A 230059-nucleotide genomic window follows, 5' to 3' on the forward strand; every position below is an offset into this window, starting at 1 on the left:
TGCGTAATCGATGTCGGCACGCAGGGTGTGCAGAGGCACGCGGCCTTCGCGGTACCACTCGGTCCGTGCGATTTCGGCGCCGCCCAGACGACCAGCGACGTTCACCCGGATACCCAGGGCGCCCATGCGCATGGCGTTCTGAACCGACCGCTTCATCGCGCGGCGGAACGAGACGCGGCGCTCGAGCTGCTGAGCGATCGACTCGGCAACCAGCTGCGCGTCAAGCTCGGGCTTGCGCACTTCGACGATGTTCAGGTGCAGTTCGCTGTCAGTCATACGAGCAAGTTTTTTGCGCAGAACTTCGATGTCTGCACCTTTCTTGCCGATGATGACACCGGGACGTGCAGTGTGGATCGTAACGCGGCACTTCTTGTGCGGACGTTCGATGATCACACGGGCAACACCGGCCTGCTTGCACTCTTTGTTGATGAACTCACGGATTTTGAGGTCTTCCAGCAGAAGATCACCGTAGTCCTTGGTGTCGGCGTACCAGCGGCTGTCCCAGGTGCGGTTGACCTGAAGGCGCATGCCGATCGGATTGACTTTATGTCCCATTAGGCTTGCTCCTCAACTTGACGCACCTTGATGGTGATCTCCGAGAACGGCTTCATGATCTTGCCGAAACGGCCACGGGCACGCGGACGACCACGCTTCATGACCAGGTTCTTGCCAACCCAGGCTTCGGCGACGATCAGTTCGTCGACATCCAGGTTGTGGTTGTTCTCGGCGTTGGCGATTGCAGACTGCAGGCACTTCTTGACGTCCTGCGCGACACGCTTGTTCGAGAAAGTCAGGTCGGTCAGAGCCTTTTCGACTTTCTTGCCGCGGATCATTTGCGCAACCAGGTTCAGTTTCTGCGGGCTAGTACGGAGCATGCGCGTTTTCGCCATTGCTTCGTTTTCAGCCACGCGGCGGGGGTTCTTTTCCTTGCCCATGACTTACTTCCGCTTCGCTTTTTTGTCTGCGGCGTGGCCATAATAGGTGCGGGTCGGCGAGTACTCACCGAACTTCTGACCGATCATGTCTTCCGAGACGTTGACGGGGATATGCTTATGGCCGTTGTACACACCAAAGGTCAGACCCACGAACTGGGGCAGAATGGTGGAACGACGCGACCAAATCTTGATGACTTCGTTGCGGCCCGACTCGCGCGCTGCTTCGGCTTTTTTCAGCACGTAAGCATCGACGAAAGGACCCTTCCAAACAGAGCGAGACATAGATTAACGTCCCTTCTTCTTGGCGTGCCGCGAGCGGATGATCAGCTTCTGGGACGCTTTGTTCTTGTTGCGGGTACGCTTACCCTTGGTGTCCTTACCCCACGGTGTAACCGGCGTACGGCCACCCGAGGTACGACCTTCACCACCACCGTGCGGGTGATCGATCGGGTTCATTGCAACACCACGAACCGACGGACGAACGCCCTTGTGGCGCATACGACCGGCTTTACCTAGGTTTTGGTTCGAGTTGTCGGGGTTGGACACGGCACCAACGGTGGCCATGCATTCCTGACGGACCATGCGCAGCTCGCCCGAGCTCAGACGGATCTGAGCGTAGCCGCCATCGCGACCAACGAATTGCGCATAAGTACCGGCCGCACGTGCGATCTGACCGCCTTTACCAGGCTTCATCTCGATGTTGTGGACTATGGTACCAATGGGCATGCCCGAGAAGGGCATTGCGTTGCCCGGCTTGATGTCGGCCTTGGCGGATGCCACGACTTTGTCACCAACAGCCAGACGCTGCGGAGCCAGGATATATGCCTGCTCGCCGTCTTCATATTTTACCAGTGCGATGAATGCGGTCCGGTTCGGGTCATATTCGATCCGCTCGACGGTTGCCGCGACATCAAATTTGTTCCGTTTGAAGTCAACGATCCGGTAGAGACGCTTTGCGCCACCGCCGCGGCGGCGTGAAGTGATCCGTCCGGTGTTGTTCCGGCCGCCCGATTTGGTCAAACCCTCAGTGAGAGACTTGACCGGACGTCCTTTCCAAAGCTCCGAACGGTCGATCAGCACCAGCCCGCGCTGGCCCGGCGTCGTCGGCTTGTACGACTTGAGTGCCATGCTTTCTGTCTTCCGTTTAGCAAGTGCAGGGTGTTTCCCCGCTATGTGATAGGCCCCCGTAGGTGCCAAGGGTATAGGGCCCCGAAGGTCCCCGGTTACAAATATCAGAGGCCCCGGAACGAATCCGAGGCCGCAAGATTGGGAGCGTGTAGCAGTGTTGGGGATGGGTGTCTATAGGGTGCGGCCCAAGATTCTTATGGAGACCAAAGAAAAAGTCACCGCAACATTTGCCCCAGGTTTCAATTTCGCAAGTCGCGCGATCAGTGGGTATTACTTATTCGGCCGGAAGAACTCAGGTAACTTGCCACTCACTGATACAATGCGCGAACCTCGGCGAAGGACAACAGGCGGCGGTGTTTTTCGTCCCACAGGTGCAACCGCGCGTTGGCAATGCTCTCACGAATGGTCATCCTGTTGCTGTTTGCCAACTCGTCGTGATCGCGCAGCACTTCGGTCAGGCGGTAGAACGGAATGCGGCTGTACAGATGGTGCACGTGGTGGATGCCGATATTGGCACTGAACCACTGTAGCACCGGCGGCAGAATATAATGCGAGCTTCCGTGCAGGGCCGCCTCGTGCAACTGCCAATCTTTGTCCGAATCCCAATGCGTTTCTTCGAATTGGTGCTGAACATAAAACAGCCATACTCCTGCAGTTGCCGCAATCAGGGTTGAGGGCAGAAAAATCAGTAGGACCGGCATCAAGCCGCCATAGTAGTAGACAGCAAAAAGGGCGGTCAGAATAGCTATATTGGTACCCATCGCGCTGACCCAGAACCGAGCGCTACCAGTTAAACCCAAGGGCAGGCGGTTTTGAAGCAGGAACAAATAGCCGGGGCCAAGTACGAACAGTGTGACCGGATTGCGATAAACGCGATACCAGAACCGGTTCATGGGAGACTTGGATTGGTACTCAGCCACTGTCAGCGTGTGGATATCCCCCATTCCCCGCTTGTCCAAGTTACCCGAACTGTTGTGATGGTAAGAATGAGTGCGGCGCCAGACATCATAGGGTGTTAGGGTCAGCACCCCGATCACCCGTCCAACCCAGTCGCTGACTGTCCGGTTCTTGAAGAACGCCCCGTGCCCGCAATCGTGTTGGATCGCAAACAGGCGCAGCAGGAAGGCCGCATTCAGGACCGCAATGGCAAATGCCAGCCAGTAGCTGATGGATAATGCCATCCAGGACAGCGCCCAAAGCACAAAGAATGGGATAATGCTGACACCCAGCTCAAAGGAACTGCGCCATTGATTAGGTTCGCGGTATTTGGCAAGCGTCGAAACCCAATCCCGCGCGGCAGTTCTATCCGGGTTTTCCCGGGTCGAGAGAGAGGTTTCGGTCATGCGCCTGCCATGTCTTTTGTTTGTTGGAAGCCGGATAGACTACCCGCGCGACATAGCAAGCGAATTGTGCAAATTATGAGAGTTTAGCGCTCAAATTTTTGTGTCGCCGCGTAAGAACAACCCCCATGAGCACGCCACTTACCTCTCCCCAAAGACGCGTCCAATCACGGACCGCCGGATATATCGATGTGTGGTCTCTCTTCCAGGGTTGCACGTGCTTCTGAAGCGTTTCTGATGAGTCAACGCAACTCTTACCCCAACGACCGCCTTCTGCAGAGCGGCTCAGACTCTACCGCGATACGTTGCTTGAGTTTGATATGACCCAAAACCTCGCGAAATGCGCGGTGCTTGGGTTTGCCTTCCAGATAATCCGCCAGTTTGAGCAGGTTGATCGGGTGCTTCGTAATTAACGTCTCGATCCGCTGCACCGCTTCGTCCAGCACGTAGTGATCCACATACTGGCAGGCCACCTGTGTAGGCGTCAGGAGACAGTAATCCTGCGAGCGTTTCTCAGTATAGCGCGTGATGTCGAAGGGCGACGCACCGAGGGCGTGGAACTTGGGGATGTGCACACGCATCTCGGCCTCGACGTGTTCCAACACCGTACCCGAGGTCTGGCGAAACCCCAGCGGACCAAGCTTATCGACCACATGATTGCGCATCGCCGGAGAGATCATGTCCACATCCGCCCGGTCGTATTTCAGATCGTCGAAAACCGACAAAAGCCCCAGCTTTTCATCGGCGATCTGAAAATAGGGCTCGGCGCTGAAAGCCCGCATCTTCTCCAACACCTGCGCACGCGCAGTTTCAGGGTCTGAAACGAAATCGGCCCCGGCGGGTTGAACCGCCGGGGCCGTGAATAGTCGCAGTAAGCGTCGGATCAAAGACCGGTGCTCACGTCGATTGTGTTACCCTCTTCCAGGGTAACATATGCTTTTTTGACGTCTTTCCGACGGCCCAGCTGGCCGCGGAACCGCTTGACCTTGCCTTTGGTCACGGTGGTGTTCACCGCTTTGACCTTCACACCAAACAGCGCCTCAACGGCCTCTTTGATTTGCGGCTTGTTGCTATCGATCGCCACTTCAAAGACAACCGCGCCGTTTTCGGACGCCATGGTCGACTTTTCGGTGATGACCGGCTTGCGGATCACGTCGTAGTGTTCTGCCTTCGCGCTCATTTCAGACGAGCCTCCAGTGCTTCGACAGCCGCTTTGGTGAGCACCAGAGTGTCACGCTTGAGGATGTCATAGACGTTTGCGCCCATCGACGGCAGGATATCCAGACCTTCGATGTTCTTGGACGCTTTCAGGAACCCTTCGTTCACGGTCGCGCCGTCGATGACCAGAGCACGTTTCCAGCCCAGGTTTGCAACCTGTTTGGCCAGAGCGGCGGTCTTGCCTTCGGCTTCGGCACTCTCGATCACAACCAGCTCACCTGCCTTGGCTTTTGCCGACAGAGCGTGGCGCAGGCCAAGCTTGCGGAACTTCTTAGGCAGGTCGTGGCCGTGCGAACGCACGACGGGGCCTTTGTAGATACCACCACCACGGAAGATCGGCGCGTTACGGTCACCATGGCGTGCGCCACCGGTGCCCTTCTGGCGATAGATCTTCTTGGTCGAGTAGCTGGTTTCCGAGCGGGTCTTGACCTTGTGGGTGCCAGCCTGCGCGTTGTTGCGCTGCCAACGGACCACACGGTGCAGGATGTCCGCGCGCGGCTCGAGGCCGAACAGGTCTGCATCCAGCTCGATGTTGCCGGCTTTGCCGCCGTCCAGTTTGATTACATCAAGTTTCATGCTTCACCACCTTCCGCGGGCGCTTCTTCCGCAGGTGCTTCGGTTGCAGCCGATTTCACAGCAGCCGGGAAAGGCAGGCCTTCCGGTGCTTTCTTCTTGACGGCGTCCTTGACGGTGACCCAGCCCGATTTCGGTCCGGGAACGGCGCCTTTGATGAAGACCAGATTCCGGTCGGCGTCGGTTTTGACGACTTCCAGGTTCTGGGTGGTGACACGGGCAGCCCCCATGTGACCGGCCATCTTCTTGCCTTTGAACACCTTGCCCGGGTCCTGACACTGACCGGTCGAACCGTGCGAACGGTGGCTGATCGAAACACCGTGCGAGGCGCGCAGACCACCAAAGTTCCAACGCTTCATCGCACCGGCGAAGCCTTTACCGATCGAGGTGCCCGAAACGTCAACTTTCTGACCTTCCAGGAAGTGTTCTGCCGAAATCTCGGCGCCCACATCGATCAGGCCATCTTCGGAGACGCGGAACTCGGCCAGCTTACGCTTGGGCTCGACCTTGGCAGCGGCATAGTGACCGCGCATGGCCTTCGAGGTGCGTTTTGCTTTGGCAGCACCGGCGCCCAGCTGAACGGCAGTGTAGCCGTCTTTGTCAGCGGTGCGCTGTGCAACGACCTGCAGGTTGTCCAGGTGAAGAACGGTCACAGGGATCTGCTTGCCGTCTTCCATGAACAGGCGGGTCATGCCAACTTTTTTTGCGATAATACCAGAGCGCATAATCTATACCCTCCGATCTTACGACTGCAGCTTGATCTCGACGTCCACACCAGCAGCGAGGTCGAGCTTCATCAGCGCGTCAACGGTCTGGGGGGTCGGATCAACGATGTCCAAGAGACGCTTGTGCGTACGGATCTCGAACTGGTCGCGGGATTTCTTGTCAACGTGAGGGCCACGGAGAACCGTGAACTTCTCAATCTTGTTCGGCAGTGGGATCGGGCCGCGCACGTTCGCGCCGGTCCGCTTGGCAGTGTTGACGATCTCTTGCGTGCTGGCATCCAGAACGCGATAGTCAAATGCCTTCAGCCGAATACGGATGTTTTGGCTTTGCATAGATACAGCCTTTTATCAGGCGTTGAGGTTGAGAGGAGGACAGACGCGCATCGCCAACCCTCATCGAACCCAAAAGGCGGGAATCACCCCGCCTTGATGTTCTTATTGAGAACTCGCGCGTATTAGTGGGGTTGGTGGGGTTTGGCAAGGGGGAGATTACATGTCGACCCCGATTTAGGGACACGCAGTCAGAAACGGAAGCTATTTTTCAACTCGAGCACTAAAGACAACCGGAAATTGCGCTTCTTCTAGGTTTAAGTGACCAGCTATCAACCACCCCTTCCCAGAGATGTCGACCTCAAATGTGTGCATTAATCGGGCCGCCAAAATGAAAAAGTCAGCTAACTCTTCTTTGGCTTGCTCGAACTCTTGCTCGGTCAAAGTCTTGTAAGAGGCATGCAAAAAGTTACCGCTTTTGTTGTAAAAGTCCTCTGCTTTTATTCGGCTAAGGTGATCTTCTTCAACTGAAACGAATTGGCCTTCGATACCTGTCTCTTTACTTGGCACCACCCTAATGGCTTCCGGGAAAAACCTTGGGTTGATCTTTTCCAAAAGCTTCATTTTTTGAGTGGCACTATAGTTCTTCTGCAAATTCTTAGAAATTGCTTCGCCAACATCCCGATGAGCCGAAACAGACAACAACATCAATTCTTCGATGATCATTCTGAGGTCAAGGTGAGCTTGCCGTAAGGAAACTAGACCAGCACTGCATAAAGGAGTTTTCGCAAGTTGTGTCGAGTAAGCTTCCAACGACAGCATATGGGCCTTAATCAAAATTAGATACTCAACTGCGTCACGAACTTCAAACTCTTGTGTCATTTCTCAAAATTCTTTGAGTTTGCGAGTATTTTCAATCTTTCTCAACCAATTCTCGACAAAAAAGACCGCCCCATTGTTTGGAGCGGCCTTCATTGTCTCAGCGATGTGCCGGGCTGAAGCCCGGCCTAGCGATTACTTAATGAATTTCTACACACTTTTAGGGCACGTCTCGAGATCATAGAACTCAAACAAAAAGGGCGTCCCGAAGGACGCCCTTTCCGATTGATCATTCGCTTACGCGACTTACTCGACGATTTTCGACACGACGCCGGCGCCGACGGTGCGACCGCCTTCGCGGATCGCGAAGCGCAGACCGTCTTCCATCGCGATCGGCGCGATCAGCTCAACGGTGAAGCCAAAGCTGTCGCCGGATAAAACCAATTCGGTGACGTCTCAGTTCCCAAAACCCACAGGCTAGTTCCTAACAAGCCACGGGGCTTCAACCTTCATGCCTTGATAGACCGCGTGCATGAAAAGGTGTGCAATCACAGGGTCATTTGAAAATGGCGAGAATTGCAGATTTCCCTCTCTGACATCGCCTTCCGCTTCATAGACCACCTCGTCGCCTTTAATCGTTACACGCACTTCAAGCTCCGCCAGTGTTTCCGGATCGACGGCAGCAGGATCGTCCGACAAAATCACAAAGTCCGCGACTTTTCCAACTTCGATAGACCCCTTCTCGTCTTCTTCAAAATGCTGCCAGGCGGGCCAGATTGTCATGGCTTTCAAGGCGGTCATAACGTCGACTCTTTGATGGGGACCCAAAATGTCACCAGACCGTGTGCGGCGGGTTACCGTCGCGGCGAGAACACGCATGCTGTTCGGAAAGGCGACCGGCGCATCGTGATGCGTGCCGAACTTCATGCCACGCTCGTGCAGCCATCCTGTAGGCGAAATATTTTCTGCGTTTATCGGCCCGACCGTATGATCCCGGTGCCAATCGCCCCAATAGAACGTATGCATCGGAAAGAGCGACGGAAACACACCAAGGCGCTTAAGGCTTGCGACTTGATCCTCGCGAAGAAACTGACCGTGAATCAGAACTGGGCGGTTGCCAGGATCGCCATACTTGATCTGTGCCTCTTCGAGTGCAGCAATCAGCATGTCAGATGCCCCTTCACCGTTGGAATGCACGAGGATTTGGAAATCGTTGTCGTAACACCAATTCACCGCGTCCTGGAGTTGCTCCATCGTGATGGCTGCGTATCCTGCGTAGCCGGCGGCATAGTTCCCAACCGGATCATAATAGGGTCGATCCCTTAAAGCGGTAAAACCTTGCGGCGAGCCATCAATTGTAAGTTTACAGCCCCCGACCCGAACCCTGTTTTCGTAGCTTTTCGAAGTGTTCGCACCAATAAACTCTTTCGACTCAAGAACATCCGGGAAGGCTACTACATCGATTGGAAGAGCTTCTTCCGCAGCAACTTTCCTGAGAACCTCGACAATCTGACCTGATGATCGGCCTTCCTGCCCGGTCGTATATCCAAACTTTGCCCAAAGGTCGGTTCCAGCTCGGGCAAATGCTGCCAGACCCCCTTCACCCAGATTTCCCAGCAAGGGAACGAGGACAGAAAAGAACGCGTACTCCTCCAGAACACCGTTTGGCTCTCCGGCCTCATCGCGTTGGATCACCCCGCCCGGAGGTGCTTCGGAAGCCGCCGTTATACCAGCCAATTCCAAAGCTTTCGAGTTTGCGACACCTATATGCCCAGACTGATGAATAATGACGACAGGCAAGTCCTCAGACACAATGTCCAGCTCTTGTCGTGTTGGGTGACGGAGTTCCTTTAATTGAGCATTGTCGTAACCAAAGCCGATGATCATTTTGACCTGCTCAACGGCTTGCGCATTCTCCTCGGCCCAGTCAGTCAGTGTGGATTGCAGACTGGCGATATCAATGACATCCCCGTCCGGTGGCGCAAGAAGGTTAGCGGACAGGGCTTGCAGGCCGCCCATGACGACATGTCCGTGGCTATCAACGAAACCCGGAAGCATCGCGCGCCCTTCCAGATCATAGGTTTCGGTTTCCTCACCCTGATGCACCGACAAGTCAGATAGCGACCCAACCGCAAGAATGCGCCCGTCTTTGACTGCGACAGCTTCGGCGGACGGAGCCGTATCGTTCATCGTTACAATTGGTCCGCCCAAATAGATCCGATCCGCAATCTGTTGTGAGGACGCAGAGGTAGATGAGAAAGCAACCGCTGCGACAAGACAAACTGAACGCGCCCAAAAGTGCATCTTATGACCTCTTTCTAATTGCAATGTCTCAATACGAAAGAAGTTAGCATTACTGTTGGCTTAGGCAAAAACGAAAAAGGGCGCCCCGAGGGACGCCCTTTCTTTGTATATTCGCTTACGCGAATTACTCGATGATTTTCGAGACGACGCCGGCGCCGACGGTGCGGCCGCCTTCGCGGATGGCGAAACGCAGGCCGTCTTCCATCGCGATGGGCGCGATCAGCTCAACGGTGAAGCCGACGTTGTCGCCGGGCATAACCATCTCGGTGCCAGCCGCCAAGGTCACGGTGCCGGTCACGTCAGTTGTACGGAAGTAGAACTGCGGACGGTAGTTCGCGAAGAACGGGGTGTGACGACCGCCTTCTTCCTTGGTCAGGATGTAGGCTTCGGCTTCGAACTTGGTGTGCGGTGTAACCGAACCCGGCTTACACAGAACCTGGCCACGCTCAACGCCGTCACGGTCGATACCTCGCAGCAGGGCGCCGATATTGTCGCCCGCTTCACCGCGATCCAGCAGCTTGCGGAACATTTCAACACCGGTACAGGTGGTTTTCTGAGTGTCACGGATGCCGACGATTTCGATCTCGTCGCCAACATTGATCACGCCACGCTCAACACGACCGGTCACAACAGTACCACGGCCCGAGATCGAGAACACGTCTTCAACCGGCATCAGGAACGGCTTGTCGACTTCACGCTCAGGGGTGTCGATGTAGTCATCAACAGCCGCCATCAGTTCCTTGATCTTCTCTTCGCCGATTTCCGGGTTGTTGCCTTCCATCGCGGCCAGAGCCGAACCTGCGATGATCGGAATATCGTCGCCGGGGTATTCGTAGCTGGACAGCAGTTCGCGAACTTCCATCTCAACCAGTTCCAGCAGCTCTTCGTCGTCAACCTGGTCAACTTTGTTCATGAACACGACCATCTTCGGGATGCCAACCTGGCGGCCCAGCAGGATGTGCTCGCGGGTCTGCGGCATTGGGCCGTCAGCGGCGTTCACAACCAGGATCGCGCCGTCCATCTGAGCGGCACCGGTGATCATGTTCTTGACGTAGTCGGCGTGGCCGGGGCAGTCGACATGCGCATAGTGGCGGTTGTCGGTCTCGTACTCCACGTGGGCGGTCGAGATGGTGATGCCACGTGCTTTTTCTTCAGGCGCGCCGTCAATCTGGTCATACGCTTTGAAGTCACCGAAATACTTGGTGATTGCTGCGGTCAGCGTGGTCTTGCCGTGGTCAACGTGGCCAATCGTGCCGATGTTGACGTGCGGCTTATTACGCTCAAACTTTTCCTTTGCCATGATGGCCTCCTTTTTCGGTAATGAAGGGAGCGCGTTAGCCGCGCTCCCTCAAATCTTCGCTTATGCGTATTTCGCCTGAATCTCGTCCGAGATGTTCTGCGGAACCGGATCGTAGTGATCGAACTGCATTGTGAACTGGGCACGGCCCGACGACATCGAACGCAGAGTGTTGATGTAGCCGAACATGTTCGCCAGCGGAACGAACGCGTCGATCGCGATTGCGTTGCCGCGCGGTTCCTGACCAGACACCTGGCCCCGACGCGAGGTCAGGTCGCCGATGATACCGCCGGTATATTCTTCCGGGGTGATCACTTCGACCTTCATGATCGGTTCCAGCAGTTTCGCGCCAGCTTTGCGCATGCCTTCGCGCATACACATCCGCGATGCGATTTCGAACGCCAGAACGCTCGAGTCAACGTCGTGGAACTTACCGTCCAGCAGGGCAACCTTGAAGTCGATCACGGGGAAGCCGGCCAGCGGGCCGCTATCCATGACCGAGTTGATGCCTTTTTCAACACCGGGGATGTATTCCTTCGGAACGGCACCACCAACGATGCGGCTTTCGAACGAATAGCCTTCGCCTGCTTCGGTCGGCTGGATCTCCAGCTTGACTTCCGCGAACTGACCCGAACCACCCGACTGTTTCTTGTGGGTGTAGGTGTGCTCGACCGGCATCGAGATGGTTTCGCGATAGGCCACCTGAGGTGCACCGATGTTCGCTTCAACCTTGAACTCGCGCTTCAGACGGTCAACCAGGATGTCCAGGTGAAGTTCGCCCATGCCCTTCATGATGGTCTGACCCGACTCCAGGTCGGTTTCCACGCGGAAGGACGGGTCTTCGGCGGCCAGACGGGCCAGACCCTGGGACATCTTCTCTTGGTCGCCCTTGGTTTTGGGCTCGACCGCGATTTCGATCACCGGGTCGGGGAAGGTCATGGTTTCCAGAACCACCGGATCCTTCGCGTCACACAGAGTGTCGCCGGTGGTGGTGTCTTTCAGACCCGCCAGCGCGATGATGTCGCCTGCAAACGCTTCTTCGATCTCTTCCCGGTTGTTCGAGTGCATCATCATCATACGACCGATGCGCTCTTTCTTACCTTTGGTCGAGTTCAGGATCGAGTCACCCTTGTTCATGGTGCCCGAGTAGATCCGGGTGAAGGTCAGAGAGCCAACGAAGGGGTCGTTCATGATTTTGAACGCCAGACCCGAGAAGGCCATGTCGTCGTCTGCACGACGGGCGATGTCACGAACTTCTTCCTCGTCGCCGGGTTTGAAGCCCATGTAATCGACAACGTCCAGCGGGCTGGGCAGATAGTCGATCACAGCGTTGAGCAGCGGCTGAACGCCTTTGTTCTTGAACGCCGAACCACCCAGAACCGGAACGAACGCGATTTCCAGAGTACCTTTGCGCAGCAGAGCGCGCAGGGTCGGAACGTCGGGCTCATTGCCTTCCAAGTATTCCATCATCGCGTCGTCGTCCATTTCGACGGCCGCTTCGATCATCTTGCCGCGCCATTCGTCAGCCATGTCTTTCAGGCTGTCGCGGATAGGAGCTTTGATCCAGCTTGCGCCCAGATCTTCGCCCTGCCACAGCCACTCTTCCATGGTGACCAGGTCGATCAGACCTTCCAGCTCGGACTCGGCACCGATCGGAATACCAACCGGAACAGCGCGTGCGCCGGTGCGGTCTTCGATCATGTTGACGCAGTTGAAGAAGTCAGCGCCGATCTTGTCCATTTTGTTGACGAAAACCATACGCGGAACCTTGTAGCGGTCAGCCTGACGCCACACGGTTTCGGTCTGGGGCTCAACACCGGCGTTTGCGTCCAGAACGCAGACAGCACCGTCGAGAACCGCCAGCGAACGCTCAACTTCGATGGTGAAGTCAACGTGGCCGGGGGTGTCGATGATGTTCAGGCGGTGCTTAGGAGTTTCTGCGGTCTGACCGTCCTCGGTGCGTTCCCAGAAAGTGGTGGTCGCAGCCGAAGTGATGGTGATGCCGCGTTCCTGCTCCTGCTCCATCCAGTCCATGGTGGCTGCACCATCGTGCACCTCACCGATGTTGTGGGATTTACCAGTGTAATACAGGATACGCTCCGAGCAGGTGGTCTTACCTGCGTCGATGTGCGCCATGATACCGAAGTTACGGTACAGTTCGAGCGGATATTCGCGTGCCATTGGTCTAAGCCTCTCGGATTACCAACGATAATGGCTGAAGGCTTTGTTCGCCTCGGCCATCTTGTGGGTGTCTTCGCGTTTCTTGACGGCAGTACCGCGGGACTGAACGGCGTCCAGCAGCTCGCCTGCAAGGCGCTCTTCCATGGTGTTTTCGTTGCGGCCGCGCGCAGCAGTGATCAGCCAGCGGATGGCCAGTGCTTCGCGGCGCTCAGGGCGCACTTCGACCGGAACCTGATAGGTTGCACCACCAACGCGGCGCGAGCGAACTTCGACCGACGGCTTGATGTTGTCGAGCGCTTCGTGGAACACTTCGACAGGAGCGCGCTTTACCTTGTTCTCAACGCGGTCAAACGCGTTGTAAACGATGCGCTCTGCGACCGACTTCTTGCCGTCGATCATCAGGTTGTTCATGAATTTGGTCAGTACCTTGTCGCCAAATTTGGCGTCAGGCAGGACTTCGCGTTTTTCGGCGGCGTGACGACGTGACATATCAGCCTCTCCTTCTTACTTGGGACGCTTCGCGCCGTATTTCGAACGACGTTGCTTACGATCTTTGACGCCCTGAGTATCCAGAACACCGCGCAGGATGTGGTAACGCACACCGGGAAGGTCTTTTACACGGCCGCCACGGATCAGAACAACCGAGTGTTCCTGCAGGTTGTGGCTTTCACCCGGGATGTACGAGATGACCTCGAACCCGTTGGTCAGGCGCACTTTGGCAACCTTACGCATAGCCGAGTTCGGCTTCTTAGGTGTGGTGGTGTACACGCGGGTGCAAACGCCGCGCTTCTGCGGGCACTGCTCCAGGTGCATGGACTTCGAGCGTTTTACTTTGGGCTGCCGCGGTTTGCGGATCAGCTGTTGAATAGTTGGCATTCCGGTTTCTTCCCCGTTTTGCAACACACATGACATGCACGCGCGTTGCGTGCGGTTAAATTCGCTGCACTCATGCGTCCACAAGCGCAAAACCCGCGAGCGTTCCCATTCCGAGGTGAACGTCGCGGTTTGTTATCAGAGGGCGCGAACGATAAAAGTGTCCGGGCCTTGACCAGTTCATTACTGAAATCGGTTATGGGGCGGCCCCCGGTACCGAGATGTCGCGCGTATTAAGGGGAGTCGGCCCGAGTGTCAACAGCCCAGCGGGAAAGGCGTGTTGTACATAAGAGCTCCGGCCGTCTATCAGGAACTAATGGAGTTTCCCACTGCGCCGACGCATTGCAGCACTCCGGCACCGGATGCATAGTGAACATGCCCTGCAAACCATTGGATGCCCCATGCAAGTCTTTGGCCTGTGCCGATTTTCATTCCCTGCTCTGGGCGATTTCCAGATCGAACATGACACGGTCGCAGATCGGCGCGCCCATCTCTACAACCCTGCTCGTCTGGAAGAGCGGTTCCGCTTGTTCGAATCTGTGACGTTGCCCAGCTTTCGCACGCAGACAGATGGGGACTATCAGCTTCTGGTCGTTGTTGGGGACTGTCTGCCGCGAAAGGCGCTCGACCGGATTAAGGACCTCACCGCTGACATCAAGCAGGTACGAATTGTCCAAAGACCCGTCGAACCAAGCCATAAACACCGGCAGGTCATGAAACGAATCCTTCAGGAAGCGCGTTCAAACCCGGACCGGCCCTGTCTTCAATTTCGCCATGATGACGACGACAGCATTTCGATTGATTTCATCGAAAGACTGCGCGAGTCCGCCGATGATGTTGCCGGGCTGATTGGAAAAAATCAGGCCATAGGCCTCGATTTCAACAACGGATACCAGGCCAGCTTTGGGCCGAATGGCGTTCGGGCGGCACAAGTCTACAAATCTCTGCTTGGGGTGGGCTTGGGCATGCTTATCGCGGGCGGGTGCGCCCACACGATCATAAGTTTTACCCACAACCGGATCGGGCGTTTCATGCCAGTGGTCAGTTATCCTGATCGCCCGATGTGGATCAGGACATTGAACAACTCCAACGACTCGCCGCGCGCTGAAAAGCAAAAGGCGCAGCTTGCGCCGATCACGCCCGAAATCGAGACCGATTTTGCCACGCGTTTCGCGCTAAACCCCGGTTTCGTACGTTTGCCTCACTTCTCCGCCTGACGCGACCGTTCGCGAAACAGAGTGAACATCCCTGCCGCAACTACCAATGCACCACCCAGCATTGTGATCGCGTCCGGCCAGTCACCAAACACAGCCCACCCCAGTCCCAGTGCCCAAAGCAGGCTGGAATAGCGAAATGGCGCAACAAAACCGACCTCGCCCACGCGCATCACCATGACACTGAATAGATAGCCTATCAGAACAAAGACCGCAGCGCTGGCGATCATCGCTCCAGATGCGGTCGAGACCGGCACCCATCCTTCAAACGTGGAGACGATGATCGCTGCCAATGTGATAGTGAGGGATGTCGCCAGTGTTACCACCATAGAAGGTACTTCGGCTGACATTCGGCGAGTGATCAAATCGCGAACTGTAACGGAAGCAACCGCAATCAATGCGTAAATCGCATAGATGCTGAACCCTTCAGGACCGGGCCGAACGATCAACAACATACCGACGAACCCAAGCGCAATTGCAGCAATACGTCTCCATCCAATTACTTCACCGAAGAATAAGGCAGCACCCAAAGTCACGGTCAGCGGCAACGCCTGTAGAACTGCCGTAACGTTGGCAAGCGGCATGTGCATCAGAGCCGTCAAAAAGAAGATGGTCGCCGCCAACTCTGCCAGGCAACGTAATGCGATAAGCCATTTGTCATGGAGGGGAAAATTCAGGTGGAGCGCCCCAAGATAACGGGCCATTATCAACACAAGAACTGTCGCCAAAACTCCGCGCATGGCCACAAGTTGGAACAGAGGCAGATCTTGCCCCACCACTTTCACCAACGCATCATTGACGGTAAAGGCCGCCATACTGCCCATCATCAGCAGCGCGCCTTTAACGTTAGGACTCATTTAATCAACACCCGGTCTTCAATATATTGTCGTATTCACTGTTCAATTGATCACGAATTCAATTTGCGCCTGACAATCCTACAGTAATAGTTCCGACGAGCTACACAAACTGTCGACTTTTCAGTCGTTTCAATCTGTCATCTGGGCGGAAGGCGTAGATTTCGAGATCTCGATCTCATCATCCGTCATCTCCTCTTCTACGCCATCAAACAATGGCGTCGAAAGGTAACGCTCGCCCGTATCTGGCAACATTACCAACATAACGGAACCTTCCGGAGCAGTCTCGGCCAGTTTCATCGCGACCGCAAAGGTCGAGCCACCAGAAATACCGGTAAAAATCCCCTCTTCCGCGGCCAAACGGCGCGACCATGCAATACCGTCGCTACCGGGAACGGGAATCAACTCATCGTAGTAGGAGTTATCAATGGCCTCCTGCAGAACCCACGGAATGAAATCAGGCGTCCAGCCTTGGATCGGATGCGGTTCGAAGTTCGGGTGGCTCTCGGTCGGCTGGTGTATTTCGTTGCGGGTGTTTACATACCCCGACGACACAATGGCTGCATTGGCAGGCTCGGTCAGGATGATCTTGGTCTCAGGGCGCACTTTCCTCAGCACCCGGGCCACGCCCGAGACCGTCCCGCCAGTGCCATAGCCCGTAACCCAATAGTCGAGATTCTGCCCATCAAAGTCACCCAAGATTTCCCTCGCGGTGGTATTTTCGTGAATATCGGCATTGGCTGCGGTTTCAAACTGGCTGGCCAGGAACCAGCCGTTCTGCTCGGCCAGTTCCTTAGCTTTTGTATACATGCCGAACCCCTTTTGCGCGCGCGGTGTCAGGACAACTTTTGCCCCCAAAAACCGCATCAGCTTGCGCCGCTCGACCGAGAAACTGTCGGCCATCGTCACAACCAAGGGATAGCCTTTGGCCGCACAGACCATCGCCAGCCCGATACCGGTATTCCCCGAGGTCGCCTCAACCACTGTCTGACCGGGTTTTAAGCTACCGTCGCGTTCTGCCGCTTCGATGATGTTGAGGGCAAGGCGATCCTTGACAGAACTGGCCGGGTTAAACGCTTCGAATTTTACGTAAACCGTCACGTTTGAGGGGGTAATCCTGTTTATTCGTATGCTTGGCGTGTCTCCGACGGTGTCCAAAATACTGTCATACAGGCGCTTTCGCCCATGCGTTTGACGAGTTGTCATTGCGGCCCCCTCCTCTGTTGACGAAAGCATGCCACAAACCGGGTCACATTAGTAACTATCTTTGTGAGAGTTCGCCTCGGAGCGCTCACAACAAGAAAGGCCCCGCGAAATCGCGGGGCCTTTCTTAGTTATTGAGGGTGCCTATTCGCGGCTTTCCGGTGTTTCCACCAGAACGTCCAGCTCATCACCGACCATGTCGTCGTCGAAGGTCGGAGCGGCCAGAGCAGCGGCTGCTTCGGCCTCTTCCCGGCGCGCTTCGATAACCACGTTGTCACGCGACTGCGCGATGTGGCGGACGGCCTGAGTGGCCCCACCGGTCCCGGCGGGGATCAGACGACCAACGATTACGTTCTCTTTCAGGCCAACCAGCTTGTCTTTCTTGCCCTGAACCGAGGCTTCGGTCAGCACGCGGGTGGTTTCCTGGAACGACGCCGCCGAGATGAACGAACGCGTCTGCAGCGAAGCTTTGGTGATCCCCAGAAGGATCGGCTCACCCTGAGCCGGACGACCGCCACGCGAGATAGTCTTCTCGTTGGCTGCGTCGAACTCCTGCTTGTCGACATGTTCACCTTTCAACAGGGTGGTGTCGCCTGAATCCAGGATCTCCCACTTCTGCAGCATCTGGCGCACGATGACTTCGATGTGCTTGTCATTGATCTTCACGCCCTGCAAGCGGTAGACGTCCTGCACCTCATCGATCATGTAATCCGCCAGCGCTTCGACACCCATAATCGACAGGATGTCATGCGGAGCCGGGTTACCGTCCATCAGGTATTCACCCTTCTGGATAAAGTCCCCTTCGGCGACCGGGATGTGCTTGCCCTTGGGTACCATGTATTCGATGGTCTCCATGGACTCGTCAGCCGGTTCGATGCTGATGCGGCGCTTGTTCTTGTAGTCGCGGCCAAAGCGCACGTAACCATCGGCTTCTGCGATGATCGCGTGATCTTTCGGACGACGGGCTTCGAACAGTTCGGCCACACGTGGCAGACCACCGGTGATGTCCTTGGTCTTGGCGCCTTCACGCGGGATACGCGCAACAACGTCACCGGCTTCGATGGTCTGACCATCTTCGACGGACAGGATCGCATCCACCGACATCGGATAGTGAACCGGGTTGCCCGCATCGTTGCGGACCGGCTCGCCATCTTCACCGACCAGAATGATCTCGGGCTTGAGGTCGCTGCCTTTGGGGGCCGCACGCCAGTCGATCACGATCTTCTGGGTCATGCCGGTTGCATCGTCGGTCTCATCCCGGACCGCAAGGCCCGAAACAAGGTCGACATATTTCGCGGTACCGGCTTTCTCGGCGATGATCGGCAGGGTGTAGGGATCCCATTCGAACAGCTTGTCGCCGCGGGCCACTTTGGTGCCGTCCTTGACGAACAGCTTCGAGCCGTAGCCCAGCTTGTGGCTGGCACGCTCTTCGCCATGCTCGTCCTTGATCACCAGCTTCATGTTCCGGCCCATGACAAGGCTTTCGCCTGCCGCATTGACCAGTATCTGCGGGTTCTCGAACGATACGACACCTTCTTGGCTGGCTTCCTGGAACGACTGCTGACCACCTTGCGCAACACCACCGATGTGGAATGTACGCATGGTCAGCTGTGTACCGGGTTCACCGATCGACTGCGCGGCGATGATGCCGACAGCTTCACCTGTGTTCACCATTGTACCGCGTGCAAGGTCACGACCGTAGCAGGTTGCACAGACGCCTTCTTCGGACTCACAGGTCAGAGGCGAGCGGATGCGCATGGACTGAACACCGGCTTCGTCAATGGTGTCGGCCATACGTTCGTCGATCAGCTGACCAGCTGCCACGATCACTTCGTCCGTTCCCGGACGCAGAACATCATCAGCCGCGACACGGCCCAGCACACGTTCGGCCAGCGAGGCGACAACCTCACCGTCGTTTACGGCGGCTTCGGCAGTAATCGCACGCTCGGTGCCACAATCGATCTCACGAACGATACAGTCTTGCGCCACGTCTACCAGACGACGGGTCAGGTAACCCGAGTTCGCCGTCTTCAGAGCGGTATCCGACAGACCCTTACGGGCACCGTGGGTCGAGTTGAAGTACTCGAGAACGGTCAGACCTTCTTTAAAGTTCGAGATAATCGGCGTCTCGATGATGTCACCGTTCGGCTTGGCCATCAGGCCACGCATACCGCCCAGCTGTTTCATCTGAGTGACCGAGCCACGCGCACCGGAGTGGGCCATCATGTAGACCGAGTTCGGCTCTTGATCTGACCCGTCTTCGGCCTTGGCAACGTCCGAGATGGTGCTCATCATCGCTTCGGTGACGCGGTCGTTACACTTCGACCAGGCATCGACAACTTTGTTGTACTTTTCGCCCTGAGTGATCAGGCCGTCCATGTACTGCTGTTCGAAGTCCTTCACCTGACCGCGGGTGTCATCAACGATGCCCCACTTGTCATCCGGGATGACCATGTCGTCCTTACCGAACGAGATGCCCGCCTTGAACGCTTCTTTGAAGCCCATCGACATAATCTGGTCACAGAAGATAACCGACTCTTTCTGACCGCAGTAACGGTAGACGGTGTCGATCACCTGCTGCACTTCTTTCTTCCGCAGCAGGCGGTTGACCAGCTCGAACGGGGCTTTGTTGTTCATCGGCAGCAATGCACCCAGACGCAGACGGCCCGGAGTGGTTTCATAGCGCTTCTTAACTTCGTTGCCTTCGTCGTCGATCTGCGTGATCCGCGCGGTGATTTTCGAGTGCAGATGCACCTCACCGGCGTCCAGCGCGTGCTGAACTTCTTCGATCGAACCGAAGACCTTGCCTTCGCCCGGCATGCCTTCGCGTTCGAGGGTCACATAGTACAGACCCAGGATCATATCCTGCGACGGAACGATGATCGGTGCACCGTTTGCAGGCGACAGAACGTTGTTCGTCGACATCATCAGAACACGCGCTTCCAGCTGCGCCTCAAGGCTTAGCGGGACGTGAACGGCCATCTGGTCCCCGTCGAAGTCGGCGTTAAAGGCCGAGCAGACCAGCGGGTGCAGCTGGATGGCTTTACCTTCGATCAGAACCGGCTCGAACGCCTGAATGCCAAGACGGTGCAGCGTCGGCGCACGGTTCAGCATGACAGGATGTTCGCGGATCACCTCGTCGAGGATATCCCACACTTCGGGACGTTCTTTCTCGACCAGTTTCTTCGCTTGCTTAACAGTCGAAGACAGACCCTTGGCTTCAAGGCGCGAGTAGATGAACGGCTTGAACAGCTCCAACGCCATCTTCTTGGGCAGACCACACTGGTGCAGTTTGAGTTCCGGACCGGTCACGATGACCGAACGGCCCGAGAAGTCGACGCGCTTACCAAGAAGGTTCTGACGGAAGCGGCCCTGCTTGCCTTTCAGCATGTCCGACAGCGATTTCAGCGGACGCTTGTTGGCGCCGGTGATCACGCGGCCACGACGGCCGTTGTCGAACAGAGCGTCCACGGATTCCTGCAGCATCCGCTTTTCGTTGCGGACGATGATGTCAGGCGCGCGCAGCTCGATCAGACGCTTCAGACGGTTGTTCCGGTTGATGACGCGGCGATACAGATCGTTCAGATCCGAGGTCGCGAACCGGCCACCATCCAGCGGAACCAGCGGACGCAGTTCCGGCGGAATGACCGGGATCACGGTCATGACCATCCACTCAGGCCGGTTGCCCGACTCGAGGAAGGATTCGACAACCTTCAGACGCTTGATGATCTTTTTGGGCTTCAACTCGCCGGTTGCTTCGGCCAGATCAGCGCGCAGCTGCTCGGCTTCGGCTTCCAGATCGATCTGGGCCAGCATCTCACGGATGGCTTCGGCACCGATATTCGCGGTGAACGCATCCATGCCATAGGCATCCTGCGCATCCATGTACTCTTCTTCGGTCAGCATCTGGCCGTAGGTCAGGTCGGTCAGACCGGGCTCGATGACGACGTAGTTTTCAAAGTACAGAACGCGTTCCAGATCGCGCAGCGTCATGTCCAGCATCAGACCGATGCGGGACGGCAGCGATTTCAGGAACCAGATGTGTGCGACGGGCGCGGCCAGTTCGATGTGGCCCATACGCTCGCGGCGGACTTTCTGCAGGGTGACTTCCACACCGCATTTCTCGCAGACAACGCCGCGATATTTCATCCGCTTATATTTGCCGCATAGACATTCGTAATCTTTGATCGGGCCAAAGATACGCGCGCAGAACAGACCGTCACGCTCGGGCTTGAACGTCCGGTAGTTGATGGTTTCGGGTTTCTTGATCTCACCATAGGACCAAGACAGGATCCGTTCAGGGCTGGCCAGCGAAACCTTGATCTCGTCAAAGACTTTCGGCGGTGTCAGCGGGTTGAACGGGTTGTTGGTGATTTCCTGGTTCATTTTGATACCTCAAATTTTGCGGAAGGGGGGACGGGAGGAAGGGCCGAGGCCCTTACTCCTCAACCTCCGCATCCAGGAGTTCCATATTCAGGCCGAGGCCACGGACTTCTTTAACCAGAACGTTGAACGATTCCGGTACGCCCGCTTCAAAGTTATCCTCGCCCTTGACGATCGACTCATAGACCTTGGTCCGACCGGCGACGTCATCCGATTTCACGGTGAGCATCTCCTGCAGGGTGTAGGCGGCGCCGTAAGCTTCCAGAGCCCAGACCTCCATCTCACCAAAGCGCTGACCACCGAACTGCGCCTTACCACCCAGCGGCTGCTGGGTAACCAGGCTGTACGGCCCGGTCGAACGCGCGTGGATCTTGTCGTCCACCAGGTGGTGCAATTTCAGCAGGTACTTGATGCCCACGGTGACCGGGCGCGCGAATTGCTCACCGGTGCGACCGTCGAACAGAACCGACTGACCGCTTTCCGAGAAGCCCGCACGCACCAGCGCGTCGTTGACGTCTGCTTCTTTGGCACCGTCGAAGACCGGAGTAGCGATCGGAACACCACGGGTCACGTTGCCCGCAGCCTCGATCAGGCCATCCTCGTCCAGACCGGTGATGCCTTCTTCGTAGACATCCTCGCCATAAGCCAGCTTCATCGCTTCGCGCACCGGGGTCAGATCGCCGGAACGGCGGTACTCACCCAGAGCCTCATCGATGTTCAGACCCAGACCGCGTGCGGCCCAACCCATGTGGGTTTCAAGGATCTGACCGACGTTCATACGCGAAGGCACACCCAGCGGGTTCAGACAGAAGTCAACCGGAGTACCATCGGCCAGGAACGGCATGTCTTCCATCGGAACAACCTTGGAGATAACACCTTTGTTCCCGTGACGACCGGCCATCTTGTCGCCCGGCTGCAGCTTACGCTTCACGGCGATGAAGACTTTGACCATCTTCATCACACCCGGCGGCAGGTCGTCGCCACGACGGACTTTCTCGACCTTGTCCTCGAAACGGGCGTCCAGAGCACGCTTTTGCACTTCGTATTGCTCGTTCAGAGCTTCAACGATCTGTGCATCCTGCTCGCCTTCCAGCGCCAACTGCCACCACTGACCGCGGGTCAGGGTTTCCAGCAGATCCTCGGTGATCACCGACCCTGCCTTGACGCCTTTCGGGCCTTTGACAGCGGTTTTACCCAGGATCAGGCCCTGCAGACGCGCATAGATGTTGCGGTCAAGGATTGCCAGCTCGTCGTCCCGGTCACGGGCCAGACGTTCGACTTCCTCACGCTCGATCTGCAGCGCACGCTCGTCTTTCTCGACGCCGTGACGGTTGAAGACGCGGACCTCAACAACCGTACCGTAATCGCCCGGCTTCACGCGCAGCGAGGTGTCGCGCACGTCAGATGCTTTCTCACCAAAGATGGCGCGCAGCAGCTTTTCTTCCGGGGTCATCGGGCTTTCGCCCTTCGGAGTGATCTTGCCGACCAGAATATCGCCCGGCTCAACATCCGCACCGATGTAAACGATGCCAGCCTCATCGAGGTTGCGCAGCGCTTCTTCACCAACGTTGGGGATGTCGCGGGTGATTTCTTCCGGACCCAGCTTGGTGTCACGGGCGGCGACTTCAAACTCCTCGATATGGACCGAGGTAAAGACGTCATCACGCGCGATACGTTCTGAGATCAGGATCGAGTCTTCGTAGTTGTAACCGTTCCACGGCATGAACGCGACGACCACGTTCTTACCAAGCGCCAGTTCGCCCATATCGGTCGACGGACCGTCGGCAATGACCTCGCCCTTCTGGACGGTGTCACCCACCTTGATCAGCGGACGCTGGTTGATGCAGGTGTTCTGGTTCGAACGCTGGAACTTGCGCAGACGATAGATGTCAACGCCAGCGTCGCCCAATTCCAGGTCTTCGGTGGCGCGGATAACGATACGCTGGGCATCGACCTGGTCGATGATACCGGCGCGTTTCGCTTGAATCGCAGCACCCGAGTCGATCGCAACCTTTTCCTCGATGCCGGTACCGACCAGCGGCGCCTCGGCCCGCAGCAGCGGAACCGCCTGACGTTGCATGTTCGAGCCCATCAGAGCGCGGTTAGCGTCGTCATTTTCAAGGAACGGGATCAGCGATGCAGCAACCGAGACCAGCTGTTTCGGCGACACGTCGATCAGGTCCACATTCTCGCGCGGGGCGAGGGTGTAGTCACCGGCCTGACGGGTCGAAACCAGGTCGTTGATGAACTTGCCATCGGCATCCAAGGTCGCGTTCGCCTGCGCCACGGTGTGACGCATTTCCTCGGTCGCGGACATGTAGTGTACCTCATCGGTCACCTCGGCGTCTTTGACGACGCGGTAGGGTGTTTCGATGAAGCCATACTTGTTCACGCGGGCAAAGGTGGCCAGCGAGTTGATCAGACCGATGTTCGGACCTTCTGGCGTTTCAATCGGGCACATCCGGCCATAGTGGGTCGGGTGCACGTCGCGCACCTCAAAGCCCGCACGCTCACGCGTCAGACCGCCCGGGCCAAGCGCCGAGAGACGGCGTTTGTGGGTGACTTCCGAAAGCGGGTTGGTCTGGTCCATGAACTGCGACAGCTGCGATGAGCCAAAGAATTCACGAACAGCAGCCGCAGCTGGTTTCGCGTTGATCAGGTCCTGCGGCATGACGGTGTCGATCTCGACAGACGACATACGCTCTTTGATCGCGCGCTCCATGCGCAGCAGGCCAACGCGGTACTGATTTTCCATCAGTTCGCCGACCGAACGCACACGACGGTTGCCGAGGTGGTCGATATCGTCCACGTCGCCTTTGCCGTCACGCAGTTCCACCAGCGCCTTGATGCAGGCCACGATGTCTTCGCGGCGCAGCGTGCGCAGGGTGTCCGGCGCGTCCAGAGCCAGACGCATGTTCATCTTCACACGACCAACGGCGGACAGGTCATAGCGCTCGCTGTCGAAGAACAAGGTGTCGAACAGAGCCGACGCAGCCTCGACGGTGGGAGGCTCGCCCGGACGCATGACGCGGTAGATGTCCATCAGCGCGCTTTCACGGTTCAGGTTCTTGTCCTGAGCCATGGTGTTGCGCATGTAGGGGCCAACGTTGACGTTGTCGATGTCCAGAACCGGGATGTCGGTGATACCCGCATCCATCAGGTCCTTGACAGTACCACCGATCAGGTCGCCGTCTTTATCATACTCCAGGGTCAGCTCATCACCGGCTTCGACATAGATCGCACCGTTTTCTTCGTTGATGATGTCCTTGGCGACATACTTGCCGACGATGTTGTCGAAGGGCACCAGCAGGTCGGTAACAGCACCTTCGTCGATCAGCTTCTTGACCGCGCGAGGGGTGACTTTCTTGCCCGCTTCGGCAATCACTTCGCCCGATTTCGCGTCGATCAGATCATATGTCGGACGGGTACCGCGCACACGCTCGGGGAAGAAGGGCGTAACCCAGCCTTTCTTCTTGTCCAGCTTGTAGGACACGGTGTTGTAATACGCATCCATGATCGCTTCCTGATCCAGACCCAGCGCATAAAGCAGGGTTGTCACAGGCAGTTTGCGTCGACGGTCGATACGGGCGAACACGATGTCCTTGGCGTCGAACTCAAAGTCCAGCCAGCTGCCGCGATACGGGATGATGCGGCAGGCAAACAGCAGCTTGCCCGAGGAATGGGTCTTGCCCTTGTCGTGATCAAAGAACACACCGGGCGAGCGGTGCATCTGGCTGACGATCACGCGCTCGGTGCCGTTCACGATGAACGTGCCGTTCGGTGTCATCAGGGGCATGTCGCCCATGAACACGTCCTGTTCTTTGATGTCCTTGACCGATTTGGCGCCGGTGTCCTCATCGACATCAAACACGATCAGGCGCAGTGTGACCTTCAGCGGCGCGCTGTAGGTCATGTCGCGCTGCATGCACTCTTCGACGTCGTATTTGGGTTTTTCCAGATCGTATTTCACGAACTCCAGAACGGAGGTTTCGTTGAAATCCTTGATCGGGAAAACCGACTGGAACACACCTTTGATGCCTTCGCCGTCTGTGGGCTGTTCTGCATCGCCGGAGCGCAGGAAAAGATCATAAGAAGATTTCTGCACCTCAATGAGGTTCGGCATCTCCAGCACTTCGCGGATTTTGCCGTAATATTTACGAAGACGTTTCTGGCCAAGGAACGTTTGAGCCATGTCAGATGTCACCTTTCGATGTTCTCAGCGGGCAAAGACACCGTCGGGCCCCGGCATCTTGCACAATCGAGACGACACGTCCGGATCAATTCGTGACCACCGTCCCGAAGGTGGCCTCCCGATCCGAAAACCGTGTCTTAGAAAACGCCCCAGACAATGAGGCCCTTTCTAAGACAGGTTCGGCTGGACCCGGATTTCTCCGGACCCAGCCAAATTTTGCGGCGCATCAGCGATGCACCTGTCGGTTGGCTTAGGCCAGCTCGACTTCGGCGCCAGCTGCTTCCAGCTTGCCTTTGACTTCCTCGGCTTCGTCTTTCGACACGCCTTCTTTGATCTTGCCGCCAGCTTCGACCAGCTCTTTGGCTTCTTTCAGGCCCAGACCGGTGATGCCGCGAACTTCTTTGATCACGTTGATTTTCGAAGCGCCGGCGTTCTTCAGAACGACGTCGAATTCGGTTTTTTCTTCCTCAGCTGCGCCACCGGCGTCGCCACCAGCTGCAACCATTACGGCGCCGCCAGCTGCGGGCTCGATGCCGTATTCGTCTTTGAGGATGGTTTTCAGTTCTTGTGCTTCCAGCAGGGTCAGACCCACGATGCTTTCTGCGAGTGCTTTCAGATCAGCCATTGTATTAGCTCTTTCCGTTTTACAGTGTGTGTTCCAACGTCAGGGTGGTTCCCCTACGCAGATCATTCAGTGCCAACCGCTTACGCAGCTTCCGCCTTCTCTTCGATGGTGGAAAGGATGCTTGCGATGTTGCTTGCAGGTGCGCCAATCGCGCCGGCGATGTTCGAAGCAGGTGCGCCAATGCAGCCAACGATCGAAGCAATAAGCTCTTCACGAGACGGCATTTTCGAAACTGTTTCGACGCCTTTGCGGTCCAGAGCGTTCTCGCCCATTGCACCGCCGAGGATCTCAAAATTCTTGTTATCCTTGGCGAAGTCCTCGGCCACCTTGGCAGCTGCCACGGGGTCCTCGGAATAGGTCAGAACGGTCATCCCTGTCAGCAGGTCGGCCATGCTTTCACACGGCTTACCCTCAAGGGCGATTTTGGCGAGCCTGTTCTTGGCAACACGCACGGCACCACCCGCGTCACGAGCACGTGCGCGAAGGTCCTGCATCTCGGCAACTGTCAGACCGGCGTAGTGCGAAACCACTACGACGCCAGAGCTTTCGAAGATTTGGCCGAGTTCCTCGACCACTTTCTCTTTCTGGGCTCTATCCACAGTTCTCTCCAAGTTAGGGGCGATATCTCACCCCGGCTCATATTTGCCGCAGCTTTCGCTCCGGCGTTCAGGTCCGTTGTTACGGGATTGGCCAAAATGCGCCCGAGGATCGTGACCCTCAGAATTCTTTGGTCTTACCCGTCTCAGGCAGGGAATTAAGGGGCCAGATGAACCCACCCACCGTCTTGGACGAAACAAAATAAAGCGCACGACGAATCGCACGCTTTATTCCGCAGGTCTACTTAGGACAGATAGGCCGGGTTTCCAAGAGGTAAATTTAGGCGACTTGCACCGCCCGCGCAGGGGCTGCGACATAGTTGAAACTGTTCTGAGGCATCTCGGTTTCCAGAAAACGAGCCGACACTAAGGCTTGCGGATTTCGCTGCGCGCACCATAGCTACACGCCTGCTAAGACATCGCTCAATATCTGTGCGCAGAGCTAGCCAAGCATTCTGCCGACTAACCGCTATCGTGCAAATGCGGTCGCTGCTTGAGGGCACGGTGGCGGGGCGCTTTCAACCGCCGGTAAAGTCGTGCCGAAGCATAGGTGCAAACTTGCGGCGCGCAGTCCGCCAACGGAAATGAAAAAGCGGGTCCGGTATTCGCCAGTTTTCACCGTAACTCTGAGCCAGCAATGCTGGCGCGTCCTGCGGCAGCATGATTTCCCCACCATTAAGTGATTTTAGCGGGAAAATCGCGCTTTCCGGCAAGTCGTTGAGTGAGTACGGGTACACGCTAAAGCGCCCGTTTTCCGTCCACGCCGGAAATAGATCTATATCAATACCCAAATTATTTTTAACTTTGAAGATTGGTATATTACGCTTTAACGAATTGGTATCCAGGCACTCATTGGCGAGCAACTCTCGCTGATAATCAATCCATTTTTCAGCGACGCCTTCAAGCGTAGACTCACCCAGATGCACTGCAAAATCGACATCGTCGTCGTGACCAATCAATCCACCCTCTCGAACGAGACCCAACAACGCGCCAGCGTATAGAATGATCGGCTTCCCTAAACGAATTACGGGTTCAAGCTCGGCGTCAAGTTTTGAAAAGATATCATCGCCAGCCTTTTCTCCGAATGTTCTGTTATAGCCATGTGGTGTAATGTAATCGGGGTGTAGCGTCTGCTTCACGCGCTCAAAAAACGAGGCAAAGCGCGCCTCCATACCCTGTTCTGCATAGCGAATTTCCATATGCTTCAGCCTACCGTGCGTCCGGGCAGGCTTTAATCTTCTGTGGCAGCACAAAAGAAGAAATGTCTCTTCCCAATCATCATAGAGCGACTGGTTCTCCAAGCGCATTATGGGATCCTTTAGCGCCTCAACCGCAAGGCGCGTTTTGCGAGGTCGTGGTAGTGCCGTTTGGGCCGCAGCATGCGTAAAAACATGCTCGCGAAGCGACGCGAGCTCCTTGATCAATTCTGCTTCGGTCATTGGGTCTTTTCATAGATCGCGCGGGCTACGATCGCATCTTCTGTTTTATATTTTGCGAAGCCTCCGCCTTCTACACCATAGCATTTTCGGAATTCGGAGGCTTCCATTTTGGCATCCAGATCCGTCGCACTTACGTAACGCCGGAAATGCGGCGCCGCAATTTTCGTTGTGGCTCGGTCCGCCAACGTTCGATATTCGAACGCTACGACATCGCCAGGCCTGCACCCGCTCCGCAGCGCCCGGATCAGAGCATCCTCTTCATCATCTGTGATCGCATGCAAAAAGAACCGAGCGTAAACGCAAACGGTTTCAGATCGTCGCTCGGACAACACCCGTTCAACCAATCCATCTTTGAGATTGGTCCGAACAAATTCAAGATCGTCTCCGCCCTGCTTTTGTGCATGCTTTTGCGCTGACGCAATCGCTGCCTCAGACGCATCCATGCCGGTCACTTTGAACCCGTGTCGCGAAAAGAAAAAACTGTCACGGGCATTCCCACACCCTACGTCAATGACATGTGACTGCCGATCAATCTCATTTGCCACAAACGCTGCGAATTGCGACGGCAAGGTAAGCTCCCATGACCCTGCCGATTTCGCATAAAACTGGTCCCAAAAGGCGCGTCGATCTTCTGGAAGTGATTTCTGACGAATATTTTGGTTCATTGATGGGTATTCTCTAACAGCTACTACACGACAATGGGGGAACTGTGTCAGACCGCACCCCCTAGTTCAATCGCTTCTTTAGCCACCGCTGCTGAGGCATTGAATCTATGTTTGTGCGTATCGCTGCTTTTTAGTCAGCGTAGCTGTAACCGGGTTTGAAATTGGCAAAACTTCAAGATTTCAATTGATGTGCAAGCAACCACGCTATCACACAGCTACAGCCTGTTTCTCATGTGGCACGCAATAAAAATCCCGAGCAGTTCTCACTACCCGGGATCAAGTTCTCACAGCTAAACGCTAAGGCTTATTCGCCCGCAGCAGCCGCCACGTCCAGAGTCACACCCGGGCCCATGGTCGAGCTCAGCGCGATTTTCTTCATATAGGTGCCTTTGGCACCCGACGGTTTGGCCTTCGCAACAGCCGAGATGAAGGCACGGACGTTTTCGACCAGCTTGGCTTCGTCGAAGGACGCTTTGCCAACACCGGCGTGCACAACGCCGCCTTTTTCCGCCTTGAACTGAACTTCACCACCTTTTGCTGCTTCCACAGCCGCTTTCACGTCCATGGTCACGGTGCCAACTTTGGGGTTCGGCATCAGGTTGCGGGGGCCCAGAACTTTACCCAAACGACCGACGATCGGCATCATGTCCGGGGTTGCAATGCAGCGATCAAATTCGATGGTGCCGCCCTGAATGGTTTCCATCAGGTCTTCCGCGCCAACGATATCTGCGCCCGCTTCTTTCGCTTCGTCTGCCTTGGGGCCACGAGCAAATACAGCAACGCGCATCGCTTTGCCGGTACCGTTCGGAAGGCCAACAACGCCGCGAACCATCTGGTCTGCATGACGAGTGTCAACGCCGAGGTTCAGAGCGATTTCGATGGTCTCGTCGAATTTCGAGGTCGCATTGCCTTTGACCAGCGAAACAGCTTCTTCGACCGACAGGTTTTCCTTGCCAGCGACAGCTTCGCGCGCAGCGCGGGTACGTTTACCGAGTTTTGCCATCTTACTTCACCTCGATGCCCATAGAGCGGGCCGAGCCCAGGATGATCTGCATTGCGCCTTCGACGTCGTTGGCGTTCAGATCTTTCATTTTGGCTTCGGCGATTTCACGAACCTGCTTCGAGGTCACGGTTGCCACGGTCTCACGACCTGGGTTTTCCGCACCACGAGGACGGTTCCGCTTGCCAACCGGCTTCAGACCAGCCGCTTTTTTCAGGTAGTAAGACGCGGGCGGCGTCTTGATGTCCATGGTGAAGGACTTGTCCTGATAGTAGGTGATCACGGTCGGGCACGGAGCGCCGGGCTCCATGTCTGCGGTCTTGGCGTTGAACGCCTTGCAGAATTCCATGATGTTGATGCCGCGCTGACCCAGCGCCGGACCAACTGGCGGCGACGGGTTCGCCTGACCTGCAGGAACCTGCAGCTTCATTGTACCAGCAAGCTTCTTGGCCATTTGGTTTTCCTTTCAACTTAGGTGAAACGCGTTTCACCCAGACTATGTTGCGTGGTCCGATCCGGGATCGCGATCCCAGCAACCTCCCACGAGAGAATCTCGCCCGAAGACGATAGGGGCGGCACTTACAGCGGAACGGCGGGGTTGGCAAGTCGCCTGCCCTGCTCTCACACATCGAATCAAGCCCCCAAGTGGGTCTTATACGCTCACGGCGTACAGATCGTTACTAACAAGGTGCGACTGACAACTCTTAAGAAATTAATATCAATGCAGAATCTGCGCGGTGGTTGCGGGATGGTCGGGTTTCCGCCACCCCCCTCACCTCAATACTCGCAGCTGTGCTATACTCGACGAAATTAGTATTTTTGGTGGAGGTTAATTATGATCATTCGTTTATTAATAACAGTTGGCATCGCGCTGTCATTTGCGGCGTCTTCTCCTCAGACCGCGCGGGCCGATGCTGGCGAGATACTGGGCGGTGCTGTGGTTGGTGGCGTCATCGGCTACGCTATCGGCCGGGATCAGCAGAGAAAACAGCAAGCCCGGACGAGGTCAACAACAACACGCACCTATCGCCCCGGAATTCCGTCGACCACACAAGGGGCGCAAACCCAGACCGCGCTCAACTATTTCGGCTACAATGCGGGTCGCGTTGATGGTCAAGTCGGTCGTGGCACACGGTCTGCGATCGAACGCTATCAGGTCTCGATGGGCTACCCCGTGAATGGCTATGACTTCCAGCCCTATCAGCGCGACTTCCTGATGCAGGCCTATTACTGGGCGACAAGCGGCGGTCAGACGACAACTCAACTCGCAGGCCAACCGCTTTTGATGGAATACCGCCGGCAGATACAAACCGGCTCTGCCCTGGCTGCCGCCCCTCAGGCACCAGCACAAGCCCCAGCAACCACGATTCCGGTTGTGGTTCCTCAAGCTCAGGAACCAGAGCCCGAGGCCAATACAACTGAAACCGCCTCTGCCAGCCTGCCAAGCCTGTTTTCCGGCGGGACCGGCGGCCCATCGCTGGCCAATCGGTGTAGCGGGGTGATGCTGCAGACCTCGACAAACGGGGGCTACACGACGCTGTCAAATATGACGGATGCCGATTTTGCCCTCAGCGAACAGTTCTGCCTTGCTCGCAGCTATGCAATGGCGCGTGGCGAAGATCTGATGGCGGATATCCAGGGGCTGACGCCGGATCAGGTGAGCGCACAATGCGACTCGTACGGCGAAATGTTGGCACCGCAAGTTGATGCGCTTTCGATCAGCTCGAAGGCAGAAGCTGAAACCCAGGTACGCAAGCTTGCGCTGGACTCGGGCCTCAGCCCCGCTGATCTTGCAGCGACAAGCAAGGTCTGCCTGTCGATGGGCTACCGTCAGGACAACATGGACACGGCAGTCGGTTCTGCATTGATGCTAGTCGCGATGGGTGAGCCTGCCTATGGAGAGTTGATCGGCCACCATCTGCGCGAAGGCTTCGGTGTGCAACAGCGTCGCGATCTTGCTATGCAGTGGTATGATGCCAGCCTTTCGGCACTGGATGCCGGTTCGCAAGCCGTCTTCCTGCCGTCCCAGACCGACCGCCCGCAACTGTTGCGTGCGGCTATGGTTCAAGCGCAGTAAGTCGCGCACTCAGTCGTTTCAGCCACTGCGAGGCTGATACAAATAACGCCGCGGTGTCAGTTTGCATCGCGGCGTTCTATATTGAGGGTGCCATTATGCCGACCCCACCGGAACCGATCTCAAAACATGACAAGATCGACGCTTTGATCGAGTGGATGGTTGACGGTGCCCGCCCAGCTGGAAATGCGGTCGATATCATCGAAGGTATCTGCACCCGTCTGCTGGATGCCGGTGTCGCCATCGACCGGTTCGGTTTGTTCATCTGGACGCTGCATCCCAATCTGATGGGTCGACGTTTCCTGTGGAAAGCGGGCGCTGGAGTCGACCGGGTCGACGCGCCGTCTCAATTGTTCACCGAGGCGATCTACACCGATAACCCCCTGCCGCATGTGATCGAGCGTCAGCAATCCATCCGCCGCCACCTGGAAGACCCCAACTGCCCCGAGGATTACATCATTGTCGGCGAATTGCGCGAGCAGGGCTTCACCGATTACCTGGCGCAACCGCTGATCTATCTCAACGGCGATACCCATGTCTGCACCTGGTCAAGTGCCACGCCCGGTGGGTTTTCAGAGAGTGATCTGGCGATCCTGAACCGGGTTCGCGGTCCGCTCGCCCGCCTGACCGAGACCTATATGTTACGGCTCGACGCGACCTACCTGCTGTCGACCTATGTCGGCCGCAACAGTGGTGCACACATTCTGGACGGTAAAATACATCGCGGTGATGGCAGCAAAATCGAGGCCGTTATCCTGTTTGCGGATCTCAAGGGATTTACCCGCCTTTCGAATTCGGTTTCCGGCGATACGCTGGTCCGGCTGCTGAATGACACGTTTGATTGCCTTGTCCCGTCGGTCATGGACCACGGCGGAGAGCTTCTGAAGTTCATGGGCGACGGCTTTTTTGCCATCTTCCCAACCAGCACGGATCTTCCGCCAAAGGTGCAGATTCAGGCCGCCATCGCAGCGGTGCGCGAGGGTGTGGCGTCGCTGGCCGAGGCCGATTTCCAGCATAAGCTTGGCGTGCGCACTGCAATTCATCATGGTCGCTTCCACTATGGAAATGTAGGTGGTGGGGATCGGCTGGATTTCACGGCCATCGGTCCCGACGTCAATTTGGCGGCTAGACTTGTAGCGGCGGCCACAGACTTGGATTGCGACCATGTCCTTTCGGATACAGCCGCAGCATTTCTCCCGAAACTCTGCGAACCGGTCGGAACTGTATCACTTAAAGGTTTTGGTGAGGATCAAACTGTCTGGCAGATGAGCACGCCCCAAACGTAAAAAGGGTGCCCATAAGGCACCCCAAACGATGGTTCGATGGAAACCAATCAGCTCTGCTTGGTGACCTGCGTAAAGTCCAGCTCGACCGGTGTTTCTCGGCCAAAGATCGAAACCGAAACTTTCAGTTTCTGGTTCTCGTCGTCCACACCTTCGACCATGCCGTCGAAATCCTCGAACGGGCCGTCGTTGACCTTGACCTTCTCGCCGACCTCGAAGCTGATCATCAGCTTGGGCGCTTCTTCACCTTCCTGAACGCGGTTGAGGATCTGGTTCACCTCGGCGTCGCGCATCGGCATCGGGCGGCCCTGAGGGCCCAGGAAGCCGGTAACGCGATTGATCGAGTTGATCAGGTGATAGCCCTGATCCGACATTTCCATGTGTACCAGCACGTAACCCGGCATAAAGCGACGTTCGGTGGTGACCTTCTTGCCCCGGCGCACTTCGATCACCTCTTCGGTGGGCACCAGAACCTCGTCGATATCGTCTTCAAGGCCCTGCTCAGCCACCGACGTGCGGATCTGCTCTGCGATCTTCTTTTCGAAATTCGAAAGAACGCTGACCGAATACCACCGTTTCGCCATGAACCTGTCGTCCTTGTTTGCCTTTGGGCTGCGACGCATCGCGCCCTTCGTTGAAATCCTATTGCGTCACCCGGAATAAAAAGCGGCGCGCAGCCCGATTCGCCGCACGCCCATTCCGAATAGTCATGTCACCTACTCTGACATCGCAAGCTGTGCAAGGGGGCAGTCGCGTTTCAGCTTGCCCAAACCGGCTTAGCTAAACGCGCCGAGTACCAGTTGCAGACCGCCGCGAATGCCCAGATCAACCAGCGCAAAGAACACAGCCGTCAGCGCAGCCATGATGAACACCATGACCGTGGTCAACAGAACCTCACGACGGGTCGGCCAGACGACCTTTGCGACTTCGGCGCGGACCTGCTGAATGAACTGGATCGGGTTTAAGGTTGCCATGAGGCTACAATCTCTCTTCTAGCGGATGGGCCGGACATAGCCGGGCATTGCGGCAATTTCAAGGGCTGTTGACGCCTCTGTCAGGGCTTGGGCTTGTCATCCCATTCGTCGCTTAGGATACGGCGCGCATCGCCTTCCGGATCCTCATATTGGTTCGAGCGGACCGTGTAGATAAACGCAACCAAGCCAACCCCGCCCAAAAGCAGGGAAATCGGGATCAGATAGGCAAGCACTTCCATCAGAGTTACCTCAGCCGCAAGGCGTTCAACGACACGGTAATCGACGAGGTCGACATCGCCAATGCCGCAATAAGGGGTGTCGCCAACCCGGCAACGGCCAGCGGGACCGCGATGATGTTATAGACAGTGGCGATCCGGAAATTCTCGCGAATCCGACGGGTCGCCCTGACGGCTGTATCGCAAGCCTCAGCGATTGGGGACAGATCATTGCCCAGTAGCACGATATCCGACGCCACCCGCGCGGCATCCAAGGCGCTGGCCGGAGAAATCGACACATGCGCCGCCGCCAATGCCGCCGTATCGTTCAGCCCATCGCCGACCATCAGAACGTGCCGACCCTGATCACTCAGCTGCTGCACCTTGGCGGCTTTGTCTTGAGGCAAGGCCTGGGCGATCCAGTTCTCAATGCCAAGCTTGCCCGCCAAGGCCTGAACCGCGCCTTGCGTATCGCCGGAAATCAGGATGACGTCTTTGCCAGCAGCGCGGAAAGCCGCAATCGCCTCGGCAGCGCCTGCGCGCAGACTGTCGGTAAAAGTAAAGCGCGATGGCGTCTGCGATCCAATTGCGAGCCAGGCTGCGGTCTGCTCACCATCTTCGCCGCCGACCCAGGCCGCTCGACCCAGCCGGACCTGCTGATCACGGTAAACACCCTCTGTGCCATATCCCGGCACCTCAACAACATCGTGCAACTTGGCAGGCTTGATCCCGGCCTCACGCGCAGCCTTTGCAAGGGCAAGAGACAAGGGGTGCGAAGACGCTTCGGCCAATGCCAGAGCCACTTGCAAATCGGTACGCGAATGATCACCAAGGTTGGTCAACTCAGGCGCACCGGATGTGAGGGTTCCGGTCTTATCGAACACCACCGTATCCACTTCGGCCAACCGTTCTAACGCGGTCGCGTGTTTGATCAGCATGCCACTGCGGAACAATCGGCCTGATGCTGCAGTGGTTACCGCCGGCACTGCCAAGCCCAGCGCGCAGGGACATGTGATGATCAAAACCGCCGCAGCGATATTCAGCGCCGTCCGGATATCGCCCGAATAAATATACCATCCTAAGAAGCTGAGCGCGGACAGTATATGCACCCCCGGCGCATAAAGCTTGGCCGCCTTGTCTGCCAGCGAGGTATACCGTGATCGGCCCGATTCAGCGATGGCTACCAGATCCGCCATACGGTGCAGCGAGGTATCTTCCCCGACTGCCGTCGCACGGATGGTCAGAGGGCCGGTCAGGTTAACCTCACCAGCACTGACGTTCAGCCCGGCCTCGGCAAAGACCGGGAGGGTTTCCCCGGTCAGCAGCGACCGGTCCAACTCGGACTGGCCCGAGATGATTTCGCCATCCACTGGCATACGCCCTCCGGGGCGCATCAGAATCAGATCACCCACGTTAAGGCTCGCCACCGCCACTTCCGCTTCGGTCCCATCCACTAGCCGGATGGCGCGCGGGACCTCCAGCGCGGTTAGTTCTTCGGCAGCCGAACGTGCCGCGGCACGGGTGCGATAGTCCAAATACCTGCCCGCTAGCAGGAAGAATGTCAGGGTCAAAGCCGCGTCGAAATAAGCATGTTCACCGCTGAGTGCAGTTTCCCAAAGCGACGTGACCAGAGCCAGCAGTATCGCCAAAACAATCGGCACATCCATATTCAACCGGCGTACGCGCAGCGCGCTCCAGGCGTTGGAAAAGAAAGGCTGGGCCGAGAATGCGATTGCAGGCAGCGCAATCGCCGCCGATATCCAATGGAACATGTCGCGCGTCGCATCGGTGGCGCCGGACCAGACCGACACCGATAACAGCATCACGTTCATCGAAGCAAAACCCGCCACTGCCAACCGCATCAGCAGATCGCGCCCGGTCTTATCGGTTTGCGTAGCCGAAAGCGCACCCGGATCCAGTTCGTGGGCTTCAAAGCCAGCGCGCTCCAACACCGGGATCAGATCATCGGCGCGCGTATCCGGTGCCGCCTTGATCATCGCGCGTTTCAGCGTGAGATTGACCCGCGCGTCTTCAACGCCGGGATGGGCATTCAACTCACGCTCGACCGTAGAGATGCAGGCCGAGCAGTGGATGCCCGGCAGCGACAGCGCGATCTGCACATCCTCTGGGATTGGCCGCGCCGCTTCCGCCGGGGCTGCGATGCAGCCAGGACAGGCTGCCCGAGATGGAGTGGCTTGCGCAACCATCTCTAACCTTTCACATACAGGGGCACACGTTGCGCGAACTCGGCACCATCTTTTGCTTTGGCCACAAGGCGAATGTTCCAGTTCCCTTCGCCCAGGGCAGCCGGAGCGGCATAGGCGATGCCATCAAAAGTAAAGTCCGGCGAGAAGTCTTCCTTCACATGGGTGGCGCGCCCCACCACGGCCTGCAGATCTGCCACTTCAACAGGGGAACCGGTCTGATCGGTTATGTATAGCACCAGCAGCCCTCCGGTCAGCTCGGCCTTGATGTTCCAACCCAGGGCCTGCTGTTCCTTCAAACGTTCATTGAACTCCTGGCTGGCTACATAGGAGTTCTTCACCTCAAGCCCCGGAAAGGTCTTGATTGCACTATAAGCCAAGACAAGGTTCACCGCGATGATCACGCCAAAGGCCGCGACAAATACCGCCAATGCGTGTTTGCCTGTGAATTGACGTTCTGCCATTCTCAGCTTCCTCGTCCGTTGAAACTGGTATCCTTGTAGGCTCGCTCACCACTTTTCAGATCTTCGACCCAGATGCGAACCGAGGTGCTGTCAGCCGCCGCAGGGGCAGTACCCTGCGGAGCGGTGATATAGACGCGGGTCAATTGTGCCGTATCTGCAGTGACATTAACAGTCTCGCCTTCAACACCTTCGATTTCAATCTGCAGCGATGAATCGCCCGCAATCGTCAGTTTGAATGGCCGATCCTCGCCATGTTTGTTGCGCAGGCGTACATCATAGGTGTTACGGATCGTGCCATCTGAAAGGGTAACGAAAGTCGGATTCCGCACCGGCGCAACCGTCAAATCGATATCCGAACGAATAAACAGCGCAAAGAGCAGTGCAAATCCGACCAGTGACCATAGCGCCGTGTACAGGATCGTGCGCGGACGCAGGATGTGTTTCCAAACGTTTTTGGGTGGCTGACCTTCGCGTTCGCGGGCCTCATCACTCAGCGCCATATAATCGATCAGACCACGGGGCTTGCCTATCTTGGCCATCATGTCATCGCAGGCGTCGATGCAAAGCGCACAGGTAATGCATTCCAGCTGCTGACCGTCTCGAATGTCGATCCCTACCGGACAGACATTGACGCAAGCCATACAATCGATGCAATCGCCCAGCTCGCTGTCAGCCGTACGTTTGCCTTTGCCGCGTGGTTCACCCCGCCATTCGCGATATCCGACGACCAGGGTATCCTCGTCCATCATCGCGGCCTGTATGCGCGGCCATGGGCAGGCATAGATGCAGATTTGTTCGCGTGCAAAGCCACCGAAGAAAAACGTGGTGCCGGTCAGAATCAGCATCGTCGTATAGGCCACTGGATGCGCGTTTCCGGTGACCAGATCACGCGCCAGAGTTGGTGCATCCGCAAAATAGAAAACCCAGGCGCCACCAGTTGCGAGCCCGATGAAGAACCAAGCGACCCACTTGGTCAGGCGCAGCCGCGCCTTGCGGAAATCCAGCTTTTTCTGCCTGTGCAGACGCAGGCGCGCATTACGGTCGCCCTCGATCCAGCGCTCGACAAGGATATACAGGTCCGTCCAAACCGTCTGCGGGCAGGCATATCCGCACCAGACCCGCCCAAGCGCCGAGGTGAACAGGAACAGACCCAATCCTGCCATGATCAGCAGCCCAGCGACAAAATAGAACTCGTGCGGCCAAATCTCGATCCAGAAGAAATAGAAGCGGCGGTTCGCCAGATCCAGAAGAACGGCCTGATCCGGAAGGCTTGGACCGCGATCCCACCTGATCCAAGGCGTCACATAGTAAATGCCCAGCGTCACCGCCATGATGATCCATTTCAAATTGCGAAACGGGCCGGACACACGTCTCGGGAAAATCGGCTCTCTGGCAGCGTAGAGACTGGGGGTGGGATTGGAATCGCTCACAGGCTGGCTCCGCAACTGGCTATTCTGAGTGTGTGTTCTTCCAGATCACGAGGCAAGGGACTTTGACATGGGTCAAAACGCGCATCGAGCAGACACCTTTAGACGCGTGAATTACTGCTGGCTTCGCGCTTCGCGCCTCAGCCAGTTGATGAAGATTTTCACGGATCGCCTAAGAGCTTGTTTTTGCGTAACTATATGATACCCGCGCGTATCCGGCTCGGCGAAGAGTTCGACGACGCGGCCCGCATTGATGTCCGCTTCGACGAATTGTCGCACAGTGACGGTGACCCCTTGCCCAGACCGCAAACCATCCAGCAGCAGGTTACCGGGAAGCTGTGTACGCCCCGCGCCGCGTTCGGGTCCGACACCTCGCTCAGTCAGCCATTTTGTCCCCTCAGTCGTGCCAATTTCCTCAAGCCACGGCAACTGCGCAAGTTCTGCCGGGGACCAATCGGTTTTGTTACCCAATAGTGTGGGTGAGGCGACGATGACCATCGGCGTCTGCAACAACATTTCACACTCCACCCCCGGCCAACCGCCGGCGCCATAACGGATCGCTACATCCACGCCACCCGGTTGCAGCTCGACCACCTCAAAGGTTGGATCGAGAATCAGGTTTACGTCGGGATGCGTCGCGCGGAAACTCGGCAGTCGCGGCATCAGCCAAGATGCAGCGAAGGAAGACGTCAGCGACACATGAACCGGGCGGTCCTGAGCCGAGCGAGCCAGATCACCCACAGCAGCCTCGATCGCACCAAATCCAAGCTGCAGGGCACGGGCCAGATGCTCACCTTCCGCGGTAAGTGTCAGCGCTTTGCCCGTTCGCTCCAGCAGAGCCGCGCCCAGATGTTTCTCGAGCGCGCGAAGCTGCTGGCTGATTGCAGCGTGGCTAACATTGAGCGCAGCACCGGCCTCGACAACACTTCGCTTCTCAGCGAAGGCTGCAAAGGCCCTGAGAGAGGCCAACGGCGGCAGTGATAGCCAGTCCATATGTAAACCCTGCTTACACGTTGAAATGGTAATTGAGTCGCATTCGGCGTGCGAAAGGTCAATCTTAAAGCTCAGAAACAACTCTGCACAGGAGGGAAACCATGCTGACCGTATTCGCCAGATCTTTTTTGAACGCGACACGCATCAATACGCCTCACATCTACGATGCGCCAAAGCCGGGCCGTCGCAAGCGGCGCTGGCTGCCCGAACATCATTGGTGGAGAGAAAACCCGCGCGATGTAAATCTGAACGATCTTTGATACTGGTTTGAATGCCGTATCTGGACCGGCAGAGATTGCAGCCCTATTGTTTGAAAATCGGCACCGGCTGTTCTGGAAACGCGCGAACAGATGGAACAGCCGGTGCCTAGACCTTCGGGCGGGAGACCGCCCGGAGGTGTTCTGTTAACCCTTACTGACCGCCACCCAACTGGTGGACATAGGCCGTGACAGCGCGGATCTGCGCGTCGGTCAGACGGTTTTCCCACGGGGGCATGACGCCGAAGCGGCTGTAGGTGACCGTCTCGGTCAGTGCCTCTTCGCTGCCACCATAGAGCCAGATCGCATCGGTCAGATTCGGCGCGCCCTGGGAAACGTCGCCTTTGCCGTCATCACCGTGGCAAGCCGCGCAATTGTCTTCGAACACAACCTTGCCTGCCTGCGCCGCCGCGTCATCGGTCTGGGCGTTAGTCAGGGACATGACGTATTGAACCACTTGAGTGATCTCATCCTTTTCGAGGATCTCACCAAAGGCCGGCATCTCGGAATAGCGCGCGTCGTCGCTTTCCTCGTTCCGGATGCCATAGGCGATGGTGTACTCGATATCCTCAAGCGAGCCGCCCCACAGCCAGGCGTCATCCAGCAGGTTCGGGAAACCCGGCGCACCCTGCGCGCCCGATCCGTGGCACTGCGCGCACCAGGTTCGGAACACAGCGCCACCAGAGTTAACTGCGTATTGTTGCAGCTCCGCGTCGGCCGAGATTTCTTCCAGCGGTGTTTCCACCAACTTGGCATTCCACGGCGCATTCGCTTCTTCGAACGCGACCATTTCCTGCTGCACCAGCTCGCGCGAGGACCAACCCAGCACACCGGCGGTTGCCGATTGAACCAAGGGCCATGCGGGGTACATGATCGTGTAGATCACGCCCCAAATGATGGTCGCGTAAAAGGTCCAAAGCCACCAGCGTGGCATCGGATTATCGAATTCCTCGATTCCGTCCCAGCTGTGACCCGTGGTGTTAGGATCGCCCGGCTGTTTTTCAGGTGTCTTACTCATTGCCGCGCCTCCTTGGATGTGGCGGGTTTGTCGTCGCCCCGACGGGGCGCTGGGGCATCAGCGTGCCGGAACGGGATGTTGGCGGTGTCCTTGTATTCCTTGCTGGCACCAGGGCGGAAAACCCAGATGATGATGCCAATAAAAAACGAGAACAGGAGCAGCAACATCCAGCTATCCGCGAACTGCCTTAGAATTGTGTATAGTTCCATCACACCCTCCTTTAACGGCTTGCGTCCGGGGTGAAGGTCGAGAAATCGACCAGCGTGCCCAGCATCTGGAGGTAAGCAACCAACGCATCCATTTCAGTCAGCTCGGGCTGACCGTCAAAGTTACGCACATTGACCTTGTCGCCATAGCGTTCCAACAATCCATCATAATCGCTGTCCGGATCGGCCTGCGCCCGAAAATCGGCCTGCGCCTGTTCAAGCATCTCGTCGGTATACGGGGTGCCGACCACGGCATTTGCCGCCATGATGTCACCGATATACTTGCCGTCTAGCTTACGATCCTCAAGGAAGCCGTATTTCGGCATCACCGATTCCGGCACCACCGATTGTGGATCGCGCAGGTGGTCCACCTGCCATTGATCCGAATACCGGCCACCGACGCGGGCAATATCCGGCCCGGTGCGTTTGGACCCCCATTGGAACGGATGATCATACATGGATTCAGCCGCCAGCGAGTAGTGGCCATAACGTTCAACCTCATCCCGCATCGGGCGGATCATCTGGCTGTGGCAAACATAGCAGCCTTCGCGCAGATAAACCTCACGCCCCGCCAGTTCGAGAGGGGTGTAAGGGCGCATACCCTCCACCTTCTCGATGGTGTTCTCAAGATAGAACAGGGGCGCGATCTGTACGATGCCACCAATGGTCACGACCAGAAAGCTGAAGATCAGCAGGAGGGTCGCGTTGGTCTCGAGGATCTTGTGTTTGTCGAGAATTGCCATTGCTCCGGCCCTCCTTATTCAGCCGGGACCGCGACGGTCAGGCTAGCCTCTTTGGCCGGTGCTTTCCGTACAGTCATCCACAGGTTGTAGCACATGATCAGCGAGCCAGCGACGAACATCACGCCACCCAGCGCACGCACCACATACATCGGGAACTTCGCGGCAACGGTGTCAGCGAACGAATTCACCAAGAAGCCATTGGCATCCACTTCACGCCACATCAGGCCTTCCATGATACCGGTGACCCACATCGACGCCGCGTAGAGAACGATGCCAATGGTGGCGAGCCAAAAGTGCCAGCTGACCAGCTGCAGCGAGTACAGACGCTCACGCTTCCACAGAACAGGGACTAGGAAGTAAAGAGCACCAAAGGTGATCATACCGTTCCAGCCCAGCGCGCCCGAATGTACGTGACCGATAGTCCAGTCGGTATAGTGGCTGAGGCTGTTCACAGCGCGGATCGACATCATCGGACCCTCGAACGTGGACATGCCGTAAAAGCCGACCGAAATCACCATCATCCGGATCACTGGGTCAGTGCGTAGTTTGTCCCATGCACCCGACAGGGTCATCAGACCGTTGATCATACCACCCCACGAAGGCATCCATAGGATCACCGAGAATACCATGCCAAGGGTCGAGGCCCAATCAGGCAGCGCGGTATAGTGCAGGTGGTGCGGGCCGGCCCAGATATACAGGAAGATCAGCGCCCAGAAGTGGATGATCGACAGCTTGTAGCTGAATACTGGACGCTCAGCCTGTTTCGGGATGAAGTAGTACATCATACCCAGGAAACCGGCAGTCAGGAAGAAGCCCACGGCGTTGTGGCCATACCACCACTGGATCATGGCATCCTGAACACCAGACCAGACGATGACCGATTTCGATCCCCAGATGCTGACCGGGATGGTCATGTTGTTGACCAGGTGCAGCATGGCGACAGTCACGATAAAGGCCAGATAGAACCAGTTTGCCACGTAGATGTGCGGCTCTTTCCGCTTGATGATCGTGCCCAGATAAACAGCCAGATAGGCAACCCAGACAACGGTCAGCCACAGGTCAACGTACCATTCAGGTTCGGCATATTCTTTCGACTGCGTTCCACCAAGTATATAACCGGTTGCCGCAAGCACGATGAACAGCTGATAGCCCCAGAACACGAACCATGCCAGGTTTCCACCCCAAAGTCGCGCAGCGCTGGTGCGCTGTACGACATAGAACGAAGTTGCGATCAACGCGTTACCGCCAAAGGCAAAGATAACCGCCGATGTATGCAAAGGCCGCAGACGCCCGAAATTAAGATAGCCCTGCGCCCATTCGAAGTTCAGCGCCGGAAAGGCTAGCTGGAACGCAATAAAAGTCCCTGCCAGGAACCCGACTACCCCCCAGAATGCGGTTGCGATCACGCCGTAGCGGATCACGTCATCCATATACTCACCAGAGCGGTCGACGAGGATATCTGGCTCTTCCGTGTTTCTAAGCGTCCAGATGAACAGACCGCCGGCGATCAACATCACCAGAATTGCGTGCACCTGATACGCCAAATCCCGTGCATAATTAGAGCCGATGGCTGCGAACAACACCACCAGCCCAAGCACGATCAGCTTGATGTAATTTGACATATTGCGTCCCTTTGCCATGCCTCGCGCGATTCTTCGTGTCACGCGAAACCTTTTTGACTGCATGCTGTAATGCAGCGAGGTCGCCTTTGACGCTTTGATCTGCATCAAGACAAGCCCCTGTTTTCTGTGAGAGGTATTTTGCAGAAACAGACACGCGCTGGCAACGGACAGCGCCGGAAACATGAGGTCGACATGGCATTTAAATCTCTTCTTACGGTCATGACGGAAACCAAGCTTTCTCAGAACGCACTGGCACAAATGGTGGCATTGGCAGAAGGGCAGGACGCCCATGTCGAAGCGTTGTGTCTTGGCGTCGATCGCAGTCAGACCGGTTATTATTATGCCGGTGCAAACGCTTTGATCCTGCAGGAGACCCTGAGCCGCGCCAATGCCGAGGCGGACGAGATACTCGCCTACGCTCAGGATTATCTGGGTAAGTCGGGCGTGCGCTGGTCCGCTGAAAACGGGGTAGCTCAGATCGCTGATCTCGGGCGACATGTCGCACGTCGCGCGCGCTTTTCGGATCTCGTGGTATTGCCGCGACCTTATGGAAAAGACCGCGACGCAGAAGCTGAACCCATCGTCGAGGCAGCCATGTTCGAAGGCCATTCGCCGGTGCTGTTAGTGCCCGACGATAACAAACCGATTTCGGCCCCAAAAACCGTCATGGTGGGCTGGAACGAAAGCGTCGAAGCGATGCGCGCCATCCGTCGCGCGTTGCCATTCTTGAAGCAGGCCGAACTCACACGGATTGTTGTGATTGATCCACCGCGTCATGGGCCGGATCGATCGGACCCGGGCGGTCTGCTATCTCAGATGCTGGCGCGACATGGGGTGAAGTGCGAAATCGACGTGCTCAGCAAGACCATGACGCGCGTCTCGGACATCCTCAATCGCCACGCTGCCGATACCGAGGCCGATATGATCGTTATGGGGGCCTATGGCCATTCGCGCTTTCGCGAGGCCATTTTGGGCGGTGCGACCCGCAATATGCTGGAGCAATCAGAAATCCCCGTGTTTCTGGCGCACTGACGACGCCAACGAACGCAAAAGCCGCCCGTCTCTGGTGCGGCTTTATGTCTTGCGGATCAGGCCGATCAGGAACAGCAGGATCACCGCGCCGATAGTGGCAAAGAAGATCGAAGAGATGAGCCCTCCGCCAACCGCAAAGCCCAGGGCGGGAAAGATCGTACCCGCCAGAAACGCACCGACAATCCCGACTATAATATTCCCGATCAGGCCGAACCCACGCCCTTCCATGATTTTCCCCGACAGCCAGCCAGCTATCGCGCCGATGAACAGCATGGCGAGTAAACCGCTAAATTCCATAAGGGACTCCCAATTGTTCAGGGACGGCGGGCTGAGGCATCAGACCAGAAATCCGCCATCGGTATCGTCGCCCGCCTCTTCCATTAGGCGCCCCATATCGGGGATTGTTACATGGCGTTTACCTTCCAGAGTAATGACCTGATCTTTCTTCAAGGCGGAAATCTGCCGGCTGACAGTTTCCAGGGTCAGCCCAAGATAGTCGGCCATCGCCTCGCGCGTCAGTGGCAGGTCAAAGACAATCGGAGCTACCATTCCGGCTTGATGAATCGATGCGTCCCGGCGCGCGATGATCGAAAGCAGGCTGGCAATCTTTTCTCGCGCGGTCTTGCGTCCAAGCACCAGCATCCACTCACGGGCCGCATCCAATTCGTCCAACGTCATTTCCAGCAGGCGCTGCGAGATGTGCGGCGTCGTGATCATCATGTCCTCGAACGGCTTTTTGCGGAAACAACACATCATCAGATCGGTGGTCGCCACCACGTCGTATGGCGCGTTGTCTCGTCCAGGGCGACCCACGAAATCGCTGGGCAGCAGCAGGCCGACCATTTGCCTGCGCCCATCCTCCATCGTCTGTGTCAAAGACGCGATTCCCGACACGACCGAGCCGACAAAATTCATCGGATCGCCGGACCAGATGATCGTCTGCCCCGCCTCAAAGCTGCGGTAGTACTTGATGTTCTCAAGCTCTTCCAGCTCGTCCTTTTCGCAATGCGCGCACACCGCACGATGCCGGATCGGGCATTCTGCGCAATTGGTGTGGTCGAATTGGGCCTTGAGTGTCATTCGCGCTTCCATTTGATTTCGGTCAAAGTACCCTGGGCCCTCCAGCTATAGTCATATCTTTATGACACTGAAACCTCAACTGGCACGGCTTGGACTTTTTGACGCGAAAGTACCGCGTTACACAAGCTATCCCACCGCACCCCACTTCAGCAATGACGTTGGGGCCGATCTGTTTAGCGACTGGATTTCCGGGATTGCTCCGGGCAGTTCAATCTCGCTTTACATCCACGTACCTTTCTGCCGTCGGCTGTGCTGGTTTTGCGCCTGCCGGACACAAGGCACCCAGACTGATAACCCGGTCATCGCCTATGTCGACGTGCTAAAGGCCGAGCTGGATTTGCTGGCGGCACGCCTGCCAGAGGGTGTTACATTGTCGCGGCTGCACTGGGGCGGCGGCACGCCGACGCTGTTGAATGCAGACCTGATGCGGGATCTGGCCGCGCGAATCCTTGAGATTGTGCCTCTAGGCCCAGACGCCGAGTTTTCCGTCGAGATCGATCCGAATGAGATCGACGAATCCCGGCTGGATGCACTGGCCGAAGCCGGGATGAACCGCGCATCGATCGGCGTTCAGGATTTTGACGACGAAATCCAGAAAACCATCGGTCGCATTCAAAGCTATGACACCACCCGCGAAGCTGCCGAGATGATCCGCGCGCGTGGTATATCCAGCCTGAATGCGGACATCCTTTATGGCCTGCCCCACCAGACCAAGGCACGCATGACCGAAAGTGTGCAAAAGCTGTTGTCGCTGAACCCTGACCGGGTCGCACTCTATGGCTACGCGCATGTGCCGTGGATGGCCAAGCGCCAGCAGTTGATTCCATCAGATGCCCTGCCCACACCGGAACAGCGACTGGAACTTTTTGAAACCGCCCGGCGACTGTTCCGATGGGACAATTATGCCGAGATCGGGATCGACCACTTTGCAACGCAGGACGATGGGCTGACCCATGCGCTGCGCGCTGGTCGATTGAAACGGAATTTCCAGGGCTATACAGACGATCAAGCTCCTATTCTGATTGGCTTGGGTGCCAGCTCGATCTCACGCTTTCCGGAAGGATATGCGCAAAACGCACCGGCAACCTCGGCTCATACGAAGGCCATACGCGAAGGGCGGTTCTCGACGTCGCGCGGGCATTTGTTCAAAGATCAGGATGTTCTACGGTCTCGTCTGATCGAAGCATTGATGTGCGATTTTCAGATCAACTCGGCCGAGATTCTGCGCGATTATGACATTTCAACTGCGGAACTGCAGCAAATGTACGCAACGGCAAACGCGGCCTTCGACGGGTTGCTACGCGTGGATGAAAACGGATTGTTCATACCGCCCGAAGCACGTGCGCTGACCCGCATGATCGCGCGCAGCTTTGACACGTATGATCTGAGTAAGGCTGGGCATAGTTCCGCGATCTGAACACTCTTCGGCAGGTCGTTTTTCGCGACCTTCCCTTACAAACCGGCACGGGGGCTTGACGCATGCCTTCGGTTTTCTCCACACTCAAGGGGTGGAGAGACCCACCTCTTCACAGCCTGAGGCAGGCAAACGCAGACAGTTCTTGCCGACGCGCATGCGTTCGACAGCCCTTTTCGTGCAGCCATACTGCAACCTGAAAGAGGGACAGCACTCATGCGCGTTTTCACCGTCCTCGGCCCCAGCCAATCGGGCAAATCCACCTTGGTCGAAGCGATCAGCCGCCTCGACGGGCGGCCCACCACATTCGATGTTGCCGGAACCGTGCATCTGCACGGTTTTTCTTATTTAAACGAACCGTGGTGCGCGGTGGACGTAGACGGAGGCGGCGATGCGCTGGCCTATGTCGGCCCGGCCATGGCGATCTCGGACGCAGCAGTTGTGGTTGTCCCACCCGATCCGGATGCCTCCGTTCTGTGTGCCCCGTATCTAAGGTTGGTCGAAGAGGCGGGCATTCCCTGCTTCTTGTTCATCAACCGCATGGACAGCCCCAATGGCCGCATCCGCGACATCGTTGCTGCGCTGCAGACCTATTGCACCCACCACATCGCCCTGCGGCAAGTGCCGATCCGGGACGGAGACACCATTATCGGCGCAGTCGATCTGATCTCGGAGCGCGCCTGGAAGTATCAGGAGGGGCAGCCCTCGGCCCTGATCGAGCTACCGCAATCAGCGGAAGACCGTGAACAGGAAGCACGCACCGAGTTGTTGGAGACCCTATCGGATTTCGATGACAATCTGCTGGAGCAACTGATTGAGGACAAACAGCCCCCAAGCGACGAGGTCTACGAGCTGGCCGCACAGGTCTTGCAGAACCATCAGCTTATCCCGGCCTGCCTAGGTGCCGCGAGCCATGGCAACGGTCTGACCCGCTTGATGAAAGCGCTGCGTCATGAAGCACCGGAATTCAAAATTGCAGCTGACCGGGATGAGGCCGAAGAAAACGCCCGTGCCATTGCCGGCTTTGCGGATGTGAAGAAGCATATCGGCAAGATCACCGTTTTGCGCGGTCTGGGCGACGGCGTCAAAGCGCATGAATCCCTTGGCGGCGAAACTGTTGGAAATCTGACAACCTTGGACGCCAAGACCCAGATCAGCGCGCTTGAAGCCGGACATATTGGCCTTGCTGTCAAATCCGACCACCTTAATCCCGGCTTCATCTATGACAGCGCGGCGGCAACGCCGTTGCCGGAATGGGCCTCATCCCATCCTGCCGCGCATCGTCAGGTCGTATCGCCTGCGCACGAGCGAGACGACGTGCGCCTGTCGAATGCGTTGACCCGGCTGGTTGAGATCGACCCCGGCCTGCATCTGGAGCAAGACGAGCTGAGCGGTCATTCCATTCTGGGCTCACAAGGTCCGCAGCATATGCGGCGCGTGACCGCCAAACTCGCCGAGGATTTTGGCATCGAGATCGAGGCCGAGGCCGCCGGAACCGCCTATCGCGAAACCATTCGCACAAAGGTCGATCATCGCCATCGCCACCGCAAGCAATCCGGCGGTGCGGGGCAGTTTGCCGATGTGGTCATATCCATCGCTCCGCTGCCGCGCGGCTCGGGGTTCCAGTTCGAGGAAGTGGTGAAAGGTGGGGCCGTACCCCGGAATTACATTCCTTCGGTTGAACACGGGGCCAAAGACGCATTGATCGAAGGGCCTGAAGGCTTCCCAGTTGTGGACGTCAAGGTGACACTCAGAGACGGCAAACACCATAACGTGGACAGTTCCGATTATGCTTTCCGCACTGCTGGCAAGAATGCCGTGCGCGAAGCGCTACCCGAGGCGAAACCCGTCGTCCTGCAACCTATCCTGAACGCCGAAATCCATCTGCCCTCAACCTTCGTCGGCGATCTTGTCCCGACGATCAGCTCGCTGCAGGGGCAGGTTCTTGGGTTTGAAGGCAACCCCAACGCCTCAGGCTGGGAAATCTTCAATGCGACGCTCCCCGCCGTGGCCGAGGATGAACTGCACCGCACACTTGCCAGTGCTACACGCGGGACCGGTTGGGTCAAACTACAATTCGATCACTATGAAGAGCTACGCGGCCCCGTTCCCGCGTCAGCCAAAAATAAGGAAATAGCCTGACATCAAAGGCGCGGGCTGCGTGTCAGCCCGCCGCCGCGATCAGCTCGCGGGTATAGTCGGTCTGGGCGTGTTCGAACAAATCTTCGGCAGCGCCCATCTCGACCACATCGCCGTTTCGCATGACGATCACGTTGTGGGACATCGCGCGCACGACCTTCAGATCGTGACTGATGAACAGATAGGCCAGCCCGTATTTCCTTTGCAGGTCACGCAGCAGGTCAACGATCTGCACCTGCACGGTCATGTCCAGCGCACTTGTAGGCTCGTCCAGAACCAGCAGCTTGGGCCGCAACACCATGGCGCGGGCGATGGCGATCCGCTGGCGTTGCCCGCCGGAAAACTCATGCGGATAGCGGTCCATCGCAGAGGGGTCCAATCCGACCTCGTTCATCACTTCAGCCACCAGATCGCGCGGGGCGCGATGAGGATCGACCTTATGGATGGCCAGCCCCTCGGCGATGATCTGCATGCAGGTCATCCGCGGGCTGAGGCTGCCGAACGGATCCTGAAATACGATCTGCATGTCCTTGCGCAATCGCCGCAACTCGCGCGTTGACCAGCGGCGCACATTCTGGTCGCGGAAAGTGATCCCGCCCTCGGACGCGATCAGACGCATGATCGCCAGCGCCAGCGTCGTCTTGCCCGAGCCGCTCTCCCCCACGATCCCAAGCGTTTCCCCGGCACGGACGCTGAGGGTCGCGTCGTTGACGGCCTTCACATAGCCTACGGTCCGTTTCAGGAAACCGCGCTGGATCGGGAACCAGACTTTCAGGTGATCGGTGCGGGCTACCTCTTCGGCATCCGGGGCCACCGGGTCGGGGTGCCCGGACGGCTCGGCCTCCAGAAGCTTGCGAGTATAGGGGTGTTGCGGGTTGTCGAAAATCTCCGTTGTCACTCCGGCTTCGACGATTTCTCCGTCCTTCATCACGCAAACCCGGTCGGCGATGCGGCGGACGATGCCAAGGTCATGGGTGATGAACAACATCCCCATGTTCTCGGACTTTTGCAGTTCGGCCAGCAACTCCAGAATCTGCGCCTGGATGGTGACGTCCAGCGCCGTTGTCGGCTCATCCGCGATCAAAATGTCCGGCTTGTTCGCCAACGCCATCGCGATCATCACGCGTTGACGCTGCCCGCCGGACAACTGGTGCGGATAGCTGTCCAGCCGTTCCTCGGGGTCTCGGATGCCGACCTTGGTCAGCAGTTCTACAATCCGTTCCCGCGCCTCATCGCCGGTAACGCCCTGATGCAGAGCCAGCGATTCCGCCATCTGTTTCTGGATCGTGTGCAATGGATTGAGCGAGGTCATCGGCTCCTGAAAGATGAAACTAATGTCGTTGCCGCGCACGTCCATCAACCTGTCTTCGGACGCGCCAATCATCTCTTGACCGCCATAGGTGACTGAGCCTTCGACAATTGCGCTATCACCCAGCAGCGACACAGTGCTCAACGCCGTCACGGATTTGCCCGAACCGGATTCGCCCACCAGTGCCACCGTCTCCCCCCGATCCACGGTAAAGGACACGCCTTTGACTGCCGCACTCACCTGCCCGTCCTGCCGGAACGAGACCTTGAGGTTGTTCACATCCAACAGGCTCATGAGAAGGTCTTTCTGGGATCAAACGCATCGCGGACGCCTTCAAAAATGAAGACCAACAGCGACAGCATGATGGCAAAGGTGAAGAAGGCAGTGAAGGCCAGCCACGGTGCCTGAAGGTTCTGTTTCGCCTGCAAAGTCAACTCTCCAAGCGACGGGGCTGAAGACGGCAAACCGAAGCCAAGGAAGTCCAGCGAAGCCAGCCCACCGATGGTTCCAGTCACGATGAACGGCATGAAGGTCAGCGTGGCGACCATCGCATTAGGCAGCATGTGGCGAAACATGATCGTCATGTTACCCACGCCCAGCGCCCGCGCGGCACGGACATACTCCAAATTTCGTGCCCGCAGGAATTCAGCGCGCACGACGCCCACCAGTCCGGTCCAACTGAACAGGATCATCAGAATCACCAAGAGCCAGAAACTTCGCCCAAGAATCGCGAACATGATGATAATGACATAAAGCGAGGGTGTCGCCGACCAGATCTCGATAATACGTTGGAAGATCAGATCCAGCCAACCGCCAAAGAACCCCTGAATGGCCCCAGCAAAAATGCCGATCAGACTGGCCACGCCGGTGACGAGTAAAGTGAACAGGATCGACAGGCGGAAGCCATAGATGACACGAGCTAGCACATCTCGCTTGGTGTCGTCAGTGCCGAGCAGATTCTGACCATTAGGCGGCAGCGGTGCAGCGCCCGGGCGGTCCACGCTGGTGTTGAAGGAATACGGGATTGGAGGCCAGATGGCCCAGCCTCGCTCAAACCCATCCGCTTCGAACGTGCCCGCCTTGATTTCGTCGATGATACCTTCGGGGTCGTCGAAGCACTGATCCAATCCGCCGCTATCGATCAGGCACATGACCTCGGGGTCGCGATAGATCGCCTCGGTCTGGAAATCGCCTCCGAATTCCGTTTCAGCGTAAAAGTTGAAGACAGGCGTGTAGATTTCACCCCGGTACTTTACCAGGATCGGTTTGTCGTTGGCGATGAACTCGGCAAACAGCGATAGGCCGAACAACACCGAGAAGATGATCAGCGACCAGAACGCCCTGCCATTGCGCCGGAAATTGCGCCAACGGCGCTGATTGAGAGGGGAGAGTGCCATTTACCCCTCCCGCTTTTCGAAATCGATACGCGGGTCAACGAGCACATACATCAGATCGCTGATAATGCCGACGACCAGCCCCATCAGGCCAAATATGAAAAGCGTACCAAAAATCACCGGATAGTCGCGCGCCACTGCCGCCTCAAAGCCCAGACGCCCAAGACCATCGAGCGAGAAAATGGTTTCGATGATGATCGATCCACCGAAGAACACACCAATGAATACAGCAGGGAAACCTGCAATCACGATCAGCATCGCGTTGCGGAAGACATGACCATACAGCACCTTGCTTTCACTCAAACCCTTGGCGCGAGCGGTCATCACGTACTGCTTCTTGATCTCATCCAGAAACGAGTTCTTGGTCAGCAGCGTCAGCGTCGCAAAGGCCGAGATGGTCAGCGCGATTATCGGCAAAGCGATGTGCCAGAAATAGTCAGTAATCTTTCCAAACAGGCTGAGGCTGTCCCAATTGTCCGAGGTCAAACCCCGTAGCGGGAAAATCTGCCAGTAAGAGCCACCGGCGAACAACACCAGCAGCAGAATGGCAAACAGGAAACCGGGGATAGCATAGGCCACGATGATCGCACCGCTGGTCCAAGTATCAAAGCTCGACCCGTCCTTGATCGCCTTGCGGATACCTAGCGGGATCGAGACCAGATAGGCGATCAGCGTCGACCACAGACCCAGCGAAATAGACACCGGCATCTTTTCCAGCACCAGATCAATCACACTGATCGAGCGGAAATAGCTCTCGCCAAAATCCAGCGTCAGGTAGTTGCCCATCATGCCTAGAAAGCGTTCCAGTGGCGGTTTGTCGAAGCCAAACTCTTTTTCCAGTTCAGCGATGAATTCGGGCGGAAGGCCACGCGCACCGACGTATTTGTCATCAAAGGCACCACCTGCGGGCTCGGCCCCGGCTCCGGCATCGCCACCACCAGCGAACCCAGCAAAGACGTCGCCCTGCCCTTCGATCTGCGCGATGATCTGTTCAATGGGACCACCGGGCACGAACTGCACCAGCGTGAAGTTGACGATCATGATGCCCAGAAGGGTCGGAATGACCAGCAACAGGCGTCTTAGGATATAGGCGCCCATGTTATCGCAGCGCGCCTTTGGCTTTCAGGTCAGCCTCTTTCTCGGGGTTGATCCACCACAGATCGAGATACCCAAGCGAGAATGGAGGCAGGTTTTCAGGGTATTCGTACATGTCGTAATAAGCCGTCCAGTAATCCGCCACATACCCATCGGGAATGACGAAGAACTCATAACGCAAGACACGATCCAACGCCATCAGCGCAGCATCCTGTTCCGCCTGATTTGTGGTGTCGAATGACGCTTCGATCACAGCGTCAACAAGTGGGCTGGCAAGACCGGCAGGGTTGAACAAGCTAAACGCGGCTTCTTCCGATCCGTACATCTGACTGAGACCCCCGCCGGTCGACAGGAACGAGCCGTAGCGGTTCGAATATACCATATCATAATCACGCTCACGCCGCCGCAGGGTGAATTGAGAAGGATCTACCTTCTCGGCCGAAGCATCCACACCGATCGACTGCAGGTTCTGCACATAGGTCTCGATCATGGTGGCGGTCGAGGTTGGAATGCTCGACGCATACGGAATATTGACCTTCAGCGTCTGCCCATCGGCATTGCGGCGCAGATTGCCGTCGCCGACGGGCCAACCAGCCTCGTCCAGCAGTTTCGAGGCTTGCCGCAAATTGCGACGGTCGTTCAACCGAGCTGGATTGGATTCGTGGACGACAAGCGCAGGCTCGCTGAACACCTCGGCCGGAACCACGTCACCCAGCGTTTCCAGAAACGCCAGTTCGGCACCCTCCGGCACGCCTGTCGCTTCAAGATGTGTCCCCTGCACAAATGAACTGCGCGGTGCGTTCAGACCGAACATCAGCGATTCATTTGCCCATTCGAAATTGAACGCCAGCGCCAGCGCTTTACGCACATTCTTGTCGGCAAATTGAGGCTTGCCCAGATTGAAAACGAAACCCGACGGCGTCGGTGGGCTACCATCCACGATCTCGTCCTGCACGACAAACCCTTCGCTGAGTTTCGGGAAATCGTAACTAGAGGCCCAGAGCTTGGGGTCACTTTCGATACGCATCGTGTATTCGCCCGCCTTGAACCCTTCGAAGGCTGCGGTTTGATCCGCGAAATACTCGATCCGGATAGTGTCGTAATTGTTGCGGCCTATGTTGATCGGCAGATCCTTGCCCCAATAATCGTCGCGACGCTTGTAGACGATCCGACGATTGATGTCGTAGCTGTCCAGTTTGTAAGGGCCAGAGCCAACCGCGACCTCCAACCGGGGTTCGTCGAGGCGACGGCTTTCATCAGCCTCGAACCAGGCTTTTGAAAATACCGGAGTAGACCCGACGGTTTCGATCAACCCGCGCCGGGTGACATCCGGACTAAAAGTAAATTTTACAGTGTGGTCGTCCAGAGCTTCAGCCCCTGTAACCATGCGCCCGACGGCTTGCGCATAAGACGGCAAACCCTGCTCAATGAACAAACGATGACTATAGACGACGTCTTCGGCAGTCACCGGGGTGCCATCCCAGAACATAGCTTCGGGGCGCAGATTGAAGATCACATAATTGCGCCCTTCGTCATATTCCATACTTTCCGCAATAACCCCATAATACTGCCCGACACTGTCCGCGGTACTTTCGATCAGCGGGTCATATTGAAGCGTGGTCAAAGCGCCTGCCCGCCCCTTGCGCGAATAAGGGTTCAGGGAATCAAACGTACCTGAGCCCGATAAAGACAGCTCTCCGCCCTTTGGTGCGTCTGGGTTGACGTAGTTCAAGTACGGATAGTCGGCCGGATAATCCAGATTTCCGAAATAGGAATACCCGTGGCTGCGCGTGACGCCCTCTTCATTGGCACGGGCAGGATCGCTGCTGCCCAGAACCAGTGTCGCCGAAATCCCCAAAGCCGCAGCCCAAGCGTGAATTCCGGTAAAGCGCATCTGGGGCAGAAGGGGTTTCATCAGGCTCGTCCTCTGAATTTCTGTCGTCTTCATTGTCGTGCCCGCCAGCTAAAGGTCCAGCACTGTCAGTTGCAAGTTTAGAATGCGTGAACGCTTTGTGAAGTTCTTCTCAGACAAAAAATAAAGCCGCTGCGCAAGGCAGCGGCTTTAAATCCTGCAAATCTGATCAACAGATCAGTTGCCGATGGTCTGCAGATACGCAATCAGATCGGCGCGTTCTTGTGGTTTTTTCAGGCCAGCAAAGCTCATCGAAGTGCCCGAGATATAGGCGCTTGGGCGTTCCAGGAACGCGTCCAGGGCTTCGGGTGTCCAGTTGCCGCCATGCGCCTGCATCGAGGCCGAATAACCGGTGAAGCCTTTTGCTGAGGCAACCGGGCGATCTACGACACCGTAAAGGTAAGGACCTGTACCATTGGCGCCGTCTTCCAGTTTGTGGCAAGCGGTGCACTTGCGGAATACGCGCGCGCCTTTTTCCGGATCGGCTGCAGCCAACATATCTTCAAAGACTACTTCTTCGCCGTCCGCGCTTTCGCCCGAGCTTTCGGTTTCGATAATGTAAGCAGCTTCGGCAAGATGGCTGTCAGAGCTATAGAGGACATCCGCCCCCCATTTTGCCAGAAGCAACACCAGGAAGGTGCCAAACAAGCCGGCTGCGGCTTTGGTAACTGTCATCGTGTCGAACATTTTGATCGCGTGTCCATTTCAGCTGTCTGCGGGGTGTCTAAGGCTTCCCCTGAGAAGACGCAAGGTATAGACACCGCGACTAAACGCCCAATTCAAGAACTTGTTGCACGGAAACGACCAAATGACCAATCGCATAGCATTTCAGGGAGAACCCGGCGCATACAGTCACGAAGCCTGCCGGAACGCACGCCCGGATATGGACGCCCTGCCCTGCCGCACTTTCGAAGATGTGATCGAATCAGTGCGCTCAGGTGAGGCTGATCTGGCCATGCTACCGGTGGAAAATACCACCTATGGTCGTGTGGCCGATATTCACCGCCTGCTTCCGCATAGCGGGCTGCACATCATCGACGAAGCATTTGTGCGCGTGCACATCAACCTGTTGGGCGTACCGGGCGCGACTCTGGAGGATATCACTGAGGCGCATTCCCACCTCGTCTTGCTACCACAATGCGCAGGTTTCCTGAAGCAACACGGAATTCGTGGCAGGGTCAGCCCGGATAATGCTCGTGCCGCACGCGAGGTCGCCGAGATCGGCGACAAACACTCCGCAGCGTTAGCCAGTGAGCTGGCAGGTGAGATTTACGGCCTCAACGTTTTGGCCCGTCACATTGAAGATCAGGGCGACAACACGACCCGTTTTCTGGTGATGTCTCGTGAGGCCGACGAATCGCGCCGTGGTGATCACGGCATGATCACAAGTTTTGTCTTTCAGGTGCGTAACATCCCGGCGGCGCTGTACAAAGCGATGGGCGGATTTGCCACCAACGGAATCAACATGACCAAGCTGGAAAGCTATATGGTCGACGGGTCCTTCACCGCGACCCAGTTCTATGCCGATATCGTGGGTCATCCAGGCGATCGAAATGTGCAACTGGCGATGGATGAGCTTGAGCATTTTACCACCAACGTAGAAGTCCTCGGTGTTTATCCGGCGGCGCAACCTCGTGGATAGTGCAGGCAATCGGCTCGCCCCTTCAAAGGAACGGCCTGGATAGGCGGGGCAGCTACGCTTGCAGCTTAGAACGGTAACTTGAGTCCTTCGGTGCGACATCCTGAAAGTGCGGCGGACTACGGGTTGGTCACTCCGGTCCCCATGCGAAAGACCTTGCATATCGCGCCATCCATCTGCCGATACTCTCTGAATCCCATCGCCTCATAATAGCCAAGGCCGTCGAAATTATTGGCCCCGATCGTAGCATCGATAGCGGGCAATCCCTGCTGCCTAGCGGCTTGAAGAGAACGTTTGAACAACGCCCGACCGATACCACATCGCGCAGCGGACGGTTTGATATGCGTCCCAATGATGCCCCACCCGACCGCAACGCCATACGGGTTGTTTCGGGTGGCAAGCTTCAACGACTGGAAACCCAGTATCTGTCCGTCCGGCGCAACGGCAAGGCTACACTGAATCCGCTCAGGGTCGCAGATGTAATGCGTCAGTGCAAAGGCGCTGTCGGCGGGCTTGGTCCGCTTTCCAGCCGCTACAAGCGCTGTTAGCACACCGGACAAGCCATCCGCATCGGCTTCGACAGCGTCGCGTATGATCGGTCTCGTTAAAGTACTCATCTACTTCTCGGTTGTCAGACACCATGGAGGTGTCGTTCCTCCATATCGCGCGCGAATTCGCTGAGACGGGTCTGGAACTGCCGCCTGAATCGGGATTGCCCTAACTTCAGGGATTGAAGCAATAGGCGGGCGGGCAGCGTTTTCGCACCCAGCGATGTTTCAACGCGCAGCCGTGTCCGACGTTGGGAAAGCGCCAAAAGCTCGATCACCGTGTCGCCGTTCATTCCCTTGCTGCTGGACTGGAACCGCATCAAGGACGGGCGGTCGCATTCAGTCATCTCGATAATGATATGACGTGGCTTGCCACGTATCTTGAATTCGGTCTCCCAGGTTATTCCGGCCTGCGGCACAACCGACCCCGTGACCCGACGCACATCGACCCCGCGCCGCAAGGCTTTGCGTTCGAAGCGTTCAAAATCCGAGACCATGTTGAAGACCGTCTCGATTGGGACATCGATATCTTCCTGCGCTGAAAACTGCATGATTGCTTTTCTCTGCCCTAGATTGGGTTCAGTTTCTCGTCAGTCCAACGTGTCTGCAAGCCAGTGTTGCAACAAAAAGTGCGCAATCGCACCTTTTCGGGCAGGCAACAGCTTAGGGTGATCCCCAGCGAAGGCCTGCATCATCTCGGTCCGTGTGACCCAGATCGCATCCTCGATCTCGACCGGATCGATCTGGATATCGCGCGATAACGCCTCGCCTGCGCATCCAAACATCAGGGATGCGGGAAAGGGCCAGGGTTGGCTTGCGAGATAGCTCACCGCACCCACGGGCACGCCCGCCTCTTCCATCACTTCGCGCCGCACAGCGGCTTCCAGCGTTTCACCGGGCTCAACAAAACCAGCCAAAAGCGAATACATGCCTTCAGGCCAGCCCGGAGAGCGCCCCATCAGCACCGAATTGCCATGGGTAATCAACATGATGACCACAGGATCGGTGCGCGGGAAATGCTGGCCGCCGCAGGCCGGGCAACTGCGCTGCCATCCACCCTGAGACATCTCGCTGCGGGCACCACATCGGGCACAGAATTGATGCGTTTCGTGCCAGCCGATCACCGCCTTGGCGGTTGCCGCAATCTCTGCGTCTCGTGGGTTGAGGCGTGTCATGATGCGGCGCAGCTCGGCAAAGACACACCCCTCGGGCAGATCAGGGTGCTGCTGTTCGCTGCGATCGACAAAATCTCCGACACCGGATAAATCCAGCCCTTCAGCCGCCCAGCCCGAGATGCCCATGGCAAAAAGCGGCGATCCATCCTCGGATTTTCCAAGGAAAATCGGTTGCTCGATCACACCGCCCGGGCCTTGTTCGAGAATCTTGTGCGTCATCGGAAGCCGGACGAGCCGGTCCAGTGCCTCACCCTCAACCAACAGTTTGCCACGCCACAGCAACACACATGTTGCCAAAGGGTCACGATAAACCTGTGCCAGTTTGTCCGCGTCGCCGCGCAGCAAACCCGCCCGATCCAGTGCCGAGCCGCCAAATGTCACCTGTTCTGCGCGTTTCATGCCTGCCGTTCCTGACTGCCGCGCAAAGGGCTGCCACGTCTTACCTGATCGTGCAACGGGTATCGACCAAACATTTTTCGACCCTGCCGCGGAATGACCGCAGCATCGCCCCGGAAATTGCATTAAATCGACCTCATGGTGGAAACGTTGGCACACTGACAGCTAGAAGTTGAAGATATTGAAATCAAAGCATTTAATGCGACGACGAAGAGATGCGGGTGATAGCGCACGGATTCGAATCCTTGCAACATCCGATCTACACATGCACCTGACGTCATATGATTACTATTCGGATCGCCCCGAACCTGCGATTGGTTTGACCCGTACCGCCAGCCTGATTCACGAGGCGCGCAGACAGGCTGAACGCGACGACGCCCTTGTGCTGTTGTTTGACAATGGTGATAGCCTGCAGGGAACGCCATTTGGCAACTGGGCAGCTGAACACGTGCCAGACGCCCATCCCCTGCCACGCGCGTTCAACACGTTGAACTATGACGCGATCGGATTGGGTAATCACGATTTCGGATTTGGGCTGGAACTCGTCAATCGCATCGCTCGCCAAACCGCCTGCCCAATGATTTGCAGCAATATGCAAACCACTCAGACCGAACAAGGTTGGGATGTACACACGATTCTGCATCGGGTTGTCAGACTAAATGGACAGGACACCGCAATCCGCATCGGGGTTCTTTCTGTTTTGCCCTCTCAAACCGCACAGTGGGAAGCACATCTGCTAACGGACCGGGTCGTGGTAACAGACATTCTGGCCGCTGCGCGGCGCGCTGCTGAAGATCTCAGCGTGCAAGGTTGCGACCTGATTGTCGCCCTTGCGCATACCGGACTGGGATCGGCAATGGCCGAGCCGGATATGGAAAACGCGATCATCCCGCTGGCCGAGATGCCGCTGATTGATGCCGTCGTCGCAGGCCACACCCATCTGACACTGCCCGGAAAGGCGCATGATGGTTATCCATTCGTCGACAGTACGCGGGGGCTTGTCCATGGAACGCCGGTTGTCATGCAGGGTTGGGCCGGGTCTCATCTTGGGATCATTGATCTGACACTGCAAAAAGATACCACCGGCGATTGGCGCATTACAGGCAGCCATGTCGAAGCGCGGGCAATCGCTCAATCGGGTACAGAAATACCCGAATGCCAAAGGATCACAGAGCTGTTTGCGACCGGCCACGCTGCGACGCGCAAAAGGGTGACCAGGCCAGTGGGCACAATCCCACACACGCTGCACAGCTACTTCTCATATTGCGTACCGGATCGCGGTCTGGCCTTGGTTGCGGCGGCTCAGGCCGCTGCCCTACGCCCGCATTTGGTCGATACCGACTGGGCAGATTTGCCTATCATATCGTCAGCCGCCCCGGCAAAGTTCGGCGGGCGCGCAGGAAGCAAGTACTACACGGATATCCCCTCAGGCGAGATTTCAGTTCGACATATCGCCGATCTCAGTGTCTTTCCTAATGAATTGCGCGCGGTGCTGGCCTCAGGTTCTCAGATTCGGGACTGGCTTGAGATGTCAGCCGGGCTGTTCCATCAACTTGGCTCAGACGCCCCGATCGATCTTGCCGATCCTCAGCGCACGGGCTTCAACTTCGATGTCCTGCATGGTGTCACCTACCAGATCGATCTTTCGCAACCGGCGCGGTTCGATACGCTCGGTCGAGTGATTGATCCGGCATTTTCCCGCATACGCAACCTGGAATTCGATGGGCAGCCGATTGCGCCTGACCAGAGTTTCCTTGTCGCCACCAATAACTACCGCGCCAATGGCGGTGGTCATTTTCCAATTGCGCGACAAGCCCGTATGATTGACCTGCCTCAGATCAGCATACAGGATATTCTATGCAAATACGTCGCGGGCACATTGCCCGCCGACCCACTCGCGCATGCACCGCGCCCCTTTTCTTTTGTACCAAACCAAAGGCAGGGCGCGATCCTGACAACGGGGCCGCGCGCGCTACACCATGTTGCAGAGCTTGCTGAGTATCATCCACGCATTCTGCCCGACGTTGCGGATGGTTTCATGCGTATTCATCTGACCTTCTGACGGGTTGCCATTTTCAGGGGATGCACCTATATCGGCTTTGAGAGGTTGGCGCGGGCGAGCGCCTCGCCAACCTGGTCAGGTCCGGAAGGAAGCAGCCACAACGAGCCCCGCTTGGGTCGATGTCCAACCTCTCACTTAGAACCTATCAGCCGCAGGAGGGCGTTTATGATTGTAGCAAAAACCCTTCGGGCAGACCGGTTCTGATCCTTTCCGATCAACTGATTGCCTGAACACGTCGTCGGCGGATGCGCGATTGCCATTCGACGGGATTGCTGTTTCTGATCACAGGCAGACCAATGTTACTTTCCTTTCCGGACCTCGGATGGTCCTCTCATTTCGCGGCTCAGCATACGGCTGATCCGTCACTTCTTCCGTATCGCATCTCGGCCGTACACCGGGATCGACTGATCGGGCTGAGCCCTGAAGGTGAATCGCCTTTGTTATCTCTGGATCAATCAACCGGTGCATATGCCGTCGGAGATTGGGTTCTGGTGGATGAAAACAAACGCATACGCCGCGTGCTGGACCGGCGCAGCCTGCTGCAGCGCCGGGCCGCAGGTGCAGGGGCAGCGGCGCAGCTGATTGCTGCAAATGTTGATGTGCTGTTCATCGTCAGTTCCTGCAACGCCGATTTCAATATGCCACGATTGGAGCGGTATCTTGCGCTGGCACATCAGGCAGGCTGCTATCCGGTGGTCGTTCTGACCAAATCGGACATGTGCGATGATCCGAGCCTTTATGTAGATCAAGCCCAATCGCTCGCCCCGTTTCTGACGGTACTTGCGGTCAACGCGCTGGATCACGGCGATCTCGAACAAGTTCTGTCGTGGTGTCCGAAAGGACAAACCAGCGCCTTGATTGGATCATCCGGCGTTGGGAAAACGACGCTCGCCAACGGGATGACGGGGCAGGATCAGGCCACCGCAGGTATTCGCGAAGACGATGCGCGCGGCAGGCACACAACAACCTCACGCGCCTTGCATCGCATGCGCAATGGCGGCTGGCTGATCGATACGCCCGGCATGCGCGCGTTACGTCTGCTAGATGCGCAAGAGGGGTTGGATGAGGTGTTCTCGGACATCTCAGACCTCAGCCTGAATTGCCGCTTCTCGGATTGTCAGCACGAGACCGAGCCCGGATGTGCGGTGCAGGCGGCAATCGACGCTGGTACGCTTGATCCCGCGCGGCTGGACCGCTGGCGCAAGCTGCGGCGCGAAGACCAACACAATTCCGCTTCGGTGGCGCAGGCCCGCGCCCGCGACAAGGCGTTCGGCAAGATGGTGCGCAGCGTGATGCACGAGAAAAAATCCCGTAAAGGGCTATAACGAAGCTGGGCACCGGCCTACCGGTGCCCAGCGCTATCAGGCGATCAGCCTAGGCCAGACTGCCGCATTCCGTCTTGCGAATGCACCGATATGGCCGATCTTGGATACTCCGAATTCGCTTGGTGCAAGCAGATGGCGCCCGGCTTTGGGTCCATAGAGATCGGCAAGACGCCAGACAGCATCCGGCGGCACCATTTCATCATCTGCGAAGGTAAACAGATCGACACGTTTGCCCAAGTCTTCCCAGCGGGCGGCGGGCAGTGTCGTGCCGATCTCTGGCACATAGCTTTTGGGGGCGGTGCACCATTTGCGCCATTGCCAATAGACTTGGGCAGGCAGGTCCGATCCAAACCCGACCAACCGTCCGGGCAGGTAGCCAAGCGCCTTGACCACCAGCGGCGCGTGACCAAACCAGAACAACGCCGCCAAAGCGCGATAAGGCCAAGGGTGATCCGCCAGCGTTACCAGACCCGAACAGACACAGATCATCCTGTCAATCTGATCGATATCGGGTTGGATCGGGCCAAACATTCCGCCCAAGGAATGACCGATGCTCCATAGCTTGGCCTGCGGAAACCGTCGGCGCATCTCGGCCCGGGCGGCTGGAATGTCGATCAACGCCCAATCGGCCATGGTGACATTTGACCGCTTTTGCGAACCCACCAAAGAGTGACCAAAATCCCGGTAATCGTAAGTCAGGCAGGCCATGCCCTGTTCTTCGGCGAGCCATCGGGCGAAGTACTGATAGTAATCCCTCGGCACCCCAGTCGCACCGTTTATGACGACCACCTTTTCGGGGTCGGCAACCGGACGGTAAAGCCGCGCCGACAACATTGCCGGGCCGGACGGGATTTGAAAATCCTCGGTCACAACCGCCTGCTGCGTGTCCAACATGGTGCCCTCCAATACCGACTGAACTGATCAGTTCACCCGAAGCGCCTCAAGTCAAGGTTGACGTGACTGGACCATACGTCACTTGCCTGACGCAATCTTCTTGACTCGGGCACGGCGCAGCCGCTAGCCATGTCGCGATGGTTCTCGCGCCCAATCGGGCCGGGATGAAAAGGGAACACGGTGCGGTTCTGCCCGGATAAATCCGGAAAGAACCTAGTCCGAGACTGCCCCCGCAACTGTAAGCGGAGAGCAATGCCGAGATACCACTGGCCTCGAAGGCTGGGAAGGTCGGCAAAGCGATGACCCGCAAGTCAGGAGACCTGCCATCAGATGTAGAACCGAAACTCGGGCGGGGAGTCCGGGACGGGTTTGATCGTGCTCCGCAACGACCAACCTGTGCCACGCCCTCGCCCTGCGCGCGGAGGGCGCATTGATGATCTGGAAGACCAAAACACACGAATTCGCGGCGACTGTGTGCCAACGTACTGGCGCACCCTGCCCCGCATTGGCACAGATGGCGCGGGCTCTGACGCAGACCATGTCCGCCACAAAACCGGTCACGAAAACTGAGTTTGAGATTGAAGGCACCATAGATCTGTCGCACTGCCCGGAAGGATGCACCGCCCGCTTTCGCGCCCAATGCGACCAGATACGTGTATTCTGCGGAACCGATCCTGAAATCGATACCGGCCGGCTGGATGACTACGCAGACATGATGTTCGGAACCGAGTACCGCAGCCTACCCGCAGACCTGCTAAGGAATCCTCCTTGCGCCATGCTTGAGGCTTCGCTTCTGGTGCAGCACAACGGTGGCGAAATCTCGCCACATGTTGGTGTCTAAGCCGTCAAACGGCTTGAACACGGGCCGGTTCAACGGCCCAAAGCATCTGGGCATTTGTCTCGACTGCGCAAGGACGCACCGTACGCAATCGCTTCAATGCCGTCTCAGGCCGTTCACCGCATTCAACCATCAGACGCAGAACCACCATCCCGGATCGGCCACAGCCACCACGGCAATGCACTAGCACACGGCCACCACCTGACAACGCCTGACGTGCGGTCGCGCCAACGCGGGGCCAGCGGTCCAAAATCTCTTTGGGTGGCGTGCCAAAATCTTCGATCGGCAAATGCACCCATCTGCTGGCACGCCCCTGAATATCAGCGCCAAAATTCCGCGCACCATCCTGAATCATCTCGACTTCAGTGGTCATCGAGATCACAAGTCCCGGCTTCCAGTCTGCGATAAGATCAAGGTCTTCTGCATACGTTCCTCCACGCCCAGGCATCGAGGACAAGGCCAAGGTGCCTCCGCCAACCTGCAACGCATAAACCACCAGTTGCGACATAATCTCCCCCCAAACAAACTTTACCCAACAACATACTGGTCCAGTAAATAGAATAGAGTGGATTTTAGCCGCATACCCACGCATTCCAAAATGAAAATCGTCCCGGCTGGCTGTGGACGCGGGCGGCGGGGGCCTCTACGCTGCGGCGTAACGCGAATCCGACAGAGCAGACATGACCGAGACGCCCAGCCCCGCCTACCAGGTTCTTGCCCGCAAATACCGCCCCGAAACCTTTGCCGATCTGGTCGGTCAGGACGCCATGGTGCGCACTCTAAAAAACGCCTTCGAGGCGGACCGGATCGCGCAGGCCTTCATCATGACCGGCATCCGCGGTACCGGCAAGACGACGACCGCTCGGATCATAGCCAAGGGTATGAACTGCATCGGTCCCGATGGCAGCGGCGGCCCTACCACCGAACCCTGCGGTCAATGTGAACACTGCGTAGCCATCATGGAGGGCCGCCATGTCGATGTGATGGAGATGGACGCCGCCAGCCGCACCGGTGTCAATGACATCCGCGAGATCATCGACAGCGTACGCTATCGCGCTGCATCCGCGCGCTACAAGACCTATATCATCGACGAGGTTCACATGCTGTCGACCAGCGCTTTCAACGCGCTGCTCAAGACGCTGGAAGAACCCCCCGAACACGTGAAGTTCATCTTTGCCACCACCGAGATTCGCAAGGTCCCGGTGACCGTCTTGTCCCGTTGCCAGCGCTTTGATCTGCGCCGGATCGAGCCGGAGGATATGATCGGACTGCTTCGCAAAATTGCAGGTGCCGAAGGGGCACAGATTGCCGAGGATGCGTTATCGTTGATCACCCGGGCCGCCGAGGGATCGGCGCGCGATGCGACCTCACTGCTGGATCAGGCGATCTCGCACGGGGCCGGTGAAACCAGCGCGGATCAGGTGCGCGCGATGCTGGGGCTGGCCGATCGGGGCCGGGTGCTGGATCTGATGGATATGATCCTGCGCGGCGATGCTGCAGGCGCGTTGACCGAGCTGAGCGGGCAATATGCCGAAGGGGCTGATCCACTCGCCGTCTTACGCGATCTGGCTGAAATCACGCATTGGGTTTCGGTGGTCAAGATCACCCCGGATGCCGCCGAAGATCCCACCGTTTCCCCCGACGAACGCGCCCGAGGTCAACAAATGGCCGAGGCTCTGCCCATGCGAGTCCTTACACGCATGTGGCAAATGCTGCTGAAAGCGCTCGAGGAAGTTTCCGCCGCACCCAACGCAATGATGGCTGCGGAAATGGCCGTGATCCGCCTGACCCATGTGGCCGACTTGCCTAGCCCGGAGGAGCTGATCAAGCGTCTGCAAGATACGCCTCCGCCGCCCAATGGTGGCCCCGGCAAGGGAATCGGTGCGCCGGGACATGCTCCTGCCGCGCCACAGGCTGTGGCCCGATCGGCCTATGCCGCATCGGGAATCGGCGGCAACGCAGGCGGGCCAACAGCCGCGCTAGCCCAAGATGTGCAGGCAGCTCTGGCACGCTATCCAACATTTGAACATGTGGTCGAACTGATCCGAGCCAACCGGGACGTGAAGTTGTTGGTCGAGGTTGAAAACGGCGTGCGTCTGGTGTCCTACCAACCAGGCAGGATCGAGTTCGCCCCAACCGACAACGCCCCGACCGACCTGTCACAACGATTGGGCGCGTCGCTGCAGCGTTGGACAGGCAACCGGTGGGCCGTTTCTATTGTCGCTGAGGGCAACGCACCGACCATTGCCGAGGTACGGGACGCTGCAGACTTGGCCCTGAAAGCCGAGGCTGAACAGCATCCTCTGGTGCAAGCAGTGCTGACTCATTTCCCGAAAGCGCGGATCAAGAGCATCGAAACCGCAGAACAACGCGCCGCTCAAGTCGAAACCGAAGCCCTGCCCGAGGTCGAAGACGAATGGGACCCGTTTGAAGAGGACTGACTTTCGAGCATAAGCGCACCTCAACCAAATGCTCCCGCACCCGCCACGGGCCATCGGCTGGCGCCGATACCCCTGAGCGGCTTTGGGCCCGGCAGCGCGCCTTGCGCGCTGCCGGGCCCAACGGGAGGAAAGGTCTTGCCAAAGACCTTGACGACGGGCGGGAGTATCCTGACCTCTTGTGCCGCACGGTTACGCTTCGTATCTAGGCCACAAATCGAGTGACAGGAGATTACCGATGCTAAAAGGTTTAGGCGGCCTGGGTGACATGGCCAAGATGATGAAATCCGCGCAGGATCTGCAGACCAAGATGACTGACATGCAGGAAGAGCTGAACACCATCATGGTTGTCGGCGAATCCGGTGCCGGGCTGGTCAAGGCCACCGCGACCGCCAAGGGCGAGTTGAAAGGTCTGGATATCGACCCGTCGATCTTTAACGGTGACGATAAGGAAGTGGTCGAAGACCTCATCCTCGCCGCGATCAAGGACGCCCAAACCAAGGCGCAGGAACGTTCACAGGCAGAAATGGCCAAGCTGACCGAAAGCATGGGCCTGCCCGCAGACATCAAGCTGCCGTTCTGATACACCCTCCTGACGGATCTATGGCCGGGGCGTGTTTCTCTGGCCCAATTGCGAGGGTCTCACGGTGAGTTCGAACAGTGACATCGACAATCTGATCGACCTGATGGCCAAGCTGCCCGGTCTCGGCCCCCGCTCGGCCCGCCGCGCAGTCCTGCACCTGATCCGTAAACGCGCCCTGCTGCTAACGCCGCTTTCTGACGCCATGCAGCAGGTAGCCGTAACTGCCCGTGAATGCCTGAACTGCGGCAATGTGGGCACCACTGATATCTGCGACATCTGTAACAACGAGGCTCGCGCAACCGGAGAGCTGTGCGTGGTCGAGGACGTCGCCGACCTTTGGGCGATGGAGCGTGCCGGGGTCTTCAAGGGTCGCTATCACGTTCTGGGCGGCACTTTGTCGGCTTTGGACGGGGTCGGCCCGGATGAATTGCGTATCCCCCGGTTGAAGGACCGGGTTGTGGCCGAGAGTATCACCGAGATCATCCTCGCCCTGAACGCCACCGTCGATGGCCAGACCACTGCCCACTACATCGCTGATCAGTTGGAGGGGCAGGTTCGTCTGACATCCCTGGCGCAAGGTGTACCGATTGGGGGAGAGTTGGACTATCTAGACGACGGGACGATTACTGCGGCGTTGCGGGCGCGGAAGGAGATCTAGATTTGTAGTCGCCTGCTCCTTGCGTGCCTTGTAGAAACCAAGCACTTTCTTAGGATTTCTTGGAGGTTAAGCATTTGATGCGAAAGTTTATTATAGTTTTTTGTGCATCTGCGCTGATTGTCGTGATTGGTATTCACTTGTTGCTGTCCCCGCCGTTTCCGCTACCTCCAAAAATCGGGCGAAATCTGCCCGACAGTTTTGCCGAAGCTGACAAAGAGTTTGCTCGAAGGATAATCGCTGAATACCCATTGCCGCTGAAAGAGCAAGAGCTGGTCCGATTTCTAGAGCAAGATGGATTTTCTATTTCAAAAGGAAAAAGCTATGCGTATTTTGAAAAACAGTCTTTTCCCTGCATGCTTCGTTGGCTCGTTTTTTGGGAAGCCCAGAATGACACCATAGTCGAGTTGAAGCCTAATTTCGACGGGTCCTGCCTATAAGTTTCTTAGTAGCTTTATTACTTCACGACGAACGCTCCACAAGCTAGGTGATCTTAGAATTCAGATTGGCTGAATACGACCTAGTATCTGGGGCGCAATAAAAGAATGCTCTTGGCTGGGCTGTCGAAACTTGTAACTTGGGCACAGTTTCACAACGTAACTCTGTGGATTTCAAATATGCCCCGCCTTCTCGCCCTCACCCTAGCCGCCTTCACCGCCACTGCTGCCTTGTCGCAGGCACTCATCGACAAAGGCTTCGTCGAAGGCTGGAACATCATGATGGACCCCAACCTCGGCAATGGGTGCCTGATCCAGACGGTGTATCAGGATCTTTCGGTGGTGCGGCTAGGCTATGACGCACTGGACGATCGCGGATACTTCACTGTCTACAACAAGGCTTGGGGCGACATTAAACCGGGGGAACAATATCCGATCCGGTTTGATCTGGACGGCAAGAGCTTTGATGCCACCGCCATCGGGTTCAAGCAGGATCGCGTGCCCGGCGCGACGGTGTTCTTTACGGACCGGAGTTTCGTCACCTCGATTGCGCAGAACAAGACCATGACCGTCTACAATCCAGAAGGTCAGACCGTCATGGCGATTGATCTGAAAGGCACCGCCAAAGCGCTGGATTATGCGCGCGACTGCCAGAACAAAAAGCTCTAACGAATCGGATCAAACACCGCGTCTTTAGCGGTGCAATCACGGATCACGTCGCGGCCACAGGGCACCGGGTCAAGATTGCGGGACAGGCATAGGCGGACTTCTTCGATATAGCCTTGCTTACAGGTGATGGTGATCATGTCAGGCTCAAGCGTGGGATTGGCCTTGAGAAAGGCCTCTTCCACCACCGAAGCGGGCAGTTTGACCGTAGCGTCCAGCTTGCGGAACACTTCGGGGCGCGCAACTCCTGCATAAGCCTGCCGCGACAGGGCGAAATAGTCGGGTGCACTGAGGCCCGAACAGGTGCCGTGCTTTTTCCATTGATGCCAGGCCAACCCGGATGAGCCCTGAATATCCTCCATTTCCCGCGTCATGCGGCGTGTGGGTGGCGCTTCGGACGTGCGACAATACGAAGGCCAGCCCTGATGGAATTGCGGCCAGAGCCCATGCAATATCCACCCATGATCGTGTCGCGTGTCGCACTGATCCGAGCCGCGCGCATCGCCTTCGCGGGCGCACCAATTGGGCGACCAGCTGAGCGACAGGACGTAGTAGTCAAAATCGCCCGCCTTTTCGCCCTCGGCCATCGCAGCCATGGCACTCAGCACCCACAAAATCGCCCAGCGCATTCGCCTCTTCCCTTCTTTAGCTGTCGCGACTATATAGGCCCCAAGTTCCCCGACAACGGAAACCTGCCCCATAGCTTCGGGGCCGCCGAATTCCGGCGACGGGACAGATGTATTTATAGGAGACGGGCTGATGGCAAAACCGCTTATGGCCAAGGCAACCGCCGTATGGCTGGTGGACAACACCACGATCAGCTTCAAGCAGATCGCGGATTTCGTAGGCATGCACGAGCTGGAAGTGCAGGGTATTGCGGATGGTGATGTGGCTGCAGGTGTCAAAGGGTTTGACCCGATTGCCAACAACCAGCTGACTCAGGAAGAAATTGACACCGCGCAAAACAACCCGCTGCACAAGCTGAAGCTGAAATTCAATCCGGCGGCATCAGGCGAAGAGAAACGCCGTGGTCCGCGCTACACCCCGCTGTCCAAGCGTCAGGACCGTCCGAACTCGATCCTGTGGCTGGTCAAGTTCCACCCAGAACTCAGCGACGGCCAGATTGCCAAGCTGGTCGGCACCACTAAGCCGACCATCCAGTCGATCCGCGAGCGGACGCACTGGAACATCTCGAACATGCAGCCGATCGATCCGGTTGCCCTGGGACTGTGCAAACAATCCGAACTGGATGCCATCGTGCAAAAGGCCGCGGCCAAGAAAGCAGCCGAAGGTGGCGTGATGAGCGATGATGAGCGTCGCAAACTGGTCTCGACCGAACAGTCGCTCGAGATGGATTCAGCGCCCAAGATCCCGACCGCGATCGAAGGTCTCGAGACATTCTCGTTGTCCGAGGACACCAACGAGAAGGAAGAAGAAGAGCCCATCGTCGATGCGGATAGCTTCTTCAACCTGCCCAAGGGTGGTGGTGATGAAGAAGACGAAGACGATCTGCGCCCCTGAGATGCGCATGGTCCCGGCCTCAAGTAGCTGGGACCCGATTTTTGGGTGATTTGATGCTAAAGGTTCTATCCTTATTCTTCGACGCGCATCGTGCCGTTTCAATCTATGTGTTCCTGAAATCCTGGTGGTTGGCCATTACAGGTGCCGTAGTGATGATTGCAATAGTCGCTGGCTTGCTATTGCTGAATGACGACGGCAAGCACGAGCACGAGGCGTTTCTCACCGTCGCGGTTTTGTCGGCGACACCGATCAATGGCGATCTCAAGAACGGGGTCATTGCTTCGGTGCGCTTGCCGGATGGCTCAGCAGCATCAATCACCTCGACCGAAGGGCCGATTGCTCAGACAGTTGGAACCCAAGCCTGTATCGAGAAACGGGTTTTCGTTGAAACTGGAGAGCCAAGGTATCGGTTCAAACTGCCACGATATTGCGAAGCGAGCTAGAAAAGCAAAACCGCCCGATGGCTCAACCGGGCGGTTTTTTTGTTCAGATCATCTGAAACAGGATGCCTGCTACGATGGCACCGCTGATGCCCAAACCCAGATAGGTGGCAAAGACGCGCGGTTTCACCAGTGACCACACGGCCGCCATCGCAGGTATCGAACTGACGGCGCCGGCCACCATGAACGACATCGCAGCACCCGCACTCATACCCTGTTCCATCAGACCCGCAAGAAGCGGTGGTGCGACGTAAGAGTTCAGATAGGCAGGCATTCCGACCAAGGCAGCGATGACAATTGGCACAACACCCTCACCACCAACAACCCGGGCGATCAGGTCTGCCGGAACATAGCTGACCAGCAGCGCCTCGAGCACGTAGGCGAACGCTAGCCATTTGAGCAAGAACAGACCGTTATGAACGAATTCGGCCCGAAAGCGCGTCCGACGGTCAGGGTCTTGCCAGAACTTCCAGACGGGTTTGTCATCTTGCTTTGGTCCGCAACCGCAGCAACCAGCGGGTTTGTATTCACGCAACGGCTGCGCAAAGGCACCTCCCCGCATCAGGGTGCGCACGGCAAACCCGCCGAACAAACCCAACGCGACAGCGGCAACCGCTTTACCAATTGCAAACGGCCAACCCAGCGCACCCGCAGTAATCAGCAACGTCGGGGGGTCGATCAACGGTGAACTGAGCCAGAATGCCATCACGGCCGACAATGGCGCACCCAGAGCCAGCAAACCTGCGATGAATGGGATCACTTCGCAGGAACAAAATGGGGCCAGCCCGCCAAACAACGCGGCCAGAAAGATCATCCGTGTCTCGCGACCCTCAAATGCACGGGCGACCATCACTTCGGCCCCAGTTGCCTTCAGGTATGATAGCAGCAGAACAGCAAACAGGATGTACTGGCCCGTATGCGCAAGCGCTTTGGCTGCAAAACTCACAACCTCGGTCCAGTTGCCCGGATCAAGAACGGCCACCAGCGCCAGTATGACCACGATCAGAGCCCAGGGCGTTTTGATCAGGTCGATCAGGTTTCTGGCAAGTGGCTTGGGGTTTTGTGTTAGTTCAGCCATCGTTTGCGGCCTTTCCGATTTCGTCTGCGCAGCATTCACTAAGGATGAACTGCGCCAGGTTTCTCAATTCGTCAAAGCACGCGCGGTTGATCGTGCTACGCCCGATCTTCTCTTGCTCAACTACTCCGCCAGCAGCCAGAAACCGCAGATGATGCGCCAGAGTCGAGGGCGCGATTCCTGTCCTCGTCTGAATTTCTCCAACGGTCAGGCCTGCTTCCCCAGCACGAACCAAGGTCTTAAGAACCTTCAATCGGGCTTCCGAGCCCATGGCAGAGAAACCTGCGGCAGCTTCTTCCCACATCTTTTATCTCCATTAAACTAGATTTCTGGTTATTTAGTTTAATTCGTATCCTGCGTCAACCACACGTGTGCGTAAAACTCCCAACATGGTTCGCAGGGCCATAAGTCCAGATTGCCACCGCCTTAGGTCCAACCTATAACGATGCAATGGGTATTTCGGTCGACACATTCTTTTTGGAACGCAATGGGCAAGGCACCTTACAGGCGCAGCTGCAACAGCTGATTGCCGAAGGCATTCTGTCAGGACGCTTCCACGTCGGGGAAAAGCTGCCCTCGTCCCGTAAACTTGCTGCCCATTTGGGTGTCAGCCGGATTACGGTCACGCTTGCCTATACTGAACTGCTGGCCAATGATTACCTGACCGCCAAAGGCCGGTCGGGATACTATGTTTCAGAAAATGCGCCAGTGCCGCCGACCTACACGCCAGTGCGGCGCGACACCGAAGTGGTTGACTGGGATCAGGCGTTTGCCCGCCGTTTCTCGGGCGGTGATGTGCTGACAAAACCCAGCAACTGGCGTGACTACCGCTATCCCTTCATTTATGGCCAAGTCGACAGAAAGCTGTTCGATCATGCAAACTGGCGTCTCTGCGCAGTTCGGGCGTTGGGACATAAGGACTTTGATTCTCTGACCGGGGACTATGTCGATCAAGATGACCCGCTGCTGCTTGAATTCATCGCCCGGCATACTCTTCCCCGCCGTGGAATTGTAGCCCGGCCCGAAGAAATCTTGATCACCCTGGGCGCTCAGAACGCCCTTTGGCTGGCGTCTCGCATATTGCTGAACCGGAACCGTAGGGCAGCGATCGAGGACCCCTGCTATTACGCCCTGCGCGATCTTCTGATTCACTCGGAATGCAAGCTGTCTTATCTGAAGGTCGACCGGGACGGGTTGCCCCCGGAAACAATCCCTGACGATACCGACGTCATATTCACCACCCCCAGCCACCAGAGCCCGACAACCGCGACCATGCCGGTGGACCGCCGACATGCACTGCTGCGTCGTGCCCGCGAATTGGATGCCATGATCGTCGAGGATGACTATGAATTCGAAATGTCATTTCTTGGGGCCCCGTCACCGGCGCTCAGGTCAATGGATCGCGATGGGCGGGTGATCTACGTAGGCAGCTTTTCCAAGTCGCTGTTTCCGGGGCTTCGATTGGGCTACATGGTCGGGTCCGAACCCTTTATCCGTGAAGCGCGCGCCCTGCGATCTCTGGTCTTGCGTCACCCTCCTGGCCACATGCAGCGAACCGCAGCCTACTTCCTATCGCTCGGCCACTATGATGCTCAGATCCGGCGCATGTCTAAAACGCTGCAACGCCGTCGCGAAGCGATTGAGGAGGCGATTGGACAATATGGTCTGACTGTTGCTGGGCGCGGGATGCTGGGCGGATCATCGATCTGGATGCAAGCGCCGCTGCATGTAGACACCAGCAAACTGGCCCGAGACCTGCAGCGCCAAAGCGTCCATATCGAACCGGGTGAGGCATTTTTTTCAAGCCAGAACAGGCCAAAGAACTTTTATCGGCTGGGCTACTCTTCAATCTCGTCGGATCGTATCGAACCGGGAATCCAACAGATTGCTGAAGCGATCCGGCGTTCTTAAGCGCTCTGGACTTAAACCGCTACCGGTTCTGGCCCTAACGCCACAGACACCCGTACGCCAAAACCGATCAGAAAACTGGGTGCAAAACCCCCGTTCCATCCTTCTATGATCGGAGATTACGCAGATGAAGATGACCACCGAAGAAGCCTTTGTAAAAACCCTGCAGATGCATGGCATCGAACATGCGTTCGGTATCATCGGCTCGGCCATGATGCCGATCTCCGACATCTTTGGCAAAGCAGGCATCACTTTCTGGGATTGTGCCCACGAAGGGTCCGGCGGCATGATGGCTGACGGCTACACCCGCGCAACCGGCAAGATGTCGATGATGATCGCCCAGAACGGCCCCGGCATCACCAATTTTGTGACCGCCGTCAAAACTGCCTATTGGAATCACACTCCGCTGCTGCTGGTCACTCCGCAGGCCGCAAACAAGACCATGGGTCAAGGTGGGTTCCAGGAAATGGAGCAGATGCGCATGTTCGCAGACTGCGTTTGCTACCAGGAAGAGGTGCGTGACCCCAGCCGTATGGCAGAGGTTCTGAGCCGCGTAATCATGAACGCCAAGCGCGCTTCGGCACCTGCGCAGATCAACGTTCCGCGCGACTTCTTCACTCAGGTGATCGACATCGAGCTGCCTGCTGTTGTTGAGTTTGAACTGCCTTCGGGTGGTGCATCGGCCGTATCCGAAGCTGCCGCTCTGCTGTCGAACGCAAAGAACCCAGTTATCCTGAACGGTGCAGGCACCGTTCTGTCGAAAGGCGGCATCGAAGCGTCGAAAGCACTGGCCGAGCGTCTGGACGCTCCGGTTTGCGTTGGCTACCAGCACAATGACGCTTTCCCCGGCTCGCACCCACTGTTCGCTGGCCCGCTGGGCTATAACGGCTCGAAAGCCGGTATGCAGCTGATTAAGGAAGCAGACGTTGTTTTGTGCCTCGGCACCCGCTTGAACCCGTTCTCGACCCTCCCGGGCTACGGAATGGAATACTGGCCTGCAGATGCGAAAATCATTCAGGTCGACATCAATCCTGACCGTATCGGCCTGACCAAGAAGGTCTCGGTTGGTATCGTCGGCGATGCGGCAACTGTTGCCACAAATATCCTGAACCAGCTTTCTGATACCGCTGGTGACGAAGGCCGTGACGCACGCAAGGCGAAGATTGCGGAAACCAAATCGCGCTGGGCGCAAGAACTGACCTCGATGGATCACGAGCAGGACGATCCGGGCACCACCTGGAACGAACGCGCACGCGCTGCCAAGCCGGACTGGCTGAGCCCGCGCAAAGCATGGCGCGCGATTCAGTCCGCGCTGCCGAAAGAGGCGATCATCTCGTCCGACATCGGCAACAACTGCGCCATCGGCAACGCCTATCCTTCGTTTGAAGAAGGCCGCAAGTATCTGGCCCCCGGCCTGTTCGGCCCCTGTGGCTATGGTCTGCCTTCGGTCATTGGCGCGAAGATCGGCTGCCCGGATGTACCGGTTGTCGGCTTCTCTGGCGACGGTGCCTTCGGCATTGCAGTCACCGAACTGACCGCCATCGGTCGCGAAGAATGGCCCGCCATCACTCAGGTTGTGTTCCGCAACTACCAGTGGGGTGCGGAAAAGCGCAACTCGACCCTGTGGTTCGATGACAACTTCGTCGGCACCGAGCTGGACACAAAAGTGTCCTATGCCGGCATCGCCAACGCCTGTGGCCTGAAAGGCGTCATCGCGCGCACTCAGGATGAACTGACAGCGGCGCTGAGCCAGGCGATCGAGGACCAGAAGAACGGCATCACCACCCTGATCGAAGCAATGATCAACCAGGAACTGGGTGAACCCTTCCGTCGCGACGCGATGAAGAAGCCGGTTGAGGTTGCAGGTATCGACGCAAGCGACATGCGTCTGCAGCAGGTTTGAATGCTGTCAAAAACATAAGTCGGACCGGGTTCAACCGGTCCGCTTAAAGAAAAGCAGAGGAAGGGGGTGCCTGCACTCTCTTCCTCTATATGGTTGAGCCCGGTGTGCTTACGCTCCAGTGTGTTCAACACGTACAGGTACCAAGGCGATCCGCCACAGGGAGAGACAGCGTGAATCAACAACCGAACCTCAACCTATCCCCACCCGTGTCAGACGAGATCCGCCGGACTACATGCTACATGTGTGCCTGCCGCTGCGGTATCAACGTGCACATGAAGGATGGGAAGGTCGCCTATATCGAAGGCAATCGGGATCATCCGGTAAACAAGGGCGTTCTCTGCGCCAAAGGCAGCGCAGGAATCATGCAGGTGAACGCCCCGTCGCGCCTACGCGCACCGCTCAAACGGGTCGGCCCGCGTGGGTCTGGCGAGTTCGAAGAGATCAGTTGGGACGAGGCGCTCGAGATCGCTGTCGGTTGGCTAAAACCGATCCGCGAAGACAACCCTGAGAAACTGGCCTTTTTCACCGGCCGTGATCAGAGCCAGAGCTTCACCAGTTTCTGGGCACAGAATTTCGGCACCTGTAACTATGCGGCCCATGGCGGGTTCTGTTCGGTCAACATGGCAGCCGGTGGCATCTACACGATGGGCGGTGCATTCTGGGAATTCGGTCAGCCCGACTGGGATCACACCAAGCTGTTCATGCTGTTCGGCGTGGCAGAAGACCACGACAGCAACCCGATTAAAATGGGCATCGGCAAGATCAAGGCGCGCGGTGCCCGGGTGATTGGGGTAAATCCGATCCGCTCGGGCTATAACGCCGTGGCAGATGATTGGGTCGGCATCACCCCCGGTACCGATGGCCTGTTCATCTTGTCGATGATCCATGTGCTGATGAAGGCAGGCAAAATCGACCTGGATTACCTAAGTCGCTACACCAACGCGCCGGTCCTGATCAACGCATCCGACGGTCCGGAAAAGGGTCTGTTCCTGAAAGACGATGACGGCAAGCCATTGGTCATCGACCGCAATACCGGCAAGCTGACTGCTTTCGACACCCCCGGCGTCCGCCCTGACCTATCAGCGACCTACGAAAAGGACGGTGTCACTCACCGCCCCGTCTTCCACCAAATGGCAGAACGGTATCTGGCGGATGAATACGCCCCCGAGGCAATCGCAGATAAATGCGGCGTGCCGGCGACCCGCATTCGCGCGATTGCTGGCGAGTTGGCCCGTGTGGCCTTTGATGAAGCGTTCGAACTGGACCATGAATGGATCGATTTCCGGGGCGAGAAACACTCGAAGATGATTGGTCGCCCCGTCGCGATGCACTCGATGCGCGGCGTTTCAGCCCATGCCAACGGTTTCCAGACCTGCCGCGCCCTGCATGTGCTGCAGATCCTGCTTGGAACGGTCGAAGTCCCCGGCGGCTTCCGCTTCAAGCCGCCCTACCCTAAGCCAGTTGAGGCGCATCCGACTCCGCATTGTAAGGTGACGCCGAATACGCCGCTGGACGGGCCGCATCTGGGGTTTGTTCGCGGCCCCGAGCATCTGGCGCTGAAAGAAGACGGCAGCCCGGCGCGGATCGACAAAGCGTTTACATGGGAAAACCCGATGTCCAGCCACGGGCTGATGCATATGGTGATCTCGAACGCACATGCGGGCGATCCCTACAAGATCGACGCGTTGTTCATGTACATGGCGAACATGTCCTGGAACTCGACCATGAACACCAAGGGTGTCATGGAGATGCTGACGGACAAGGATGAGAACGGCGACTACGTGATCCCGCATATCATCTATTCCGATGCTTATTCCTCGGAAATGGTGGCCTATGCCGACCTTATCCTGCCCGATACAACTTATCTGGAACGACACGACTGTATCTCGCTACTGGACCGCCCGATCTGCGAGGCCGAGGCAGCGGCAGACGCGATCCGCTGGCCGGTGATTGAACCCGACCGCGACGTACGCGGCTTCCAGTCGGTTCTGATTGATCTGGCCAACCGCATGGGCCTGCCCGGCTTTACCAACGATGATGGCAGCGCCAAGTGGACGGATTACGCCGACTATATCGTCAACCACGAACGCAAGCCGGGGATTGGACCGCTTGCCGGTTTCCGGGGCGAAAACGGCGACAAGGAAGGTCGTGGCGAGGTTAACCCCGACCAATTGAACCAATACATCGAGAATGGTGGCTTCTATGTCGCGCATATTCCCGAAGGTGCGGATTACTACAAACCTTGGAACACTGCCTATCAAGACTGGGCTGTGGGCATGGGTATCTATGACAGCCCACAGCCCTATCTATTCCAGCTCTATTCCGAGCCGATGCGTAAATTCCAACTGGCCGCCGAAGGCTACGGGGAACGCCAGCCCCCAGATCACCTGCGCGCGCAGATCCAAGATACAATGGACCCCCTGCCCATTTGGTACGAAACCGATCAGACCGGCAATGAAGGCTTCACCGTCAACGCTCTGACCCAGCGGCCAATGGCGATGTATCATAGTTGGGGCACACAAAACGCCTGGTTGCGTCAGCTGCATGGGCGCAACCCGCTATACGTCCCGACCAAGCTGATGCGTGAACACGGGCTGCAAGACGGCGATTGGGCCAAAGTCAGCTCTCCACATGGCGAGATCACGGTACCCGTCATGGAGATGGCTGCGCTGAACAACAATACCGTGTGGACTTGGAATGCCATCGGAAAGCGCAAAGGGGCCTGGGCCTTGCAGAAAGACGCCCCCGAGGCCACCAAGGGTTTCCTGCTCAACCACCTGATCCACGAGCTGCTGCCCCCCAAAGGTGACGGCCTGCGCTGGGCAAACTCTGATCCGATCACCGGTCAGGCCGCCTGGTTCGATCTGAAGGTAAAAATCGAAAAGGCCGCCGCTCCAAGCGATGCTGAAAGCCAGCCAGAATTCGCTCCAATCAAATCGCCGGTCGGGCAAGGGCCAAAGGATTTGGCCTGGAAGGTGGGCAAATGACCCGATCCGTTCTTCATCTGGCTATAAATATCTCGGGGTCTGGGGCAGAGCCCCAGCCCGCCCTGACCACAATCGCAGAGGCAAGGCAGTCATGACCCAGCTCCCCCAATCAACCGAACGCAAGATGGGTCTGGTCATTGATCTGGACACCTGCGTTGGCTGCCATGCCTGCGTCATTTCATGCAAAGGCTGGAACACCGAAAACTACGGCGCGCCACTGTCGGATCAGGATGCTTATGGTGCTGACCCTTCAGGCACCTTCCTGAACCGGGTGCACTCTTACGAGGTGCAACCCGCCGAAGGGCATGCCCAATTGATCCACTTCCCAAAATCCTGCCTGCATTGTGAAGACGCACCCTGCGTGACCGTCTGCCCCACCGGTGCCAGCTACAAGCGGGTCGAGGACGGAATCGTTCTGGTCAACGAAAATGACTGCATCGGCTGCGGCCTGTGCGCGTGGTCCTGCCCCTATGGCGCACGCGAACTGGATCAGGCCGAAGGCGTTATGAAGAAATGCACGCTTTGCGTCGATCGGATTTACAACGAGAACCTACCCGAGGTGGATCGTGTGCCCTCTTGTGTGCGCACCTGCCCAGCGGGTGCCCGGCATTTTGGCGATCTCGGCGACCCTGACAGCGATGTCAGCAGGTTGGTCGCCGAACGTGACGGCATGGACCTGATGCCTGAACAGGGCACCAAACCCGTCAACAAATACCTGCCGCCCCGACCCAAGGACAAAATTGAGGAGCAGATAGACATCCTAGCCCCTCTGCTGGCCCCGGTCGCCGAAGAGCCCAAGGGTTTCCTCGGCTGGCTCGACAAGACCCTGGAGAAGCTCTGATGCACCCGGCACCTTCCGTTATCATCTTTACCACCCTGTCCGGTCTCGGATTTGGACTCTTGTTCTTCCTGGGGCTCGGCATACCTGACGTCTCGGGCTGGGTCGCGTTTGTGTTTTTCGCAATTGCCTATGGCTTGTCCGTCGGCGGTTTGCTCGCGTCGACCTTCCACCTCGGCCACCCAGAGCGCGCTTGGAAAGCCTTCACCCAATGGCGCTCAAGCTGGCTCAGCCGCGAAGGCTGGTGCGCGGTCATCGCGCTGCTCGTCATGGGGCTCTATGCAATTGGTGCGGTCTTTCTAGGCCAACGCTGGGGTGTGCTGGGCTGGATCGGGGCGGCATTCTCGCTGGCCACGGTCTTCACCACATCGATGATCTACACGCAGCTTAAGACCATCCCACGCTGGAACATGAACCTGACACCAGCCATGTTCTTGTCGTTCAGCCTTGCAGGCGGGGCGTTGTTGGCCGGAGCAGAAGCGCTTGCCCCTTGGTTGCTGGCCATTGCCGGCGCTGTACAGCTTGCCTATTGGGCCAAGGGCGACGGTGCGTTGTCCCGATCGGGAACCACGCTGGCAACCGCGACAGGGCTTGGTGAGCGAGGCGCTGTCCGCGCATTCGAACCACCTCATACAGGTACAAACTATCTGCTGCGTGAGTTTGTGCATGTGGTCGGTCGGAAGCATGCGCAGAAACTACGGATGATATCTTTTGGTCTGGCTTTTGTGCTGCCTTTACTGCTGCTTCTGATCCCCTTTGGCGGCGTTCTGATCAAGCATGTCTTTGCGCTTGTGGCGGTGTTGTCGCATGTCACCGGCGTTGCTGTTTCACGCTGGTTGTTCTTCGCGCAAGCAGAGCATGTGGTTGGGTTGTACTACGGCAAGCGTTGATGGGGGCTCTGCCCCGTCGCGGTAAGCCGCGCCTCCCCCGAGGTATTTCTAGCCAGATGAAATTTGGATCCCGAATTAAAAAAGGGCGGCGCTCGATCTTCGAGGCCGCCCTTACGAGTCCGTATATTGATTTCAGATTAATCCAGCATGCGCCATTGCTGCTTCGATAGCGGCTTTGGTGCTGTCTTCCAGCTCGGTCAGAGGCGAGCGCACTTCGGTGCTACACAGGCCAAGTTTGCTGAGCGCGTATTTTGCGCCGACCAGACCGGGCTCGATGAAGATCGCTTCGTGCAGGGGCATCAGGCGGTCCTGATACTCCAGCGCCATTTCGTAGTCGCCATTCAGCGTTGCCTGCTGGAATTCAGCACAGAGCTTCGGAGCCACGTTTGCGGTGACCGAGATGCAGCCCACTCCGCCATGAGCGTTGAAGCCCAGTGCAGTCGCGTCTTCCCCGGATAGCTGGCAGAAATCCGCACCACAGCTTGCACGCTGCTGGCTGACGCGCGCCAGATCTCCGGTCGCGTCCTTGACCCCGATGATGCGCGGCAGTTTCGCCAACTCACCCATCGTTGCAGGAGTCATGTCGATGACCGAACGACCCGGGATGTTGTAGATGATGATCGGGATATCGGCACTGTCATGCAGAGTTTGGAAATGCGCCAGCAGCCCTTTCTGGGTCGGCTTGTTGTAATAGGGGGTTACGACCAGCGCCGCATCCGCACCGATTTTTTGCGCAAACTGAACAAACCGAATGGCCTCGACAGTATTGTTGGAGCCCGCGCCTGCGATTACAGGCACGCGACCTGCTGCAGCCTTCACCACTTCGGCGATAACCCTTTCATGTTCTTCATGGCTGAGAGTCGGGCTTTCGCCGGTCGTACCAACCGGAACCAGACCGGTCGAACCTTGCTGTAATTGCCATTCCACCAAGTGTTTGAGCGTTTCCAGGTCCAACGCGCCGTTGCTGAACGGGGTGACCAGGGCTGGCATTGAGCCTTTAAACATGGAACGCTCCTTAGGTGTTTTTTGCGCACCGGTCTGTCACGATTAAGGGTTTGTGAGTTGATCCCGGCGGTGCAAGGTTTATCCTGCATGGCTGTATCCTTGGTTTGTTGGGGAATGCAAGGGATGAGACGTATTCTGTCGCTTGGAATAGCGATGATTCTGGCGCTGATGCTACAGCCGCATGCCACTCGTGCGGATGCGACGCAGGATTTGCGCGCGGGGCTCTATGAGATGCGCAAGGGCGATTGGAATGCCGCGCTGCGCGTGGCAGGCCAGCGTGGATCGGTGGCGCGGGACATTATTGTCTGGCATTGGCTACGCGAAGGTTTTGGCAGCTCGGGCGATGTACTGGTGTTTCTTGAGCGGCGCCCGGATTGGCCCGGTTTGGCCTGGCTGCGCCGTAAAAGCGAGCCATCATTCACCGGGGCCGATCCGAATCGAGTTCTGAAATTCTACGAAGGGTTGCCTCCGCAAACAGCAGAAGGTGCTTTGAATTATGCCGTGGCCTTGAAAAGCCAAGGCCGCAATGGTGAAGCAGAAGCCGACGTCGTAACCGCGTGGCGAACTATGCCGATGGGGTCGGGCCTACAAAAGGATTATCTTGAGAACTTCGGGAAGCTTCTGAGACCACATCACGAGGCCAGGTTGGATCGGATGTTGTGGGATGGGCATCTTGTCAGCGCCGGGCGGATGCTGCCCCTGGTCAACTCTGATCAGCGCAAACTGGCCGAGGCGCGCATTGCCCTGCAAAAGCGCGAAAACGGAGTGGACGGCAAAGTCGCCGCAGTGCCGGAATCACTGGCCAAAGACCCTGGCCTGGCATTTGATCGTTTCGTGTGGCGGGATCGCAAAGAACTGGACGACAGCGCCATTGATCTGATGTTGGCACGCTCGACCGGACCAAAATCGCTGGGTGAACCCGACAAATGGGCGGAAGGGCGACGCAGACTGGCACGTCTTGAGATGCGCACGGGAGATGCCGAACGCGCCTATGCGATTGCCGCCAATCACCACATGACCCCCGAAATGGGCTATGGCTATGCTGATTTGGAGTGGCTCTCGGGATTTCTGGCGCTGCGCAAGCTGAATGATCCGGCCACGGCGGTGCGGCATTTCCAGAATTTCTCGGAGGCGGTGCAATCGCCGATTTCGAAGGGTCGCGGTGGATATTGGCTGGGCCGCGCCTATGCGGCGCAGGGGGATGCTGACAAGGCGCACGAGGCTTATGCCGAAGGCGCGAACTATCAGACCTCGTTCTACGGGTTGCTGGCGGCGGAACAAATCGGCCGTCCGTTTGACAGCGAATTGGCCAACCCACGCCGCGCGCCGCATTGGAAACAAGCCGCATTCGCTGACTCAAGCGTGTTGGAGGCTGGATTGCTGTTGCAGCGCGCAGGAGAGGGAAACCTTTCAGAACGGTTTCTGACCCATTTGGTGGAAGGTCTCGATCAAACCCAGGCCGCTCAGCTGGGTGACCTGGTGATCGAACTGAACGAACCGCATCTGGCCGTCATGATCGCCAAGCGCGCGGCAACAACCGGTGTTGTTTTGCCTGCCGCTTATTACCCAGTGCACCCGGTCGCAGATATGGGACTTCCCATGGCGAAGGAAATGACGCTGGCAATTGCCCGACGCGAAAGTGAGTTCGATCCGGTAGTCATCAGTGGCGCAGGCGCGCGCGGTTTGATGCAGGTCATGCCCGCTACCGCCAAACTTGTGGCTCAGGATTTGGGTATTCTGGGTGGCCATAAAACCGCGCGCCTAACCTCGGACTGGCAATATAACGCAAAGCTGGGGGCGAATTATCTTGCAACGCTTGCAGAGGACTTCAACGGCAATGTCGTGATGATGGCCGCTGGATATAACGCGGGGCCAAGACGGCCGATTTCGTGGATGGAACGCTATGGCGACCCGCGCCGGGGCCAGGTGGACGTGATCGACTGGATTGAGACCATTCCTTTCAAGGAGACGCGCAACTATGTCATGCGTGTCGCCGAAAGCCTGCCGGTCTATCGCGCTCGGCTTGGGCAGCCAGCTTTACCAGTGCCATTCTCAAAGGAACTAACCGGTTCAACCCTTTCGTCGTTCGCGCCATAAGGTGAACAGGCCCGCCGCGATCACCAAAGCTGCGCCCAGAACAACCTCGGGGCGCAGGGTTTCGTGGAAGATCGTGATGCCGAGAATTGCGCTCCACATCAGATGGAAATAGGCAAAGGGTTGCACGGCGCTGGCCTCGGCCATTTCGTAGCACTTAATCAATAGCCAGTGTCCCAGAGCGCCTGCGATGCAAAGCGACCCCATCCAAAACCAATCGCTGCTGGCCATGGGTTCCCAAAACCAGACACCGACAGCAGTCATTGCGACTGCACCAGCCACCCCAGTCCAGAAAAAACTGGTCGCGGTACTGTCCCGCCGAGCCGCATACCGTGTCAGCAGGCCATAAATCGCGAACATAAACGCCGAGATCAGCGGGATCACAGCCCAAGGGTTGAACACACCGGCACCGGGCTGCAGGATGATCAACACCCCGATGCAGCCGACCCCGATGGCGGCCCAGCGACGCCAGCCGACTTTCTCACCCAGAACCGGGCCGCTGAGAGCAGCGATCAACAGCGGATAGCTGATGAAAACGGCCTGGCTTTCAATCAAGCCCAGAATGGTAAAGCTGAAAACGGCGACACAAATTTCTGCGGCCAGTAACACACCCCGGAATATCTGGAGTCCCAACTGGCTGGTTTGCGCCGCCGCCCGCAAACCTCCGCTAGATCTCGCAGCCAGAGCAATCACGAATGCGGCAAAGAACCAGTACCGGATCATCACCACCATATACGTATTGTAGGTACCGGCCAGATGGCGCGAAATCCCATCCTGCAAAGCAAACACGATCGTCGCGCTGACCATAAGCGCTATACCGGCGTTGACGTTGTTCTTCTGGCTCATTGCTTCACCGCCCGGGTCATGTGCCGTTTACGGCCAAAGCCGGGGCTGCGGGTAACATCAAAACCTGCGTCGGATAGGCCCCGACGCACGAAACCCGCGGCAGTATAGGTTGCCGCTGTACCGCCTTGAATCGTGTGCTCCGCCACCTGCTGCATCAGGTCAGCCTCCCACAGCTCGGGGTTTTTTGCGGGTGAGAAGCCATCCAGAAACCACGCATCTGCCTCACCTGCCCATGTGGGCAAGGTCTGGCGCGCGTCTCCGACGTTGACCTCAAGATGCAACGTGTCCAGCACGCATTTCTGCCCATTCCATGTTTTCAGAAAGCGATCGGCCCACGGTGTCATCTCGGGGAAGGCGGCTAAAGCACGCGCCATATCGTCAGGCGCCATCGGAAAAGCCTCGAAGCTGGTGAACCGTAAAGGTGTAGTCTGCCCTGCTGCTTCCCACGCCGACCACGCGGTCAACAGATTCAGGCCGGTGCCAAAGCCTAGTTCAGCGATGTGAAACCCCGGTACAAAGCGCGTTGGCAGATCGTTGCCTGCCAGAAACACATGCCGCGTTTCCTCTAACCCGTTCTGCAACGAGTAATAGGGGTCATCGAACCGATCCGAGACCGGGATCTGGTCTTCCGTCCAAGTAAGTTCGGCGCGCTGGTCTGACATCGGGGAATCCTGTAGCTAAGCGGCGCGACACTGAACAACGAAAAGGGGATTGGCAATGGTCGATGTGACGGTGCGGGGCGCAGGAATATTTGGCCTCTCCATCGCTTGGACCTGCGCACGGCGCGGCGCGAAGGTTCAGATCGTCGACCCATTTGGTCCGGGCGCGGGGTCCAGTGGAGGGCTTGTTGGCGCGCTGGCCCCACATGTACCCGAAAACTGGAACACCAAAAAGGCGTTCCAGTTTGAAAGTTTAATCATGGCTGAACCGTTCTGGAAACAGGTCGAGGCCACCGGTGGTGTGTCGCCCGGCTACGCACGTCTTGGGCGTCTGCAACCCATACCAAACGCACGCGGTTTGGAGCTGGCCCAAGCGCGTGAACAAACAGCTGCAACACTCTGGCAGGGTCAGGCTAATTGGCGCGTCCGGTTTATAGATCAGATTGGTGCCTGGTGCCCACCCAGCCCGACGGGATATGTCGTCCACGATACGCTAAGCGCGCGCATGCACCCAAGGCGTGCCTGCGCAGCGCTGGTGGCCGCGCTTGCCGTAATGGGAGTAGAAGTTACCGCCGAAGCGCCCGACAAGGGACAAGTCGTACACGCCACTGGACTTGCGGGTCTGCAAGAGCTCAGCAAGGCGTTTGGCAAGACAATCGGTAACGGCGTGAAAGGACAGGCGGCGTTGCTGCGATTTGATGCGGGCGACGTACCACAGTTGTTTGCCGATGCTGTTCATATCGTGCCTCATGCCGATGGTACGTTGGCCATTGGCTCGACATCAGAACGCGAATACGACGATCCGACCAGCACAGATGCCGCTCTGGACGATGTACTGGACCGCGCCATGCGTGCCGTGCCGGTCCTGCACGGGGCGGAAGTGATCGAACGCTGGGCCGGTGTCCGCCCCCGCAGCAAAAGCCGCGCGCCGATGCTGGGCGCGCATCCCCTGCACAAAGGGCAGTTTATCGCCAATGGGGGATTCAAGATCGGTTTTGGTATGGCACCGAAGGTGGCCGAGGTCATAGCCGACTTGATGCTGGAAGGGCGCGATAGAATCCCGCAGGATTTTCTGCCCGAAGCTTCACTCTGATTGCGGTATTGCCTTGGCTGACATGCATTGTCGGCCTCCGGGTCCACGCACCCAAAACTCCTGACCGTTCCGACACAGGGTCGCCGTTTCGAAATGCATCAGCGGCGACGACGCGCGAAATTTGAACTCTGCCAAGGGTCCCAACAGATCCGTTGCGAACAACATGAGGAATTGGGCCAGCAGAGGCCCATGGACAACCAGCCCGGCATAGCCTTCCACGTCGCGCGCATAGTCAAGATCGTAGTGGATCCGGTGTCCGTTAAACGTCAGCGCCGAATAGCGGAACAGCAGGGTTGTATCAAATTCAACACTGCGGTGATCCAACTCATCCGTTCGGGCCGTCGGAACTTTTGGAGCCGGTGCGTTTGATGAGGGATCTTCACGATAAACCAGATCCTGCCATTCGGTCACGCTCAGCGCGCCCTTTTGCCAAATCTCATGACGCAGTGTGACAAATGCCAACGGTCCGCTACGTCCTGTCTTTGCCACGGCACTTTCTCTGACCGTCCGACGCTCGGCTGCGACCCCTGCCACAAAGGGCTGATGAAACTGCAGTCGCCCACCTGCCCACATGCGCCTTGGTAGTCCCATATCGGGGATCAGACCTTGGCCTACCCGAGGATGTCCATCACGCCCCAGATCGCTCGGCACATGCGGCGACCAGAAATAGAGCTGATGAAAGAAGGGAGGTAGTACTGAGCCTGCCTCAATCGTCGGTTCCCGCCCCAATGCTACCTGCAGTGCAGCCGCTCGGGCAGGATCTACGACATCGGCCTGAGTCTCTATCTGGTCTTGATCCTTCATCCGCATAACCTAGAAGTTGCGGTACAGACCGGCAAGCAAAGAGGATTAAAACCCGGCCTCTGCCCGCAGCTTCTGCATCAGGTTATGCAGCGTATGCTCGTAGCGGTCGTTAGACAGCCGCCCGTCTGCATCAAATTCATTCGAGCTGTCCGCCAAGTGAAGCTCGGGACCTTGCAGAATGCGTGGCTGAAAGGGGACCATGAAGGACCGCAAGATCATTTGCGCCCGCTCCCCCCCGGCCCGGCCCGCAGCCGCAGACATGACGGCGAGCGGTTTATCCATCCAAGGCTTGCCCTTCGTCCGGCTGACCCAGTCCAGCGCGTTTTTTAGAACACCCGAAGGCCCTTTGTTGTATTCCGGGGTTGATATGATCACCGCGTGGGCCTGGGCAATCTGATCGGCCAAAACCTGCACGGTTTCAGGTATGCCTTCGCCAACTTCGAGATCGCCGTCATAGAGCGGCAGGTTCAGATCGGCCTCAATGAATGTGCCAGGGTCGAACAGGCGTGCAGCTTCGCGCAGCAATTTACGGTTGGTCGCATCCTGCCGTAGCGAGCCGGAAAGGCCAAGAAGGATCGGTTGGGACATGGGGAAACTCCGCTTTGGTGTTTCCCCTTAGTTATCCCGAGACACCATCGAACCAAAGGCCCGATGACGCGCAGTCATTGTGCGCGAGACGCGTGATCAGGTGTTGTCGCTGGGAACCACCACAATCTCGACCCGCCGGTTCTGGGCTTTCCCCTCGGGTGTCAGGTTCGATGCGATCGGGTTGTTTTCGCCTTGCCCGACAGTGGTGATACGGGCGTAGCTGACACCATTGGCCTGCAGAATATCAGCCACCGCATTGGCGCGGCGTTCAGACAGTCCGAGGTTGTAGGACGCCTCTCCGTCACTGTCAGTATGACCGATAATCTGGACATTCGAATTCGGGTAGTTAACCAAATTCTGCCCCACCTTCACCAAATCGGCACGCAAGGCCGGGCGCACGGTGGAACTGTCGGTGTCAAAGGTGATGTCATTCGGAACCGTGACGATTAAGCGATCCCCGGCGTTGACGATCGTTATGCCGTCATTGGCCAGTTGCTGCCGCAGCTCTGCCGCCTGCCGGTCAAGTTGGTTGCCGATCACGCCACCGCCTGCGGCACCGATGGCACCACCGGCCAACGCCCCCAACAGTGGGTCAGAGTCATTGGCAATCGCGCCCACACCAGCGCCGATCAGACCACCCAGCAACGCGCCTTGCTTGGCATTCTGGTTGGGATCGTTCTGCACGCTGAGGGTGCCCGGGTCGGTACACGCCCCCAAAAACAGGGCTGAACACAGTCCAACCGTCAGTACACATTTGGAAATCGTCATTGAATCACCTTCTGCTCACGTACCCGTTCACCGGGTTTGTTTCGTTCCGCTTAGTATAACACAGTGAGAACAAAGAGCCTCAAGCAACAATTGAGTGAAATCGGCGAATACCTGCCATTCAGGCGACCCCTTTGGAGCTATCCCAGCTGTTCTGCTCCTGCCAGATCGCGCGCAGAGGTTCCCCTTGCCCGCAGAAATGATCCTCGGTCAGTTCGCATGCCCAGATCCGATCTGTGCGGAAATGGCGAAACCCGTTTCGCAGCTCGCACCACGCGGCCAGCATGGTGCATTCTATGTGGTAGATCAGGGCGACGGGCCGTATCGTGCGCTCGGTACGCTCATCTTCCGAATTCACGTAGGTGATGCGAATTTTACGTTCAGCCCGGATCGCTTCGCGATAGTTCACGACGGGCACACATCCCTTTTCCGGATCATCCATCGGTGCACCCCAGGGCGCAACCTGTAGCCAGTCGGCCGGCGCGCGCAGGGCCTCGATCTTCCGACAAACTCGGTCAGCGGCCTGTTGCAAGGTGCTGTCACCCGTGCGGGCCAGCATCGACAGGCCCACCCACAGGGCCTCAACCTCTTCCGCATCGAAATTCAATGGCGGCAGATCATAGCCGCGCCGCATCAAGTAGCCAACACCCGCTTCGCCTTCGATTGGCGTACGCTGGGCCTGCAACGCGGCAATATCGCGGTAGACGGTGCGCACCGAAACCTCGAGCTTGGCGGCCAACGCATCGGCCGTCACGGGCGCTTCAGCAGCACGCAAGATCTGAATGATTTCGAACAGACGTGTCGATCGGCGCATCCGGGTCTCCTAAAGATCTGCTGACAACTTAGCACACCCCCCTGACAAGGTGGTGTCAGGAGTGTTGGGCGAAGATTGGGCAATTGCAATTCAGGAGATTGACCATGCCCTACCTCGACAATCACGTCATGATGACCTTGAAACTGGATCGCTGGTCCCAAGATCACGTTTTGCGCGGATTCGAAATCGAACGTGAAATTGCCGCCGCACGGGAACGCCAAGTTATACGCCCGGTCAAACGCACCAGGCGGTTTTCGCTGGGAAACCTGAAGATGCTTTGGACCAGTAACGCTTAGAATCAGAACTCGGCTGGCGCGCGAAATTTCATCGACACCCCGCCTTCGGGATTTTTGAGGCGCAGTTCTTCCGAATGAAGCATCAACCGCGGGAAGTCGCGCGCCGCGCCATCGGCATAAAACGGATCACCCAAGATAGGATGCCCCAGCGCCTGCATATGAACCCGCAACTGGTGCGATCGTCCGGTCTTGGGAGACAGGCGAACACGCGTTGTCTCGCCCTCGAATTTAACCACGCGCCAATCCGTAACAGCAGGCTTGCCGGTGTCGTGACAGACCATCTGACGGGGGCGATTGGGCCAATCGACGATCAGCGGCAGGTCAACCGTTCCCGTTTTTGGTTCTACCCGCCCCCATACGCGCGCGACATAAGTTTTGCGGGTCTGGCGATTTTCGAACTGTAGCCCCAGATGCCGCTGGGCATGCGGCGTCTGTGCAAACACCATTACACCGGATGTATCCCGATCCAACCGATGCACCAGCAACGCTTGTGGAAACGCAACTTGCACGCGGGTTAGCAGACAATCAGCAAGATGCGCGCCCCGCCCCGGCACCGATAACAAACCCGCCGGCTTGTTCACCACGATCAATTGCGTGTCTTCAAACAGCACATCCAGAGGAGAGTTTGGGGGATCATAGGTTTCGCTCATGCGCGCTTGCCTATCTCAGGCGGCCCCCTCCCGCAACGTCGTCCTTGCGTGAGTGAAAAGGTTCAGCAACTCTTTGGTCAACAAGAGGGAAGACGGTATGCACCCGACGATCAAACGAATGCAAGAAGTGGTGGCCAAAGGCGATGAAGGCCTGATCCAAGAGTTGCTGGCCGAAGATGTGCGGTTTTCACCACCCACTTACTACAGCACCTGGACCGGGCGTGAACCTGTTGCAGCGGTTCTGGGTCATGTGGGTCAGGTGTTTTCCGAATTTCAGTATCGTCGGATCATGGGCGACGGCGACGATTGGGCATTGGAGTTTCAATGCAAAGTCGGTGCCTTGGACGCCGTGGGTGTAGACTTGATCACGCTGAACGCAGACGGACTTATTCAGGAATTTGAGGTCGTCATGCGTCCTTACAAGACCGTCGGAGCCTTGCGCGAAGCCATGATGGCACGAGTTATGAAAGATGCGCGCTTTCTAAAGTTCAAAGATGCGCTGAGCTAACGGTTCCTTTGCCTGTTGCCGCCGATCAGATTCTCAGAATTCCGCTTTTGCCTGTTCTCGCCATTCAGGGGATCGCGGTAAGACGCAATGCGCAATTTCTGCCAGAACCGACTGGTCCCCGCCAAGGGCGTGCAGGGCGCGGGCCCAGACTGCGCTTGTTGATCACTGGGGACAGCTCGGCCGCTGGCGTTGGGGCGGGCACACAAGGCCAGGCACTATCCGGGCAACTGGTCGGCCAATTGGCAAAGCGTTATACTGTGGAATGGCGGCTTGAGGCGGCCACCGGGCATACCACTCAAAACACAATTGAGCAGCTGCAAGGGCTTTCCGTACAGTTTGATGTAGCCATAACGGCGCTGGGTGTGAACGACGTGACCCGAGCGGTAAGTAGACAGAGCTTTGAGGACCACCAAGCACGCCTATTGGACCTTCTGACCGGGCCGATGAAAGCCCGGCAGGTGATCGTGTCTGCGGTTCCTCAGATGGCGCGTTTTCCCGCTCTGCCTCAGCCGCTCGCCTGGTTTTTGGGGCAACAGGCTGCAAGGCTGGATCACGGCTTGCAGACGGTGGCTGCAGCATATCCGCAAGTTTCACATCTGGCGCTGAACCTGCCCGATGACCCGGCGCTCGCCGCGCCGGACGGATATCATCCAAGCCCCAAGGCCTATGCAATCTGGGCGGAACAGCTTGCCCAGCTCATTCGCTAGGCCTGAGACCGTATTTGCCGGATCATCGGGATAGAATACACAATCAACCCGGCCCAGATCAGGGGGAACGCGATCAATCTTGCCTGATCAATACGCTCTCCGAACAACGTGATCGCGGTGATAAAAATCATCGTGGGCGCGATGTACTGCAGGATACCCATCGTCGACAGACGCACCAGTTTGGCCCCATTGGCATAAAGCAGCAACGGAATTGCAGTCACCAGCCCCGCGCCCGCAAGCAGCGCAGTGTCTGACACGGCTGCTCCAAAATGCCCGGCACCACTTGTTCCAAGCCAGGTGACGTAGGCCAGGGCGGGTATCAGTAGAATCAGGACTTCCAACAAAAACCCTTGGTTGGGCCCGATCGGGAGTGAGCGCTTGAAGAACGCATAAAACCCCCAGCTGAACATTAAGCCCAAAGCCGCCCAGGGTAAGCTTCCCGCCTGAAACACCAGTACCAACACCCCCAAAGCGGCCAACCCGACCGCAACCAACTGTGTTCGGTTCAGAGGTTCACGCAGCAATATCGCACCCAACGCAATGCTGAACAAAGGGTTGATGTAATAGCCCAAAGCCGCGTCCAGCGCATGCCCCGATGAAATCGCCCAGACATAAATCGCCCAGTTCACCGAGATCAGCGCCGCTGTAATTGCCGCCATACCCAACATTTTGGGATTGCGAAGTGCAGTTTTCAGATCGCCGGTCCGCCCGAGCGCTATCAGCAGCAGCCCGGCCACCGGCACCGACCAGATCACCCGATGCGCGACTACCTCGATCGGGCCGATATGTTCCATTGCTTTCATGTAAAGCGGCAGGAAGCCCCAAAGCACATAGGCCATCACAGCCAACGCCAGCCCTTTGGGCGTATCGGTATTGTTTGGTGGTACGCGGGTGTCTGCCACAGCGAGTCTCCGACTGATACCGTGTTTCTCTACGGCAAATCAGATGGGCTTGGGAACTATCAAAACTGTGAAGCAGGGCATCAAAGTTTCTGATAGGTCGCGCGTTCTGCAGCCAACCTATATGCGAAGCGCTGTCTCACGCTCATGGATATTGTTGGCCAGATGAGCAGGTGATCCCTTATTCATCTGGCCACAAATACTCTCGCGAGCGTCGCCCGGTACGGACGGTGGGGCAGAGCCTACCACTGTCGATGTTTTCTAGACTTTGACCCGCTCGGATTTCGCATCATACATCGGTTTCAACGACGCCTCTGCCTGGACTTTCACACCACAGACATCGATCTCATAGGTCGAGGCCAGCACGTCTGCAGGCTTTTCGCCCTCGCAGGGCACATAGCCCAGACCAATGGCACCACCCAGCGTGTGACCATAATTGCCCGAGCTAAGGTAACCTACATATTCACCATCGCGCACGATTGGTTCGTTGTGGAACAACAGTGGTTCGGGATCAGTCAGTCTAAACTGGACAAGCCGGTTCTTGGGCCCGCTTTCCTTTCGGGCCATCACCGCCTCGCGACCGATGAAATCGCTGCCTTTGTCCACTTTGACGGCAAATCCCAATCCCGCGTCGACCACGTGATCCTCGCAGGTGATGTCATGACCGAAATGGCGAAAACCCTTCTCGATCCGGCAACTGTCCATCATGTGCATGCCGCAGAGTTTCAGGCCCATATCTTGTCCGGCTTCGTGCAGCGCCTCAAAAACATGACCTGCCATGTCGGACGACACATAGATCTCCCACCCTAGCTCACCCACATAGGTCACCCTGTGGGCGCGAGCGAGACCCATACCGATCTCAATCTGTTGTGCCGTGCCAAAGGGGTTAGTCCTGTTCGAGAAATCAGCGGGCGAAACCCTTTCAAGCAATGCACGCGCATTCGGCCCCATGACGGCCAAAACGCCCTCGCCAGCGGTGACATCGGTGATAACCACATTGAAGCCGCCTGCATGACGCATCATCCAGGTCTGATCCGCCAATCGGGTCGCCGCGGGGGTGACGACCAGGTAGGCGGTCTCAGTCAACCGTGTGACCGTGACATCTGCTTCGATCCCACCGCTACGGTTTAGGAATTGGGTGTAGACGATCTTGCCATTGGGCACTGAATAATCGCCGCCGCCGATATAGTTCATGAATTTCTCGGCATCCGGCCCTTCGACGCGGATTTTGCCGAAGGACGACATGTCATACATGCCTACATTTTCGCGCACGGCACGGTGTTCGGCAGCCGAATTCTCGAACCAGTTCTGCCGTTTCCAGCTGTATTGATACTCCCGTTCCTGCCCTTCGTTGGCAAACCAATTGGCGCGCTCCCACCCAGCCAATTCGCCCATCACGGCACCCTGCTCGATCAGGTGGTGGTGAAACGGTGTCCGGCGCACACCGCGCGCGGTGGCCTTTTGGCGATAGGGATAGTGGTCGGCATAAAGCAGGCCGAGCGTCTCTTTCGAACGTTCAAAGAGGTACTGTTTGTTGCCCTGAAACGGCTGCATGCGACTGATGTCAACATCGCCCAGATCGAACGGTTTCTCGCCCGAGTCCATCCACTCGGCCAGTGCCATACCGGCACCACCCGCCGACTGAATACCAATCGAATTGAACCCTGCAGCGACCCAAACGTTATCCACCTCGGGGGCGAGTCCCAAGTGATAGGCATCATCCGGCGTAAAGGATTCGGGGCCGTTAAAGAAGGTGTGAATCCCCGCCTCGGCCAACATCGGCATCCGATTGCAGGCCGCTTCGAGTATTGGTTCAAAGTGATCGAAATCCTCTGGCAACTGGTCGAATTCGAAACTGTCGGGGATGCCGTTCATCGCCCAGGGTTTTGCATTTGGCTCAAACGCGCCCAGCAGGATTTTTCCGGCATCCTCTTTGTAGTAGGCACATTCATCCGGTACGCGCAGCACCGGCAGTTGGGTCAGCCCGTCGATCCCTTCGGTCACGATATAGAAATGTTCGCAGGCGTGAAGCGGCACGTTCACTCCTGCCATCTTACCAACCTCGTGGCCCCACATGCCCGCACAGTTCACCACCATGTCGCATTCGATATGGCCCGAGGCACTGCCATCATCTGCAACCCAATCCACGCCGGTGACCTGACGGCCCTGCTTGACGACATCGGTAACTTTCACACGTTCCTTGACGATGCCACCGCGTTGGCGCGCACCTTTGGCCAAAGCCAGTGCAATGTTTGCCGGATCACCCTGCCCATCGAGCGGCAGGTAGACCGCGCCTTTGACCCCTTCGAGGTTCAGATGGGGATACAGCTCTTGCACACGATCATTGCCGATCTCTTCGACCTCAACCCCGAAAGCACGTGCCATGGCGGCCTGACGATAGATCTCTTCCCTGCGCTCTTCAGTCAGCGCCACCGTGATCGATCCGCAACGCTTGAACCCTGTGGCAACGCCAGTTTCTTCCTCAAGTGCGCCATAGAGTTCCTGACTGTACTTGGCCAGCTTGGTCATGTTTGCGGTCGCGCGCAGTTGCGCAATCAGACCTGCAGCATGCCATGTGGTGCCGCTGGTCAGTTGCTTGCGCTCAAGCAACACAACATCGGTCCACCCTTTCTTGGTAAGGTGATACGCGACCGAGCATCCGATGACGCCGCCGCCGATGATGACCACACGGGCCTTGGTGGGAAGATCAACCATCCTGATGTCTCCGCTGTCTCAGGTTTTTTGCAAAATGCCATGAAGGATCGACAAAAAAAGCATCAAAAACGTCATCTCAATCGCGAAAATCACCTATATTCTGCACGTCTTTTTTGACGTCTCAGAACAAACGGAGTGACGCCAAAGACGCTTTTGTAAACGGATGAGAATCCGTTTGGAAAGCCGCACACCAAGCCGATTTCCCGCACGCTCATCGTTGTGTTCAAAAGCAGGTTGTTGGCTTTGGCCAAGCGCATTTCTCGGTAGAATCCGTTTGGAGTGGTTGCGAAAGTTGCCTTGAACTTGCGCTCAAGCGATCTGTTCGACACGTGTAACATGTCAACGATCTGATTGATCGGTAACGGTTCTTCGATATTCGCCTGCATCAGCTTGATACATTGATCCAGCTTTGCGTCACCTGTGGCTGTATTCCGAGCGCCCGAAAACGGCTGCATGGATGAGAAATCGCGGATGTTCTCATGCAGCATGATATCCGCAACTGTCATCTTGGCGGCACCCGAAATGTGCCGCCCAATCACCGCCAGTGCCACATCCGTCGTTGCCTCCATTCCCGCGCAGGTGACCACCGAACCCTGTTCGGTCGCAATTGAAAGCTTGGCCTCAAAACGCGCGCCACGTTCGCGTAAGAAAGAGGCGTTTTCCCAATGGGTTGCCATATGATCAGCGCCGTTTTCATCGATGTACCTGCTTGCCGCTTCGGCCAGCAAAAAGACCTGGGCTCCCCGGTATGTATAGTCGGGCACGACGCGACCTAAAGAAAGCTCTGGCTGATCCGGATCCGAGTTTCCGATCACAAACAGATAATCCGCATCGGGCTGCGCAGGTATGGTTTCGGTCGACACCGTCGCGCAACTGCTGCTTTCAACAGGCCCCCCCTTTCGGGACCGGTAAGTGAATGTGAACGGAGGATGCGCGCAAACCCGGTTGGCCAGGCGCAACACATCGACCAACGAGGCCAATTCAAGCAACACGAAACCGGGTGCAACCAGAATATCGAAATGCTGCTGATCCCGATCTTTTCGCCGTTCAGGTTTGTTGCGGATCGACATGAGGCACACTCAAACAATTGTGTGCCCGGCCGCACGTAAACTGTCGGCAAGGGTTTCGATATGATCTGGCCCAACTTCGCAGCAACCGCCAACAATCGTCGCGCCCTGCGCCACCCAGCCCATGGCATGCTGCGCATAGGCGTCAGGGTCTAGGTCATGACGGCTTTCCAGAGAGTCAACCGTCGGGGCATCCTTCAAAAAACCGTCTTTGATACCAGTAAAGCCATTGGCATAAGCGCCGAACGGGCGACCCAGCTTTGCGATGATCTCCAGTGCAGCCGGAATCGCTTCCGGGCGCGCGCAGTTGATCAAAACGGCCTCGGGGGCGTAACGCGCAACAAGCGGGGCGATGTCCTCCAGCGCTTCGCCTGACCGCAATCGCGTGCCGTCATCATCCATAACCGACATTGCCAGCCAGACGGGTTTGCCGCAATTCTCGGTACCGCGAAGCGCACCTTCGGCTTCCAGAACCGAGGACACGGTTTCGATCAGGAATAGATCAACCCGGTCTGCCATCAGTTGAGCCAGCTCGGCAAATTTTTCAGCCGCATCGTCTGGGTCGGGATTCAGATCGGGCCGGTAGCTGGCCAAAAGCGGACCAAGCGCACCAGCGATACGACCGTCAGTTCCCGCGCAAGCCTGCTCGGCCCGCGAAAGAGCAGCCTCGATCAGAAGTGGCATCTGGTCTTCGATCCCCTCACGCACCAGCCGCGAGCGGTGAATGGCATAGGTATTCGTGGTGGCAATCGTCGCGCCACTGCGGAAATAGGCCGCGTGAACTTCGGTCAGCAAGTCAGGTTTGTCGATCATCACCCGCGTTGACCACAAAGGCGTGGGCTGGTCACCGCTGCGTTTCACCAGTTCCTGCCCGATCGAACCATCTAAAAGCGTAATGTCAGCCATCTACCCCCCCCTTTCACGGTATTAATACCAGTTTCCCGGGCAAGGTCTTGGACATAAAATCCTCTTGCGCCTGAACAATGTCACGCAACGGGTAGGTTTTTGAGATCAAAGGCCTGATCTGACCTGCATTCATCAGCACAACAAGTCGGCCAAAGACTTCGGGAGGCTGATGGGTGCAGCCATGGATTGTGATGTCGCGCAGATAGATGTCTCGCAAATCGGCGCTGACTATGGGGCCAGCGATTGCACCTGACACCGCATAGTGCCCGCCGGGTTTCAGCGCCAGTATGAGATCGGGCCAAGCCGAGCCGCCCACCACATCGATGACGACATCGAACATATCCTTCGGCAGTTGCGCATCCCGGTCAAAGGTTGCCGACGCCCCCTGCGCTTTGACCACATCCGCCTTGGCAGCGCTTGTCACCCCCCAGACCGTCGCTCCTCGTAGCGCCGCGAGCTGGACCGCGGCGAGGCCCACACCGCCTGAAGCCCCTGTAATCAGCACTGTGTGGCCCGCCGACACACCAGCGCGAGTCAGCAGGTTTTCTGCAGTCCCAAACGCGCAGGGAATAGCGGCGATTTCCACGTCTGAAAGGGGCGAGGCGGTCACATCATAAAGATCACCCGCGTCGACCAGACAGTATTGGGCAAACGCTCCGTCGATTTCTGAACCAAGCGCAATAAAACCATGCGGTCTACCTGGCCCCGGGCGTGGCAAGTTGATAGGACAAGTCACGCGTTGTCCGGGCTTGAACGCTGCCCCCGGTCCAGCCTCTTCGACAATCCCACACAGATCACCGCCTTGGATGCGGGGAAAGTGCAGCGCACCTCCCCACCCGCCGGCATCAACCTGCTGATCTACCGCATCCGTCGATTCTGTAACATCCGACGAGTACCAGCCGATCCGCGTGTTGATGTCGGTGTTGTTCACCCCGGCAGCGGCGACGCGCACCAGAACCTGCCCTGGACCGGGGGTCGGAACGGGGACGTCTTCCCGCCATTCCAACACCTCAGGACCTCCATGGCCAGTCAGATATACGCCTTCCATCTGCCGGGTCATATCAGCGCCTTTCTGTCGTAGGGGTCAGGCCCTCAACCGTTCATTTGCAGGATCCCAGAGCGGCTGATCCTCCTGAACAACAGCACGACATTTCTGTCCGTAGATTTCAACCTCTAGCTCAGTTCCCGGGACAGCCAGATCTGCGCGCACCATGCCCAGCGCGACCGAGGCACCAATGCGATACCCCCACGCACCCGATGTGGTTTCACCCACGATCTCATCACCGCTCCAGATGCAGGACATGTAAGGCGCATCGACCTCACCTGCGTCCACGATCAGAGTGACAAAGGACTTTTTAACGCCTTGCTGTTTTTCGTTCTGAATGGCTGCTTTGCCAACAAAATCCTGCGGTTTATCGAGCTTGACAAAGCGCCCCAAACCACCTTCCAGCAGAGAGTAATCCGTGCTTAGGTCGCCTTTCCACGCACGATAGCCTTTCTCGATCCGCAGCGAATTCAACGCATACATGCCAAAGGGTTTCGCTCCGGCAGCCAGCACAGCTTCGTAGATGGCGGGCATCGCATCATTTTCAGCATGGATTTCCCAACCCAACTCACCCGCGAAAGATACACGGATCAAGAAGGCATCCTGCCCGGCAACTTTGGCGAATTGGTGGGTCAGCCACCCTTGCTGCAAATCTGCATCGGTGATGCCAGACAATACATTCCGCGTCATCGGTCCGGTCACGATCAGTGTGTCGCGCTCGGTTGTGGTTTCCCGAACGGTCACACCTTCGGGCACCGAATTGCGGATCAAATCACCATCGTGCCACTGTGCCGTGGCAGCGGTGATTAGGACGAAATTGTTCTCAGCCAGACGGATACAGGACAGCTCGGTCAGAATGCGCCCTCTTTCATCCGAGACATAGATCAGATTCATGCGCCCTGCTTTAGGGATACCTCCGGTACAGAAGCCACGCAGCCAGTCATCCGCCCCCTCGCCTTGTATCCAGAACCGCGAGAAGCCCGGCAGATCCAGCACCCCGCAGTGATCGCGCACGGCTTCGCATTCTTCTTTGACCCGTTGCTCCCAGGGGCCCGAACGTCCCCAGGTATGGGTGGCTTCCAGTGACGTGTCATCGCCGGTTTGCGCAAACCAGTTTGCGCGTTCCCAGCCGTTGTACGCGCCCATGACACCGCCCAATTCCTTGACCTTGGCGTGCACAGGCGAGACCTTCTTGTCGCGTGCGGCAGGCCATTCGTGATGTGGGAAATGCATGGCGTATTCGTTGCCGTAGACTTCCATCCCTTTCTGATTGCAGTAGTCTTGATCGGTGTAGTCGGTGTAACGACGCGGATCGACGGCCCACATATCCCATTCGGTGTGACCATCGACGATCCATTCGGCCAGAACTTTGCCTGCACCACCACCTTGGGCGATACCGAAAGTGAAGGTATGAGCCTCGAACGCGTTTGTCACACCCGGCATCGGGCCTATCAACGGCAGACCATCTGGCGCATAGGGGATCGGGCCATTGATGACGCGACCAACGCCCGAGGTTGCCATCAGCGGAACCCGTTCCATCGCATCGGTGACGATATCCTCGATCCGGTCCAGATCATCGTTCCACAGTTGGAAGCTGAAATCCTCGGGCATCGGATCATCCTCGGTCATCCAGTGGCCCTTGCAATTGGGCTCATAAGGGCCAAGGTTGAAGCCATTCTTCTCTTGCCGCAGGTAGTACGAGATATCGACATCGCGCAGCAGCGGCAGCTTCTTGCCACCATTTTCTTTCGACCACGCTTCGATTTCGGGAACTTCGTCAGTCAGCAGATACTGATGGCTCATGACCATGGCCGGGACGGTTCGGCCGCCAAAGGGTTTGAACCATTCCCCTACGCGCTGCGCATAGTAACCGGCGGCGTTCACCACATAATCGCAGGCAATATCACCCTTTTCGGTATGCACGGTCCATGTGCCGTCGTCCTGCTGTGTCACACCGGTTGCCGGGCAGAATCGGATAATCTTTTGCCCCATATCCCGCGCTCCCTTGGCCAGAGCCTGAGTCAGCTGCGCCGGGTCAATGTCACCATCGGTCGGGTCATACAGAACGCCTTCAAGATCATGGGTCTCCAGGAAAGGATAGCGTTCCTTGGCCTCTTCCGGAGTCCACATCTCCATCGGGATGCCTTGATAGCGGCCCATGGACATGGCCCGTTCGAATTCCTGCATCCGCTCCTTGCTGTGCGCCAGACGAATTGACCCAGAAACGTGGTAGTTCATCGGATAGTCGACCTCGTCCGCGAGGCGCGAATACAGTTCGGTCGAATAGCGCTGCATGTTCATGATCGCCCACGAGGTCGAAAACGTCGGAACGTTACCCGCCGCGTGCCATGTCGAGCCTGCGGTCAGTTCGTTCTTTTCCAGCAGAACACAATCCGTCCAGCCCTTCTTGGCCAGATGATACAGCGATGAACAGCCCACAACGCCGCCGCCGATGATGACCACACGGGCCTTGTTTGGAAAATCACTCATGTGTTTGGTTCCCTATTAGTGTGCCCGCTGGGGCAGGTCGTCTTTGATGTCATAGTAATCGCCCTTGTCTGCCACAAAGATGTGCTGGGCGAGTTTCAACCCGGTCGGCTCATCCAATGAGCCCACGGAAATTGCGATCGTGTCCTCGTCATTGTGCTGCCAGAAGAGGAACGAGCCACAAGCGCGGCAAAATCCGCGCTTGGCAATGTCAGAGGCGCGATACCAGCCCAGCGTTTCGCTGGTGGTAAAGCGGAGATTGTCCTGATGCGTAACGGTCGAGGCCCACAGATGACCCGACTGTTTGCGACACTGCCCGCAATGGCAGGCATTTGGTGGCGTGAGGTCTCCGTCAACAACAAAAGCGACCGCGCCGCACAGGCAGGAACCGGTATGCATGTCTTTATCCCCTCGCTGTCGGCGTCGAACTGGCACCCAGCAAAACGCCATAAATGATGAAACAGGTCGCCATCACGCGGCGTACCCAGATATTGAACACCGCCCCCAACGCAGCCTTGCCCATCAGCGCCCCCAGCGAGGTGAACCCGGTATAGCTGAGCGTCGTGATGACCAGTGCCGTCGGCATGATCACCGCCATCTGCTGCCAGATGGGTACATTCGGCTGCACAAATTGCGAAAACGCCGCAAGGTATCCGGCGACGCTTTTGGGGTTGATCGTGGCAACAGCCAACGCGTGAAAGTAAACATGCCGCGCCGGACGCTCTGACGCCGGAGCGGGTTTCGCTGCGTTCATCCAACCGCGAATGCCCATCCAGATCAGAAACCCGGCCCCGATCAGCTTGGCGACAAAGAAACCTGTTGGCGACGCGGCAATCAACGCAGTGATCCCCACTGCCGAGAGGATCAGGAACGCACTTGCCTGCGTTAGAATAGCCAGTACACCCAGCATAGCTTTTGGGAATGGCAGGCTCATCCCATTTGAGATGCAATTAACCGCATTCGGCCCCGGGGTGGTCACGAACACCACCCAGAACAAAGCGAATATGGTCCAGGCCTCGAAACTCATCAGTACACCGGCGGGGCGATAACCCAGATGGCCACAGCGGGCTCATCAAAGGGGTTGGACCAAGTGTAGGGCTCGTGCTTGATCCGGAAGCTATCGCCGGGGCCGACCTGAAAGCGGCGCGAGCCGATCGTCAGTTCCAGACGGCCTGAAACCATATAGCCGACTTCCTGCGTCGGCCGGTTTGCCGGGGTCTGCATCTGCGAATGCGGCTCAAAGGTCGAATGCACCATCTCGAAATCGTCGGTCAGGTCAGGCGAAAGCAGTTCTTCGATCAACCCTTCTTCGCCAGAGCCCATCGGGCGACGGGACCCTGCCCGCACAATATACCCTTGCTCATCCACCGGCGCAGCGGAATGGGCAAACAGCATCGACATCGGCACACCCAGACATTCGGCAATCTGGCGTAGATCCGAAATCGACGGCTCGGACATGTCACGCTCGACCTGGCTGAGCCAGCCAACGGACCGATCCAATCGGTTGGCGATCTCAGTCAGAGTCAGCCCGCGCGCCTTGCGCAGTGCGCGCAGATCGGCACCGAGGGATGCGCTATGAGGGGCTTGCGAATTCAAGTTGCGCTCCGAGTCTGTGTGAAATTTTCTGTTACTTTTTCACGGTGCCTCGAATCGGTGAAATTTCCAAGCATTTTTTCACTTGGGTCTGCAAATTTAGTTGGCTATGCACGGTCCATGTGGATTGCCGTAATCTATCTTTGGGCCATTAATACCCTGACTTTGATGGCGTTTGGCTGGGATAAGCTGCGCGCGCGCCGTAGAAGGCGACGCATCCCCGAGCGGCGCTTGTTGTGGTTGGCGGCACTAGGTGGCAGCTTGGCCGCGCTACTGGGGCGCTGGATCTTCGGGCACAAGACCCGCAAGCGCGGTTTCTCGGCTTGGCTATACACGATCACAGCGTTTCAGGCCGGGCTTTGCTATCTGATTATGTCCCGAGATCTTGGCGCATTTTGGCGATAGCTCGGAACCCTCTAACGCGCAAATACATCCGTTAGAATAGCACCAAGTGCGGTCGCATCATCTTTGGTAAACGCGTCGGGCTGGTCGCTGTCGATATCAAAGACAGCGATCACGTTACCATTCGCATCCCGCACTGGTAGAACCAACTCGGACCGAGTGGATGACGCACAGGCGATATGGCCGGGGAAAGCATCAACATCCGAAACCAATTGCACTTGCCCTGTACGGGCAGCCGCACCACACACACCGCGTTCGAAAGGGATTACAAGGCAGCCATGCCCCCCCTGATAAGGTCCGATTTTCAGTACCTCGGGCTCGGTTACGCGGTAGAACCCTGTCCAATCGAAACGGTCGTCGGAGTGATGCACTTCGCATGCAACCGTGGCCATCAGCGCAACCTCGTCGGTTTCACCTTCGGTCAAGGCGGCAATGGTTTTGGCGAGTGTGTCGTAGTCGGCTTTCATGTTGGTAGACCTTGCATCCGAGGAACTGCGGGCGCTGCCGCCAATTCCCCGGAGTATTTGCAAAAAGACAAAGCGTCAAACGCGTTCTATTGCGATGGCCGTCCCTTCTCCGCCGCCGATGCAGATTGCCGCGACACCGCGCTTGAGGTTCCGCTTTTCCAGCGCATTCAGCAGCGTGACCATGATCCGGGCCCCAGAAGCGCCAATCGGATGGCCAAGCGCACATGCCCCGCCATTCACGTTCACGATCTCACGCGACAAGCCCATTTCGTGCATGAAAGCCATGGGCACAACGGCGAAGGCTTCGTTGACCTCCCACAGATCGACATCTTCTTTTTTCCAACCGATATGGCCCAACAATTTCTGCGCCGCCGGAACCGGAGCAGTTGTGAACAACCCCGGTGCCTGCGCGTGACTGGCGTGGCCAAGAATCCGTGCGCGCACGGTCAGGCCCTGCTGTTCTGCCGCCTCTGCCGAGGCAAGCACAAGGGCGGCTGCGCCATCCGAGATCGAAGAAGAATTGGCTGCCGTTACCGTTCCATCCTTGCGAAAGGCTGGTTTCAGTGTGGGTATCTTCTCGGGCCGCGCCGATTTTGGTTGCTCATCCGCGTCCAGCACAACCTCGCCTTTACGAGTCTGAATCTTGACCTGTGTAATTTCCTGGTCGAACGCATTATTTTCCTGCGCGGACAGCGCGTTCGAAAGCGATCGCAGGGCGTATTCGTCCTGCGCCTCGCGCGTGAACTGATAGGATTCGGCACAGTCCTCGGCAAACGTGCCCATAAGCCGACCTTTGTCATAGGCGTCTTCGAGCCCGTCCAGAAACATGTGATCGACGACCTGCCCATGTCCGATCCGGGCGCCACCGCGCATCTTGGGCAGCAGATAGGGCGCGTTGGTCATGCTCTCCATCCCGCCAGCGACCATGGTCTGAGTATGGCCCAAAGCGATCTGATCAAACGCGATCATTGCGGCCTTCATGCCTGAACCGCACATTTTGTTGAGCGTTGTGGCAGGTACATCTTCTCCCAGACCGGCGGCAAACCCAGCCTGACGCGCCGGGGCCTGTCCCTGGCCGGCAGGCAGGACGCAGCCCATCAGCACCTCATCCACGGTCCGAATGCCAGCACCCTCCAGCGCTGCGCGGATAGCAGCACCGCCCAGATCAGCAGCGGCGACGCCGTCAAACATGCCCTGAAAGCCGCCCATTGGTGTACGCGCGGCACCTGCTATCACAACCTCGTTCATCCGAAATCTCCTTGAACTTTCCAGCCTATGGATACCGAATGGTAAGAATTACCGTCTAGCGTATTTCTACCATCATTTTGCATTGCCAAAGGCGGACGAACATGGGGCTCAGCAGCGAGATCACCGGCGAGACACAGATAATATCCGTTCATTGTGATCGAATTGATGCCGCAATGGCGATTCAATTCAAGGAAGATATGCGCGCGGAAACCCAAACCCATGCCAAACGGGTGGTGTTGGATTTGTCTTCTGTCGAATTCATCGACTCCAGCGGTCTGGGCGCCATTGTCGCCTCGATGAAACAATTGGAAAAAGGGCGCAGATTGGATCTGGCCGGCTTGCGCCCGATCGTTGAAAAAGTGTTCCGCCTGACCCGCATGGACACCGTGTTCAGACTGTTCAAATCGCTGGATGAGGCGATCGGCGCTGGTGCAGACTGACGATCGGCAGAGGTGGAACAGCGTGTGCTCGAATTGCAAACAAAACTGCCTGGAGGTGAGCTTTCCCGCGACACAAGTGCAGGCCAGCGCAGGGATCGCGGCGTTAAGCGCACGGCTGGCGGCGCAGGGATTGCCGGAAAGCAAAGCAGATGACGTAAGAATCGCGCTGACGGAAGCGATCAACAACGTGGTCGAACATGCCTATGCCGGGGTGGCCGCCGCTGACGTTCAAATCGATTGCTCATTATGTGCAAAGAAGCTGGTGATTCAGATCACCGATACCGGCGACCCGATGCCCGAATTGCGGATACCGAGCGGCACTCCACCATCTGTCGACACTGCTTTGCAGGACCTGCCCGAGGGCGGCTTTGGCTGGCACCTGATTCATCAACTTGCCAGCGACATACAATATGAACGCAAAAGCGGCGGGAACCTGCTCTGCTTGCGGTTCGACTTTGACGAGATGCCCTAGCAGGCATCAAATGGCCACAATAAGGCCTAGATCGAACCATTGTCGCGCCGCAAACAAAGGTCATAAGTAAGGGGTAGCTCAGATAGCTTCCCTCGGCGCCTAGCGTCACAGCCCCCACCCAGTGAGCGGCGCCGAGGACCTCCTTCCTCTGATAGCATTGGACAATTCCCAGCTGCGGCTTAGTGTCTGCGTGTTTGCAGAAGGAAAGACCCATGCGCGATTTTCACAAGACGGGCCGTTCTGAAGTTTTGGCAACCGAAGGGATGTGCGCAACGTCCCATCCGTTGGCCGCCAAAATCGCGCTGGATATTCTGCAGCAGGGCGGCAATGCCATGGACGCAGCCATTGCAGGCGCAGTGCTTCTGGGAATTTGCGAGCCGCAAATGACCGGCTTGGGCGGAGATTGCTTTGTTCTGTACAATCGCGCAGGCGAGCAGACTGTTCGCGCACTAAACGGTTCGGGTCGGGCCGCGGCATCAGCGGATGCACAGGCATTGCGGGATCGCGGTTTAAATTCGGTTCCCGTGACCAGCCCGGATGCCGTGACAATTCCCGGAGCGGTTGAGGCATTCTGCCGTCTAGCAAAAACCGAAGGTCGGCTGGGCCTGGAAGCAATCCTGCAACCCGCAATCCATTATGCCGAGTCAGGTGTTCCGGTGGCTCCACGCGTTGCCTTTGATTGGATGAACAGCGCGTCCACCCTGCAAGGCGCGGCACGTGATCATTATCTGATTGACGGCAAACCCTTGCAAACCGGGCAGGTTTTTCGCGCCCCCGGTCAGGCAGAAGTTCTTCGGCGCATTGCCCAACACGGTCAAAAGGCATTTTATTCTGGTGAGATTGCCGATGACATGCTTGCGGCCCTGTCCGATCTGGGTGGAGTACAGACTGCGCAGGATTTCGCGGCCGTGCAAAGCGATGAAACTGTGCCCGTCAGCGGAGATTATGGCGGTGTCGAACTGGTCGAGCACCCACCGAATGGTCAGGGCGCGACGGCAATCCTGTTGCTGAATATCTTGAAGCACTTCGATCTGGCCGCAATGGACCCTTGGGGGGCTGAACGCGTACATATCGAAGCCGAGGCCAGCAAACTGGCCTACGACGCACGCAATCGTTTCATCGCCGATCCCGACCACAGCACGCGGATGGCTCATTTTCTTGCACCTGAGACAGCCGCCCAACTTGCCGCGCTGATCAATCCGAAACGCGCCATGGCTGCCGCCGCTCCCTTGACCGAGTCTGTTCACAAAGACACCGTCTATATCACCGTGGTTGACCGGGATCGCATGGCCGTTTCACTTATTTATTCGATCTACCACGGGTTCGGGTCGGGCATCGCTTCGGAAAAGTTCGGCATTTTGCTGCAGAATCGGGGTGCTGGTTTCAACCTCGAACCCGGTCATCCAAATGAGCTTGCCGGTGGAAAGCGACCAATGCACACAATCATACCGGGAATGTTGCGCGCCCAAGGCCGCATCGCGATGCCCTTTGGCGTCATGGGAGGTGCCTATCAACCAACCGGACACGCTCGGCTAGTGTCAAATCTCACGGATTTCGACATAGAGCTGCAGGAAGCCATCGATGCGCCTCGGGCATTTGCAGATGGGGGTGTTCTGAAAATTGAGCGAGGCTATTCCGATGCCGTTCTGCAACAATTATCCGATATGGGGCACACTGTCCAAATACCGGAAACGTCTCTGGGTGGTGCGCAAGCCATTCGAATCTGTTCAAACGGAGTTCTGGAAGGTGCTAGCGATCCCCGTAAAGATGGTTGCGCATTAGGCTACTGACACACGCCATTATGACGGACATATTCAGTTCAACTGAAAGTGCAGCGGATAAGATCCATCCTGAAACGGGCCGAACATGTTGGGGATATCGGGATGGTCTACCGGCTCACCCGATTGGTCCTCAACCAGATTTTGTTCTGAAACATAAGCGACATAGAAGGATTGATCATTCTCAGCCAGCAAATGATAGAACGGCTGATCCTTCAGCGGGCGACTGTCTTCAGGAATGGCCTGATACCATTCCTCCGAGTTCGAGAATTCCGGATCGACATCAAAAATAACCCCTCGAAAAGGGTGTCTACGGTGTCGAACCACCTGTCCCAGGCGGTACTTGGCTTGTGTCTTTAGCATTGTTTCGGCCCCCAAAGCATTTAGTACATCTTTTCGGGCAGAAAAGCCAACCAATGAGCTGAAATTCGGGGAAACAGTCTGTGAACCTACTCCTAACAGTGTTCGAAATCGTTGCCCCGGTGTTCCTTCTGGCCGGGATCGGGTTTGCGTGGGTCAAGCTCGGCTTCGAGTATCGGTTACAATTTGTCACGCGGTTTGCGGTGACGCTTGCAGTGCCCAGCCTGATCTTCGTAGCCTTGATGCAAACCGACATTCCTGGCGGTGAATTGACCGTTTTCACGCTCGCTGCGATTGCATCACATGTTGCTTTGGCGGTGGTTTTCTGGGTCTTTGTACGTGCCTCAGGGCTTGAGCAGCGGACCTACCTGTCACCTCTTATCTTCGGTAACACTGGGAATCTGGGCCTGCCTTTGTGCATCTTTGCCTTTGGACAGGCTGGGTTGGGTTTCGCGGTGATCTTTTTGGCCGTAACCGCTCTGTTTTCTTTTACCTACGGTATCTATCTGGTCGCGGGGCGTGGCGCCTTTGGCAAGGTTCTGCGCGAGCCGATGGTCTGGGCCACGCTGTTGGGGGCATTGTTTCTGTGGCGTGGATGGCAGACGCCACTGTTTCTAACCAACACGCTGGAACTGTTGGGCCAGATGGCGGTGCCTATGATGCTGATCACCCTTGGGGTCGCGATTGCACGCCTGACAACACAGAAGCTGCAACAGGCTATATGGTTGTCCTTGCTGAAACTCGCGGTGTGCTTCGGGTTGGGCTGGGCTCTTGCCATCAGTTTTGGACTGGGTCCTGTAGCCTTCGGAGTTCTGGTTTTGCAAATGTGTGCGCCGGTCGCCGTCACCTCATACCTGCTGGCAGAGCGGTTTGATGTGGATTCCGACGCGGTTGCAGGCATGGTCATGGTCTCGACAGTATTGTCGGTCGCCGCATTACCGATAATTCTCGCTATTATTCTGTAACGATTGTGATTTCCTCAGAGCTCAATCTGCGCTAGAATAAAGAAAAAAGGCACGAGGCACATGAGCAGAATTCTTTTCGTACTCTTCGGGGTGCTGCTTTTGGCATCCTGTGGTGGCGGGTCCAAACAGCCACCGAGCAGACTGAATGACGCGTGCAGCATTGCGCGCGAAAAACCCGATTATATCAAGGCCTTCAAAAGCACCGAGCGCAAATGGGGTGTCCCCGTTCACGTTCAGATGGCCACGATTTACCAAGAAAGCCGTTATCGCGCAGATGCGCGCACACCGCACAAATACGTGCTGGGCGTCATCCCGATGGGTCGCCAAAGCAGTGCTTACGGCTATGGTCAGGCACTTGATGGCACGTGGGAGCAGTATCAACGCGAAACCGGCAAACGCCGCGCCAAGCGGGATCGCATCCGTGATGCATCGGATTTCATTGGCTGGTACATGAACAAAAGCTATGAGCGGAACGGGATTCATCCCACCGACGCGCGTAACCAATACCTGGCCTATCACGAAGGGCAAACCGGCTACGCGCGCGGCAGCTACAACAGCAAATCTTGGCTGTTGAACGTTGCGAATGATGTAGACGCCCGAGCGCAACTGTATCAGGCGCAGCTGGCGAACTGCCGTTACTAAACAAACCCTGTCAGGTCAGCGATCGTCTGACCTGATACGGGTTTTGCTTGAAAACACGCTGGAATCGAGGTTTCCGCCTTCAGTCAACGGCCCCAGCAGTACGGTCGTTTGACTTCCAGCGTTATCGTGGATCACCCATTTGCGCAGCTCAACCGGATTGGATGTAAACATTAACTCGATCCGCCCGCTTTCCGGGTTCTTGGGGTCCTGAGCCGTCACAACCGTGGCGGTCCCGTCAAAATCGTGCCCAACAACCATATTGGCTTGCCCCAGATTGACATTCCGCGCCAACACCAGTGACAGCGGTGTGCGTTTCAGCGGGTACTGTTCGGGCGGCTGATTGGATTTCGGGTCAAAGATCTGCACCGTCCCCGACCGCGCCAAAACTACCGCGCTGTTGGGCGGATCATATTCGAACCGCATTTTTCCGGGCCGCTCGAGCCACAGCTTACCGGTGCTAAGCGATCCGTCATCATTCACCTGCGTGAATGTGGTCTGAACCGTCTTCATCTGGTTCAGGTAGTTAGAGATTTGCGACAGTGGCAGCTTTTCAGCCGCCCACGCGGCGGGCGCAGCCAGTGTCAGAGCAAGGGCAAAAGCAATCTGTTTCATAGGACCCAGATAGGCGTTCTGCCCTTGTTATTAAATATCTTACTGCTCGGGGACGAGGATTTCGCGTTTTCCAACGTGATTTGCCCCGGAAACAACGCCTTCGTCCTCCATCTGCTCAACAAGCCGCGCAGCTTTGTTGTAGCCAATGGCAAGTTTTCGCTGAATGTAGGACGTCGAGCATTTGCGATCTTTGATCACAATCGCCACTGCCTGGTCGTAAAGGGCGTCTTCTCCGTTCGTGTTGCCACCCGTGTTCAGGCCCAGAACAGCGTCGATATTGTCAGCCTTTTCCTCGGCCGGGCCATCTACCACGCCACTCATGTAGGCCGGCGGGCCGAACTGTTTCAGGTGGTTGACGATTTCTTCGACCTCTTCATCCGAGACAAACGGACCGTGACAACGGGTGATCTTCGCCCCGCCCGCCATATACAGCATGTCGCCCTGCCCCAGAAGTTGTTCGGCACCCATCTCGCCCAAAATGGTGCGACTGTCGACTTTCGAAGTCACCTGGAACGAAATACGGGTCGGGAAGTTCGCCTTGATCGTCCCGGTGATCACATCAACAGAGGGGCGCTGAGTGGCCATGATCAGGTGAATGCCCGAGGCCCGCGCCATCTGCGCCAGACGTTGAATGCAGGCCTCGATCTCCTTGCCCGCAACCATCATCAGGTCAGCCATCTCGTCGACGATCACAACGATATAAGGCATTGCTTCGGGCGCGAATTCTTCGGTCTCGAACATTGGCTCGCCGGTTTCATCGTCAAAGCCGGTCTGGACCGTGCGGCTGAACATCTCGCCCTTGGATAGCGCATCCTTCACGCGGCCATTGTAGCCCGCGATATTGCGCACGCCCATTTTGGACATTTTGCGATAGCGATCCTCCATCTCGCCCACGACCCATTTCAGGGCCACAACCGCCTTTTTCGGGTCGGTCACAACGGGCGAAAGCAGGTGCGGGATACCGTCATAGACCGACAGTTCCAGCATCTTGGGGTCGATCATGATCAGGCGGCACTCATCCGGCGTTAGCTTATAAAGCAGCGACAGGATCATCGTATTGATTGCCACCGACTTACCGGAACCAGTCGTACCAGCGATCAAGAGGTGAGGCATTTTTGCCAAGTTCGCCACCACGGACTCACCGCCGATATCCTTGCCCAACGCCAAGGGCAGCGCATGATTACCATCGCCGAAATCGCGACTGGCGAGGATTTCGCGCAGCACCACCATCTCACGGTTTTCATTGGGCAGTTCAATGCCAATAACCGAGCGCCCCGGTAGAGTTGAAACCCGCGCGGACAAAGCCGACATTGAGCGCGCGATATCGTCGGCCAAACCGATCACACGGCTGGCTTTTAAACCCGGTGCAGGCTCCAATTCGTACATGGTCACAACCGGACCGGGGCGGACACTTACGATCTCGCCCTTGACGCCGTAGTCATCCAGCACGTTTTCCAGCATCCGCGCATTTTCCTCGAGCGCCTCATCGCTTAGGTGATGGCGTTGGATGCTTGCAGGGTTGGACAGAAGGCCCAGCGGTGGCAGTTCGAAGTCGGAATGCCGTTCCTCGAAAGAAAGTGTCGGCTGTGCTTCGGCTTGCGCCCTGCGCGAAGGTGGAGGAGTGCGTCGGACCGGTTGAGCTACTACAGGTTTACGCGGCTCAGCGACAGGAATCTTGACAGCCTGTCTCGGTTGGAGCGCGGGTTCGGGGGCATCATCAAACACGGCCTCATCATCATAGTCCGGTTCGGAAACATAGTCCTGCTGCATCCAATTATCAGCCTCGGAGTCAGCCGCCAGCGTCTCAACATCAGATCCTGCTGTCAGCGGTGGTTCGGGGGGCAAACCTGCAGAGGTCATCGGGGGTTCGGGCGGCAACTCGTCTGCCGCGCCAGAGTTCAAAATCAACGGGTCAGGTCCCCTGCCCCGCCCTTTGGTCAATGGCAAGTTGGGATCGGGTTCGGGCGTTAGCACACCAGCGGCCACTTTACGATTGCGCACAGCGGCGGAAATCTTGGACCGGATGCGATCCTCACCCGGCATGTCGTAATACCCTTCGACCGCAACGTTTTCGACCAACTCAGGCTCGGGCATTGGGTCAGGACGACGGATCAGGGAAGGCATCCGAGCCAGAAGGCCTGTCTTGGCGACAGGTTCCTGCGCTTCAATCTCAGGGTCTTCAAAGACCGGATCAGCGTAGGCCAGGTCGTCGTCAAAATCCGCCTGAACCGGAACTGCACGTTCGGCCTTGCGCTCGGCCCATTGGGCCTTCCGGTCCCGTGCTGCCCGCGCTGTCGCCGATGCCCCGCGTCCCAGCGCGTTCATCAACAGATCATAGGCCATGACCAGTCCCAACAGAAACGCCCGGAAGCCATTGCGAATGTCCGCTTTGCCGAAACCCAACACGAATACACCCAGAGCCAGCATACCGACCGCCATCGCCAGCGACATCAGCTTGACCAGGAAGTGCGATGAGATCGGCAACAAAGTCAAAATCGCGCCCATCACTGTATCGCCGAATAGACCACCCAAGCCATAGCTGTGCGTCGTCCGCCATTCGGCACCCGGTACCAGAGTCGCTGCATAGACAGCCAGAACGGCGATCCAGATCGGCGCAAAAATCAGGCGGGCAATGGCACGGTCTTCACCTAAATGACCTGCAAATCGAACGCCCCAAGTGATCAGCACCAAGGCGACACCCAAGCTGCCCCAACCCACGATCATAAACAACGGCGCGGCAATCGAGGCCCCGACGCGCCCCATCCAGTTTTGCACGGGCGCATCGGTCGAAACCATCCAGTTTGGATCATCGGGCGTATAGGACCAGATCATCGCTGCAGCGGCCAACCCTAACAGGATCAAAGCGATCCCGATCAGTTCTTTGCTACGCCGTTCAATGGCGGCTTGCGTGTTGCTGTCCAGCAGCGGGTCACGGTTTCGCGCGTTATATGATGCCATTTTGCCCTCGTACCTCACGAATAGATGCAGTCGCGGAGTGTAATCAGCCCGCGCTTCATCTCTGTTTTTGGGGCCACCATCGCGACCCGGATAAATTGCTCGCCCGGGTTTTGCCCCAGATCACCTTGAGAAAGATATGCACCCGGCAGAACCCGTACGCCGGTTTCCTGCCAAAGCTTCAATGCGGTTTCTTCGCCGTTTTCGACGGGTAGCCACAGGAAGAACCCGGCCTCGGGCGGCATGTAGCCCTGTACGCCTGCGAAAACCTCATCCGCGACGGCGTATTTCTCCTGATACAGCGCGCGGTTTTCCTGCACATGCGCTTCATCGGCCCAAACCTTGGCGGCGGCGGCCTGCAGTGGGGCGGGCAAAGGGGCACCCGCATAGCTGCGCAACAGTTTGACACGGCTGATTGTTTCAGGTCCACCTGCGATCAGCCCCGACCGCAGCCCGGCCAAGTTCGACCGCTTGGACAGAGAGTTGAACAGCGTGACACGTTCGGGGTCAGCACCCAGTTCCTGCGCAACGGTCAGCGCGCCAACCGGCGCGGCGTCGCGGTAGATTTCGGAATAGCATTCATCGGCAAAGATACGGAAATCGTACTTTTCAGCCAATTGAATCAGCTCGGCCCAGTAATCGCGCGAGGCGACCGCCCCCTGAGGGTTCGCGGGCGAGCAGATATAGGCTACAGCAGTACGGTTCAGAACCTCTTCGGGCAGGCCTGCATAGTCTGGCAAATGGCCAGTGGCAGCGGTTGCCGGCACGAAATATGGCTGCGCACCGACCGAAATCGAGGCAACCATGTAGACCTGATAGAAGGGGTTCGGGCACAGAATGATCGGTTGCTGCCCATTTTTCTGCTCGGGGCAGAGCGCCATTGCAGCGTTATAAAGACCCTCGCGCGTACCGTTCAGTGCCATCACATTGGCATCTGCATCCATCGACACACCATAGCGGCGGTTGATCCAATCCGTGATCGCTGCGCGCAATTCAGGTGAGCCTTCGTTCGGGGGATAGCCCTGAAACCCGGCGGCGTTTTCCATGATCACGTCAGTCACCCAAGATGGGAAATCATGCTTGGGCTCGCCAATGGTCATGTGAACGACTTCACCACCCGGCTGATGATGATCCAACAGGGCGCGCAGACGCGGAAATGCGTATTCCGGTAGGTTCGAAAACCGCTCGGGGAAATTCATGATACTGCCTCAATTTCGGGGTCATTTTGCGCCCCGTTTTATGGCAGATTACAGATCGACCCGGGCTTCGTCCAGACAAAGAGGTGCCGAATCAGGGGATTGTGGCATTCAGGTCAAAGCGCTTTCGGCTGCTGACCCGAGCCGTAACAAGGCCTCTTCCGACCCCGGATAGCCCAACATCATCAGCCCGCAACCGGGTGTTCCCGTGGGCAAAGTCAGTGCCGCAAGCCCCATCAGATTGCCGATCCGGGTGTTGCGGAGAGCCAAGAGATTTTCGGTAACATAGTAGTCATGATCATTCATCAACCGGTCGAGATTGGGCGGTAGGATCGGGGCCGTCGGCGCAAGCACGGCGTCAAAGCCCGCAGTGGCCGCATCCCAAGCCTGTCGACAAGCGGTTAGTTTCGACCAAGCGGCCACGTAATCGGGGCCGGAATAGGCCTTGCCCATTCGGAACCGTTCAAGGATTTCGGGATACATCGCTTCGGGGTTCGCTTCTATCACATCTCGCCACAAGCCGTAGGCTTCGGTTGTATAGAGCACACCCGACAGGCTCATCGCTTCGTTCAGCTCAGGCACGTCAAGCGGAACGATCTCGGCCCCGGCCTCTTTCAGGCGCACCAGCGCCTCATCATAGGCCTTAGCGGGTGCTTCGCGCAGATCGTCCTTGGCGACGTTCTGTAAATCAGCAAAGCGGCGACCGATCAATGACGCCCCGCGCAGATCAGCCGGGGCGGTGCCCTCAAGCACAGCAAGCATATGTGCGGCGTCCTCAACTGATCGCGCCAGAGGCCCAACGGTATCGAATTTCAGACACAGCGGCACGACGCCCTCAAGGCTAACGCGCCCCGCCGTGGTTTTCAGCCCCACCAGATCGTTCCAGGCCGAGGGAATCCGCACCGATCCACCCGTGTCCGAGCCAACGCCGCCTGCAGCAAGCCCCCAAGCCACCGAAGCTCCTGCACCTGAAGATGAGCCGCCCGGCACTGCGTCTTCGTCATTCACGCATGGAGGCGTAGCCGTCACAGGGTTTAGACCCAAACCCGAGAACGCCAATTCGCTCATATGCGTTTTACCCAGACAGACCGTACCCATCGCGGTCGCGTTCCGCACCACCTGCGCATCGGATTCGGGCACGCGGCCTTCCAACAGGGCCGAACCGGCCTCGGTCCCTACGCCTGCCGTGTCAAACAGGTCTTTCCAGCTGATCGGGACGCCATCCAACAAAGACCGCCGCAGGCCAAGCTTGGCCCGCTCTTGCGCCGCAAGGGCCTCGGCGCGGGCGCGATCGTGGGTCACCCGGGCATAGATCCGATCGCGATGTGGATGGGCGTCAATCGCGCTCAGATAAGTTTCTGTCAGTTCAACCGGATCGATCTGCCCCATTCCGATACCACGGCCCAAATCACATGCCGTCATGGTCAGCCAGTCTTGCATCCGGTCCCCTCCCGAGTAGTTCCGTGATCGGACGGTAGCGACAGGACCGCACATGGACAATCCCGAAAGGGCGCGCATATTGCAGCACATGGAACACAGATCCGATATCCTGATCGTTGGTGGTGGCCTGAACGGCCCTGCCCTTGCGCTGGCGCTGGCCCAGACCGGGCATTCAGTCGTGGTTGTTGACGCTCTGGCAGAGAAAGTGCGCAAGAATGCGGCCTTCGACGGGCGCGCCTATGCGCTGGCATTGGCGTCGCAACGTCTGCTCGACGCGATAGGCGTTTGGGAAAAGGTGGAAGAGCGCGCCCAGCCGATGCTGGAGATCAAGGTAACGGATGGCCATGCCGGTGCCGGACCTTCCCCGTTCTTCATGCATTTTGATCATGCCGAGATCGAAGAAGGCCCGATGGGCTATATGGTTGAAGATCGCCACCTGCGGCGGGCTTTTCTGGAGGCCATGACCGAACAAGACGGGATTACCGAAATCAGCGGCAAAACGGTCGTGTATCAGGACATCTCGGCAAACGGGACAACGCTGACGCTAGATGACGGTGCCACCTTGTCCGGCAGCCTACTGGTGGGTTGCGATGGCCGCCGCAGCGGCACCGCTATGCGCGCCGGAATCAAACGAACCGGCTGGGACTATGGCCAGACCGCTCTGGTCTGCGCCATTGAACACGAGCTACCGCATCACGGTATCGCCCATCAGTTCTTCATGCCCCCCGGCCCGTTGGCGATTCTGCCGCTGACAGGGAACCGCAGTTCCATCGTCTGGAGCGAACGCACTGAGACGTCCGCGCAGATCAATGCGCTGCCCGAGGCAGATTACCTACAAGTTCTGCGCCCGCGCTTTGGCGATTTCCTGGGGGATATCCGCCTGCAGGGTGACCGGTTCACATACCCGTTGAACCTGACCATCGCCAATTCCTTCATCTCGGACCGGTTGGCTTTGGTCGGAGACGCCGCCCATGGCATGCACCCCATCGCCGGGCAAGGCCTGAACGCAGGCCTGCGTGATGTCGGTGCATTGGCCGAGGTTCTGACCCTTGCGGGACGACGTGGCGAGGATATCGGATCAACGCTTGTGCTGGAGCGCTATCAAGAGTGGCGCCGGTTCGACACAGCCTCGCTTGCGATGGCGACTGATGTGTTCAACAAGCTGTTTTCGAACGACAATCCCCTGCTCCGCATAGGTCGGGATATTGGAATGGGTATTGTCGGGTCGCTGCCCGGACTGCGCCGAGGCTTTGTGCGCGAAGCGGCAGGTTTGACCGGCGATCTACCTAAGCTGCTGCAGGGACACCCGATCTAGTCCAGCTCTCGGGCCTCATCCACTAGCATCACTGGAATACCGTTGCGGATTGGAAAGGCCAGAGCGGCGGCTTTTGACACCAGCTCTTGCCGTTCGGCATCATAGTGCAGCGTCGTGTGGGTCTGCGGACAAATCAACGCCTCAAGCATATGGCGGTCAAAGGCGTGTTCGGTATCGCTCATTGCAGTTTTTCCTCATTCGATCCGCCGCGCATGGCGAATTCAATCAATGTCACCAATGTCTCGCGCCGGGTGCGCAGGCAGGGGGCCTCAAGCAGGGCTTGCTTTTCCTCGGGGTCAAACTCTAGCATCATTGACAGGGAATTGACCAAAAGCTCGTCATCGGCATCTTTCATCGTGTCCCAATCGGTGGACAACTGACGGGACGAAAAAAACCGTTCCAACAGCCGCAGGAACCTGTTCCGATCAAAACCGTCATCTACCTCGGCCTTGCCCAGATCACGGTCAAACCCGTCCCAAGACACCGAAACCCGGCGATACGGGGTGAAACTGTCCAACTCTGATTTGACCCTGAACCGAGAGATTCCCGTCAGCGTAATCAGATACCTGCCGTCTTCGGTCTCGGAAAACTGGGTGACCCGTCCAGCGCATCCAATCTGGTGCAACTTAGTTTCGTCCCCCTGACAGGTATTCGGTTGAACCATCCCGATCAGGCGTTCTTGCGTTTTCAGCGCGTCGTCCAGCATCTGCAGGTAGCGCGGCTCAAAAATATGCAGCGGCAGGCGAGACCGTGGCAGCAGCAGCGCTCCGGGCAAGGGGAAAACGGATACCGTTTCCGGCAAATCGGCAGGATGCATCATGTACCCGAGTTTAGTTCTGATCGGAGATTAGGCAAATATCATCGAGCTGAGCTTGCGCCGCCCGTTCAGAACAATCGGGTCATTGGGCTTGAGCGCATCGAAAATTGTGAAGAGCTGCGCCTTTGCTGCCCCATCATTCCACTCGCGATCGCGGCGGAACAATTCCAACAGTTGAGCCACTGCCTCTTCGACATCGCCATTGGCATGCAGGGCCTGCGCCAGATCGAAACGGGCTTGATGGTTGTCTGGCTCGGCCTCAACTGTTGCAGTCAACTCACCTACCGGACCAGCATCTGCAGCCTGCTTGGCCAATTCCAGTTGCGCATGGGCCGCTTCAACCTCGGGTGAAGTGGAAATCTCGGCAGGCGCACCATTGAGGATCGCCTCAGCCTGATCCAGATCCCCCGATGCAATATGCGCGCGCACCAACCCGCCATAAGCGGCGGCGTGATTGGGGTCTTCACCCAGTATGGCGGCAAAAGTCTGTGCCGCGTCTACAGCGGCCCCCTCGGTCAACATTTCTTCGGCAGCCTGCACAGCATCATCCAGTTGACCACCCGGGCTTTCACCGCCCGCGGCTTCGATCACACGATCGATAAAGGCCTTGATCTCGGACCCTGGCAAAGCGCCCTGAAACCCGTCGATCGGTTGGCCTTTGTGAAATGCATAGACCATCGGAATCGACTGGATGCGCAGTTGTCCTGCAATCATCTGCGCTTCGTCCACGTTGATCTTGACCATCTTGACCGCACCCTTGGCAGCGGTCACGGCCTCTTCCAACGCCGGGCCCAGCGTTTTGCAGGGGCCGCACCAAGGCGCCCAGAAGTCAACGATGATCGGCGTCTCTTGTGAGGCTTCGACCACATCGGCCATGAAGGTGGCCTCGGTCCCGTCTTTAATCAGATCAGTGGCTTGGGGGCTGCCTGCGCCGTTCAGAAGGTCCATGGCTTATACTCTCTGGTTCGAACTTGCGCCCTATATGCAGCCCAATGCGGCAGAAACCAAGGGGAGAGTTCGGCGAATTTGCTTCGGTCAGACGTCAAACGTGGCAAATACCGGGGCATGATCACTGGGTTTTTCCCATCCGCGCGCGTCGCGCAGAATGCGGCTGGAATGACCCGCGTTCGAGATATCGGGCGTAGCCCACACATGATCCAGCCTGCGTCCCTTGTCGGCGGCATCCCAATCTCGTGCCCGATAAGACCACCAGCTGTATAGCTGGCCCTCGGGAATATCCTGCCGGGTGATATCGACCCAGCCACCTGCATCCTGAGTCTCGGCCAGCGTTTCAACCTCGATCGGCGTATGTGAAACCACCTTCAGCAACTGCTTGTGCGACCAGACATCATCTTCGCGGGGCGCAATATTCAGATCGCCCACCAGAATGGACTTTTTCGGCTTTTCCGCACGGAACCAATCTCGCATGTCAGCGAGGTAATCCAGCTTTTGGCCAAACTTCTCGTTCACTTCGCGATCCGGCACGTCGCCCCCAGCGGGGACATAGAAATTATGAATGGTTACGCCATTCTCCAACCGCCCCGCAATGTGTCGCGCATGACCCAGACCCGCGAAATCCTTATCCCCTACTTCCTCAAGCGGAAGGCGCGACAGTATGGCGACGCCGTTATACCCCTTCTGGCCCCGCGCAATCATATGCGTATAGCCCAGCTCGGCGAACCCTTCGGTCGGGATTTTGTCGACCGGCGATTTGCATTCCTGTAGACACAGCACATCCGGTGCCTCTTCCTGCAGCAATTTCAGAACGATAGGCTCGCGCAGGCGGACCGAATTGATGTTCCATGTGGCAAGGGTGAAGGGCATATCCGGGGGTTCCTTTGTCGAAGTTGCCGCAGGTTAGCGCGGCGCCAAGCGAGGTGCCATCGAAAAACAAAGCAATGTTGCCTGACCCGGCGGTTACGGAAACTTGCAAAGTTTCCGGTCCGATTTCATTGAATGAAATCGGATGCCCGGTGCCGATATCGCCCTGCACGATACAGTTGCACCCTACGAAAAAAGCCGGGCCATCAGGCCCGGCAGTCCAACAGGGAGGTGCATGTCATAACCCGGACATGCGCGGGTTGGGAGTAATCTAAAGATGCCTACAGAGTATCACTTTGATCCAAGTCAATCCACCATTAGTCAAGCAACAAGGCGATATCCGCCCGATTCTGTGACCAAAAGGCGTGCATTCGACGGGTCGGGTTCAATCTTCTGACGCAGACGATAGATATGGGTTTCAAGGGTGTGTGTTGTAACGCCCGCGTTGTAACCCCAGACTTCGTGCAGCAAAACATCACGTGCAACGACGCCGTCAGTTGATCGATAGAGGAACTTGAGAATGTTAGTCTCTTTCTCGGTCAGGCGGATCTTGCGATCATCTTCGGTCATCAGCATCTTCATGGCCGGTTTGAAGGTGTAGGGCCCCAGAACAAAGACCGCATCCTCGGATTGTTCATGCTGGCGCAGTTGGGCCCGAATCCGGGCCAGAAGAACCGGAAATTTAAAAGGCTTGCTGACATAATCATTAGCGCCAGCATCAAGGCCCAGGATCGTATCAGCATCGCTGTCGTGCCCAGTCAGCATCAGCACCGGGCTTTTGACGCCCTGCTTGCGCATCAGGCGACACAGCTCACGGCCATCGGTATCCGGCAGGCCGACATCCAGAATCACCAGATCGTATATTGCTTCGCGCGCGCGTTCCATTGCCGACGCGCCATCGGACGCCTCGAACACGTCAAAGTCTTCGGTCATGACAAGTTGCTCGCTGAGCGCCTCGCGCAGGTCTTCGTCGTCATCCACCAGCAGGATTTTCTTGAGCTGAGCCATGTACGGTCCTCCTAAGTCTTTTCCATCACTTGCGTATGAAGAATGCAATCAGCAAGATTTACTGCAGTCGTCTCACGCCCTCGTGTCTGACGCCGAGGAAATGTTTCACATTTTCCAGTGATCGGGGTAGGACAGGGTCTGATCGTTTCAAGGTAAACTGCATGAGTCTCACTCCCGACATCACCGAATTGCTGGCACGGGCGCGGGCTGACCTGCGTATGGGTGTTCCCGTTGTTCTGACCGACGAACTGGGATTTGGAGTACTCGCATTCGCCACCGAGACCCTGAGCCCGCAAAGGTTGGCCGATTTGCGCGGCTTGGGCGGGGATCCCGTTGTCGCCATCACGGTTCGGCGCGCTGAAACACTTAAAGCGCGTGCATATGACGGCGATCTTGCTCGCGTCATGATCCCGGCGGATGCTGGGCTGAGCTGGGTGCAGGCGGTGGCCGACCCGTCCGATGATCTGAACGCCCCGATGAAGGGCCCGCTGATGACCGAACGGCAAGGCAGCGCAAATCTGCACCGGATCGCTATTGCGTTGGCCAAGTCGGCGCACTTGCTTCCGGCCGCCGTCGTCGCCCCTATTCAAGACGGGCGCGAATTTGCGGCAGATCATGGTCTGACCTGCATTGACCATGCCCGGGCCGCGCCACATCTGACAGATCGCAGTGCTCTGCACCCTGTCGTCGCCGCACGCCTGCCGATGGAAGTGTCGGAGGCCGGGCGCCTGCATGTATTCCGCCCCGAAGATGGTGGAGAGGAACACTATGCGGTTGAAATCGGTCGCCCTGACCGCGACAAGCCCGTCCTCGCGCGGCTGCATTCGGCCTGTTTCACGGGCGATCTCATGGGCAGCCTGAAATGTGACTGTGGCCCGCAACTGCGCGGGGCCTTGGCCCAGATGGGGGACGAGGGTGCGGGCGTCCTGCTCTATCTGAATCAGGAAGGGCGTGGGATCGGGCTTGCCAACAAGATGCGCGCCTATTTTCTTCAGGATCAGGGATTTGACACAGTCGAGGCCAATCACCGGCTTGGATTCGAAGACGATGAACGGGATTTCAGGCTCGGCTCGGATATCCTGAAATCGCTAGGCTTCAATTCGGTCCGTCTACTGACCAACAACCCTGCAAAAATCGCGATGATGGAACGCACAGGTATCGCCGTCACCGAACGTGTTCCGTTGAAAGTAGGTGAAACAGATTTCAACCGCGCGTATCTGGCGACCAAAGCGGCAAAGTCAGGCCACCTGCTGTGACACCAAGCGATCTGGTTCTTACACCACGTGGCATTCGGTTTCTCGGGCACCTGTTCCCCTGCGCTATAGGCAAAGGGGGCTTGAGCCCAACCAAGCAGGAAGGTGACGGAACAACACCAACAGGTGTGCATCACATTGTGGGTATGCTCTATCGCGCAGACCGAATGCCACGGCCGGCGCATTGGGCACGACCGATCGGACCGCGCGATTTATGGTCAGACGACGTAGAGGACGATGCGTATAACCATTTGGTGCGGGCGCCTCATGATTTCAGTCACGAAAAACTGCGTCGCCCAGATCCGCTTTATGACCTGATCTTGATAACCGATTGGAACTATCCCAATTCAGAACCCAGCCGGGGATCGGCCATCTTCCTGCATCAATGGCGACGCCCACGGTTTCCGACCGAAGGCTGCATCGCATTCAGGCGCGACCACCTACGTTGGATTGCCCAAAAAATCACGCCGGGCACACGGCTTATCATCCCTGAGGCTTAACCCGCGCCCCGAAAATGGCAGACCCAACACGGACGTGTGTGGCACCCAAGGCGATTGCCGATTCAAAATCACTGCTCATTCCCATCGACAAACCCTTCAGCCCATTCCGCTCTGCGATTTTTGCCAATAACGCGAAGTGCAACGCGGGTTCTTCTTCAACCGGTGGAATGCACATCAAACCTCGGACGGGCAGGTCCAGGCTGCGGCACTCAGCAATGAACGCATCAGCATCTTGTGGAAGAGTACCGGCTTTCTGATCCTCTTCGCCTGTGTTGATCTGTATAAAAAGATCAGGGCACTTACCCATCTCTTGCGCCAATCGCGCCAATGTTTTGGCGAGCTTTGGTCGATCAACTGAATGGATGGCATTGCAAAGCTCAATCGCCTGCCGTGCCTTGTTTGTTTGCAATGGACCGATCAGATGCAGATCGATGTCCGGAAAACTCTCGCGAAATGCAGGCCATTTGCCAGCGGCTTCCTGCACACGGTTTTCTCCGAAACACCGGTGGCCCTGCTTCAATACGGCTTCGACCCGGTCGTTAGGTTGCACCTTGGAAACCGCGATTAATTGCACCGAGCCTTCGGCGCGTCCTGCCGCAGATTCAGCTTTGGCTATTCGATCGGTGATTTCTTGCAGCGACATGGGTCCCTCATTCTGCGTTTGCAGCAGCAAAACACCATGTGGCGGCAAAAGAAAAGGGCAGGTCCGAAGACCTGCCCTTGAACCTTGTGGTTCAGACCAACTTAGAAGTTGAACTGAGCACCAAAGTCGGCACGCAGCTGGCTGTCGCCGTCGCCACGCTTCTGGTTGCCGATACCACCGCGCAGCGATGCACCGCCACCCAGGTCGTAGATGGCACCGATGCCGTACTGCTGCAGATCGTCGTCTGCCGAACCGTCACCGTAAGCGAAGGTCAGAGTGGTTGCCGCGCCCAGGTTGTAGGCTGCCGACAGACCGTATGCGGTGCCGTTGCGGTCATCGTTTGCAACGTCATCGTCTGCGACGAACAGAGTACCGGAGAAGTCACCGAATTCTGCACCCAGGGTCAGAACGGTCAGGCTCTGCTTGTCGGCGTCGCCCAGACCGCTGGTCTGACCGTAGGCCAGAGCGGCAGTCACGTTACCGAAGGTGTAGGTCGCGCTGATGTCCCAGCGGTCTGCATCATCAGTGTCCGCACCCGCAACAGCTTCGTCAGCAAATGTGCGCTGGTCATACGACGCGCCGAAGGCGAAGTCGCCAACTGCGTACTGGAAGAACACAGCGTTTGCGCCCGAACCGGTCGACGAGTACGCCAGGAAGTCATAGTCGACGCCCGAGTACTGACCAATGAAGCTTTCCAGGCCAGGCTCGTTACCGTAGTAGTTTGCCAAGTTGTCGAACGAACCGGCTACGTTACCGGCGTCAACACGCAGACCACCGAAGATGACCGAGAAGCGTGCGCCGTTCAGGCCAGCGGAGTTTGCTTCGCCGTTGCCGGCATCTTCGTCTGCCTGCAGACGAACACGGCCTTCAAAGCGAACGCCACCGTCAGTTTCAACGATTCCGTCGATGTTCAGACGGAAGCGCGAGACCAGGATGGTTTCGTCGGTTTCTACGCCGGTCGCTTCACCACCACCAATTGCGTCAACGGTACCTGTACGGTCTTCCAGGTATCCCAGACCAAAGCGGCCGTAACCGCTGAACTTTACTTCGGCCGCTGCAACACTTGCGGTTGCAATCAGTGCGGTCGTTGCGAAGAGAACTTTTTTCATCTTGTTTCCCTCGGTTTCAAAGATTTTCTACTCGACACATGCAAAGCACGCGTCTCAGCACGGACACCGTTTCGCTTTTTTTGCCCCCGTTGCGCAAGCTTGGCATAAACGCAAAGACGTCATTCGGCCCAAATTGGTGCAAGGATGCCACAGTCGAATTCAACGGATCGCGCGGTTCGCGCGAGTCGATCATAAAAGAATAGGGTTGTTGCTGTACGGGTCCTTGTCTAGGAGTATCACTCGACAGAGCAAAACAAGTGACACGGGACCTTCCAACGATGCGCCGTATTACGATTCCAGGTTTGATCATGGTAACGGCTGCCTTATCAGCCTGCGGAGGGCCACCGCCTGGCGATGCAAGTGTGTTGACCGCTGATGGCAGCTCGACAGAGGAACGCGAACTGAATGACCCGAATCGTTCGACGATCTGGGACGTATTCGGCCCGAACACCTCAGAGCAGGTCACTCAGGTAAATCGCTATCTGTGGGCCGCATCGCTGGATGTACTGAATTTCTTGCCGATCCAAGAGGTCGATCCGTTTACCGGAGTGATCGTAACGGGTTATGGCACACCGCCCGGCGGCGGGCGTTCCTATCGCGCGACAGTTCACATCAGTGATCCCGCTTTGGAAGCGCGTTCTTTGTCCGTAGCTCTTCAGACCAGTGGCGGTTCTCCGGTCAGCGCTGCAACGTCGCGCGCCGTCGAAGATGCGATCCTGTCTCGCGCGCGTCAGCTACGCATTGCGGACAACAAGTTCTAGAAACCCGACAAAAATCACACTATTACCACGCCGGGTTCCTACCCGGCGTTTTCATTCACGAAGGACCGCATGATGTCGCGCTACTCGGCCAACGAAATCGAAGCAAAATGGCAGGAGGCCTGGGACAAGGCCGGAATCTTCACCGCCAATCACAAGGCGGACAAGCCGAAATACTATGTGCTTGAGATGTTCCCCTACCCGTCTGGCCGTATCCACATGGGGCATGTACGCAACTACACGATGGGTGATGTGATCGCCCGCCACAAGCTCGCAACCGGTCATAACGTGCTGCACCCGATGGGCTGGGACGCGTTCGGGATGCCTGCGGAAAACGCCGCAATGGCCAGTGGTGGCCACCCCAAAGATTGGACCTACGGCAATATCGCCGACATGCGCGGACAGATGAAGCCGCTGGGCCTGTCGATCGACTGGTCTCGTGAATTCGCCACCTGTGATCCGGAATACTACGGCCAGCAGCAGGCTTTGTTCCTGGATATGCTCGAGGCCGGTCTGGTCTATCGCAAGAACGCCGTGGTGAACTGGGACCCGGTCGATATGACCGTTTTGGCCAATGAACAGGTAGAAAACGGCCGTGGCTGGCGTTCAGGCGCCTTGGTTGAGCGTCGCGAGTTGACTCAGTGGTTTTTCAAGATTTCCGATTATTCCGAGGAACTGCTCGACGCGCTGGATACGCTGGATAACTGGCCCGCCAAGGTACGCCTGATGCAAGAGAACTGGATCGGCAAGTCCCGTGGCCTGCAATTCGGGTTCGAACGCACCGATGGAGGTGAGCCGATCACCGTCTACACGACACGGCCCGATACGCTGATGGGCGCGTCGTTTGTTGGCATCTCGCCCGATCATCCGATTGCCAAGCAGCTTGAGGCAGAAAACCCGAAAGTCGCTGAATTCGTTGCCGAATGCCGCAAGGGCGGCACCACCGAAGAGGCGATCGAAACCGCCGAAAAGCTGGGTTATGACACCGGCATACGTGTTAAACATCCACTCGACCCCAGCTGGGAGCTGCCGGTCTGGATCGCCAACTTTATCCTGATGGACTATGGCACCGGCGCCATCTTTGCCTGCCCAGCTCATGATCAACGTGACCTCGATTTCTGTCGCAAATACGGCCTGCCTGTGGTCGACACATTCTTTGCACTGGATGATGACACTCCAGTCGACAAGATCGCGTTTGTTCCACCGAAAACCGAGAAAGTCCGCTGGGTGAATCATTTTGCGGGTCTCACCGAGGCAACGGGTGACGAGGCCATCAATGCCACCGTTGATTTCGCCGAAAAGGCCGGTTGGGGTGAAGGTGTTACCAAATACCGCCTGCGCGATTGGGGGCTCAGCCGCCAGCGCTATTGGGGCTGCCCGATTCCTGTTGTGCATTGTGATCAATGCGGCACGGTCCCCGAGAAGAAAGATAATCTGCCGATCGAGCTGCCTTATGATGACGGCAACGGCAAACCCATAGATTTTTCGATCCCCGGCAACCCGCTGGACCGCCACCCCAGCTGGCGCGACACCCCTTGCCCTTCCTGCGGCGCTCCAGCCAAGCGGGAAACTGACACGATGGACACATTTGTCGATTCGTCGTGGTACTTCGCCCGTTTCACCGCCCCGCGCGCTGAAACACCCACCGATCTTGCCGAAGCCGAGTATTGGATGAATGTCGACCAATATATCGGTGGGATCGAGCATGCGATTCTGCACCTGCTCTATTCGCGCTTCTTCGCGCGGGCGATGAACATCACTGGTCATTTGCCAAAGAAAGCGATTGAGCCGTTCAACGCGCTGTTCACTCAAGGCATGGTGACTCATGAAATTTATCAGACACGCGACGCCAACGGTCGCCCGGTCTATCACCTGCCCGAGGACGTGACCGACGGCAAACTGACCGACGGCACCGTGGTTGAAATCATCCCCTCAGCCAAAATGTCCAAGTCGAAAAAGAACGTCGTCGATCCGGTCAGCATCATCTCGGCCTTTGGTGCGGATACTGCGCGCTGGTTTGTTCTGTCCGACTCCCCACCTGAGCGCGACGTGGAATGGACCGCGTCGGGCGCCGAAGCCGCGTTCAAACATCTCAGCCGCGTGCACCGCATCGCCGCAGAAATCGCAGAATCAGATCTGCCGGCCACTGCAGATGACGAAACGCTGCTACGTGAGATGCACAAAGCCATTCATGACGTATCGGGCGGGGTCGAATCCTTTGGCTTTAACGCATCTATCGCAAAGCTTTATGCATTCACTAACACGCTTGCCAAATCCAAAGCGGGCTCTGCAGTCAAGCGCGAGGCAGCCAAGACATTGGCGCAGCTGATGTCGCCGATGACGCCACACTTGTCCGAAGAACTTTGGCAGATGCTGGGCGGAGAAGGCCTGGTTGCAACCGCGCCCTGGCCCATCGCGGATGAGACGATGCTGATCGATGACACCATAACCCTGCCGATTCAGATCAACGGCAAGCGTCGGGCCGAGATCAGCGTAGCCAAAGATCTGGATAAAGCAGAGGTTGAAAAAATCGCCCTCAGCACCGAAGCTGTGCAAAAGGCGCTGGATGGCGCTGCACCGAAGAAAGTGATCGTTGTTCCGGGCCGGATCGTTAATGTCGTCGTTTGATCGTAGAACCCTGTTATTGATGCCGCTGGCGCTCGCCGCTTGCGGGTTCGAGCCGGTTTATGCGCCCGGAGGATCAGGCTCGGCCTTGGATGGCAAGGTCGAGGTGTCCGCACCAAATACGGTCGAAAGCTTTCTGCTGGTCCAAAACCTGGAACGTAAATTAGGTCGAAGCGCGACCTCGGGCAACGAATACAAGCTGGATGTCGGGGTATCGACGGTAACCCGCAGGGCCTCGATTACCACAGCGAATGAAACTAATCGCTATACGATCGACGGGAATGCGACTTACGCGCTGAAATCCAATGCGACCGGGCAAATCATCGCCTCGGGCAACGTTACCGAATTTGTCGGTTATTCTGCTGCGGGCTCAACTGTGTCGACGCTGGCCGATGAGCGTGATGCGACCGAGCGGCTGATGGTGATTCTAGCCGATCAGATCGTGAACCGCCTCTACGCCACACCGGGCCTGTCCACATGAAGTTGAGCCCGCGTGAGGCTGAAGGGTATTTTTCCAAGCCGGACGCGGACAAAGCCGGATTGCTGATCTACGGGGCGGACGCGATGCGCGTTGCGTTGAAGCGTCAACAGGTGCTGGCGGCTTTGCTGGGGCCTGGCGCCGAAGAGGAAATGCGCCTGACCCGCATTCCCGGAAGCGATCTACGCAGCGATCCGGCCCTGTTGCTGGACGCGGTCAAGACTGTCGGATTTTTCCCCGGTCCCCGCGCGGTGTTTGTTGAAGACGCCACCGATGTCGCAGCGCCTGCGATTCTCACAGCCCTTGAAGACTGGGATCATGGCGATGCACAGATCATCGTGACGGCCGGGCAGCTCAAACCCAGCTCGAAAATCCGCAAAGCATTCGAAGCGAACCCTGCCGCATACGCTGTTGGCATCTACGATGACCCGCCCTCGCGCGCCGAGGTGGAGCGCATTCTGGCGCAAGCCGGATTGAAGAATATTCCGCGCGATTCGATGTCGGCGCTTAGCGAACTTGCAATGGCGCTCAGCCCTGGTGATTTCACTCAATCAGTTGAGAAACTGTCGCTTTACAAACGCGGTGACGCCGGTGAACTGACGATTGAAGACATTGAAGCCTGTGCGCCGCGGTCGACCGAGGCGGCGCTGGATGATGTATTGAACGTCGTTGCCGAGGGCCGGGCACAGGAAATCGGCCCCCTTATCCGACGCCTGCAGGCGCAGGGCACCAACGGGGTCACCTTGTGTATTGGGGCGACGCGGCATTTCCGAACGCTCTATGCCTGCGCATCCGACCCTGGAGGCGCGGCGCAGGGAATCGGCAAGCTGCGTCCTCCGGTCTATGGCAAACGACGTGACCGGATCCTGAGGCAGGCTCAGGGATGGGGGGCGCCCAAGCTGCAGACCGCTTTAACCGTCCTTACAGATACGGACCTATCCTTGCGCTCGGCAGGTCAAACCGCACCTGCGATGGCACTGGTCGAGCGTGCCATGATCCGTCTGGCGATGCTGGCCCGATCGGGTTAAGGCCTAGCGCGCCAACCACGTTGCCGCCGACTGACCGGCCCAACGTCCCGTCGCCAGACAGGCGGTCAGAAGATAACCACCGGTCGGGGCTTCCCAATCCAGCATCTCGCCCGCGCAAAAAACGCCCGGACATGCAGTCAGCATCAAACCGCTGTCCACGGCACCCGATGCTACCCCGCCAGCGGTTGAGATCGCCTCTTCCATCGGGCGTAGCCCAGCATACCTGATGGGCAGGTTTTTCAGCGCACCGATCCATTGCGTTTGCTTCAATGCGCGGCCCTTAGTCATTTCGTGGAACAAAGCTATCTTTTGCGGAGACAGACGCAAACCATTCTTCAACCAATGCGAAAGCGTTGCCTTTGATTTCTTCGCGTCCAATCGCGCCTGCATCCCTTCAGCCGTCACATCCGGGACGAGATCCACAAACAGTGGCGTCCCCGCCCGCAGCGCAGGAGTCAGGGCATACATACCACCACCTTCCAAGCCTTTTGCGGAAATAGTGGCCTCACCACGGCTATCCAGATCGCCCGCCATCCACCGCACCGACTTGAGCGCCGCGCCAAAATGTGGCTGCATATAGGGGCTCCAATCGACTGACAGAGCGGCGTTAGCCGGTGCAAACGGTGTTAGATCAACTCCGCTGTCTGCAAGCCATTGGGCCCAAGCCCCATCCGAACCCAACCGCGCCCAGCTGGCACCTCCCAATGCCAAAACCGTCGCGCCGGGCGAGCAAAACTGCATGCCATCTGGCGTCTCAAAAGCCAACGCGCCACCTTGCCATCCCTGCCAGCGCCAGCGTGTCCTGATCTGAACACCGGCCTGATCCAATCTGGCCAGCCAGGCCCGCAGCAAGGGTGAGGCCTTCATGACTTTCGGAAACACCCGCCCGGTAGAGCCCGTGAACATCTCTTGCCCAAGATCACCGGCCCAAGCCTTCACCGCCTGTGCGTCAAACGCTTGTATCATCGGATGCAACCAATCCTTTGCATCCCCGTATGCGCCCATAAGCATGTCAAAAGGCTCATCCTTGGTCAGGTTCAGGCCGGACTTACCCGCCATCAGGAATTTACGCGCGACAGACGGCTTGGCTTCGGCCACTACAACCTCGTGCCCGGCGGCGGCAAGCTGTTCGGCGGCCATTAGCCCCGCTGGCCCTGCTCCGATGACCATGGTTTGCGCCATTGTGTCCCTCTTGCCCTGTACACGCATCAGCGCGAAGTTAGGTCATGGCAAATTCCGATCCGATCTGCCCGCTCTGCAACCGTCCGATCCCCGAAGGTGGTGGAAGCCTGCACCATCTGATCCCAAAACTTAAGGGAGGCAAGGGCGGGCCCACGGTTTTATTGCATCAGATATGCCACAAAGAGATTCACGCGACACTGACCGAGGCCGAACTGGCGCGTGACTTCCACACTGTCGATGCACTGCGCAAACATCCGAGGCTTGAGAAGTTCCTGAATTGGGTGAGCAAACGCCCGCCGGGGTTTCGCTCAAAAGTGCCGGGCAAACGGCGCAGACGTTGATCAGGCCGGAAGCCAGGGATCACCGAACACATCCTTTTTCGGGTCGGTCAGCCCTTCAACCTCGATCCCAAGATAATCCGGCACCGGAGCAAACCGAGCGTTCGGAATATGCTGGTATTCCAACGTGGTATATGGGCGCTTCCACAGCCATTCGCGATTCTCAACCGCCCAGAGATCGGGGTTGGGAGGCTCCTCTGCGGTGAACGCATAGAAATGCAAATCGAACCCGTGAGGTTCGACATCCTGCAGAGACAGCAAAGACAGTCCCATGGATCGGCAAAACGCATCTTCGGTTGCAATATCGCCGGTTCGCAAAGTGATCTGGCCGATACAGGCCTTCGCGAAGGGGGCGTCCGGGCTTGTAGCATCAACCGGTCGGTTGCCCTCGAAATCCTGCTGCAGCAGTTCAATGGCAAACCCTTCGGGGTCATTCAGATGGCACATATAGCCGATATCCAGAAACTGCCGCGGCGCGCTGACCGGGATACCCTTCTGGCGCAGGTGTTCTGCGGCAAGATCAACATCCGGCAACGTGATCCCGATCTTCCAATACCGCTGCCCCGGATCATGACGGTAGCCCCCGCCGCCCGGCATCAGCAACAGATCGGCATCCTGACCGGAATATCCAAGACGACGATTGGCGCCTTCAACCCTGACAGACATGCCAAGCGCATCACGATAAAACGCCGCCAAAGCATCCGGGTCCGCCACCCGCAATCGGAGCGCGGCCAACCTCATGGGCACAATCCGGCTATGCCCGCAGCAACCGACGGATCTGCGGACAGGCTGTCGGCTACAAGTTCTTGTGCAGTTGGTATCAAATGTTCGGGCTCAACCACCCGATCAACCAGCCCAAAGCTATAAGCTTCTTCTGCAGAAATCTTCTGTCCAGCCATCAGCATAAGCCGGGTTCTGGCCGGACCGATCAACTCTGCCATCCGCTTGGGATCCGAGGGCTGCGGCAAGAATCCCAGCTTCATGACCGGGTAAAAGAACTTGGCCGAGGGCACTGCGATACGCAGGTCACAGGCCAGCACCATACCGTTCGCTCCACCGGCCAAAGTGCCGTTGAGCGCGGCCACCGTCAGACAGGGCAAGGCGGCAATGGCACCCGACAACCTCTCCCAAAGATCGGAGGTCGCAAGGCCCGCCCGCGCTTCTTCAAGATCGGCGCCCGCACTGAAGACCCGGCCCGCCCCCGTCAGGATCAATGCACGTGCCTCGGTCGCCGCCTCTGCGATGCGAACCAATTCGCTTAGCATCGCTGAGGTCAGCGCATTGGCCTTGTCCGGATTGTTCAACGTGACGGTCCACAACCCATCATCCTGTGTCAGTTCGATCACGTCAGCCCGACCCTTTTTCGGATGTCTTCGTTGCGAAGCGATATTTCGGTCCCCAAGAACTCATCCGCATCTGCCGAGCACATCCACATCAACGCCCGCGCGGGCCAGTCTGCGGGGATGTGATCGTCCCAATCCAGCTGACTTACTGGATTGATTCCGCTGGCCTTGATCACCCGCTGCATATCTGTGGCCACAGTTCCCGGGGACAGGCCCATTGCGCGAATACCGTGATGCGCCTCTTCCAGATGCAGGCATTCGGTCAGCATCTTGGCCCCGGCTTTTGATGCGCAATAGTGGCTCCAGGCTTCGACCGGGTTCGACGCGGCACCGGACGAGACTGTCAGAACGGTCCCGCCGCCTGCTGCCCGCATGATGGGCAGGACGGCACGCATTCCATGAAAGACACCCTTCAAGTTGATGTCGATTGCTTGGCTCCAGGCCCGGGTGTCGGCATTCGAAAGATGAAAGATCGGATCAATGACGCCCGCGTTCCCGATTAGCACATCCAGCTTGCCGAACCGGTCGATGCAATCGGCAACTGTCTGTTCGACCTGGGAAAAATCGCTGACGTCGCAGGCCAGCGCCATGGCATTTTCACCCAATGCCGCAGCCAGAGCGTCAATCTGATCGCGGCTGCGTGCGACCAAGGCCACATTGGCCCCAGCTGCGGCAAAAACGCGCCCGGCTTCCGCTCCGATGCCTCGGCTTGCCCCTGTGATCAGTACCGTTTTCCCTTGCATATGCATCGTTTAAATCCCTGCATTTGAAATTGTCTTAACTCGTACCCTGCAAATGGGGAATTGGTCCACCCCTTCCCCCTTGACGCTGGCCGCTACAGGCACGACCATGCCGGCAAATTGATCAAGAAGGGTTCTCTTATGACTGTTTTCCTTCGCCGTAGCTGCGGTGCAGCTTTGGCCTATGCTGTTGCAACCAACGGCGCCTTTGCAGATGTTACCGCCAATGATGTCTGGGCCGATTGGCAGGCTTATCTGGGCGGCATGGGCTATGACGTCACTGGCGATCAGAGCGTTTCCGGCAACGTCACCACCATCGCGAACATGACGATGGCCATGGCCATTCCGGACACCGAAGGCACCTTCGACATGGTCATCCCCGAGATGACGTTGACCGAAAATGGCGACGGTACAGTCAATATCGGCTTTCCTGCCAGCTTCCCGATGACAATTTCGGGTGAAGCCGAGGGCGAGACATTTTCGGCTGATCTGATGTACGCTCACGACGCCTTGGAAATGGTCGTTTCGGGTACCCCCGAAAACATGACATATGACTATACGGCGAACAGCCTGACACTGTCGATGGACTCGATGGAGTTTGATGGCGAAACCGTATCCAGCGACATGTTTGCCTTGAACGTTCAGATGAACGAAATCGCAGGCACATCGCAGATGCAGATCGGCGAGATGCGCGATATCGCGCAGCAGTTCACGGCCAGCAGCCTGTCCTATGATGTGGCCTTCAACGAGCCCGAAAGTGAAGACACGGGCCGGATCAGCGGTAAATTAGATGGTTTGAAATTTGATGGCGATACAATCATTCCACCCGGTATGGATGTCGCCAACATTGAAGACATCTACAAGGCCGGGTTCGCCGCTTCAGGTACATTCACATACGCCTCGGGCAGCACCGAAATGGCAGGCACTGCCGAGGGTGAGCCATTCTCGCTCAGCAGCAGTTCCGAAGGAGGCAGCTTTACCGGCAGCATCGATGCACAGCGCCTTGTCTACGATCTTGCGCAGAACAGCACCAAACTAGCCGTCACCACGTCGGATCTGCCTTTTCCAATCGAAATCGCGATGGCAAATGCAGGACTGAAATTCGAGCTTCCGGTGCAGGCCTCGGAAGAAATCCAGCCATTTGGGTTTGGCATGAACCTGACGGATTTCACCATGTCCGACGTATTGTGGAGCATGTTCGACCCTGCTAGTGCGCTGCCGCGCGATCCGGCGACCATCGCGTTGGATGCAACCGGCACCGCCAAAGTTCTGGTCGATTTCATGGACCCGGAAGCCGTCGAAGAGCTTGAGACATCTGATATCGTTCCGGGCGAACTGCATTCGCTGAAGATCAACAAGCTTCTCGTATCATTGGTCGGAGCCCAATTGAGCGGTGATGGCGACTTTGCGTTCGACAACTCCAACACGGAAGAGTTTGATGGCCTGCCTGCCCCGTCAGGTGTTGCCAACTTGAAACTTGTTGGGGCCAACGCTCTGCTGGACAAGCTGATCGGCATGGGCTTTGTGTCGGAAAACGACGCGCTGGGCGCGCGTATGATGATGGGTCTGATGGCTGTTCCGGGTGAAGAACCGGACACGTTGAACTCGAAAATCGAGTTTACCGAGGATGGACAGATCCTGGCCAACGGTCAGCGTATCAAGTGACAAACAAATTGGGAAAGGCCGCTGCGCTGGCCTTTCCCGCCCGAGGCACATAAAGCCAGTGGGCTGCAGGCCTTGCGGGACAGACTATCCGAGGCTAGGTCCAGAACAACAAGACCGGAGGCCTCATGACGCGAACACCTCAAACAATCAGTGAAGAGCTGCTGAATGCAGCCCGCAAGGCAGGTGCCGAGGCAGCGGATGCCATAGTAATTGATGGCTCATCCGTTTCTGTGGAAGTACGTAGTGGTGCATTGGAACATGCCGAACGCTCGGAAGCGACCGATCTAGGGCTGCGGGTCTTCCTTGGCAAACAGCAGGCAATCGTATCCAGTTCGGATAGTCGCCCCGATACGCTTGCCGCGATGGCCGAGCGCGCCGTGGCCATGGCACGGGAAGCGCCCGAAGATCCGTTCACCGGCTTGGCCGCGCCTGACCAATTGGTCGCCGACTGTAATATCGACGCGCTGGAGCTGTTTGACCCAGCCCCTGAACCCGGCGCTGAAGCTCTGATGCAGGATGCGCTGGCGGCAGAGGCAGCAGCGCTGGACGTTGCGGGAGTCTCACAGGTGTCCGACGCTGCGGCCGCCTATGGTACCCACCGGGTCCATCTTGCCGCAACAAACGGCTTTTCGGATGGCTACATGCGCAGCAGCCGTTCAACCTCATGCGTCGCCATTTCCGGCGAAGGGACGGGAATGGAGCGTGACTATGACGGTGACAGCCGGACTTTTCAGTCTGACCTGCGCAGCCCCGCCGAGATTGGTCGCACGGCTGGTGAACGTGCGGTTCAGATCGTGGGAGCACGCAAGCCCCAGACCGGCAGTTTTCCGGTGGTGTTCGACGAACGGATTTCATCATCCCTGATCGGCCATCTGCTGGCCGCCAGCAATGGCGCGGCGATAGCCCGCGGGGCCTCGTGGCTGAAGGAAAGCCTTGGGCAACAGGTTCTACCGGCACATTTGTCTTTGATTGAAGACCCGCATCGCCCGCGCATTTCGGGCTCGCGCCCGTTCGATGCCGAAGGGCTGGCAACACGGCGCAGGGCGATCGTTGAAGATGGCGTACTGACCGGCTGGACGTTAGACCTGTCCAGCGCCCGCAAATTGGGAATGACCTCGACCGGCAACGCAGCGCGCGGCGTATCCGGGCCGCCGTCGCCCAGCAACTGGAACCTGAGCCTGACGCAAGGCGAGAAGACCCGCGCCGAGTTGTTGCGCGACATGGGTACCGGGCTTTTGGTCACTTCGATGATCGGATCGACCATCAATCCGAATACCGGCGACTATTCACGCGGCGCTTCGGGATTTTGGGTTGAGAACGGCGAGATCACCCATCCCGTCAACGAGTGTACCATCGCTGGCAATCTTCGCGACATGCTGATGCGAATCATTCCGGCAAACGATGCGCGGCCTTACCTATCGCGCGTTGTACCCTCGCTGTTGATCGAAGGGATGACACTTGCCGGCAACTGACCTGCCCCTGCTGATCGACGCTGCGCTTGAGGCCGGAAAGATCGCCACGCGCTATTCGGGTCCTGATGCCCAGCGCTGGGATAAACCCGAAGGCGCAGGCCCGGTGACCGAGGCCGATCTGGCCGTCAACGCGATGCTAGAACGTGATCTGCAGGCGGCCCGCCCGGATTATGGCTGGCTGAGTGAAGAGACCGAGGATTCCCCCGACCGTCTGGCCCGTGATCGAGTCTTTGTCATTGATCCTATCGACGGCACCCGCAGTTTTGCCGAGGGGTCGCGCACATGGGCCCATTCGCTGGCCGTAACCGAGAACGGTGAGGTCACGGCAGCCGTCATCTACCTGCCCTTACGTGATCTGCTTTATGCGGCTGCAAAAGGGCAAGGTGCAACGTTGAATGGCACTGCCATCCAAGTTTCAGGTCAAGCACACCTGCCCGAAGCCGAGATTTTGGCGGCAAAACCCAATCTAGATCCGCGCCACTGGCAATCCGGTGCTGCCCCTGACTTTCGCCGTGTATACCGCCCGTCCCTGGCTTACCGGATGGCGCTGGTTGCGCAGGGACGGTTTGACGGGATGCTGACGTTGCGACCCAGTTGGGAATGGGATATCGCCGCCGGAGATCTGATCCTGCGCGAGGCAGGCGGGCTCTGTACCGATCGTTTGGGGCAACCTCTGCGCTTCAACAATACCCACCCGCGCCTGAACGGCGTGGTGGCGGCAGGTTCAGCGGTGCATTCGGACCTTCAGGCCCGGCTTGACCCGAATGGGGCCGGAATTCCGGCATGAGCAAGCCGCGATCTCTGAGCCTTGCGGCCTATCGGGTCCTGTCCTGGGGCGTCCCGCAAAGCACGGGCCACCCCGAGATTGCGCGCCCGGAAGGTGAACTTCTGTGGGTCCATGTCAGTACACCCGATCGGTTGCGGGCCGTCGACAATATTTGCCGTCGGCTGCTGTCTGTGCGACCGGGACTTTCGCTGTTGCTGACCGCCCCACCCGATGTTGATCTGAAGGACTGGGAAGATTGCGATACCCCGATCACAATGCTGCCCGCCGAACATACCGGCGCGGCGCGCACGTTCTTGGATCACTGGCGCCCTGATATGGGGCTGTGGTTTGGCGGTGGGCTGATGCCCAATGTCATAACACGCGCACAGGAGCGGGGCATTCCGCTAATTTTGCTTGAGGCTGTGGTCGACGTGAAAACCGCAAGGGGTGGACGTTGGCTACCTGATATCACGCGATACACGCTGGATTGCTTTTCAGCGATACTTGCGCCCAATGATGACAGCGCACGCCAAATCCGACGCCTGGGAGTGAACTCGGCAAAAATCTCGGTCGCGCCACCACTTCATATCAGCCCCAACCCAGAGCCCTGGCCCGAAGATGAATTGATCGAAACCACTCACACAATGGCCGGGCGCCCGGTTTGGCTGGCCGCATGGGTTCAGGACAAGGAATTCATCTCGGTTCTGACGGCCCATCGTCAGGCCTTGCGGATGCTGCCACGTCTGGCTTTGGTCCTGCATGTGGCGGATATGTCCGAGTCAGCGCCCTTGTTTAAACGCCTCGAAGCGATGGACCTTCGATGCGCCAACTGGGATGAAGGCCATCCAATCGAAGACACCACACAAGTGATTCTAACAGCCGAGCCCGAGGATCTGGGCCTTTGGCATCGTGTATCCGCAGTTACCTTCATGGGAAGTTCACTGGAACGCGGGGCGCGGGGGCACGACCCTCTGACCGCAGTCGCCTTGGGATCTGCGGTAATCCATGGGCCTCATGTCAGCAAGCATCGCAGTCTCTATGACAGATTGGGGCAGGCAAAAGCCGCGTTGAAGATACGAACCGCAACAGAGTTGGGCGATGGCGTTGTCGAATTGTTGGCACCTGACCGCACAGCAGACATGGCATTGGCCGGATGGCGGATTGTCACCGAAGGGGCTCCACAGGCGGACCAACTGATCGATATGGTACAGGATACACTGGACCGGCGAGGGCGTGACGATGCGGGCACCTGACTTCTGGAACTCAGCCCCTGATCGGTTGGATCTGCGCGCCAGGCTGTTGGCGCCACTTGGTCGCCTCTATGCCGCTGCAACCGCCCGTCGCGTGGCGAGCGGGCAAGGCATCTCGCCGGGCGTACCGGTTATCTGCGTTGGCAACCTGAATGCCGGTGGCACAGGGAAGACACCGACGGTGATCTGGGTTTTGGAATATTTGAGGGATACCTGGCATCAACCTCATGTCGTGACCAAAGGCCATGGTGGCTCGCTGGAAGGCCCGGTGCAGGTCGACCCGCGCAAACACACAGCGGCTCAGGTCGGGGACGAACCCCTGTTGCTCGCCGCGTTTGCCGAGGTCTGGGTCGCCAAAGATCGTGCAGCGGGCGCGCAGGCAGCCGCAGCGGCAGGGGCAACCGCGATCGTGCTGGACGACGGTTTTCAGAACCCCGCAGTTGCCAAGGATTTTTCGATCATCGTAGTGGATGCGCAGCGCGGATTTGGCAATGGCCTTTGCCTGCCTGCCGGTCCACTGCGAGAGCCCGTGGCCGTTGGATTGAAACGTGCCGATCTCGTGTTGTCGCTTGGGGACGCCGCAGCGCAGTCAACATTTTCAGAAAGATGGGAACCTGCCCTGACGGTCCCACACGCCACCGGCGAGGTGTGTCCGCTCCAAACCGGAATGGACTGGAACAATACACCCGTTCTGGCCTTTGCGGGCATAGGCTATCCGGACAAGTTCTTTGGAACTCTGCGACAGCAAGGCGCTAAACTGCTGCGGGCCGAGGCACTGGATGATCACCAACTACTGACTTCAGCACTGATGGCGCGGCTTGAGAACGAGGCCAAAGCACTGGGCGCGCAACTGGTGACAACCGAGAAAGACGCCGTGCGCCTGCCCGCCACTTTCCGCAGCAAAGTTCTGACCCTACCGGTTCGGTTGCAAATCAATCAGGATGACAAAGTCAAAGAGTTGTTGGCGAAGGCCGCGCCTTCACCTTAGGCAGATGGCCAGCCCAAAACAGGCTGACCATTCAGGATTTAGCTGCCAAGCTCGGCTTCGATCAGCGTCTTGAAGTCGTCATAAGGCTGATTTTCAACCTTCTTCCCATTCACGACGAAAGTAGGCGTCGCCTGAATTCCATCGCGTTCGGCATTTTCCTGATACCAGGCCACCAGTGTCTGCGCGCGGGTACCGTCCTGCAGGCAAGCCTCAAGCTGATCATTGTCTATGCCAGCGAGACGCCCGATCTTGCGCAGTTCATCAACGATTTCGGCAGGACCTCCGGCACGGGTCCATTCCGACTGGCCTTCATACAGCAGGTCGGTGATGCCAAAGAACTTGTCAGGTCCTGCACAGCGCGCGACCATCGAGGCCCACAGGCCATAGCGGTCGAAATACACCTCGCGGTAAGTGAACTTTACCTTGCCGGTATCGATGAAGTCCTTTTTGAGCTGCTTGTACGCGCCCTGATGGAAATTCGCGCAGTGCGGGCAGGTGTACGATGCATATTCGATGATCTCGACTGGCGCGTCTTCGGCCCCCTGCACCATCTCGACGATAGTCGAGGTGTCCAAATCCGCCTCTTGCGCCTCAGCAGCACCAACAAGCGGGTTCGAAGGGATCGTGTTACTCGACGTTGTCAGCCAATAGCCGCCAGCGGCCACGGCGACAGCCGCACATATTACGGTTGCAATCCGGCTCATTCATCAGCCCTTTCTTAGCGTTTCTGTCTGGATAAAACGTTGCGGCCCAAACGTTCAAGGGCCGCGCGCAAATCTTCATCATCAACCGCGCGCGACACATTGTCGGCCTCAGCTGCGATTTCTGGTGAAACAACCGGTTTCGTCTGTTTCGGTTTGTGATCGAAACTCGCCTGCCCCTCAGCAAATCCGGTAGGCGCGGTCTGGGTGATACGCACCCGATTGATCGCGTTGTAACCATAGACCGCATTCACTTTGTCGCGCAGCTGTTCTTTCTGCATCTCCAGCATTGGCGCCTGCGGCCCGGTGGTCAGCACCGTCAGTGTCGCGCCAAAGCCACCCTTGGCGTATCCCACATTCACCGGCCGGGCGATCGACGCGATGTCCTGGCCCACAATCTCGGCCCAATGGGTCAAAAGGCGCGAGACGGCAAATCCCCGGCTTTCCCCGGCCTGCCTGATCCGGTCGTTCAGCAAAGTGGCGGTGCGCTTGAACCCGCGGGTCGAGGAACGTCTGCGTTGCATCTGGTTTCCAACTCCTGCGCCGCTATTGTAATAGGCTGATACCCGGACGCCAGTGAAACCCGACAGAGAGTTACATAAAACTTGCGTGACTGCACCGAATCTGACCTGAGCAATACGCTGCTGGATTGGTACGACCGCCACGCACGTGAAATGCCTTGGCGTATTGGCCCGGCAGCGCGTGCCGCAGGCGTAGCACCAGACCCCTACCGCGTCTGGCTATCCGAAGTGATGCTGCAACAAACGACCGTTGCCGCTGTTCGCGACTATTTTGTTCGTTTCACCACGCGCTGGCCAACCGTCGAAGCCCTTGCCAATGCGCAAGATGATCAGGTCATGGGGGAATGGGCTGGCCTGGGCTATTACGCCCGCGCCCGCAACCTTCTGAAATGCGCGCGGGTGGTTGCGTCCGCGCATGACGGGCAGTTTCCCAACAATTACGATGCACTACTGGAACTGCCGGGCATTGGCCCCTATACGGCGGCGGCCATAGCAGCCATCGCATTTGATCGACCCGAAACTGTCCTGGACGGCAATGTCGAACGGGTCATGGCAAGGCTCTATGATATTCACGAACCCCTGCCCGCCTCAAAACCCCTGTTAAAGAAAAAAGCCGCGGCATTGACCCCGCAGCACCGGCCTGGAGATTACGCGCAGGCTGTCATGGATTTGGGTGCAACGATCTGTACTCCAAAATCTCCGACTTGCGGTATTTGCCCCCTACATGCGGCCTGTCTGGCGCGGAAGGCGGGGACGCAGGTGGAACTGCCGCAAAAAACGCCCAAGAAGCCCAAACCCACCCGGCTGGGCCACATCTACATCGCCCAACGCGGAGATGGTGCCCTGCTGTTGGAACGCCGCCCCGATAAGGGTTTGCTGGGCGGAATGTTGGGCTGGCCTGGCTCGGACTGGTCCGAAACACCGCTGGAAAGCCCTCCGTTCCCGGCGCGATGGCACGAAATCCCCGGTGAAGTGAGACACACCTTCACCCACTTTCACCTGATCCTGCGTATTTGGACAACCGAATTGCCAGACGGTTGCGATCCGAACGGTCTGACTGTCATGGACAAACACCAATTCAGGCCCAGCGACCTGCCCACGGTTATGCGCAAGGCTTTTGACCTCTGGCGCGGCCAATAGACTGCTGGGCAAAGCCCAGTGCGCGGTCTACGGTGCCGCCAACGTTTCGGAGCCTCAACATGATCGCATCTGACACCCTGTCCCGCTGGCAATCCGCCCTTCCCTTTTGGGTCTCATACCTCCTGATCCCACTGATCTGGATGACCACCACTGCAGGCGGATGGTGGGTCCTGCTGGTACCGCTTTCGACATGGTGGGTCTTTGCGGTGCTTGACCGGCTGACCGGCCTAAACCTTGAAAACGCCGACCCGGATACGCCAGATGCGGGGCTGCAATGGTATATCTGGCTGACCAAAGCCTGGGCACCGGTGCAATTCCTCACGCTCTATGGGCTGATCTGGTACACTACCCGAGCCGTAGATATGAGCTCGGTCGAAAAAATCGGCGTGTTCTTCGGCATGGGCGTCCTTTCCGGAACGATCGGGATCAACTACAGCCACGAGCTGATGCATCAGAAAGGCAAACTGGAACGCTGGCTGGGCGATTTCCTGTTGTCGATGGTCCTTTATTCCCATTTCCGGTCCGAGCACCTGCTGGTTCACCACCGCTACGTCGGAACTCCGCGCGATCCGGTAACCGCGCGCTACAACGAAGGTTTCCACCGGTTCTATCCGCGCGTTCTGCGCCAAAGCCTCATCTCAGCCTTTCGCGCCGAGCGGGAAAAACTGGCCCGCAAAGACCGCCCGTGGACCGACCCGGCAAACCCGTTCTGGCGCTATTGGGGCCTGCAAGGAGCCATGCTGTTGCTAGCATTTCTGATCGGCGGATGGGCAGGGCTAGGCCTGTTTTTGGTACAGGCCGGCACCGCGATCTGGCAGCTTGAACTCGTCAACTATGTCGAACATTACGGGCTGACGCGCAAATATCTGGGCGATGGCAAGTACGAGCATGTGCACCCGCGCCATTCCTGGAACGCGTCACAAAAGGCTTCAAACTGGCTGTTGATCAACCTGCAACGCCACTCGGATCACCACTACAAGCCCAACCGCCGCTTCCCATTGCTGCAACACCATACGCAGGACGCAGCGCCGCAACTGCCTCATGGATATCCGGTCATGACCCTTGCCGCGATGATTCCGCCCTTGTGGCGGCGTATCATGAATCCGAGGGTCCGCGCTTGGCGGCGTCAATACTATCCCGAAATCACCAACTGGAAGCCTTACAACAAAGCGCACAACCCTGCCCCTCGCACCTGACTGCAGCGCGCTGCCCGGCCCAACGGGAAGGATCGCATCTTAGATGCGGTGCTGACAGGCGGGAGCCCTGGTTGCTACAGCACCCAGACATCCATCGGGGCTGTAACACCGCGAACAGGCTGGTCCGAGTACTGTGCAAACCCGGTCATCATGTCTTGCGCATTTGGCGTCTCGCTTAGGGCCTGAGACCGCAATGCATCACTGACAATGATGCGCGCTTGAAAATCGCGCGTCAGGGCCTCTAGCTTCGCGGCAACATTCACCGCATCGCCGATCACTGCAAATTCCAGCCGGTTTGCACCGATATCCCCCAGTACGACCGAGCCATAATGAACCCCGACCCCGATCTGAATCTCTGGCTCACCCGCGCGCTTGCGCTCCAAATTCCAACGGTCGATCATCTCGACCATGGACCGCGCGCACGCCAGTGCATTGCTTGCATCCAGCTCTCCGGGTACGGGGGTTCCAAACGTGGCCATCAGCCCATCGCCCAAGTATTTGTCGAGTGTTCCGTGATGGCGAAACACCTCGGTCTCCATTCGGGCGTGGAAACCACGCAAAACTTCAATAACCTCATATGGATCACGGCCAGCCGAAAACTTGGTGAAGCCAACGATGTCGATAAATAGAACCGCGATATCCTCTTTGCGGACCTGCTTCAGAGGTTCGTCGTTCTGGCTCAGCTCATCCACCACATTCGGCGAAAAGTATCGAGACAGATTAGCACGTTCACGTTCAAGCCCAGCATTGGACATCAGCAAGCGATTGAGGCGGCGCATCGACACCCCAAGCGTCACTGCGACCATGACAAAAACGATCACCTGCTGGATGCGTAGGGTTGGCATGAAACTGTTGGGATCCATGAACTCGGCCACATCCGGGTAGCCTGACAAAGCCTCGGCCACACGCTCGCTAATCCCGGGGATCGGGGTGGCGACCCACCAAGCGATCACCCATCCAGCCGTCCACATCATCGCCGTCCACGAACCGATCGCAATGACAGTGCGCCAAGAATAGGCAAGCGTCCCTGCTGCTAGGATAATGAAGAAATATTGAAAATTGTCGAACCGATACTGCATCGCCAGTGGTCGCACATCGTCGCTGAACGGGTTGGGCACAATCATCCCCAGCGTCATGATCAGCAGATCGACGAAGATCAAAAGCAACTCGGTCCGGGATTGCCCCACACGACCCGCGCGTTGGATCAGCCAACCATTGGCGCAGATCAGAAGCAGGATGAAATGGTACCATAGGACCTCCCACTGGGGATTCAGATAGATCAGCAAAAGCCCGGTCAACGCCATCGCGATCCAGCGTGCACGAACGGCCAGTTCAAGCCCCTCTCGCTTGTGTCGTTCCAGTGCTGCCTCAGTATATTTGTTGTCCAGATCGAAGTTGTCCGGTTGCGTAACAAAGAACCGGCTAAGGCGGGATTGACTGGCGGTGGTCTCGGTCATTGCCTTTATCTCCCAAAAGGGCTGTCAGGGGCTGCCCTATGCAATCATCTCACAGGCAAAAACAAAAGACCCCGCCGGTAACGGCGGGGCAAGGCGTAGTGCCTTGTGTCAGGCCACAGGCACCGGCGGTATTCAGTTATGCAATTCGGCCCTAATCTGCTGACGCAACACGTCGATGGGCACGGTTTTGCCATCGCGTTTGAAGCACCAATAGGTCCAGCCGTTACAAGACGGTGCATTTTCCAGATGCGCGCCAACCTGATGGATCGAACCTTTGACGTTCTGCCCTACCAGAGTCCCGTCGGCGCGGACCTTGGCCTTGTGGCGTTGGTTCATCGAATACAGTTCCTCACCCGGGCGCAGCATGCCGCGTTCGACCAATTGGCCGAAGGGCACGCGCGGCTCAGCGCGCTTGCTAGCGCTGACTTCCAACGCTTCGCGGTCAAACTTACGGACCTTTGAAATACGCTTTTCAGCCACCTTGCGATAACTTTCTTCGCGCTCAATCCCAATGAACTCACGCCCCAGCATTTTCGCTACAGCACCTGTGGTGCCCGTGCCAAAGAACGGATCCAGCACCACGTCACCGGGATTGGTCGAACCAATCAACACGCGATGCAGCAGTGATTCCGGTTTCTGCGTCGGATGCGCCTTATCGCCGTTTTCATCCTTGAGCCGTTCATGCCCGGTGCAGATCGGCAGAACCCAGTCGCTGCGCATCTGCACACCTTCGTTAAGGGCCTTCAGCGCCTCATAGTTGAAGGTGTATTTCGCGCCTTCGCGCTTGGAGGCCCAGATCATCGTCTCATGCGCGTTGGTAAATCGCTTGCCGCGGAAATTCGGCATCGGGTTCGACTTGCGCCAGACAACGTCGTTCAGAATCCAATAACCCGCGTCCTGCAGGGCCGACCCCACACGGAAGATATTGTGATACGAGCCAATCACCCAGATCGCGCCATTGGGTTTCAGCAAACGATGCGCCGCTTTCAGCCAGTCGCGGGTAAACTGGTCATACGCCCCAAAACTGGAAAACTGATCCCAATGGTCATCGACCGCATCCACCTGCGAGTTATCAGGCCGGTGCAACTGACCTTTCAGCTGCAAGTTATATGGGGGGTCCGCAAAAATCAGGTCAACCGACGCCTCGGGCAGACTGTTCATCGCCTCGATGCAGTCGCCGGATAGAATCGTGTTTAAAGGGAGCGCGGCTGCGCCCTTTGTCTTGATTGTGGTCATATCACTGCCTCAGTTCCACGGCGCTTTTGCGCTCATTTGGTTGAGACAAGGATGAGTCAAAGATGATTCGCCGTCAATTTCTTTTTTGAATCAGCGACTTACGATTTACTCTTGATACAAGATATTGTGGACTGGTTTGAACGAACGTCTATGGTGTGGGGTCACGCCAAGATTTTGCAACGCCTCGCGGTGCCGTTTTGTCGGATATCCGGCATTCGCCTCCCACCCATAGCCGGGATGCTGTTGCGCCAAATCCACCATCAGCTGATCACGCCAGATTTTTGCAATGATCGACGCTGCCGAAATCGACACCGACCGTGCGTCGCCCTTCACCACCGCCTGCGAGGGTAATTTCATACCGCGCGGGATCATGTTGCCATCAATCAGCAAGAAATCCGGAGCCGGGTCCAGCGCAGCTACCGCGCGTACCATCGCCAGATGCGAGGCGCGCAGGATGTTATGCTCATCGATCTCTGCAACCGTGGCTTCGGCCACCGCGACCTCTGCCCGGTCGCGCAATATCTCATCCAAACCGCCGCGACGCTTGGCCGTCAGTTTTTTTGAATCGTTCAACCCAGCGGGAATGTCATCCGGGTTCAAAATAACCGCTGCGGCTACAACCGGGCCGGCCAGCGGACCGCGCCCAACCTCATCCACCCCGGCAATTCGGGTATATCCGCGTGCCAGCAAAGCCCGTTCGAGTTCATAATCAGGTGTCATCATACCCTTGGCAAATCGCGTTTCGTAGCGCTTCGCAAGAAAAAAGAGAGGGCAGCTTGCGCCACCCTCTCCCGCGCGGCGCTTCTATGGCGCCACTCCTGCTCGAAACCTGTTACTGGTAAACGACACGGTATCCTTTCTGGCGCAGGCAGGCGGGTTCGTATGCCCGTTTTACCTTTTTACCATTCCAGAAACCAACCTTGCATTGGTGTGGCAGGCTATCGGCATGTTTATAGTACTTCTTCAGGCAATTCGGCCCAAGCAGCGGACGCTTGTTCGAATAGGCATTGAACGTGCGCAGGCAACGCTGTGGTAGGTCATAACGGGCCACGCGCTTTGGCAACGGGCGTACAGCATGTTTTTTCTTGGCCTTCTTCGCCTTGGCTGCGGCCTGCTTGTGACGCTTGCGGCGCTCTGCCTCTTCGTCGCGCTTTTTCTCCTGATGATAGTGGTTGACCGCAGCACCTATGAGCGCGATCGCAGCCAATCCGCCGAGAATATCTCGGGTATCTGCCGCCCGTGCCTGCGACGCTGAGATCCCCGTAATGGCGACGGCGGTTGCTATGATCAGAGCGATAAATTTCCGGTGCATGATGCGTGTCCTTTCGGATAATGGGCAGGCCGGTTACCGACCGCGAATTTGATAACCTGACACTGCGACCACCCCGTTCAGACAAGCAATAACGGCATACTGTTATTCAATATCAGCACCACAAACCCCCTGAGGTTATTGAATATCCACCCAACCCATGCGCAGGATGCAGCCCATGAAACAGATCCTCTCTTCTCTGGCTCTGACGGCCCTGATATCGGTTGGGTCGCAAGCCATCGCGGCAGATTGCTATGCCGACTACAAGGCCAAGCAGGACAATCCCTTACGCCTGCACTATGGCGTCATGCAGGTCTCAAGCTGCGATAAAGGCTCGGCCCGGAAAGAAGTCGCCAAGCGGCTGAAATCAAACGGCTGGACCCTGCTGAACGTGATGACCGTTTTCGAGGCGGGTGGATTGGATCAAAGGAAGGCCAATGCCGGAAAATACTATCTCCGTTACTGAGGCGCGTCGTTCGGGGGTTCGGCTGGTTGGTCTGGGGATTGCGGCAATCGTCGCGATCCTGGTGACTGCAGCGGTTTTCCTGTTCTGGACGCTACCGGACGCAAATGCCTTCAACGCGCGGGTTGAACGGCTGTTTGTCGAGGCTGACCTGACCTCGCAATCGGAAATCCGTCTGCTCGAGATTCTGGCGCAATCGGGCACCGCCTTTGCCGATACGCTATCCAGCTATCGAATGGTCATCTTCGTGCTGTTGGTCTTTGCCAGCGCCATGCTGATCACCGCACTTGTTTTTCTGGTCATGCTGGTTCTACTGAACCGCCGCATGGCCCAGATTGAACGGACGGGGATCCAGGTAACATCCCTGCTGATCAGCCGTGAAGAGAATACCGTTTATCTCAACAACATGGATTTTAAGTTGACCCCCGCCGCGATGGAAACGCTTTCAGTTCTGGCTGAATCCCGGCTTGATGACGAGGTCCTGTCGGGTGCCCAGATCGAAGCGATGATCTCGGGCAGAAACGCTGCAGATTGCGATGAGGCCGCTGGGGCAACCCGGATCAAACGCCTGCGCGACGCCTTGGGAAATCAGATGGTCAGTGAGCTGCTGGTGAAGAACATCGCCAAGAAGGGCTATATGCTGTCGATTGAGAAAGACGTCATTCAAATGGTCTGAGGATGCCATTGCGGTAAAATCTACGTGCGCATCTTGGAATTCTCGCCCTCAAGACCCATGATATAAGGGCTTGGCCAAGGGAGGTTGCAGATGAACGTCCATGCCACACCGAATGTCAAAGGCTATGGGATATCCGTTGAGCCGCTGCAGGGACGGATCGCGATCTACCGTGGTGATATACTCCTGGCCGAAAGCCACAACGCCAAAGTCATGTACGAAACGCGGCTACCTCCCGCGATCTATGTTCCGCGCGAAGACCTGTGCGTCGAACTCGGCCCTGAGACCGAATTGCAGACGTTCTGCCCCTTCAAGGGTACCGCAACCTATCACGACATTAGCCTACCGGAAGAGCGCCTTACGAACTCGATTTGGGCTTATGAAGACGCCTTCCCTGAAAGCGCGGCCATTCAGGGCCATATTGGATTCATGCCGGATACCGCGACGCGGATCGACCTCGGCGACAACCAACTGCGTCAACCCGACGATGGCAATATCAGCGGCCCCCTGATCGATTGGCTGATGCGCGGTGCGTCCGAAATTAACACTCCTGATGCCTTTACAAAAACGCTGGCTGAGAAAATGCTGGAACATGGCATCGCTATTCAACGCCTAAGCATTCTGGTCTGGTCGCTGCATCCGCTGATCGCAGGCAAACACTATATCTGGGAGAAAGACTCGGCTGAGATTTCGACCCACACTCCGACCTATGAAATTCATGATCACCCTGCCTTTACCAACAGCCCCCTGCGTCACGTTTCAAACGGGTTGGGTGGTGTCCGGCAGCGCCTGAACAACGACAATCCGCATAACAGCTTTCCGATCATCGAAGACCTGCGCGCAAAAGGGGCCACCGATTACGTTGCCATGCCACTGCCTTTCTCGGATGGGCGAACGAATGTCCTGACACTGACTTGCGATCATCCCGATGGGTTCACGACTGAGAATCTGGGCCTGGTTTTTGAATGCTCTACCGTCATCGCGCGGTTCTACGAGGTCTTCATGCAGCGCGAAAACGCGCAGGTTCTGCTGGAAACCTATGTAGGCAAGCGCAGCGGTGCGCGCGTTCTGGGGGGCGAGATTCGCCGCGGTGATGGCGATGACATAGATGCGGCGATCATGTTTTGCGATCTTCGAAATTCAACCGCATTGGAAGAAAAACTGGGGCGTGATGACTATATCGAGCTACTGAATGCGTTTTTTGAGACAGTTTCAGGGATCGTGCACGACCATGACGGAGAAGTTCTGAAATTCATCGGCGACGCTGTTCTTGCCGTCTTCCCGGCGGGTGACGATGCCGCCAAAGCCCGATCCAGCGCGCAGCTTTCGGCAACTGAGATCGTCGAAAAACTGGGTGAATTGCGCAGTGACGGAAGTGATCATGATTTCGACTGCTCGATTGGTGTCGCCTATGGCCGCGTCACCTATGGCAATGTGGGCTCACGCGAACGGTTGGACTTTACCGTGATCGGTCAGGCCGCCAATGTCGCTGCCAGATTGGGCGAATATGGCAAAACCGTCGGACATAGAATTGTTGTCTCGCAAGATATCGAACCTGTTTGCAAACAGGCGATCCCTTTAGGGGCGATCAAGCTGCACAACGTCTCGCAACCGATCAAATCATTTGCCCTGCAAACCTCAGCCGATGCCTGATTTGACAGTTTACTTCGCAAGAGTTGAACCTCAAATTGTGCCACTCACTATCTCGGATCGGTCAACCTATGGCCTTGCGCGAGAAACCGTACACACCGTGTCTGGTTGACATCAATGGTTCAAAAACCACCGCCCAGCAGGATCAGAGCCGTCTGCGCAGGTGAGATCGTCTGTTGGATTTGATTGATCTGATTGCGGGCCAGATACGTGTCGGTCAGTTTGTCGATTGCCTCACCTTCAGTGAACTGCGCCAAATCGGATGACCCTGTAACGCGCTGCAATCGATCTTTGAACACCTCAAGCTGCTTGTCGATATCCAGTTGCGCAAATGCTGAAGGCAGCCCCAATGCCGTTTCCATCATGCGGCGCAAGGGAGGCAGCCCCATCAGATCAAACCACCTTCTGTCCTCACTGCCACCCTGGCCAGCCAGATCGCGCAAAGCATGCTGGGTGTACAACGCGATACGCATCGATTCATCTGCTTCACCAACCGAGATTTCAAATCGCGCAATCAAGTTGTCGTCAGCGATCTTTTCCATGGCGTCCACCAATCCGGTCTTGCGCACATCGCCGGGACCAAGTCCAAAGGCATTGGCAAAATCACGGTACCTGCCGTCGGCCAGCCTGTTCGCAAGCGCATCGTCAGCCTGCGTTCCATCGGACAAGATTTTTTGGACAAAATACCGATTGTCGAGATCACTTTCCAAGCCAAACGCACCCAATGCCACCCGCAACAACCGTCGGTCCGAAACCAGATCCTCGGCCGTCTGGACCTTGCCGATATTGTCTAGAAAATACCTTGAGTCCCGTTCATTGATCCCCGAGGCAGAATAGCTTTGAAGCTGCGCATCATAGGTACGCTGCAAAAAGCGCCAGCCAACCAGACCACCTGAAGGTATGACCGGCTGGAAGGTCACTGCTGATACGCCATCAGACGTTCTTCGCGCGGCAACAGTGAACGCAAGGCCTTTAAACACTTATAGTATTGCTCTGCCACCAATGCTTCAGTTGCGTTGGCAAGGACCCGGCGACTGTCGGCATCCGTGAAAACCTGGCTCAGCTCTTCCACGCGCCGCAGAAGTTGCTGGCGCGCCTGCTCAGGTTCGGTATCGCCTGACAGAACCAACTGCGCGGCATAGCAGACACGGCGTACCGGCGTGTTGACCTCTTCCGGGTGAATGGCATCGCGCAGGCGCAGGACATTTGCCTGAGGTGTCATGATCGAAAACCGACTGCGTCGATCCCCGTTTTCGATTACAACACCATTGATCAGAACCCGTTCCTTTGGGGCAAGTTTCAGGACCAGACCCCCCATCAGTTGCCCCTCATTTGACGTAGCCCGCGCAACACGGCCATGTTGATCTCAAGCAGCGGCTCAACGGTCGCCTTGTTCGCCAGCACCTGGCTGCTGTGTTGTTCGATAAACTCAGCCAAATAGAAAATCCGCGCCCGCAGATTGCTCGGCAGCCCGTTATCCGCATCCGCCACATCGGTTGCCAGCACAGTCCACAGCCGGCGATTTTCGTGCAAGGCTTGAACGAACCCTCCGAAATCAGCCGCTTTCCGCGTGGAAGCAGCCTTCAACCGATGTGTAATCCTGGAAATCGCCTCATACTCTGTATCCCGAGGTGTTCGCGTCGGTGCAGCAGATTGCGCATAAGCGCGGTGAGCAAGCGTTTGCGGTGTCACTTGAAATCCTTCCAATTGTCCTTCAGCGGGCGATTAAGTCCGGGGCACAGCGTGCGTGCCCCGGATCAGTTCCAAAGTTAGCGGAACAGCGACAGGATGGACTGTGGCGCCTGGTTCGCGATCGATAGCGATTGGGTTGCCAGCTGTTGCTGGACCTGTAACGCTTGCAGTCGCGCCGAGGTTTCTTCCATGTCAGCGTCAACCAACGAGCCGATACCGGATTTAAACGAGTCAGACAGGTTCGAGATGAACTCTTTCTGGGTCTCGATCCGACCCTGCGCCGAACCAAAGGCCGCCGAGGCATCAATCGCAGTATCGATGAGGCCTTCGATCGCACCAAGCGCTGCGGATGCGCCGGCAGAAGTCGACACATCAATCGAGGCCAGAGCGCCTAGACCGCCAGAGTTGGCGTTGGCATATTGACCGCTGATCTGCAGCGAATCTGACCCTTCGTTGGTGATATCGAGCTGTGCAGCATTCGTACCCGGATCATAGACGACCGAAACATTGGCATCCGAAGCTTCGATGGCAGCTTTCAGCCCCGCAGCGATGATCTCTTCGGGCGCGTTGCCTGCGGCGATATCCTCAGCCCGGACTGTATAAGACGCGACATCGTCGCCCAGTCGGACCGTGAAAGTATCACCAGCGGACAATGTGCCCGGATCAGCGATCACGATGCTTCCATCATCATCGCTTCCGCCGTTTCCATCCAACGAAAATCCGAATGCGTCGGCCGTATCCGCAGTGACCCCGTCAGTTCCAGTGAACACGTCGGCAGCAGTGTAACCACCTGTCGACAGGTTTTGCGCCGATACGCTAATGGAAGACGCTGTCACGTTGCCTGCATTGTCTCGATCCAAAGAGGACAGAATGCTTGCGCCAGCCCCACCGTTCACCAGATTGAGGCCATTGAACTGGGCAGCGCCGACAACCGATTCGATCTGATCCCTAAGCGCGGCCACATCGGTGTTGATCTTAGCACGATCAACGTTGTCTTCTTGCGCCGCAACGATCTTGCCTTTCATCTGGTTCAGCAGATCCGTCACAGTTTCTGAGGCGTTTCGAGCAACTGCGACAGTGGATTCACCCAAGGCCAGGCTGTCCTTGATCGCATTGAAGCCGTTGACGTCTGATTCCATCACCTTTGAGATGGCCCAGACAGCCGAGTTATCCTTGGCTGTAGCCACATCCTTGCCGGTCGAGATCGCGTTTTGCGTCTGTGCGAGGTTCTTGTTGACCGATTTGAGAGTTTGCAGCGCAACCATTGCGCCATTGTTCGTCAGAATGCTGGACATATTTGTCATCCTCTTAGCGTTCGGGCGCGTTTGACGCCCATGTTGGACCCACCAAACCGGCAGGCATTCTGTCGTTCTGACCTGTGCGTCGTGCCTTGTGGCCTTCGCGCCACCCGTTGTTTCAGGTGCATCGCCACATTTGCCCCCGATCTCCTAACGGAGTGCTAAGACGGGCAAATCCGAAATCTCGAATTTGAATCAAACCTGATGCTATGCCCGTTTTTCCAGCTTTGCCCGCGATCGCAAGGCAAACCCACTACGCTGCCCCGAGGCGTCATAAGTACTGAACTCCTGCCGGACCTGTTTCAGTTCCGCCATTCGGTCCGCCACAGCCCGAATACCCTCGGCCGCACTATTCAATAGGGCTTGATTGCGCACGACCTTCGTCTGGATCCGGATCAGATCATCGCTTTCCAACACCTGCAGATCATTTATTGCATCGATCAGATTCTCTTTTTCAGGCACCAATCGATCCAGATCGGTCAAATCCCCCTGAACCAGGGCTGTGCGCTCCAGATCCAAAAGGTCTTCCAGTGCCTGAATCAGATCTTTATCCATCGGACTTCTCCATCATTGCATTGAACAAAATTTCCGAAAGGCCGATTCCACCCGCCTTTGCCATTTGCTGTGCCTGCTGTTGCACCAGAAACGAAGCAAACTGATCTTCGCCTGCGCCACCGCCAAAGGAACTTCGTGCTTGGCCGAGTCCTGCTGACTTGAGCATTTCAGCCAGAAAAGCGGCTTCCAGCTCAACAGAGGCGGCTTTCAGCTTCTGTGGAATCTGGGCGGAGTGCATGGTCGCACTGGTAGATGTAATCGTCATCGGATTCTCCGAAAATTGCTATGAACTTTCTCGATCAAAGGGGAAAGCGGTTAAAATAAACGTAACTTCCTGTGGGCACAGTGCCGGCCAGATCAAAGAAACCCCGGAGCGAAAAATGACCAACCCGCTGACGATCATGTCGCCTGCATCTGCCACGGGTGACAAACCGGGGGCATCTCAGGGTAAAGAGCGTGATACCAAAGGTGGGTTTGCCTTTGAGGAAGTGCTCAATGAGGATGTCGAACAAATCGAGTTGAAGGATGTAGATCCGTTTGTGGCTGATTCAAACCTGCCATCCGAACAATCAGAAATTCCATCTGTTTCTACGGCAGATTCAACTGAGACAATCAAAACCGACGAACTAGAGCCCGCCCAACTGCAGGTGGCTGCGCAAGAGGTCGCAGATGCGCCGAAACACCACGCAGATTTTGCCGTCGGTGAGACGAACCATGTTGCCGCTCCGCCCAGCCCGGTACAGCAAATTTCGCAGTTGGCCTCTGAAAACTCAACGCTAAGACAAAATACAGGCTTGCCCGAAGCGGCTGCCCCAAGGCCTGACGCAAACGTTCTTCGAGCGCCAACCCAAGTTCCGATCCATGATGTTAGCGGAAATGGATATCTACACCAAATGCCGGCCTCAGACGCGCTAAATGCTAGCTTTGTGGGGGATACGTTTTCGAAACTGGAACCGCCAAGTCCTGAAACAGAGGTGCCACTCGTCGCACGCGCAGTTGAGCCTGTAGAGGCTCGAATAACCCAGCAAACTGTCATTTCTGCCGCCTTGAAACCGCAGGCAACAGCTTGGAATCTCGACCGGGCTCCGGGCGATGCTATTGCGGAAACGGCGATCAGCGCGGAAGTTGATGACCTTTTTGCTGTCAAAGACACAGCGGTGGGCCACACGATACGCGACACGACGCAAGCGATGCCCGTCGCCGCAGCCCGCGCGGAAACGGCACGCACGATTGCGGGGCAACTGGCCGCTTCGATTTTGACCCGACCAAATACCGGTGGCGTTGAAATAGCCCTGAACCCCGAAGAGCTTGGGCGCGTATCAATCACGCTCAACGGTCGAGAAGACGGGTTTCATCTATCGATCGCGGCCGAACGGCCCGAAACACTGGACCTGATGCGGCGACACATTGCGATTCTGTCGGCTGAGTTCGAAAAGCTGGGTTATGGGGATCTGTCGCTTGATCTTAGCATGTCCGGGGACTCGTCCCGGCATGGTGATCCATCAGAGCCTGACCCTTCCTCAGAAACGGTCGAAATGGTTCGTGACGCGGACCATAAGGCACCCACACTTTCGGCCGGCCCTGAAAGGGGCCTTGATATGAGGCTTTAATTGATGATTTCAGCGACCAATTCAGTGACCGCAACGGGTGCAAATCCCGGCGCAAACAACAATTCGGAACGCTCGGCACTGACGTCAGATTTCGAGACCTTTCTGCGCATGCTGACCGTGCAGGCGCGCAATCAGGATCCGCTTGAACCTCTGGATTCCTCCGAATATGCCTCTCAGCTGGCGCAGTTCTCGATGGTCGAACAACAAGTCAAAGCCAATGAGCTTCTGTCTGGTCTCGCGCTGACAATGGGGGCAGTCGATCTTAATCAGCTCACCGGGTGGGTTGGGATGAATGTCAAAACCGATGCACCGTTTCGCTTTGTAGATCAGCCTGTTCTGATTTTTGCTCAGGCCGAACCCACTGCCGACCGGGCCGAGCTGGTCATCCGCAATGACCAGGGCACCATTGTCGATCGTATCCCTGTGCCTACTGATAAGGCCGAATTCGAGTGGGCCGGGGTCAGCAGTGCCGGTGATCCCTTTCCCGCTGGCAGTTACTCAGCCACATTGGAGAGCTTCAAAAGAGGTGAGTTACTAACCAGCACGCCCGCATCTGCCTTCGGTCGGGTGGTAGAGGCACAGGTCAGTGAAGGTGGCATCATCCTGAAACTGGAGAGCGGTGCAGAGGTGTCCGCCGAAATGGTCACGCAAATCCGCACGGGTGCTTGATCTAGAAGGCAAGGCGGGCCAAAGCTTGGTGCATCGCGACTCGCCCCCTAAACCGGTATCTCTCCTGTCTAATCATCACCAACCTCCCCCGGGTCTTGTTGCCCAGCTCAGCACCCAAGGTTTGATCCGCCACGACGTGACCTTCGAGGTGTTGTACGGTGGGCGGACCAATCATGTCTGGAAGGTTTTGTCCGGCAATAGTGATGCCGTTCTGAAGTTATTCAGCACCGGGTTTCAGAACCCCTTGTTTCGCAACGATGCCCGGCTTGAGTCAGAATGTCTGCGCACGCTCAACAGCTTTGGCTTCGTGCCCAATTTACGTGCCACGGGTTCCTTTGGAGACGACAGCTGGGTCTACTATGACCACGCACCGGGCGTCCCTTGGCAAGACGATGTTTCGGGCGTGGCCCATCTGCTTGGAAGGTTGCACCAAATTCCGGTCAATCTGGACCTCCCTAACGGCTGCAATGGCAGCGAAGATCTGGAACAGCACGCGTGTCAAATTCTGGCTGATTGCCACGCGGAAGAGCGGCGATCGTTGCTTGCAAAAAAACCTCAGGCCCAAGTACCGCCATTATCCGCGCGGTGCTTGATCCATGGCGATCCGGTCGCGGGAAACATCCTGCAATCGAAAAATGGGCTGACGCTGATCGATTGGCAATGCCCGGCCTTCGGTGACCCATGTGAAGACTTGGCGATATTCCTTTCACCTGCGATGCAGCAACTCTATCGAGGCGCGCCCTTGTCCGAGGCCGAAGAGACGCTGTTTCTTAAGGCCTACGACCAACCCGATATCACCGAACGCTATCTGTCATTGAGGCCTTGGTTTGCCTGGCGCATGGCCGCTTATTGTCTTTGGCGGGCCGAAAACGGTGCGGCTGATTATGCCATTGGGTATGAGTTGGAAGTTGAGGCCTTATAGGTCCGCCAGACCCAGATACGCATAGGCTGGCGGCATGACAGCGCGACGCCAACGGCCAAAGGGAAACCGCCCCGGCGCACCCGCAATAGGGGACGGAATGTCTGCGGATTGCCCCAGCACCAGTCGCGCCAAAGCACGTCCACAATAGGTTCCCATCGCCACACCATTGCCGTGGTAAGCAAACCCTGCATACATCCCCGGATGCTCAGGAACCGGGCCCACAAAGGGCACAAGGTTCCGGGCAAGGCAAACCATGCCGGACCACTTATGTGTGACATCGATCGTGTCCCAGGCGGGGAACATCCGCCTGAAATCCCCGAAGGCCTTTTGCCGAATGCGCGCCTCAGCCCCAGGGGATGAAAGCAGCCCCCCTCGTGTCCCAAACAGAAATCGTCGATTGGGCATCAATCGGAAATAGTGCAGCAAATTACGCGTGTCATAGGCCATCTGATCCGACGTCCAGCCTTGCGCCTGCAGCTCGACATCAGTCAGAGGCCGCGTCACAAGAACCGTTGACTGTGCAGGCATATAACGCGCGGCCAACCAGGGCGGCAGATCCTCGCTTGAGTAGCCATTTGTGCACACCAGAACGTTCGAAGCACGAACGTGACCCGCAGGCGAGGTCAGCACGAATCCCGAGGTGGCCTGTTTGATCTGCGTGATCGGGCTGTTCTGGAACAGAGTTGCGCCCTTTGCCTGGGCAGCGCCTGCCAAGCCGAACAGATACTTTCGGGGGTTCAGGGCAAAACCAATCGGAGTTGTATAGCCGCCGAAAAACGCACCGCCCAACCCAAGGCTCCTCAGTTCGCCGATTTCGTGCAATTGTCCGGCCGGATCGGCCGACCGGCGCAATCGTTCCATCGCGCGCCGTGAATGGGCCAGTTGAGTTTCACCCTTGGAATGCGTTTCGGCGTCGATTTGGTTATCACGCAGAAGGTCAGCAACCAGTGAAACGGCGTCTTCTTCCGCTTGGTAATAGGCCTGCGTTGCCATCTGACCATAGCGACGTGTCAGACCAGCCTTGCTGAGCTTTGACCCGCCCAGACAACAAAAGCCCCCGTTTCGACCGGACGCCCCCCAGCCCGGTGTTTCCGCCTCGAACACAGCGACCGAAACCCCTGCCTCGGACAGATGCAATGCGGCGGACAAGCCGGTAAACCCGCCCCCGATGACGGCGACGTCAACGCTGATATCGTCTTCGAGCTTTGGCCAAGCAGGGGTCGCGATCGTCTCATCCCACCAACACCCCGCGCGTGGCGCGGGGCCGTAGGCATAATCAGGAAATATACGCCTCATTCAGCGCTTGCCGCGGCCAACTCATCCTGTTTCTGCCGAACCATCGCCCGCTTGGTCACCAGGGACGCGGTAATAACGCCCACCGTGACAACGGCGATCATTAACGTCGACAGCGCGTTGATCTCTGGACTGACCCCCAGACGCACGGCCGAGAAAATCTTGATCGGCAACGTGGTGGCAGAAGGTCCAGATGTAAACGAGGCAATCACAAGGTCATCCAGCGATAGGGTGAAAGCCAGCAGCCATCCCGAAATCACTGCAGGCGCGATGATTGGCAGTGTGACCAGACGAAACGCCTGCGCCGGAGAGCAGCCCAGGTCCAGCGCCGCCTCTTCCAACGACCGATCAAAGGTCACAAGACGCGAGGATACGACGACCGAGACAAAACACATCGAAAACGTCGTGTGCGCCAGAACGATGGTCAAGATCCCCCGGTCCAATCCGATGCCAATGAACAACAACAGCAGCGACAGACCCGTGATCACTTCGGGCATCACGAGCGGGGCATAGATCATCCCGGAAAACAGCGTGCGCCCAAAGAACCGTCCGCCGCGCACCAGAACGTAAGCTGCTGCGGTGCCCAGAATCGTGGCCAACGTTGACGAGAACACAGCCACACGCAGCGTGACCCAGGCTGCATCAAGAAAGGCTTGGTTCTGCATCAACTCGCCGTACCATTTGGTCGAAAAACCGGCCCAAACAGTGACTAGCTTGCTTTCGTTGAAGCTGAAGATGATCAGGATGATCATCGGGATATACAGAAAGGCAAATCCCAGCGTCAGTGAGACAGTGTTGAACCAGCTCAGCCTGTTCATTGTTCTGCCTCCGTCTGCTTTTGCTGGTTGCGCTGGAACAGCACAATCGGGATCACGAGGATGAGCAACAGAACCACGGCCACCGCGCTGGCGACGGGCCAATCGCGGTTCGAGAAGAACTCTTCCCACAGCACCTTACCGATCATCAAGGTCCCCGATCCGCCCAGTAGCGAGGGGATTACGAATTCCCCAATCACCGGAATCATCACGAGGAAGCAGCCCGCGATAATACCGGGGCGCGACAAGGGGATTGTGATCAACCAGAATGCCTGCAGTCGCGAACACCCAAGGTCTTCGGCGGCTTCGATCAGCGACCCGTCCATCCGTTCAAGCGACGAATAAATCGGCAGGATCATAAAAGGTAGGTAGGTATAAACGATACCGATATAAACTGCGGTATTCGTGTTCAGAATGGTCAACGGGGTCGAGATGATGCCCGTCCACAGCAACAATTGGTTCAGATAGCCTTCGTTGCTGAGGATACCCATCCATGCGTAGACCCGGATCAGAAACGAAGTCCAGAACGGCAGGATGACCAGCATCATGAATGTAGGTCGCCACTCTTCAGGTGCGCGCGCCATCGCATATGCGATCGGATACCCGACAATCAGCGTCAACACCGTTGAGATCAGCGCGATCTTCACGCTGGACAGATAGGCCTTCCAATAAAGATCATCTTCAGTCAGCCAGACAAAGTTTTCCAGATCAAGCTGGCTGAAGAAATCCCTGATACCCGCCCAACCTGCGGACAGGTCCAGCGTCGGAGTGTAGGGCGGAATGGCAAGTGCGGTGTCTGAAAGCGATATCTTTAGGACGATAAAGAACGGCACCAAGAACAGTGCCAGCAACCAGACATACGGGACAGCGATAAGAACAGCGCGGCGCATCAGTTTTCCAGCAGAACTGCGGCAGTCGCTGTCCAGGACAGCCAAACCGGGTCTTCCCAGGTGAACGAGCGGCGCGAGATGCGGCGGGTATTCGCTGTTTGCGCTTTGATAATCGTGCCGTTTGGCAGTTCGACATGATAGGTCGACAAGTTGCCCAGATAGGCGATGTCATGCACCTTGCCTTGAATGGCGTTGATCGCATCGACCGGGCGCTCGGCAGATATCGCGACCTTTTCAGGCCGGATCGCCAGATGACAGCTCTGACCATTGGACAGTTGGGTCGCGGAAGACGCCGCTAACGGGGGTTGCCCTTCTGCCCACTCGATCTGATAGCTTTCGTCGCCTGCTGCGGTAGCGCGTCCCTCAATGATATTCACATCCCCAATGAAATCAGCAACATAAACCGAGTTTGGCGTCTCATAGATGCGATCTGGAGTTGCCACTTGCATCAGTTTGCCCTGATCCATCACGGCCACTCGGCTGGCAACGGTCATCGCCTCTTCCTGATCGTGCGTCACGATGACAAAGGTCGTGCCGGTTTTTTCCTGAATGTCCATCAACTCGAACTGAGTATCCTGACGGAGTTTCTTATCCAAAGCGCCCAAAGGTTCGTCGAGCAATAGCAGTTTTGGTGCTTTGGCCAATGACCGGGCCAGCGCAACGCGTTGGCGTTGACCACCCGAGATCTGGTGCGGCTTGCGGCGTGCGAACTGTTCCAGCCGGGTTAGGCGCAGCATCTCATCGACCCGCTCTTCCAGATCACGTTTGGGCATGTTGTCCCGGCGCAGGCCAAAGGCGATGTTGTCCCAGATGCTGAGATGAGGAAACAGCGCATACGACTGAAACATCATGTTTACCGCCCGTTTGTTGGGCGGGATCGGGTCGATATCCTGTCCACCCAGAAGGATGTGACCATCGGTAGGGGTTTCGAATCCGGCCAGCATCCGCATCATCGTGGTCTTGCCGCAGCCCGACGGGCCGAGCAGCGCAAAGAACTCACGCTCGTAGATATCCAATGAAAGATTGTCGATTGCGGTGAATGCGCCAAAACGCTTGGTGACGTTCTGGAACTGGATCAAGGGTTTCGCCTGCGGGTCATCCCACGGCGCAAAGACTTCAGAATTCAAGGCGGCCCCCGTTTATCGGTCAGGATAAAAATGGCGCAAGGCAGTGGGCCCGCCTTGCGCTATGATCAGATCAGGTGCCTGATTTCACTTTGGTCCAGAGACGTGTCACCACCCGCTGGGTCTTTGCCGGATAAGGTGTGGTGATGTAGAGGTTCTGCATGGTCGCATCATCCGGATAGATCGCCGGATCACCGATCACGTCCTCTTCAAGAAACTCCTGCGAGGCCTTGTTGCCGTTGGCGTAGTACACATAGTTCGACGCCGCAGCCATGTTGTTGGCATCCAGGATAAAGTTCAGGAACTGGTGCGCGCCTTCGGGGTTTGGTGCGTCGACCGGAATAGCCATCTGGTCAAACCACATCAGCGAGCCTTCCGCAAAGGGATGGTATTCAATGTCCACGCCGTTATCCGCTTCCGCCGCACGGTCGCGTGCCTGCAAGATGTCGCCCGACCAGCCGACAGCAACGCAGATATCACCATTGGCGAGCGCATTGATGTATTCCGAACTATGGAATTTCTGAACATACGGGCGCACACTGGTCAGAATTTCTTCGGTTTTCCCAATTACATCCGTGTCGTGGCTGTCAGGGTCTTCGCCGATATACTGCAGCACCATCGGAATGATCTCAGACGGTGCGTCGAGGAAATGCACCCCACACGAGGCCAGCTTTTCCATGTTCTCGGGCTTGAGCACCAGATCCATGCTGTTAAGCGCAACATCGTCGCCCAGCACTTCTTTGACCTTGCCGACATTCAACCCGATACCTGTCGTGCCCCACATATAGTTGATCGAGTAGGCGTTGTTGGGGTCATACCCTGCGGTTCGTTCCTGGATCACATCCCATAGGTTGCCTGCATTCGACAGCTTGGCGGCATCCAGTTCCTGGAATGCGCCGGCCTGGATCTGGCGTTGTAGGAACGTGCCTGAAGGCACAACCACATCATAGCCTGACCCACCGGCCAGCATTTTTGTTTCCAGAACCTCGTTGCTGTCGAACACATCGTAGATCAGGGTCAGCCCTGTTTCTTCTTCGAATTTGCTCAGCAGATCTTCGTCGATGTAGTCGGACCAGTTATAGACGCGCACTTCTTCAGCAAACGCGGCCGAAGTCCCCAATGCGACGATCGCTGTCATCCCCAGCGTTTTCAGTTTCATATTTTTCTCCCTGCAACTGTGCGGCCATTTTGACCTTTTTTTGGATTTGATCAAGTTTTGCGTTTCATGGCGGTTTCACCTATGGTCGGAATAGGTGAAGATTCTGGCAAGACAGAAACACTTGGATTGGGGCAAACCTTTTGGATTTGATCAAAAATAAAGCAGATACACCTCCGGTAGATGAAGAAAAACGCCCAGCGCACGAACAGGTCTATCGGACACTGAAATCCCAGATTCTGTTTGGCGATCTTGTGCCCGGGCAGCCGGTCACGATCCAGGGCCTGACTGATTCGCTTGGTGTCGGCATGACTCCGGTGCGCGAGGCAATACGCCGTCTGATTTCCGACGGCGCGCTCATTTTTCAGGGCAATCGTCGCGTGAGCGTCCCGCTGCTTTCAGCCAACGACATCGAGCAGATGATTTTTGCAAGAATTTCAATAGAAACAGAGCTTTCCAGGCGATCCACAAAGAACATATCTATAACCGAGATCGACTATCTTGAGCAGCTGGATCAACGATTGGACAATATGATCGCGGATGGAGATGTAGGGGGTTACCTGCGTTTGAACCACGCCTTTCACCAATCTCTGTATTCCCATGCGGACGCTCCGATACTTGTTGATCTAGCCGAACGGCTATGGCTGCGATTCGGCCCTTCGTTGCGCATCGTTTGCGGTCGCTTCGGCACTCAAAGCCTGCCCGACAGACACAAAGACATTATTGCCGCGCTACGTGAGCGAGATGCAGAAAAGGCCGCGTTAGCAACAGCGCAGGACATTGAGCAGGGTATGGGAATGATGGGCGATGCTTTGCCAAGCACCTAGAAACCAGCGATTCGATTGACAGCATAAAATTTGATCATATTCTATCTGGCAACGACGCTTGCTGGAGAATCCGAGATGTCCACCATCACCAATCACATGCCCACTGCCGAATTGCAGGCGCTGGACGCAGCACACCATCTGCATCCTTTTTCAACCAATGAGTCGCTGGCAGACGAAGGTGTCAGGGTCATCACCCGTGCCAAGGGCGTCTATCTGACCGATAGCGAAGGTCATGAAATTCTGGATGGTATGGCCGGATTGTGGTGCGTGAATATCGGATATGGCCGCGACGAGCTGGCCGATGCAGCCGCACGTCAAATGCGCGAGCTGCCGTACTATAATACTTTCTTCAAGACGACCCATACGCCCGCCATTGCGCTGGCTGCAAAACTGGCTGAGCTTGCGCCAGGTGATCTGAACCATGTCTTCTTTGCCGGAAGCGGGTCCGAGGCCAACGACACCAACATCCGTCTAGTGCGCACCTATTGGGCCGAAAAAGGTCAGCCGGACAAGAACATCATCATCAGCCGCAAGAATGCCTATCACGGTTCCTCTGTTGGATCGGCGTCGTTGGGTGGCATGGCAGGAATGCATGCGCAGGGCGGCATTCCAATCCCGAATATCCACCATATCAACCAGCCGAACTGGTGGGCGGAAGGCGGCGATATGAGCCCCGAGGAATTCGGCCTTGCCCGCGCGCGCGAGCTGGAAGAAGCCATTCAGGAACTGGGCGAAGATCGCGTCGCTGCTTTCATCGCCGAACCTGTGCAGGGCGCAGGCGGCGTGATAATCGCACCCGACACATATTGGCCTGAAATTCAGCGCATCTGCGACAAGTACGATATACTGCTGATCGCGGATGAGGTGATCTGCGGGTTTGGCCGAACCGGCAACTGGTTCGGCTCGCAAACCGTCGGGATCAAACCGCATATCATGACAATCGCCAAGGGCCTTAGCTCAGGCTATGCACCTATTGGCGGATCGATCGTCTGCGACGAAGTCGCCCGTGTCATCAGCGCCACCGAGTTCAACCATGGCTACACCTATTCCGGCCACCCGGTTGCCGCAGCAGTTGCGCTCGAAAATCTGCGCATCCTCGAAGAAGAAAACGTCGTCGATCACGTGCGCAACGTGGTCGCGCCCTATATGAAAAAGAAATGGGACGCATTGGTCGAGCATCCGCTGGTCGGAGAGGCAAAGATCGCAGGCTTGATGGGGTCCATCGCATTGACGCCTGAAAAGGCAAGCCGAGCCAAGTTCGCATCAGATCCCGGCACGATCGGATATATCTGCCGCGAACATTGCTTCAAAAACAATCTGATCATGCGTCATGTGGACGACCGCTTGGTCATCTCTCCGCCGTTGGTCATTACCCCGGCCGAAATCGATGAGATGTTCGTGCGCATTCAAAAATCGTTGGATGATGCGTTGGTTGAAATCAACGAAAAAGGTCTGATGAAGCCTGCGTCTTGATCATTAGATCATGGGCGACCCAATTGGGTCGCCCTGATTATCAGCGCATCCTTTCCAAGAGGCCGAGCGACGGGTATCCATCCGGGATCAACCCCTGAGCAACCTGAAACGCGCGCACCGCGTTAATCGTATTTGGCCCGGTGCGCCCATCGATCCCTTGTGTATCGAAGCCCGCCTGAGTCAGCCGACGCTGTAGTTCTTTCTTTTCAGTAAAGCTCAATACGCGATCGCCACGCGGCCAATCGGCCTCAAACGGAGAGCCTCCTGCAAGCCGGTCGGACAGATGCCCGATGCCGATCACATAGGCATCGGCGCCGTTGTAGGCCTCGATCACTCTGAAATTATTGAAGATCATCAGGGCGACACCCCGACCACCCGCCGGTAACAAGATTGCTGCTTGCCCGTGATCGGGCACTGCCTTGCCCGAGTAAGCAAGAACCCCTCGGGCCGCCCATTCCGACGGCATCAGAGTGAAATCTCGCCGCGCGTTGGCGTAGTCAAAGTCGGATGGTAGTTGCACTTCGACCCCCCAAGGTTGGCCTTTGGTCCATCCATGTTTTGCCAAATAGGAAGCGGCTGATGCTAAGGCATCAGTTGGATTATCGGACCAGATCTCGCGACGCCCATCTCCATCGAAATCAACCGCGTAATCAAGAAACGAGGTCGGCATGAACTGTGTATGCCCCATCGCCCCAGCCCAACTGCCAACCATATTCTTAGGGTCGACATCCCCTGCCTGCAGTATCTGCAACGCGGCGATCAGCTGTTCCTCAAAAAAGCTTGCTCGTCGAGCATCAAAGGCCAAAGTCGCCAGCGACCGAATGGTTTGCTTGCTTCCTCGGTAGGTGCCGAACGAAGTCTCAAGACCCCAGATCGCGGTCACGACCTCTTTTTCGACGCCGTACTGGGCTTCGATCCGGGTCAAAGTCTCGCGGTGCTTGTCTAGTCCAACGCGACCGTTGGAAATCCGCGTTTTTGAAACCGCTCCATCCAGATATTCCCAGATCGGTTTGGAAAACTCCGCCTGATTGCGATCGCGTTTGATGATGTCACTGTCATAGGTCACCCCAGCCAACGCCCGATCCAGCGTATTGACCGAGATGCCCTGCTCTTGCGCCCGCTTGCGAAATGCCCCCAGCCAAGCCTGAAATCGGGCATTCCCGTCTGCCGATACACGTTGCACCTCGACCTTAGGCCGCAGCACGGGCCGTACCGAGACCGTCACATCCGCCGAGGCCAGTTGCACATTGTCGACCATAGGTCGGGCCAGAGGCCGTATCGAATTTTCTGTTGTATCCGCCTGCACGATGGATGCCCATAATGCGGCGGTCATAACGCCACCTACACACTTACGCATTCCGTTTTATCCTGATTACTGCTCAGAGCCGATGATAGCGCACAATCGGGATTTCTCAAAACGCAGAACGTCAGGTTTCCTGATCCTGTTCCTCACGTTCCGCGCGAATACGGGCAATGGCGTCACGCAATAGCGATACGCGATTGGGTCGGAAGCTATCCTCGGTCACATCCATGCCCTGCATACGATCCAGCCGAAACACTCGGAAATCCTGACGCAGGTGGCACCAACTCAGCAATACGCTGGCACGGTCCATATAGACGATGCTCAGCGGATTGACCCGACGACGGGTGTCTGCGCCTTTGGCATCGGTATAGGCGAACTCGATCACGCGTTCATCCCACGCGGCTTGGCGTAAAATGGCGACGTCAATTGTTGGCACGGCTGGCCTGTCAAATCGCGTGGCGGTCAGAACAGCATGGCTCAGCCGATGCGACTGGCGCTGCGGCAACCGGCCCTGCAGCTTGCGTAGGGCCGCGCTTGCAGCATCCGACAGCGCCGGGTCTCCGATCAATTGCACCTCGCGCAAGCCCAACACCAGCGCTTCGAGCTCGTCATTGGTGAAACCCAACGGCGGTAGGGTCGCATCCTCGATTAGGGTGAACCCGAACCCGGCCTCTCCGTCGATTATCGCCCCGAGACCACGCAATGCATCGATATCCCGGTGCACTGTGCGCGGCGAAACGCCTAAATCCTGCGCCAATTGAACCGACGTTCTGGGCGAGGGGCCAGATCGTAGGGCCTGCATCAACTGAAAAAGACGGGCGGTGCGGGACATAGTATAGTCTACTCTAAGCCTAATGTCAGAATCTGTCATCAGTCCGGCGTATCCATCAGGCGTCCCAACTATGGAGCTGATGATGCTGACCCTTCTCACCTTCCCCTCTGCCTTTGGCCTGTTCAGCGCCAGCCCATTCTGTGTGAAAACGGCCCTGATGCTTCAAAACGCGGGCCTGCGCTGGCAACGGTCCGATCTGCTGGATCCACGCAAGATGCCACACCAGAAGCTGCCGGTTCTGCGCACGCCTGAACGTCTGATTCCGGACAGCGACCTGATCCGCGACTGGCTTGAGGCTCAGGGGGCCGATTTCGATGCTGGCCTGACCGACCTGCAAAAAGCCCAGTCCCGCGCACTGGTCCGCATGGCCGAGGAACACCTTTACTTTCATGTCGTGCAGGACCGTTGGGCCAATGATGAGGTTTGGCCAATCCTGCGCGATACATTCTTTACCGTCATTCCCGCACTGATCCGCAAGCCGGTTTCGAATTCGATCCGGAAATCCGTTCTCAAGGGGCTCGCGTTTCAAGGTGTATCCCGCTTTTCGCCCGTCGAACGACAAGACCGGCTGGAGCGCGACTTTGAGGCGATCTCGGCCTATCTTTGGCAATCGCCTTATCTGATGGGAGAGAAACCTACCTCGGCGGACATGAGCGTCGGTCCAATGCTGGCGGCGATGCGCGCGACACCATCAAACACCCCCCTGACCCGTCGGATTAAACAAGATAAACTGCTCAACAGCTATATCGACCGAATGGAGCAGGCGATCCCGCTATCATGACAGCCTTTGAGGACAAAAAAGTCGCTGCAGCCTATGAGGCGCTACCGGAAGAGACGCGCAATGGGGCACTAGCGCTGCGCGAGTTGATCTTCGAAACTGCGGCCTCGCTGCCAAGCGCTCAGCCTCTGGAAGAAGCGTTGCGGTGGGGCCAGCCCGCCTATCTGGCGCCCAAAGGCTCGACGATTCGTTTGGGCGGACACAAGGCGGCTTGCTTTGCGTTGTTCGTACACTGCCAAAGCCGACTGATGGGGGATTTTACTTCCGCCTTTCCTGGAGAGGATCGGATCGACGGCAATCGCGCGATTCTGTTCGACCGGCCCGATCAGATTGATCCTACGCGCCATGGCTGGCTGATTGCGCGCGCGCTTACTTATCATCTCTGACGGCGTTTGCGTTCGACCTTGCGCTTGATCTTGTCCTTCTTGCGCTTGGTGCTGGCGGCCTTGCGCCGCGTTCCGCGCTTGGCGGGGCCACGGCCGCGCGGCAGCGCCTGATCATCGATGGACAACAACTCCAATTCCAATCCGCCCGTCACCGGCGTCGCCTCGGTCAACCGCACCGTGACACGCTGGCCAATGGCGATGATCAGCCCGGTGTCCGAGCCCATCAGCGTCCCGGCCTCTCGGTCGAAATGGAAAAACTCTCGCCCCAGCGAACGCACTGGAACCAGACCGTCCGCTCCGGTCTCGTCCATCTTCACGAAGGCACCGAACCGGGCAATACCGCTGATCCGGCCAGAAAACTCATTGCCGACCCGCTCGCTGAGATAGGCCGCCAGATAGCGATCAGTCGTATCGCGCTCGGCCATCATCGAGCGGCGCTCGGTATCCGAAATATGGGTCGCCGTTTCTTCCAACCGTGCAATCTCATCCTCGGTCAATCCGTCCTTGCCCCAGCCATGGGCTGAGATCAGCGCGCGATGCACGATCAGATCAGCATAGCGCCGGATGGGAGAAGTGAAATGCGCATAGTTCCGCAGAGCCAGCCCAAAATGGCCGAAATTTTCGGGGTTGTAATAGGCCTGCGCCATCGACCGCAGGGTCGTCAGATTGATCAGCTCCGCATCCTCGTTACCAGCGGCGGCGTTTAGCAGCGCGTTCAGATGTCGGGTCTGCAATACCTGCCCTTTGGCGAGATTTAATCCCGCCGCCTGCGCCGTCTCTCTCAGGCTTTCCAGCTTTTCGGGCGCGGGCTCTTCGTGGACGCGGAACAGTAGCGGGCGGCGTTTGGTGATCAGGGTCTCGGCAGCGGCGACATTGGCGAGGATCATGAATTCCTCGATCAGCTTATGCGCATCCAGCCGGTCACGGAACGCGACGCTGGTCACCTCACCCGTATCGCTGAGTACGATTTTGCGCTCAGGCAGGTCCAGTTCCAGCGGCTGCCGCACGGAACGTGCCTTTTTCAGCGCAGCATAGGCGGCGTAAAGCGGATTCAGCACCGTATCCAACAGCGGCCCGGTGCGGTCGTTCGGGTTGCCGTCGATGGCCTCCTGCACCTCGGTATAATTCAGCGAGGCGGCAGAGCGCATCAGGCCGCGCACGAACCGGTGGCCGATCTTGTTGCCTTCGGCATCAATCTGCATCCGAACCGCGATACAAGCGCGCGGCACGCCTTCGTGCAGGGAGCATAGATCGCCGGACAGGCGATCCGGCAGCATCGGCACTACGCGGTCCGGGAAGTAACTGGAGTTGCCCCGCTTGCGTGCCTCGCGATCCAGAGCCGTACTGGGTTTCACATAGGCGGCGACGTCAGCGATGGCGACCCAGATCACATGGCCACCCGGGTTCTTGGGATCGTCATCGGCATGGGCATAGCAGGCGTCGTCGTGGTCCCGTGCATCCGCAGGATCGATGGTCAGCAACGGCATATCCCGCAGGTCTTCACGACCTTTCAGTCCAACGGGTTTGGCCTTGTCGGCTTCTTCGATTACCTTGTCCGGGAAGTCGTCGGGAATACCGTGTTGGTGGATGGCGATCAATGAGACAGCCTTGGGCGCGGTCGGATCGCCGAGCCGTTCAACAATACGCGCACGCGGCAGACCCATGCGGTTCTTGGGTCCGGCCTGTTCGGCCTCAACCAACTCACCATCCTTGGCCCCCAGAACGGCCCCGTCCGCGACCAGCCATTCTGTCTGACCAGCCTTGTCGATGGGCACGATCCGCCCGCCTTCGGCCCCTTTGCGGAAAATGCCGACGATCTTGCGCGGGTTGGTGCCGATGCGGCGGATCAAGCGGGCTTCGTAATTGTGATCTTCCTCATGCACCACGGTCAGGCGGGCCAGAATGCGGTCACCCTCACCCAGCGCCGGATCGCTGGCACGCGTTACGAGCAGAACGATGGGCTCGACCCCCTCACCGTGCCACTCCAACGGGCGCGCAAACAGGTCGCCATCTACGTTCGGGGCCTTCACCTGCAACACGCTGACCGGCGGCAGACGATCCGGATCGCGATAGCTGCGGTTGCGTTTTTCCAGATGGCCGTCGGCCTCAAGTTCTTTCAGGATACGCTTCAGATCGATCCGATCCGCGCCCTTGATGCCAAAAGCCTTGGCAATATCACGTTTCGAGGTCAGGGTAGGGTTCGCCGAGATCCAGTCGAGGACCTCTTGCTTGGTCGGAATGCGTGTCATGAGTTTGGCCTAGCACGAGCATGCAACCGCGTCATGGTCAAAAAGCGGTGCCTCATGTCAGCCGTGCAGATCGGCCACGGTATCCACATCGCGCAGATGATCCAGCAACGCCACCCGACGCCCGGGAATCGAAGCCAACGTGTCGGCCAACGCATGTCTCGTCGACCAACGCACGTCTTGGAACAGCCCCGAAGGCAGCGCCCCATAGCGCTGCGCACCGACCAGCCAATAGCCACCATCCGGGGCGGGCCCGAACACCATCTCAGCCCGGCCCAACGCGCGAAAAGCCCGCGCAATGTGACCCCGTGTAATGCCCGGAATATCCGCACCGATCAGGCACACCGGACCATCGGGAGCACCGCGCAACATCCGCCCCATGCGGTCGCCCAGATCTCCGCGCCCCTGAGGCTTCCGGGGTAAATCAACAGGCCAGACCCGACTGTTCATTCCCTCCCTATCCGGAGAGACCGCCAGTACAATCTGCCAGCGCGGATCACGCAGACGCCGGATCAGAGATCGCGTTTGATGCCGAAACCACCAAGCAGCCCTAACCAGGCCGATATCACGCCCCAAACGGGTCTTGACCCGCCCTGGACGTGGCTCTTTCACCATAATGACCAGCGTTTTCTGCATGGATCAGGCGAAGTAATCCGTCAGAATACGGGAATAGATCGCCTTGAGTTGATGAATTCGCGCCACTTCGACACATTCATCGACCTGATGCATGGTGCGCCCGACCAGACCAAACTCGACCACCGGGCAATGATCTTTGATGAAGCGGGCATCCGAGGTCCCGCCGGTGGTCGAAAGCGCGGGGCGGATATTGGTTTCTGCCTTAACAGCATGAGCTACCAGATCAGACAATGCCCCCGGAGGGGTCAGAAAGCTTTCACCCGAAATCTTGATCCGGGTCTCGACATCGACGCCGAACGCCTCGGCAACGGCGGCTGCCTCGGATTGCAACCAATCGCTCAAACTGGCCCCTGAATGCAGGTCATTGAACCGGATGTTCACTGTCCCAGAACATTGCGCCGGGATCACATTTGTCGCCGGATTACCGGTGTCGATCGTGACAACCGCCAAGGTCGAGGCGTCAAAGTGGTCGGTCCCCTGATCCAATTCGTGGCTGGCCAGCCGATCCATCAGCCGTGCCATCGCGGGCACCGGGTTCTTCGCCCGATGCGGATAGGCCGAATGCCCCTGCACTCCGGTCACAGTGAACCACGCAGTCATCGAACCGCGCCGGCCGATCTTCATCATTTCGCCCATCGTGTTCGGGCAAGTGGGTTCGCCCACCAGACAAACCGACATCCGCTCATCCGTTGCGGCCATATGATCCAGCAAAGCGACCGTGCCATCCAGCGCGTCGCCTTCTTCATCACCTGTGATCGTCAGGATCACTGCCCCATCCGGGGGCGTGTCACGCACAAAATCGATAGCCGCTGCCGCAAATGCTGCCACGCCCGATTTCATATCCGTCGCGCCCCGGCCGTACATCACCCCGTCCCGGACCTCGGCGCCGAAAGGAGGCATGGTCCAGGCTGCTTCATCCCCTACCGGAACCACATCCGTATGACCATTAAAGCCAAAGCTGCGCGCGTGACCCTTCTGCCCCCACCGGGCGAAGAGGTTGCAGGTTCCACCTCGATCTACGCGAGTGCAATAAAATCCGGCCTCCTCCAGCACTTGCTGCAGCAAGACCAAAGCCCCGCCTTCATCGGGTGTGACCGATGGGCAACGGATCAGATTTGCTGTCAGCTCAACTGGATCGGTCATATTGGGCCTCTTGTCCTTAGGGGTGCCTGTGTTCGTGCACAGATTCAACGAATTGCCCGGATTGCCAACCCCGAATAGTCGAATTCCGAGACCGAATGCCCAAGCGGCTTGATTTTGCACCCCAACAAAACATGAGCGTTGACCCAGCGGCTGCCTTGCCGCGCTGCCCTTAAGTGCGTTAGAGGGCCGCGAAACAGGTGATTCCACATGAAGCGTGTCTTCTTCGCATTGATCTGCCTGACTTTCGCGACTCTTGCGCAGCAAAGCCAGGCCCAGTCTCTTACGGTTACAACAGTAACCCGTCCTCCGTTCTCATTTGTCGAGGACGGTGCCCAGACCGGTTTCTCAATGGATCTTCTGGCGGCACTGTCTGAATCGCTCGGCTGGGAATACTCGATCAACCGCGTCGAGACATTTGGAGAAATGTTGGGCGCGGTTCAGGATGGCTCTGCCGATCTGGCGATCGCTAATATATCGATCACCGCCTTGCGCGAAACCCGAATGGATTTCACACAACCGATATTTGAGGCCGGATTACAGATCATGGTCCCGTCAGAGGCCGCTCGCCAGCCATCGCTGTTGCACGCTTTGCTGTCTCGGGAATTGTTCATCGCCATCGGGCTGGCCTTTGCGATCCTGCTTGGTGGCGGCATGCTGATGTGGAGTTTTGAGAAACGCGCGCAGCCCTACTTTGATCGCAAATTGAATGAGGCGTGGTTCCCGTCGTTCTGGTGGGCCCTCAACCTGGTGGTGAATGGTGGCTTTGAAGAGCGGATGCCGCGCACCCCGTTTGGCCGCCTGTTGGGTGTAGTACTGGTGGTGTCATCCCTATTCATCGTCTCCGTTTTCACGGCCCGGATCACCTCGGTGATGACGGTGGACGCAATCACCGGCAGCGTCAATTCGGTCAACGACCTTTACGGCAAACAGGTCGGGACGATTTCCGATTCAACCGCCGCCAGTTTCCTGAACCGGCGCGAGATCGACTATACCGGCTATGGCGATCTGCAGGACATGCTGAACGCGTTTGAGAATAAGGATTTGGATGCGGTCGTTTTCGACGCTCCGATCCTGTCCTATTATGCCAGCCACGAAGGGCGCAGAATGGCGACAATGACCGGGGGCATCTTCCTGCGTGAAAACTATGGGATCGCATTTCCAACCGGATCGCCATTGGTCGAAGACGTCAATCAGGCGCTGCTGTCCCTGCGCGAAGACGGCACCTATGACGAAATCTATCGCAAGTGGTTCGGGGTGAGAAACTAAGCAGTTTCCTCGTCGCCGAAGAATGGTGTCATCTGTGCCACGATAACCGCGTTTTCATCCAGCGCCCGTTGCATCAATGCCCGCTCATCCGGATCGATATCATGCCCTTGCGCCTCACGCTCGGCCAGCGTGCCATAGCCGGTGACATCCAGAGGTGCAGTATCGGCCTGCTTCAGGATCGCTACTGTCTCACGCACGGCTTCGGCCTCGTCCACGCCGCTGGCAAAACACATCAACGCCGCCCCGGTCGCGCCTTCGGGCAGGCCGTCGCCATCTTTGCGACCGATCTGAACCAACAACGTATAGACTTGCTGGCGCGAAGGTTTTTTCTGCTTTTCCATAGTGCCCGCAATACGCTGGCCCGATGGCACGGTCAACTCAGTCGCAGGTGCTGTCGTATAGGTGGTCCAACAGCATCTGCGCTGCCACGCGCTGCGTGTCGCGCCATTCCGCCCGGGGTCGCAATGGCATCACAGCATCCGTATTGAAATAAATTGCGGACATACCCGCTGCCACGGCTTGGACGCCTTGCATATTGGCGGCAGGCAGTTCGTTCATGATTTCAGCAGCGATCCTTGCCTCGAAGTCATAGACAAACCCAAGCAAGGGTTCTCGCAAATCCGCGTGTCTTTCTGAGGCTGCGACCAAAGCGGCAAACACTGCAGCACTTTCCGAAGAATAGGTGCCGTGTCCGAACAAAGCGTCCAGCATCGCTGCAACCCGATCAGTGCACGGCAGAGTGTCGAAGAGCGCCTCAACCTGATCCGCGAAGACTTTCAGGACGTGATCTAGCAGCTTGCGAACCATCTCATCCCGGTTGCCCAGATAGTGGCGCAGCAATGGCCGCCCGACGCCCGCCTCTTCTGATATGCGCGCCAAGGTCGAGCCATCCAGCCCGTACCGCGCGACACAACGCATAAATGCGTTCAGGATTTGCTCGGATCTGGCGTCTTTCATACTGGGACGGGGCATCAGAATCCGTTCGCAACTGGTGGAAAAACATCCGCCAGAACGTAGAGAACGCCCAAACCGATCCACAAACCCGTCAGCGACCAGAACAGTGCCGGATCTGTCGCGCGGTTTATCGGTTCGATCAAGAAGGCCTGCCCCGAGCGCACCGCCAAGAGCCCCCAAAATATGAACAACAGACCCCAAAGGCCGTAATACCCGGCGAAGGTCGAGACAAGAAGCGCCGCCAGAATTAGCAGTGTCATCCACCTTTGATTCCTCAGGGTTTGAATAAAAGTCATCCTGCCTCCAAGCGGGTTCAGAAAAATCTTAAGGTGAAATCTGGACATTCGAAGGTTTATTGTCAATATTGATGATTATCATTTTTGACAATAAACGGACTCAACAATGCCGCCTGACGCACTTCCGGATCAACCCAAGCAACAACTGCCGCGTGAGGCATATGTCTCGGACAGTTGGTATGAGGCCGAACAGAAAACCCTGTTCAGCAAGTGCTGGAGTTTTGCCGGCGTGACTATGGATTTCACCGAACCCGGCGATTTCAGGACGATTCAGGCCGGGGCCTACGCTCTGATCGTCATACGGGACGCAAATGGCGACTTGCGCGCCTTCCACAACCAATGCCGCCATCGCGGAACCGAGTTGTTGGAAGGTTGCGGCAACGCAGGCAAAACCATTGTCTGCCCTTATCACAACTGGGTCTACAATCTGGATGGCGCTTTGCGCGGCGTACCAGCCCAGCGCGAGTGCTTTCCGGATCTGGACAAGAAGGCAACCGCGTTGTTCGGTGCCTCAGTCGGTGTCTTCCGCAACCTTGTTTTTGTTCACCCAGAACCGGATCAAAGCTTTGACGCGTGGCTTGGCGATCTGGCTCAAATACCTTGGCCTCATGATCTGGCATCAAGCGAGCTACAAGAGAACCCCGACGACGTGGTCTATGAGATCAACTGCAATTGGAAGGTCTTCTTTGAAAATGCAATAGACGGCTATCACCTGGCCTATCTGCACAAAGACACGTTGGGCGGGCCAACCCATGACAAGAATCTTTGGGAGGTTTTTGGCCACAACATGGTCTGGTGGTCGACCGAGCGCGAAGGCGTCAAACATCGTATCCCTCAGTTTGTTGAAAGCTCGGCCAAAGGGTCCGGCCTGAAAACGGTACGGAATGCCGAAACGCCGGGCTATGGCGGGGTCTACATGCTGTTTCCGACCACGATCCTGACGCCAAACCCCTGGGGGTTTTCGATATCGACCATGGAACCAGTGGATGCCAACACAACACTTCTGCGGGTCAGAAACTGGTCGCCTAAAGGCTGGTTCACCTATACGCATCGCGCGGCGGACATACCCGGATACGACCCGGAATCCGGTCGGATCAAATCCTCTCACTGGACCCAGCACCCACTGGAGACGGGGGATTTTCAGACCGAGGATGTCTGGGTGTGCGAAAAGATGCAGCGCGCCCTCCAATCGCCCCGATATCAAGTCGGCCCTCTGGCCAAAGGGGCCGGAGGTGAGGCGGCGATTGATTTCTTTCAGCAAACAGTGCTGGAGTTCATGCCAAAATAAGAAAGGCCGCAGAGCATGCACTCTGCGGCCTATTCAAACTGAAACGACGGGATCAGTCGCGCAGTAGCTCATTGATCCCGGTTTTCGAACGGGTCTTTTCATCGACGCGTTTCACGATGACCGCGCAATACAGGCTTACATTGTTCTTGGACGGCATCGAGCCCGCAACAACCACCGAATAGGGCGGAACCTCGCCATACATGACTTCACCGGTTTCGCGGTCCACGATCTTGGTGGATTTACCGATGAATACGCCCATGCCCAGAACCGAACCCTCGCGGACGATGCAGCCTTCGACCACTTCCGAACGCGCACCGATAAAGCAGTTGTCTTCGATAATGGTCGGACCGGCCTGCATCGGCTCCAGTACGCCTCCAATGCCTACGCCGCCCGACAAGTGCACGTTCTTGCCGATCTGCGCGCAGGAACCAACGGTGGCCCAGGTATCAACCATCGTGCCTTCATCGACATAAGCGCCAAGGTTCACGAACGAGGGCATCAGCACCACACCCGGTGCGACATAGGCCGACTTGCGGACCACACAGTTTGGCACGGCGCGGAACCCTGCCGCGCGCCACTGGTTCTCTCCCCAGCCGGCGAACTTGCTGTCGACCTTATCCCACCAGCCGCCGTCTTGCGGGCCTCCGGTCTGGATTTCCATGTCCTTGATGCGGAACCCCAGCAGAACTGCTTTTTTCGCCCACTGGTTCACGTGCCAATCACCACTGTCGAGCTTTTCAGCCACCCGCAGCGAACCGCTGTCCAGCGCGCTCAGCGTGTCTTCGATTGCTTCTCGTTGCTTGCCGGTGGTCGCAGGGGTGATTGTGTCACGTACTTCCCAGGCGGCTTCGATGGCGGCTTCCAGTTGCGCATTGGACATGGGGCGTCTCCCTAGAGAATCTGTTCACGTTGATGTGGCCTATACGCAAGCGAGACCCATGGCGCAATGCGACGCGGATACCTCGGTTTGCGTCAATCATCGGTAAGTGCGCTGAGTGCGGCAAACATATCCCGGTCATTTTGGGTTCCGGCATTGGGTGCAGTCAGCAACACATCGCCGTAGAAAACCGAATTTGCGCCAGCCAGAAAGCACAAAGCCTGCTCGGCAGTTGAAAAGTCCGACCGTCCTGCCGACAAGCGCACCCGTGTTTGCGGCATGGCGATCCGCGCGGTCGCAACCATGCGCACCAGATCAAAAATGCCCACCTTTTCTAGATGCGCCAGCGGCGTGCCTTTGATCGGGATCAGCGCGTTTATCGGTACGCTTTCGGGATGCGGGTCAAAATTCGCAAGGACCTGCAACAGCGAGGCACGATCCCGCAGGCTTTCACCCATACCGATAATGCCGCCGCAGCACAGATCAATACCTTCGTCCCGGCAATAGCTGAGGGTCTCAAGACGATCCTGATAGGTACGAGTTCCAATAATCTCGCCATAGAATTCCGGCGAAGTATCCAGGTTATGATTGTACGCCGTAAGTCCTGCCTCGGCCAATCGTTTGGCCTGATGTGGCTTGAGCATGCCCAGGGTGACGCAAGCCTCCATGCCCAGATCACGCACGCCCCGCACCATGACCAGCACATTGTCGAATTCTTCGCCGTCGCGCACCTGACGCCATGCAGCACCCATGCAAAACCGTTCAGCCCCCGCATCGCGCGCCCGTTTGGCAAGCGAGATGACATGCGCAGGGTTCATGAGCTTTTCCTTGGTCAGCTCGACCTCGCGATGATGGGCGGATTGCGGGCAATAGGCGCAATCCTCGGGACAGCTTCCGGTTTTTATCGACAGCAGGCTGGCTTTTTGGATGTCGTTTGGATCGTGATACGTCCGGTGAATTACATTTGCGCGACCTACCAGATCCAACAGTGGAAGGCGCATCAGCGCCTCCACTTCATCCACGGTCCAATCGCTGCGGATATCTTGCCCGGTATCAAGCATCTGGCTGCGGCCCACGGATTTTCTGCATCAGACCCGTCGGCAGGCCAATCACGAGAACGGCTGCCAATGCAATCTTCACGAGATCACCCAGAATGAAAGGGCTGAAACCGTAAACCAGAACCTTGTCTGCAGGCACGAACTGAGCCAACCAACCCAGACCCAGCGCATAGATCACCGCAAGTCCAGCCAGCATCGCCGGAACCAGAAACAGTTTACGCAGATTGTCCGCGGCCCATCCAACCATGACCGAGGCGACCACGAAACCCAGCAAATAACCTCCGGTTCCGCCCATCATATAGGCCAGCCCGATGCCTTTTTCGGGCGTTCCGGCAAACACCGGCAAACCCACTGCCCCGGCAACCATGTAACCGATCACGGTTGCAGAACCGAGACGCAGCCCAAATGCCGCGGCGATAGCCATGACAGCGGCGACTTGAAGGGTCATGGGCACAGGCCAAAATGGCACCTGGACTTTTGCACTGGCGGTCAAAAGAAGAATACCCATCACGATACGAAGGATCTGACCCGCTGGGGTTATTGCTCCGGCGGCCGGAAGGGTGGATTGCAGAGTGGCTTTCATCGTCTTTCTCTTTTTATAGATAATATTTGATAGATTCGAAATTCATCATCATTTTTATCTATTAAAAATCAAGCCAAATCTTCTGAGGAGGCACAGATTGTCGTTTCAAAGGCAGAAAGTATCAGCTTGCACGACGGATATGGCGCACAAGTATCGAAGTTGCGGCGGAAACGTCTTTACTCTTCAGCGCCTGAATGATCGCAGCGTGATCCGTATCGACGCGCTGCACCCATTTGGGCCGCCAATGTGCAAACAAGTGCCTGGCACTGGCAATGTGCAGGTCATCGACAGCATGCAAAAGACGGGGCAACCCGCAAGGTGTCAGGATGGCACGATGAAACACCCTGTTCCGCGCCTCCCATTGAGGCATGTTTTCAGCCTGATCACATGCCTTTCGCGCATCATCAGCCACTTTCAGAGCAGCTGGCGTCATATTTTGCACGGAATGCTGCATCGCCAGCGTTTCCAGCGCGACACGCATTTCGATCACTTCACGCACTTCGGCAGGGTCCAACGCGGTGACGCGCATGCCCTTTCGCGGTTCGCTTTTGGCCAATCCATGCGCCTCAAGCCGCAGCAGTGCTTCGCGCACCGGAACATGGCTGGTCTCAAAGTCGCGCGCGATATGGTCCTGACGCAGCTTTTCACCGGCAGGAAGATCGCCGGTGATGATTTTCTGGCTCAGGGCATTATAGATTGTGTCGGCAATGGTCGCGGTCATGAATTATAGATAAAATCCATGAACAACATCTACAAGCCGTATTCTCAACCTGTTAGCGGATCTGGCGCGATGTTCCCGCCGCAAATCAGCACTGCGACACGCTCACCCGGCTCCGGCTGGTAAGCGCCCGAAATCAGTGCGGCAAGCGCAGCAGCCCCTGCTGGTTCAACCAGTATTCGATGCGTCTGCCACAGAGCATTCTGGGCTTGCGCTATCGCATCGTCAGAAACCAGAACCGAACTCATACCTTGGGCCAGCCCAAAGCAAATCTCACCAATTCTCCGTGCGCCCAGTGCGTTCGCTGCGATGCCCGAAACGGAAACATCAACCGGTTCGCCCGCAGCCAACGCCGCATTCAGCGCGCAAGAGGTTTCCGGTTCGACCGCCACGACTTTGCGCGCACCCTGAAACCATGCCAAAGCTCCGGCAATCAGCCCACCGCCGCCCACGGCCACCAATACTGTGTCCGCCTGCAAGCCCTGCGCGTCCCATTCAGCAAAACATGTCCCCTGCCCTACCACCGTCGCTGGCGCATCATAGGCATGGATTTGCATGGCGCCGGTGCTTTCCTCATGCGCCTGCGCCATGGTCAGTGCATTGGCGTATTCACCCGAAACAACACTCAGATCAGCCCCGATCCGCTTGATCAGCGCAATCTTGGAGGGACCTGCAAGTTCGGGCACAAAAATCTTCGCTGGATAGCCCAGTGATTGCGCGGCATAAGCCGCTGCCGCACCGTGGTTGCCACCGGAAGCCGCCACGACGCCTGCCGCAGGCACATCCATGCTGAGCAGGGTATTGAACGCCCCGCGCGCTTTGAAGCTGCCGGTGTGCTGCATATGTTCAAGCTTCATTTCAATCGGATAGCCCGGAATATGGCTTTCCATCACCGGTGTGACCTGCGCGTGTCCGGCAATGCGGTCCCGCGCTGCCAATATTTCACTTTTCCAATCCATTCTTGTCTTTCCGTGACTGGCACTCTGCCCGCGAACCCTATAGCTGTTTTGGAAACACGCAAGCAGGGAACCCCGCATATGAGAGAAGATCGCCTCAGCCCCTTTCGCGACGCACAGACCGACCGCTCGACCGCAAGCGAGGTACCAGATACCCCGCAGACGCGGTCTTCGGCCTATCGCCTTGCCTTCGCTGATGATGACTTCCTGTGCCGGGATGAGCTGCGCCCCGTGCGGCTGCAACTGGAGCTGTTGAAGCCCGAGATGATCATGACCGAGCGTGAGATCACCTCGACCATCGTCATGTTCGGTGGCGCGCGCATTCCGGAGCCGACCCAGAAACACACGGCGCGGACCGAGACCTTGGCCGGGCTGTCGAAATACTACGATGAAGCGCGTGAGTTTGCGCGTCTGATGACCGAGAAGTCAAATCGGACAGGTTGCCGCGAGAACGTGATCGTCACGGGTGGCGGCCCCGGCGTGATGGAAGCGGGCAACCGTGGTGCACAGGATGCAGGCGGGTGTTCGATCGGCCTGAACATCGTGCTTCCGCACGAGCAGGCTCCGAACCTATACGTGACGCCTGATCTCAGCTTCAATTTCCACTATTTCGCCATCCGCAAGATGCACTTCCTTATGCGCGCTCGCGCCATCACCATCTTCCCCGGCGGCTTCGGCACCATGGATGAGCTCTTCGAATCCCTGACTTTGATCCAGACCGGCCGCATGGACCGCGTCCCTTTCCTGCTGTTCGGGCGTGAGTTCTGGGAAAAGGTTATCAACTGGGAAGCGCTGGCCGATGCGGGCACGATCTCGGACGAGGATCTTGACCTGTTCCGTTTTGTCGACACTGCGCAAGAGGCAGTCGAGATCATCGAGAACTGGGAACCCGCGCCCCCACGCGATGAAATACCGGGGCGCTGAGCCATGAGCCCGAAGACCGGAGAAATGTTGCACCTGCGCGGGAATGCGCTGAACAAGGGCGAGCCTGTGGCCCTGCCGTTGACCCAAAGCAGCATGTACCATCTGCCCGGCGCGCCGGATGGGCATGCCAGCTATGGCCGGGTCGATAACCCGACCTGGGTGCATCTGGAACACGTTCTGTCGCATCTCGAAGATGCACCCTGCCTCAGCTTTCCTTCGGGTATGGGTGCGATTTCGGCGGCCTTGTTTGCGACGGTCCAAGCCGGGTCGCGGCTGCTGATCCCGTCCGACGGGTATTATGTGACGCGCCTTTTGGCTGATCGGTTCCTGTCAAATCTGGGCGTCTCGGTTATCGAACGCCCAACCACCGACTTTGCCGAAGGTGGCTTTGATGAATTCGATGTGGTGTTTCTAGAAAGCCCCTCGAACCCCGGTCTGGACATGCTTGATCTGCCAGTAATCGCCGAGGCCGTGCGCGAGGCCGGCGGCATCACCATCGCCGACAACACAACGATGACCCCATTGGGCCAGCGCCCACTGGACCTTGGCGTCGATGTGGTTGTGAGTTCAGACACCAAAGCGATGGGTGGGCATTCGGACCTGTTGATGGGTCATTTAGCCAGCCGCAATCCGCAAATCATGGAGCGAGTTGAGGAATGGCGCCGCGTCTCCGGTGCGATCCCGGGGCCACATGAAGCGTGGTTGCTACATCGGGGTTTGGAGACTCTGGATGTGCGGTTTGATCGGATGTGTAGCTCAGCACAAATACTGGCTGAACGGCTGGCGGCGCACCCGGCCGTGAAACAGATCCGCTATCCCGGACTGACCGATGATCCGGCGCACACATTGGCGACGGCTCAAACCACGCGCTTCGGGTTTCTGCTAAGCATCACGCTTGAGTCCGAGACCAAAGCCGAACAGTTCATCAATAGCTGCCCACTGCTGCGTCCGGCTACATCCTTCGGCGGCGTCCACAGTTCAGCCGAGCGGCGCGCCCGTTGGGGGGATGCTGTCGATCCTGCTTTCATCCGCCTGTCCGTGGGGTGCGAACCGGTGGACGAGTTGTGGCAGGCCATCGAGGCCAGTTTAGACGCGATATGACTATTTCTTAGGGTCGCGCAGTTCGGGAAACACGTAGATCGGCAGCACAATACTGCCGATCAGAGCGCCCAACCATACCAGCAAGGTTGCGGCCAATAGATTTGAGATACCGCCAATGGTCAGACCCGATGTGATCAGATCGGTGACCAGAAGGCCAACAAAGGTTACGATCAAGGCAATTCCGCCCTTCAGCGCCGGTGCCTTCTTTTCCCCCAGCTTCAGGATCAGCGGTTCGGCTATCACCTGGACCAGGGTGAACACGACTACCACCACGATGAAGGAAATCGGTCGGATCGCAAACTCTGACAGCAGCAAACTGGCCAATAGCAGCCCGATGGCGTTCCCAGCCAGCAATGCCAGCACCGATTTGAGCCTGCGCGTCATGGGGTGATCTCCGTCAATGATCAATCTGAAACATCTTGATGTTAGCAGAACTTAACAGATTTACGAGACAATTCAGCCGCCTCTACTTTTTGACCTGTTGAAATCAATTGATAAAATACATTCATCAAGGGCAAACCCCACATCGACGAGAGGCAAGATGAGCGACGATCCCTATTCCGTACTTGGCGTCGCCAAAGACGCTAGCGATGCCGAGATCAAGAAAGCCTATCGGAAGATCGCCAAAGAATGCCACCCGGACCTCAAGCCGGGCGATGCCGAGGCAGAGGCCAAGTTCAAAGCCGCTGCTGCTGCTTATGACCTGCTGAAAGACCCCGAGACGCGCAAACGCTACGACAATGGCGAAATTGATGCGTCGGGTCAGGAACGTCCGCAGCAGCAGTATTATCGCGAATATGCCGAGGCTGCTGGCAACCCTTATCGCGGTCACGCGGCTGAACAGGACGATATGTCCGACATCTTTGCCGAATTCATGCGCGGGCGGGGTGGATATGGACAGCGCACGCAGGAATTCCATGCACCGGGCCACAACCTGAACTACTCGCTGCAGATCAGCTTTCTTGACGCCGTTTTCGGAGCCAGCCAGAAATTGACCCTGCCAGATGGGAACCGGATTGAAGTGAAGATACCTGCGGGCATCACGACCGGGCAAACCATCCGCCTGCGTGGCAAAGGGGCCCCGGGGTACGGCGATGGGCCTCCCGGCGATGCGCTTGTGACGATCTCGGTTGCCGATCACCCGGTGTTCGACCGTCAAGGCGATGACATCCACATCACGCTGCCCATCACCATTGATGAGGCCGTTCTGGGTGGCAAGGTTCCCGCCCCTACCATCGACGGTGGCGTCAATGTCAGTGTCCCAGCGGGGACCAGCAGCGGCAAAACCCTGCGCCTGCGTGGCAAAGGGGTCAAGAAACGCGGCTCGTCCGAGCGGGGCGATCAGTTCATAGAACTGACCGTCGCAATGCCAGACAAGGTAGACGATGAATTGAAGCACTTCATGGAGACATGGCGCGAAACCCACGGCTATGATCCGCGCAAAGGAATGCCGTCATGAGCCGCACATTGACCGAAGCCGAACTGATCGACGCCATCGCCCGCCTGACTTCGGATCGCCTGACCGAATATCTGGCCGCTGAGATCGTGATCCCCGAGCAATCGGAGCAAGGGCTGCGATATCAGCGTATCGACGTTGCTCGTCTGGAACTGGCATGCGAACTGCATGACCAGTACGACATGGAGGCCGATGCACTGTCGATGATGATCTCTCTGATCGACCAGATGCATGGGCTGCGCGCCGAACTGCGCGAGGTTTTGAACGCAGTCGAGGCGCAACCGGAACCGGTTCGCCAACAACTGATCGAAGTGATCGGAACAGCGCGATTCCGTCGCAGTTAACGGGGTTTTGGGAGCCGGGATTTTGGCGTAGAAGGCGCCCTTGATCCTTAGCCCGGTATCCCCATGACCCAGTCCAGATCCGAATTGCTGATGCCTGCGGGCAATCTGCGTAAGTTGAAACTCGCCATCCTCTATGGCGCGGATGCGGTCTATCTGGGCACACCGGATATGTCGCTGCGGACAAAGTCCGAGTTCTCGCTGGAAGAGGTGATAGAGGGGGTCGAGTTCTGCCACAACCATGGCCGGCGCGCGTACCTGACACTGAACCTGTTCTCGCACAATAAGGACATTCCGAAGCTGGACGAATACATCGACACTGTCCGCAAGGTGAAACCTGACGGGCTGATCATCGCCGACCCCGGAGTGTTCCAATACGTCCGCGAACGCGCGCCGGAACTGCCGCTGCATATCTCGACGCAAGCCAATATCTGTTCGTGGTTGTCGGTGAAGTTCTGGCAGGATCAGGGGGCCGAGCTTGTGGTTCTGGCCCGCGAAGTCTCCTATCCCGAACTGGTCGAGATTCGCGAAAAATGCCCGGACATCAAGCTTGAGGCGTTTGTGCACGGGGCCATGTGCATGACCTATTCGGGCCGCTGCCTACTGTCGAACTTCATGGCCGAACGCGGGGCCAATCAGGGCAACTGCGCCAATTCCTGCCGCTGGAACTATGGTTTGAAACTGCGTCTGAAAGACGGAACGCATCAGGAGCTGCGCATTACCGATGAAAACGCCGACCTATTCGAATTCCTGCTGGAAGAAGGCTGTCGCCCCGGTGATTTGATGCCCATCGAAGAGGATGATCGGGGATCCTACATCCTCAATTCCCGCGACCTGTGCATCATGCCCAAGCTGGATGAATACTTGAAGATCGGTGTCGACAGTCTGAAAGTCGAAGGGCGCGGCAAATCGGAGTATTATGCCGCCATCGTCGCGCGCGCCTATCGTATGGCCATCGACGACTATCACGCCGACCCCGAGAACTGGGACCCGAAGCCCTATATGCGTGAACTCGAAACAATCGGGAACCGCGGCTACACGCTGGCTTTCCACGAAGGCCGCCTGACCAATTATGCACATGATTACGAACACACAGCCTCGATTGCGCAGTGGGAATATGCCGGGATCGTCACCGAGGTGACCGAGGATGCCTTTCTGGTCGAGGTGAAAAACAAGCTGGAACCGGGGGATGTATTGGATTTCGTCTCTCCGATTTCGCGCGAGACGGTTCTGCTGCGGGTCTATGACTTTGAACGCGCTCATGATGGGGCGCGGCTGAACGTTGTGCATGGCAGTACCAAAACCATGATCCGCCTTCCCTTCACCCTGTTCGATCACGAGGATATCGACGATCTGCGCGCCCGTTTCCCGGTCTACTCCGTCCTGCGCAAAGAACGTGCCCTGACCGACGAACACTGGAGTCGCATTCGGTTTGACAAGCTGGTGCAGGGGCTGGAAACCTCAGGTCGCGACAACCCTAAGGCCTATACCCGCCGTCGTGACGAGCTGGTCGAGAAAATCGGCGAAGACGGCAATGAGCGCCGCTTCAAAACCAATCGTATCGGAACCGAGGGATGTTGCGGCAAAGGCTGCAACGGCTGTTTGATCTTCTGGCAGGATGAGAAATACGCGCTCGCCCGCGAGGTCCTATCCAAACGCAAACAGGGTGAGCAACTCAGTCGTCAGGAAGCGACTGAGCTGAAGCTGCCTGACCCGGCGGCCTGAAGATCACTCTGCGACACGATACTCTTCGGGTACGTAAAACGTATAGTCCCGGTCCGCGACGGCCTCGTGGCAGACATGGCAGTAATCGACCTCTGACGCGCGAAAGCCCATCGTATCACCGAACAGCGAACCGTCCGGCATCACCATGATATAACGCCAGTCGGCTGTTTCCGGGTTGGTGCCTTCTGGCAGTTTCTCCATCACGAACAGGGCACCGGGATGGATATTGCCCTCATCTGTGACAGTCATACTGTCTTTGGCCAGGACCGAGCCCGCAGGCAGCTCTTCGCCTTCTTGCAATGTGCCGTAATTGTGGGCCATGCGGTTCGCATAGCTGTTGACATAGCGCTGCCCATGCGTGGCCGAGATGTAGGGCGCATCGTTGAACAACGGCCAGTTCTGATAGTTTCGGATCAAGTCCATCTGTGCCGCCGCATAACCCCGCGACATGCGTCGTATCAATGACTGATAGTGTTTCTGCGCTTGCTCCTTGGTCAGATCGGCTGGGTTTTCAATCGCCAAATGCGCATCCTGATCTTTGGTCTGAGCAGATGCCGCGTGGAGAACAAATCCCGAGATCGCCAGAACAGCCGCGATACCCAAGACTTGCCGGTGACTTACAATCATATTGTGGCCTCCCTGACTGATCAGTTCGCCTAAATGCCGCTTTGCTTCAGAAAAATGGTAGCGGCCTTAATTGGTGTTACCAGCACCGCCCCGGCAATCTCACCACCTTGTGTCTGTCGGTGAGTTCCCCATCCAGAGCGGGTCTGCGCCGAAGATACCAAATTTTGAACAAGGAAACAGCACTCAATTCATTAAGTTTTTCGCGTGAAGCCACGGCGCATGCCCTTAGCGGTTTAGCCCGGCTTCAGCCTCGATCTGCTTTCGCGATTTCCGGGCCCGTTCGGTGGCCGATTTTAACTGGCCACAGGCCGCCATGATATCCTCACCCCGCGTTTTGCGGATGGGTGAGGCATAGCCCGCCTGATAGATGATGTTCGCAAAGGCGCGGATACGATTGTTCGAGCTGCGCTTGTAGGGCGCGCCCGGCCATTCGTTGAACGGGATCAGGTTGATCTTGGCCGGGATGTTATGGCGCTTGATATGTGCGATCAGGCGATGTGCGTCTTCGTCGCTGTCGTTCACGCCATCCAGCATCACGTATTCGAACGTGATCCGTTCAGAATTCGACGCGTTGGGATAGCTGGCCAACGCCTGCAGCAGTTCCTCGATATTCCAGCGCTTGTTGATCGGAACAAGTACGTCGCGAGTTTCATCAGTGGTAGCGTGGAACGAGATCGCCAACAGGCATCCAATTTCTTCAGCCGTGCGCGCGATCTCGGGTACCACACCCGAGGTCGACAGCGTGATGCGGCGACGGGACAGAGAAATCCCTTCGGGGTCCATCGCGATCTTCATTGCGTCACGGACGTTTTCAAAGTTGTAAAGCGGCTCGCCCATACCCATCAGCACGATATTTGACAGCAGGCGTGTTTCATCTTTGGGCGCACCCGGTGTTGGCCATTCCTCAAGATCGTCACGCGCCATCATGACCTGCCCGACAATTTCGGCCGCTGTCAGGTTGCGCACCAATTTCTGCGTGCCCGTGTGGCAGAAGGAACAAGTCAGCGTACAGCCCACCTGAGATGAGATGCATAGCGTTCCGCGATCATCTTCAGGGATATAGACAACCTCAACCTCGTGCCCGCCCGCGATACGGCACAGATATTTGCGGGTGCCGTCCTCAGAGACCTGACGGGTCACGACTTCGGGGATTTCAATTACGAACTGCTCGGCCAGTTGCGTGCGATAGGCCTTGGCCAGATTGGTCATCTCACCAAAATCACGCACACCCCATTGGTAGATCCATTGCCAAATCTGCCCCGTGCGCATCTTCGCCTGCTTTTCGGGCGTGCCGTGTTCAATTAGCGCCTCACGCAATTGATCGCGGGTCAAACCGACAAGGTTCATCTTCCCCTCGGGCAGTTTGCGGGGGATGGTCATGACGTCTTGAGTGATCGGCGCTTTGGGCGACATTGGCGTATCTCGGTGGATTCTGGCTTGGGATGCGCCTCTATATAGGAACACACGTAAAGATCAAAAGAATTCGTGCTTCAATTTGCGTAACGCAACAATTCGTCAACCCGCGCCCGGCCAAGGTCAACCCGACAGGCTGTGATGGCGATCCCCGTGCCCGATCCTCCGCCGAACGAAGCACCTACCGCTTCGCACTGCGCATCGCGATAGGCCACCCACGCGTTTTGCGAGGCCTCCAGCGCAGGCACAGCGACGACCCGTCCGGTGACCTCGTCCAGTTCTTGTGCGGAGCCGAGCGCCAGCGAATAGCTGGAGTCTATCGCTGTGTTTACCCGCAATTCCATATCCGAAACACAAGATCCAATTTCCACCTGCGAACCGGCGTCAATACACTCCATAGTTGGATCCGCAATTGCGGATATCGGAAACATCAAAAAAACAAACGCCCATCGCATCCATCAATCCTCCAGACAGAGATATCTGTCTATCACAGATCAAGATGCGCGCCCAATCAAGATGGGCCACTAAAGTAGAAACTTAAGCGGCCCATTGTTGTTAGTTTACTGCTGGCGGGATGTAGCAATCTTCTGCATCCAGGGTCTTTACGGGATCTTCCGGACCACATTGCTCACCCGTTATCGGATAGGTTTCCGATCCTTTCTCACAACCTGCAAGGATCACCGCAGACGCCATCAAGAGCACTGCCAAGTTTTTGCTTAAGTTCATTGCCGACTCCTCAACAAATTCTGAACTAATTAGTTCAGAAAACGGGGAAGCAGGCTTTGACACGGATCAAGAAACACCGCTCTACGTGGCGTAAATTTCTGAAAACACACAGGATCAGACCAAACAAATAAAACCCCGCCGGAAAGCGGGGTTTCGGAATTTGATCTGCTTGTGGCTTAGTTCGTGCAGCGCGTTTCCGCGTCTTCAATCGCGGCCGTAAAGCCCAGCAACGAGAAGGTGTCTTTGGTCTGCGTACCACGTTCCGAACGGGCGGTCAGCACCGCCTCACTTCCGCGCTTCATCGCTGTGACGATCTTGGCATCGTCCGAAGCGGTCGCAGGCCATGCCCACTCACCATCGGTGAACAGCTCGAACTCGCTGCCATCGACAACCAGATTGACAGTAGAACCAGACGCAAACGGATAGCCGCCGGTAAAGGTCACCTGCCCTTTAACCTCGGCATTCGGGCGATAGAACACAAACAGCAGGATATCGCTGCGCCGAACGGAAACGACCCGGCCACCGCGTGTGTTCACGGTCTCTTTCGGGGCAGAAACGCTCCAGCATTCGGTTGGGTCGTCCTCGACAAACACGCTCCAGTCCGTTTTTGCAGCGACGCGATTGGTACTGGTCGCCTGCTGCGCAATTGCCGTTGTCGCCATTCCTGCCATGCACAGGCCCGCGATTACGCGGACGAGCTTTAATCCCATCGGTTCAGCCTCCTAGCCCGACCTATTACCTCATACCCATCGGAAATACGTGCGAACTCTGCCGGTTCGTCTGTTCAGTTGCGTATTCCGATGATTGTCGACATACACACACTAACGCAGGTTTCGCCACAGGCGAAAGGGCGATTGGCAGATTTTTGCGCATGATTGATGGGGTGGACATGACACAAGCCGTACCAATGACAGAACTCTGGCGCGGGTCACTGTTGGAAAGCCTGCATATGGGCCATGCAGTGATCTGTGACGATAGTGGTCAGATCGTGCGCAGCTGGGGTGATCCAAACGCGGTGATCTATCCCCGTTCCTCGGCCAAAATGATCCAGGCCCTGCCGCTGATCACCTCGGGAGCAGCTGCAAAATACGGTTTGAACAGCGAACATCTGGCCTTGGCCTGTGCTTCACATAACGGGGCGCATATCCATACTGACCGCGTGTCCGCATGGCTCGATCATCTCGGTCTGTCCGAGCCCGATCTGCGCTGCGGCCCGCAGGAACCTGCCGACATGGCGGCCCGCGACGGGTTGATTCTTGCGGACGATACACCCTGCCAGATTCACAACAATTGCTCAGGCAAGCATTGCGGTTTCCTGACTTTGACGCAGCATATGGGGGCCGGGCCGGAATACTTGGAAATCGACCATCCAGTTCAGCAGGCCTGCCTGTCTGCCATCGAAGAAACCACAAGCGAAACCAGTCCCACCTACGGAATCGACGGGTGCTCGGCGCCGAATTTTGCGACATCACTGGTAGGGCTTGCGCGATCAATGGCTTGGTTTGCCTCTGCGGCAGACCGTTCGGACCGTTCCAGCGAAGCAGCGGTACAGCTCACAGAAGCAATGGTGAAACATCCCGAACTTGTCGCAGGTGAAACTCGCGCTTGTACCGAGTTGATGCGAGCGATGAACGGGCGCGTTGCAATCAAGACAGGGGCCGAGGCCGTCTTTGTTGCCATCATCCCTGAAAAGCGCATGGGCGTTGCGCTAAAAATCACTGACGGCACTACCCGCGCCAGCGAATGCGCCATCGCCGCGATTCTAGTGCATTTAGGTGTGCTTGAGGCCGATCACCCGGCCACCCGCAAATTCATGAACGCCACGCAATACAGCCGCCGCGGGCTGGAATGTGGTGTAATCAAACCCTCACCGGGATTCCCCGGCTGAGGCTTACATCTCGATCTCGTGCACCTCGGCCACTTCGACCGAGCCCGAGCCATTCACGACCATCGGGCAGCCTTTGGCCAATTCGGTTGCAGTCTCAATGCTGTCGGCCTTCACCACCGTGAAACCTGAGGCCGGATTTGATCCGCCATTGTCTTCAACCCCTCCGCTGCTGACCGTGTAGGACTGGCCTACAGGATTTCCCGGAATCTCTAATGAGCCGCCGATTTCCTGAAACCAAGCGCCCCAAGCGGCCATGGTCGCCTCGATCTCGGCGGGATCGGTTGGGGTGTGACCCCCGTGATAAACAAACAAATATTGGGGCATATCGCTCCTCCCTGATGAAAACCTATTTGCAAAGTGCTTCGAGTTTGCGCAGCGACGATGTCCAGCCTTCGTTGTGGTTCGTGGCCGATTCGGCATCGACAAGTTCACGGTGATCAACCACCAGCCGTGATCCGCTGTTGGTCGCGGTAACCGAAAAGGTCACATGGCTTTCCGCACCGCGCTGGTCCTGATCGTCATGCCAAGCCCACGTAAATCCAACAGATTTTGGTCGATCGATATGGGTAACGTGACCCGAGACTTTGAACTGCTGACCCTCGCCATTCTGCATAACCGAATACCAGGGACCAATGCGCGAAAAGTCGAGATCATGTTCCGGTACATGCAACCCTTCGGGCCCCCACCACTGCAGAAGTTTCGCACCATCGCTGACCCATGCGAACAGGACCTCGGGACTAACGGGAAAATCTCGTTCCAGTTTCAGGTCGGCCATGAATTTTCCCTTTCAATAAGCTCTTCCAAACGGTCGAGGCTGCTTTCCCAGAAATGTCGTTTCGAAATCGTCCATTCGGCTATCGCGCGCAGACCCTCGGGCTGCACCGAGTACATCCGTTGCGTGCCGTGTACCCGCTGCTGCACCAACCCGGCCTTGCGCAAAACCTTCAAATGGCGCGAGATCGCGGCCCCTGACATGCCCTTGCCTTCTATCAAATTACCGACGGGCAGTTCGCCTTCGTCCATCAGTTGCTCGACAATCGAGAACCGAGTGGCATCAGACAAAGCGGAGAATGTGACCAGAAGCGTATTCATGGCTTTATTTAACACAATAGTTAAATTAAAGGAAGCCCCTTAGAGGCCTTGAAATTCTGACCTGCCATAGCCCTGCAGATACAACAACGCTGTCAGATCGCCGTGATTTATGCGGACATCACATTCGGCAGCGACCGAAGGCTTGGCGTGCAACGCGACACCCGTCCCCGCCCGACCCAACATTCCCAGATCATTCGCTCCATCGCCAACGGCAATCACGTCAACCTCGGAGATACCTAGGCGTGTTGTGATCTGCTCCAATGCCTCTATTTTGGCCTGTCGCCCAAGAATGGGCCGCTTCACGTCGCCGGTAAGCTTGCCATCCTCAGCCAGCAATGTATTCGCCCGGTTCTCATCAAACCCAAGCTCTTCGGCGACCTTAGCCGTAAAAGCCGTGAACCCACCCGAGACCAGCGCTGCATAGACCCCATTCGCGCGCATCGTGGCAAGTAACGCCTTGCCGCCGGGCATCAGCGTGATCCGTTCATTCAGAACCTTGCCGATCACGCTTTCATCCAGCCCTTTCAACAAGCCCACACGCTCAGTCAGCGCACCTTCGAAATCCAGCTCGCCGTTCATTGCACGCGCGGTGATATCCTTGACCCGATCACCGACACCAGCCTCATCAGCCAGTTCATCGATGCATTCCTGTTGGATCATGGTGCTGTCCATATCGGCCAGCAGCATCTTTTTCCGGCGACCGTCAGTTTTTTGCACGACCAGGTCCACGCCCATCTCTTGCAACTCGCCCCAAACGTCCCAGCGATTGTCGGGAATTTCTGGCAGGGAAAACTCGGCCGCCTCATCGAGGCTCAGCCAGTTCGCATCATCCCCGCCCCATGCATTCCGCAACGACTCAACCAGCGTCGCCTCTAAAGAAGGGGCCGCAGGGTTGGTCAGCAGAGTAGCTACATACATGTCAGGCCTCCGATTAGCGCACCTGCGGGATATCGCAGGTGCAGCATTTTCACCAGAGGCAGATTGATCTAACCGAGAATACCAGGCAGGCGCAGCCCATGTTCGCGAGCGCAGTCTTTCGCGATCTCATACCCCGCATCTGCGTGACGCCAGACGCCTGAGGCAGGGTCGTTCCACAGAACACGCTCCAATCGCCGTGCGGCATCTTCGGTACCATCTGCACAGATCACCACACCCGCGTGCTGGCTGAAGCCCATACCAACGCCGCCGCCGTGATGCAGCGAGACCCAGGTCGCACCGCTGGCCGTATTGATCAGAGCGTTCAACAGCGGCCAATCCGACACTGCATCCGAGCCGTCCAGCATCGCCTCGGTCTCGCGGTTCGGGCTGGCGACCGAGCCCGAGTCCAAGTGATCACGCCCAATGACAACAGGCGCTTTCAACTCGCCATTGGCAACCATTTCGTTGAAGGCCAACCCCGCGCGGTGGCGATCTCCAAGGCCGATCCAGCATATACGTGCGGGCAGACCCTGAAACGCAATGCGTTCCTGTGCCATATCCAGCCAACGATGCAGATGCTCGTTCTCGGGGAACAGCTCCTTCATCTTGGCGTCGGTCTTGTAGATATCCTCGGGGTCACCCGACAATGCACACCAGCGGAACGGGCCGATGCCCTTGCAGAACAGCGGCCGGATATAGGCGGGCACAAAGCCGGGGAATGCAAAGGCATTCTCCAAGCCTTCATCCTGCGCCACCTGACGGATGTTGTTGCCGTAATCCAGCGTCGGAACGCCCGCGTTCCAGAAATCGACCATTGCAGCGACATGCTGTTTCATCGAGGCACGGGCGGCCTTTTCAACCGCTTTAGGATCAGTTTCGCGCTTGTCCTTCCACTGCGCCATGCTCCAGCCAATCGGCAGATACCCATTGATCGGGTCATGGGCGCTGGTTTGGTCAGTGACGATATCGGGGCGCATGCCACCGGCCTGCATCCGCGCATAAATTTCGGGGAACACCTCAGCCGCATTGCCTAGCAGACCCACAGATTTCGCCTCGCCCGCCTTGGTCCAGCGGTCGATCATCTCAAGCGCTTCGTCGAGAGTCTCGGCTTTTTCGTCCAGATACTTGGTGCGCAGGCGGAAATCGATAGAATCCGGATTGCACTCGACCGCCAAACAACTGGCCCCGGCGAACACTGCCGCCAGAGGCTGTGCGCCACCCATGCCGCCCAGACCGCCGGTCAGAATCCACTTGCCAGTCAAGTCGCCGCCATAGTGCTGACGGCCAGCCTCGGCAAAGGTTTCGTAGGTGCCCTGTACGATGCCCTGCGTACCGATATAGATCCACGAACCGGCCGTCATCTGGCCGTACATCATCAGCCCCTTCTTATCGAGCTCGTTGAAGTGATCCCAATTGGCCCAATGAGGCACGATGTTTGAGTTGGCGATCAGAACCCGAGGCGCATCCTTATGGGTGCGGATGATCGCCACCGGTTTGCCCGACTGGACGATCAGGGTTTCATCCTCTTCCAGATCTTTCAGCCCTGCGACGATCCGGTCGAAATCGTTCCATGTCCGCGCCGCGCGACCGATGCCGCCATAAACCACCAGCTCGTGCGGGTTTTCGGCCACATCCGGATGCAGGTTATTCATCATCATCCGCAACGGCGCTTCGGTCACCCAGCTTTTTGCGTTCAGTTCGGGGCCGGTGGGCGGATAGATATCGCGGGTATTCTTGCGAGGATCGGTCATGTCAAAGCTCCAATGCAGTGTCTTGGATGGCGTCGAGAATATCCACCAACCAGCGACGCAGGCGCTTGGCTTTTGCCTGGTCAAACGCCCACGGAGGGGTTTCGGTGGACAGATAGGTAGATTGCGCCAGTTCCATCTGGATCGCGTGTTGGCCTTCATCAGGACGGCCATAGTATCGGGTCGTCCAACCCCCTCGGAATCGCCCGTTCAGGACGGTGCTGTAAGGGGAGGAATGCGAAAATTCATAGGCCGCGGCCTCAATGCCGTGGGCACAGGTCGCGCCACCATCGGTGCCGATGTTCATATCCGGCAGGGTGCCTTCAAAGAGGAACGGAATCTTGCTGCGGATCGAGTGGCAGTCAAACAAGATCGCAACGCCGTGTATTGCCCGCACCCTTTCAAGCTCTTGCTCAAGCGCGTTGTGGTAGGGCGCGTGGTAAGCGATGCGTCGCGCTTCAATCTCATCGGTTGAGGGCTCCTGCCCCTCGGCCCAGATCGGCTGACCGTCAAAATCGGTCAACGGCACCAGAGTTGTTGTGTTCTGCCCAGGATACAATGATACGCCCGCAGGGTCTCGATTAGCGTCAGTGACATAGCGGTGGATATGGGATTGCACGACCGTCGCGTTGGCAACGAGCCCATCGTAGAGCTGATTGATATGCCAATCCGTATCCGCCAGCGCCTGCCCATTCGCATTCAGTCGCGCAGCAATGTCGTCGGGCACATACGTGCCGCCATGCGGCTGTCCCAGCACGATGGGCCCATCGCCACGCTGAACACTGAAAACCTGCATCACGACAGCTCCGGCATGGGCATTGCAGCTGCCTGCAAAATAGTTCCGCTTTCGACTAGGGACTTCGCGGTTTCCAATTCAGGCGCCAGATAGCGATCATCGCCAAGCGACGGGATATCGTCGCGCAAACGCCCAACCACGCTGGTCAGCGCTTTGCTGGTCGCAAGAGGTGCGCGGAACTCGATGCCTTGCGCGGCGCAGAGCAGTTCGATCCCCAGAATATAGTTCAAATTATCAACCATCCGGCCTAAACGCCGCGCCCCGTGGGCAGCCATCGAGACGTGGTCTTCTTGATTGGCCGATGTAGGTGTGCTGTCGGTCACACATGGGTTGGCCAGATGTTTGTTCTCGCTCATCAACGCAGCCGTCGTGACCTCGGCGATCATCAGACCCGAGTTCAGCCCCGGCTCGGGCGTCAGGAAGGGCGGCAGATCAAAGCTAAGCGCCGGGTCGACCATTAATGCGATCCGACGCTGTGCGATCGCCCCGATCTCTGACAGGGCCAAAGCAATCATATCGGCGGCAAAGCCTACCGGCTCGGCGTGGAAATTCCCGCCCGAAACAATTGCATCCGGATCGGTCAGAACCAGCGGATTATCAGTGGCCGCGTTGGCCTCAGTTACAAGAGTTGCGGACGCCTGCCGGATCACATCCATCGCTGCGCCGGTCACCTGTGGTTGGCAGCGGATGCAATATGGATCCTGCACTCGCGTATCCCCATCACGGTGACTTTCGCGGATCTCAGATCCCTCCAGAGTGGCCCGCATCGCCGCCGCCGCTTCGATCTGCCCACGATGCCCGCGCAGCGCGTGAATCTCGGGTTGCAGAGGGGCCGTGGATCCCATGATCGCATCTGTTGAAGCCGCTGAAATCACCAGCGCATTTTGTGCTGAACGCCAACCTTCGAACAATCCGGCCAGAGCAAAGGCAGTCGAAAATTGCGTCCCGTTGATGAACGCTAGGCCCTCCTTTGGACCAAGTTGAATCGGCTCTAGCCCAGCTGTTTTCAGAGCCTCTGCACCCGGCATAAAAACACCGTTCACCTCTGCCTCGCCCTCACCGATCACCACAGCGGTCATATGGGCCAGTGGTGCAAGATCGCCAGACGCGCCGACCGAACCCTGTGCCGGGATCACAGGTGTCACACCACACGCCAGCATCTGTTGCAGCAATTCGACAAGTTCCCAGCGAACACCCGAAGCACCTCGGCCGAATGACAGCAACTTCAGTGACATCATCAGCCGCGCCAGACGACGCGGCACGGCCGGACCCACCCCGCAACAATGGCTGAGGATCAGGTTGCGCTGCAGGGTTGAGGTATCTTTGGCCGCAATCTTGTGACTCGCCAGTTTGCCAAAGCCGGTGTTGACGCCATAGACGGGCTCGGTCCCTTCGGCAGCCTGCGCAATGCGGGCAGCAGCGACCTCAACCTTGGGTCGGCAGGCGGCGTCCAGCGAAATGGCGGCTTCAGTCCAGTAGATCTGGGCAAGCTGATCCAGCGAAACCTGACCGGGGACAAGCAACAGAGGTGTCATTCCTGACCTCCAAAAATACGTTTATGCAGAGGGTTGAAACCGATGCGATAGGACAGTTCTGCAGGGTGAGAAGCATCCCAGACGGCCAGATCAGCGCGCAATCCGGACGCGATCACGCCGGTATCATCCAGACCCAAAGCGCGGGCCGCGACGTGGGTAACACCTGCCAATGCTTCCTCAGGCGTCATGCGAAACAAAGTGCACCCCATGTTCATTGTTAGCAGTAGAGAAGTCAGGGGTGAGGACCCCGGATTGCAATCGGTCGCCAGTGCCATGGGAACATTCTTCTGGCGCAACAATTCAATCGGCGGAGCTTGCGTTTCATGCAGCGTATAAAACGCGCCGGGCAGCAAGACCGCGACCATTCCGGCCCTGGCCATGGCGGTAACGCCGTCGGCGTCCAAATATTCGATATGATCAGCGGATAGCGCTCCGTAAGCTGCCGCCAGCTTAGCCCCACCTAGATTTGAAAGTTGCTCAGCATGCAGCTTCACCGGTAGGCCAAGCTCTTGCGCGACAACAAAAACCCGTTCGATCTGTGTGGGATCAAATGCAATGCCTTCGCAGAACCCATCGACCGCGTCCACCAGCCCTTCGGCATGAGCCGCGCGCAGTGTCGGAATGCAGACCTCGTCAATATAGGCGTCATCCCGACCCGCATATTCTGGCGGAACGGCATGTGCGCCAAGAAAACTGGTGTTGACCCGAATAGGGCGCTCCCGCGCAACACGGCGCGCCGCGCGCAACATACGCAGTTCGGTTTCGGTATCGAGCCCATAACCCGACTTCACCTCGATGCAGGACACACCTTCGGCCAGCAATGCGTCCACGCGCGAAAGCGCGCCTGCAAGCAGCTCTTCTTCTGTTGCTGCCCGCGTGCCCTTTACGGTCGACAGGATGCCTCCACCCGCGCGGGCAATTTCTTCGTAGGTCGCGCCCTTCAGGCGCATTTCGAACTCAACCGCACGGTTGCCGCCAAACACAACATGAGTATGAGCATCAATCAGAGCGGGCGTGATCAAGCGGTCACCATAGTCGTTCTGCGGCCACTCGGCATATGACGGCGGCATTGCCGACCGAGCGCCAACCCAAACGATTTCCGACTCATCGATGGCAATCGCACCATCCTCGATCATCCCATAAGGTTGGTCGCCCCCCATGGTGGCTACATGTTTGCTACGAAGAACAGTTTTTTTCGTCATGGCGATTCTTTTGGGCTCCCCCTGCGCTTGATTTTTTCGTATACGGCTAAAAATATAAAGTCTACACAAAATGGAATTACGATGACGGTTCATGCCAAAACGGCCCTGTTAGGCTCTGAGTGGGTGCACAACCTACGAGTCGAAATCGAGGACGGTCGGATCGCTGCGCTGAAATCAGGGACCGAGCCAAAACCCGAAGACACTCGGGTCGACGTGTTGCTGCCCGCTTTGGCGAACCTGCACAGCCATGCCTTTCAACGCGCCATGGCGGGCATGACCGAAACGCGCGTAGCAGGGCGCGAAAGCTTCTGGACCTGGCGTACCTTGATGTACCGATTTCTGGACCGCCTCACTCCTGCACAGATCGAGGCCATTGCTGCATTGGTCTATATGGAGATGCAGGAAGCCGGGTATGCTGCGGTCGGGGAATTCCACTACGTCCACCACCAACCCGGCGGCACGCCTTATGCGCAGTTGTCTGAGCTGAGTCAGCGCATCTTCTCGGCAGCCAGCCAAACCGGGATTGGATTGACACATCTACCGGTGCTCTACACCTATGGCGGCGTCGCGCAAGAGCCTCTGACCGGTGGTCAATTGCGGTTCGGCAATGATGTGGAAAGGTTCCTGCAGCTTGTCGAGGACTGTAAGCCGCTGATGCCTTATGCAGACAGCCAGATCGGCATCGCGCCGCACTCTCTGCGTGCGACCTCGCCTGATGATCTACGGCAAGTGCTGAACGCTACCCCGCGAGACCCGGTGCACATCCACATCTCTGAACAAGAGAAGGAGGTCACGGATGTAGAAGCCGCTCTGGGTCAGCGACCGGTAGATTGGCTGCTGAGCAACGTGGATGTGAACGAACGATGGTGCCTGATCCATGCCACTCATATGACAGACGATGAAACCCGCGCTCTTGCCCGATCCGGGGCTGTGGCCGGTCTGTGCCCGATCACAGAGGCCAATCTGGGGGATGGTATTTTTAATGGTGCCGTCTACATCGAGCAGGGCGGTGCCTTTGGTGTCGGTTCAGACTCGAATGTGCGCATTTCACTGCCCGAGGAATTGCGTACGCTGGAGTATTCTCAACGTCTGCGCGACAAGGCCCGCACTGTGCTGGTACGTGGCGAAGGCTCGGTCGGTCAAACGCTGTATACCGGAGCCGCCCGCGGTGGCGCACAGGCGCTGGGGCGCGACGCCGGAGAGATCGCAATAGGTCATCTGGCCGATCTGGTTGCGATCGATCGAAGTCACCCCACTCTGTGTACTTTGCGCGACGATCAATTGATTGACGGCCTGAGCTTTGCCGCGCCTGACGGAACAGTGACCGACCTTTGGTCTGCCGGGCGACATCAGGTGCGCGGCGGGCGCCATATCGCCCGCGATGCGATCCTGAACAATTATCGTGCCGCGATAAATGACCTTTTGGAAGACATCTGAACTGATATGACCCAAACCAGCGACACAACCAGCTACAAAGACATTAAGCAAACCGTCCTGCGCCGCATCCGCTCGGGCGAGTTGCAGCCCGACGCTCTGCTTCCCAATGAGCAAGAATTAGCGGTCGAGTTTTCGTGCACCCGCACCACAGTCAACAGAGCACTGCGGGAACTGGCGGATGAAGGGTTTCTTGAACGGCGCCGAAAGGCAGGCACCCGGGTTCTTAGCGCACCGCAGCGACAGGCGCGTTTCACAATTCCACTGGTCCGAGATGAAATCGAAGCGGCGGGCGGAACCTATCGCTACGCTCTTGTGTCATGTGAAACGCAGATCGCCCCAGACTGGCTGGCGGCCCGGTTGGCCCTACGTGCTGATCAAAGTGTGATGCACGTGCGATGCATGCATTTCTCCGGCAATTCGCCGTTTCAGTTCGAAGACCGCTGGATCGTGATAGACAGCGTACCTCAGGTCACGCAGGCAGATTTCTCTAGCGTCGGACCTAATGACTGGCTGGTGCAAACTGTCCCGTTCACCAATGTCGAGTTGACCTTTCTGGCCAGCCGCGCCGATACCACTTTGGCCGGTTTTCTGGATGTTCCCGAGGGTGAACCCGTTTTTACTGCCGAGCGTATCACATGGCTGCAGGGTCAGCCGGTAACGTTCGCCAAGATGTATTTTGCGGCCGGATATCGGATGACAACCGAGTTCTGATTGTCCGGGCTTTACGCTTCCCCAATTCCACGACAGATTTGCTGCAGAATGTGCGCGTCTGCTGGAAAGGATATCGGGATGGGCAACCCGCTTTATGATCGTTTGCTGGGCATCCATGCAGGCAAGGATACGCCATTTTTGCACCTTCCGGATGGTCAGACTTTGACCCATGCCACGTTTCTGGACACGGCGGCCCGTCTGGCCAACACCATGACAGGACTGGAAATGGAACCGGGCGACCGCGTGGCGGTGCAGGTGGAGAAATCCGTTGAGGCACTGGCGCTTTATGCCGCCTGTGTCCAAGCGGGGCTGATCTTTCTACCTCTCAATACGGGCTATACGACGCAAGAGCTAAGCTATTTCATCGAAAACAGCGGAGCCTCACTGGTGGTGTGCGATGAGGCAAACGAGGCAGGGCTTGCCGAGATCGTGCAAAAGAACAATGCCCGGCTTGAAACGCTAAACGCCGACGGTTCAGGCAGCCTTATGCGGCGTGCTCTGGGGATGCTTCCGGCCTTTCAGCCGGCCCACCGATCCGAAGATGATCTGGCTGCGTTCCTATATACTTCAGGCACGACGGGGCGTTCGAAAGGGGCAATGCTGACGCAGGCGAATCTGCTGTCGAACGCGGAGACCCTTGTGCAGGAATGGCGTTTCACAGATGATGACGTGCTGTTGCACGCGCTGCCTATCTTTCACACGCATGGACTGTTTGTTGCGACAAATGTCGTCCTCGCATCGGGCGGGTCGATGATATTTCTGCCGAAGTTCGACCTGGAAGATATATTACGCCTGATGCCACAGGCAACGGCGATGATGGGGGTGCCGACGTTTTACACACGCCTGCTAAGCGACGACCGCTTCGCCCAAGATCTGACTCAGGATATGCGGCTGTTCATCTCAGGTTCAGCGCCTTTGCTGGCAGATACCCACGTTCAATTTGAAGACCGTACAGGTCATCGCATTCTGGAACGCTATGGCATGACCGAGACGAACATGAACACTTCTAACCCCTATGACGGCGAACGCCGGGCGGGAACGGTCGGATTTCCCCTGCCGGATGTTGAACTGAAGGTCACAGACCCCAAAACAGGTCAAACCCTAGCAGATGGTGAGATCGGCATCATCGAGGTGCGCGGTCCCAATGTGTTTCAGGGCTACTGGCAAATGCCCGACAAAACCGCCGCAGAACTGCGTGAAGACGGGTTCTTCATCACTGGCGATCTGGGTCGGATCGACGAGGACGGCTATGTCCATATCGTCGGGCGTGAGAAAGACCTGATCATCTCGGGCGGGTATAATATCTATCCCAAAGAGATCGAGCTGCTGCTAGACGAACAACCCGGCGTGCTGGAAAGCGCGGTAATTGGCGTCCCGCATCCGGATTTCGGAGAAACCCCGATTGGCATTCTGGTCCCTGCCCCCGGTCACACGCCAGACATCGAGGCCATCATGGGTGCGGTCCGGGACGCGCTCGCCCGGTTCAAACATCCCCGCCAGTTGATCCTGCTGGACGAGCTCCCCCGCAACACAATGGGCAAGGTGCAAAAGAACATCCTGCGTGACCGCTGCAAAGACCTTTTCACCAAGACCTGATCTTCAAGGCAAAAGCGCAACGCGACCCTTGTCCGTCAACAACCAGCAATCCTGTCCTTCGAACACCGCAACGCCAACCGGGCGGCCATACCCTGCGCCGCTATCCAGGTTGATGCGATTGCCGTAATGCGTTGATTGATCCACCGGCGTATGCCCATGGACGATCAGTTTCGGATGCGGACCTCGGTGGTTGTGAAAGGTTTGCCTGATCCAGACCAGATCATTTTCCCGTTGTTCGCTCAGGGGAATACCGGGCCGAATGCCCGCATGGACAAAAGCAATCTCGCGCGTTTGATGCATGGCGATGAGCCCTTGCAGAAATATCCGATGCGCATCGGGAACCGCACCCCGCGCTGTTGCATGCAGATCCTCGAGCCGTGTCTGCTGATCGAAGAACACGCCATAGCTTTGTAGTGTTTCGACACCACCCAACCGCTCGTGCAGCCAATGATACCCGACCAACATATGCGGATCGTGACGCGGGACATCTTCGAGGAACCATGAAAACATCCGGTCATGGTTGCCCAGCAGAGTAATCCACCGCTTGCCCGCATCGCGACCAGCGATCAGCCGATCCAGAACGCCCCGGCTGTTGGGGCCCCGATCAACGTAATCGCCCAGATACACGATCTCGGCATCGGGGCCGCCATCGCGTTCGATCAGCGCCAAGGAGCGCTCGAACTCATCCACGCGGCCGTGCAAATCTCCAATTGCGTAGATCGGATTGGTCATCAGCTTCCCCTCGGGCAATGGTGATTGCCGCACTTCTGGCGCAAAATCAGCACTTTGAAAAGGCGATGCCCACGCTTTGGACAAGCGCGGGCATCAATCTGTCACAGAAGTTCAACAGCGACCGTCAGGCCACGTCAAACTCCAACGGTTTGATCTGAGTAAACAGACCTGTCTCGGCGAGTTTGGCGCGCGCCTCGGCTGGTACCGGTTCATCAACATAAAGCAACGCAATCGCCTCACCGCCGGCTTCGGATCGTCCAAGAGTAAAGTTCGCGATGTTCACATCGTTCTCGCCCATGGTCTGTCCTAAAGCACCAATGATGCCCGGCACGTCTTCGTTAGTCGTATAGAGCATATGCGCCCCGATCTCGGCATCGATATTGATGCCCTTGATCTGAATAAACCGCGGCTTGCCGTCGCTGAACACCGTGCCACCGATTGAGCGTTCACGCTTTTCAGTCACCACAGTGACCTTGATATAGCCTTCGAACGCACCGGATTTGTCCTGATTGGTGGTCGATATCTGGATGCCACGCTCTCTCGCGACAACCGGGGCCGAGACCATGTTCACCTCGGGATTGAATTTCTTCATGATTCCGGCAACGACCGAACAATTCAACGCAGCCAGGTTCATGTTCGCAGCGACACCGTCATAGAGGATGTTGATTGCCTTGATCGGCTCATCCGTCATCTGACCAATGAAGCTGCCCAGATGCCCGGCCAGCTTGATCCACGGCCCCATGACCTTGGCCTCTTCTGCCGTTACACTGGGCATGTTCAGCGCATTCTCGACCGCTCCGGTCAGCAGGTAATTCGAGATCTGTTCGGCCACTTGCAGCGCAACATTCTCCTGTGCTTCAGTGGTCGCCGCTCCTAAATGCGGGGTGCAGACTACGTTGGGCAAGTTGAACAGTACGTTGTCCTTGGCCGGCTCTTCGCTGAAGACGTCAAATGCCGCCCCGGCCACATGGCCAGATTGCAACGCCTCGGCCAGCGCATCTTCGTCAACCAGGCCACCACGGGCACAGTTGATGATGCGCACGCCTTTTTTGGTCTTGGCCAGGTTCTCACGGCTCAGGATATTGCGGGTCTGTTCCGTGAGAGGCACGTGAAGAGTGATGAAATCCGCCCGCGACAGCAGCTCATCCAATTCGACCTTTTCCACACCCATCTGCGCGGCTTTCTCTTCGCCAAGGTAGGGATCATAGGCGACGACCTTCATCTTCAGACCCAAAGCACGCTCGCATACGATGCCACCAATGTTGCCCGCACCGATCACGCCCAGGGTCTTGTTGGTCAGCTCAATCCCCATGAACTTGGACTTTTCCCACTTGCCCGCATGGGTCGAGGTACTGGCCTCGGGGATTTGCCGCGCCACGGCAAACATCATCGCGATGGCATGCTCGGCGGTGGTGATCATGTTGCCGAAAGGTGTGTTCATCACGATCACGCCTTTTTTCGAGGCCGCATCCTTGTCGATATTGTCGGTGCCGATCCCGGCACGACCAATAACTTTTAACTTGTCTGCCTTCTCCAGAATGGTTGGCGTGACTTTGGTGGCAGAACGGATGGCGAGGCCGTCATACTGACCGATCACCTCGGCCAGTTTGTCTTTGTCCTTTCCCAGATCGGGCATGAAATCCACGTCGATGCCACGGTCGCGGAAGATTTGTACGGCGGTTTCGCTCAGCTTGTCAGAGACGAGTACTTTGGGAGCCATATTTTTGGTCCTTGAACATTGTGGAAGGTCCGGGCCGGATGCGGCCCGGTAGAAAAGGTCAGGCAGCTTCGGTTTGCGCTGCAATCTCGGCTTCAAAAGCCCATGCAAGCCAGGGCAGCATCGCCTCGATATCTGATGTCTCAACCGTGCCGCCGCACCAGATGCGCAGACCCGCAGGCGCGTCGCGATAGGCACCGATATCAAGCGCAATGTTTTCGGCCTCAAGCCGTTTGGCGACGGCTTTGGCAAAAACGGCACCATCTTGAATGCGCGTATCGGTGAACTTCAGACAGACCGACGTATTTGATTGAGTTGTCGAGTCTTCGGCCAGATTGGCGATCCAGTCATTTTGGTCGCAGAACGCATGAACCGCGCCAGCATTGGCATTCGCACGAGCAATCAGCCCCTGCAAGCCTCCGACTGAACGCGCCCAGTCCAACGCGAAAAGGTAATCCTCAACCGCGAGCATTGAGGGTGTGTTGATCGTCGCGCCGGTGAATATCCCATCAATCAGCTTGCCACCTTTGGTCAGGCGGAAGATCTTCGGCAATGGCCATGACGGGGTGTAACTCTCCAAGCGCTCGACCGCGCGCGGAGACAGGATCAGCATCCCATGAGCCGCCTCTCCGCCTAGTACCTTCTGCCAGCTGAACGTTGTCACATCCAACTTGTCCCATGGCAAGTCCATCGCGAACGCAGCGGATGTCGCGTCACAGATCGTCAGACCCTGACGATCATCGGCAATCCAGTCGCCATCTGGGACCCGCACACCCGAAGTCGTTCCGTTCCATGTGAACACCACATCGTTGGCGAAATCGACGGACGCGAGATCAACGATCTGCCCGTACTCGGCGGTTTTCACTTCAGCGTCGATTTTCAGTTGCTTGACCACATCAGTCACCCAACCCGCGCCAAAGCTTTCCCAGGCCAGCATTTCAACTTTGCGCTCACCCAGCAAAGACCAAAGCGCCATCTCAACCGCACCGGTGTCCGAGGCTGGTACAATGCCGATGCGATAATCCGCCGGTATGCCTAGAATCTCTCGCGTGCCTTCAATGGCCGCCTTCAGCTTGTCCTTGCCGACAGCAGCCCGATGCGAGCGGCCCAAGGCGGCATCCGCCAGTTTGGTCAGATCAAATGTGGGGGGTTTGGCACAGGGGCCCGAGGAAAAACGCGGGTTGGCCGGCCGCGTCGCCGGTTGTTCGATAGTCATGTGTATTACCCTTCCAGATACACGCCCCTCGTTGGGGAGGGGTGTCCCACGCACAGAGGTATGGGTCGTTTGCACCTGCAGCAAGCATAAAAGACGCTTCATCAGCGGAAAACGACACTGGAAATGGGCTCAGATCGGAACACAGGTTTCCGATGGGCGAAAACCCCCGCCAGTTGGCGGGGGTTTATTGATTGAGGTTTATTCAGCTGCGTCCATGTATTCGGTCATTGGCGGGCATGTGCAGATTAGGTTTCGGTCGCCGTATGCGTTGTCGACGCGGTTGACGGGGGACCAGTATTTGTCGACGCCCATGGAGCCTGGGGGGAAGCAGGCCTGTTCACGGGTGTAGGGACGGTCCCAGTCGCCGACCAGATCGCGCACCGTGTGGGGAGCGTTTTTCAGCGGGTTGTTTTCCGCGTCGATCTTGCCGTCGATGATGTCCTGTGCCTCGGAGCGGATGGACAGCATGGCGTCGCAGAAGCGGTCCAGCTCGTCCATGGGTTCCGATTCCGTAGGCTCGACCATCAGGGTGCCGGCCACCGGCCAGGACATGGTGGGCGCGTGGAAGCCGCTGTCCACCAGACGCTTAGCGATGTCATCGACGCTGACATGGGCCGCTTCGTCCAGCGGGCGGGTGTCGAGGATGCATTCATGCGCCACGCGACCCGTTTCCGAGGTGTAGAGGATCGGGTAGGCATCCTTGAGCCGCGCCGCGATGTAGTTGGCGTTCAGGATCGCCACTTTCGTGGCCTGCGTCAGACCCGCGCCCCCATCAGCAGCACATAGGCCCAGCTAACCGGCAAGATCGAGGGCGACCCAAAGGGCGCCGCCGAGACCGGACCCACGGCAGTGCCGTATTCCGGGTGGCCGGGCAGATGCTCGGTCAGATGCGCTTTGACGCCGATCGGACCCATGCCGGGGCCGCCGCCGCCATGGGGGATGCAGAAGGTCTTGTGCAGGTTCAGGTGGCTGACGTCACCGCCGATGTCTCCGGGACGCGACAGACCCACCATGGCGTTCATGTTGGCGCCGTCGATATAAACCTGACCGCCATGATCATGGGTGATCTGGCAGACCTCCTGCACGGTGGTCTCGAACACGCCATGGGTCGAGGGGTAGGTGATCATGCAGGCGGCCAGATGATCGGAGTGCTTTTCAGCCTTGGCGCGGAAGTCGGCCAGATCAATGTTGCCCTTGTCATCCGCCTGCACCGTGACCGGTACAACCTGCCAGCCCACCATCTGGGCCGAGGCCGGGTTGGTGCCATGCGCCGAGGTTGGGATCAGGCAGACATTGCGCTGACCCTGCCCGCGGGCAAAGTGATAGTTGCGGATGGTCAAAAGGCCCGCATATTCGCCCTGCGCGCCCGAGTTGGGCTGCTGGGAGATCGCGTCATAGCCGGTGATCTGGCACAACTTGTCGTTCAGATCATCGATCATCTCGTGATAGCCCTGCGCCTGATCTTCGGGGCAGAACGGGTGCAGGTTGCCGAACTCGGGCCAGGTGACCGGGATCATCTCGATCGTGGCGTTCAGCTTCATGGTGCAGGAGCCCAGCGGGATCATCGCCCGGTCCAGCGCCAGGTCGCGGTCGGCCAGACGGCGCATATAAGCGCGTGATCTCGGCCTCGGCCCGGTTCTTGTGGAAGATCGGGTGGGTCAGGTACTCGCTTTCGCGCAGCGCGTAATCCGGCAGGCGATAGGCCACGTTCGAGCTGTCATCCTTGCGGTCGATGCCGAAGGCCCCCCAGACCGCCTCGATGGTCTCGGGCCGGGTCTGTTCGTCCAGGCTGATGCCCACTTTCGTGTCGCCGACCTTACGCAGGTTGACGCCCCGGGCCACAGCGGCCTCCATGACCGTTTTCTGCAGATGGCCAACCTCAACCGTGATCGTGTCGAAGAACACTTCCGGCTCCACAGCAAAGCCTGCCTCTTCCAGACCGGCGGCCAAACGCGAGGTCTTGCGGTGCACCGATTGCGCGATGGCCTTGATGCCGTCGGGGCCGTGATACACGGCATACATCGAGGCAATCACCGCCAGCAGCGCCTGCGCAGTACAAACGTTCGAGTTGGCTTTCTCTCGCCGGATGTGCTGTTCGCGGGTCTGCAGCGCCAGGCGGTAAGCCTTGTTGCCCCGGCTGTCGATGCTGACACCGATGATCCGGCCCGGCATCGAGCGCTTCAGCTTGTCGGTGGTCGCCATATACGCGGCGTGCGGGCCACCATAGCCCATCGGCACACCAAAGCGCTGGGTCGAGCCGATGGCGATATCCGCGCCCATCTCACCGGGCGACTTCAGCAGCGCCAGCGACAGGATATCGGCGGCGACGATGGCAATCGCCTTGTGTTCATGCAGGGCCGCAATCTCGGCGGTGAAGTCGCGCACATGGCCATGGGTGCCGGGGTACTGGAAGATGGCACCAAAGACCGCGCCCGCATCCAGCGTGTCCGGATCAGCCACCTGCACCTCGATGCCCAGAGGCTCGGCGCGCGTTTTAATCACCGCGATGGTCTGCGGGTGGCAGTTCTTGTCGACAAAGAAGGCCGCGTTGTTGGCCTTGGACCGACCGCCGCGCTTGGCCATGGCCATCGCTTCGGCGGCAGCTGTGGCTTCGTCCAGCAAGGACGCGTTGGCCACGTCCAGCCCGGTCAGGTCGCTGACCATGGTCTGGAAGTTCAGGAGCGCCTCAAGTCGGCCCTGGCTGATCTCGGGCTGGTAGGGCGTGTAAGCCGTGTACCAGGCCGGGTTTTCCAGAATGTTGCGCAGGATCGGCGCCGGCGTGGTGGTGCCATAATAGCCCTGACCGATCAGCGAAGTCAGAACCTTGTTCTTGCTCGCCACTTCTTTCATGTGAAAGAGCGCATCGCGCTCAGTCATCGCCGGACCCCAGTCCAGCGGCTCTTTCTGCCGGATCGCCGGCGGGACGGTGGCGTCGATCAGCTCGTCCAGCGTCTTGAAGCCGATCACCTTGAGCATGTCGCGCATCTCGGTCGGGCTGGGCCCGATATGGCGGCGGTTGGCGAAGTCATAGGCTTCGTAATCGGTCAGTTTGAAGGCCATGTGTGCGCTCCTCAAGGATAGGTCAGGCCCGGCGGAGACGGCAGGAGCCTCCGGCGGAAGTATTTGGAAACAGATGAAGGGGCGGGGCCGCGCACGGACCCGCCGCCTGAGTTAACCGATGAAGGCCTTGTAGCCGGCCTCGTCCATCAGGTCTTCGAGCTGCGAGGCGTCCGCGATCTTGATCTTGTAGATCCAGGCCTCGCCTTCGGGGTCTTCGTTCAGCGCGCCGGGATTGTCGGCCAGTGCCTCGTTCACCTCGGTGATCTCGCCGTCGACCGGTGCGTAAAGCTCGGACGCCGCCTTGACGGATTCAATCACGCCGATCTCGCCGCCTTTTTCGAACTCGTCGCCTGCTTCCTGCTGTTCCACGAACACCACGTCACCCAATTGCTCGGCGGCGTGTTTGGTGATGCCCAGCGTGGCGGTGTCGCCGTCAACGCTCAGCCATTCATGCTCTTCGGAATAATAGGTTGCCATGTCTCTCTCTCCTGACTTCAACGCTTGTAATTCTGTTTGACGAAGGGCAGCGCCACGATCTCAGCCGGTTGCGGCTTGCCCCGGATGATCAGGTTCACCTTCTCGCCCGGCTCGCCATGGCCTTTGCTCACATAGCCCATCGCCACCGGTCCACCCACCGTGGGGCCAAACACGCCCGAGGTGATCTGGCCGATGCTGTTGCCCTCAAGGCACTGCACTTCCACACCCTGACGCGCAGGCGCACGGCCTTCGGGCTTGATGCCCACCAGCTTTTTGGCGGGACCTTCGGCCAGTTCCTTCTGCACGCGGTCCGCGCCCGGGAAACCGCCCTCTTCCTTGCGGCGCTTTTGCATCGCCCAGCCCAGCGAGGCCTCGACCGGCGAGGTGCTCTGGTCGATGTCATTGCCATAAAGGCACAGACCTGCCTCAAGCCGCAGGCTGTCGCGCGCGCCCAGACCGGCCGCTTCGCAATCCTCATGCGCCAGGAAGGCTTTGGTGATCTCGATCGCCTTGTCCTCGGGGATCGAGATCTCGTAGCCATCCTCGCCGGTATAGCCCAGCCGCGAGATACGGCACTCAACACCGTTGATATCGGCAACCGTGGTTTCCATGAACTTTAGATCACGCGCGGCGGGGCACAGTTCGCCCACAACGTTTTCCGCCGCAGGGCCCTGAACCGCCACCAGCGCGCGGTCGAAAATCTCGATCACTTCGACGCCTTCAAGGTGCTCACGCATATGCGGAATGTCCTGATGCCGCAGCGCCGCGTTCACCACCACAAAGTAATGATCGCCCGCATTCGACACGATCAGGTCATCCATGATCCCGCCTTCTGCGTTCGTAAAGAACCCGTACCGCGCCTTGCCTTCCTTCAGCGTCGCATAGGCCTGCGGGCAAAGCGCTTCCAGCTTCTCACCCACATTCTCGCCCCGCAAAATCACCTGACCCATATGAGACACATCAAACACCGCCGCCTTCTCACGACACTGCTTATGCTCCCCCATAATCCCCAAAGGATACTGAACAGGCATCTCCCATCCCGCAAAATCAACCAACTTACCCCCCAACTCAACATGCAAAGCGTGAAGAGGCGTGCGTTTTAAGGACGAAGTCATGGTGGCCACCTGCTTTGTATCAGTTACCCAGAAACGTTCCTGTCAGTCTGACCCAAGCTGCACAGATTGCAACGATTCAGCCCAGGATTTCAGCGGATCGCCTCGATCACGTCAGAACAGTATACGGGTGCATGCATCAATAATGTTCCTATAGGAAACTTTTTTCCGTTAGGCAACACTCCTTGTTCGGAGTCAATAAAACTGTGCCGAGCACCCGCCCATAGCTGGTGGACATCCCCGATAGTAACTTGGTTTCGCGTGGAAAATCATGAAATGGTCTTCAACTTACCTTCATTCCTCAAGGGAATGAACTGCGCGATCAAGCACCCTGAGACCCGCAACCAAATCCTCTTCGGCTGTGTCTTCGGCAAAATCGTGGCTGATTCCGTCAATCGACGGGACAAAGAGCATCGCAACCGGCATCAGGCGCGAGACATTGGTGGCATCGTGGAGCGCTCCGGATGGCATATTGCGCCAACGCCCAGGCGCAATGGCCTGCGCGCCGCTTTCCAGCGCACCGCGCAAAACCGGGTCCATGCTGACGGGCTCTAACCCCAGCATCGGGCCGTAGGTTAGTGTTACGCCCTGCTCTTCGGCAATCTGCTGTGCGGTCGCGCGAATGATGTCTTCCATACGCACCAGACGCTCAGGATCGCCGTCGCGCCATTGCATCGAAAACCGCACCCGTCCCGGCACGATAGAGGACGCATTGGGGTGAACATCAACACGCCCGATGGTCCAGACGGTTTGCGGCATGACCACATTACGGAACCGGTCATTGAGGCGCGTGTTGAACAGCGACAGGGCCTGAAACGCGTCACGTCGCAAATGCATTGGCGTGGTTCCAGCATGGTTTTGCTGGCCTTGGAAGGTGATGACCATATCGCGGATGCCGACGATATCGGTGACAACGCCGATCTGTTCACCGGCTGCATCCAGTGCCGGGCCCTGTTCGATGTGCATTTCGATGAAGCCGCTGAACCGGACAGGATCAACAAAGCCTTGCGACTTCTTTGCCATTTCAGCCCGCGCGCTGCCAAAGGTGACGCCTGAGCCATCAATCAGCACGTCCGCCTGTTCCAAAGATAATCCACCTGACCAGACCGCCGATCCGGTGGTGACGCCGAACCGCCCTTCTTCGTCCTGAAAACTGACGACCGAGATGGGTCGATCACTGGAACGCGCGATTTCCAGTGCCGCAATGACGCCCAGGGCTCCGTCCAGCCAACCGCCCTCGGGCTGGCTGTCGGAATGCGAGCCCATCAGCAGCGAGGGTCCATCAGCCAACCCGAACAGGTTTCCAACCGGGTCGACATGCGGGGTCAGCCCAGCCTCGGCCATGCGCGCGGCGAGCCACTGGCGCGCGGCGATATCAGCTTTGGAATAGGCGGGACGGATGACGCCCTTGCCGACGCCCGAAGCCCCGAATGAACGCAGCGTGTGCAGATCGGTCAGAAACCGTGTGTGATCGACAGCCATGGGTCCTCCTTGTCGGGGTGACCATAGCGGTAAACTTCGCCTGATATAGGAGTTTTTTCGGGCCCGCGTGAAAGCCCTCTGGTCCCGGCCCCGAACCTGCCCTAAGACGTCAACGCAAGAGGGATCATCATGTCACATATCACATTAGTGCGCCACGGGCAGGCCAACACAACCGCACGGGATGAGCTGAGCTATGACCGGCTGAGCGAACTGGGTCACCAACAGGCCCGTTGGCTGGGCGCGCATTTGCGCGATACCCGCCTGCATTACCCTCGGGTTTATTGCGGCACACTCAACCGGCACGTGGAAACTGCGGCCAGCATGGGGCTGCCGCAGCCAACTCGGGATGAGCGGCTAAACGAGATCGAGTATTTCACCCTTGCCCAGTTATTCCAACAGCAGCACGGGGTTGAAATACCAACCGACCGCGAAGGCTTTGTCGAGCACTTGCCCCGCACCTTTGCCGCCTGGTCCCGGGGCGAGATCGAAGATACGCCGGAAACCTTTGAAGAGTTCGAGACTCGCGTTCGCGACGCTCTGCGTGAGATAGGCACCGAAGGCGGTCCGGCAATTGTCGTGACCTCGGGCGGGCTGATCTCGATGGTGGTGCGGCAGGCGATGGGCTTGGATATCCCATCAATGGCGCGGGTGGCGCTTGCCATCATGAACACGTCGATGCATCGTCTGCACCCGATTGGCGCGCAGCTAAGTCCGGTTCTGTTCAACGCAGTGCCCCATCTGGAAGCGCCAGACCGTCAGTTCGCGCAGACCCATCTGTAAGGAAGCTACAATGCAACTTTATTATGCCCCCCGCACAATCTCGGTCGCCGTGGCAATTGCGCTGGAAGAGGCCGGGCTTGAGTATGAGGCCATCCAACTGGACTTTGCCGGAGGTGAGCAAACCAAACCCGCCTATAAGCAGATCAATCCAAAAGGTCGGGTCCCGGCACTGGTTGTGGATGGCGGCATTCTGACCGAAACCGGAGCGTTGCTGGAATACATTGCCGCTAAAGCGCCCGAGGCGGGATTGGTGCCATCAGATCCGGTTATGGCGGCGCGGATGCGAGAGGTGATGTTTTATCTCGCCTCGACCATGCATGTGAACCATGCCCACAAGATGCGCGGGCCCCGTTGGGCAGACAAGAAATCCAGCTGGAAAGACATGAAGGACAAAGTCGCGCAAAACATGACTGAGTCCTGCGCATATATCTCGTCGAACGGGTTGCGTGGGCCGTTTGTTTTGGGCGAGGCGTTCTCGCTGGCCGACGCGTACCTGTACGTGGTTTGCAGCTGGCTGGAGGGCGACGGTGTTGACGTCTCGGCCTTTCCAAAGATCATCGCCTTCCGCGAAGCGATGGAGGCGCGTCCCTCGGTACAGGCGGTACGCACTGCCGGTATGCTCTGACAAAAGGAATTGGAATGACACATCTCTGGGTCCGGGCAGAACAGCGCCCGAACGAGGAACGGGTCGGGCTGACCCCCGAAGGCACTGCCGCGTTGATCGCGGCAGGCATCCGCGTGACGGTCGAGGAAAGTTCCGTCCGCGCCATCGCAATTGATGGCTACAAGGACGCGGGCTGTGAAATCGCGGCTGAGAATTCCTGGCCCAATGCCCCGCTGGACGCGATCATCTTTGGCCTCAAGGAGCTGCCCGAGGACGGCACGCCCCTGCCCCACCGCCATATCATGTTCGGCCATGCCTATAAGGGGCAACATTCAGGACGCGCGCTTTTGCAGCGGTTCAAGGCTGGCGGCGGCACACTTTATGATCTGGAGTATCTGGTCGAGGAAAACGGCCGCCGGGTTGCCGCTTTCGGCTATTGGGCTGGATACGCGGGGGCTGCCGTGACGCTCAAGACATGGGCGGCCCAGCAACGAAATGAAGAATGCCCGCCGGTTGGTGTTTATAAGAACAAAGACACGTTGAATGCCGAATTGCTGGCTGAGCTGGACTCCACCGGCGCCGACCGTCCCCGCGCCATCGTCATCGGTGCGTTGGGCCGTGTTGGCACAGGCGCGGCTGATCTCTGCGAGGCAATGGGCGTCAGCGTTACCAAATGGGACATGGCTGAAACCGCCCGCGGCGGACCATTCCCAGAAATCCTCGACCACGACCTGTTCCTGAACTGTATCTTCGCTCGTCCCGGCACACCGGTCTTTGTCCCGAGGTCAGCGCTGACCACCTCGCGGAACCTTACAGCTATCGGCGATGTGGCCTGCGACCCGGATAGCGATTACAACCCGGTGCCGGTCTATGACCGCGCGACCACATGGGATGCCCCCGCCTTGCGCGTGGCCACCGATCCGGTGATGGATGTTATGGCGATCGACAACCTGCCGTCGATGCTGCCTGTCGAAAGTTCCGAGGACTACGCGGCGCAATTGCTTCCGTCGTTGTTGACCCTCACCGATCTGGATAGCGGCGTCTGGGGCCGGGCAGAAGCAACTTACAAAACTCATATTGAAGGGATCTGAGCGATGACGATTCACTGGTGCGGCACCGGCCTGTCGGCCATCCCCGGCCTGCGCCGTCTTATTGAAGGCGGGCACAAAGTCACTGTCTGGAACCGGACCATTGAGAAGGCCAAGACAGAGGTCGGTGACCTCACCGACGACATCCGCGCCTTCGACATCGATGCATTGGGTGAGGTGCTGGGAAAAGGTGACGTCATCGTATCGATGCTGCCTGGTGACTGGCATGTACCTTTGGCAGAATTGGCAATCTCGAAAGAAGCCAACTTTGTCTCTTCCTCATATATCGCACCTGAGATGCGCGCGCTGGACGGCGAGGCCCGCGAGGCCGGGGTTGCACTGGTTAACGAAGTTGGGTTGGACCCGGGCATCGACCATCTGATGGCGCACGCTCTGGTTGCCGATTACCGCGCCTCGGACGCGTTTGATCCGCAAAACCACCTGAGCTTTATCTCTTATTGCGGAGGCGTTCCCAAGAATCCCAACCCGTTCCGCTACAAATTCAGCTGGTCACCTCTGGGTGTGCTCAAGGCGCTGCGCTCTCCTTCCAAGTCAATCCGGGACTACGCGCCGCTGGATGTCGCCCGACCTTGGGACGCGATCACCAGCTACATCGCACCGCTGCCCACTCCGGAAAGCTTCGAAGTCTACCCGAACCGCGACTCGATCCCCTTCAAGGCCGAGTACCAGTTCGAGGATCACTGGCCGGTCAAGCAATTTGTCCGTGGCACCCTGCGCCTGAACGGCTGGGCTGAGGCGTGGTCAGATGTGTTCACCGAAATCGAAACGCTGTCCGGCCCCGAAGGCGATGCGCGCTTGAAAGAGATGTCGGATCAGTTCTGGGCCGAGAACGCCTATGACGAGGGCGAGCCTGACCGCGTGGTTTTATGTGTGGGCCTGAAGGCGGAAAAGGACGGCGTCGAAGTTTGGCACAAAACCTATGTCATGGATGCCTGGGGCGACGCGCGCGGGACGGCGATGGCGCGGCTGGTTTCGATCCCGGTTTCATTGGCCGTCGAGGCCGTACTGAACCGCGCTATTCCCGCAGGAGTTCACGCTGCACCCAGCGACCCGAAGCTGGTGCAGGACTGGATGCACGAGATCGACAAGCTGGCGCAGCACCTGCAGATCGTGGACCACACGGCCTAAATCACAAACAGCCGCTCCGGTATCTTCGGAGCGGCTGCGTTCTTAATGCGGCTTAACCCGCCATCGTCAGATGTATTGCGCAATCACCGCTTCAACATCGCAGCGATTGATGCCCAGTTCTGACAGATCGGAATCAGAAAGCCGGTTCAGTTCCTGGGCGGCACAAACGATATCCGCCCTGATCGCGTGTATTCTCATCGCCCGGTCAAACAGCATCAATGCGCTTTTTGAAGGGGTTTGTTTCGGGATTGGGTTGGCATCCAGCATACTTGTTACCTCAGCAAAATTTACAATGGACCGCTTTCCGTACAGCGCCGGAAAGGCTTAAACGCCGTTCAGATAGGGTATGTTCTGATAGACGTTTCGATATACGCGCCGCCTGATCTCACCACGCGGAATGCCGATATCAAAAAGCTGACGATCGCTGAGTCCTTCAAGCGCCCGGATCGTGTTCTTGTAGACCTTGCGGCGCTGCCATCCTGACTTTGGCACTGTTTGGTTCACAAGTTGGCCAAAAAGCAGATCCCGATGATCTGCTCCGGTTGCATTGACATGTGCCATGACGGTTCCTCCTAGATTCATCGCTGTGTTTGATGAACCTGATCAAAGAACTCGACATTAACCCCGACGGAAGGCCGCATTAATTTTGCTTCATACGCTAGGATAAGCTGACCCGTCGCCAGATCACCGACTACATCAGATCGTTTTCAACGTCCTCGGCTGAAATACCCAGCGCGTCCAAACCGTTTTCCAGATGGTCCGACAAATGCGGTGTTCCGATCAGATAATCCGCGCAAGGCGTCGAGGCTTCGGACTTAGCCGTCGCAATCGCTTCGGCCAAATCCTCGGCAAAAAAGCTTTCTCGACCGATCCACATGACGGCCACCAGCTCTGCTTGCTCATCCTCACCCATACGGTCGATGAATGCGCGCAATTCGCCCTCGGCCCGGTCCAGTTCACGCCCCATCATGGCGACCTGGGCGATCTTTCTTGCCGAGATTTCCAACATCTGTCTCAACTCCTCGTGTTCGCGGTCCAGGCATTTCTGCACGATCCCGCAGGTGACCGTCTTTGATCTTGCGCAAAGCGGAGGGCTTTAGTGCCGCGACCGGGATACAGGCTGATCGGGAACCGGCGCGGTACGAAACGGGCTGAACCGCGCCCGTTTGAACCACAGCTTCACCGCCTGCCAGTGGATCAGAAACACCGCCCGACGCGCGCCGAACGGACGCCGCCAGAGAGACTGAAAAATGATCCGGTTGCTGTACGGCTGGCGCGGACCGGTCAGCGTGGCAATCAAACCGCCTCGGGCACGCCCATAATCGATCCAGACACCAACACGTTCGTCCTGATAGTCAAAGCGGAAGGTATAGGTGCCCTCGATCTTCTGAAACGGAGAGACATGCATCAGCTTGTCCGCAAGTATCCGATCGGTAGGTGCAATCGATGAAAGATCGGGTTTGTGGCACAAGTAGCTATGGCGTGTGCCATAAGTGTTGGTCACCTCGGCCACCACAGCATAAAGCTGGTTATCTTTATCAAAACAGAACCAGAAACTGACCGGATTGAACACATGCCCCAACACACGGGGTTGTGTCAGCAAGGTCATCCTGTCCGGTTGTGGAATATCTTGCGCCTCAAAGCATTCACGCAGCCAGATCGCCCCGCGACCCTGACCAGGTTCACCCCCATGATCGCAATCTTGCCAGCTTGTCAGGTTCGCGCCATTGATCGAAAACAGGGATGGGGTCTTGGGGTGGGCCTCGGGGTCTAGCAAGATGTAATCGACGGAATAGCGAAACGCATTCTCGACCGCACCTTTGCGCCCGTGAAAGGTATGGCCCGCGATATAATCAATTCTGTTCATAAAACAGATTTTCCGTCCTGCCCGCAAATCATTCAATTGACATGCATTTCCGCATATCTGGTATCTCACAATACGATATTCAGCCGGTTTTGGATGAAATTTATCCAACCGACTGATCCACCTTGGGTGTCCCCACGTATTGTGATTATGTTTACTGAGACTGACACCGCGACATTGGACGAACCGGCGGCAGAAGCTGCTGGAAGAATTGTTTGGCGCGGACCTAAGCGTTTTAAGGGCAACTCGGTGAACGGACAGAATAATACTTGTGGCGCCAGAAAGGATTGGGTGGAACACGTCCGTCGAATCCGAGACGCTCAGGATCAGGCGGCCTTCGCCGAACTTTTTCAGCATTTCGCGCCTCGTATCAAGGCGTTCCTGATCAAGTCCGGTTCGGATGCCGCCCTGGCTGAAGAATGCGCGCAGGAGGTCATGGCGACCTTGTGGCACAAGGCGCATCTGTTTGACCCGACAAGGGCAACGGTTGCGACCTGGGTGTTCACGATCGCAAGGAACAAGCGCATTGACGTATTGCGCAAGCAACGCCGCCCCGAACCCGAAGACCTCGGGTGGGGGCCGGAGGCGGAGCCGGAACAGGAAGACGTTCTAGCGCTGCAACAGGAAACCGCGCAGCTGCGTGATGCCATGGCGGCATTACCTGAGGCGCAAAGACAGCTGATCGAGAAGGCCTACTTCGGAGATCTGAGCCATCGAGAAATCGCATCTCAGACCGGGTTGCCCTTGGGAACGATCAAATCACGGATACGGCTGGCGCTGGACCGCTTGCGCCACGCGATGAACTGAGATGACGAGCATGAAAAACGAGATTAAACATCACCTGACAGACGACCTGCTGATGGCCTATGCCGCAGGCAATCTGCCCGAAGCGTTCGACCTGATGGTCGCAACGCATCTGTCTCTGTGCGACCACTGCCGCGCCCGCGCTGAAAGCTTTGACGCAGTTGGCGGATGCGTTTTGCAGGAACAAGATGCGTCAGCAAGCATGAGTGACGGTTCACTGGCGGCAACAATGGCATTGATTGCTCAGGGCGCACCAAAGGTGAAACCCGCGCACCCGTCTTGTGCAGTTCTTCCGACACCGCTGCAGGACTATGTCGGCGGCGACGTGAACGCGATCAAATGGAAGCCCGTCGGCATGGGTGTCAAACAGGCAATCCTGCCCACGACCAGCGAAGCCACCGCCCGGTTGTTGTTTATCCCCGCCGGGGCAGCGGTGCCGGATCACAGCCATAAAGGCATAGAACTGACGATGGTCCTGCAGGGTGCATTCTCTGACGAGATCGACCGCTTCGACCGCGGCGATGTCGAAATCGCTGACCAGTCTATCCATCATACCCCTACGGCAGATATTTCTGAAGACTGCATTTGCCTGGCCGTCACTGATGCTCCACTGAAGTTCAGCAAGCTGATGCCGCGCCTGTTCCAACCATTCCTTCGAATCTGATCCGTTGTGGTAGGGTTGTTTATCGACGCTAACTAAATCGGGGTTATAAATGTTCTTAAGGATGGCAGTCACAGCGCTTTTGCTGACTTTTGGAGCCAGCGTTTCCGCACAGATGTCCGCAGACGTTAAATTCCAACCGGGCAATTTCGGCACGATGGTGAATGGGACTGTCACCGGCGACGAATACTTCGACTATAAACTGGGCGCCAAGGCTGGGCAGGAGATGTTCGCCGACCTTAAGGTCAGTGACACCAATGGCAACGGCGTGATCTATTTCAACATCTTGCCGCCGGATAGCGACGGCGTCGCAATTTACAACGGCTCAATCGATGGAAATACCGCCCGGATCGAGCTTCCCGATGATGGCGACTACACCATACGTGTTTATCTGATGGGTAACGATCGCGACACAGGCAAGACGGTTGGTTACAATTTGGACCTGTCGATCCAATAACGCTTACCCTTCGGTTTTGCCCAGCGGCACGACGTTTGTTTGGACATCCGGCGCAAGCTCTTCGAAATCGAAATTATCCAATCGTTGCGCCCGGCGACCCGCCTTTTCCGCGCTGATCTTGATTTCCGAGATATCCTTTGCAGCCTGCCCGAAATGACGGTCGAGGTTCGACACCCGGTCGCCTAAACGTTCCACATCCTTATGCAGCAGCCCCAATTCCTTGCGGATCGCACCGGCCTGTTCGCGCATACGCGCATCTTTAAGGATCGCCCGCATGGTGTTCAGCGTCGCCATGCAAGTTGTGGGTGAAACGATCCAAACGCGTTTCGAGAAACTCTCTTGCACCAATTCAGGGAACTTGGCGTGCAGCTCGGCATAGACTGCCTCAGAGGGTAGAAACATCAGCGCACCATCTGCAGTTTCACCGTCCAGAATGTACTTCTCGGCAATATCGTTGATGTGCTTGCGCACGGTACTGCGGAACATCTGTACCGCTGCTTTCAGCTCCATGTCGTTGGTCGATCCGATCAGCGCCTCATAGGCTTCCAGCGGGAACTTACTGTCGATCACGATCGGTCCGGGAGGGTTCGGCAGGTTGATCAGGCAATCAGCGCGCCGTCCGTTCGATAACGTGGCCTGCAGCTGAAAACTATCTGATGGCAGCGCCTTCGAAACGATATCGTTCAGCTGGATTTCCCCGAATGCCCCGCGCGTCTGCTTGTTCGACAGAATATCCTGCAATGACAGCACGTCGCCTGAAAGCTTGGTGATATTGTCCTGCGCCTTGTCGATGGCCGCCAGACGTTCCTGCAATTGCGTCAGCGAGGTCGCCGTCTGTTTCGACGAACCATGCAGCGATTCCTTCATCCGCTCCTGCATCTCAGCCAGGGCGCGTGCCGATTTCATCGCGTTATCCGCCAGCCGGTCATTCATCTGCTGTTGCACTGATGACAGGCGGGATTCAACGGTCTGGATCACCTGCACCTGCGCGTTGGCCTGCGTATCCGAGACATGCTGTAGGCCACCCCGCAGTTGTTCCTGCCCCTGGCCCAGTTGCTGCACATGCTGCCCAAGGTGCGCCATCTGCCGGGCCAGCGGCTCCGCCATCCGAGCTGAACGCTGTGACGCTCGAAGTGACAGAAACAGAAGCAGCAGAATCAACACCACCACCCCGCCTGCAATCAGGATGATTGGGTCATTCAACGCATATTGGGTGCCAGCAATCTCGATCATATCGCCTCAGATGTTCTTGTTTTATTCTTCATAGCCCGAGCGGGCCAGCGGATCAACTGCGGCCGAACAGGCGTTCGATATCGCTCAGCTTCAGTTCCACATAGGTCGGCCGCCCGTGGTTGCATTGGCCGGAATGGGGCGTCGCCTCCATCTCGCGCAGCAAGGCGTTCATCTCTTCGGCGCGCATACGGCGGCCGGACCGCACCGAGCCATGGCAGGCCACGCGGCTCAGGATCGCTTCGATCCGCGCCTGCACCGTCTGGCTTTCACCCTGATCGGCAAGCTCATCAAGGATATCAAGGATCATCGCGCGGGCATCGACCTCGCCAAGAATGGCCGGAGTTTCGCGCACGGCGATTGCCCCGCCACCAAAGGATTCGATGGTCAATCCAAAGCGCGACAGGTCCTCTGCAACGGCCATCAGACGTGCGCAGTCACCGTCTGTCAGTTCGACGATTTCGGGGATCAACAACGCTTGTGCGGCAACGCCATTTTCGGCCATCTGAGCCTTGAGCTTTTCGTAAACCAGCCGTTCATGTGCGGCGTGTTGATCCACGATCACCATGCCGTCTGCCGTTTGGGCGATGATGTAATTCTCGTGCACCTGCCCGCGCGCCGCCCCCAAGGGCAGGTCTTGCGGCTCATCCTCCGGTGCAGTTTCGGGCACCGGTTCCACGATGCGTCCACTATAGTCCTGAGACAGTTCCGCAAAACCCGGAGATTGCGCCCGATAGGCCGCCTGACGCGCCGCGGGTGACGGGCGATCCATTTGATACACCCGCGCCGGGGTTGCGGGTGCGGGCTCGGGCCGCATCGCACCCAAGGTTGCGTTGGCCACGGTCGAAGATGCCCGGTGCCCGGCCTCGGCCAACGCGTGACGCAGGCTGGACACGATCAAGCCACGCGCGAGGCCGGGGTCGCGGAACCGAACCTCGGATTTTGCCGGATGTACATTCACATCCACCAGCGTTGGATCGCAATCTATGAACAGCGCCGCCGCCGGATGCCGGTCGCGGCTGAGGAAATCGAAATAGGCCGCTCGCAGCGCACCGGTCAGCATCTTGTCCCGTACGGGTCGCCCATTGACGAACAGATACTGCGCCACTGCAGCCCCGCGCGAATAGGTCGGCAGCGCGGCATAGCCATAAAGCCTGAGCCCTTCGCGTGTGGCATCGATCTGCAAAGCGTTCTCGGCGAACTCACGGCCAAGAACGCGCGCCAATCGGGCATGCAGCGCATCAAACAGATCGCCATTCTCGCGGTCGGCACGAAAGGTCACGCGGCCCTCTCCCCCACCCGAGACATCGCGCAGGGTGAACGCGACCGAAGGCTCGGCCATCGCCAAACGTTTCACAATGTCTGAAATCGCCTGCGCCTCGGCCCGGTCCGTGCGCATGAACTTCAGCCGTGCCGGGGTGGCGTAAAACAGGTCTCGCAACTCAACCACAGTCCCAGCGCGCAAGGCTGCTGGCTTCACTGCATCCATTTTGCCACCGGACACCTGGATCGAGGCCGCATCAGCACCCGAGACACGGCTGGTGATGGTCAAACGCCCGACCGCCCCCAGCGAGGGCAGTGCTTCACCGCGAAATCCAAATGTGTGGATATTCAACAGATCTGACCCGTCGATCTTCGATGTCGCATGGCGCGACAGCGCCAGAGGCAAATCCCCCGCTGCGATCCCACACCCATCATCGGTGACACGAATCAGGGTCTTGCCGCCATCCGCGACCTCAATAGCGATGCGTGTGGCCCCGGCATCGATGGCGTTTTCGACCAGTTCCTTGACGGCAGAAGCAGGCCGTTCCACGACTTCACCCGCTGCAATCCGGTTGATCGCTGCGTCATCAAGCTGCCGGATGACCGGTTGATTGTCGCTGATATTGGGGTTCGCATACACCATACCGCTAGACCTAGCATAGGCGCACGCGATTCGACCACCGGTTTGAATTGTGAAGAGCGGGCTTTAAACGAGGTATCCGGCCAGTTTGACCGCGCCGTTAAGGGGGTAGCGACTAAGGTCAAAACTGGCCGGATATACCAGAGTGAGTGGTGGTCTTGTGGTTTCCAATTGAAAGTTTGGTATCACCGAAAATGGAATAAATCTTGTTAAGAATTCGTGATTGTTTCCACTTGGCGAAGTTCAGCCGAAACTGCGTGATAGGCGTTGGCGTGAATACGCCAAGTCAAGCCTGACTGGGCGCTCCGCTGCGGGTTCGGCATGGGCCAAAAGCAGCGGTCAGCGCCAGAATCAGGCCTGATATCGTGGCGATCATTCCAGCGGCGCTGACAGCATCCGCAGCCCCCAACCACAATGGGCCATAGCCCGCTAAAACATAACCGGACACGGCGGAAAGGGTTGCGAACAGGACACTCCAGACGATCTGGACTTCCAACCGGTTGGTCATCATCCGTGCCGCAGCTGGCGGGCAGATGAACATTGCAATCACGATGATCGACCCCACTGCATCAAATGCCGCGACAGCAGCAATCGCAGCTATGAGCACCAGCGCCATCCCTAACGCGCCAGTGCGGATACCAATTGTACGCGCAAAGCCTTCATCGAAGGTCGATATCTTGAGCGGTCGCCAGAACAACCACGTGAACAGCAAGACCCCCGTCAGTGTCAGCGCAATGCGCGGCAATTCAGGTGGCAACCCTGCCAATGCCTGTAGATCCAGCAGCGACGACCAGTCCGTTGCATCCAGCCAGATCAAGCTTTCCAGATTGCCGTAAAGCGCATGTTCAACGTCCAAATGGACGGTCGAAGTGTCAGTCTGCTCAAGCAGTAGGACACCACCGGCGAACATGGTCGTGAATACGACACCCATCGCTGCCCCCGGCTCGATCTGACCCAATCGCCGGATCGCTTCGATCATAACCACGGCGACCACAGCAGCCCCTGCTGCGCCAAGCATCATCGGCCAAGTTGAAATTGCGCCTGTCAGCAGAAACGCGACGACAATACCGGGCAACACCACATGGCTGATCGCGTCGCCAATCAGCGCTTGCTTGCGCAGCACCAGAAAGTTGCCGGGCAGAGCGCATGCGATGGCCGCGAATGTCCCAATCAACAAAGGCGTCAGCGACAGGGGTACGAACTCTTCTCCGCTCATGGCGTGACCTCCTGCGGACCGCCGATACGACGATCGATCTCGGCGATCTGATCGCGAGTCAGCACGGTCTCGATATCGCGCAGCCCATCGTACAGCGCCGCAGTGGCCTCATGCGCCTGATCCGCGCGGACGATCTCCCACCGCTTTTCGTCTCGTAGGGCCTTGGCCGCACGCGCCCTCCCTTCCTCCGTTGCAACTCCATCGGCGCGCACAAGGCCGGTGCGGCGTAACAGGCGAATGGTTAGGGGTTCATAGATTTGCTGCCCCTGCGCCAGTGCCAGCAGTCCCTGCCGAATGTGCACTCGACGCTGGAACCGAAGGTGGCTGAGAATAGCTGCCAACACACCCCGAACCGGCGCGAACAGGAGCGACAGGGCAAAGAACCCAAAGCTGACCAGAACGATGATCGGTCCGGTCGGCAGGTTCGGAGCCGAGGCCGAAATGCCTGCCCCCAGATACCCTGCAAGACCTCCGGCCAAACCGGCCAGAACGACCACGCGGTCGGATCGCTCCGTCCAGAACCGCGCTGTCACAGGCGGGATGATCAGCAGAGCAACAATCAGGATCAGACCAACGATCTTTAGCCCGACCACGGTCACCGCCATCACGAGCCCCATCATCGCCAGATCAATCCGATGCACGGGCAACCCGCGCGCAGCGGCATATTCAGGATCGAAGGCGACCATCGTCATCGGGCGGCGGATGATCATCACCAGTACCAACGTTGCCGCGCCACCGATCGCGATGACCAGAGCATCAGCCCATAGCATCCCAGCAGTAGAACCCAGCAAGAATCCTTCCAATCCTGCCTGGCGTCCAACCCCCATGGTTTGAATAACGGTCAGCAGTACGACCCCAAAACCGAAGAACACCGATAACACTGCGCCGATCGCTGCATCTTCTGCCAAACGTGTGCGACTGGTCAGCCAGTTCATACAGAGCAAACCAACCCATGCGGATATTGCCGAACCTGCAAGCAGTCCGATCAAGTTACGCCCATCACCACCGAGGGCCACCAGCACCATGAAAGCAAGGCAAACGCCCGGTAGGGTCGCGTGGCTGATGGCATCGCTAACGAGCGCGCGTTTACGCAGGAATAAGAACGTGCCCGTCACACCTGCTGATACGCCCAGTAACGTCGCACCAATAGCAACCAGCGTGGCGTTATAGCCAAGCTGTAACGTCAAAGCCTCCCAAAGCATGACTACCCCAGCGCGCGCGAAATCTGATCGATTTGAGCCGTTGCAAGACGTCCGCCATAAGCGGCCTGCAGCGTTTCAGCGGTAAAGGCCTGCTCCACTGGTCCCTCGGCCACTTTGCGGGTTTTGATCAGGAACACATGATCGAAATAGTCGGTGACTGTGGCCAGATCGTGATGCACTACAACAACGGTCTTGCCAGCCTCTTTCAACGATTTCAGCACGGCGATGATCGCCTTTTCAGTCGCGGCGTCCACGCCTGCAAAAGGTTCGTCCAACAAATACATGTCGGCATCCTGTGCCAATGCGCGCGCAAGAAAGACCCTCTGTTGCTGACCACCAGAAAGCTGCCCGATCTGACGGTCGGCAAATTCCCGCATACCGACACGGTGCAGACAGTCCATGGCACGGGCGGTATGGCGGGCACGAACCCGACCCAGCAGGCCCAATTGACGCGACAAGCCCATCAGCACCACATCAATCACGCGCGTCGGGAAATCCCAGTCCACGCTGGCGCGCTGCGGTACATAGGCGATGCGTGCCCGCTGGTCCTCGAGCGGCTGACCAAACACGGTCACCTGACCCGACAACGGAGACACGATCCCCAAAGCAGCCTTTAGCAAGGTTGATTTGCCAGCCCCATTTGGCCCGATAATCGCCGTCATGGCGCCGGGCTGCACCGTCATATCGACCGAGAAAACCGCTGGCTTCTGACCGTATGAGACTGTCAGACCACGAATGGCGAGAGGGCAAAGATCGATGTCCTGCCCGTCGACAGAAACGCCCTGAACTGTTGCGAGTTCAATCATGGTTTAGAACCCCGCCGACAGTTTGCCGTTCATGCCACGTTCGGGAACATCCGCGCCCAGCGCGCCGGCGATAACGGTAATGTTGTGATCAAGCATGCCGATATAAGTACCCTCATATGTGCCCGGCTCGCCCATCGCGTCGGAATACAGCTCTCCGCCAACACCCACTTTGTGACCTTCGGCCGAAGCTCCCTCGATCAAGGCACGCATAGACCGATCTGAAACGGAACTCTCCACAAACACGGCGTTCAGCTGACGCTCTACCAGAGTTTCGACCAACTCACCGATCCGGTTCAACCCTGCCTCGGATTGGGTTGAGATGCCCTGAATACCCAGCACCTCATAGCCATATTCATCACCGAAATAGCCAAATGCATCATGCGCAGTCACCAACACGCGGTTGTTTTCGGGAACGGCCGCCAAAACCTGCTTTCCATAGGCGGCCAGCAGATCGATCTCGGCCAGAAAAACTTGTGCGTTGGCTGCGAACTTATCTGCCGCTTCGGGCCGGGCTTCGGTCAGAGCTTCCTGCACTTCGATCACGACATCGCGCCACAGAACCGGGCTCATCCAGACATGCGGGTCAAATTTGTCAGCGTAATCGTCATGGGCGCGCAGTTTCGATGTGTCGATGCCATCCGCCACGGCAACCACTGTCCGCTTGCGGCCCAGATCGTCAAAGAAACCTTCCATCTGAGCCTCTAGATAGAGGCCGTGCCACAGCACCAGATCAGCGCGGGTCATCGCAACAATATCGGTGCGGGTCTGGCGATAGGCGTGAGGGTCGACACCGGGTCCCATCAAGCCCTTCACGTCGACCTGTTCACCGCCGACCTGGCGCGCAGCGTCTGCAATCATCCCGGTGGTGGCGACGACTTTCAGCGGCGCTTGAGCGATTGCGGCGACGGGCCACACAAGCACGAGAGCCAATGCCGTAATTAGCGATCGACGAATCATTTCAGACTCCGAACGGTTATCCTGTTAAGTCAAAATATGAGAACCATTCGCAACTAAGTCAATGCAAATGCGAATTACTCGCAAGAAAGCGACTATATTTGTCCATTTGGTCAAAAATTTGCCCCTTACGACGCTGGCACACCTTCCCTTTCGCTGCGACCCATGCGATTTTGACGCGAACCTCCAAAAGGACGGAATAATGGAAACGCAGAGCTCAGAAAGCACCGTGCGCACCCCGCATCTGCCGCAAGTGACCGAGCCCCGGAACCCAGGAATGGATCTGGATCTGGATTGGGTGCGGGCCGTGCAGGCCAACACTTCGGCCATCGAGCGCCGCGCAGCGACGCTGCCCGGTCGGCGGTCAGTGAAAAAAGAATACCAGGCCGCATGGCTGCTCAAGGCGATCACAATGATCGACCTGACCACGCTATCGGGCGATGACACGGTTGGGCGGGTTCGTCGCCTGTGCGCAAAGGCTCGTCAGCCTGTCGCGTCTTCAGTTCTGCAGGCGCTGGACATGCCGCCGATCACAACCGGAGCGGTGTGTGTCTACCATGACATGATCGAAACGGCTGTGGACGCATTGGAAGGCACTGGTATTCCGGTTGCGGCGGTATCCACTGGCTTCCCGGCCGGGCTCTCTCCGTTTCATCTGCGTGTGGCAGAGATCGAAGAAAGCGTGAAGGCCGGAGCCGAGGAGATCGACATCGTCATCTCGCGCCGTCATGTGCTGTCTGGCGACTGGCAGGCCCTGTATGATGAGATGAAGGCCTTCCGCATCGCCTGCGGCGATGCACACGTCAAAGCCATTTTGGCGACCGGAGAGCTGGGCAGCCTGCGCAACGTCGCCCGTGCCTCGCTGGTGTGCATGATGGCAGGGGCAGACTTCATCAAGACCTCGACCGGCAAAGAAAGCGTCAACGCCACCTTGCCTGTGTCGTTGGTAATGATCCGAGCCATTCGCGACTATTATGACCGCACCGGCTATCGCGTAGGCTACAAGCCTGCGGGTGGGATTTCGAAAGCCAAGGATGCGCTGGTCTATCTGTCGCTGATCAAGGACGAGCTGGGCGACCGCTGGCTGGAGCCGGATCTGTTTCGCTTTGGCGCCTCATCACTGCTGGGCGATATCGAGCGGCAGTTGGAACACTATGTCACCGGCGCTTACTCTGCCGGTTACCGTCACTCCATGGGCTGAGGACAAAAACAATGACAGTCAAAGAGATTTTCGAGACCATGGACTACGGCCCTGCCCCCGAAAGCGCAGCCGAGGCACTGGCCTGGCTGGTCGATCAGGGCGACAAGTTCGGCCACTACATCGATGGCGCGTTTACCAAACCCGGCAAAGGATTCGACAGCCGCAACCCAGCAACCGGAGAGGTTCTGGCCAAGCTGACACAAGCGAAACAGGCTGACGTGAACGCCGCCGTTTCTGCCGCTCGCAATGCGCAACCCAAGTGGGAGAAGCTGGGCGGTGCGGGTCGGGCACAATACCTCTATGCGATTGCGCGCCTGCTGCAGAAGCATTCGCGCCTGTTTGCCGTGCTCGAAAGCCTCGACAACGGTAAGCCGATCCGTGAATCGCGCGACATCGACATCCCGCTGGCGCAACGGCATTTCTATTACCACGCGGGCATGGCCCAGCTGATGAAAAGCGAGCTACCCGATGCGCAAGCCTTGGGTGTGTGCGGCCAGATCATCCCCTGGAATTTCCCACTGCTGATGCTGGCGTGGAAGATCGCGCCTGCGTTGGCCATGGGCAACACCGTGGTTCTGAAGCCGGCCGAGTACACCTCGCTGACCGCACTGCTCTTTGCTGATATCTGCTCGCAGGCCGGTCTGCCGAAAGGCGTCGTCAATATCGTGACCGGAGACGGTGCGGTGGGCGAGATGATCGTGAACGCGGATGTGGACAAGGTCGCCTTCACCGGCTCGACCGAAGTTGGGCGGCGTATCCGTGAAGCGACAGCGGGATCAGGCAAAGAACTAACCTTAGAACTGGGCGGCAAATCTGCTTATGTTGTCTTTGATGACGCCGATATTGATTCAGCCATCGAAGGTCTGGTCGACGCAATCTGGTTCAATCAGGGTCAGGTCTGCTGTGCAGGTTCGCGCCTTCTGGTGCAGGAGGGTATCGCTGATCGTTTTCATGACAAACTGCGCGCCCGGATGGACACACTGCGCATCGGGGATCCGCTGGACAAATGCATCGACGTGGGCGCTGTGGTGGACCCTGTTCAGCTGCAGACCATCAAAGGCAAGGTCGAGAGCAACACGGCTGGCCACGTGCATCAAGCCGCCTGCGAATTGCCCGCAAATGGCTGCTACTACCCGCCGACCCTGATCTCGGGCCTCGAAACCTCGGACCCGCTGATGCAGGAAGAGATCTTTGGCCCGGTTCTGGTCTCCTCGACCTTCCGCACTCCGGAAGAGGCGGTCGAGCTGGCCAACAACACCCGTTACGGGTTGGCCGCAACGGTCTGGACCGAAAACGTAAACCTCGCGCTGGACATCGCGCCCAAGCTGGTTGCGGGCGTGGTCTGGGTGAACGCAACCAACCTGTTCGACGCTGCTGCCGGGTTCGGCGGTGTACGCGAAAGCGGCTTTGGCCGTGAAGGCGGTTGGGAAGGGCTGACGGCCTATACCAAGCCCAAAGCCAAGGCCAAACCGCTGACAAAGATTGAGGCGGCAATGGGCGAAGGCGCTCCAGTCGATCCTATTGACCGCACCGCCAAGATGTATGTCGGCGGCAAGCAGGCGCGGCCCGATGGCGGCTATTCGAAACCTGTCTGGGGCAAGTCCGGCCTACTGGGCCATGTGGGACTGGCCAACCGCAAGGACGTGCGCAATGCGGTTGAGGCGGCGGCAGGGGCCAAGGGCTGGTCCAAGACCACCGGCCATCTGCGGGCTCAGATCCTGTACTACATCGGCGAAAACCTCTCGGCGCGTGCGGGTGAGTTCGCCGCTCGTATCGACGCAATGACCGGCAAAAAGGACGGCGCGAAAGAGGTTGAGGCCTCGATCCAGCGCCTGTTCTCCGCCGCTGCGTGGGCTGACAAGTATGACGGTCAGGTGCATGGCGTTCCGATCCGAGGTGTGGCGATTGCCATGAAAGAGTCCGTTGGCGTGATCGGCGCCCTGTGCGCCGACGAATCGCCCCTGTTGGGCCTGGTCTCAGCCATGGCTCCGGCGATTGCGATGGGCAACCGGGTGGTTCTGGCGGCAAGTGAGCCCTACCCGCTGGCAGCAACGGATTTTTACCAGATCCTAGAAACCTCGGACGTGCCCGCCGGTGTGGTCAACATCCTGACCGGCAGCCACGCAGAGCTGGCAAAGCCGCTGGCCTCGCATCTGAACGTGGATGCGGTCTGGTCGTTCTCGTCCACCGATCTGTCTAAAGATATCGAGGTCGTCTCGGCCGGAAATCTGAAGCGGACTTGGGTCAATAACGCGACGGCATTTGACTGGAGCGTGGACCATTCGCGCCGCTTCCTGCAGGCTGCGACCGAAGTGAAAAACATCTGGGTGCCCTACGGAGAGTAAGGCCCCCGTACCACCGGAGGCCTAAATGGATTTTTCAAGTAAGACCGTCATCGTCATTGGTGGCACCAGCGGTATCAATCGCGGCATTGCCGAGGCCTTTGCGGCCTCGGGTGCTAATCTGGCTGTCGCCAGCCGGTCGCAGGCAAAGGTCGATGATACCGTGGCCGCGTTGAAAGCAGCAGGCGCATCCGACGCGATCGGCGCGGCGTTCGACGTTCGCAATCCAGAGGCCGTAGCCGAAGGCCTTAAGCAATTCCACGACGCTTTTGGAGATTTCGATGTCCTAATTTCTGGTGCTGCCGGCAACTTCCCAGCGCTGGCATCTGAAATGTCGGTCAATGCATTCAAGGCGGTCATAGATATCGATCTGATGGGCACGATCCACGTCATGAAAGGGGCCTACCCCTATCTCAAACGTCCCGGTGCCAGCATTATCAACATTTCGGCCCCGCAATCCTATCTGCCTTACGAAGGGCAAGCCCATGTTTGCGCCGCCAAGGCGGGCGTTGATCAGATCACCCGAACCCTTTCAATGGAATGGGGCGTCGAAGGGATTCGCGTGAATTCGGTCGTTCCGGGTTTTATCGAAGGAACCGAAGGCGCAAAACGGCTGGCCCCTACCGAAAATGCCCATGAAGAGCTGCGTCGGGACGTCCCGCTGGGTCGCTGGGGTCAGCCCCAGGATGTGGCAAATGCCTGCCTATTCCTTAGCTCTGATATGGCGAGCTATATCAGCGGAACAGTCATGGCCGTTGACGGGGCTTTGTATCAGCGCGGCTCGGGCAAGTTTGGCCAGATGATGGGTCAGATGCTGCGCGCAGCGAAAAAGGGCCAGGCTTAGGTTAGAACACAGGGGTCCGATTGGTGACAAACTTTTCAGTCGCTGGGCTTTATTTCCAACCTACCAAATTCAAGAGCTTCTGAAATAGATACCCGCTGCTACCAAAAGCGATGTCAGCGTACCAGCCACCACGTAAAGTGCGAAAGCGCTGAGCAGAGATTGACCGACAACCAAAGCGGCAGCAAAGGTTAAAAACCCTGCAAGTATTCCCAATCCCATTATCGCAACTATCATGGTGCCGCTATCCGTCCCAAGCCTCGTCTCAGGAGATGTTGATCTTCTGAATCCCATCTCCGTTCCCGACTAACATAGAATTCTCGACATTTCTGGCCAAAGTATGGCCAAGGCGAGTTAACGATTACTTAAGGCGGAGAATTGCCGATCTTCTGTCAGGCGCTGCGCCCTGCAAGAGGTCACAAACTCGTTGTTTCCGCCAGTGGTTCGCATCACCCCCTGCCGTCAATTCCAAGAAAAATCATTCAATAACAACGAATAATTCTGTTCGGCAGCGGGTAGATGGACGACGTCAGCCGTCCACCCCTTCCGGTTTGCCGACGATGGTGAAATGCAGACCCTCGGGGTTCAGCAGTTCAGACGCCACCCGGTTCACATCCTCCAAGGTCACTGCATTCACCTTGTCGTTGCGAGTCGCAATGTAGTCGATAGGCAGATCTTCCATCTGCATCCCGACCATGATTCCGGCAATCTGGCCATTGCCGTCAAAACGCAACGGATAGGCCCCGGTCAAATAGGTCTTGGCGTCATCCAATTCTTTCTGCGTCACACCTTCCGCAGCCGCGCGCGCCCATTCCTGTCGGATCACTTCGACCGCTTCGGCGATACGGTCATTGGCAGATGAGACCGAGCCCAGATACACTGACGCCAGATCCTTGGGCACCAGATAGGTCGCCACGCCATAGGTCAGGCCACGTTTCTCACGTACTTCCTGCATCAGGCGACTTTCGAAACCGCCGCCGCCCAGAATGTGATTCAGGATATAGGCCGCAAAGAAATCGGGATCATCGCGATCAATGCCACTTTGCCCGAACAGGGCGACGGATTGCGGAGTGTTGAAGTCCACTACGCTTACACCGCCGTCAATAGTGACCTTCGCCTTGTCTGGAATGGGTTTTCCGGTTGCTGGCAGATCCAACAGCAATTCGTCCAACAGTACCCCCAGCTCTTCTGCCGTGATGTCGCCAACAGCCCCAACATACAGTCTGTCCTTGGCAAAGACATTGTCGTAAGCAGCGACGATGTCGTCGCGGGTCAGGCTTGAAACGCTTTCAATCGTACCTTTACCGTCCGACGCATAAGGATGATCCCCATATGCCATTTCAGCAAAGCTGCGTCCGGCAATATCGCTTGGATCAGTCTGGTCGGACTTCAGACCTGAAATCACCTGAGCGCGCACCCGATCAATCGCATCCTCATCGAAACGCGGTTCATGAATTGTGGTCTGCAGCAAATCAATCACTTCATCCCGGTTCTCAGTCAGGAACCGCGCCGAAATGGAGACCGTATCATCTGTTGCCCTGTAGCTGAAGGACGCAGCCAGAGATTCAAGTTCGCGCGCATAGGTGCGGGCATCCATGTCGCCGGCGCCTTCCTCAATCAGGCCGCTCATCAGATAGACCGCGCCGCGTTTATCGGGATCATCCAGCGACGTTCCTCCACGAAACCGAAGTTCCAGCGCAGTGAAGGGGATCGAATGATCTTGGACCAGCCAAGCGGTAATACCACCGGGCGAGGTTACCTCTTTGATCTCAATCTCGGCCCAGGCGGGAAGGGCAATGATCAGCGCAATCAGCGTTGCGGCAAACCGTTTCATTGTGTCACCTCATCGTCACGCATCAACCAGCCAGTGACCGAGGTTTCAGGTTGCAGCACCTCACGGGCAGCCGCGATGATCTCTTCACCTGTCACAGCCTGCAGGATGTCGGGCCAGGCCTGCACATCTTCGACCGTCAACCCGCTGGTCAACGCACGACCATAGCGGTTTCCAATACCGTCCACGTTATCGCGCGCATAGGTCTGCGCGGCGCGGAGCTGCATCTTAATGCGCTCCAGGTCTTCATCCTTGACACCTTCCGCGATGAAATCCGCAACGGCCTGATCCATGGCATCCTCCGCATCCTGAAGCGAAACGCCCTCAGCCGGCACAACGATCAGATCAAAGGTCGTGTCATCCAATGAGACCCCCTTGTAGAACGCACCGGTATAGACCACCTTCTGCTGCTCAAATTGCAGCTTTTCATTCAGATATGAGGTTGTGCTTCCTCCCAGCAATTCCGCCAAAAGAAACAGGGCAGCGGCCTTCTCCTGCTCACCGGCGTCCCGTTCAGGGGCCAGATAGCTGCGCTGCACGTAGGGTTGTGCCACACGCGCATCCTTGAAGGTCAGGCGAC

230 protein-coding genes, 1 other RNA gene, 2 pseudogenes and 1 riboswitch (2 of these 234 running past the window's edge) are annotated in these 230059 nt (G+C 57.5%); of the genes and pseudogenes, 81 read left to right on the forward strand and 152 right to left on the reverse strand.

Annotation, left to right across the window (positions count from 1 at the left end; all coding sequences use genetic code 11):
- The 17 genes and pseudogenes from rpsC to rpsL form a co-directional block, all read right to left on the reverse strand.
- Positions 1–555 carry the 5' portion of a 30S ribosomal protein S3 gene (rpsC, locus tag I5192_RS13915; RefSeq protein ID WP_008758042.1) on the reverse strand. Its footprint begins 156 nt before the window's first position, so 555 of the gene's 711 nt are visible here — the first part of the coding sequence; the start codon lies at positions 553–555; the stop codon falls past the left edge of the window.
- Positions 555–935, reverse strand: a complete 381-nt coding sequence (rplV, locus tag I5192_RS13920) for a 50S ribosomal protein L22 (RefSeq protein ID WP_039538267.1) — start codon at positions 933–935, stop codon at positions 555–557. The genes rpsC and rplV overlap by 1 nt, the downstream gene beginning before the upstream one ends.
- A 3-nt stretch (positions 936–938) precedes the next feature.
- Positions 939–1217 (reverse strand): 30S ribosomal protein S19, encoded by a 279-nt coding sequence (rpsS, locus tag I5192_RS13925; RefSeq protein ID WP_010437056.1) that lies wholly within the window; start codon positions 1215–1217, stop codon positions 939–941.
- A 3-nt stretch (positions 1218–1220) separates the two neighbouring features.
- Positions 1221–2063 (reverse strand): 50S ribosomal protein L2, encoded by an 843-nt coding sequence (gene rplB, locus I5192_RS13930; protein ID WP_008757664.1) that lies wholly within the window; start codon positions 2061–2063, stop codon positions 1221–1223.
- Between the two features lie 308 nt (positions 2064–2371).
- Positions 2372–3406: a fatty acid desaturase gene (locus I5192_RS13935; protein WP_223117093.1), complete on the reverse strand. Its 1035-nt coding sequence runs from the start codon at positions 3404–3406 to the stop codon at positions 2372–2374.
- A 251-nt stretch (positions 3407–3657) separates the two neighbouring features.
- Complete coding sequence (locus I5192_RS13940) at positions 3658–4290, reverse strand: hypothetical protein (RefSeq protein WP_170424535.1); 633 nt, start codon at positions 4288–4290, stop codon at positions 3658–3660.
- Entirely contained in the window at positions 4287–4583 is a 297-nt protein-coding gene (locus I5192_RS13945) for a 50S ribosomal protein L23 (protein WP_010437040.1), read from the reverse strand. Before I5192_RS13945 ends, I5192_RS13940 begins: the two co-directional genes overlap by 4 nt.
- Positions 4580–5197, reverse strand: a complete 618-nt coding sequence (rplD, locus tag I5192_RS13950; protein WP_170508772.1) for a 50S ribosomal protein L4 — start codon at positions 5195–5197, stop codon at positions 4580–4582. Before rplD ends, I5192_RS13945 begins: the two co-directional genes overlap by 4 nt.
- Positions 5194–5919 (reverse strand): 50S ribosomal protein L3, encoded by a 726-nt coding sequence (gene rplC, locus I5192_RS13955; protein WP_008758167.1) that lies wholly within the window; start codon positions 5917–5919, stop codon positions 5194–5196. The genes rplD and rplC overlap by 4 nt, the downstream gene beginning before the upstream one ends.
- An 18-nt stretch (positions 5920–5937) precedes the next feature.
- Positions 5938–6252: a 30S ribosomal protein S10 gene (gene rpsJ, locus I5192_RS13960; RefSeq protein ID WP_008756422.1), complete on the reverse strand. Its 315-nt coding sequence runs from the start codon at positions 6250–6252 to the stop codon at positions 5938–5940.
- 201 nt (positions 6253–6453) lie between these two features.
- On the reverse strand, positions 6454–7071 hold the full coding sequence (locus I5192_RS13965; RefSeq protein ID WP_223117094.1) for a hypothetical protein: 618 nt from the start codon (positions 7069–7071) through the stop codon (positions 6454–6456).
- Between the two features lie 243 nt (positions 7072–7314).
- A pseudogene (gene tuf, locus I5192_RS13970) lies at positions 7315–7458 on the reverse strand (elongation factor Tu); the annotation flags it as partial.
- A gap of 27 nt (positions 7459–7485) precedes the next feature.
- Complete coding sequence (locus I5192_RS13975; protein WP_255611890.1) at positions 7486–9198, reverse strand: amidohydrolase; 1713 nt, start codon at positions 9196–9198, stop codon at positions 7486–7488.
- Between the two features lie 238 nt (positions 9199–9436).
- Positions 9437–10612 carry an elongation factor Tu gene (gene tuf, locus I5192_RS13980; RefSeq protein ID WP_010441214.1) on the reverse strand — a complete coding sequence of 392 codons (1176 nt, stop codon included), beginning with the start codon at positions 10610–10612 and terminating at the stop codon, positions 9437–9439.
- A 60-nt stretch (positions 10613–10672) separates the two neighbouring features.
- The gene (fusA, locus tag I5192_RS13985; protein WP_170328783.1) at positions 10673–12790 is read right to left on the reverse strand and encodes an elongation factor G; all 2118 of its coding nucleotides are present in this window, start codon (positions 12788–12790) and stop codon (positions 10673–10675) included.
- An 18-nt stretch (positions 12791–12808) separates the two neighbouring features.
- A complete protein-coding gene (gene rpsG / locus I5192_RS13990) occupies positions 12809–13279 on the reverse strand; it encodes a 30S ribosomal protein S7 (RefSeq protein ID WP_010441203.1) in 471 nt (156 codons plus the stop codon).
- Between the two features lie 15 nt (positions 13280–13294).
- Positions 13295–13666 carry a 30S ribosomal protein S12 gene (gene rpsL / locus I5192_RS13995; RefSeq protein ID WP_005621086.1) on the reverse strand — a complete coding sequence of 124 codons (372 nt, stop codon included), beginning with the start codon at positions 13664–13666 and terminating at the stop codon, positions 13295–13297.
- A gap of 359 nt (positions 13667–14025) precedes the next feature.
- On the opposite strand from rpsL, the gene I5192_RS14000 reads away from it, so the two are divergent.
- A complete protein-coding gene (locus I5192_RS14000) occupies positions 14026–14880 on the forward strand; it encodes a glycosyltransferase (RefSeq protein WP_255611895.1) in 855 nt (284 codons plus the stop codon).
- On the opposite strand, the gene I5192_RS14005 is transcribed toward I5192_RS14000, so the two are convergent.
- The 10 genes from I5192_RS14005 to rplK form a co-directional block, all read right to left on the reverse strand.
- Complete coding sequence (locus I5192_RS14005; protein WP_223117096.1) at positions 14865–15734, reverse strand: DMT family transporter; 870 nt, start codon at positions 15732–15734, stop codon at positions 14865–14867. The two genes, I5192_RS14000 and I5192_RS14005, sit on opposite strands and share 16 nt — an antisense overlap.
- Before the next feature lie 129 nt (positions 15735–15863).
- Positions 15864–16937 (reverse strand): PLP-dependent cysteine synthase family protein, encoded by a 1074-nt coding sequence (locus I5192_RS14010; protein ID WP_170636340.1) that lies wholly within the window; start codon positions 16935–16937, stop codon positions 15864–15866.
- A 141-nt stretch (positions 16938–17078) separates the two neighbouring features.
- Positions 17079–21320 carry a DNA-directed RNA polymerase subunit beta' gene (rpoC, locus tag I5192_RS14015; protein ID WP_223117097.1) on the reverse strand — a complete coding sequence of 1414 codons (4242 nt, stop codon included), beginning with the start codon at positions 21318–21320 and terminating at the stop codon, positions 17079–17081.
- A gap of 52 nt (positions 21321–21372) precedes the next feature.
- Positions 21373–25509 carry a DNA-directed RNA polymerase subunit beta gene (rpoB, locus tag I5192_RS14020; protein ID WP_170398571.1) on the reverse strand — a complete coding sequence of 1379 codons (4137 nt, stop codon included), beginning with the start codon at positions 25507–25509 and terminating at the stop codon, positions 21373–21375.
- 250 nt (positions 25510–25759) lie between these two features.
- Positions 25760–26134 carry a 50S ribosomal protein L7/L12 gene (rplL, locus tag I5192_RS14025; protein ID WP_010441182.1) on the reverse strand — a complete coding sequence of 125 codons (375 nt, stop codon included), beginning with the start codon at positions 26132–26134 and terminating at the stop codon, positions 25760–25762.
- A gap of 80 nt (positions 26135–26214) precedes the next feature.
- Positions 26215–26733, reverse strand: coding sequence for a 50S ribosomal protein L10 (gene rplJ / locus I5192_RS14030; protein WP_010441181.1), 519 nt, complete (start codon positions 26731–26733; stop codon positions 26215–26217).
- A 515-nt stretch (positions 26734–27248) separates the two neighbouring features.
- Entirely contained in the window at positions 27249–28169 is a 921-nt protein-coding gene (locus I5192_RS14035) for a hypothetical protein (RefSeq protein WP_170596849.1), read from the reverse strand.
- Positions 28166–28834: a bifunctional 2-polyprenyl-6-hydroxyphenol methylase/3-demethylubiquinol 3-O-methyltransferase UbiG gene (locus I5192_RS14040; protein ID WP_223117098.1), complete on the reverse strand. Its 669-nt coding sequence runs from the start codon at positions 28832–28834 to the stop codon at positions 28166–28168. Before I5192_RS14040 ends, I5192_RS14035 begins: the two co-directional genes overlap by 4 nt.
- A 304-nt stretch (positions 28835–29138) precedes the next feature.
- The gene (gene rplA, locus I5192_RS14045; protein WP_010440987.1) at positions 29139–29837 is read right to left on the reverse strand and encodes a 50S ribosomal protein L1; all 699 of its coding nucleotides are present in this window, start codon (positions 29835–29837) and stop codon (positions 29139–29141) included.
- A gap of 1 nt (position 29838) precedes the next feature.
- Positions 29839–30288: a 50S ribosomal protein L11 gene (gene rplK / locus I5192_RS14050; protein ID WP_010440985.1), complete on the reverse strand. Its 450-nt coding sequence runs from the start codon at positions 30286–30288 to the stop codon at positions 29839–29841.
- Between the two features lie 381 nt (positions 30289–30669).
- Between rplK and I5192_RS14055 the strand changes: the two genes are divergently transcribed.
- A complete protein-coding gene (locus I5192_RS14055; protein ID WP_170398593.1) occupies positions 30670–31911 on the forward strand; it encodes a peptidoglycan-binding domain-containing protein in 1242 nt (413 codons plus the stop codon).
- A 95-nt stretch (positions 31912–32006) separates the two neighbouring features.
- Complete coding sequence (locus I5192_RS14060) at positions 32007–33194, forward strand: adenylate/guanylate cyclase domain-containing protein (protein WP_223117099.1); 1188 nt, start codon at positions 32007–32009, stop codon at positions 33192–33194.
- A 47-nt stretch (positions 33195–33241) separates the two neighbouring features.
- On the opposite strand, the gene nusG is transcribed toward I5192_RS14060, so the two are convergent.
- The 7 genes from nusG to I5192_RS14095 form a co-directional block, all read right to left on the reverse strand.
- Entirely contained in the window at positions 33242–33775 is a 534-nt protein-coding gene (gene nusG / locus I5192_RS14065; protein ID WP_152459924.1) for a transcription termination/antitermination protein NusG, read from the reverse strand.
- Positions 33776–33967: 192 nt separating this feature from the next.
- Positions 33968–34165, reverse strand: coding sequence for a preprotein translocase subunit SecE (gene secE, locus I5192_RS14070; RefSeq protein ID WP_170398600.1), 198 nt, complete (start codon positions 34163–34165; stop codon positions 33968–33970).
- 80 nt (positions 34166–34245) lie between these two features.
- On the reverse strand, positions 34246–34404 hold the full coding sequence (gene ccoS, locus I5192_RS14075) for a cbb3-type cytochrome oxidase assembly protein CcoS (protein ID WP_074737762.1): 159 nt from the start codon (positions 34402–34404) through the stop codon (positions 34246–34248).
- Positions 34405–34409: 5 nt separating this feature from the next.
- A complete protein-coding gene (locus I5192_RS14080; protein ID WP_223117100.1) occupies positions 34410–36587 on the reverse strand; it encodes a heavy metal translocating P-type ATPase in 2178 nt (725 codons plus the stop codon).
- Positions 36588–36589: 2 nt separating this feature from the next.
- Positions 36590–37048 carry a FixH family protein gene (locus I5192_RS14085; protein ID WP_223117101.1) on the reverse strand — a complete coding sequence of 153 codons (459 nt, stop codon included), beginning with the start codon at positions 37046–37048 and terminating at the stop codon, positions 36590–36592.
- 2 nt (positions 37049–37050) lie between these two features.
- Positions 37051–38478, reverse strand: coding sequence for a cytochrome c oxidase accessory protein CcoG (ccoG, locus tag I5192_RS14090; RefSeq protein WP_223117102.1), 1428 nt, complete (start codon positions 38476–38478; stop codon positions 37051–37053).
- A gap of 111 nt (positions 38479–38589) precedes the next feature.
- Positions 38590–39468 (reverse strand): LysR family transcriptional regulator, encoded by an 879-nt coding sequence (locus I5192_RS14095; RefSeq protein WP_223117103.1) that lies wholly within the window; start codon positions 39466–39468, stop codon positions 38590–38592.
- A gap of 101 nt (positions 39469–39569) precedes the next feature.
- On the opposite strand from I5192_RS14095, the gene I5192_RS14100 reads away from it, so the two are divergent.
- On the forward strand, positions 39570–39728 hold the full coding sequence (locus I5192_RS14100; protein ID WP_170398617.1) for a hypothetical protein: 159 nt from the start codon (positions 39570–39572) through the stop codon (positions 39726–39728).
- A gap of 151 nt (positions 39729–39879) precedes the next feature.
- On the opposite strand, the gene ccoP is transcribed toward I5192_RS14100, so the two are convergent.
- Genes ccoP through ccoN form a run of 4 tightly spaced genes read right to left on the reverse strand, consistent with a single transcriptional unit; the run spans position 39880 to position 43314 of the window.
- Positions 39880–40743 (reverse strand): cytochrome-c oxidase, cbb3-type subunit III, encoded by an 864-nt coding sequence (gene ccoP / locus I5192_RS14105; RefSeq protein ID WP_223117104.1) that lies wholly within the window; start codon positions 40741–40743, stop codon positions 39880–39882.
- On the reverse strand, positions 40740–40952 hold the full coding sequence (locus tag I5192_RS14110; protein WP_170398624.1) for a cbb3-type cytochrome c oxidase subunit 3: 213 nt from the start codon (positions 40950–40952) through the stop codon (positions 40740–40742). The genes ccoP and I5192_RS14110 overlap by 4 nt, the downstream gene beginning before the upstream one ends.
- An 11-nt stretch (positions 40953–40963) precedes the next feature.
- Positions 40964–41692 carry a cytochrome-c oxidase, cbb3-type subunit II gene (gene ccoO / locus I5192_RS14115; RefSeq protein WP_170398627.1) on the reverse strand — a complete coding sequence of 243 codons (729 nt, stop codon included), beginning with the start codon at positions 41690–41692 and terminating at the stop codon, positions 40964–40966.
- Positions 41693–41706: 14 nt separating this feature from the next.
- On the reverse strand, positions 41707–43314 hold the full coding sequence (gene ccoN, locus I5192_RS14120) for a cytochrome-c oxidase, cbb3-type subunit I (RefSeq protein ID WP_170398630.1): 1608 nt from the start codon (positions 43312–43314) through the stop codon (positions 41707–41709).
- 192 nt (positions 43315–43506) lie between these two features.
- Here ccoN and I5192_RS14125 point away from each other — a divergent pair, with 192 nt between their 5' ends.
- The gene (locus tag I5192_RS14125) at positions 43507–44346 is read left to right on the forward strand and encodes a universal stress protein (protein WP_170398633.1); all 840 of its coding nucleotides are present in this window, start codon (positions 43507–43509) and stop codon (positions 44344–44346) included.
- 42 nt (positions 44347–44388) lie between these two features.
- On the opposite strand, the gene I5192_RS14130 is transcribed toward I5192_RS14125, so the two are convergent.
- Together I5192_RS14130 and fnrL are read right to left on the reverse strand one after the other, a co-directional pair.
- Positions 44389–44643, reverse strand: coding sequence for a GlsB/YeaQ/YmgE family stress response membrane protein (locus I5192_RS14130; RefSeq protein ID WP_170398637.1), 255 nt, complete (start codon positions 44641–44643; stop codon positions 44389–44391).
- Between the two features lie 39 nt (positions 44644–44682).
- Positions 44683–45426 (reverse strand): transcriptional regulator FnrL, encoded by a 744-nt coding sequence (gene fnrL, locus I5192_RS14135; RefSeq protein WP_170406526.1) that lies wholly within the window; start codon positions 45424–45426, stop codon positions 44683–44685.
- A 61-nt stretch (positions 45427–45487) separates the two neighbouring features.
- Here fnrL and hemN point away from each other — a divergent pair, with 61 nt between their 5' ends.
- Together hemN and I5192_RS14145 are read left to right on the forward strand one after the other, a co-directional pair.
- A complete protein-coding gene (gene hemN, locus I5192_RS14140; protein WP_223117105.1) occupies positions 45488–46843 on the forward strand; it encodes an oxygen-independent coproporphyrinogen III oxidase in 1356 nt (451 codons plus the stop codon).
- Positions 46844–47056: 213 nt separating this feature from the next.
- Positions 47057–48982 carry an elongation factor G gene (locus I5192_RS14145; protein WP_223117106.1) on the forward strand — a complete coding sequence of 642 codons (1926 nt, stop codon included), beginning with the start codon at positions 47057–47059 and terminating at the stop codon, positions 48980–48982.
- 22 nt (positions 48983–49004) lie between these two features.
- Here the strand turns inward: I5192_RS14145 and I5192_RS14150 are convergent, their stop codons facing one another.
- The 5 genes from I5192_RS14150 to I5192_RS14170 form a co-directional block, all read right to left on the reverse strand.
- Positions 49005–50582, reverse strand: a complete 1578-nt coding sequence (locus I5192_RS14150) for an ABC transporter ATP-binding protein (protein WP_170508809.1) — start codon at positions 50580–50582, stop codon at positions 49005–49007.
- Positions 50579–51685, reverse strand: a complete 1107-nt coding sequence (locus I5192_RS14155; protein WP_170398652.1) for an ABC transporter permease — start codon at positions 51683–51685, stop codon at positions 50579–50581. Before I5192_RS14155 ends, I5192_RS14150 begins: the two co-directional genes overlap by 4 nt.
- Entirely contained in the window at positions 51686–52780 is a 1095-nt protein-coding gene (locus I5192_RS14160) for a microcin C ABC transporter permease YejB (RefSeq protein ID WP_170398655.1), read from the reverse strand.
- A gap of 1 nt (position 52781) precedes the next feature.
- A complete protein-coding gene (locus tag I5192_RS14165) occupies positions 52782–54692 on the reverse strand; it encodes an extracellular solute-binding protein (protein ID WP_170625814.1) in 1911 nt (636 codons plus the stop codon).
- Positions 54693–54866: 174 nt separating this feature from the next.
- Positions 54867–55376, reverse strand: coding sequence for a cytochrome c family protein (locus I5192_RS14170; protein ID WP_170398660.1), 510 nt, complete (start codon positions 55374–55376; stop codon positions 54867–54869).
- Positions 55377–55497: 121 nt separating this feature from the next.
- Between I5192_RS14170 and I5192_RS14175 the strand changes: the two genes are divergently transcribed.
- On the forward strand, positions 55498–56331 hold the full coding sequence (locus tag I5192_RS14175; RefSeq protein WP_170398663.1) for a prephenate dehydratase: 834 nt from the start codon (positions 55498–55500) through the stop codon (positions 56329–56331).
- A 116-nt stretch (positions 56332–56447) separates the two neighbouring features.
- Here I5192_RS14175 and I5192_RS14180 read toward each other — a convergent pair whose 3' ends face one another.
- Genes I5192_RS14180 through nudC form a run of 3 tightly spaced genes read right to left on the reverse strand, consistent with a single transcriptional unit; the run spans position 56448 to position 58450 of the window.
- Positions 56448–56945 (reverse strand): GNAT family N-acetyltransferase, encoded by a 498-nt coding sequence (locus I5192_RS14180; protein WP_223117107.1) that lies wholly within the window; start codon positions 56943–56945, stop codon positions 56448–56450.
- 14 nt (positions 56946–56959) lie between these two features.
- A complete protein-coding gene (locus I5192_RS14185) occupies positions 56960–57427 on the reverse strand; it encodes an SRPBCC family protein (protein ID WP_170406543.1) in 468 nt (155 codons plus the stop codon).
- Between the two features lie 39 nt (positions 57428–57466).
- Positions 57467–58450, reverse strand: a complete 984-nt coding sequence (nudC, locus tag I5192_RS14190) for an NAD(+) diphosphatase (RefSeq protein ID WP_223117108.1) — start codon at positions 58448–58450, stop codon at positions 57467–57469.
- 196 nt (positions 58451–58646) lie between these two features.
- Between nudC and I5192_RS14195 the strand changes: the two genes are divergently transcribed.
- From I5192_RS14195 to rsgA, 3 genes are all read left to right on the forward strand, one after another.
- Complete coding sequence (locus I5192_RS14195; protein ID WP_223117109.1) at positions 58647–60509, forward strand: bifunctional 2',3'-cyclic-nucleotide 2'-phosphodiesterase/3'-nucleotidase; 1863 nt, start codon at positions 58647–58649, stop codon at positions 60507–60509.
- A gap of 38 nt (positions 60510–60547) precedes the next feature.
- Positions 60548–60646, forward strand: an RNA gene (ffs, locus tag I5192_RS14200) — signal recognition particle sRNA small type.
- Positions 60647–60805: 159 nt separating this feature from the next.
- Positions 60806–61834: a ribosome small subunit-dependent GTPase A gene (gene rsgA, locus I5192_RS14205; RefSeq protein WP_255611914.1), complete on the forward strand. Its 1029-nt coding sequence runs from the start codon at positions 60806–60808 to the stop codon at positions 61832–61834.
- A 36-nt stretch (positions 61835–61870) separates the two neighbouring features.
- On the opposite strand, the gene I5192_RS14210 is transcribed toward rsgA, so the two are convergent.
- Positions 61871–62728, reverse strand: coding sequence for an alpha/beta fold hydrolase (locus I5192_RS14210; RefSeq protein WP_223117111.1), 858 nt, complete (start codon positions 62726–62728; stop codon positions 61871–61873).
- Between the two features lie 121 nt (positions 62729–62849).
- A riboswitch (cobalamin riboswitch) is annotated at positions 62850–63071 on the forward strand.
- Positions 63072–63161: 90 nt separating this feature from the next.
- On the opposite strand from I5192_RS14210, the gene I5192_RS14215 reads away from it, so the two are divergent.
- Entirely contained in the window at positions 63162–63569 is a 408-nt protein-coding gene (locus I5192_RS14215) for a hypothetical protein (protein ID WP_170562413.1), read from the forward strand.
- Between the two features lie 4 nt (positions 63570–63573).
- Here the strand turns inward: I5192_RS14215 and I5192_RS14220 are convergent, their stop codons facing one another.
- Positions 63574–64074, reverse strand: coding sequence for a protein-tyrosine phosphatase family protein (locus tag I5192_RS14220; RefSeq protein WP_223117112.1), 501 nt, complete (start codon positions 64072–64074; stop codon positions 63574–63576).
- 172 nt (positions 64075–64246) lie between these two features.
- Here I5192_RS14220 and I5192_RS14225 point away from each other — a divergent pair, with 172 nt between their 5' ends.
- The 5 genes from I5192_RS14225 to I5192_RS14245 all read left to right on the forward strand — a co-directional run bounded on the left by I5192_RS14225 (position 64247) and on the right by I5192_RS14245 (position 68348).
- On the forward strand, positions 64247–66007 hold the full coding sequence (locus I5192_RS14225; RefSeq protein WP_223117113.1) for a DNA polymerase III subunit gamma/tau: 1761 nt from the start codon (positions 64247–64249) through the stop codon (positions 66005–66007).
- Positions 66008–66242: 235 nt separating this feature from the next.
- Positions 66243–66587: a YbaB/EbfC family nucleoid-associated protein gene (locus tag I5192_RS14230; RefSeq protein ID WP_170398693.1), complete on the forward strand. Its 345-nt coding sequence runs from the start codon at positions 66243–66245 to the stop codon at positions 66585–66587.
- A 64-nt stretch (positions 66588–66651) separates the two neighbouring features.
- The gene (gene recR, locus I5192_RS14235; protein ID WP_170425779.1) at positions 66652–67245 is read left to right on the forward strand and encodes a recombination mediator RecR; all 594 of its coding nucleotides are present in this window, start codon (positions 66652–66654) and stop codon (positions 67243–67245) included.
- 77 nt (positions 67246–67322) lie between these two features.
- Positions 67323–67682, forward strand: a complete 360-nt coding sequence (locus I5192_RS14240; RefSeq protein ID WP_223117114.1) for a hypothetical protein — start codon at positions 67323–67325, stop codon at positions 67680–67682.
- 177 nt (positions 67683–67859) lie between these two features.
- Positions 67860–68348, forward strand: a complete 489-nt coding sequence (locus tag I5192_RS14245; RefSeq protein ID WP_223117115.1) for a hypothetical protein — start codon at positions 67860–67862, stop codon at positions 68346–68348.
- On the opposite strand, the gene I5192_RS14250 is transcribed toward I5192_RS14245, so the two are convergent.
- Positions 68345–68974 carry a ribonuclease T2 gene (locus I5192_RS14250; RefSeq protein ID WP_170508836.1) on the reverse strand — a complete coding sequence of 210 codons (630 nt, stop codon included), beginning with the start codon at positions 68972–68974 and terminating at the stop codon, positions 68345–68347. The genes I5192_RS14245 and I5192_RS14250 overlap by 4 nt on opposite strands.
- 130 nt (positions 68975–69104) lie before the next feature.
- Here I5192_RS14250 and I5192_RS14255 point away from each other — a divergent pair, with 130 nt between their 5' ends.
- Together I5192_RS14255 and I5192_RS14260 are read left to right on the forward strand one after the other, a co-directional pair.
- Entirely contained in the window at positions 69105–69866 is a 762-nt protein-coding gene (locus I5192_RS14255; protein WP_170406573.1) for a DUF1013 domain-containing protein, read from the forward strand.
- Positions 69867–69919: 53 nt separating this feature from the next.
- Positions 69920–70309: a hypothetical protein gene (locus I5192_RS14260; protein ID WP_223117116.1), complete on the forward strand. Its 390-nt coding sequence runs from the start codon at positions 69920–69922 to the stop codon at positions 70307–70309.
- A 43-nt stretch (positions 70310–70352) separates the two neighbouring features.
- Here I5192_RS14260 and I5192_RS14265 read toward each other — a convergent pair whose 3' ends face one another.
- Positions 70353–71384, reverse strand: a complete 1032-nt coding sequence (locus tag I5192_RS14265; RefSeq protein WP_170425783.1) for a permease — start codon at positions 71382–71384, stop codon at positions 70353–70355.
- Positions 71377–71685, reverse strand: a complete 309-nt coding sequence (locus I5192_RS14270; RefSeq protein ID WP_170398716.1) for a helix-turn-helix transcriptional regulator — start codon at positions 71683–71685, stop codon at positions 71377–71379. Before I5192_RS14270 ends, I5192_RS14265 begins: the two co-directional genes overlap by 8 nt.
- 146 nt (positions 71686–71831) lie before the next feature.
- Here I5192_RS14270 and I5192_RS14275 point away from each other — a divergent pair, with 146 nt between their 5' ends.
- From I5192_RS14275 to I5192_RS14295, 5 genes are all read left to right on the forward strand, one after another.
- Positions 71832–73292, forward strand: coding sequence for a PLP-dependent aminotransferase family protein (locus I5192_RS14275; protein WP_170398719.1), 1461 nt, complete (start codon positions 71832–71834; stop codon positions 73290–73292).
- Between the two features lie 124 nt (positions 73293–73416).
- The gene (xsc, locus tag I5192_RS14280) at positions 73417–75192 is read left to right on the forward strand and encodes a sulfoacetaldehyde acetyltransferase (protein WP_170590302.1); all 1776 of its coding nucleotides are present in this window, start codon (positions 73417–73419) and stop codon (positions 75190–75192) included.
- Positions 75193–75362: 170 nt separating this feature from the next.
- The gene (locus I5192_RS14285) at positions 75363–78179 is read left to right on the forward strand and encodes a molybdopterin oxidoreductase family protein (RefSeq protein ID WP_223117117.1); all 2817 of its coding nucleotides are present in this window, start codon (positions 75363–75365) and stop codon (positions 78177–78179) included.
- 91 nt (positions 78180–78270) lie between these two features.
- Positions 78271–79020: a 4Fe-4S dicluster domain-containing protein gene (locus tag I5192_RS14290; RefSeq protein ID WP_170636365.1), complete on the forward strand. Its 750-nt coding sequence runs from the start codon at positions 78271–78273 to the stop codon at positions 79018–79020.
- Positions 79020–79907 carry a DmsC/YnfH family molybdoenzyme membrane anchor subunit gene (locus I5192_RS14295; RefSeq protein ID WP_170425791.1) on the forward strand — a complete coding sequence of 296 codons (888 nt, stop codon included), beginning with the start codon at positions 79020–79022 and terminating at the stop codon, positions 79905–79907. The genes I5192_RS14290 and I5192_RS14295 overlap by 1 nt, the downstream gene beginning before the upstream one ends.
- Before the next feature lie 132 nt (positions 79908–80039).
- Here I5192_RS14295 and dapA read toward each other — a convergent pair whose 3' ends face one another.
- Positions 80040–80912 (reverse strand): 4-hydroxy-tetrahydrodipicolinate synthase, encoded by an 873-nt coding sequence (dapA, locus tag I5192_RS14300; RefSeq protein WP_170425793.1) that lies wholly within the window; start codon positions 80910–80912, stop codon positions 80040–80042.
- 123 nt (positions 80913–81035) lie between these two features.
- On the opposite strand from dapA, the gene I5192_RS14305 reads away from it, so the two are divergent.
- Positions 81036–83009: a lytic transglycosylase domain-containing protein gene (locus tag I5192_RS14305; RefSeq protein ID WP_170508849.1), complete on the forward strand. Its 1974-nt coding sequence runs from the start codon at positions 81036–81038 to the stop codon at positions 83007–83009.
- On the opposite strand, the gene I5192_RS14310 is transcribed toward I5192_RS14305, so the two are convergent.
- Positions 82983–83852 (reverse strand): DMT family transporter, encoded by an 870-nt coding sequence (locus I5192_RS14310; protein WP_223117118.1) that lies wholly within the window; start codon positions 83850–83852, stop codon positions 82983–82985. The genes I5192_RS14305 and I5192_RS14310 overlap by 27 nt on opposite strands.
- Positions 83849–84514 carry a tRNA (5-methylaminomethyl-2-thiouridine)(34)-methyltransferase MnmD gene (mnmD, locus tag I5192_RS14315; protein ID WP_223117119.1) on the reverse strand — a complete coding sequence of 222 codons (666 nt, stop codon included), beginning with the start codon at positions 84512–84514 and terminating at the stop codon, positions 83849–83851. Before mnmD ends, I5192_RS14310 begins: the two co-directional genes overlap by 4 nt.
- A 55-nt stretch (positions 84515–84569) precedes the next feature.
- On the opposite strand from mnmD, the gene I5192_RS14320 reads away from it, so the two are divergent.
- Positions 84570–85604, forward strand: a complete 1035-nt coding sequence (locus I5192_RS14320) for an FAD-binding oxidoreductase (RefSeq protein ID WP_223117120.1) — start codon at positions 84570–84572, stop codon at positions 85602–85604.
- On the opposite strand, the gene I5192_RS14325 is transcribed toward I5192_RS14320, so the two are convergent.
- The 4 genes from I5192_RS14325 to I5192_RS14340 all read right to left on the reverse strand — a co-directional run bounded on the left by I5192_RS14325 (position 85596) and on the right by I5192_RS14340 (position 88575).
- Positions 85596–86408: an acyl dehydratase gene (locus tag I5192_RS14325; RefSeq protein ID WP_223117121.1), complete on the reverse strand. Its 813-nt coding sequence runs from the start codon at positions 86406–86408 to the stop codon at positions 85596–85598. The genes I5192_RS14320 and I5192_RS14325 overlap by 9 nt on opposite strands.
- Before the next feature lie 45 nt (positions 86409–86453).
- The gene (locus I5192_RS14330) at positions 86454–86996 is read right to left on the reverse strand and encodes an NADPH-dependent FMN reductase (RefSeq protein WP_223117122.1); all 543 of its coding nucleotides are present in this window, start codon (positions 86994–86996) and stop codon (positions 86454–86456) included.
- Between the two features lie 96 nt (positions 86997–87092).
- Positions 87093–87764, reverse strand: a complete 672-nt coding sequence (locus I5192_RS14335) for an OmpA family protein (RefSeq protein ID WP_170398755.1) — start codon at positions 87762–87764, stop codon at positions 87093–87095.
- A 118-nt stretch (positions 87765–87882) separates the two neighbouring features.
- The gene (locus I5192_RS14340) at positions 87883–88575 is read right to left on the reverse strand and encodes a YafY family protein (protein WP_170406614.1); all 693 of its coding nucleotides are present in this window, start codon (positions 88573–88575) and stop codon (positions 87883–87885) included.
- Between the two features lie 104 nt (positions 88576–88679).
- Here I5192_RS14340 and I5192_RS14345 point away from each other — a divergent pair, with 104 nt between their 5' ends.
- Positions 88680–88871, forward strand: a complete 192-nt coding sequence (locus I5192_RS14345; RefSeq protein WP_170398761.1) for a hypothetical protein — start codon at positions 88680–88682, stop codon at positions 88869–88871.
- A 2-nt stretch (positions 88872–88873) separates the two neighbouring features.
- Here I5192_RS14345 and I5192_RS14350 read toward each other — a convergent pair whose 3' ends face one another.
- Positions 88874–89521, reverse strand: a complete 648-nt coding sequence (locus I5192_RS14350; RefSeq protein WP_170406617.1) for an RluA family pseudouridine synthase — start codon at positions 89519–89521, stop codon at positions 88874–88876.
- A gap of 97 nt (positions 89522–89618) precedes the next feature.
- On the opposite strand from I5192_RS14350, the gene I5192_RS14355 reads away from it, so the two are divergent.
- Together I5192_RS14355 and I5192_RS14360 are read left to right on the forward strand one after the other, a co-directional pair.
- On the forward strand, positions 89619–90029 hold the full coding sequence (locus tag I5192_RS14355) for a nuclear transport factor 2 family protein (RefSeq protein ID WP_170398766.1): 411 nt from the start codon (positions 89619–89621) through the stop codon (positions 90027–90029).
- A gap of 8 nt (positions 90030–90037) precedes the next feature.
- Positions 90038–90736, forward strand: coding sequence for an SGNH/GDSL hydrolase family protein (locus I5192_RS14360; protein ID WP_223117123.1), 699 nt, complete (start codon positions 90038–90040; stop codon positions 90734–90736).
- Here I5192_RS14360 and rarD read toward each other — a convergent pair.
- The 9 genes from rarD to I5192_RS14405 all read right to left on the reverse strand — a co-directional run bounded on the left by rarD (position 90733) and on the right by I5192_RS14405 (position 101451).
- Positions 90733–91638: an EamA family transporter RarD gene (gene rarD, locus I5192_RS14365; RefSeq protein WP_170406626.1), complete on the reverse strand. Its 906-nt coding sequence runs from the start codon at positions 91636–91638 to the stop codon at positions 90733–90735. The genes I5192_RS14360 and rarD overlap by 4 nt on opposite strands.
- A gap of 258 nt (positions 91639–91896) precedes the next feature.
- Complete coding sequence (locus I5192_RS14370; protein WP_170562366.1) at positions 91897–94350, reverse strand: FAD-dependent oxidoreductase; 2454 nt, start codon at positions 94348–94350, stop codon at positions 91897–91899.
- Between the two features lie 89 nt (positions 94351–94439).
- Positions 94440–95420: a GlxA family transcriptional regulator gene (locus I5192_RS14375; protein WP_170406633.1), complete on the reverse strand. Its 981-nt coding sequence runs from the start codon at positions 95418–95420 to the stop codon at positions 94440–94442.
- Positions 95421–95429: 9 nt separating this feature from the next.
- Positions 95430–96323 carry a homocysteine S-methyltransferase family protein gene (locus tag I5192_RS14380; RefSeq protein ID WP_170514791.1) on the reverse strand — a complete coding sequence of 298 codons (894 nt, stop codon included), beginning with the start codon at positions 96321–96323 and terminating at the stop codon, positions 95430–95432.
- A 13-nt stretch (positions 96324–96336) separates the two neighbouring features.
- Entirely contained in the window at positions 96337–97383 is a 1047-nt protein-coding gene (locus I5192_RS14385) for an alcohol dehydrogenase family protein (RefSeq protein ID WP_223117124.1), read from the reverse strand.
- Between the two features lie 24 nt (positions 97384–97407).
- A complete protein-coding gene (locus tag I5192_RS14390) occupies positions 97408–99858 on the reverse strand; it encodes an FAD-dependent oxidoreductase (protein ID WP_223117125.1) in 2451 nt (816 codons plus the stop codon).
- Positions 99859–99873: 15 nt separating this feature from the next.
- The gene (locus I5192_RS14395) at positions 99874–100254 is read right to left on the reverse strand and encodes a GFA family protein (protein ID WP_170611289.1); all 381 of its coding nucleotides are present in this window, start codon (positions 100252–100254) and stop codon (positions 99874–99876) included.
- A gap of 4 nt (positions 100255–100258) precedes the next feature.
- Positions 100259–100882, reverse strand: a complete 624-nt coding sequence (locus tag I5192_RS14400; RefSeq protein WP_170646731.1) for a LysE family translocator — start codon at positions 100880–100882, stop codon at positions 100259–100261.
- Positions 100882–101451, reverse strand: a complete 570-nt coding sequence (locus I5192_RS14405) for a helix-turn-helix domain-containing protein (RefSeq protein WP_170732514.1) — start codon at positions 101449–101451, stop codon at positions 100882–100884. The genes I5192_RS14400 and I5192_RS14405 overlap by 1 nt, the downstream gene beginning before the upstream one ends.
- A 117-nt stretch (positions 101452–101568) precedes the next feature.
- Between I5192_RS14405 and I5192_RS14410 the strand changes: the two genes are divergently transcribed.
- A complete protein-coding gene (locus I5192_RS14410) occupies positions 101569–101853 on the forward strand; it encodes a DUF1294 domain-containing protein (protein WP_223117126.1) in 285 nt (94 codons plus the stop codon).
- A gap of 11 nt (positions 101854–101864) precedes the next feature.
- Here I5192_RS14410 and I5192_RS14415 read toward each other — a convergent pair whose 3' ends face one another.
- Together I5192_RS14415 and I5192_RS14420 are read right to left on the reverse strand one after the other, a co-directional pair.
- A complete protein-coding gene (locus tag I5192_RS14415) occupies positions 101865–102317 on the reverse strand; it encodes a GAF domain-containing protein (protein WP_170406656.1) in 453 nt (150 codons plus the stop codon).
- Positions 102318–102392: 75 nt separating this feature from the next.
- Entirely contained in the window at positions 102393–103565 is a 1173-nt protein-coding gene (locus I5192_RS14420; RefSeq protein ID WP_223117127.1) for an acetyl-CoA C-acyltransferase, read from the reverse strand.
- Between the two features lie 101 nt (positions 103566–103666).
- Between I5192_RS14420 and I5192_RS14425 the strand changes: the two genes are divergently transcribed.
- The 3 genes from I5192_RS14425 (at position 103667) to ggt (ending at position 106267) form a co-directional block, all read left to right on the forward strand.
- Positions 103667–104005, forward strand: coding sequence for an STAS domain-containing protein (locus I5192_RS14425; RefSeq protein ID WP_170398809.1), 339 nt, complete (start codon positions 103667–103669; stop codon positions 104003–104005).
- A gap of 55 nt (positions 104006–104060) precedes the next feature.
- Positions 104061–104477 (forward strand): ATP-binding protein, encoded by a 417-nt coding sequence (locus I5192_RS14430; RefSeq protein ID WP_370644320.1) that lies wholly within the window; start codon positions 104061–104063, stop codon positions 104475–104477.
- A 212-nt stretch (positions 104478–104689) separates the two neighbouring features.
- Positions 104690–106267 (forward strand): gamma-glutamyltransferase, encoded by a 1578-nt coding sequence (gene ggt / locus I5192_RS14435; RefSeq protein WP_223117128.1) that lies wholly within the window; start codon positions 104690–104692, stop codon positions 106265–106267.
- A 24-nt stretch (positions 106268–106291) separates the two neighbouring features.
- On the opposite strand, the gene hspQ is transcribed toward ggt, so the two are convergent.
- Positions 106292–106618 (reverse strand): heat shock protein HspQ, encoded by a 327-nt coding sequence (hspQ, locus tag I5192_RS14440; protein ID WP_170398818.1) that lies wholly within the window; start codon positions 106616–106618, stop codon positions 106292–106294.
- Positions 106619–106698: 80 nt separating this feature from the next.
- On the opposite strand from hspQ, the gene I5192_RS14445 reads away from it, so the two are divergent.
- Entirely contained in the window at positions 106699–107580 is an 882-nt protein-coding gene (locus I5192_RS14445; RefSeq protein WP_170562336.1) for an AEC family transporter, read from the forward strand.
- 60 nt (positions 107581–107640) lie between these two features.
- Complete coding sequence (locus I5192_RS14450; protein WP_170425842.1) at positions 107641–108222, forward strand: lytic transglycosylase; 582 nt, start codon at positions 107641–107643, stop codon at positions 108220–108222.
- 15 nt (positions 108223–108237) lie between these two features.
- On the opposite strand, the gene I5192_RS14455 is transcribed toward I5192_RS14450, so the two are convergent.
- The 4 genes from I5192_RS14455 to I5192_RS14470 form a co-directional block, all read right to left on the reverse strand.
- Complete coding sequence (locus tag I5192_RS14455; RefSeq protein WP_170398828.1) at positions 108238–108834, reverse strand: outer membrane lipoprotein carrier protein LolA; 597 nt, start codon at positions 108832–108834, stop codon at positions 108238–108240.
- A gap of 39 nt (positions 108835–108873) precedes the next feature.
- A complete protein-coding gene (locus tag I5192_RS14460) occupies positions 108874–111792 on the reverse strand; it encodes a DNA translocase FtsK (RefSeq protein ID WP_223117129.1) in 2919 nt (972 codons plus the stop codon).
- A 14-nt stretch (positions 111793–111806) separates the two neighbouring features.
- Positions 111807–112988 (reverse strand): aminotransferase class I/II-fold pyridoxal phosphate-dependent enzyme, encoded by a 1182-nt coding sequence (locus I5192_RS14465; protein ID WP_223117130.1) that lies wholly within the window; start codon positions 112986–112988, stop codon positions 111807–111809.
- Between the two features lie 108 nt (positions 112989–113096).
- Positions 113097–114425, reverse strand: coding sequence for an amidase (locus I5192_RS14470; protein WP_223117131.1), 1329 nt, complete (start codon positions 114423–114425; stop codon positions 113097–113099).
- Between the two features lie 88 nt (positions 114426–114513).
- Between I5192_RS14470 and I5192_RS14475 the strand changes: the two genes are divergently transcribed.
- Positions 114514–115740: an FAD-dependent monooxygenase gene (locus tag I5192_RS14475; protein WP_223117132.1), complete on the forward strand. Its 1227-nt coding sequence runs from the start codon at positions 114514–114516 to the stop codon at positions 115738–115740.
- Here I5192_RS14475 and I5192_RS14480 read toward each other — a convergent pair.
- From I5192_RS14480 to I5192_RS14500, 5 genes are all read right to left on the reverse strand, one after another.
- On the reverse strand, positions 115737–115922 hold the full coding sequence (locus I5192_RS14480; RefSeq protein ID WP_170398842.1) for a Trm112 family protein: 186 nt from the start codon (positions 115920–115922) through the stop codon (positions 115737–115739). The two genes, I5192_RS14475 and I5192_RS14480, sit on opposite strands and share 4 nt — an antisense overlap.
- Positions 115919–116560 carry an LON peptidase substrate-binding domain-containing protein gene (locus I5192_RS14485; RefSeq protein WP_170398861.1) on the reverse strand — a complete coding sequence of 214 codons (642 nt, stop codon included), beginning with the start codon at positions 116558–116560 and terminating at the stop codon, positions 115919–115921. Before I5192_RS14485 ends, I5192_RS14480 begins: the two co-directional genes overlap by 4 nt.
- Positions 116561–116587: 27 nt before the next feature.
- The gene (locus I5192_RS14490) at positions 116588–117505 is read right to left on the reverse strand and encodes a co-chaperone YbbN (protein ID WP_170398864.1); all 918 of its coding nucleotides are present in this window, start codon (positions 117503–117505) and stop codon (positions 116588–116590) included.
- A gap of 87 nt (positions 117506–117592) precedes the next feature.
- Complete coding sequence (locus tag I5192_RS14495) at positions 117593–118381, reverse strand: exodeoxyribonuclease III (protein WP_170596801.1); 789 nt, start codon at positions 118379–118381, stop codon at positions 117593–117595.
- A gap of 318 nt (positions 118382–118699) precedes the next feature.
- Entirely contained in the window at positions 118700–119386 is a 687-nt protein-coding gene (locus tag I5192_RS14500) for a response regulator transcription factor (RefSeq protein WP_170398869.1), read from the reverse strand.
- 161 nt (positions 119387–119547) lie between these two features.
- Between I5192_RS14500 and ribA the strand changes: the two genes are divergently transcribed.
- A complete protein-coding gene (gene ribA / locus I5192_RS14505; protein ID WP_170425856.1) occupies positions 119548–120642 on the forward strand; it encodes a GTP cyclohydrolase II in 1095 nt (364 codons plus the stop codon).
- Positions 120639–121139, forward strand: coding sequence for a L,D-transpeptidase (locus tag I5192_RS14510; RefSeq protein ID WP_170406691.1), 501 nt, complete (start codon positions 120639–120641; stop codon positions 121137–121139). The genes ribA and I5192_RS14510 overlap by 4 nt, the downstream gene beginning before the upstream one ends.
- Here I5192_RS14510 and I5192_RS14515 read toward each other — a convergent pair.
- Together I5192_RS14515 and I5192_RS14520 are read right to left on the reverse strand one after the other, a co-directional pair.
- Positions 121123–121782 (reverse strand): YggS family pyridoxal phosphate-dependent enzyme, encoded by a 660-nt coding sequence (locus I5192_RS14515; protein ID WP_170736262.1) that lies wholly within the window; start codon positions 121780–121782, stop codon positions 121123–121125. The two genes, I5192_RS14510 and I5192_RS14515, sit on opposite strands and share 17 nt — an antisense overlap.
- A gap of 101 nt (positions 121783–121883) precedes the next feature.
- Positions 121884–122891: a porin gene (locus I5192_RS14520; protein WP_170398881.1), complete on the reverse strand. Its 1008-nt coding sequence runs from the start codon at positions 122889–122891 to the stop codon at positions 121884–121886.
- A gap of 278 nt (positions 122892–123169) precedes the next feature.
- On the opposite strand from I5192_RS14520, the gene I5192_RS14525 reads away from it, so the two are divergent.
- The 4 genes from I5192_RS14525 (at position 123170) to holA (ending at position 127780) form a co-directional block, all read left to right on the forward strand.
- A complete protein-coding gene (locus I5192_RS14525) occupies positions 123170–123652 on the forward strand; it encodes a DUF3576 domain-containing protein (RefSeq protein WP_170398884.1) in 483 nt (160 codons plus the stop codon).
- A 72-nt stretch (positions 123653–123724) separates the two neighbouring features.
- Complete coding sequence (leuS, locus tag I5192_RS14530; RefSeq protein ID WP_223117133.1) at positions 123725–126277, forward strand: leucine--tRNA ligase; 2553 nt, start codon at positions 123725–123727, stop codon at positions 126275–126277.
- Positions 126264–126755 carry an LPS assembly lipoprotein LptE gene (lptE, locus tag I5192_RS14535; protein ID WP_170398890.1) on the forward strand — a complete coding sequence of 164 codons (492 nt, stop codon included), beginning with the start codon at positions 126264–126266 and terminating at the stop codon, positions 126753–126755. The genes leuS and lptE overlap by 14 nt, the downstream gene beginning before the upstream one ends.
- Positions 126752–127780, forward strand: a complete 1029-nt coding sequence (gene holA / locus I5192_RS14540; RefSeq protein WP_223117134.1) for a DNA polymerase III subunit delta — start codon at positions 126752–126754, stop codon at positions 127778–127780. The genes lptE and holA overlap by 4 nt, the downstream gene beginning before the upstream one ends.
- Positions 127781–127783: 3 nt before the next feature.
- On the opposite strand, the gene I5192_RS14545 is transcribed toward holA, so the two are convergent.
- Positions 127784–128962, reverse strand: a complete 1179-nt coding sequence (locus I5192_RS14545) for a TIGR03862 family flavoprotein (RefSeq protein ID WP_223117135.1) — start codon at positions 128960–128962, stop codon at positions 127784–127786.
- 44 nt (positions 128963–129006) lie between these two features.
- Between I5192_RS14545 and I5192_RS14550 the strand changes: the two genes are divergently transcribed.
- On the forward strand, positions 129007–129303 hold the full coding sequence (locus I5192_RS14550; RefSeq protein ID WP_223117136.1) for an HNH endonuclease: 297 nt from the start codon (positions 129007–129009) through the stop codon (positions 129301–129303).
- On the opposite strand, the gene I5192_RS14555 is transcribed toward I5192_RS14550, so the two are convergent.
- The 3 genes from I5192_RS14555 to I5192_RS14565 are packed head-to-tail and all read right to left on the reverse strand — an operon-like array spanning position 129304 to position 131392.
- Positions 129304–130041 carry a VOC family protein gene (locus I5192_RS14555; protein WP_223117137.1) on the reverse strand — a complete coding sequence of 246 codons (738 nt, stop codon included), beginning with the start codon at positions 130039–130041 and terminating at the stop codon, positions 129304–129306.
- Positions 130038–130646, reverse strand: coding sequence for an enoyl-CoA hydratase/isomerase family protein (locus I5192_RS14560; protein ID WP_223117138.1), 609 nt, complete (start codon positions 130644–130646; stop codon positions 130038–130040). The genes I5192_RS14555 and I5192_RS14560 overlap by 4 nt, the downstream gene beginning before the upstream one ends.
- Entirely contained in the window at positions 130643–131392 is a 750-nt protein-coding gene (locus I5192_RS14565; protein ID WP_223117139.1) for an SDR family oxidoreductase, read from the reverse strand. Before I5192_RS14565 ends, I5192_RS14560 begins: the two co-directional genes overlap by 4 nt.
- Before the next feature lie 132 nt (positions 131393–131524).
- On the opposite strand from I5192_RS14565, the gene I5192_RS14570 reads away from it, so the two are divergent.
- The 5 genes from I5192_RS14570 to lpxK all read left to right on the forward strand — a co-directional run bounded on the left by I5192_RS14570 (position 131525) and on the right by lpxK (position 137524).
- Positions 131525–133048, forward strand: coding sequence for a DUF2125 domain-containing protein (locus I5192_RS14570; protein WP_170398911.1), 1524 nt, complete (start codon positions 131525–131527; stop codon positions 133046–133048).
- Positions 133049–133173: 125 nt separating this feature from the next.
- Positions 133174–134520 (forward strand): TldD/PmbA family protein, encoded by a 1347-nt coding sequence (locus I5192_RS14575; protein WP_223117140.1) that lies wholly within the window; start codon positions 133174–133176, stop codon positions 134518–134520.
- Positions 134507–135307 (forward strand): 3'(2'),5'-bisphosphate nucleotidase CysQ, encoded by an 801-nt coding sequence (locus I5192_RS14580; RefSeq protein ID WP_223117141.1) that lies wholly within the window; start codon positions 134507–134509, stop codon positions 135305–135307. The genes I5192_RS14575 and I5192_RS14580 overlap by 14 nt, the downstream gene beginning before the upstream one ends.
- Positions 135304–136539, forward strand: a complete 1236-nt coding sequence (locus I5192_RS14585) for a 3-deoxy-D-manno-octulosonic acid transferase (RefSeq protein WP_223117142.1) — start codon at positions 135304–135306, stop codon at positions 136537–136539. The genes I5192_RS14580 and I5192_RS14585 overlap by 4 nt, the downstream gene beginning before the upstream one ends.
- Entirely contained in the window at positions 136526–137524 is a 999-nt protein-coding gene (gene lpxK / locus I5192_RS14590; RefSeq protein ID WP_223117143.1) for a tetraacyldisaccharide 4'-kinase, read from the forward strand. Before I5192_RS14585 ends, lpxK begins: the two co-directional genes overlap by 14 nt.
- Positions 137525–137562: 38 nt before the next feature.
- On the opposite strand, the gene I5192_RS14595 is transcribed toward lpxK, so the two are convergent.
- Positions 137563–138228, reverse strand: a complete 666-nt coding sequence (locus I5192_RS14595) for a DsbA family protein (protein ID WP_170406731.1) — start codon at positions 138226–138228, stop codon at positions 137563–137565.
- 14 nt (positions 138229–138242) lie between these two features.
- A complete protein-coding gene (locus tag I5192_RS14600; protein WP_170398930.1) occupies positions 138243–138749 on the reverse strand; it encodes a DUF721 domain-containing protein in 507 nt (168 codons plus the stop codon).
- An 81-nt stretch (positions 138750–138830) separates the two neighbouring features.
- Here I5192_RS14600 and mutY point away from each other — a divergent pair, with 81 nt between their 5' ends.
- Positions 138831–139886 carry an A/G-specific adenine glycosylase gene (gene mutY, locus I5192_RS14605; protein WP_255611933.1) on the forward strand — a complete coding sequence of 352 codons (1056 nt, stop codon included), beginning with the start codon at positions 138831–138833 and terminating at the stop codon, positions 139884–139886.
- 59 nt (positions 139887–139945) lie between these two features.
- The gene (locus I5192_RS14610) at positions 139946–141082 is read left to right on the forward strand and encodes an alkane 1-monooxygenase (protein WP_223117144.1); all 1137 of its coding nucleotides are present in this window, start codon (positions 139946–139948) and stop codon (positions 141080–141082) included.
- Positions 141083–141156: 74 nt separating this feature from the next.
- On the opposite strand, the gene I5192_RS14615 is transcribed toward I5192_RS14610, so the two are convergent.
- The 4 genes from I5192_RS14615 to I5192_RS14630 all read right to left on the reverse strand — a co-directional run bounded on the left by I5192_RS14615 (position 141157) and on the right by I5192_RS14630 (position 145087).
- Positions 141157–142539, reverse strand: a complete 1383-nt coding sequence (locus I5192_RS14615) for an adenylate/guanylate cyclase domain-containing protein (RefSeq protein ID WP_170425881.1) — start codon at positions 142537–142539, stop codon at positions 141157–141159.
- Positions 142540–142671: 132 nt separating this feature from the next.
- Entirely contained in the window at positions 142672–143775 is a 1104-nt protein-coding gene (locus I5192_RS14620; protein ID WP_223117145.1) for a site-specific DNA-methyltransferase, read from the reverse strand.
- A 105-nt stretch (positions 143776–143880) separates the two neighbouring features.
- Positions 143881–144498 (reverse strand): ribonuclease HII, encoded by a 618-nt coding sequence (locus I5192_RS14625; protein WP_223117146.1) that lies wholly within the window; start codon positions 144496–144498, stop codon positions 143881–143883.
- Positions 144499–144607: 109 nt separating this feature from the next.
- Entirely contained in the window at positions 144608–145087 is a 480-nt protein-coding gene (locus tag I5192_RS14630; protein ID WP_223117147.1) for a hypothetical protein, read from the reverse strand.
- A gap of 175 nt (positions 145088–145262) precedes the next feature.
- Here I5192_RS14630 and I5192_RS14635 point away from each other — a divergent pair, with 175 nt between their 5' ends.
- The 3 genes from I5192_RS14635 to I5192_RS14645 all read left to right on the forward strand — a co-directional run bounded on the left by I5192_RS14635 (position 145263) and on the right by I5192_RS14645 (position 147873).
- Entirely contained in the window at positions 145263–145550 is a 288-nt protein-coding gene (locus I5192_RS14635; protein ID WP_170398948.1) for a hypothetical protein, read from the forward strand.
- A complete protein-coding gene (locus I5192_RS14640) occupies positions 145522–146223 on the forward strand; it encodes a helix-turn-helix domain-containing protein (RefSeq protein WP_170398951.1) in 702 nt (233 codons plus the stop codon). The genes I5192_RS14635 and I5192_RS14640 overlap by 29 nt, the downstream gene beginning before the upstream one ends.
- 90 nt (positions 146224–146313) lie before the next feature.
- Positions 146314–147873: a DUF427 domain-containing protein gene (locus tag I5192_RS14645; RefSeq protein WP_223117148.1), complete on the forward strand. Its 1560-nt coding sequence runs from the start codon at positions 146314–146316 to the stop codon at positions 147871–147873.
- A 119-nt stretch (positions 147874–147992) separates the two neighbouring features.
- Here I5192_RS14645 and I5192_RS14650 read toward each other — a convergent pair whose 3' ends face one another.
- The 6 genes from I5192_RS14650 to I5192_RS14675 all read right to left on the reverse strand — a co-directional run bounded on the left by I5192_RS14650 (position 147993) and on the right by I5192_RS14675 (position 151680).
- Positions 147993–148790 (reverse strand): DUF1217 domain-containing protein, encoded by a 798-nt coding sequence (locus I5192_RS14650; RefSeq protein ID WP_223117149.1) that lies wholly within the window; start codon positions 148788–148790, stop codon positions 147993–147995.
- The gene (gene flbT, locus I5192_RS14655; protein ID WP_170398959.1) at positions 148787–149188 is read right to left on the reverse strand and encodes a flagellar biosynthesis repressor FlbT; all 402 of its coding nucleotides are present in this window, start codon (positions 149186–149188) and stop codon (positions 148787–148789) included. The genes I5192_RS14650 and flbT overlap by 4 nt, the downstream gene beginning before the upstream one ends.
- Positions 149188–149562, reverse strand: coding sequence for a flagellar biosynthesis regulator FlaF (gene flaF, locus I5192_RS14660; RefSeq protein ID WP_223117150.1), 375 nt, complete (start codon positions 149560–149562; stop codon positions 149188–149190). The genes flbT and flaF overlap by 1 nt, the downstream gene beginning before the upstream one ends.
- 77 nt (positions 149563–149639) lie before the next feature.
- Positions 149640–150857 carry a flagellin gene (locus tag I5192_RS14665; protein WP_170406757.1) on the reverse strand — a complete coding sequence of 406 codons (1218 nt, stop codon included), beginning with the start codon at positions 150855–150857 and terminating at the stop codon, positions 149640–149642.
- 210 nt (positions 150858–151067) lie between these two features.
- Positions 151068–151415, reverse strand: a complete 348-nt coding sequence (locus tag I5192_RS14670; protein WP_223117151.1) for a flagellar biosynthesis protein FlgN — start codon at positions 151413–151415, stop codon at positions 151068–151070.
- The gene (locus I5192_RS14675; RefSeq protein WP_170398972.1) at positions 151408–151680 is read right to left on the reverse strand and encodes a rod-binding protein; all 273 of its coding nucleotides are present in this window, start codon (positions 151678–151680) and stop codon (positions 151408–151410) included. The genes I5192_RS14670 and I5192_RS14675 overlap by 8 nt, the downstream gene beginning before the upstream one ends.
- A 115-nt stretch (positions 151681–151795) precedes the next feature.
- Here I5192_RS14675 and I5192_RS14680 point away from each other — a divergent pair, with 115 nt between their 5' ends.
- The 3 genes from I5192_RS14680 to I5192_RS14690 are packed head-to-tail and all read left to right on the forward strand — an operon-like array spanning position 151796 to position 154616.
- A complete protein-coding gene (locus I5192_RS14680) occupies positions 151796–153025 on the forward strand; it encodes a flagellar hook-length control protein FliK (RefSeq protein ID WP_223117152.1) in 1230 nt (409 codons plus the stop codon).
- Positions 153026–153028: 3 nt separating this feature from the next.
- Complete coding sequence (locus I5192_RS14685; protein WP_223117153.1) at positions 153029–153694, forward strand: flagellar hook capping FlgD N-terminal domain-containing protein; 666 nt, start codon at positions 153029–153031, stop codon at positions 153692–153694.
- Positions 153687–154616, forward strand: a complete 930-nt coding sequence (locus tag I5192_RS14690; protein WP_255611936.1) for a phosphotransferase family protein — start codon at positions 153687–153689, stop codon at positions 154614–154616. Before I5192_RS14685 ends, I5192_RS14690 begins: the two co-directional genes overlap by 8 nt.
- Here I5192_RS14690 and I5192_RS14695 read toward each other — a convergent pair.
- From I5192_RS14695 to I5192_RS14715, 5 genes are all read right to left on the reverse strand, one after another.
- Positions 154611–155912 carry an FAD-binding oxidoreductase gene (locus I5192_RS14695; protein WP_223117154.1) on the reverse strand — a complete coding sequence of 434 codons (1302 nt, stop codon included), beginning with the start codon at positions 155910–155912 and terminating at the stop codon, positions 154611–154613. The two genes, I5192_RS14690 and I5192_RS14695, sit on opposite strands and share 6 nt — an antisense overlap.
- Entirely contained in the window at positions 155909–156727 is an 819-nt protein-coding gene (locus tag I5192_RS14700) for an ABC transporter permease (protein WP_223117155.1), read from the reverse strand. Before I5192_RS14700 ends, I5192_RS14695 begins: the two co-directional genes overlap by 4 nt.
- Complete coding sequence (locus I5192_RS14705; protein ID WP_170508943.1) at positions 156724–157614, reverse strand: ABC transporter permease subunit; 891 nt, start codon at positions 157612–157614, stop codon at positions 156724–156726. Before I5192_RS14705 ends, I5192_RS14700 begins: the two co-directional genes overlap by 4 nt.
- Positions 157614–158741 (reverse strand): ABC transporter ATP-binding protein, encoded by a 1128-nt coding sequence (locus tag I5192_RS14710; RefSeq protein WP_170425908.1) that lies wholly within the window; start codon positions 158739–158741, stop codon positions 157614–157616. The genes I5192_RS14705 and I5192_RS14710 overlap by 1 nt, the downstream gene beginning before the upstream one ends.
- 70 nt (positions 158742–158811) lie before the next feature.
- Positions 158812–159897 (reverse strand): polyamine ABC transporter substrate-binding protein, encoded by a 1086-nt coding sequence (locus I5192_RS14715; RefSeq protein ID WP_170508945.1) that lies wholly within the window; start codon positions 159895–159897, stop codon positions 158812–158814.
- Positions 159898–160037: 140 nt separating this feature from the next.
- On the opposite strand from I5192_RS14715, the gene I5192_RS14720 reads away from it, so the two are divergent.
- The gene (locus I5192_RS14720) at positions 160038–160721 is read left to right on the forward strand and encodes a GntR family transcriptional regulator (RefSeq protein WP_170406782.1); all 684 of its coding nucleotides are present in this window, start codon (positions 160038–160040) and stop codon (positions 160719–160721) included.
- A gap of 75 nt (positions 160722–160796) precedes the next feature.
- Positions 160797–162194 (forward strand): aspartate aminotransferase family protein, encoded by a 1398-nt coding sequence (locus I5192_RS14725; RefSeq protein WP_223118316.1) that lies wholly within the window; start codon positions 160797–160799, stop codon positions 162192–162194.
- A gap of 40 nt (positions 162195–162234) precedes the next feature.
- On the opposite strand, the gene I5192_RS14730 is transcribed toward I5192_RS14725, so the two are convergent.
- Both I5192_RS14730 and I5192_RS14735 read right to left on the reverse strand, forming a co-directional pair.
- Positions 162235–163527: a lytic murein transglycosylase gene (locus tag I5192_RS14730; RefSeq protein ID WP_255611939.1), complete on the reverse strand. Its 1293-nt coding sequence runs from the start codon at positions 163525–163527 to the stop codon at positions 162235–162237.
- Positions 163528–163621: 94 nt separating this feature from the next.
- Positions 163622–164329 (reverse strand): YafY family protein, encoded by a 708-nt coding sequence (locus I5192_RS14735; RefSeq protein WP_170663276.1) that lies wholly within the window; start codon positions 164327–164329, stop codon positions 163622–163624.
- An 82-nt stretch (positions 164330–164411) separates the two neighbouring features.
- Here I5192_RS14735 and I5192_RS14740 point away from each other — a divergent pair, with 82 nt between their 5' ends.
- Positions 164412–165110, forward strand: a complete 699-nt coding sequence (locus I5192_RS14740) for a glutathione S-transferase family protein (RefSeq protein ID WP_255611943.1) — start codon at positions 164412–164414, stop codon at positions 165108–165110.
- The gene (locus I5192_RS14745; RefSeq protein ID WP_223117158.1) at positions 165107–165493 is read left to right on the forward strand and encodes a DUF1801 domain-containing protein; all 387 of its coding nucleotides are present in this window, start codon (positions 165107–165109) and stop codon (positions 165491–165493) included. Before I5192_RS14740 ends, I5192_RS14745 begins: the two co-directional genes overlap by 4 nt.
- Here I5192_RS14745 and rnr read toward each other — a convergent pair.
- Genes rnr through dapE form a run of 3 tightly spaced genes read right to left on the reverse strand, consistent with a single transcriptional unit; the run spans position 165484 to position 169518 of the window.
- The gene (gene rnr, locus I5192_RS14750; protein ID WP_223117159.1) at positions 165484–167742 is read right to left on the reverse strand and encodes a ribonuclease R; all 2259 of its coding nucleotides are present in this window, start codon (positions 167740–167742) and stop codon (positions 165484–165486) included. The genes I5192_RS14745 and rnr overlap by 10 nt on opposite strands.
- Before the next feature lie 57 nt (positions 167743–167799).
- Positions 167800–168375 carry a TIGR04282 family arsenosugar biosynthesis glycosyltransferase gene (locus I5192_RS14755; RefSeq protein ID WP_223117160.1) on the reverse strand — a complete coding sequence of 192 codons (576 nt, stop codon included), beginning with the start codon at positions 168373–168375 and terminating at the stop codon, positions 167800–167802.
- A 3-nt stretch (positions 168376–168378) separates the two neighbouring features.
- On the reverse strand, positions 168379–169518 hold the full coding sequence (dapE, locus tag I5192_RS14760; protein ID WP_223117161.1) for a succinyl-diaminopimelate desuccinylase: 1140 nt from the start codon (positions 169516–169518) through the stop codon (positions 168379–168381).
- A gap of 207 nt (positions 169519–169725) precedes the next feature.
- Between dapE and I5192_RS14765 the strand changes: the two genes are divergently transcribed.
- Positions 169726–170784, forward strand: coding sequence for a transporter substrate-binding domain-containing protein (locus tag I5192_RS14765; protein WP_170425922.1), 1059 nt, complete (start codon positions 169726–169728; stop codon positions 170782–170784).
- On the opposite strand, the gene I5192_RS14770 is transcribed toward I5192_RS14765, so the two are convergent.
- The 3 genes from I5192_RS14770 to I5192_RS14780 are packed head-to-tail and all read right to left on the reverse strand — an operon-like array spanning position 170781 to position 171998.
- Positions 170781–171125, reverse strand: a complete 345-nt coding sequence (locus I5192_RS14770) for a hypothetical protein (protein ID WP_170399025.1) — start codon at positions 171123–171125, stop codon at positions 170781–170783. The genes I5192_RS14765 and I5192_RS14770 overlap by 4 nt on opposite strands.
- Positions 171126–171162: 37 nt before the next feature.
- The gene (locus tag I5192_RS14775) at positions 171163–171741 is read right to left on the reverse strand and encodes a TetR/AcrR family transcriptional regulator (protein WP_255611944.1); all 579 of its coding nucleotides are present in this window, start codon (positions 171739–171741) and stop codon (positions 171163–171165) included.
- A 14-nt stretch (positions 171742–171755) separates the two neighbouring features.
- Positions 171756–171998: a hypothetical protein gene (locus I5192_RS14780; RefSeq protein ID WP_255611946.1), complete on the reverse strand. Its 243-nt coding sequence runs from the start codon at positions 171996–171998 to the stop codon at positions 171756–171758.
- A gap of 142 nt (positions 171999–172140) precedes the next feature.
- Between I5192_RS14780 and I5192_RS14785 the strand changes: the two genes are divergently transcribed.
- The gene (locus tag I5192_RS14785) at positions 172141–173322 is read left to right on the forward strand and encodes an aromatic ring-hydroxylating dioxygenase subunit alpha (protein ID WP_223117163.1); all 1182 of its coding nucleotides are present in this window, start codon (positions 172141–172143) and stop codon (positions 173320–173322) included.
- Between the two features lie 52 nt (positions 173323–173374).
- Here the strand turns inward: I5192_RS14785 and dapD are convergent, their stop codons facing one another.
- The 5 genes from dapD to I5192_RS14810 form a co-directional block, all read right to left on the reverse strand.
- Positions 173375–174202, reverse strand: a complete 828-nt coding sequence (gene dapD / locus I5192_RS14790) for a 2,3,4,5-tetrahydropyridine-2,6-dicarboxylate N-succinyltransferase (protein WP_223117164.1) — start codon at positions 174200–174202, stop codon at positions 173375–173377.
- 92 nt (positions 174203–174294) lie between these two features.
- A complete protein-coding gene (gene bioB / locus I5192_RS14795; protein WP_170732843.1) occupies positions 174295–175260 on the reverse strand; it encodes a biotin synthase BioB in 966 nt (321 codons plus the stop codon).
- Positions 175253–175840 (reverse strand): biotin transporter BioY, encoded by a 588-nt coding sequence (locus I5192_RS14800; RefSeq protein WP_223117165.1) that lies wholly within the window; start codon positions 175838–175840, stop codon positions 175253–175255. The genes bioB and I5192_RS14800 overlap by 8 nt, the downstream gene beginning before the upstream one ends.
- A gap of 121 nt (positions 175841–175961) precedes the next feature.
- The gene (locus I5192_RS14805; protein ID WP_170425930.1) at positions 175962–176561 is read right to left on the reverse strand and encodes a GntR family transcriptional regulator; all 600 of its coding nucleotides are present in this window, start codon (positions 176559–176561) and stop codon (positions 175962–175964) included.
- Between the two features lie 44 nt (positions 176562–176605).
- Positions 176606–177517 (reverse strand): threonine/serine dehydratase, encoded by a 912-nt coding sequence (locus I5192_RS14810; RefSeq protein WP_223117166.1) that lies wholly within the window; start codon positions 177515–177517, stop codon positions 176606–176608.
- 78 nt (positions 177518–177595) lie between these two features.
- On the opposite strand from I5192_RS14810, the gene I5192_RS14815 reads away from it, so the two are divergent.
- Together I5192_RS14815 and I5192_RS14820 are read left to right on the forward strand one after the other, a co-directional pair.
- Positions 177596–178438, forward strand: coding sequence for a TIGR00730 family Rossman fold protein (locus I5192_RS14815; protein WP_170732575.1), 843 nt, complete (start codon positions 177596–177598; stop codon positions 178436–178438).
- Positions 178439–178441: 3 nt separating this feature from the next.
- On the forward strand, positions 178442–179539 hold the full coding sequence (locus I5192_RS14820) for a cystathionine gamma-lyase (RefSeq protein ID WP_223117167.1): 1098 nt from the start codon (positions 178442–178444) through the stop codon (positions 179537–179539).
- On the opposite strand, the gene I5192_RS14825 is transcribed toward I5192_RS14820, so the two are convergent.
- Positions 179540–179923, reverse strand: a complete 384-nt coding sequence (locus I5192_RS14825; protein ID WP_170399056.1) for a hypothetical protein — start codon at positions 179921–179923, stop codon at positions 179540–179542.
- 157 nt (positions 179924–180080) lie between these two features.
- Here I5192_RS14825 and I5192_RS14830 point away from each other — a divergent pair, with 157 nt between their 5' ends.
- The 3 genes from I5192_RS14830 to I5192_RS14840 all read left to right on the forward strand — a co-directional run bounded on the left by I5192_RS14830 (position 180081) and on the right by I5192_RS14840 (position 183061).
- Entirely contained in the window at positions 180081–180998 is a 918-nt protein-coding gene (locus I5192_RS14830) for a DnaJ C-terminal domain-containing protein (protein ID WP_170399059.1), read from the forward strand.
- On the forward strand, positions 180995–181339 hold the full coding sequence (locus tag I5192_RS14835; protein ID WP_170406831.1) for a hypothetical protein: 345 nt from the start codon (positions 180995–180997) through the stop codon (positions 181337–181339). Before I5192_RS14830 ends, I5192_RS14835 begins: the two co-directional genes overlap by 4 nt.
- A 63-nt stretch (positions 181340–181402) precedes the next feature.
- The gene (locus tag I5192_RS14840; protein ID WP_170425938.1) at positions 181403–183061 is read left to right on the forward strand and encodes a U32 family peptidase; all 1659 of its coding nucleotides are present in this window, start codon (positions 181403–181405) and stop codon (positions 183059–183061) included.
- 3 nt (positions 183062–183064) lie between these two features.
- On the opposite strand, the gene I5192_RS14845 is transcribed toward I5192_RS14840, so the two are convergent.
- The 5 genes from I5192_RS14845 to I5192_RS14865 all read right to left on the reverse strand — a co-directional run bounded on the left by I5192_RS14845 (position 183065) and on the right by I5192_RS14865 (position 186537).
- Positions 183065–183688 carry a cytochrome P460 family protein gene (locus I5192_RS14845; RefSeq protein ID WP_170425939.1) on the reverse strand — a complete coding sequence of 208 codons (624 nt, stop codon included), beginning with the start codon at positions 183686–183688 and terminating at the stop codon, positions 183065–183067.
- 225 nt (positions 183689–183913) lie between these two features.
- The gene (gene rlmN, locus I5192_RS14850) at positions 183914–185101 is read right to left on the reverse strand and encodes a 23S rRNA (adenine(2503)-C(2))-methyltransferase RlmN (RefSeq protein WP_170562225.1); all 1188 of its coding nucleotides are present in this window, start codon (positions 185099–185101) and stop codon (positions 183914–183916) included.
- Between the two features lie 77 nt (positions 185102–185178).
- A complete protein-coding gene (locus I5192_RS14855; RefSeq protein ID WP_170636411.1) occupies positions 185179–185499 on the reverse strand; it encodes a lysozyme inhibitor LprI family protein in 321 nt (106 codons plus the stop codon).
- A 157-nt stretch (positions 185500–185656) separates the two neighbouring features.
- Positions 185657–185827, reverse strand: a complete 171-nt coding sequence (locus tag I5192_RS14860; protein ID WP_170399076.1) for a hypothetical protein — start codon at positions 185825–185827, stop codon at positions 185657–185659.
- Between the two features lie 176 nt (positions 185828–186003).
- The gene (locus tag I5192_RS14865) at positions 186004–186537 is read right to left on the reverse strand and encodes an invasion associated locus B family protein (RefSeq protein ID WP_170399079.1); all 534 of its coding nucleotides are present in this window, start codon (positions 186535–186537) and stop codon (positions 186004–186006) included.
- Positions 186538–186716: 179 nt separating this feature from the next.
- Here I5192_RS14865 and I5192_RS14870 point away from each other — a divergent pair, with 179 nt between their 5' ends.
- Positions 186717–187715, forward strand: a complete 999-nt coding sequence (locus I5192_RS14870) for an asparaginase (protein WP_223117168.1) — start codon at positions 186717–186719, stop codon at positions 187713–187715.
- Positions 187716–187718: 3 nt separating this feature from the next.
- Here the strand turns inward: I5192_RS14870 and I5192_RS14875 are convergent, their stop codons facing one another.
- From I5192_RS14875 to hutI, 8 genes are all read right to left on the reverse strand, one after another.
- On the reverse strand, positions 187719–188039 hold the full coding sequence (locus I5192_RS14875) for a YciI family protein (protein WP_170732582.1): 321 nt from the start codon (positions 188037–188039) through the stop codon (positions 187719–187721).
- A gap of 22 nt (positions 188040–188061) precedes the next feature.
- The gene (locus I5192_RS14880; RefSeq protein WP_170399086.1) at positions 188062–188490 is read right to left on the reverse strand and encodes an SRPBCC domain-containing protein; all 429 of its coding nucleotides are present in this window, start codon (positions 188488–188490) and stop codon (positions 188062–188064) included.
- Complete coding sequence (locus I5192_RS14885) at positions 188478–188807, reverse strand: helix-turn-helix transcriptional regulator (RefSeq protein WP_223117169.1); 330 nt, start codon at positions 188805–188807, stop codon at positions 188478–188480. Before I5192_RS14885 ends, I5192_RS14880 begins: the two co-directional genes overlap by 13 nt.
- Positions 188808–188846: 39 nt before the next feature.
- On the reverse strand, positions 188847–189725 hold the full coding sequence (gene serB / locus I5192_RS14890; protein WP_223117170.1) for a phosphoserine phosphatase SerB: 879 nt from the start codon (positions 189723–189725) through the stop codon (positions 188847–188849).
- Between the two features lie 68 nt (positions 189726–189793).
- Entirely contained in the window at positions 189794–191476 is a 1683-nt protein-coding gene (hutU, locus tag I5192_RS14895; RefSeq protein WP_010440659.1) for a urocanate hydratase, read from the reverse strand.
- Between the two features lies 1 nt (position 191477).
- Entirely contained in the window at positions 191478–192269 is a 792-nt protein-coding gene (gene hutG, locus I5192_RS14900) for an N-formylglutamate deformylase (protein ID WP_223117171.1), read from the reverse strand.
- The gene (gene hutH / locus I5192_RS14905) at positions 192269–193804 is read right to left on the reverse strand and encodes a histidine ammonia-lyase (RefSeq protein ID WP_170625745.1); all 1536 of its coding nucleotides are present in this window, start codon (positions 193802–193804) and stop codon (positions 192269–192271) included. Before hutH ends, hutG begins: the two co-directional genes overlap by 1 nt.
- Positions 193801–195006: an imidazolonepropionase gene (hutI, locus tag I5192_RS14910; RefSeq protein WP_223117172.1), complete on the reverse strand. Its 1206-nt coding sequence runs from the start codon at positions 195004–195006 to the stop codon at positions 193801–193803. The genes hutH and hutI overlap by 4 nt, the downstream gene beginning before the upstream one ends.
- Before the next feature lie 81 nt (positions 195007–195087).
- Between hutI and I5192_RS14915 the strand changes: the two genes are divergently transcribed.
- The 3 genes from I5192_RS14915 to I5192_RS14925 all read left to right on the forward strand — a co-directional run bounded on the left by I5192_RS14915 (position 195088) and on the right by I5192_RS14925 (position 198750).
- Positions 195088–196443, forward strand: coding sequence for a formimidoylglutamate deiminase (locus I5192_RS14915; RefSeq protein WP_223117173.1), 1356 nt, complete (start codon positions 195088–195090; stop codon positions 196441–196443).
- Positions 196444–196449: 6 nt separating this feature from the next.
- Complete coding sequence (locus I5192_RS14920; protein ID WP_170399103.1) at positions 196450–197154, forward strand: GntR family transcriptional regulator; 705 nt, start codon at positions 196450–196452, stop codon at positions 197152–197154.
- A gap of 78 nt (positions 197155–197232) precedes the next feature.
- Positions 197233–198750 carry a malonyl-CoA synthase gene (locus I5192_RS14925; protein ID WP_223117174.1) on the forward strand — a complete coding sequence of 506 codons (1518 nt, stop codon included), beginning with the start codon at positions 197233–197235 and terminating at the stop codon, positions 198748–198750.
- 3 nt (positions 198751–198753) lie between these two features.
- Here the strand turns inward: I5192_RS14925 and I5192_RS14930 are convergent, their stop codons facing one another.
- The 7 genes and pseudogenes from I5192_RS14930 to I5192_RS14960 form a co-directional block, all read right to left on the reverse strand.
- Positions 198754–199482, reverse strand: a complete 729-nt coding sequence (locus I5192_RS14930; protein WP_223117175.1) for a metallophosphoesterase family protein — start codon at positions 199480–199482, stop codon at positions 198754–198756.
- Between the two features lie 124 nt (positions 199483–199606).
- Complete coding sequence (serA, locus tag I5192_RS14935; protein ID WP_223117176.1) at positions 199607–201202, reverse strand: phosphoglycerate dehydrogenase; 1596 nt, start codon at positions 201200–201202, stop codon at positions 199607–199609.
- A gap of 58 nt (positions 201203–201260) precedes the next feature.
- The gene (locus I5192_RS14940) at positions 201261–202415 is read right to left on the reverse strand and encodes a phosphoserine transaminase (protein WP_170406887.1); all 1155 of its coding nucleotides are present in this window, start codon (positions 202413–202415) and stop codon (positions 201261–201263) included.
- Positions 202416–202613: 198 nt separating this feature from the next.
- A pseudogene (gcvP, locus tag I5192_RS14945) lies at positions 202614–205475 on the reverse strand (aminomethyl-transferring glycine dehydrogenase).
- Between the two features lie 111 nt (positions 205476–205586).
- Positions 205587–205952 carry a glycine cleavage system protein GcvH gene (gene gcvH, locus I5192_RS14950; RefSeq protein ID WP_170393732.1) on the reverse strand — a complete coding sequence of 122 codons (366 nt, stop codon included), beginning with the start codon at positions 205950–205952 and terminating at the stop codon, positions 205587–205589.
- A gap of 17 nt (positions 205953–205969) precedes the next feature.
- Entirely contained in the window at positions 205970–207067 is a 1098-nt protein-coding gene (gcvT, locus tag I5192_RS14955; RefSeq protein ID WP_223117177.1) for a glycine cleavage system aminomethyltransferase GcvT, read from the reverse strand.
- Between the two features lie 291 nt (positions 207068–207358).
- Positions 207359–208546 (reverse strand): Zn-dependent hydrolase, encoded by a 1188-nt coding sequence (locus I5192_RS14960; protein ID WP_223117178.1) that lies wholly within the window; start codon positions 208544–208546, stop codon positions 207359–207361.
- A gap of 129 nt (positions 208547–208675) precedes the next feature.
- Between I5192_RS14960 and I5192_RS14965 the strand changes: the two genes are divergently transcribed.
- Genes I5192_RS14965 through I5192_RS14980 form a run of 4 tightly spaced genes read left to right on the forward strand, consistent with a single transcriptional unit; the run spans position 208676 to position 212167 of the window.
- Positions 208676–209326, forward strand: a complete 651-nt coding sequence (locus I5192_RS14965; RefSeq protein ID WP_170626797.1) for a histidine phosphatase family protein — start codon at positions 208676–208678, stop codon at positions 209324–209326.
- 10 nt (positions 209327–209336) lie between these two features.
- Positions 209337–209951 (forward strand): glutathione S-transferase family protein, encoded by a 615-nt coding sequence (locus I5192_RS14970; protein ID WP_170566999.1) that lies wholly within the window; start codon positions 209337–209339, stop codon positions 209949–209951.
- A 14-nt stretch (positions 209952–209965) separates the two neighbouring features.
- On the forward strand, positions 209966–211021 hold the full coding sequence (locus I5192_RS14975; protein WP_170598443.1) for a saccharopine dehydrogenase: 1056 nt from the start codon (positions 209966–209968) through the stop codon (positions 211019–211021).
- A gap of 3 nt (positions 211022–211024) precedes the next feature.
- Complete coding sequence (locus tag I5192_RS14980; protein WP_223117179.1) at positions 211025–212167, forward strand: saccharopine dehydrogenase family protein; 1143 nt, start codon at positions 211025–211027, stop codon at positions 212165–212167.
- Positions 212168–212233: 66 nt separating this feature from the next.
- Here the strand turns inward: I5192_RS14980 and I5192_RS14985 are convergent, their stop codons facing one another.
- The 4 genes from I5192_RS14985 to I5192_RS15000 form a co-directional block, all read right to left on the reverse strand.
- Positions 212234–212434, reverse strand: a complete 201-nt coding sequence (locus I5192_RS14985; RefSeq protein WP_223117180.1) for a DUF1127 domain-containing protein — start codon at positions 212432–212434, stop codon at positions 212234–212236.
- A gap of 57 nt (positions 212435–212491) precedes the next feature.
- Positions 212492–212728, reverse strand: a complete 237-nt coding sequence (locus I5192_RS14990; RefSeq protein WP_170648748.1) for a DUF1127 domain-containing protein — start codon at positions 212726–212728, stop codon at positions 212492–212494.
- Between the two features lie 130 nt (positions 212729–212858).
- Positions 212859–213176: a DUF3775 domain-containing protein gene (locus I5192_RS14995; RefSeq protein WP_170408475.1), complete on the reverse strand. Its 318-nt coding sequence runs from the start codon at positions 213174–213176 to the stop codon at positions 212859–212861.
- Between the two features lie 87 nt (positions 213177–213263).
- Positions 213264–214034, reverse strand: a complete 771-nt coding sequence (locus tag I5192_RS15000) for a DUF1365 domain-containing protein (protein WP_170598437.1) — start codon at positions 214032–214034, stop codon at positions 213264–213266.
- 288 nt (positions 214035–214322) lie between these two features.
- On the opposite strand from I5192_RS15000, the gene I5192_RS15005 reads away from it, so the two are divergent.
- From I5192_RS15005 to I5192_RS15015, 3 genes are all read left to right on the forward strand, one after another.
- Positions 214323–214838 (forward strand): sigma-70 family RNA polymerase sigma factor, encoded by a 516-nt coding sequence (locus I5192_RS15005; protein WP_370644455.1) that lies wholly within the window; start codon positions 214323–214325, stop codon positions 214836–214838.
- 10 nt (positions 214839–214848) lie between these two features.
- Positions 214849–215499 carry a ChrR family anti-sigma-E factor gene (locus tag I5192_RS15010; RefSeq protein WP_170408477.1) on the forward strand — a complete coding sequence of 217 codons (651 nt, stop codon included), beginning with the start codon at positions 214849–214851 and terminating at the stop codon, positions 215497–215499.
- Between the two features lie 112 nt (positions 215500–215611).
- On the forward strand, positions 215612–215953 hold the full coding sequence (locus I5192_RS15015; RefSeq protein WP_255611950.1) for a hypothetical protein: 342 nt from the start codon (positions 215612–215614) through the stop codon (positions 215951–215953).
- A 3-nt stretch (positions 215954–215956) separates the two neighbouring features.
- Here I5192_RS15015 and I5192_RS15020 read toward each other — a convergent pair whose 3' ends face one another.
- The 6 genes from I5192_RS15020 to I5192_RS15045 form a co-directional block, all read right to left on the reverse strand.
- Positions 215957–217186, reverse strand: coding sequence for a DNA recombination protein RmuC (locus tag I5192_RS15020; RefSeq protein ID WP_223117181.1), 1230 nt, complete (start codon positions 217184–217186; stop codon positions 215957–215959).
- 52 nt (positions 217187–217238) lie between these two features.
- Positions 217239–219089 (reverse strand): DNA mismatch repair endonuclease MutL, encoded by a 1851-nt coding sequence (mutL, locus tag I5192_RS15025; RefSeq protein ID WP_223117182.1) that lies wholly within the window; start codon positions 219087–219089, stop codon positions 217239–217241.
- 283 nt (positions 219090–219372) lie between these two features.
- Positions 219373–220302, reverse strand: a complete 930-nt coding sequence (locus I5192_RS15030) for a metal ABC transporter permease (protein WP_170394614.1) — start codon at positions 220300–220302, stop codon at positions 219373–219375.
- A complete protein-coding gene (locus tag I5192_RS15035) occupies positions 220299–221504 on the reverse strand; it encodes a metal ABC transporter permease (RefSeq protein WP_223117183.1) in 1206 nt (401 codons plus the stop codon). Before I5192_RS15035 ends, I5192_RS15030 begins: the two co-directional genes overlap by 4 nt.
- Positions 221505–221506: 2 nt before the next feature.
- On the reverse strand, positions 221507–222310 hold the full coding sequence (locus I5192_RS15040) for a metal ABC transporter ATP-binding protein (protein WP_223117184.1): 804 nt from the start codon (positions 222308–222310) through the stop codon (positions 221507–221509).
- A 3-nt stretch (positions 222311–222313) separates the two neighbouring features.
- Entirely contained in the window at positions 222314–223267 is a 954-nt protein-coding gene (locus tag I5192_RS15045; RefSeq protein WP_223117185.1) for a metal ABC transporter solute-binding protein, Zn/Mn family, read from the reverse strand.
- 199 nt (positions 223268–223466) lie between these two features.
- Here I5192_RS15045 and deoC point away from each other — a divergent pair, with 199 nt between their 5' ends.
- From deoC to I5192_RS15060, 3 genes are read left to right on the forward strand one after another with little or no spacing between them, the layout of a single operon-like run.
- Positions 223467–224465, forward strand: coding sequence for a deoxyribose-phosphate aldolase (deoC, locus tag I5192_RS15050; protein ID WP_170802576.1), 999 nt, complete (start codon positions 223467–223469; stop codon positions 224463–224465).
- A gap of 11 nt (positions 224466–224476) precedes the next feature.
- On the forward strand, positions 224477–226810 hold the full coding sequence (locus I5192_RS15055; RefSeq protein WP_223117186.1) for an aldehyde dehydrogenase family protein: 2334 nt from the start codon (positions 224477–224479) through the stop codon (positions 226808–226810).
- 25 nt (positions 226811–226835) lie between these two features.
- Positions 226836–227651 carry an SDR family oxidoreductase gene (locus tag I5192_RS15060; protein ID WP_223117187.1) on the forward strand — a complete coding sequence of 272 codons (816 nt, stop codon included), beginning with the start codon at positions 226836–226838 and terminating at the stop codon, positions 227649–227651.
- A 69-nt stretch (positions 227652–227720) separates the two neighbouring features.
- On the opposite strand, the gene I5192_RS15065 is transcribed toward I5192_RS15060, so the two are convergent.
- From I5192_RS15065 to I5192_RS15075, 3 genes are all read right to left on the reverse strand, one after another.
- Entirely contained in the window at positions 227721–227885 is a 165-nt protein-coding gene (locus I5192_RS15065) for a hypothetical protein (RefSeq protein ID WP_170515005.1), read from the reverse strand.
- Between the two features lie 292 nt (positions 227886–228177).
- Positions 228178–229482, reverse strand: coding sequence for a pitrilysin family protein (locus I5192_RS15070; protein ID WP_223117188.1), 1305 nt, complete (start codon positions 229480–229482; stop codon positions 228178–228180).
- Positions 229479–230059: the final stretch of a pitrilysin family protein gene (locus I5192_RS15075; RefSeq protein WP_223117189.1), read on the reverse strand. It continues 760 nt past the right edge of the window; only the last 581 of its 1341 coding nucleotides appear in the window; the start codon falls outside the window, past its right edge; the stop codon is at positions 229479–229481. Before I5192_RS15075 ends, I5192_RS15070 begins: the two co-directional genes overlap by 4 nt.

It is taken from the genome of Ruegeria sp. SCSIO 43209, assembly GCF_019904295.1.
GTDB lineage: Bacteria > Pseudomonadota > Alphaproteobacteria > Rhodobacterales > Rhodobacteraceae > Ruegeria.

Coding starts and splice junctions, on each gene's coding strand:
- serA (WP_223117176.1), bottom strand. CDS start 201,202: ATGGCTCCCAAAGTACTCGTCTCTGACAAGCTGAGCGAAACCGCCGTA.
- ccoO (WP_170398627.1), bottom strand. CDS start 41,692: ATGGCAATTCTCGACAAACACAAGATCCTCGAGACCAACGCGACCCTC.
- rpoB (WP_170398571.1), bottom strand. CDS start 25,509: ATGGCTCAAACGTTCCTTGGCCAGAAACGTCTTCGTAAATATTACGGC.
- I5192_RS14570 (WP_170398911.1), top strand. CDS start 131,525: ATGACTGTTTTCCTTCGCCGTAGCTGCGGTGCAGCTTTGGCCTATGCT.
- I5192_RS14005 (WP_223117096.1), bottom strand. CDS start 15,734: ATGAGTCCTAACGTTAAAGGCGCGCTGCTGATGATGGGCAGTATGGCG.
- I5192_RS14170 (WP_170398660.1), bottom strand. CDS start 55,376: ATGTTCGACACGATGACAGTTACCAAAGCCGCAGCCGGCTTGTTTGGC.
- I5192_RS14185 (WP_170406543.1), bottom strand. CDS start 57,427: ATGCAGTTTTCAGCGCAGGAAGATATCGATGTCCCAATCGAGACGGTC.
- I5192_RS14755 (WP_223117160.1), bottom strand. CDS start 168,375: ATGCAGAAAACGCTGGTCATTATGGTGAAAGAGCCACGTCCAGGGCGG.
- I5192_RS14975 (WP_170598443.1), top strand. CDS start 209,966: ATGACACATCTCTGGGTCCGGGCAGAACAGCGCCCGAACGAGGAACGG.
- dapD (WP_223117164.1), bottom strand. CDS start 174,202: ATGTCCAATGCGCAACTGGAAGCCGCCATCGAAGCCGCCTGGGAAGTA.
- I5192_RS14555 (WP_223117137.1), bottom strand. CDS start 130,041: ATGAGGTTGGCCGCGCTCCGATTGCGGGTGGCGGACCCGGATGCTTTG.
- I5192_RS14980 (WP_223117179.1), top strand. CDS start 211,025: ATGACGATTCACTGGTGCGGCACCGGCCTGTCGGCCATCCCCGGCCTG.
- I5192_RS14215 (WP_170562413.1), top strand. CDS start 63,162: ATGATCTGGAAGACCAAAACACACGAATTCGCGGCGACTGTGTGCCAA.
- I5192_RS14770 (WP_170399025.1), bottom strand. CDS start 171,125: ATGGAAAAGCAGAAAAAACCTTCGCGCCAGCAAGTCTATACGTTGTTG.
- I5192_RS14585 (WP_223117142.1), top strand. CDS start 135,304: ATGAGCAAGCCGCGATCTCTGAGCCTTGCGGCCTATCGGGTCCTGTCC.
- I5192_RS14985 (WP_223117180.1), bottom strand. CDS start 212,434: ATGCTGGATGCCAACCCAATCCCGAAACAAACCCCTTCAAAAAGCGCA.
- I5192_RS14780 (WP_255611946.1), bottom strand. CDS start 171,998: ATGACACTGCTAATTCTGGCGGCGCTTCTTGTCTCGACCTTCGCCGGG.
- I5192_RS15045 (WP_223117185.1), bottom strand. CDS start 223,267: ATGATTCGTCGATCGCTAATTACGGCATTGGCTCTCGTGCTTGTGTGG.
- rpsL (WP_005621086.1), bottom strand. CDS start 13,666: ATGCCAACTATTCAACAGCTGATCCGCAAACCGCGGCAGCCCAAAGTA.
- I5192_RS14330 (WP_223117122.1), bottom strand. CDS start 86,996: ATGTCCCAACCGATCCTTCTTGGCCTTTCCGGCTCGCTACGGCAGGAT.
- I5192_RS14180 (WP_223117107.1), bottom strand. CDS start 56,945: ATGAGTACTTTAACGAGACCGATCATACGCGACGCTGTCGAAGCCGAT.
- I5192_RS14635 (WP_170398948.1), top strand. CDS start 145,263: ATGAAACAGATCCTCTCTTCTCTGGCTCTGACGGCCCTGATATCGGTT.
- I5192_RS14960 (WP_223117178.1), bottom strand. CDS start 208,546: ATGGCTGTCGATCACACACGGTTTCTGACCGATCTGCACACGCTGCGT.
- rplL (WP_010441182.1), bottom strand. CDS start 26,134: ATGGCTGATCTGAAAGCACTCGCAGAAAGCATCGTGGGTCTGACCCTG.
- I5192_RS14220 (WP_223117112.1), bottom strand. CDS start 64,074: ATGTCGCAACTGGTGGTTTATGCGTTGCAGGTTGGCGGAGGCACCTTG.
- I5192_RS14785 (WP_223117163.1), top strand. CDS start 172,141: ATGCCGCCTGACGCACTTCCGGATCAACCCAAGCAACAACTGCCGCGT.
- mnmD (WP_223117119.1), bottom strand. CDS start 84,514: ATGTCAGACCAGCGCGCCGAACTTACTTGGACGGAAGACCAGATCCCG.
- I5192_RS15055 (WP_223117186.1), top strand. CDS start 224,477: ATGACAGTCAAAGAGATTTTCGAGACCATGGACTACGGCCCTGCCCCC.
- rplK (WP_010440985.1), bottom strand. CDS start 30,288: ATGGCCAAGAAGCTTGCTGGTACAATGAAGCTGCAGGTTCCTGCAGGT.
- I5192_RS14665 (WP_170406757.1), bottom strand. CDS start 150,857: ATGTCCAGCATTCTGACGAACAATGGCGCAATGGTTGCGCTGCAAACT.
- I5192_RS14100 (WP_170398617.1), top strand. CDS start 39,570: ATGCTGACCGTATTCGCCAGATCTTTTTTGAACGCGACACGCATCAAT.
- I5192_RS14160 (WP_170398655.1), bottom strand. CDS start 52,780: ATGGGCGCCTATATCCTAAGACGCCTGTTGCTGGTCATTCCGACCCTT.
- I5192_RS14915 (WP_223117173.1), top strand. CDS start 195,088: ATGACGGTTCATGCCAAAACGGCCCTGTTAGGCTCTGAGTGGGTGCAC.
- rpoC (WP_223117097.1), bottom strand. CDS start 21,320: ATGAACCAGGAAATCACCAACAACCCGTTCAACCCGCTGACACCGCCG.
- I5192_RS14490 (WP_170398864.1), bottom strand. CDS start 117,505: ATGGACCTTCTGAACGGCGCAGGCAGCCCCCAAGCCACTGATCTGATT.
- I5192_RS14040 (WP_223117098.1), bottom strand. CDS start 28,834: ATGAACCAAAATATTCGTCAGAAATCACTTCCAGAAGATCGACGCGCC.
- hemN (WP_223117105.1), top strand. CDS start 45,488: ATGACACTGAAACCTCAACTGGCACGGCTTGGACTTTTTGACGCGAAA.
- I5192_RS14325 (WP_223117121.1), bottom strand. CDS start 86,408: ATGAAGGATCAAGACCAGATAGAGACTCAGGCCGATGTCGTAGATCCT.
- fnrL (WP_170406526.1), bottom strand. CDS start 45,426: ATGACACTCAAGGCCCAATTCGACCACACCAATTGCGCAGAATGCCCG.
- I5192_RS14600 (WP_170398930.1), bottom strand. CDS start 138,749: ATGCAACGCAGACGTTCCTCGACCCGCGGGTTCAAGCGCACCGCCACT.
- I5192_RS14520 (WP_170398881.1), bottom strand. CDS start 122,891: ATGAAAAAAGTTCTCTTCGCAACGACCGCACTGATTGCAACCGCAAGT.
- gcvT (WP_223117177.1), bottom strand. CDS start 207,067: ATGACTTCGTCCTTAAAACGCACGCCTCTTCACGCTTTGCATGTTGAG.
- tuf (WP_010441214.1), bottom strand. CDS start 10,612: ATGGCAAAGGAAAAGTTTGAGCGTAATAAGCCGCACGTCAACATCGGC.
- I5192_RS14310 (WP_223117118.1), bottom strand. CDS start 83,852: ATGAGCCAGAAGAACAACGTCAACGCCGGTATAGCGCTTATGGTCAGC.
- I5192_RS14730 (WP_255611939.1), bottom strand. CDS start 163,527: ATGACCGCCGCATTATGGGCATCCATCGTGCAGGCGGATACAACAGAA.
- I5192_RS15070 (WP_223117188.1), bottom strand. CDS start 229,482: ATGAAACGGTTTGCCGCAACGCTGATTGCGCTGATCATTGCCCTTCCC.
- rpsS (WP_010437056.1), bottom strand. CDS start 1,217: ATGTCTCGCTCTGTTTGGAAGGGTCCTTTCGTCGATGCTTACGTGCTG.
- rpsG (WP_010441203.1), bottom strand. CDS start 13,279: ATGTCACGTCGTCACGCCGCCGAAAAACGCGAAGTCCTGCCTGACGCC.
- I5192_RS14830 (WP_170399059.1), top strand. CDS start 180,081: ATGAGCGACGATCCCTATTCCGTACTTGGCGTCGCCAAAGACGCTAGC.
- I5192_RS14470 (WP_223117131.1), bottom strand. CDS start 114,425: ATGCAAGACTGGCTGACCATGACGGCATGTGATTTGGGCCGTGGTATC.
- I5192_RS14165 (WP_170625814.1), bottom strand. CDS start 54,692: ATGAAACCCCTTCTGCCCCAGATGCGCTTTACCGGAATTCACGCTTGG.
- I5192_RS14410 (WP_223117126.1), top strand. CDS start 101,569: ATGTGGATTGCCGTAATCTATCTTTGGGCCATTAATACCCTGACTTTG.
- I5192_RS14260 (WP_223117116.1), top strand. CDS start 69,920: ATGCTAAAGGTTCTATCCTTATTCTTCGACGCGCATCGTGCCGTTTCA.
- holA (WP_223117134.1), top strand. CDS start 126,752: ATGAAGTTGAGCCCGCGTGAGGCTGAAGGGTATTTTTCCAAGCCGGAC.
- I5192_RS13965 (WP_223117094.1), bottom strand. CDS start 7,071: ATGACACAAGAGTTTGAAGTTCGTGACGCAGTTGAGTATCTAATTTTG.
- I5192_RS14495 (WP_170596801.1), bottom strand. CDS start 118,381: ATGCCCTTCACCCTTGCCACATGGAACATCAATTCGGTCCGCCTGCGC.
- I5192_RS14150 (WP_170508809.1), bottom strand. CDS start 50,582: ATGAGCCTGTTGGATGTGAACAACCTCAAGGTCTCGTTCCGGCAGGAC.
- I5192_RS14575 (WP_223117140.1), top strand. CDS start 133,174: ATGACGCGAACACCTCAAACAATCAGTGAAGAGCTGCTGAATGCAGCC.
- hutU (WP_010440659.1), bottom strand. CDS start 191,476: ATGACCGATCCTCGCAAGAATACCCGCGATATCTATCCGCCCACCGGC.
- I5192_RS14820 (WP_223117167.1), top strand. CDS start 178,442: ATGAGCCCGAAGACCGGAGAAATGTTGCACCTGCGCGGGAATGCGCTG.
- I5192_RS14545 (WP_223117135.1), bottom strand. CDS start 128,962: ATGGCGCAAACCATGGTCATCGGAGCAGGGCCAGCGGGGCTAATGGCC.
- I5192_RS14700 (WP_223117155.1), bottom strand. CDS start 156,727: ATGAACAGGCTGAGCTGGTTCAACACTGTCTCACTGACGCTGGGATTT.
- ccoS (WP_074737762.1), bottom strand. CDS start 34,404: ATGGAAGTGCTTGCCTATCTGATCCCGATTTCCCTGCTTTTGGGCGGG.
- I5192_RS14450 (WP_170425842.1), top strand. CDS start 107,641: ATGAGCAGAATTCTTTTCGTACTCTTCGGGGTGCTGCTTTTGGCATCC.
- hutH (WP_170625745.1), bottom strand. CDS start 193,804: ATGACACCTCTGTTGCTTGTCCCCGGTCAGGTTTCGCTGGATCAGCTT.
- I5192_RS14355 (WP_170398766.1), top strand. CDS start 89,619: ATGCACCCGACGATCAAACGAATGCAAGAAGTGGTGGCCAAAGGCGAT.
- I5192_RS14885 (WP_223117169.1), bottom strand. CDS start 188,807: ATGAATACGCTTCTGGTCACATTCTCCGCTTTGTCTGATGCCACTCGG.
- lptE (WP_170398890.1), top strand. CDS start 126,264: ATGTCGTCGTTTGATCGTAGAACCCTGTTATTGATGCCGCTGGCGCTC.
- I5192_RS13975 (WP_255611890.1), bottom strand. CDS start 9,198: ATGAACGATACGGCTCCGTCCGCCGAAGCTGTCGCAGTCAAAGACGGG.
- nusG (WP_152459924.1), bottom strand. CDS start 33,775: ATGGCGAAACGGTGGTATTCGGTCAGCGTTCTTTCGAATTTCGAAAAG.
- I5192_RS14305 (WP_170508849.1), top strand. CDS start 81,036: ATGAGACGTATTCTGTCGCTTGGAATAGCGATGATTCTGGCGCTGATG.
- I5192_RS14870 (WP_223117168.1), top strand. CDS start 186,717: ATGACACAAGCCGTACCAATGACAGAACTCTGGCGCGGGTCACTGTTG.
- I5192_RS14805 (WP_170425930.1), bottom strand. CDS start 176,561: ATGACCGCGACCATTGCCGACACAATCTATAATGCCCTGAGCCAGAAA.
- nudC (WP_223117108.1), bottom strand. CDS start 58,450: ATGAAACGCGCAGAACAGGTGACATTTGGCGGCTCGGCACTGGATCGG.
- I5192_RS14825 (WP_170399056.1), bottom strand. CDS start 179,923: ATGACGCGCAGGCTCAAATCGGTGCTGGCATTGCTGGCTGGGAACGCC.
- ggt (WP_223117128.1), top strand. CDS start 104,690: ATGCGCGATTTTCACAAGACGGGCCGTTCTGAAGTTTTGGCAACCGAA.
- I5192_RS14725 (WP_223118316.1), top strand. CDS start 160,797: ATGTCCACCATCACCAATCACATGCCCACTGCCGAATTGCAGGCGCTG.
- I5192_RS14110 (WP_170398624.1), bottom strand. CDS start 40,952: ATGGAACTATACACAATTCTAAGGCAGTTCGCGGATAGCTGGATGTTG.
- I5192_RS14500 (WP_170398869.1), bottom strand. CDS start 119,386: ATGGCTCAGCTCAAGAAAATCCTGCTGGTGGATGACGACGAAGACCTG.
- I5192_RS14815 (WP_170732575.1), top strand. CDS start 177,596: ATGAGAGAAGATCGCCTCAGCCCCTTTCGCGACGCACAGACCGACCGC.
- I5192_RS14420 (WP_223117127.1), bottom strand. CDS start 103,565: ATGAACGAGGTTGTGATAGCAGGTGCCGCGCGTACACCAATGGGCGGC.
- I5192_RS14525 (WP_170398884.1), top strand. CDS start 123,170: ATGCGCCGTATTACGATTCCAGGTTTGATCATGGTAACGGCTGCCTTA.
- I5192_RS14245 (WP_223117115.1), top strand. CDS start 67,860: ATGCCCCGCCTTCTCGCCCTCACCCTAGCCGCCTTCACCGCCACTGCT.
- I5192_RS14860 (WP_170399076.1), bottom strand. CDS start 185,827: ATGAACTTAAGCAAAAACTTGGCAGTGCTCTTGATGGCGTCTGCGGTG.
- I5192_RS14625 (WP_223117146.1), bottom strand. CDS start 144,498: ATGATGACACCTGATTATGAACTCGAACGGGCTTTGCTGGCACGCGGA.
- I5192_RS14610 (WP_223117144.1), top strand. CDS start 139,946: ATGATCGCATCTGACACCCTGTCCCGCTGGCAATCCGCCCTTCCCTTT.
- hspQ (WP_170398818.1), bottom strand. CDS start 106,618: ATGCTAAAGACACAAGCCAAGTACCGCCTGGGACAGGTGGTTCGACAC.
- I5192_RS14630 (WP_223117147.1), bottom strand. CDS start 145,087: ATGCACCGGAAATTTATCGCTCTGATCATAGCAACCGCCGTCGCCATT.
- rplC (WP_008758167.1), bottom strand. CDS start 5,919: ATGCGCTCTGGTATTATCGCAAAAAAAGTTGGCATGACCCGCCTGTTC.
- I5192_RS14230 (WP_170398693.1), top strand. CDS start 66,243: ATGCTAAAAGGTTTAGGCGGCCTGGGTGACATGGCCAAGATGATGAAA.
- I5192_RS14685 (WP_223117153.1), top strand. CDS start 153,029: ATGATTTCAGCGACCAATTCAGTGACCGCAACGGGTGCAAATCCCGGC.
- I5192_RS14920 (WP_170399103.1), top strand. CDS start 196,450: ATGACCCAAACCAGCGACACAACCAGCTACAAAGACATTAAGCAAACC.
- I5192_RS13945 (WP_010437040.1), bottom strand. CDS start 4,583: ATGAGCGCGAAGGCAGAACACTACGACGTGATCCGCAAGCCGGTCATC.
- I5192_RS14055 (WP_170398593.1), top strand. CDS start 30,670: ATGATCATTCGTTTATTAATAACAGTTGGCATCGCGCTGTCATTTGCG.
- rplV (WP_039538267.1), bottom strand. CDS start 935: ATGGGCAAGGAAAAGAACCCCCGCCGCGTGGCTGAAAACGAAGCAATG.
- I5192_RS14130 (WP_170398637.1), bottom strand. CDS start 44,643: ATGGAATTTAGCGGTTTACTCGCCATGCTGTTCATCGGCGCGATAGCT.
- dapA (WP_170425793.1), bottom strand. CDS start 80,912: ATGTTTAAAGGCTCAATGCCAGCCCTGGTCACCCCGTTCAGCAACGGC.
- ccoP (WP_223117104.1), bottom strand. CDS start 40,743: ATGAGTAAGACACCTGAAAAACAGCCGGGCGATCCTAACACCACGGGT.
- I5192_RS14875 (WP_170732582.1), bottom strand. CDS start 188,039: ATGCCCCAATATTTGTTTGTTTATCACGGGGGTCACACCCCAACCGAT.
- I5192_RS14775 (WP_255611944.1), bottom strand. CDS start 171,741: ATGAAAGACGCCAGATCCGAGCAAATCCTGAACGCATTTATGCGTTGT.
- I5192_RS14255 (WP_170406573.1), top strand. CDS start 69,105: ATGGCAAAACCGCTTATGGCCAAGGCAACCGCCGTATGGCTGGTGGAC.
- I5192_RS14270 (WP_170398716.1), bottom strand. CDS start 71,685: ATGTGGGAAGAAGCTGCCGCAGGTTTCTCTGCCATGGGCTCGGAAGCC.
- rplA (WP_010440987.1), bottom strand. CDS start 29,837: ATGGCAAAACTCGGTAAACGTACCCGCGCTGCGCGCGAAGCTGTCGCT.
- I5192_RS14455 (WP_170398828.1), bottom strand. CDS start 108,834: ATGAAACAGATTGCTTTTGCCCTTGCTCTGACACTGGCTGCGCCCGCC.
- I5192_RS14965 (WP_170626797.1), top strand. CDS start 208,676: ATGTCACATATCACATTAGTGCGCCACGGGCAGGCCAACACAACCGCA.
- I5192_RS14705 (WP_170508943.1), bottom strand. CDS start 157,614: ATGCGCCGCGCTGTTCTTATCGCTGTCCCGTATGTCTGGTTGCTGGCA.
- I5192_RS14615 (WP_170425881.1), bottom strand. CDS start 142,539: ATGACCGAGACCACCGCCAGTCAATCCCGCCTTAGCCGGTTCTTTGTT.
- I5192_RS14240 (WP_223117114.1), top strand. CDS start 67,323: ATGCGAAAGTTTATTATAGTTTTTTGTGCATCTGCGCTGATTGTCGTG.
- I5192_RS14865 (WP_170399079.1), bottom strand. CDS start 186,537: ATGGGATTAAAGCTCGTCCGCGTAATCGCGGGCCTGTGCATGGCAGGA.
- I5192_RS15065 (WP_170515005.1), bottom strand. CDS start 227,885: ATGATAGTTGCGATAATGGGATTGGGAATACTTGCAGGGTTTTTAACC.
- I5192_RS13935 (WP_223117093.1), bottom strand. CDS start 3,406: ATGACCGAAACCTCTCTCTCGACCCGGGAAAACCCGGATAGAACTGCC.
- I5192_RS15040 (WP_223117184.1), bottom strand. CDS start 222,310: ATGATTGAACTCGCAACAGTTCAGGGCGTTTCTGTCGACGGGCAGGAC.
- I5192_RS14930 (WP_223117175.1), bottom strand. CDS start 199,482: ATGACCAATCCGATCTACGCAATTGGAGATTTGCACGGCCGCGTGGAT.
- I5192_RS14680 (WP_223117152.1), top strand. CDS start 151,796: ATGACCAACCCGCTGACGATCATGTCGCCTGCATCTGCCACGGGTGAC.
- I5192_RS14095 (WP_223117103.1), bottom strand. CDS start 39,468: ATGGACTGGCTATCACTGCCGCCGTTGGCCTCTCTCAGGGCCTTTGCA.
- rsgA (WP_255611914.1), top strand. CDS start 60,806: ATGTTACTTTCCTTTCCGGACCTCGGATGGTCCTCTCATTTCGCGGCT.
- I5192_RS14670 (WP_223117151.1), bottom strand. CDS start 151,415: ATGGATAAAGATCTGATTCAGGCACTGGAAGACCTTTTGGATCTGGAG.
- dapE (WP_223117161.1), bottom strand. CDS start 169,518: ATGACCGATCCAGTTGAGCTGACAGCAAATCTGATCCGTTGCCCATCG.
- mutL (WP_223117182.1), bottom strand. CDS start 219,089: ATGGTGTATGCGAACCCCAATATCAGCGACAATCAACCGGTCATCCGG.
- flbT (WP_170398959.1), bottom strand. CDS start 149,188: ATGGGGGGTCTGGTCCTGAAACTTGCCCCAAAGGAACGGGTTCTGATC.
- fusA (WP_170328783.1), bottom strand. CDS start 12,790: ATGGCACGCGAATATCCGCTCGAACTGTACCGTAACTTCGGTATCATG.
- I5192_RS14970 (WP_170566999.1), top strand. CDS start 209,337: ATGCAACTTTATTATGCCCCCCGCACAATCTCGGTCGCCGTGGCAATT.
- I5192_RS14740 (WP_255611943.1), top strand. CDS start 164,412: ATGCTGACCCTTCTCACCTTCCCCTCTGCCTTTGGCCTGTTCAGCGCC.
- I5192_RS14995 (WP_170408475.1), bottom strand. CDS start 213,176: ATGTTGGAAATCTCGGCAAGAAAGATCGCCCAGGTCGCCATGATGGGG.
- I5192_RS14085 (WP_223117101.1), bottom strand. CDS start 37,048: ATGGCAGAACGTCAATTCACAGGCAAACACGCATTGGCGGTATTTGTC.
- secE (WP_170398600.1), bottom strand. CDS start 34,165: ATGGCAACCTTAAACCCGATCCAGTTCATTCAGCAGGTCCGCGCCGAA.
- I5192_RS14715 (WP_170508945.1), bottom strand. CDS start 159,897: ATGAAACTGAAAACGCTGGGGATGACAGCGATCGTCGCATTGGGGACT.
- I5192_RS14265 (WP_170425783.1), bottom strand. CDS start 71,384: ATGGCTGAACTAACACAAAACCCCAAGCCACTTGCCAGAAACCTGATC.
- lpxK (WP_223117143.1), top strand. CDS start 136,526: ATGCGGGCACCTGACTTCTGGAACTCAGCCCCTGATCGGTTGGATCTG.
- I5192_RS14250 (WP_170508836.1), bottom strand. CDS start 68,974: ATGCGCTGGGCGATTTTGTGGGTGCTGAGTGCCATGGCTGCGATGGCC.
- I5192_RS14345 (WP_170398761.1), top strand. CDS start 88,680: ATGCCCTACCTCGACAATCACGTCATGATGACCTTGAAACTGGATCGC.
- I5192_RS14620 (WP_223117145.1), bottom strand. CDS start 143,775: ATGACCACAATCAAGACAAAGGGCGCAGCCGCGCTCCCTTTAAACACG.
- I5192_RS14645 (WP_223117148.1), top strand. CDS start 146,314: ATGAACGTCCATGCCACACCGAATGTCAAAGGCTATGGGATATCCGTT.
- I5192_RS14595 (WP_170406731.1), bottom strand. CDS start 138,228: ATGAGCCGGATTGCAACCGTAATATGTGCGGCTGTCGCCGTGGCCGCT.
- I5192_RS14350 (WP_170406617.1), bottom strand. CDS start 89,521: ATGAGCGAAACCTATGATCCCCCAAACTCTCCTCTGGATGTGCTGTTT.
- rpsJ (WP_008756422.1), bottom strand. CDS start 6,252: ATGCAAAGCCAAAACATCCGTATTCGGCTGAAGGCATTTGACTATCGC.
- I5192_RS14125 (WP_170398633.1), top strand. CDS start 43,507: ATGGCATTTAAATCTCTTCTTACGGTCATGACGGAAACCAAGCTTTCT.
- ccoN (WP_170398630.1), bottom strand. CDS start 43,314: ATGTCAAATTACATCAAGCTGATCGTGCTTGGGCTGGTGGTGTTGTTC.
- bioB (WP_170732843.1), bottom strand. CDS start 175,260: ATGCTTGATACCGGGCAAGATATCCGCAGCGATTGGACCGTGGATGAA.
- hutI (WP_223117172.1), bottom strand. CDS start 195,006: ATGACGAAAAAAACTGTTCTTCGTAGCAAACATGTAGCCACCATGGGG.
- I5192_RS14225 (WP_223117113.1), top strand. CDS start 64,247: ATGACCGAGACGCCCAGCCCCGCCTACCAGGTTCTTGCCCGCAAATAC.
- gcvH (WP_170393732.1), bottom strand. CDS start 205,952: ATGGCAACCTATTATTCCGAAGAGCATGAATGGCTGAGCGTTGACGGC.
- I5192_RS14275 (WP_170398719.1), top strand. CDS start 71,832: ATGGGTATTTCGGTCGACACATTCTTTTTGGAACGCAATGGGCAAGGC.
- I5192_RS15000 (WP_170598437.1), bottom strand. CDS start 214,034: ATGAACAGAATTGATTATATCGCGGGCCATACCTTTCACGGGCGCAAA.
- I5192_RS14175 (WP_170398663.1), top strand. CDS start 55,498: ATGACCAATCGCATAGCATTTCAGGGAGAACCCGGCGCATACAGTCAC.
- I5192_RS15060 (WP_223117187.1), top strand. CDS start 226,836: ATGGATTTTTCAAGTAAGACCGTCATCGTCATTGGTGGCACCAGCGGT.
- I5192_RS15030 (WP_170394614.1), bottom strand. CDS start 220,302: ATGAGCGGAGAAGAGTTCGTACCCCTGTCGCTGACGCCTTTGTTGATT.
- serB (WP_223117170.1), bottom strand. CDS start 189,725: ATGTATGTAGCTACTCTGCTGACCAACCCTGCGGCCCCTTCTTTAGAG.
- I5192_RS14395 (WP_170611289.1), bottom strand. CDS start 100,254: ATGCATACCGGTTCCTGCCTGTGCGGCGCGGTCGCTTTTGTTGTTGAC.
- I5192_RS14925 (WP_223117174.1), top strand. CDS start 197,233: ATGGGCAACCCGCTTTATGATCGTTTGCTGGGCATCCATGCAGGCAAG.
- rplD (WP_170508772.1), bottom strand. CDS start 5,197: ATGAAACTTGATGTAATCAAACTGGACGGCGGCAAAGCCGGCAACATC.
- ribA (WP_170425856.1), top strand. CDS start 119,548: ATGAGTCTCACTCCCGACATCACCGAATTGCTGGCACGGGCGCGGGCT.
- I5192_RS14290 (WP_170636365.1), top strand. CDS start 78,271: ATGACCCAGCTCCCCCAATCAACCGAACGCAAGATGGGTCTGGTCATT.
- I5192_RS14565 (WP_223117139.1), bottom strand. CDS start 131,392: ATGCATATGCAAGGGAAAACGGTACTGATCACAGGGGCAAGCCGAGGC.
- I5192_RS14390 (WP_223117125.1), bottom strand. CDS start 99,858: ATGAGTGATTTTCCAAACAAGGCCCGTGTGGTCATCATCGGCGGCGGC.
- I5192_RS14035 (WP_170596849.1), bottom strand. CDS start 28,169: ATGACCGAAGCAGAATTGATCAAGGAGCTCGCGTCGCTTCGCGAGCAT.
- I5192_RS14990 (WP_170648748.1), bottom strand. CDS start 212,728: ATGGCACATGTCAATGCAACCGGAGCAGATCATCGGGATCTGCTTTTT.
- I5192_RS14940 (WP_170406887.1), bottom strand. CDS start 202,415: ATGACTATCGAACAACCGGCGACGCGGCCGGCCAACCCGCGTTTTTCC.
- I5192_RS14210 (WP_223117111.1), bottom strand. CDS start 62,728: ATGTTGGACACGCAGCAGGCGGTTGTGACCGAGGATTTTCAAATCCCG.
- I5192_RS14295 (WP_170425791.1), top strand. CDS start 79,020: ATGCACCCGGCACCTTCCGTTATCATCTTTACCACCCTGTCCGGTCTC.
- deoC (WP_170802576.1), top strand. CDS start 223,467: ATGGAAACGCAGAGCTCAGAAAGCACCGTGCGCACCCCGCATCTGCCG.
- xsc (WP_170590302.1), top strand. CDS start 73,417: ATGAAGATGACCACCGAAGAAGCCTTTGTAAAAACCCTGCAGATGCAT.
- I5192_RS14855 (WP_170636411.1), bottom strand. CDS start 185,499: ATGGAGTGTATTGACGCCGGTTCGCAGGTGGAAATTGGATCTTGTGTT.
- I5192_RS14335 (WP_170398755.1), bottom strand. CDS start 87,764: ATGACGATTTCCAAATGTGTACTGACGGTTGGACTGTGTTCAGCCCTG.
- I5192_RS14480 (WP_170398842.1), bottom strand. CDS start 115,922: ATGAGCGATACCGAACACGCCTTTGACCGCCATATGCTTGAGGCGTTG.
- I5192_RS14550 (WP_223117136.1), top strand. CDS start 129,007: ATGGCAAATTCCGATCCGATCTGCCCGCTCTGCAACCGTCCGATCCCC.
- I5192_RS14320 (WP_223117120.1), top strand. CDS start 84,570: ATGGTCGATGTGACGGTGCGGGGCGCAGGAATATTTGGCCTCTCCATC.
- I5192_RS14485 (WP_170398861.1), bottom strand. CDS start 116,560: ATGATGCATCCTGCCGATTTGCCGGAAACGGTATCCGTTTTCCCCTTG.
- I5192_RS14745 (WP_223117158.1), top strand. CDS start 165,107: ATGACAGCCTTTGAGGACAAAAAAGTCGCTGCAGCCTATGAGGCGCTA.
- I5192_RS14385 (WP_223117124.1), bottom strand. CDS start 97,383: ATGACCCGGCAGATGGAAGGCGTATATCTGACTGGCCATGGAGGTCCT.
- I5192_RS15015 (WP_255611950.1), top strand. CDS start 215,612: ATGTCCGCAGACGTTAAATTCCAACCGGGCAATTTCGGCACGATGGTG.
- I5192_RS14810 (WP_223117166.1), bottom strand. CDS start 177,517: ATGGATTGGAAAAGTGAAATATTGGCAGCGCGGGACCGCATTGCCGGA.
- I5192_RS14845 (WP_170425939.1), bottom strand. CDS start 183,688: ATGATTGTAAGTCACCGGCAAGTCTTGGGTATCGCGGCTGTTCTGGCG.
- rnr (WP_223117159.1), bottom strand. CDS start 167,742: ATGACACGCATTCCGACCAAGCAAGAGGTCCTCGACTGGATCTCGGCG.
- I5192_RS14155 (WP_170398652.1), bottom strand. CDS start 51,685: ATGGCACTCTCCCCTCTCAATCAGCGCCGTTGGCGCAATTTCCGGCGC.
- rlmN (WP_170562225.1), bottom strand. CDS start 185,101: ATGTCGCCCAAAGCGCCGATCACTCAAGACGTCATGACCATCCCCCGC.
- I5192_RS14675 (WP_170398972.1), bottom strand. CDS start 151,680: ATGACGATTACATCTACCAGTGCGACCATGCACTCCGCCCAGATTCCA.
- I5192_RS14640 (WP_170398951.1), top strand. CDS start 145,522: ATGCCGGAAAATACTATCTCCGTTACTGAGGCGCGTCGTTCGGGGGTT.
- I5192_RS14765 (WP_170425922.1), top strand. CDS start 169,726: ATGAAGCGTGTCTTCTTCGCATTGATCTGCCTGACTTTCGCGACTCTT.
- I5192_RS14370 (WP_170562366.1), bottom strand. CDS start 94,350: ATGGTTGATCTTCCCACCAAGGCCCGTGTGGTCATCATCGGCGGCGGC.
- I5192_RS14195 (WP_223117109.1), top strand. CDS start 58,647: ATGCGACGACGAAGAGATGCGGGTGATAGCGCACGGATTCGAATCCTT.
- I5192_RS14515 (WP_170736262.1), bottom strand. CDS start 121,782: ATGTCGCTGCAAGAAATCACCGATCGAATAGCCAAAGCTGAATCTGCG.
- I5192_RS14380 (WP_170514791.1), bottom strand. CDS start 96,323: ATGGCTGACATTACGCTTTTAGATGGTTCGATCGGGCAGGAACTGGTG.
- I5192_RS14735 (WP_170663276.1), bottom strand. CDS start 164,329: ATGTCCCGCACCGCCCGTCTTTTTCAGTTGATGCAGGCCCTACGATCT.
- I5192_RS14000 (WP_255611895.1), top strand. CDS start 14,026: ATGCATAGTGAACATGCCCTGCAAACCATTGGATGCCCCATGCAAGTC.
- I5192_RS14425 (WP_170398809.1), top strand. CDS start 103,667: ATGGGGCTCAGCAGCGAGATCACCGGCGAGACACAGATAATATCCGTT.
- I5192_RS14835 (WP_170406831.1), top strand. CDS start 180,995: ATGAGCCGCACATTGACCGAAGCCGAACTGATCGACGCCATCGCCCGC.
- I5192_RS15020 (WP_223117181.1), bottom strand. CDS start 217,186: ATGATCGAGATTGCTGGCACCCAATATGCGTTGAATGACCCAATCATC.
- I5192_RS15010 (WP_170408477.1), top strand. CDS start 214,849: ATGAAAAACGAGATTAAACATCACCTGACAGACGACCTGCTGATGGCC.
- I5192_RS14080 (WP_223117100.1), bottom strand. CDS start 36,587: ATGGTTGCGCAAGCCACTCCATCTCGGGCAGCCTGTCCTGGCTGCATC.
- I5192_RS15035 (WP_223117183.1), bottom strand. CDS start 221,504: ATGCTTTGGGAGGCTTTGACGTTACAGCTTGGCTATAACGCCACGCTG.
- I5192_RS14840 (WP_170425938.1), top strand. CDS start 181,403: ATGACCCAGTCCAGATCCGAATTGCTGATGCCTGCGGGCAATCTGCGT.
- leuS (WP_223117133.1), top strand. CDS start 123,725: ATGTCGCGCTACTCGGCCAACGAAATCGAAGCAAAATGGCAGGAGGCC.
- I5192_RS14465 (WP_223117130.1), bottom strand. CDS start 112,988: ATGAATTTCCCCGAGCGGTTTTCGAACCTACCGGAATACGCATTTCCG.
- hutG (WP_223117171.1), bottom strand. CDS start 192,269: ATGCAGGTTTTCAGTGTTCAGCGTGGCGATGGGCCCATCGTGCTGGGA.
- I5192_RS14800 (WP_223117165.1), bottom strand. CDS start 175,840: ATGAAAGCCACTCTGCAATCCACCCTTCCGGCCGCCGGAGCAATAACC.
- rplB (WP_008757664.1), bottom strand. CDS start 2,063: ATGGCACTCAAGTCGTACAAGCCGACGACGCCGGGCCAGCGCGGGCTG.
- I5192_RS14340 (WP_170406614.1), bottom strand. CDS start 88,575: ATGCGCCGATCGACACGTCTGTTCGAAATCATTCAGATCTTGCGTGCT.
- I5192_RS14475 (WP_223117132.1), top strand. CDS start 114,514: ATGGAACACAGATCCGATATCCTGATCGTTGGTGGTGGCCTGAACGGC.
- I5192_RS14010 (WP_170636340.1), bottom strand. CDS start 16,937: ATGACAACTCGTCAAACGCATGGGCGAAAGCGCCTGTATGACAGTATT.
- I5192_RS14695 (WP_223117154.1), bottom strand. CDS start 155,912: ATGAGGCGTATATTTCCTGATTATGCCTACGGCCCCGCGCCACGCGCG.
- I5192_RS14145 (WP_223117106.1), top strand. CDS start 47,057: ATGCGCGTTTTCACCGTCCTCGGCCCCAGCCAATCGGGCAAATCCACC.
- I5192_RS14880 (WP_170399086.1), bottom strand. CDS start 188,490: ATGGCCGACCTGAAACTGGAACGAGATTTTCCCGTTAGTCCCGAGGTC.
- I5192_RS14400 (WP_170646731.1), bottom strand. CDS start 100,882: ATGAGTTTCGAGGCCTGGACCATATTCGCTTTGTTCTGGGTGGTGTTC.
- I5192_RS14415 (WP_170406656.1), bottom strand. CDS start 102,317: ATGAAAGCCGACTACGACACACTCGCCAAAACCATTGCCGCCTTGACC.
- I5192_RS14375 (WP_170406633.1), bottom strand. CDS start 95,420: ATGTCGATCCGCAACAAACCTGAACGGCGAAAAGATCGGGATCAGCAG.
- I5192_RS14460 (WP_223117129.1), bottom strand. CDS start 111,792: ATGGCATCATATAACGCGCGAAACCGTGACCCGCTGCTGGACAGCAAC.
- I5192_RS14060 (WP_223117099.1), top strand. CDS start 32,007: ATGCCGACCCCACCGGAACCGATCTCAAAACATGACAAGATCGACGCT.